At 46.3% G+C, this 230,686-nt stretch carries 191 protein-coding genes, 1 tRNA gene and 13 pseudogenes (2 of these 205 running past the window's edge); 148 read left to right on the top strand and 57 right to left on the bottom strand.

All coding sequences use genetic code 11. From position 1 onward, the window contains the following. Nucleotides 1-57: the end of a hypothetical protein gene (locus H70357_RS06950; RefSeq protein ID WP_038587282.1), read on the top strand. Its footprint begins 441 nt before the window's first position; the window shows 57 of its 498 coding nt (coding positions 442-498); its start codon lies beyond the left edge, outside the window; it ends in the stop codon at nt 55-57. A gap of 19 nt (nt 58-76) precedes the next feature. Next, complete coding sequence (locus H70357_RS06955; protein WP_038587284.1) at nt 77-1,165, top strand: DUF4097 family beta strand repeat-containing protein; 1,089 nt, start codon at nt 77-79, stop codon at nt 1,163-1,165. A gap of 122 nt (nt 1,166-1,287) precedes the next feature. Here the strand turns inward: H70357_RS06955 and H70357_RS06960 are convergent, their stop codons facing one another. Further along, on the bottom strand, nt 1,288-2,268 hold the full coding sequence (locus H70357_RS06960; protein WP_038587286.1) for an aldo/keto reductase: 981 nt from the start codon (nt 2,266-2,268) through the stop codon (nt 1,288-1,290). A gap of 186 nt (nt 2,269-2,454) precedes the next feature. On the opposite strand from H70357_RS06960, the gene H70357_RS06965 reads away from it, so the two are divergent. The 6 genes from H70357_RS06965 to H70357_RS06990 all read left to right on the top strand — a co-directional run bounded on the left by H70357_RS06965 (nt 2,455) and on the right by H70357_RS06990 (nt 8,755). Then, nucleotides 2,455-2,889: a hypothetical protein gene (locus H70357_RS06965; RefSeq protein WP_038587288.1), complete on the top strand. Its 435-nt coding sequence runs from the start codon at nt 2,455-2,457 to the stop codon at nt 2,887-2,889. Between the two features lie 235 nt (nt 2,890-3,124). Continuing rightward, nucleotides 3,125-4,207 carry a 3-isopropylmalate dehydrogenase gene (gene leuB / locus H70357_RS06970; protein WP_038587290.1) on the top strand — a complete coding sequence of 361 codons (1,083 nt, stop codon included), beginning with the start codon at nt 3,125-3,127 and terminating at the stop codon, nt 4,205-4,207. A gap of 248 nt (nt 4,208-4,455) precedes the next feature. Further along, nucleotides 4,456-4,995 (top strand): peroxiredoxin, encoded by a 540-nt coding sequence (locus H70357_RS06975; protein ID WP_038587292.1) that lies wholly within the window; start codon nt 4,456-4,458, stop codon nt 4,993-4,995. Nucleotides 4,996-5,217: 222 nt separating this feature from the next. Further along, nucleotides 5,218-5,625 (top strand): hypothetical protein, encoded by a 408-nt coding sequence (locus H70357_RS06980; protein WP_038587294.1) that lies wholly within the window; start codon nt 5,218-5,220, stop codon nt 5,623-5,625. Between the two features lie 369 nt (nt 5,626-5,994). Beyond that, complete coding sequence (locus H70357_RS06985) at nt 5,995-7,098, top strand: ATP-binding protein (protein WP_038587296.1); 1,104 nt, start codon at nt 5,995-5,997, stop codon at nt 7,096-7,098. A gap of 151 nt (nt 7,099-7,249) precedes the next feature. Beyond that, nucleotides 7,250-8,755, top strand: a complete 1,506-nt coding sequence (locus H70357_RS06990) for a leucyl aminopeptidase (protein WP_038587298.1) — start codon at nt 7,250-7,252, stop codon at nt 8,753-8,755. A 91-nt stretch (nt 8,756-8,846) separates the two neighbouring features. On the opposite strand, the gene H70357_RS36230 is transcribed toward H70357_RS06990, so the two are convergent. From H70357_RS36230 to H70357_RS07005, 4 genes are all read right to left on the bottom strand, one after another. Beyond that, nucleotides 8,847-8,993: a hypothetical protein gene (locus H70357_RS36230; protein ID WP_179091809.1), complete on the bottom strand. Its 147-nt coding sequence runs from the start codon at nt 8,991-8,993 to the stop codon at nt 8,847-8,849. A gap of 110 nt (nt 8,994-9,103) precedes the next feature. After that, a complete protein-coding gene (locus tag H70357_RS06995; protein WP_052091870.1) occupies nt 9,104-9,286 on the bottom strand; it encodes a FeoB-associated Cys-rich membrane protein in 183 nt (60 codons plus the stop codon). 43 nt (nt 9,287-9,329) lie between these two features. Then, nucleotides 9,330-11,342, bottom strand: coding sequence for a ferrous iron transport protein B (gene feoB, locus H70357_RS07000; protein WP_038587300.1), 2,013 nt, complete (start codon nt 11,340-11,342; stop codon nt 9,330-9,332). After that, nucleotides 11,339-11,581 (bottom strand): FeoA family protein, encoded by a 243-nt coding sequence (locus H70357_RS07005; protein WP_038587302.1) that lies wholly within the window; start codon nt 11,579-11,581, stop codon nt 11,339-11,341. The genes feoB and H70357_RS07005 overlap by 4 nt, the downstream gene beginning before the upstream one ends. A 211-nt stretch (nt 11,582-11,792) precedes the next feature. Here H70357_RS07005 and H70357_RS07010 point away from each other — a divergent pair, with 211 nt between their 5' ends. The 3 genes from H70357_RS07010 to H70357_RS07020 all read left to right on the top strand — a co-directional run bounded on the left by H70357_RS07010 (nt 11,793) and on the right by H70357_RS07020 (nt 15,236). Continuing rightward, complete coding sequence (locus tag H70357_RS07010) at nt 11,793-12,782, top strand: aldolase catalytic domain-containing protein (protein WP_231578387.1); 990 nt, start codon at nt 11,793-11,795, stop codon at nt 12,780-12,782. Nucleotides 12,783-12,962: 180 nt separating this feature from the next. Beyond that, nucleotides 12,963-15,089 carry a putative bifunctional diguanylate cyclase/phosphodiesterase gene (locus H70357_RS07015; protein WP_038587304.1) on the top strand — a complete coding sequence of 709 codons (2,127 nt, stop codon included), beginning with the start codon at nt 12,963-12,965 and terminating at the stop codon, nt 15,087-15,089. Between the two features lie 73 nt (nt 15,090-15,162). Continuing rightward, a tRNA-Gly gene (locus H70357_RS07020) sits at nt 15,163-15,236 on the top strand. A gap of 173 nt (nt 15,237-15,409) precedes the next feature. On the opposite strand, the gene H70357_RS07025 is transcribed toward H70357_RS07020, so the two are convergent. From H70357_RS07025 to H70357_RS36880, 3 genes are all read right to left on the bottom strand, one after another. After that, the gene (locus H70357_RS07025) at nt 15,410-16,765 is read right to left on the bottom strand and encodes a dipeptidase (RefSeq protein WP_038587305.1); all 1,356 of its coding nucleotides are present in this window, start codon (nt 16,763-16,765) and stop codon (nt 15,410-15,412) included. Nucleotides 16,766-16,922: 157 nt separating this feature from the next. Further along, on the bottom strand, nt 16,923-17,411 hold the full coding sequence (locus tag H70357_RS07030; protein ID WP_269322469.1) for an SDR family NAD(P)-dependent oxidoreductase: 489 nt from the start codon (nt 17,409-17,411) through the stop codon (nt 16,923-16,925). A 19-nt stretch (nt 17,412-17,430) separates the two neighbouring features. Next, the gene (locus H70357_RS36880) at nt 17,431-17,604 is read right to left on the bottom strand and encodes an SDR family NAD(P)-dependent oxidoreductase (RefSeq protein WP_269322470.1); all 174 of its coding nucleotides are present in this window, start codon (nt 17,602-17,604) and stop codon (nt 17,431-17,433) included. Between the two features lie 114 nt (nt 17,605-17,718). Between H70357_RS36880 and H70357_RS07035 the strand changes: the two genes are divergently transcribed. The 4 genes from H70357_RS07035 (at nt 17,719) to H70357_RS36235 (ending at nt 20,179) form a co-directional block, all read left to right on the top strand. Further along, the gene (locus H70357_RS07035; RefSeq protein WP_231578388.1) at nt 17,719-18,174 is read left to right on the top strand and encodes a winged helix-turn-helix transcriptional regulator; all 456 of its coding nucleotides are present in this window, start codon (nt 17,719-17,721) and stop codon (nt 18,172-18,174) included. Nucleotides 18,175-18,217: 43 nt separating this feature from the next. After that, complete coding sequence (locus H70357_RS07040) at nt 18,218-19,171, top strand: TRM11 family methyltransferase (RefSeq protein ID WP_038598842.1); 954 nt, start codon at nt 18,218-18,220, stop codon at nt 19,169-19,171. Between the two features lie 34 nt (nt 19,172-19,205). Further along, nucleotides 19,206-19,823 (top strand): NUDIX hydrolase, encoded by a 618-nt coding sequence (locus tag H70357_RS07045; RefSeq protein ID WP_038587307.1) that lies wholly within the window; start codon nt 19,206-19,208, stop codon nt 19,821-19,823. A 203-nt stretch (nt 19,824-20,026) separates the two neighbouring features. Then, nucleotides 20,027-20,179 carry a hypothetical protein gene (locus H70357_RS36235; RefSeq protein WP_179091807.1) on the top strand — a complete coding sequence of 51 codons (153 nt, stop codon included), beginning with the start codon at nt 20,027-20,029 and terminating at the stop codon, nt 20,177-20,179. Nucleotides 20,180-20,383: 204 nt separating this feature from the next. Here H70357_RS36235 and H70357_RS07050 read toward each other — a convergent pair whose 3' ends face one another. The 3 genes from H70357_RS07050 to H70357_RS36240 form a co-directional block, all read right to left on the bottom strand. After that, complete coding sequence (locus tag H70357_RS07050; RefSeq protein ID WP_038587309.1) at nt 20,384-20,857, bottom strand: ASCH domain-containing protein; 474 nt, start codon at nt 20,855-20,857, stop codon at nt 20,384-20,386. Between the two features lie 34 nt (nt 20,858-20,891). Beyond that, on the bottom strand, nt 20,892-22,907 hold the full coding sequence (gene abc-f, locus H70357_RS07055; RefSeq protein ID WP_038587311.1) for a ribosomal protection-like ABC-F family protein: 2,016 nt from the start codon (nt 22,905-22,907) through the stop codon (nt 20,892-20,894). Nucleotides 22,908-23,030: 123 nt separating this feature from the next. Then, entirely contained in the window at nt 23,031-23,198 is a 168-nt protein-coding gene (locus tag H70357_RS36240; RefSeq protein WP_179091806.1) for a hypothetical protein, read from the bottom strand. Between the two features lie 168 nt (nt 23,199-23,366). Here H70357_RS36240 and H70357_RS07060 point away from each other — a divergent pair, with 168 nt between their 5' ends. Further along, nucleotides 23,367-23,744, top strand: a complete 378-nt coding sequence (locus H70357_RS07060; RefSeq protein ID WP_038587313.1) for a PH domain-containing protein — start codon at nt 23,367-23,369, stop codon at nt 23,742-23,744. Nucleotides 23,745-23,766: 22 nt separating this feature from the next. Here the strand turns inward: H70357_RS07060 and H70357_RS07065 are convergent, their stop codons facing one another. Both H70357_RS07065 and H70357_RS07070 read right to left on the bottom strand, forming a co-directional pair. After that, entirely contained in the window at nt 23,767-24,306 is a 540-nt protein-coding gene (locus H70357_RS07065; protein ID WP_038587315.1) for a chromate efflux transporter ChrA, read from the bottom strand. Beyond that, complete coding sequence (locus tag H70357_RS07070) at nt 24,306-24,884, bottom strand: chromate efflux transporter ChrB (protein WP_038587317.1); 579 nt, start codon at nt 24,882-24,884, stop codon at nt 24,306-24,308. Before H70357_RS07070 ends, H70357_RS07065 begins: the two co-directional genes overlap by 1 nt. A 224-nt stretch (nt 24,885-25,108) precedes the next feature. Here H70357_RS07070 and ggt point away from each other — a divergent pair, with 224 nt between their 5' ends. Beyond that, on the top strand, nt 25,109-26,686 hold the full coding sequence (gene ggt / locus H70357_RS07075; RefSeq protein ID WP_038598845.1) for a gamma-glutamyltransferase: 1,578 nt from the start codon (nt 25,109-25,111) through the stop codon (nt 26,684-26,686). Between the two features lie 64 nt (nt 26,687-26,750). Beyond that, complete coding sequence (locus H70357_RS07080; protein WP_038587319.1) at nt 26,751-27,965, top strand: amidase; 1,215 nt, start codon at nt 26,751-26,753, stop codon at nt 27,963-27,965. Nucleotides 27,966-28,341: 376 nt separating this feature from the next. Here H70357_RS07080 and H70357_RS07085 read toward each other — a convergent pair whose 3' ends face one another. Further along, nucleotides 28,342-29,715 carry an IS110 family RNA-guided transposase gene (locus H70357_RS07085; RefSeq protein WP_038584560.1) on the bottom strand — a complete coding sequence of 458 codons (1,374 nt, stop codon included), beginning with the start codon at nt 29,713-29,715 and terminating at the stop codon, nt 28,342-28,344. A gap of 809 nt (nt 29,716-30,524) precedes the next feature. Here H70357_RS07085 and H70357_RS07090 point away from each other — a divergent pair. The 18 genes from H70357_RS07090 (at nt 30,525) to H70357_RS07180 (ending at nt 51,017) form a co-directional block, all read left to right on the top strand. Further along, the gene (locus H70357_RS07090; protein ID WP_038587321.1) at nt 30,525-32,102 is read left to right on the top strand and encodes a PucR family transcriptional regulator; all 1,578 of its coding nucleotides are present in this window, start codon (nt 30,525-30,527) and stop codon (nt 32,100-32,102) included. Between the two features lie 75 nt (nt 32,103-32,177). After that, nucleotides 32,178-33,317, top strand: coding sequence for an XdhC family protein (locus tag H70357_RS07095; RefSeq protein ID WP_052091871.1), 1,140 nt, complete (start codon nt 32,178-32,180; stop codon nt 33,315-33,317). Then, nucleotides 33,265-33,825 (top strand): NTP transferase domain-containing protein, encoded by a 561-nt coding sequence (locus tag H70357_RS07100; RefSeq protein ID WP_231578389.1) that lies wholly within the window; start codon nt 33,265-33,267, stop codon nt 33,823-33,825. Before H70357_RS07095 ends, H70357_RS07100 begins: the two co-directional genes overlap by 53 nt. Nucleotides 33,826-34,042: 217 nt before the next feature. Next, entirely contained in the window at nt 34,043-35,206 is a 1,164-nt protein-coding gene (locus H70357_RS07105) for a BMP family ABC transporter substrate-binding protein (RefSeq protein WP_038587323.1), read from the top strand. A 107-nt stretch (nt 35,207-35,313) separates the two neighbouring features. Further along, a complete protein-coding gene (locus tag H70357_RS07110) occupies nt 35,314-36,846 on the top strand; it encodes an ABC transporter ATP-binding protein (RefSeq protein WP_038587325.1) in 1,533 nt (510 codons plus the stop codon). After that, complete coding sequence (locus H70357_RS07115; RefSeq protein ID WP_038587327.1) at nt 36,843-37,958, top strand: ABC transporter permease; 1,116 nt, start codon at nt 36,843-36,845, stop codon at nt 37,956-37,958. Before H70357_RS07110 ends, H70357_RS07115 begins: the two co-directional genes overlap by 4 nt. Nucleotides 37,959-37,988: 30 nt before the next feature. After that, nucleotides 37,989-38,918 carry an ABC transporter permease gene (locus H70357_RS07120; RefSeq protein ID WP_038587328.1) on the top strand — a complete coding sequence of 310 codons (930 nt, stop codon included), beginning with the start codon at nt 37,989-37,991 and terminating at the stop codon, nt 38,916-38,918. A 76-nt stretch (nt 38,919-38,994) separates the two neighbouring features. Next, nucleotides 38,995-39,903 carry an FAD binding domain-containing protein gene (locus tag H70357_RS07125; RefSeq protein WP_038587330.1) on the top strand — a complete coding sequence of 303 codons (909 nt, stop codon included), beginning with the start codon at nt 38,995-38,997 and terminating at the stop codon, nt 39,901-39,903. A 36-nt stretch (nt 39,904-39,939) separates the two neighbouring features. After that, nucleotides 39,940-42,261, top strand: a complete 2,322-nt coding sequence (gene pucD / locus H70357_RS07130) for a xanthine dehydrogenase subunit D (protein ID WP_038587332.1) — start codon at nt 39,940-39,942, stop codon at nt 42,259-42,261. Between the two features lie 7 nt (nt 42,262-42,268). After that, on the top strand, nt 42,269-42,799 hold the full coding sequence (locus H70357_RS07135) for a (2Fe-2S)-binding protein (RefSeq protein ID WP_442950467.1): 531 nt from the start codon (nt 42,269-42,271) through the stop codon (nt 42,797-42,799). After that, nucleotides 42,796-43,317, top strand: a complete 522-nt coding sequence (gene uraD / locus H70357_RS07140; RefSeq protein WP_038587334.1) for a 2-oxo-4-hydroxy-4-carboxy-5-ureidoimidazoline decarboxylase — start codon at nt 42,796-42,798, stop codon at nt 43,315-43,317. The genes H70357_RS07135 and uraD overlap by 4 nt, the downstream gene beginning before the upstream one ends. 71 nt (nt 43,318-43,388) lie before the next feature. Continuing rightward, on the top strand, nt 43,389-43,715 hold the full coding sequence (locus H70357_RS07145; protein ID WP_038587336.1) for a hypothetical protein: 327 nt from the start codon (nt 43,389-43,391) through the stop codon (nt 43,713-43,715). Continuing rightward, entirely contained in the window at nt 43,712-44,101 is a 390-nt protein-coding gene (gene uraH, locus H70357_RS07150) for a hydroxyisourate hydrolase (protein WP_038587338.1), read from the top strand. The genes H70357_RS07145 and uraH overlap by 4 nt, the downstream gene beginning before the upstream one ends. 39 nt (nt 44,102-44,140) lie before the next feature. Continuing rightward, a complete protein-coding gene (locus H70357_RS07155) occupies nt 44,141-45,535 on the top strand; it encodes an allantoinase (protein WP_038587340.1) in 1,395 nt (464 codons plus the stop codon). Beyond that, a complete protein-coding gene (locus H70357_RS07160) occupies nt 45,532-46,827 on the top strand; it encodes a Zn-dependent hydrolase (protein WP_038587342.1) in 1,296 nt (431 codons plus the stop codon). Before H70357_RS07155 ends, H70357_RS07160 begins: the two co-directional genes overlap by 4 nt. A 22-nt stretch (nt 46,828-46,849) precedes the next feature. Then, nucleotides 46,850-48,082: a pyridoxal-phosphate-dependent aminotransferase family protein gene (locus tag H70357_RS07165; RefSeq protein WP_038587344.1), complete on the top strand. Its 1,233-nt coding sequence runs from the start codon at nt 46,850-46,852 to the stop codon at nt 48,080-48,082. A gap of 298 nt (nt 48,083-48,380) precedes the next feature. Next, the gene (locus H70357_RS07170; RefSeq protein ID WP_231578390.1) at nt 48,381-50,186 is read left to right on the top strand and encodes an adenine deaminase; all 1,806 of its coding nucleotides are present in this window, start codon (nt 48,381-48,383) and stop codon (nt 50,184-50,186) included. 378 nt (nt 50,187-50,564) lie between these two features. Then, nucleotides 50,565-51,017: an IDEAL domain-containing protein gene (locus tag H70357_RS07180; protein ID WP_038587350.1), complete on the top strand. Its 453-nt coding sequence runs from the start codon at nt 50,565-50,567 to the stop codon at nt 51,015-51,017. A 121-nt stretch (nt 51,018-51,138) separates the two neighbouring features. On the opposite strand, the gene hemH is transcribed toward H70357_RS07180, so the two are convergent. Next, a complete protein-coding gene (gene hemH, locus H70357_RS07185; RefSeq protein WP_038587352.1) occupies nt 51,139-52,167 on the bottom strand; it encodes a ferrochelatase in 1,029 nt (342 codons plus the stop codon). A 488-nt stretch (nt 52,168-52,655) separates the two neighbouring features. On the opposite strand from hemH, the gene H70357_RS07190 reads away from it, so the two are divergent. Together H70357_RS07190 and H70357_RS07195 are read left to right on the top strand one after the other, a co-directional pair. After that, nucleotides 52,656-54,956, top strand: coding sequence for an FMN-binding protein (locus H70357_RS07190; RefSeq protein WP_038587354.1), 2,301 nt, complete (start codon nt 52,656-52,658; stop codon nt 54,954-54,956). A gap of 218 nt (nt 54,957-55,174) precedes the next feature. Next, nucleotides 55,175-56,131, top strand: coding sequence for a 3'-5' exoribonuclease YhaM family protein (locus H70357_RS07195; RefSeq protein ID WP_038587356.1), 957 nt, complete (start codon nt 55,175-55,177; stop codon nt 56,129-56,131). A gap of 90 nt (nt 56,132-56,221) precedes the next feature. Here the strand turns inward: H70357_RS07195 and H70357_RS07200 are convergent, their stop codons facing one another. Beyond that, nucleotides 56,222-56,878 (bottom strand): 3'-5' exonuclease, encoded by a 657-nt coding sequence (locus H70357_RS07200; protein WP_038587358.1) that lies wholly within the window; start codon nt 56,876-56,878, stop codon nt 56,222-56,224. Nucleotides 56,879-57,030: 152 nt separating this feature from the next. Between H70357_RS07200 and H70357_RS36510 the strand changes: the two are divergent. Both H70357_RS36510 and H70357_RS36515 read left to right on the top strand, forming a co-directional pair. Further along, nucleotides 57,031-57,501, top strand: a pseudogene (locus H70357_RS36510) (TerD family protein); the annotation flags it as partial. Between the two features lie 201 nt (nt 57,502-57,702). Next, a complete protein-coding gene (locus tag H70357_RS36515) occupies nt 57,703-58,374 on the top strand; it encodes a vWA domain-containing protein (RefSeq protein WP_038598856.1) in 672 nt (223 codons plus the stop codon). Here H70357_RS36515 and H70357_RS07210 read toward each other — a convergent pair. Next, the gene (locus H70357_RS07210; RefSeq protein ID WP_038587360.1) at nt 58,316-58,882 is read right to left on the bottom strand and encodes a GNAT family N-acetyltransferase; all 567 of its coding nucleotides are present in this window, start codon (nt 58,880-58,882) and stop codon (nt 58,316-58,318) included. The genes H70357_RS36515 and H70357_RS07210 overlap by 59 nt on opposite strands. A 291-nt stretch (nt 58,883-59,173) precedes the next feature. Between H70357_RS07210 and H70357_RS07215 the strand changes: the two genes are divergently transcribed. From H70357_RS07215 to H70357_RS07265, 11 genes are all read left to right on the top strand, one after another. Next, nucleotides 59,174-60,067 carry a LysR family transcriptional regulator gene (locus H70357_RS07215; protein ID WP_038587362.1) on the top strand — a complete coding sequence of 298 codons (894 nt, stop codon included), beginning with the start codon at nt 59,174-59,176 and terminating at the stop codon, nt 60,065-60,067. A gap of 123 nt (nt 60,068-60,190) precedes the next feature. Beyond that, nucleotides 60,191-60,706 carry a GNAT family N-acetyltransferase gene (locus tag H70357_RS07220; protein WP_038587364.1) on the top strand — a complete coding sequence of 172 codons (516 nt, stop codon included), beginning with the start codon at nt 60,191-60,193 and terminating at the stop codon, nt 60,704-60,706. A gap of 4 nt (nt 60,707-60,710) precedes the next feature. Next, a complete protein-coding gene (locus tag H70357_RS07225) occupies nt 60,711-61,607 on the top strand; it encodes a transporter substrate-binding domain-containing protein (protein WP_038587366.1) in 897 nt (298 codons plus the stop codon). 33 nt (nt 61,608-61,640) lie between these two features. Beyond that, nucleotides 61,641-62,423 (top strand): amino acid ABC transporter permease, encoded by a 783-nt coding sequence (locus H70357_RS07230; RefSeq protein ID WP_038587368.1) that lies wholly within the window; start codon nt 61,641-61,643, stop codon nt 62,421-62,423. Then, nucleotides 62,423-63,133 (top strand): amino acid ABC transporter permease, encoded by a 711-nt coding sequence (locus H70357_RS07235; RefSeq protein WP_038587370.1) that lies wholly within the window; start codon nt 62,423-62,425, stop codon nt 63,131-63,133. The genes H70357_RS07230 and H70357_RS07235 overlap by 1 nt, the downstream gene beginning before the upstream one ends. After that, nucleotides 63,130-63,882 (top strand): amino acid ABC transporter ATP-binding protein, encoded by a 753-nt coding sequence (locus tag H70357_RS07240; protein ID WP_038587372.1) that lies wholly within the window; start codon nt 63,130-63,132, stop codon nt 63,880-63,882. The genes H70357_RS07235 and H70357_RS07240 overlap by 4 nt, the downstream gene beginning before the upstream one ends. A gap of 11 nt (nt 63,883-63,893) precedes the next feature. Then, nucleotides 63,894-64,910 carry an LLM class flavin-dependent oxidoreductase gene (locus tag H70357_RS07245; protein ID WP_038587374.1) on the top strand — a complete coding sequence of 339 codons (1,017 nt, stop codon included), beginning with the start codon at nt 63,894-63,896 and terminating at the stop codon, nt 64,908-64,910. A gap of 48 nt (nt 64,911-64,958) precedes the next feature. After that, nucleotides 64,959-66,140 carry an amidohydrolase gene (locus H70357_RS07250; RefSeq protein WP_038587376.1) on the top strand — a complete coding sequence of 394 codons (1,182 nt, stop codon included), beginning with the start codon at nt 64,959-64,961 and terminating at the stop codon, nt 66,138-66,140. Beyond that, nucleotides 66,137-67,312 carry an N-methyl-L-tryptophan oxidase gene (gene solA / locus H70357_RS07255; RefSeq protein WP_081965716.1) on the top strand — a complete coding sequence of 392 codons (1,176 nt, stop codon included), beginning with the start codon at nt 66,137-66,139 and terminating at the stop codon, nt 67,310-67,312. The genes H70357_RS07250 and solA overlap by 4 nt, the downstream gene beginning before the upstream one ends. Beyond that, complete coding sequence (locus H70357_RS07260; RefSeq protein WP_038587377.1) at nt 67,312-67,791, top strand: DinB family protein; 480 nt, start codon at nt 67,312-67,314, stop codon at nt 67,789-67,791. The genes solA and H70357_RS07260 overlap by 1 nt, the downstream gene beginning before the upstream one ends. An 18-nt stretch (nt 67,792-67,809) precedes the next feature. Then, entirely contained in the window at nt 67,810-69,147 is a 1,338-nt protein-coding gene (locus H70357_RS07265; protein WP_038587378.1) for an LLM class flavin-dependent oxidoreductase, read from the top strand. Between the two features lie 323 nt (nt 69,148-69,470). Here H70357_RS07265 and H70357_RS07270 read toward each other — a convergent pair whose 3' ends face one another. Next, nucleotides 69,471-70,157 carry a PspA/IM30 family protein gene (locus H70357_RS07270; protein ID WP_038587379.1) on the bottom strand — a complete coding sequence of 229 codons (687 nt, stop codon included), beginning with the start codon at nt 70,155-70,157 and terminating at the stop codon, nt 69,471-69,473. A gap of 60 nt (nt 70,158-70,217) precedes the next feature. Then, a complete protein-coding gene (locus H70357_RS07275) occupies nt 70,218-70,436 on the bottom strand; it encodes a PspC domain-containing protein (RefSeq protein WP_038587380.1) in 219 nt (72 codons plus the stop codon). A 374-nt stretch (nt 70,437-70,810) separates the two neighbouring features. On the opposite strand from H70357_RS07275, the gene H70357_RS07280 reads away from it, so the two are divergent. After that, nucleotides 70,811-71,440 carry a YfbR-like 5'-deoxynucleotidase gene (locus tag H70357_RS07280; RefSeq protein ID WP_038587382.1) on the top strand — a complete coding sequence of 210 codons (630 nt, stop codon included), beginning with the start codon at nt 70,811-70,813 and terminating at the stop codon, nt 71,438-71,440. Between the two features lie 67 nt (nt 71,441-71,507). On the opposite strand, the gene H70357_RS07285 is transcribed toward H70357_RS07280, so the two are convergent. Next, nucleotides 71,508-72,143, bottom strand: coding sequence for a CPBP family intramembrane glutamic endopeptidase (locus tag H70357_RS07285; RefSeq protein ID WP_052091873.1), 636 nt, complete (start codon nt 72,141-72,143; stop codon nt 71,508-71,510). 133 nt (nt 72,144-72,276) lie between these two features. On the opposite strand from H70357_RS07285, the gene H70357_RS35730 reads away from it, so the two are divergent. From H70357_RS35730 to sigK (H70357_RS07380), 19 genes are all read left to right on the top strand, one after another. Next, nucleotides 72,277-72,444 (top strand): hypothetical protein, encoded by a 168-nt coding sequence (locus H70357_RS35730; protein ID WP_156130826.1) that lies wholly within the window; start codon nt 72,277-72,279, stop codon nt 72,442-72,444. A 53-nt stretch (nt 72,445-72,497) separates the two neighbouring features. Further along, on the top strand, nt 72,498-73,316 hold the full coding sequence (locus tag H70357_RS07290) for a PP2C family serine/threonine-protein phosphatase (protein WP_038587384.1): 819 nt from the start codon (nt 72,498-72,500) through the stop codon (nt 73,314-73,316). Nucleotides 73,317-73,390: 74 nt separating this feature from the next. Beyond that, entirely contained in the window at nt 73,391-74,149 is a 759-nt protein-coding gene (locus H70357_RS07295; RefSeq protein ID WP_038587386.1) for a class I SAM-dependent methyltransferase, read from the top strand. Nucleotides 74,150-74,167: 18 nt separating this feature from the next. Further along, a complete protein-coding gene (locus tag H70357_RS07300; RefSeq protein WP_038587388.1) occupies nt 74,168-74,674 on the top strand; it encodes a chloramphenicol phosphotransferase CPT family protein in 507 nt (168 codons plus the stop codon). A gap of 647 nt (nt 74,675-75,321) precedes the next feature. Then, nucleotides 75,322-76,188 (top strand): AraC family transcriptional regulator, encoded by an 867-nt coding sequence (locus H70357_RS07310; RefSeq protein WP_038587392.1) that lies wholly within the window; start codon nt 75,322-75,324, stop codon nt 76,186-76,188. 83 nt (nt 76,189-76,271) lie between these two features. Continuing rightward, entirely contained in the window at nt 76,272-77,684 is a 1,413-nt protein-coding gene (locus H70357_RS07315; RefSeq protein WP_038587394.1) for an ADP-ribosylglycohydrolase family protein, read from the top strand. A 378-nt stretch (nt 77,685-78,062) separates the two neighbouring features. Then, nucleotides 78,063-79,040 carry a PHP domain-containing protein gene (locus H70357_RS07320; protein WP_038587396.1) on the top strand — a complete coding sequence of 326 codons (978 nt, stop codon included), beginning with the start codon at nt 78,063-78,065 and terminating at the stop codon, nt 79,038-79,040. Between the two features lie 2 nt (nt 79,041-79,042). Next, entirely contained in the window at nt 79,043-79,999 is a 957-nt protein-coding gene (locus H70357_RS07325) for a PHP domain-containing protein (protein ID WP_038587398.1), read from the top strand. Between the two features lie 8 nt (nt 80,000-80,007). Further along, nucleotides 80,008-81,360, top strand: a complete 1,353-nt coding sequence (locus H70357_RS07330) for an MATE family efflux transporter (RefSeq protein ID WP_038587400.1) — start codon at nt 80,008-80,010, stop codon at nt 81,358-81,360. A gap of 11 nt (nt 81,361-81,371) precedes the next feature. Then, nucleotides 81,372-82,475, top strand: a complete 1,104-nt coding sequence (gene phnW / locus H70357_RS07335) for a 2-aminoethylphosphonate--pyruvate transaminase (RefSeq protein WP_038587402.1) — start codon at nt 81,372-81,374, stop codon at nt 82,473-82,475. Between the two features lie 18 nt (nt 82,476-82,493). Then, nucleotides 82,494-83,306 carry a phosphonoacetaldehyde hydrolase gene (phnX, locus tag H70357_RS07340; protein ID WP_038587404.1) on the top strand — a complete coding sequence of 271 codons (813 nt, stop codon included), beginning with the start codon at nt 82,494-82,496 and terminating at the stop codon, nt 83,304-83,306. Beyond that, the gene (locus tag H70357_RS07345) at nt 83,296-84,654 is read left to right on the top strand and encodes an aspartate aminotransferase family protein (protein ID WP_038587406.1); all 1,359 of its coding nucleotides are present in this window, start codon (nt 83,296-83,298) and stop codon (nt 84,652-84,654) included. Before phnX ends, H70357_RS07345 begins: the two co-directional genes overlap by 11 nt. A 127-nt stretch (nt 84,655-84,781) precedes the next feature. Then, a complete protein-coding gene (locus tag H70357_RS07350) occupies nt 84,782-86,194 on the top strand; it encodes a type 2 periplasmic-binding domain-containing protein (RefSeq protein ID WP_038587408.1) in 1,413 nt (470 codons plus the stop codon). Between the two features lie 103 nt (nt 86,195-86,297). Beyond that, nucleotides 86,298-87,203, top strand: a complete 906-nt coding sequence (locus H70357_RS07355; protein ID WP_038587410.1) for a carbohydrate ABC transporter permease — start codon at nt 86,298-86,300, stop codon at nt 87,201-87,203. A gap of 217 nt (nt 87,204-87,420) precedes the next feature. Next, entirely contained in the window at nt 87,421-88,068 is a 648-nt protein-coding gene (locus H70357_RS07360; RefSeq protein ID WP_156130827.1) for a carbohydrate ABC transporter permease, read from the top strand. After that, nucleotides 88,065-89,159, top strand: a complete 1,095-nt coding sequence (locus H70357_RS07365) for an ABC transporter ATP-binding protein (protein ID WP_038587414.1) — start codon at nt 88,065-88,067, stop codon at nt 89,157-89,159. The genes H70357_RS07360 and H70357_RS07365 overlap by 4 nt, the downstream gene beginning before the upstream one ends. A 43-nt stretch (nt 89,160-89,202) precedes the next feature. Beyond that, nucleotides 89,203-89,982 (top strand): DeoR/GlpR family DNA-binding transcription regulator, encoded by a 780-nt coding sequence (locus H70357_RS07370; protein WP_038587416.1) that lies wholly within the window; start codon nt 89,203-89,205, stop codon nt 89,980-89,982. Between the two features lie 1,072 nt (nt 89,983-91,054). After that, nucleotides 91,055-91,183 carry a putative holin-like toxin gene (locus H70357_RS37035; RefSeq protein ID WP_442950457.1) on the top strand — a complete coding sequence of 43 codons (129 nt, stop codon included), beginning with the start codon at nt 91,055-91,057 and terminating at the stop codon, nt 91,181-91,183. Between the two features lie 234 nt (nt 91,184-91,417). After that, entirely contained in the window at nt 91,418-92,119 is a 702-nt protein-coding gene (gene sigK / locus H70357_RS07380; protein ID WP_038587424.1) for an RNA polymerase sporulation sigma factor SigK, read from the top strand. A 566-nt stretch (nt 92,120-92,685) separates the two neighbouring features. On the opposite strand, the pseudogene H70357_RS07385 reads toward sigK (H70357_RS07380), so the two are convergent. The 16 genes and pseudogenes from H70357_RS07385 to H70357_RS07455 all read right to left on the bottom strand — a co-directional run. Then, nucleotides 92,686-94,029, bottom strand: a pseudogene (locus H70357_RS07385) (IS4 family transposase); the annotation flags it as partial. A gap of 530 nt (nt 94,030-94,559) precedes the next feature. Further along, nucleotides 94,560-94,802: a hypothetical protein gene (locus H70357_RS07390; protein WP_144024503.1), complete on the bottom strand. Its 243-nt coding sequence runs from the start codon at nt 94,800-94,802 to the stop codon at nt 94,560-94,562. An 801-nt stretch (nt 94,803-95,603) separates the two neighbouring features. Then, complete coding sequence (locus tag H70357_RS37040; RefSeq protein ID WP_442950458.1) at nt 95,604-95,960, bottom strand: transposase; 357 nt, start codon at nt 95,958-95,960, stop codon at nt 95,604-95,606. A 5-nt stretch (nt 95,961-95,965) separates the two neighbouring features. Further along, entirely contained in the window at nt 95,966-96,235 is a 270-nt protein-coding gene (locus H70357_RS37045) for a hypothetical protein (RefSeq protein ID WP_442950488.1), read from the bottom strand. Continuing rightward, nucleotides 96,127-96,896 (bottom strand): annotated as a pseudogene (locus tag H70357_RS37050) (IS110 family transposase). The gene H70357_RS37045 and the pseudogene H70357_RS37050 overlap by 109 nt, the downstream one beginning before the upstream one ends. A 110-nt stretch (nt 96,897-97,006) precedes the next feature. After that, nucleotides 97,007-98,818, bottom strand: coding sequence for an ABC transporter ATP-binding protein (locus tag H70357_RS07400; protein ID WP_038587430.1), 1,812 nt, complete (start codon nt 98,816-98,818; stop codon nt 97,007-97,009). A gap of 404 nt (nt 98,819-99,222) precedes the next feature. After that, nucleotides 99,223-100,460 (bottom strand): annotated as a pseudogene (locus H70357_RS37055) (ISL3 family transposase); the annotation flags it as partial. An 89-nt stretch (nt 100,461-100,549) separates the two neighbouring features. After that, complete coding sequence (locus H70357_RS35735) at nt 100,550-100,924, bottom strand: hypothetical protein (RefSeq protein ID WP_144024502.1); 375 nt, start codon at nt 100,922-100,924, stop codon at nt 100,550-100,552. Between the two features lie 107 nt (nt 100,925-101,031). Continuing rightward, on the bottom strand, nt 101,032-101,433 hold the full coding sequence (locus tag H70357_RS07410; protein ID WP_038587434.1) for a hypothetical protein: 402 nt from the start codon (nt 101,431-101,433) through the stop codon (nt 101,032-101,034). A 686-nt stretch (nt 101,434-102,119) separates the two neighbouring features. Beyond that, on the bottom strand, nt 102,120-106,211 hold the full coding sequence (locus H70357_RS35015) for an FtsX-like permease family protein (RefSeq protein ID WP_052091874.1): 4,092 nt from the start codon (nt 106,209-106,211) through the stop codon (nt 102,120-102,122). Continuing rightward, the gene (locus H70357_RS07420; RefSeq protein WP_038587437.1) at nt 106,205-106,909 is read right to left on the bottom strand and encodes an ABC transporter ATP-binding protein; all 705 of its coding nucleotides are present in this window, start codon (nt 106,907-106,909) and stop codon (nt 106,205-106,207) included. Before H70357_RS07420 ends, H70357_RS35015 begins: the two co-directional genes overlap by 7 nt. A gap of 75 nt (nt 106,910-106,984) precedes the next feature. Further along, nucleotides 106,985-108,151, bottom strand: a complete 1,167-nt coding sequence (locus tag H70357_RS07425; RefSeq protein ID WP_038587440.1) for a cysteine desulfurase family protein — start codon at nt 108,149-108,151, stop codon at nt 106,985-106,987. Nucleotides 108,152-108,935: 784 nt separating this feature from the next. Beyond that, nucleotides 108,936-109,424, bottom strand: coding sequence for a hypothetical protein (locus H70357_RS07440; protein WP_038587449.1), 489 nt, complete (start codon nt 109,422-109,424; stop codon nt 108,936-108,938). Nucleotides 109,425-109,754: 330 nt separating this feature from the next. Next, complete coding sequence (locus tag H70357_RS07445; protein WP_038587452.1) at nt 109,755-110,273, bottom strand: peroxiredoxin family protein; 519 nt, start codon at nt 110,271-110,273, stop codon at nt 109,755-109,757. A 133-nt stretch (nt 110,274-110,406) separates the two neighbouring features. Continuing rightward, nucleotides 110,407-111,123: pseudogene (locus H70357_RS07450) on the bottom strand (ABC transporter ATP-binding protein); the annotation flags it as partial. A 420-nt stretch (nt 111,124-111,543) separates the two neighbouring features. Next, on the bottom strand, nt 111,544-112,068 hold the full coding sequence (locus tag H70357_RS07455) for a hypothetical protein (protein WP_038587455.1): 525 nt from the start codon (nt 112,066-112,068) through the stop codon (nt 111,544-111,546). Between the two features lie 408 nt (nt 112,069-112,476). On the opposite strand from H70357_RS07455, the gene H70357_RS07460 reads away from it, so the two are divergent. The 7 genes and pseudogenes from H70357_RS07460 (at nt 112,477) to sigK (H70357_RS07490) (ending at nt 118,700) form a co-directional block, all read left to right on the top strand. After that, entirely contained in the window at nt 112,477-113,052 is a 576-nt protein-coding gene (locus H70357_RS07460) for a hypothetical protein (RefSeq protein WP_052091877.1), read from the top strand. A gap of 607 nt (nt 113,053-113,659) precedes the next feature. Then, entirely contained in the window at nt 113,660-114,958 is a 1,299-nt protein-coding gene (ltrA, locus tag H70357_RS07465) for a group II intron reverse transcriptase/maturase (RefSeq protein WP_038587459.1), read from the top strand. 239 nt (nt 114,959-115,197) lie between these two features. Next, nucleotides 115,198-115,710, top strand: a pseudogene (locus H70357_RS07470) (transposase); the annotation flags it as partial. A 47-nt stretch (nt 115,711-115,757) separates the two neighbouring features. Then, entirely contained in the window at nt 115,758-115,925 is a 168-nt protein-coding gene (locus H70357_RS37060) for a hypothetical protein (RefSeq protein WP_368665134.1), read from the top strand. A gap of 92 nt (nt 115,926-116,017) precedes the next feature. Continuing rightward, the gene (locus H70357_RS07475) at nt 116,018-116,746 is read left to right on the top strand and encodes an ATP-grasp domain-containing protein (RefSeq protein ID WP_038587462.1); all 729 of its coding nucleotides are present in this window, start codon (nt 116,018-116,020) and stop codon (nt 116,744-116,746) included. Nucleotides 116,747-117,521: 775 nt separating this feature from the next. Then, complete coding sequence (locus tag H70357_RS07485; protein ID WP_038587468.1) at nt 117,522-118,127, top strand: ATPase; 606 nt, start codon at nt 117,522-117,524, stop codon at nt 118,125-118,127. 27 nt (nt 118,128-118,154) lie between these two features. After that, on the top strand, nt 118,155-118,700 hold the full coding sequence (gene sigK, locus H70357_RS07490; protein ID WP_081965718.1) for an RNA polymerase sporulation sigma factor SigK: 546 nt from the start codon (nt 118,155-118,157) through the stop codon (nt 118,698-118,700). A 411-nt stretch (nt 118,701-119,111) separates the two neighbouring features. Here the strand turns inward: sigK (H70357_RS07490) and H70357_RS35020 are convergent. Next, nucleotides 119,112-120,463 (bottom strand): IS3 family transposase gene (locus tag H70357_RS35020; protein ID WP_156130828.1). Its coding sequence is split into 2 segments (ribosomal slippage): nt 119,112-120,076 and nt 120,076-120,463, totalling 1,353 coding nucleotides; the frame shifts between segments, so codons are not numbered across the junction. Between the two features lie 504 nt (nt 120,464-120,967). Here H70357_RS35020 and H70357_RS07505 point away from each other — a divergent pair. Together H70357_RS07505 and H70357_RS34200 are read left to right on the top strand one after the other, a co-directional pair. Next, nucleotides 120,968-121,255, top strand: a complete 288-nt coding sequence (locus H70357_RS07505) for a hypothetical protein (RefSeq protein WP_156130829.1) — start codon at nt 120,968-120,970, stop codon at nt 121,253-121,255. A 48-nt stretch (nt 121,256-121,303) separates the two neighbouring features. Beyond that, on the top strand, nt 121,304-122,266 hold the full coding sequence (locus H70357_RS34200) for an SMEK domain-containing protein (RefSeq protein WP_052091879.1): 963 nt from the start codon (nt 121,304-121,306) through the stop codon (nt 122,264-122,266). A gap of 102 nt (nt 122,267-122,368) precedes the next feature. Here the strand turns inward: H70357_RS34200 and H70357_RS07515 are convergent, their stop codons facing one another. Both H70357_RS07515 and H70357_RS07520 read right to left on the bottom strand, forming a co-directional pair. Beyond that, the gene (locus H70357_RS07515) at nt 122,369-124,168 is read right to left on the bottom strand and encodes a hypothetical protein (protein WP_081965719.1); all 1,800 of its coding nucleotides are present in this window, start codon (nt 124,166-124,168) and stop codon (nt 122,369-122,371) included. A 20-nt stretch (nt 124,169-124,188) separates the two neighbouring features. Beyond that, nucleotides 124,189-124,545 (bottom strand): hypothetical protein, encoded by a 357-nt coding sequence (locus tag H70357_RS07520; RefSeq protein WP_038587481.1) that lies wholly within the window; start codon nt 124,543-124,545, stop codon nt 124,189-124,191. Nucleotides 124,546-124,674: 129 nt separating this feature from the next. Here H70357_RS07520 and H70357_RS07525 point away from each other — a divergent pair. From H70357_RS07525 to sigK (H70357_RS07580), 12 genes and pseudogenes are all read left to right on the top strand, one after another. Next, nucleotides 124,675-124,944 (top strand): annotated as a pseudogene (locus H70357_RS07525) (sigma factor-like helix-turn-helix DNA-binding protein); the annotation flags it as partial. Nucleotides 124,945-125,106: 162 nt separating this feature from the next. Further along, the gene (locus H70357_RS07530; RefSeq protein WP_052091881.1) at nt 125,107-126,765 is read left to right on the top strand and encodes a restriction endonuclease; all 1,659 of its coding nucleotides are present in this window, start codon (nt 125,107-125,109) and stop codon (nt 126,763-126,765) included. Between the two features lie 39 nt (nt 126,766-126,804). After that, nucleotides 126,805-127,545, top strand: coding sequence for a hypothetical protein (locus tag H70357_RS07535; protein ID WP_038587484.1), 741 nt, complete (start codon nt 126,805-126,807; stop codon nt 127,543-127,545). Between the two features lie 9 nt (nt 127,546-127,554). Continuing rightward, a complete protein-coding gene (locus tag H70357_RS07540; protein WP_038587486.1) occupies nt 127,555-128,724 on the top strand; it encodes an ATP-binding protein in 1,170 nt (389 codons plus the stop codon). 29 nt (nt 128,725-128,753) lie between these two features. Continuing rightward, a complete protein-coding gene (locus H70357_RS07545) occupies nt 128,754-129,029 on the top strand; it encodes a hypothetical protein (RefSeq protein WP_052091883.1) in 276 nt (91 codons plus the stop codon). Between the two features lie 127 nt (nt 129,030-129,156). Next, nucleotides 129,157-129,804 (top strand): DUF6037 family protein, encoded by a 648-nt coding sequence (locus tag H70357_RS07550; RefSeq protein WP_038587489.1) that lies wholly within the window; start codon nt 129,157-129,159, stop codon nt 129,802-129,804. A gap of 304 nt (nt 129,805-130,108) precedes the next feature. Beyond that, nucleotides 130,109-130,612, top strand: a pseudogene (sigK, locus tag H70357_RS07555) (RNA polymerase sporulation sigma factor SigK); the annotation flags it as partial. Between the two features lie 280 nt (nt 130,613-130,892). Next, nucleotides 130,893-131,315, top strand: coding sequence for a hypothetical protein (locus tag H70357_RS07560; RefSeq protein WP_197073658.1), 423 nt, complete (start codon nt 130,893-130,895; stop codon nt 131,313-131,315). Nucleotides 131,316-132,212: 897 nt separating this feature from the next. Beyond that, nucleotides 132,213-133,031 (top strand): Hachiman antiphage defense system protein HamA, encoded by an 819-nt coding sequence (locus H70357_RS07565; RefSeq protein WP_038587492.1) that lies wholly within the window; start codon nt 132,213-132,215, stop codon nt 133,029-133,031. After that, nucleotides 133,021-136,140, top strand: a complete 3,120-nt coding sequence (locus H70357_RS07570) for a DEAD/DEAH box helicase (RefSeq protein ID WP_038587495.1) — start codon at nt 133,021-133,023, stop codon at nt 136,138-136,140. Before H70357_RS07565 ends, H70357_RS07570 begins: the two co-directional genes overlap by 11 nt. A 501-nt stretch (nt 136,141-136,641) precedes the next feature. Continuing rightward, nucleotides 136,642-137,214 carry a hypothetical protein gene (locus H70357_RS07575; RefSeq protein WP_038587497.1) on the top strand — a complete coding sequence of 191 codons (573 nt, stop codon included), beginning with the start codon at nt 136,642-136,644 and terminating at the stop codon, nt 137,212-137,214. A 600-nt stretch (nt 137,215-137,814) separates the two neighbouring features. Continuing rightward, nucleotides 137,815-138,345: an RNA polymerase sporulation sigma factor SigK gene (gene sigK / locus H70357_RS07580; protein ID WP_081965720.1), complete on the top strand. Its 531-nt coding sequence runs from the start codon at nt 137,815-137,817 to the stop codon at nt 138,343-138,345. A gap of 305 nt (nt 138,346-138,650) precedes the next feature. Here sigK (H70357_RS07580) and H70357_RS07585 read toward each other — a convergent pair whose 3' ends face one another. Together H70357_RS07585 and H70357_RS07590 are read right to left on the bottom strand one after the other, a co-directional pair. Beyond that, nucleotides 138,651-139,049 (bottom strand): hypothetical protein, encoded by a 399-nt coding sequence (locus H70357_RS07585; protein WP_038587500.1) that lies wholly within the window; start codon nt 139,047-139,049, stop codon nt 138,651-138,653. A gap of 41 nt (nt 139,050-139,090) precedes the next feature. After that, entirely contained in the window at nt 139,091-141,172 is a 2,082-nt protein-coding gene (locus H70357_RS07590; protein WP_052091884.1) for an MGDG synthase family glycosyltransferase, read from the bottom strand. Nucleotides 141,173-141,479: 307 nt separating this feature from the next. Here H70357_RS07590 and H70357_RS07595 point away from each other — a divergent pair, with 307 nt between their 5' ends. The 9 genes and pseudogenes from H70357_RS07595 to sigK (H70357_RS07625) all read left to right on the top strand — a co-directional run bounded on the left by H70357_RS07595 (nt 141,480) and on the right by sigK (H70357_RS07625) (nt 147,049). After that, nucleotides 141,480-142,157, top strand: a complete 678-nt coding sequence (locus H70357_RS07595) for a LexA family transcriptional regulator (RefSeq protein ID WP_038587503.1) — start codon at nt 141,480-141,482, stop codon at nt 142,155-142,157. A gap of 58 nt (nt 142,158-142,215) precedes the next feature. Then, nucleotides 142,216-142,815, top strand: a complete 600-nt coding sequence (locus tag H70357_RS34205) for a sterol desaturase family protein (protein ID WP_052091886.1) — start codon at nt 142,216-142,218, stop codon at nt 142,813-142,815. Nucleotides 142,816-142,829: 14 nt separating this feature from the next. Next, a complete protein-coding gene (locus H70357_RS07605) occupies nt 142,830-143,615 on the top strand; it encodes a patatin-like phospholipase family protein (protein ID WP_038587506.1) in 786 nt (261 codons plus the stop codon). Between the two features lie 28 nt (nt 143,616-143,643). After that, the gene (locus tag H70357_RS07610; RefSeq protein WP_038587509.1) at nt 143,644-143,946 is read left to right on the top strand and encodes a phasin family protein; all 303 of its coding nucleotides are present in this window, start codon (nt 143,644-143,646) and stop codon (nt 143,944-143,946) included. A gap of 19 nt (nt 143,947-143,965) precedes the next feature. After that, nucleotides 143,966-145,618 carry an ABC1 kinase family protein gene (locus H70357_RS07615; RefSeq protein ID WP_331281769.1) on the top strand — a complete coding sequence of 551 codons (1,653 nt, stop codon included), beginning with the start codon at nt 143,966-143,968 and terminating at the stop codon, nt 145,616-145,618. A gap of 68 nt (nt 145,619-145,686) precedes the next feature. After that, a pseudogene (locus H70357_RS37065) lies at nt 145,687-145,970 on the top strand (putative ABC transporter permease); the annotation flags it as partial. A 61-nt stretch (nt 145,971-146,031) separates the two neighbouring features. After that, on the top strand, nt 146,032-146,229 hold the full coding sequence (locus H70357_RS37070) for a putative ABC transporter permease (protein WP_442950459.1): 198 nt from the start codon (nt 146,032-146,034) through the stop codon (nt 146,227-146,229). A 4-nt stretch (nt 146,230-146,233) separates the two neighbouring features. Then, a pseudogene (locus H70357_RS35750) lies at nt 146,234-146,413 on the top strand (hypothetical protein); the annotation flags it as partial. Nucleotides 146,414-146,518: 105 nt separating this feature from the next. Then, a complete protein-coding gene (sigK, locus tag H70357_RS07625; protein ID WP_081965723.1) occupies nt 146,519-147,049 on the top strand; it encodes an RNA polymerase sporulation sigma factor SigK in 531 nt (176 codons plus the stop codon). 49 nt (nt 147,050-147,098) lie between these two features. Here sigK (H70357_RS07625) and H70357_RS37075 read toward each other — a convergent pair whose 3' ends face one another. From H70357_RS37075 to H70357_RS07640, 4 genes are all read right to left on the bottom strand, one after another. Then, nucleotides 147,099-147,410, bottom strand: coding sequence for an ATP-binding cassette domain-containing protein (locus tag H70357_RS37075; protein ID WP_081965724.1), 312 nt, complete (start codon nt 147,408-147,410; stop codon nt 147,099-147,101). A gap of 20 nt (nt 147,411-147,430) precedes the next feature. After that, entirely contained in the window at nt 147,431-148,612 is a 1,182-nt protein-coding gene (locus tag H70357_RS07630; protein ID WP_038587516.1) for an alpha/beta hydrolase family protein, read from the bottom strand. A gap of 219 nt (nt 148,613-148,831) precedes the next feature. After that, nucleotides 148,832-149,887, bottom strand: a complete 1,056-nt coding sequence (locus H70357_RS07635) for a HAMP domain-containing sensor histidine kinase (RefSeq protein WP_038587519.1) — start codon at nt 149,885-149,887, stop codon at nt 148,832-148,834. A 1-nt stretch (nt 149,888) separates the two neighbouring features. Beyond that, a complete protein-coding gene (locus H70357_RS07640) occupies nt 149,889-150,584 on the bottom strand; it encodes a response regulator transcription factor (protein ID WP_038587523.1) in 696 nt (231 codons plus the stop codon). 467 nt (nt 150,585-151,051) lie between these two features. On the opposite strand from H70357_RS07640, the pseudogene H70357_RS36530 reads away from it, so the two are divergent. After that, a pseudogene (locus H70357_RS36530) lies at nt 151,052-151,135 on the top strand (sigma factor-like helix-turn-helix DNA-binding protein); the annotation flags it as partial. Between the two features lie 48 nt (nt 151,136-151,183). Here the strand turns inward: H70357_RS36530 and H70357_RS07645 are convergent. Beyond that, nucleotides 151,184-151,600 (bottom strand): MerR family transcriptional regulator, encoded by a 417-nt coding sequence (locus H70357_RS07645; protein ID WP_038587526.1) that lies wholly within the window; start codon nt 151,598-151,600, stop codon nt 151,184-151,186. Between the two features lie 120 nt (nt 151,601-151,720). Between H70357_RS07645 and H70357_RS07650 the strand changes: the two genes are divergently transcribed. Together H70357_RS07650 and H70357_RS35035 are read left to right on the top strand one after the other, a co-directional pair. Next, nucleotides 151,721-152,770 (top strand): NAD(P)-dependent alcohol dehydrogenase, encoded by a 1,050-nt coding sequence (locus H70357_RS07650; protein ID WP_038587529.1) that lies wholly within the window; start codon nt 151,721-151,723, stop codon nt 152,768-152,770. Nucleotides 152,771-152,822: 52 nt separating this feature from the next. Beyond that, nucleotides 152,823-152,996, top strand: a pseudogene (locus tag H70357_RS35035) (sigma factor-like helix-turn-helix DNA-binding protein); the annotation flags it as partial. A gap of 919 nt (nt 152,997-153,915) precedes the next feature. Here the strand turns inward: H70357_RS35035 and H70357_RS07655 are convergent. After that, complete coding sequence (locus H70357_RS07655) at nt 153,916-156,408, bottom strand: GH39 family glycosyl hydrolase (RefSeq protein ID WP_038587532.1); 2,493 nt, start codon at nt 156,406-156,408, stop codon at nt 153,916-153,918. Between the two features lie 225 nt (nt 156,409-156,633). Here H70357_RS07655 and H70357_RS07660 point away from each other — a divergent pair, with 225 nt between their 5' ends. From H70357_RS07660 to H70357_RS36245, 8 genes are all read left to right on the top strand, one after another. Further along, a complete protein-coding gene (locus H70357_RS07660; RefSeq protein ID WP_038598896.1) occupies nt 156,634-158,157 on the top strand; it encodes a sugar ABC transporter ATP-binding protein in 1,524 nt (507 codons plus the stop codon). Between the two features lie 18 nt (nt 158,158-158,175). Next, the gene (locus H70357_RS07665; RefSeq protein WP_038587535.1) at nt 158,176-159,186 is read left to right on the top strand and encodes an ABC transporter permease; all 1,011 of its coding nucleotides are present in this window, start codon (nt 158,176-158,178) and stop codon (nt 159,184-159,186) included. Between the two features lie 33 nt (nt 159,187-159,219). Continuing rightward, entirely contained in the window at nt 159,220-160,350 is a 1,131-nt protein-coding gene (locus H70357_RS07670; protein ID WP_038587538.1) for a sugar ABC transporter substrate-binding protein, read from the top strand. 44 nt (nt 160,351-160,394) lie between these two features. After that, nucleotides 160,395-161,405 carry an ABC transporter permease gene (locus H70357_RS07675; protein WP_038587540.1) on the top strand — a complete coding sequence of 337 codons (1,011 nt, stop codon included), beginning with the start codon at nt 160,395-160,397 and terminating at the stop codon, nt 161,403-161,405. A 17-nt stretch (nt 161,406-161,422) separates the two neighbouring features. Continuing rightward, nucleotides 161,423-163,126 carry a glycoside hydrolase family 3 protein gene (locus tag H70357_RS07680; RefSeq protein WP_331281752.1) on the top strand — a complete coding sequence of 568 codons (1,704 nt, stop codon included), beginning with the start codon at nt 161,423-161,425 and terminating at the stop codon, nt 163,124-163,126. A gap of 14 nt (nt 163,127-163,140) precedes the next feature. After that, nucleotides 163,141-164,022, top strand: coding sequence for an alpha/beta hydrolase (locus H70357_RS34210; RefSeq protein WP_052091890.1), 882 nt, complete (start codon nt 163,141-163,143; stop codon nt 164,020-164,022). Beyond that, complete coding sequence (pgmB, locus tag H70357_RS07690; RefSeq protein ID WP_038587546.1) at nt 164,019-164,711, top strand: beta-phosphoglucomutase; 693 nt, start codon at nt 164,019-164,021, stop codon at nt 164,709-164,711. The genes H70357_RS34210 and pgmB overlap by 4 nt, the downstream gene beginning before the upstream one ends. A 669-nt stretch (nt 164,712-165,380) precedes the next feature. After that, nucleotides 165,381-165,752: a metallophosphoesterase family protein gene (locus H70357_RS36245; RefSeq protein WP_197073662.1), complete on the top strand. Its 372-nt coding sequence runs from the start codon at nt 165,381-165,383 to the stop codon at nt 165,750-165,752. Nucleotides 165,753-166,067: 315 nt separating this feature from the next. Here the strand turns inward: H70357_RS36245 and H70357_RS07700 are convergent, their stop codons facing one another. The 3 genes from H70357_RS07700 to H70357_RS07710 form a co-directional block, all read right to left on the bottom strand. After that, nucleotides 166,068-166,916 (bottom strand): hypothetical protein, encoded by an 849-nt coding sequence (locus H70357_RS07700; protein WP_038587549.1) that lies wholly within the window; start codon nt 166,914-166,916, stop codon nt 166,068-166,070. Then, nucleotides 166,913-167,428 (bottom strand): sigma-70 family RNA polymerase sigma factor, encoded by a 516-nt coding sequence (locus tag H70357_RS07705; RefSeq protein ID WP_038587553.1) that lies wholly within the window; start codon nt 167,426-167,428, stop codon nt 166,913-166,915. Before H70357_RS07705 ends, H70357_RS07700 begins: the two co-directional genes overlap by 4 nt. A 1,192-nt stretch (nt 167,429-168,620) precedes the next feature. Continuing rightward, on the bottom strand, nt 168,621-169,184 hold the full coding sequence (locus H70357_RS07710; RefSeq protein ID WP_038587556.1) for a TetR/AcrR family transcriptional regulator: 564 nt from the start codon (nt 169,182-169,184) through the stop codon (nt 168,621-168,623). A gap of 113 nt (nt 169,185-169,297) precedes the next feature. Here H70357_RS07710 and H70357_RS07715 point away from each other — a divergent pair, with 113 nt between their 5' ends. Further along, nucleotides 169,298-170,356 carry a sugar phosphate isomerase/epimerase family protein gene (locus H70357_RS07715; protein WP_081965726.1) on the top strand — a complete coding sequence of 353 codons (1,059 nt, stop codon included), beginning with the start codon at nt 169,298-169,300 and terminating at the stop codon, nt 170,354-170,356. Between the two features lie 493 nt (nt 170,357-170,849). Here the strand turns inward: H70357_RS07715 and H70357_RS07720 are convergent, their stop codons facing one another. Together H70357_RS07720 and H70357_RS07725 are read right to left on the bottom strand one after the other, a co-directional pair. Beyond that, nucleotides 170,850-172,013, bottom strand: coding sequence for an MFS transporter (locus H70357_RS07720; RefSeq protein WP_038587559.1), 1,164 nt, complete (start codon nt 172,011-172,013; stop codon nt 170,850-170,852). Between the two features lie 153 nt (nt 172,014-172,166). Further along, the gene (locus H70357_RS07725; RefSeq protein ID WP_038587562.1) at nt 172,167-172,925 is read right to left on the bottom strand and encodes a TrmB family transcriptional regulator; all 759 of its coding nucleotides are present in this window, start codon (nt 172,923-172,925) and stop codon (nt 172,167-172,169) included. 361 nt (nt 172,926-173,286) lie between these two features. Between H70357_RS07725 and H70357_RS07730 the strand changes: the two genes are divergently transcribed. From H70357_RS07730 to H70357_RS07775, 9 genes are all read left to right on the top strand, one after another. Then, the gene (locus H70357_RS07730) at nt 173,287-173,562 is read left to right on the top strand and encodes an HPr family phosphocarrier protein (protein WP_038587565.1); all 276 of its coding nucleotides are present in this window, start codon (nt 173,287-173,289) and stop codon (nt 173,560-173,562) included. A 1,231-nt stretch (nt 173,563-174,793) separates the two neighbouring features. Then, nucleotides 174,794-180,001 (top strand): glycerophosphodiester phosphodiesterase family protein, encoded by a 5,208-nt coding sequence (locus H70357_RS07735; protein WP_197073663.1) that lies wholly within the window; start codon nt 174,794-174,796, stop codon nt 179,999-180,001. Between the two features lie 664 nt (nt 180,002-180,665). Beyond that, complete coding sequence (locus H70357_RS07745) at nt 180,666-180,917, top strand: hypothetical protein (RefSeq protein ID WP_156130832.1); 252 nt, start codon at nt 180,666-180,668, stop codon at nt 180,915-180,917. 117 nt (nt 180,918-181,034) lie between these two features. Next, a complete protein-coding gene (locus tag H70357_RS07750; RefSeq protein WP_081965728.1) occupies nt 181,035-181,613 on the top strand; it encodes a glycerol-3-phosphate responsive antiterminator in 579 nt (192 codons plus the stop codon). A 204-nt stretch (nt 181,614-181,817) separates the two neighbouring features. Then, nucleotides 181,818-182,618 (top strand): HAD-IIA family hydrolase, encoded by an 801-nt coding sequence (locus tag H70357_RS07755; RefSeq protein ID WP_231578464.1) that lies wholly within the window; start codon nt 181,818-181,820, stop codon nt 182,616-182,618. A gap of 131 nt (nt 182,619-182,749) precedes the next feature. Continuing rightward, entirely contained in the window at nt 182,750-184,117 is a 1,368-nt protein-coding gene (locus tag H70357_RS07760) for an ABC transporter substrate-binding protein (protein ID WP_038587577.1), read from the top strand. 1 nt (nt 184,118) lies between these two features. Next, complete coding sequence (locus tag H70357_RS07765; protein ID WP_038587580.1) at nt 184,119-184,997, top strand: carbohydrate ABC transporter permease; 879 nt, start codon at nt 184,119-184,121, stop codon at nt 184,995-184,997. Nucleotides 184,998-185,029: 32 nt separating this feature from the next. After that, the gene (locus tag H70357_RS07770; RefSeq protein ID WP_038587583.1) at nt 185,030-185,845 is read left to right on the top strand and encodes a carbohydrate ABC transporter permease; all 816 of its coding nucleotides are present in this window, start codon (nt 185,030-185,032) and stop codon (nt 185,843-185,845) included. Between the two features lie 23 nt (nt 185,846-185,868). Then, a complete protein-coding gene (locus H70357_RS07775; protein WP_052091894.1) occupies nt 185,869-186,807 on the top strand; it encodes a sugar phosphate isomerase/epimerase family protein in 939 nt (312 codons plus the stop codon). Between the two features lie 232 nt (nt 186,808-187,039). On the opposite strand, the gene H70357_RS07780 is transcribed toward H70357_RS07775, so the two are convergent. Next, a complete protein-coding gene (locus H70357_RS07780) occupies nt 187,040-188,296 on the bottom strand; it encodes a helix-turn-helix domain-containing protein (protein ID WP_038587586.1) in 1,257 nt (418 codons plus the stop codon). Between the two features lie 340 nt (nt 188,297-188,636). Here H70357_RS07780 and H70357_RS07785 point away from each other — a divergent pair, with 340 nt between their 5' ends. From H70357_RS07785 to H70357_RS07850, 15 genes are all read left to right on the top strand, one after another. Next, complete coding sequence (locus H70357_RS07785) at nt 188,637-190,895, top strand: alpha-L-rhamnosidase (protein ID WP_197073664.1); 2,259 nt, start codon at nt 188,637-188,639, stop codon at nt 190,893-190,895. Nucleotides 190,896-190,921: 26 nt separating this feature from the next. Then, the gene (locus H70357_RS07790; protein WP_038587592.1) at nt 190,922-192,181 is read left to right on the top strand and encodes a glycoside hydrolase family 1 protein; all 1,260 of its coding nucleotides are present in this window, start codon (nt 190,922-190,924) and stop codon (nt 192,179-192,181) included. Between the two features lie 134 nt (nt 192,182-192,315). Then, nucleotides 192,316-193,692 carry an MFS transporter gene (locus H70357_RS07795; RefSeq protein WP_052091896.1) on the top strand — a complete coding sequence of 459 codons (1,377 nt, stop codon included), beginning with the start codon at nt 192,316-192,318 and terminating at the stop codon, nt 193,690-193,692. 106 nt (nt 193,693-193,798) lie between these two features. Next, nucleotides 193,799-195,289, top strand: a complete 1,491-nt coding sequence (locus H70357_RS07800; RefSeq protein ID WP_081965730.1) for an MFS transporter — start codon at nt 193,799-193,801, stop codon at nt 195,287-195,289. Nucleotides 195,290-195,348: 59 nt separating this feature from the next. Beyond that, nucleotides 195,349-196,923 carry a glycoside hydrolase family 43 protein gene (locus tag H70357_RS07805; RefSeq protein WP_231578392.1) on the top strand — a complete coding sequence of 525 codons (1,575 nt, stop codon included), beginning with the start codon at nt 195,349-195,351 and terminating at the stop codon, nt 196,921-196,923. Between the two features lie 427 nt (nt 196,924-197,350). Continuing rightward, on the top strand, nt 197,351-198,991 hold the full coding sequence (locus tag H70357_RS07810) for a sensor histidine kinase (RefSeq protein WP_331281753.1): 1,641 nt from the start codon (nt 197,351-197,353) through the stop codon (nt 198,989-198,991). 40 nt (nt 198,992-199,031) lie between these two features. Continuing rightward, the gene (locus tag H70357_RS07815) at nt 199,032-200,615 is read left to right on the top strand and encodes a response regulator (RefSeq protein ID WP_038587595.1); all 1,584 of its coding nucleotides are present in this window, start codon (nt 199,032-199,034) and stop codon (nt 200,613-200,615) included. Between the two features lie 147 nt (nt 200,616-200,762). Beyond that, nucleotides 200,763-202,349, top strand: a complete 1,587-nt coding sequence (locus H70357_RS07820; protein ID WP_038587598.1) for a type 2 periplasmic-binding domain-containing protein — start codon at nt 200,763-200,765, stop codon at nt 202,347-202,349. 208 nt (nt 202,350-202,557) lie between these two features. Further along, nucleotides 202,558-203,463 carry an ABC transporter permease gene (locus H70357_RS07825; RefSeq protein ID WP_038587603.1) on the top strand — a complete coding sequence of 302 codons (906 nt, stop codon included), beginning with the start codon at nt 202,558-202,560 and terminating at the stop codon, nt 203,461-203,463. A 2-nt stretch (nt 203,464-203,465) separates the two neighbouring features. Beyond that, a complete protein-coding gene (locus H70357_RS07830) occupies nt 203,466-204,335 on the top strand; it encodes a carbohydrate ABC transporter permease (RefSeq protein WP_038587606.1) in 870 nt (289 codons plus the stop codon). A 304-nt stretch (nt 204,336-204,639) separates the two neighbouring features. Then, on the top strand, nt 204,640-207,309 hold the full coding sequence (locus tag H70357_RS07835; RefSeq protein WP_038587609.1) for a glycosylhydrolase-like jelly roll fold domain-containing protein: 2,670 nt from the start codon (nt 204,640-204,642) through the stop codon (nt 207,307-207,309). Between the two features lie 57 nt (nt 207,310-207,366). After that, entirely contained in the window at nt 207,367-209,832 is a 2,466-nt protein-coding gene (locus H70357_RS07840) for a glycoside hydrolase family 2 TIM barrel-domain containing protein (protein ID WP_038587612.1), read from the top strand. Nucleotides 209,833-210,099: 267 nt separating this feature from the next. Beyond that, nucleotides 210,100-210,249: a hypothetical protein gene (locus H70357_RS35760; RefSeq protein WP_156130833.1), complete on the top strand. Its 150-nt coding sequence runs from the start codon at nt 210,100-210,102 to the stop codon at nt 210,247-210,249. A 165-nt stretch (nt 210,250-210,414) separates the two neighbouring features. After that, entirely contained in the window at nt 210,415-211,992 is a 1,578-nt protein-coding gene (locus H70357_RS07845; RefSeq protein ID WP_038587615.1) for a glycoside hydrolase family 43 protein, read from the top strand. Between the two features lie 5 nt (nt 211,993-211,997). Beyond that, nucleotides 211,998-213,341, top strand: a complete 1,344-nt coding sequence (locus H70357_RS07850) for a GH1 family beta-glucosidase (protein WP_038587617.1) — start codon at nt 211,998-212,000, stop codon at nt 213,339-213,341. A gap of 151 nt (nt 213,342-213,492) precedes the next feature. Here the strand turns inward: H70357_RS07850 and H70357_RS07855 are convergent, their stop codons facing one another. Both H70357_RS07855 and H70357_RS07860 read right to left on the bottom strand, forming a co-directional pair. Then, nucleotides 213,493-214,323 (bottom strand): helix-turn-helix domain-containing protein, encoded by an 831-nt coding sequence (locus H70357_RS07855; protein WP_038587619.1) that lies wholly within the window; start codon nt 214,321-214,323, stop codon nt 213,493-213,495. Nucleotides 214,324-214,612: 289 nt separating this feature from the next. Beyond that, nucleotides 214,613-216,940 carry an AraC family transcriptional regulator gene (locus H70357_RS07860; protein WP_038587620.1) on the bottom strand — a complete coding sequence of 776 codons (2,328 nt, stop codon included), beginning with the start codon at nt 216,938-216,940 and terminating at the stop codon, nt 214,613-214,615. Nucleotides 216,941-217,173: 233 nt separating this feature from the next. Here H70357_RS07860 and H70357_RS07865 point away from each other — a divergent pair, with 233 nt between their 5' ends. The 11 genes and pseudogenes from H70357_RS07865 to H70357_RS07915 all read left to right on the top strand — a co-directional run bounded on the left by H70357_RS07865 (nt 217,174) and on the right by H70357_RS07915 (nt 227,953). Continuing rightward, entirely contained in the window at nt 217,174-218,112 is a 939-nt protein-coding gene (locus tag H70357_RS07865; protein ID WP_038587622.1) for an ABC transporter permease, read from the top strand. 12 nt (nt 218,113-218,124) lie between these two features. Continuing rightward, on the top strand, nt 218,125-219,003 hold the full coding sequence (locus tag H70357_RS07870; protein WP_052091900.1) for a carbohydrate ABC transporter permease: 879 nt from the start codon (nt 218,125-218,127) through the stop codon (nt 219,001-219,003). 71 nt (nt 219,004-219,074) lie between these two features. Continuing rightward, nucleotides 219,075-220,616 carry an extracellular solute-binding protein gene (locus tag H70357_RS07875; protein ID WP_038587624.1) on the top strand — a complete coding sequence of 514 codons (1,542 nt, stop codon included), beginning with the start codon at nt 219,075-219,077 and terminating at the stop codon, nt 220,614-220,616. Nucleotides 220,617-220,636: 20 nt separating this feature from the next. Next, nucleotides 220,637-221,698, top strand: a complete 1,062-nt coding sequence (locus tag H70357_RS07880; RefSeq protein ID WP_038587626.1) for a glycoside hydrolase family 130 protein — start codon at nt 220,637-220,639, stop codon at nt 221,696-221,698. A 549-nt stretch (nt 221,699-222,247) separates the two neighbouring features. Then, nucleotides 222,248-222,391, top strand: a pseudogene (locus tag H70357_RS35040) (sigma factor-like helix-turn-helix DNA-binding protein); the annotation flags it as partial. Between the two features lie 87 nt (nt 222,392-222,478). Beyond that, a complete protein-coding gene (locus tag H70357_RS07890; protein WP_038587631.1) occupies nt 222,479-223,177 on the top strand; it encodes a TetR/AcrR family transcriptional regulator in 699 nt (232 codons plus the stop codon). Further along, nucleotides 223,174-223,878 (top strand): ABC transporter ATP-binding protein, encoded by a 705-nt coding sequence (locus H70357_RS07895; protein WP_038587634.1) that lies wholly within the window; start codon nt 223,174-223,176, stop codon nt 223,876-223,878. The genes H70357_RS07890 and H70357_RS07895 overlap by 4 nt, the downstream gene beginning before the upstream one ends. Beyond that, nucleotides 223,878-226,169 (top strand): ABC transporter permease, encoded by a 2,292-nt coding sequence (locus H70357_RS07900; protein ID WP_038587637.1) that lies wholly within the window; start codon nt 223,878-223,880, stop codon nt 226,167-226,169. The genes H70357_RS07895 and H70357_RS07900 overlap by 1 nt, the downstream gene beginning before the upstream one ends. An 80-nt stretch (nt 226,170-226,249) precedes the next feature. Next, nucleotides 226,250-226,633 carry a hypothetical protein gene (locus H70357_RS07905; RefSeq protein ID WP_038587640.1) on the top strand — a complete coding sequence of 128 codons (384 nt, stop codon included), beginning with the start codon at nt 226,250-226,252 and terminating at the stop codon, nt 226,631-226,633. Between the two features lie 311 nt (nt 226,634-226,944). Then, nucleotides 226,945-227,490, top strand: coding sequence for a helix-turn-helix transcriptional regulator (locus H70357_RS07910; protein ID WP_038587643.1), 546 nt, complete (start codon nt 226,945-226,947; stop codon nt 227,488-227,490). Further along, entirely contained in the window at nt 227,468-227,953 is a 486-nt protein-coding gene (locus H70357_RS07915; RefSeq protein ID WP_038587645.1) for a hypothetical protein, read from the top strand. Before H70357_RS07910 ends, H70357_RS07915 begins: the two co-directional genes overlap by 23 nt. Nucleotides 227,954-227,990: 37 nt before the next feature. Here H70357_RS07915 and H70357_RS07920 read toward each other — a convergent pair whose 3' ends face one another. Beyond that, entirely contained in the window at nt 227,991-229,691 is a 1,701-nt protein-coding gene (locus H70357_RS07920) for a sensor histidine kinase (protein ID WP_038587649.1), read from the bottom strand. 1 nt (nt 229,692) lies between these two features. Continuing rightward, nucleotides 229,693-230,686, bottom strand: the 3' portion of a protein-coding gene (locus tag H70357_RS07925) for a response regulator transcription factor (RefSeq protein WP_038587652.1). Its footprint extends 545 nt past the window's final position; only the last 994 of its 1,539 coding nucleotides appear in the window; its start codon lies off the right edge, out of view; the stop codon is at nt 229,693-229,695.

Below are 230,686 nucleotides of genomic sequence, written 5' to 3' on the forward strand. Positions count from 1 at the left end.
TCGCTTGGTTTAATCGGGTACGGGCTTAGTATGCTTAGAAAAAATCCTAAAGTATAGAGAAATGGGGAAATGATCCATGGGGAGATGGAAAATCGGCAGTTTCACGGCCGCAATTGGCTGCATCGTGCTGGGTGTCATTATTGTACTTGCCCAATTTGATGTGGTAACGTATGACGCACTGGGTTTTATCTGGCCTGCGTTGCTCATTCTGTTCGGCCTGGAAATGCTGCTCAGGCTTTTCATCAGATCAGAGGTTAAGAGCCGTGTCAGCGGTTGGGCAGTTGTCCTGATCATTGTGCTGGTCGCAGCCAGTGGAGCACAGACTGTGCTGACCGGCGGCTCAATAAGCCGCATTCTCGGCAAGACACAGTTGGCTCCGCTCAGCGGAACCGTGGAGGTAAAGCCGGAAATCAAGAAAATTAAGATTGAATTGCCGAACGGGAAGGTTAAGGTTCAAGGTGTGGAAGGCAGCACGCTTGATTATGAAGGCAGCCTGGAGCTTCCGGGTAAATCGGCAAGTGAAGCAGCAAGTGCGCTGGAAAAGAAGTGGAAGGTGACGACGGAAGGAGACACCCTAACTCTGGAGCTGGACGAAGAAACGACTTGGCTCGATATTCAAATCGGATTTAATTTCAAGGATCCGTACCTGAACGTCAATCTTCCTATGAATCTGGCTGTGGAGGTTGACACCGGCGATGGTTCAGTTGAGGCTTCAGACCTGAAGGCTGGCATTGAAATCGATACCAGCAACGGCACCCTGGATATTCATGATGTTGCCGGAGGTGTAGATGCCCACACGAGTAACGGCACGATGGTGATGAAGGAGGTCCAGGGGGAAGTGAAGCTTGTCAGTTCCAACGGAGCGATCACCCTGGGGAATATAGACGGCTCCTTAACGGCCAAGAGCAGCAACGGCAGGATTACCATTGACTCGGCGGCTACAGGCGACTGGGATCTCAAATCCAGCAACGGCAAAATTACCGCCAGCCTGCCGGCAGCAAGCGATGCAAAGATTACTGCCGACACCAGCAACGGTGCGCTGAAGGGGAATATCAATTGGCAGCGCGACGGCGATAACCATGGAACCGCCGTACTTGGCAACGGAACTCATAAGGTATCTTTATCAACCAGCAACGGTGCAGTGACCGTGGATACGACTGAATAACAAAAATAAGGAGCTGTTCCCCAGTAAGGGGGCAGCTCCTTATTGCTTTATAAGATCAATAGAAGGACAGGGTTCTGCCGGTCTGCTTCTGCCGATTGGCTGAAGTTAACGGCCCGCTGCGTCTACCAGGCGTAGGCTTTCGGGGCTTCCCCACCGGGTCCCGGGAAGATTTCATCCAGACGCTTCAGCACGGATTCCTCCAGCACAATCTCCAGGCAGCGCAGGGCGCTTTCGAACTGCTCTAGCGTCCGCGGCCCGATAATCGGCGCCGTTACGGCAGGGTTGGCCAGCAGCCAGGCCAGAGCGATATTATCCTGTGGCTCCCCGAGCTCACGGCTTAAATCGGCAAAAGCCGTAAGCTGGCTCTTGTATTGCTCTACACGTTCAGAGTTGCCGCCGCTGCGGCTGCCCTCAATCTTCTTGAGCGCATTGCGGCCAAGAAGTCCGCCGTCGAGCGGGCTCCACGGAATAATGCCGAGGCCGAGATTCTTCGAGGCAGGCAGCACCTCAAGCTCAGGGAGACGGCAGGTCAGACTGTATTTATGCTGCTCCGATACGAGACCTAGGAAACCGCGGGCTTTCGCTTCCATCTGCGCCACGGCAATATCCCATCCGGCAAAGTTACTGGAGCCGACATAGCCGATTTTGCCTTGGCTTACAGCGAGCTCAAATGCACCCCACAGCTCGCCCCAGGAAACCTTACGGTCGATATGGTGCATCTGGTACAACTCGATGTGATCGGTCTGCAGGCGCTGTAGTGAGCCTTCCAGATGGCGGCGGATAATATAGGAGGACAGGCCTGCTTCATCGTTGGGTCCGTCCAATTTGTCGCTCATTGCTCCGTAGACCTTGGTGGCCAGCACAACCTTTTCACGCCGGCCGCCGCCCTGCTTGAACCAGCGGCCGATGATCGTCTCCGTCAGTCCGGAGTTTTCACCCCATCCATAAATGTTAGCGGTATCAAAAAAGTTGACCCCGGCATCCAGCGCAGCATCCATAATGCGGAAGGCTTCCTTCTCATCCGTAATCGGACCAAAGTTCATCGTTCCCAGACATAGGCGGCTGACCTTCAGACCGGACTTGCCAAGCTTCGTGTATTGCACTCCGCAACCACTCCCTCAATCCATTTTGACGAACAACTGCATACTAATTGTAAACAACTTAAGAAACAAGAGCAAACACAGCAGCACTTGCAGAAATCAGTAAAAAATATATATACAAATTTAACCATAATGGTAGAATGGAGACAAGCGTATAAATACGCTTGCATTTTCTAAAGGAGGAAGATTATGAGAAGAAAAGGCTTTTTATCTGCTGTAGTCGCATTAGTAATGATGTTCAGTATGGTGTCTTCCGTTTTCGCTGTCTCTTCCACCGTTCTTATTCCCAACCTGGATTATTTTGTCCAGCACAGCCTGAAAAATGATGATACAGTCACCTTCAAGTACAAAAATACTTCGAGTACAACGCAAACTGCAATTTTCAGAATTACCAACGTAGGTCCTTTGGATACGGGAACCGACCAGGTAACGGGTAAATTTCAAGGCAGCTATTCTCTTGTTTATGCCAACGGACAAACAATAAACCTGGGAACGATTGGGGGTTCCAGCCTGTCCGGCGGACTCAACAATTATCTGGCTCCGAATGCCTCTCTGGTAGTCACCGTAAAGAACGCCAATGCCAATTCGCAGAATGCTTTTAAGATCAGATTCGATAATCATTAATCCATCAATGACAAGCTTGTGGTAAAAGGGCTCTCCGGTCAGACGCAAGAAGATGACTGGGGAGCCTTTTGTGCGAACTTGTGGATACAGCACTTACTTCAAGTCTGGTTGACTTATAGGAGATACCTATCACTTCCATAGAATCTATATCTTTGTCCTTTTCCCGGCGGTATGATACAACAATATTAAGAAGAACTATGTCTGCGCGCAGCAGGCAATCTAAGGAGTGACTGGAATGAGCGAGGTTAAAAAAATTGCCGTAATTGCCGGGGACGGTATCGGACCTGAAGTTGTAGCTGAAGCTGAAAAAGTACTCAAGAAAGCGGAAGAGGTATTCGGGTACACCTTTGAAACTGAGCATGCGCTGTTCGGCGGCATTGCGATTGATGAACGGGGAACCCCGCTGCCAGAAGATACACTGGAAATTTGCCGCAGTGCAGATGCAGTGCTGCTCGGAGCCGTCGGCGGACCGAAATGGGACAACAATCCGAAGGAGCTGCGTCCGGAAACAGGATTGCTAGGTATCCGCAAAGCACTGGGGCTGTTCTCCAACCTGCGTCCGGCTGTTGTATTCGATTGCCTGAAGGATGCGTCAACGCTGAAACCGGAAGTGCTGGAAGGCACTGACCTCATGGTTGTGCGGGAACTGACGGGCGGCATTTATTTCGGAGAGAAGCTGCGCCGCCAAGGTGAGCATGGGGAAGAAGCTGTTGATACCTGCGTATATAACGTAACGGAAGTGGAACGTATTGTCCGCCAGGCCTTTGAAATTGCCGGTAAACGCCGAAATAAGCTGGCGAGTGTCGATAAAGCGAATGTTCTGGAAACATCCCGCTTATGGCGTGAGGTTGTGAACAGAATTGCTCCGGAATATCCGCAGGTGGAATTGGAGCATGTGCTCGTGGACAACTGTGCAATGCAGCTGCTGCGCCGTCCTTCCAGCTTCGATGTAATTGTTACCGAGAACATGTTCGGAGATATCCTGAGTGATGAAGCGGCTATGCTGACCGGTTCCATCGGTATGCTGGCTTCAGCTTCACTGGGTGAGGGCAGCTATGGCCTGTATGAGCCGGTCCATGGCTCCGCGCCTGACATTGCCGGCCAAGGTCTGGCCAATCCTATCGCGACCATCCTGTCTCTTGCGCTGATGTTCCGCACGACCTTTGGCTACGAGGAGGCAGCAGCTGCAATTGAGACCGCTGTGGCTGAAGTGCTGGATGCAGGACACCGTACGAGCGATATTGCAGTAGACAAGAGCAAAGCGATCAGCACAACCGAAATGGGCGATTTGATTGTTGCGGCGATCCGCAAAGCGTAAGGTACCACAGCTTACCTCCTTTGACTCAGAAAAACAAAAAACTTCACAGAAAGTTGCTTATTTATAATAATTATAAAAAAGTAATGAATGTAATATTGACTTTGATTTTGTACGATGATACCATTTGGTCTATAGCAATAAGAAATTGACCAACCATCATAATTCAAGAAAAGCATATTGCGCCGGTTTCCTCACGGAGCTGTCACAAGTGGTTGTTTTTCTTACATAATCAAAGGAGGATTTAAGCAATGGCAGAACGTTTGGTAGGTAAACCAGCCCCTGATTTCACTATGGAAACAGTAACGGGCGACGGTAAAGATTTTGGTAAGGTAAGCTTGTCCGACTATCGCGGCAAATGGCTTGTATTCTTCTTTTATCCGCTTGACTTCACTTTTGTGTGCCCGACAGAAATTACAGCATTGAGCGATGCTGCTGCTGATTTTGCAGCACTCGATACAGAAATTCTGGGTGTGAGCATCGACTCGATCCACAGCCACAAAGCATGGCTTACCACACCAAAAGATATGAATGGTCTTGGACAAGTCAACTTCCCGCTTGCTTCGGACATTACGAAGAAAGTTGCCAGTGACTACGGCGTCCTGATCGAAGAAGAAGGCGTGGCGCTTCGTGGACTGTTCATCATCGATCCTGAAGGTGAATTGAAATATCAAGTGGTTAACCACAATGATGTAGGCCGCAGCGTGGAAGAAACGCTTCGTGTTCTGCAAGCCTTGCAATCCGGCGGACTGTGCGCTATGAACTGGAAACCAGGCGACAAGAACCTGTAAGCCTATGTCTTTAAGCGTTCTTTGATATACTAATGAGAACCTCCTTGCGGGAGCAATTCCCGGAAAGGGGGTTTTTTGCAACAAAGAGCCCTCATTTAACGGTATTTCGTTTTAAAACGGGCGCAGAGGTTAATATATAGCCTGAAGGAGAGGAATCTCTCCACGCATCTTGTAATACAATAATACCAAATCAATGGAACTTACCAAGGAGGGTGAACAAGTATGAGCTTTTGCTGTGGAGCGAGTATGGTTGGAACTAAGGGAACCCTAAAACATTATCGCACGCAAGTCCATAATGTTCCCCTGCTTTTTTGTCCGGTATGCCACCGGGTAGAGGTGCATTACAAAGTCGAAAACGAGTATGAGATTCTGGCAGAGTATGCTCATGGCGACGGGGTAACCGATGTTGATTTTCAGGACTATGTGATGGAAGACGAGGAAGCGATCTTCGAAAACGTCATTAATGTGGAGAGTGAAGATCCTCTCGCCATTGTGCGGAATCAGATCGATATGGCGCTTGACCTGCTGGCTGTTGCCAAGCAGATCGAAGATACCAAATGGGAACGTGAGCTTAAGAAGCGCCTGGCCGTAATGAGCCAGCGGCGCCATCGCTTGCAGCAGAAAGCATAAGGTCACCAAGAATACGATGGGATAGCCCTGGAATATTTCATTACGGAAGCCTTCGCGGCAGCGAAGGCTTTTTTTTGTAGTATTCCTTAATAATGGACAACCTTTGGTACGGAAAAAGAGCGGAATTTTGTTTTGGATCGATATTTAATGTGTCTTAAGAATCATTTTAGAAATATTTTTAGGATTCGACAGTTTCTCCGATTGCGTTGTCTTCTTCTCTTGGATATGATTGGAATATAGTTGAAACGGTTGGATAATATAATACGATTTCCGAATGTTCTGGCGGCTTCGTCATATACTCAAATACATAGTAATTTGATGTCGCTTAAGCGTCTTCGTCAAATGCAGTAAAAGGGGGAACTTCGTATCGTGATAAGCCAATATCAAGAAAGCTTGCTTTTACCGGCAAGAACGTTTCAATCCGGATCAATGGACACTACATATGAGGATGTTCTGGAGCACGTTGACAGTGGGATATTACTTTTTGATGAAGAGGGAGTTCTAACTTTTGTTAATAAACAAATGTATGGCATGCTTGAACTGAACCGCCATTCTCTATTGGGCTGCACGATGGCCCATCTGTTATCCCACATCCAGCTCGGCCGCTTTAAGAAGAAGCAGGTACTGCGGAGTTATCGGGAGATGGTGCAAAAGGGGAAGCAGAGCTATGAATTCGTAGATGAATACGGCCGTTACTGGCGGGTTTCATTATGCTGCGGAGAGCAAATGAAGGGCAGTTATTTGTTTACGGTCAAAGAAATCTCCGATTACAAGCTGATTGAGCAAACTGCTTACCAGAATGACAGCCTGGCTATGCTGGGCAAGCTGTCTGCTTCCATCGCCCATGAGATTCGTAATCCGCTCACAGCGATCCGCGGATTTATTCAATTGCTGCATCCTCATCTGCATCAACTGGGCAAAGAAGAATACGGCAGAATTATACTGGCTGAAATTGACCGCGCCAATGACATTATTCATGAATTCCTGACTTCTTCCAAACCTTCGGTCCCGCAGGTCAGCATGATTCCTGTATCGGCATTACTTAAAGAGGTTGTCCTGCTTACAGAGAGCGAAGCCTTGATGAAAGGCTGCCAGATTAATCTCCACCCGCTACATGGCGATATGATCATCTCCGGCGATGTCAAGCAAATGAAGCAGGTGGTGCTGAATATGATTAGAAATGCAATGGAAGCGATTACAGAACGAGATGATGACCAAATTGGAAAGATTGAGGTAGGGGCACGCCGGGAAGGGGCGGAGGTCCGTATCTTTATTTCCGACAATGGCAAAGGGATGGATATCTTAACACTGGACAGGTTGTTCAACCCTTTCTTTACGACGAAGGAAAACGGGACGGGGCTTGGGCTGTCCGTAAGTGACAGGATCATTAAGAATCATGGCGGCTGCATCTCTGTCAGCAGCAGACTCAACGAAGGCACCCGGTTTGTCATTTCTTTGCCGCTTATTCAGTAAAAGGGGGTTCTGGGCGGATTTTTGGACAATACTGAGTTATACTTAATAAGCGAAAGAGGCTGATTCCTGCATTGCACAGCTTAGTGCAGGAATCAGCCTTTCTGCGTTATTAGCCTGATTATTAAAATGGAAGATGATTGGAGGGGTTCTATTGAATATTGAATGGAGCTGCGGTGGTTCAATAGCTGCCATTAAGGGCGATGTTCTTTGCTATATAGTCTCACAAACTGAAATTGAGGCGGGTAGTCTTGCAACAGAGTGGAAGGAACGAATGGATCCGCTGGTCAAAGCCGGGCTTTTTACGGGCAAGCTGAATCAGACCTATACACTGCCTGCTGGGGAGGCATTTGAAATTCCTGTCATTCTGCTGGCGGGGAGCGGCAGCGGAGATTTGGATGCAGAGGAGATCAGGGTGCTGGCGGCCCAAGTATCCCGGGCTGCATTACGGCTGAAGGCGGCAACACTCGTGATCCAGTTACCTGCCGGCTTAAAGGTGAAAGAGCCGGAAATGACTGCTCAGGCGCTTACAGAGGGCTTTGTACTGGGGGCGTACCGGCGCAAACATTATAAGCAGGAGCAGCCTCCGTTTTCAGGGTTGACCTCCATTACATTCCATAGTGAGCTTAAGGTGGAAGAAGCTGAGGGGAATAGCTGGAGTCAGGGGATCAAGCGGGGGCTGGCCTTTGGCGAAGCAACCAATTTGGCCCGGGACCTAACTAACCTTCCCGGCAATCAGCTGACACCGTCTGCGCTTGCGGCCGCGGCGATTGATGTGGCTGAACGTTATGGATTTCCTGCTGAAGTGCTGGATGAACGGGAGATTGAACAGAAGGGCATGGGAGGCTTGCTTGCTGTCGGCAAAGGCAGCATTCATCCGCCGCGGATGATCGTCATTCGTTATCAGGGAACAAACGAGTGGAAGGACGTCGTGGGAATTGTCGGCAAGGGCATCACTTTCGATACCGGCGGCATCTCACTGAAGAGAGCACCAGGCATGGAAGAGATGATCAGCGATATGGGCGGTGCGGCAGCCGTGCTTGGGGTCACAGAGGCGCTGGGCAGGTTGCGCCCGAAGCTCAATGCCGTAATAGTTATTCCTTCTGCCGAAAATATGCCTTCAGCCAGTGCTTTTAAGCCAGGTGATGTTGTGACCTCTCTCAGTGGAAGAACCATTGAAGTGCTAAATACCGATGCCGAAGGCCGGATAGTACTGGGAGACGGACTTACCTATGCCCGGGAGTGGGGAGCGGAACGGTTTATAGACGTAGCTACCCTCACAGGGGCTGTGTTGTCCATACTGGGGGATGTTGCCACAGCAGCCGTTACCAATGACCAGACCTTTATGCAGGAGCTCCTGGAGGCTTCCAGGTTGTCCGGGGAGAAGATATGGCAGCTGCCGGTGTATCCCGAGTTCCGTGAGATGCTGAAAAGCGAGGTCGCGGATGTCCGCAATGCTGCCGGGAGATTCGGGGGGGCTACAACAGCCGGATTATTTATCGGCGAGTTCGCTGAAGGCCTGCCCTGGATTCACTTGGACATTGCCGGAACGGCATTCCTCTCCAGGGAGCGGGGGGTTAATCCCAAAGGTGCCACGGGTGTAATGGTCCGGACGTTGCTGGAATATCTGCTGGGAATAAGTCAGCAGCCCCATTCCTAGAGGATGATCTCATCAAACAAAAAGCCGTAAAACTCCATCATACGGAGCTTTACGGCTTTTCCAATGCTGATCATTCATCCGGCAGAGCGGCCTATACGGTTCTGCTGGATTTTTTGGCTTTTACTTGAGAAGTAAAGGACTGTATACCGTTCATGATTTTGTCACGGGTATTTTTATTTTTCAGTAAATAGGCTGCTCCCAATGCTACCGTGGTAAATAACGTTTTTTTGGTGTTCATGGTTATTCCTCCTTGGGTATTGGTCTTCGTTGCAGTTGCTTATAACAAACATACCCGTATGACGGGGAATTCAAACCCGTATATTTCTTCCTGTCCGTCCGTGCTTACGGTTAAAGCTTGTTATTGGCTGCTCCTCCACCGCAGGAGAACGGAGAGTCCAGGGATGCTGCCGAGCAGGTTTTTCCCTTGTCACAGCCAGCACAAGCCCCCTGTTTGCCCTTTTGAACATGCCGGTAAATCATCCAGCCGGAGTAACCAAACACAGCCGCTATAATTAAAATATTTATTATCATTGCCAAGCCCCGCTTTCATCAAGAAATCTGTTTGTTGCAGATTCTACGACCATCCCAATAAACGTCCGCCCTGGAAAATAACCAGAGATACGATATATGCCAGTACGAGGGAGTAGCCCATGGAGAAGAAGGTCCACTTCCAGGACGCTGTTTCCTTCTTAATAACCCCTACAGTAGCCAGACAAGGAATATACAACAGGATAAAGGCCATGAAGCTGATTGAGCTTAGCGGAGTAAAGACTTGGGAAATTTGTCCTTCCAGTCCAGCAGCATCCGGAGCATGATAAATGATGTTCATGGTAGATACTACGACCTCTTTGGCCAGGAATCCGGGTACAAGCGTTGAGCCTGCCTGCCAGGTCCCAAAGCCAAGCGGGGATAGCAGTGGTGCAATCATTCCCCCGAATTTTGCCAGGAAACTGTGATCCATTTCAACGTTGAATCCGCCAGGACCTGCGTAAGACATCAGCCAAATAATTACCGAGCCGGCGAGGATAATAGTTCCCGCCTTGCGCAGAAAGCCCTTGCCCTTCTCCCAGGTACTGCGGCCAAGCGCTTTGAGCTGCGGCATCCGGTAAGGAGGAAGTTCGATAATAAAGATGGACGATTCATTCTTAAACAGATGTTTGGAGAACAGCTTACATAGGATTAGGGCAAATACGACACCCATAACATACATTGCCAGTACGGCAGTGGCCTGCTGGGCCGGAAAGAAAACCGCTGCAAACAGCAGGTATACCGGAAGTCTTGCTGAGCAGGACATGAGCGGCATCAGCAGTGTGGTCAGCATACGGTCTTTGGGCTGTTCAATACTGCGCGCAGCCATAATGGCCGGCACATTGCAGCCGAAGCCGATAATGAACGGGATGAAGGCTTTGCCGTTAAGACCCATCCGCTCCATCGTGCTGTCCATCAACAGGCAGACACGCGCCATGTAACCGGAGTCCTCGAGGAAGGAGATCATCAGGAACAGGATGAAGATCTGTGGAACGAAAACAACTACACCACCAACACCGCCGATAATACCGTCTACAATAAGCGCATGCGTGAAGCCGGAAGCTCCAATCGTTTGAAGCAGGGAAGTGGCGCCTTCACTGATCGGACCGGAAATCCATCCGTCTACAATATCCGATAAAGGTCCGCCTACCCAGTCAAAGGTTGTTTTGAACATCGCGTACATAAAGGCGATAAACAGAGGTAATCCCAAGAAACGGTGTGTCAAAATGGAGTCGAGTCTTTCCGTCAGATTATGCGGTTTCTGTGCTGTTGTATCCATCGCCGCCAGACATACGGCACGAATATAATCCATACGGATTGAACGAATCCATTGCGGAAGGGTCAACGCCAGCTTCTTGTTCTGTAGTTCGCTTTGACAGTTGTCGCAAATCATCAGCAGGCGGTCCGTATTTACACGTTTCTTGAGCAGTTCAAGGACGACAGGATTTTGTTCCATCAGTTGGAGCGCGACCCAGCGGCGGTTTGGTAAACCCGGGGTATGCTGTAATTCCTGCTCAATCGAAGAAATGGCCGCTTCAGCCAATACACCATAATCAAGTTTGAAGTTGACCGGGGGAATTGTCGTTCTTTTCTCCAGAACACTGAGCACTTGTCCGCTTCCTTTGCCGGTTCTGGCGATCAGGGGCAGCACGGTAATGCCGAGACGCTCTTGCAATATTTCATGATCTACAACAATGCCCCGTGCTTTGGCGACGTCGATCATATTCAGACCGAGCACGGTAGGTTTGCCGTATTCCAGCAATTGCAGGGTAAGCAGTAGGTTCCGTTCCAGCTGGGAGGCATCCACAATATTGATCAGGGCCTCTGGCGATTCATCGATCAGGTATTGGGCAGCTACCCCCTCATCCCGGGAGAGCGGATGCAGCGAATAGATTCCGGGCAGGTCGATCAGCTTTCCTGCACCGTTTTTCAGGCTGCCGACTTTTTTCTCCACGGTTACACCGGCCCAGTTCCCTACATATTCATAGGAAGAAGTAAGTGTATTAAAAAGTGAGGTTTTCCCTGTATTGGGATTTCCCAAAAGTGCTATTGAACTCATGATACATTCACCTCAATGCGGGAGGCTTCCTTCCGCCGAATGGCAAATAGCTGGCCGTTGCACTCCAGAGTAACAGGCCCCCAGAAAGGTCCTTTTCCCTTGAGCCGGATATTAACGCCTTCGGACACCCCTAGATCAGCCAGACGGCGCCGTAATATGGGGTTCATTCCTTCTATTTTATGGATGGAGCCTGTAGAGCCCGGTTGTAAACGCAGTAAGGAGCAGGATGTAGAAGCCATTTTCTATCCCTCCGAGAGAGACTGATAATCAATCTCATTCATTTTCTTGTACTGTAGCATTTCGCATAGAGATTTACTGTGATATATGTCATTGTCACGTTGTTGTGAAAAAGGATATGAAAGAAACCTGGAATTTTCTTTACAACTTCTTCTTCACTAAAGTATGATTGTACGATAATGATTGCATAGTAAGTCTATGGTGGCGGCAATAATGAAGGATATGTGGAAGGGAGAACAAATAGTGAAGAGTAATCAGAGTAAAATTGTAGATTGCACCATTCGTGACGGAGGACTGGTGAACAACTGGGATTTTAGTGTTGAATTTGTGCAGAATCTGTACGCCGGATTGAACGAGGCCGGTGTTGAGTATATGGAAATCGGATATAAAAATTCGCCGAAGCTGCTTAAGGGAGCGGAGGGAGCAGGCCCGTGGCGTTTTCTGAACGATGATTTCCTGCGCAAGGTCATCCCGCAAAAGGGGAACACCAAACTTTCCGCGCTTGTAGATATCGGCCGCGTGGATGTTAATGATATTCTGCCGCGCAGTGAGAGCATGCTGGATCTCATCCGTGTAGCCTGCTATAGCAAGGATGTGGACAAGGCCTTGCAGCTGGTGCAGACCTTCCATGATCTTGGGTATGAGACAACGATCAATATTATGGCTTTGTCGAATGTGATGGAGAATGAGCTGCTGGAGGCATTTGAACAAATCCGCGAGAGCGTGGTTGACGTTGTATATATTGTAGATTCTTACGGTAGCCTGGATCATAATGATATTCATTATCTGGTGGAAAAGTTCAGAACGCATTTGCCGAATAAACGTTTGGGCGTACATACCCACAACAATCTGCAATTGGCCTTCTCCAATACTCTTATTGCATCCGAGAAGGGTGTAGAACTGCTTGATGCTTCCTGTTACGGCATGGGCCGCGCCGCAGGCAACTGCCCGACCGAGCTGCTGGTTACCCATCTGAAAAATACAAAATATACGCTGCGGCCTGTTCTGGATATCGTTGAGCGGTTGATGATTCCTCTGCGCGAGAAGGAAGAATGGGGATATATTATTCCTTACATGATCACCGGAACACTGGATGAACATCCGCGCTCTGCAATGGCGCTGCGTTCTTCGGAAGACAAAGATAAGGCTGTAGAATTTTATGACAAGCTTACAACTCCTGAGGTGAACTTCGGAGATAAATAATTGACTACATGCAGAAGCACTGACCTCTACGCCAGGGGAAGGTGCTTTTTTGCTGTTTTTTCTTTTTATAATGCAGAAAGCTGAATGTAACTTTATGGGGTAGCCAAGCCGATATTTATACATAGGACTTAATATATCCGTATATTTTAAAATAGATATCATTTCAGACGCGAGGGACTTATGAGACAAGAAGAGAGAAAGACCATTCAAGCGGCTATAGTAGGAGCTGTGCTGTTCCTTCTAATTCAGATTTTTCGTACACCGCTCAGTAATATTGAGAATCAGAATTGGCTTTCGGCCCTCTATCTTATGATTGGCTGTTGCAATATTGCTTTTGGTTTCGCAATTTTTGCTCAGGGCTGGCTGTTTTTCTCCGATAAATTATCCAAGGCAAGACTTTACACCTCTGCTTTATTTTTTGGAGTATGTATTTTTGATTTCTTACACACGTTAAGCTTTGCAGGTATTCCCGGGATTTCTTCGTATATTACTTCAGAACAATCGCTTTGGCTGCTCACCTTCTCCCGTTTGGCAAGTGCACTTGGAATCCTAGTTATTTTTAGCAGAGAGGACCAGCCGGTATCTGTTAGAGGCAAGAAGAAGGTCTTCAGTGTTGCTGTTTTGCTGATTGTGCTCTCTTTGGGGGGAGTAATCTTTAGCCACTCTATTGCCGCGGAACAGTGGGGTTATTCATGGATTAACACACTAAAGCATGTTGTGGATATGGCCGTGCTTTTTGTTTATCTGCTTGGAGTAGCTATTATCGTGTACCCGGGCAAAATTGAAAAATCGGCGTCATTGCTCATTATTATCCGTGCGCTGATCTTCTTCGCCATGGGCCAGGTCTTTTTTATGAATCTGTTCAGTATCGGCGAGATGGATTATCTCTTTGGAATGCTTAGCAGCGGAGTAGCCTATTACCTTTTGCTTACCGGCGTCTACCGGCTGACAATTGAAGAGCCTTTTCATGAGAACCAACAGGCGGAAGCGCGGATCAATTATTTGGCGTATCATGATGAATTAACAGGACTGCCGAATAGAAGGTGTCTGATGCAGCGCACCGAAGAAATCGTTCAACGCGGTGAAAAAGACAAGACTCAGGGGTTCTCAGCGTTTTTGATTATGAATATCAACCACTTTAAGAACATCAATGATTCTCTTGGCCATTACGCAGGGGACCTGCTGCTGCAGATGGTTGCAGAGCGCATAGGAAATGAAGTGAAGTCAAACGAAGAAATGTACAGCATGGGTGGCGATGAGTTCGCTTTTCTGATGACAGACCGCACCGGTGTGGAAAACTGTCTGGTCCGGGCGACAGAGCTTTTGCGGTTATTCGAAACACCGGTAAAGCTGGAGTCGGGAGAATATCACATTTCACTAAGTCTCGGAATGAGCATTTACCCTGGAGACGGGGATACAGCAGAAGAACTGATTCAGAACGCAGATACCGCTGTTCATAATGCTAAAGAACAGGGCGTAGAAATCCGCCGCTACATCCCGGCCATGCAGATGAAGGCCAAGGAACGCTTCAAGCTGGAGAATGATCTGCGCAGAGCGCTTGAACGTAATGAGTTCTATCTCGTCTATCAGCCGCAGGTGCAGCTGGATACCGAAGAAATTGTCGGGATGGAAGCACTGCTGCGCTGGGATCATCCCAAGCGCGGACTTGTTTCGCCAATCGATTTCATTCCGATTGCTGAAGAGAGCGGGCTGATTGTTCCAATCGGTGAATGGGTCCTTAGAACGGCCTGCCTCCAGAACAAACAGTGGCAGACAGCAGGGTACCGGCCGATATGTGTCTCGATCAACTTGTCCATGCGTCAGTTTCTTCAACCGAACCTGGACGGCAAAATTGCTGCCATTTTGCAGGAGATCGGGCTTGATCCTTGTTATGTTGATCTGGAAATTACCGAAAGCATGACTCTCGACAAAGAAACTGCCTTTGATCAGCTTAACCGTCTGAAACGGCTGGGGCTGTTCATCAGCATAGATGATTTCGGTACAGGCTATAGCTCGCTGCACTACCTGAAGAATATGCCGATCGACCGGCTTAAGATCGACCGGTCCTTTGTTTCAGAAGTTATGGAAGACAGCAACAACGCAGCGATTGTATCGACGATCACATCCATGGCGCATCACCTGAAGCTGAAGGTAACCGCTGAGGGTGTCGAGAACAAGGAGCAGCTGCAATTTTTACGCCAGCAGCATTGTCATGAGGCGCAAGGCTTCCTTTTCAGCAAGCCTGTCAAGGCGGCTGAATTTGAACAGGCTTTCCTCACGCCCTTAGTTGTATCGCCGTCTTCGTAGCAATTCCGTGAGCCGATAGGGTTGCATTTTATTCATAGGAATGATACAATACTTTTTGTCTTCACTTTGCATTGCGGGTGTAGTTCAATGGTAGAACTTCAGCCTTCCAAGCTGATAGCGTGGGTTCGATTCCCATCACCCGCTCCATACACTTAACTTCGAAATCCTTGTCATGCAAGGGTTTTTTATTTTGAGCAGCGGGTTGGGATTGTTCTACTTAATGGCTATTAAAGAATCAGAAAAAAAGGCCGGATTTCCCTCAATAACGGGAAATCCGGCCTTTTTAGATAAGCAACTCTCAGCGGAGAATGGCTTCTTGTTTAAACTGTCTTCAGGAACTCGACAATCGTAAGCAGTCCCTTATCGAAATTCTCCAGATTGAAATGTTCATCCGGGGCGTGCAGGTTTTCGTCATCCAGTCCAAAGCCCATCAGAACAACCGGTGCTTTGAGGATACGTGAGAAACTCTCCATGATTGGAATGGATCCGCCGTCTTTGGTGAAGAGTGCACGAGTGCCGTATACCTTTCCAAAAGCGTCTGCTGCAGTCTGCAGAATTGGATTCGACGGGTCGATGTTGAAGGCACGCGCTTTTTCCATTTGTTTCACATGCAGTTTCGCTCCGGCTTGGATATTCGCTTTCAGATGAGCTTCAACAACATCCAGAATATGCTGCGGATCCTGGTCGCCGACAAGGCGGCAGGTGATCTTGGCATGGGCTTCCTTAGGGATGACCGTCTTGCTGCCTTCACCCTGGAAACCGCCGTAAACCCCATTAAGTTCAAGGGTTGGACGGGCGCCGACACGCTCTACAAAACTGTAGCCTTCTTCGCCGTACAGCTGTTCAAGGCCGAGGGCTTCTCTGATCTTCTCTTCATTCACACCCTGTTTGGCGAACTCCTCACGCAGCAGAGGAGAAAGCTCAGGGACGCCATCGTAAAAACCATCGACGGCAACACGGCCGTTGCTATCATGCAGCGAGCTTAGCAGGGAAACGAGCGCATGCAGCGCATTTGGCACACCGCCGCCGTAGGAGCCGGAATGCAGGTCTGTCAATGCGGTGTTTACGCTGACTTCAAGTGAGCACAATCCACGCAGCCCGGTGCAGATGGCAGGGCGTCCGCGTTCCAGCAGGGCTGTATCCGAGACAAGCACGGCATCCGCAGCCAGTTTGTCTTTGCTTGCTTCCAGGAATGGCGGCAGATTCACGCTGCCGATTTCTTCCTCGCCTTCAATGCACAGCTTGATATTGACCGGCAAGGTGCCTTCCTGCTTAAGAATGGCTTCGATCGCTTTGATGTGCATGAAGACCTGGCCCTTATCGTCTGTTGCTCCGCGTGCGTACAGCTTGCCGTCACGGATTTCCGGTTCAAACGGCGGGGTTGTCCACAAATGAAGCGGATCCACCGGCTGGACATCATAGTGGCCGTATACCAGAATGGTCGGCTTGCCCGGCGCGTGAAGATAATCGGCATAGATTACTGGATGGCCCGCAGTGGGATGGATTTCGATATTCTCCAGCCCGGCGCGCTTCAGTGTGTCCATCAGCCAATGTGCGGCTGAATTGACGTCTTCCTTGTGCACGGACAGGGCGGAAATGCTGGGAATGGCCAGCCATTCCTTCAATTCAGCAAGCTGAGCTTCACGCTCAGTCTGAAAATAAGTTTCATAAGACATAGTGATATGTACCTCCTTGGAGTTCGCTGCGCAAAACAGGCAGTACAAGCCCTGAGCCTAGAGCTCAGGGCAATGCACCGCCGTCATGGTTTGGCAGTGTAATGCTTCCATTATACTGGAGAACTCACTATGGATCAAAATGGATTGGTGAAATGGCTTACCAGATAATTGTGGCCGGAGTGACGCCTTGCGGGAAGGTATCCTCGGCTTGTGACTTGCTGGTGTATAAATCATACCATGCATCAGCGATAAGACCCGGGTCTGTAGCTGTACCTGGCTTAATGAATACACCCAGCGCTAAGTGAGCGACATAAATCCCTTGAGGAGCAAGGTCGGTGTGCAGGTTGTTGGCATAGTTGTGCAGCCCGCTTAGCGCAATACCGATATTGCCCATCATCGGTATGGGATAGAGGGAAGAGAGGCCGGTTGTGAACAGGATAGCCCCGTCTTGCATGGCCAGCATTTCCGGCAAGACCTGCTCCACACTGCGGATAGCGCCTACTACCAGTGCCTGGAACGCATCAAGTGCATTTTCTTCAGTAACCTGTGACGCCGGAGTCGGCGGATAATTGCCGCTGGTTGGACTGAATTCCAGCACGTCGATGAAGCCATACTTTTCTTTGATTCCCTGGAAAGCGGCAGTCAATTGTTCTTTATTGTAAAGATCAGCAGGGAAGGCGGTCGCTTCGATGCCCCAGCCCCTTTAATTCGTCCGCCAGATGATTTAACTTGTCCGCATTGCGGGAAATTAAAGCGACTTGAAAACCGTTTGTACCAAATTTCTTGGCAATGGAGAGTCCGAGTCCCGGACCTGCCCCTACGATAGCGATTGTTTTCACTTGATATCAGTTCCCTTCCGGTTGTTGATTACTAACAGTAACCATGATAAACTTAGTTGGCTTGTGCAGCAAGAAGGCACTATTATATGCTCAAGTTACATGGAGGTAACCATAATGGATCGATTATTGACTCAGCAAGACGGTCAGCTGCCGATGCTTGAGGACTGCACCATAGCCCGGCAGATTCTGGACCGGGTTGGAGATAAGTGGAGTGTGCTGATTATCGTGAATTTAGGTGTGGAATCTTTGCGGTTCAAGGAGCTGCAGCGGCGCTCGGGCGGAATTTCGCAGCGTATGCTCACCCAAACGCTCCGCCATCTGGAGCGGGACGGAATAGTCTGGCGCAAAGCGACGCCTACCGTGCCTCTGACCGTTGAATATGGTCTTACAGCTTTGGGCGAGTCCTTGCTGGAACCGCTGACCGCCCTTGTTGAATGGGTTAACGGAAATCGTGAAGAAATCGCCGGGGCGAGGATCAGCTATGACAACGGGCCTACCGGTGCCGATACAGCAGAATTTCTAAATGAAACAGAAGCCCCGCCAGCAGCGGGAGCGATAGGAGCGGAATAACGTGTCATTGAATTCATATACAGATCTGAAAGAAGAAGCAAACATGCCTAATAAGGGCGGTAATCCCGCGTATATCTATACTTACGCATGCTCGGAGGACGAGATTTCTTTATGCGGAATGGAGCTGCGCTGCCTGTTTGGCCGGGAGATTCCGCCTGCCATTTTTGCAAGTGAGATTGAAGCGGATGTCAGCCGCAGCCCTTTTATTAAGGAACGGATTGACGTGATGTACGGGGGGGACAGCCTACAGGAAATTTATAAGCAGACCGAGCAGGTGGAGTTGAACGGCAAAACCTTCAAGGTGATTTTTGTGAAAACCAATGATTTGTCCCCTGCGGATAAAATAGAGTATGATGAACGCAGAATTATTGAGCGGGAGATCGGCCTGCGGATTGAGGGAGAAGCGGATGTGAACCATCCGGAGCTAGTATACGGTATAGTAACGCTAGGCGGCCGCTGGTACTTCGGGGCTTATCACAAGAACAAGGCAACCTGGTTCCGGCAGATGAAAAAACCGCGCAGCTATTCCATTGCGCTCAGCACAAGAGTGGCCCGTGCGGCTGTCAATATGGCGGTCCCAACTCCGGCAGGCGTCAAAGTCATTGATCCTTGCTGCGGCATCGGGACAGTAATGGTAGAGGCACTATCGATGGGCATCAATATCGTTGGCCGTGATATCAATCCCTTTATTGCGGCGGGAGCGCGGACGAATATTGCCCATTTCGGCTTCGAGGCTGAAGTGGCGCTGGGAGATATTGCAGACATTAAGGAACATTATGACACAGCCATCGTGGACATGCCTTACAATCTATATTCCAGCATTACCCCTGAGGAACAGTATGCCATACTCGTGAACGCCCGCCGGATTGCAGATAGGGTTGTCATCGTGGCTATCGAAGCGATGGATGGGATGATAGAGACAGCAGGATTTGAAATTATCGACCGCTGTGTTGCTAAAAAGGGGATGTTCTCCCGTCATTTAATGCTATGCCAATAATCCTTTTCGATATGTTAATGGAGGCGATAAAACTATGGAACAGAAATGGTTAACTTGGGCGAAGGAGATTCAGGGAATTGCCCAGACAGGTCTTACCTACGCCAAAGACGTGTACGACATCGAACGTTATGAAGCACTGCGTGAGCTGAGCGTGGACATTCTGGCGAATTATACGTTTGAGAGCAAGGAGCGGATCCGGCTCTCTTTTGCAGGTGAAGGCGGGTACAGCACACCGAAGGTAGATGTGCGCGGCGTTATTTTCCGTGAGGGGAAAATTCTGCTGGTCCGCGAGAAGCTGGACGGCAATTGGGCGCTTCCCGGCGGCTGGGCCGATATTGGACTGTCTCCGATTGAGGTAGTCGTTAAGGAAATCTCCGAGGAATCGGGTTTTCAGGCGGAAGCAGTCCGTCTGCTGGCCGTGCTGGATAAGAAATTCCATAATCATCCCCCGGAGCCTTATCATGTCTACAAAATGTTTATCCTGTGCAAGATTGTCGGCGGGGAGGCAGCGGAAGGCGTGGAGACCAGCGAGGTGGATTTTTTCGCTGAAGATAAGCTGCCTGAGCTGTCCGTGGAGCGGAATACGGCAGAGCAGCTGCGAACAATGTTTCAATTCTTGAATGATCCGCAGAAGCCGGTAATTTTGGACTAGTTAATTGCATATAATGTACGAAATAGATAAAATATAAGTTTTAATTGAGACAAAAATTGGTTAATATTAATTATGTAAGCCTTTGCATAGAAGGACCGCTGAGCCTTTGTATCTAAAAAAATATTTGGAAACACAACTTTTTGGGTCAGGCGGTCTACATTTTTTCCTCTACTGTGTCGATAAGAAATTTAGGAGGGGATCGCATGGAACAAGAAGAGTTAAGACTTCCGCTAACGCAGGAGAATGCAACACGTCCTGCAGAAGGTAATATTGCTACCGGACTGGTCTGGGGCATTCTGATTAGCATTCCTTTATGGATCTCGGTGGTTGGCTGGATCATGGGGATCTGGCACTAAACCTTAATCCTAAGGATTCAACTTACACTAATTGTAACTATACAATGAAGGCTGTCTCTTCGTCATGAGGAAGCGGCCTTTTTTAATGGATCAGAACTTATTTCAACTTCGGGACGATACAAGGGTGTATACATAAGCAATGAACAAAAAATGGCTGTGCCTCCTTAACATAAGGAAGGCCAGCCATTTTTGAAAATATAAGAATTACTGGGGCTGTCTGATATCGACAATCTGAAAATTCTCGCAGACCACCTTCATCTGAAGATCGAAGGGTTTGTCATAGGCTTTGCGTTCCCTCGTAAAATACAGCTCATGATTGTAGCGCCATGATTCCAGGCTGCGGTCATCCTCGCCTTCGGAATAGGCAAACTCCGCAGTTACCTTGTCAAAAGGAATGACTTCTACCTTTATAGTTTCGATGATTGCCCGTGGTTCGCCGCTGGCATCCAGAAGGATGGAATGGCCGTGGGCAAAGGGCTGGGTGAGTCCGCGGATTTCGTTCAAATCAAAATCGGAGGCGGTTCCTGTCTTAATTCCTTTCAGCACCAGCTCAAGCAATTCGTTGGCAAGCCGGTGATTGTCGCCGAAGGACCACGCGCTGTCATACAGTTCTGCAGCTTCGGGATGGGCTTTAATATAAGTACTCCAATAGGCCTCCACGGCCGGAGTGTCTGTCATGGTTATCACCTTGCTTTCTCTATGTTTAAGGATGTTATTGGTGTGTCTCTGCTTCGCTCAACCAGGACGCATAGAGGTCATCCAGCTTCTCCTGTGCGGCATCTCTAGTATGCTGAAGCTCAGCCAGTTTTTCCGCATCGCTGGCGATAACGGGATTCAGCATCTCAGCATCAATAAGGCCTAATAGCGCCTCCGCTGCGGCTATTTCCTGCTCCCAGGAGATACTGGAGCGCTGCTTGCGGGAATCGGTGGAACGTTCAGGTTTGGACGACCCGCTTTTTGCCGGGAGGCCAGATCGTGAACCCGCAGCCTCAGCTATTTCAGCAGGGACTTTGGATTTAAGCGATGTATCCGGCTTCGGCACTTGTTTGCCGCCTTGGTCGCTCATTTCGGTTTGCAGACTTGCAGCGGCAGCCTTTTCAGCCTGCTTTTCCTTATAATATTCGTAATTTCCGGAGAAGGAGGTGAAGCGGCCTTGATCAATCGCCCAGAGCTTGCCGAAGCAGCGGTTAATGAAATAACGGTCATGGGAAACAGCCAGCACCGTGCCGGGAAATTCCTCCAGCGCTTCTTCCAGTGCTTCTCGGGAATCAATATCCAGATGGTTGGTCGGCTCATCCAGAATGAGCAGATTTGGACGGCGGTGCATCAGTATCGCGAAACGCAGCCGTGTCCATTCGCCTCCAGAGAGATTGGTGATGTCCTTGAACACATCGCTGCCGTAGAACAGGAACCGGGCAAGCTGCCCGCGGGCTTCGCCTTCCTCAAGCCCGGCCTCCTCACGAAAATAGCGCAGCACTGATTGTCCGCCGCCCTCCGGCACTGCCTCCTGGGCAAGATAACCAACGACAGCCCTTGATCCAAGGGTGCAGCTTCCGCTATCCGGGGACTCCTGGCCGAGTATCATCCGCAGCAGCGTACTCTTGCCCGCGCCATTGCCGCCGATTAGTGCGGTAGTCTCGCCATATCGCAGGATGTCACTGGCCTCTGAGAACAGCCTGCGGTTACCGTAACCTTTGGTGATCCGGTCGAGGATGACGACCTGGTTGCCGGTCCGGTCATCCTGCTGCAGCTGCAAATCCATCGATTTGCGCTCCAAAATTGGACGTTTGACCTTGACCATCCGGTCCAGCGCCTTCTGCATGGAGGCCGCCCGGCGGTGGAACGAAGGGTTCGGCGGATTGGAACGGTTGCCCCATTCAATCAGCCGTTTGATGCTCTCCTGCATCTGCTTGATTTTCTTCTGCTGTTCCTGGTAATCGGCGAACTGCTGAAGTAGACGGGCTTCTTTCTCCACTTGGTATCCGCTGTAATTCGTGTGATATGTGATGGCTTCGCCATCTTCAATCTCGATGACCTTCTTCACTACGGCATCCAGGAAATAGCGGTCATGAGAGATTGCAAGGACTGTGCCGTCATAAGTCTGGAGGAACTGCTCCAGCCATTCTATGGCCTCCATATCCAGATGGTTGGTCGGCTCATCCAGCAGCAGGATATCGGGACGGCGCAGCAGCAGCTCGGCGAGGCCGACCTTTGTCTTCTCCCCTCCGGAGAGGGAAGCGAACCGGCGGTCGTATTGCCCGGTTCCGATTCCAAGGCCTGCCGCTACACGCTGGATTGAGGCTTCAATCTCATAACCTCCGGCTGCTTCGAACTTCTCCTGCAGACTGCCGTATTCCTTGAGCAGCCTGTTCCAGTCCTGTTCGTCCGTTCCGGCGTTCAGCCCGGACATTTCCTGCTCCAGTTCCCGCAGGCGCTGCTGCCACTCCAGGGGTTTCGCGAAGCTGCGCTGGAGCACGGCATATACCGTCTCGTCGCCGTCCGCTTCCTGGATCTGTGAGAGCAGTCCGATGATGCTGTTTCTGCGGATGGAGATTTGCCCTTGATCGGGGCGTTCTTCACTGCTCAGCAGGCGGAAGAGGGTGGTTTTGCCGCAGCCGTTGCGGCCGATCAGGCCGATTTTCTCGCCTTGGCGGATATCGAAGGTGATATCGCTCAGCACAAGCTGGGCACCGTGGTATTTTTGTACGTTTTGACATGAAATGATCATAGGTATTCTCCTTTTAAGAATGCCCTGTCTCCGCTGTCTTTCAAAGGGGATGCCTCCAGGAGGACATCATGAAACAAAAACAGACCGCAGGGAAATTTCCCTGCGGCCTGTTTGTTCTCCGGTTTATGAGATCCGTTGAAGTGTAGGCAGGAAAGGCATTTCACAATTGTGTAGTGTTATTAAATTCTTGTAAATGGACAGACTTCTCCCGTTGTCGGCATTTACATGAACGATGCCAGCCATAGCGATAGGCAGCCGGCTAATAACACTGTTGGTCCAATTGCGATCCATTCCTCTACACCTCCTTCGATACAAATTTAACAGTAGTTTACCTAATATTCGCAATAATAGCAATAGAAAAAAAGCGGAATGAACCACAGCATATAATTGGAATTGCACAATAGGATGTTATATGGCTGAGGCAGCTCACCAAATCAGCAACAGGAAAGAGGAACAGTGATGGCACTTTTTAATGGACTGCTGGGCAATGCAACGCAGGTTGATCTGGCGGCAGTGCAGCGTGAATACGCGCGGATTTTGACCCCCCATGAAAAAATTGAGCGGGCCTACAAGCTGATCAGGGATATGTTCATTTTTACGGACAAGCGGCTGATTCTCGTTGACAAGCAGGGGATCACCGGCAAAAAAACGCAATATCACTCCATTCCCTACCAAAACATCTCCCATTATTCGGTGGAGACGGCGGGGCACTTTGATCTGGATGCAGAGCTGTGTCTTTATGTATCCGGCAGCTCACTGCCGCTGAAGAAGACGTTCAATAAATCCGTCAATATCTATGAGGTTCAGTCGGTGCTTTCGCAGTACATTTTGAAATAGGAGGTCCTTGCGGCAGCCGCCGCTAGACTGTATACCGGAGTACCAGCCCTCCATAAGCAAAAGCGGCAAGAATCACGAGTGCGGGATGCAGCTTCAGCCGCTTCATAGCCCAAAAGGCAATTGCGGCAATGATCAGCGTCTGCCAGATGCCGATAACGTCCGCTGGACCTTTGGCCATTTTGAAAGTCAGGACGGCCATCATCATGGCAATCACCGGCTGTACAAGCAAGGTCATTCCTTTAACGACGGGCGACTGCTTGTATTTCTGCATCACGCCGAGCAGGATGATCAGTGCGGCAGCGGAGGGCAGAACCGTAGCAGCGAGAGCAGCGCTCAGTCCCAACCAGCCATAGACGTCATAGCCGACGTAAGCGGCGATTTTGGTCGCAATCGGTCCGGGCAGAGCGTTGCCGAGCGCCAGCATATTGGAGAATTCTTCATCGTTCAGCCATCCGTAATGCGGCACGATCTCTTCGTACATGAGCGGAATGGAGGAAGGGCCGCCGCCGTAGCCCAGCAGATTGGCCATAAAAAAGCCGTAAATCAGTTTGAGCCATTCCATTAGGCGGTTCCTCCTTTATTTTTCTTTGCCAGTATCCGGTAATGAACCGTTCCATAGCCAAGAAAAAGTACGATCACGATGGCAGGATGCAGGTGAAGCCCCTCAAGCAGTACCAGTGCCAGCAGCAGGAAAGCAGCCCCGATCCATTTCCCCAATCCTTTGAACGCTTTTTGCGCGAACTCGTAAGCCATCATTCCCAGCATCACTGCAATCACGGGAGAGACAGCAGCAATCATGCCTGCCACTACCTTGGAGCCGCTTAAATAATTCACCGCGGATAACAGGGCAATCATCGCAATACAGCTAGGCAGAATATGCGCCAGTACGGAAAGCAGCGCACCTTTTACCCCTTTGAGCTTGTAGCCGAGATATGCCGCCATCTTGGTGGCGATGGGCCCGGGCAAGGCATTTGCGATGGCCAGCGTCTCCCCGAATTCATCATCACTCAGCCAGGAATAGCGGGTTACGGCATCATGCCGGATCAGTGGAATTACGGAGGGGCCCCCGCCATAGCCGAGAATTCCCGTCCTGAACATCGCGGCTGCTATCTGTACATATTCGTTACTGATGGATTTCACGGGATTCCTCCTCCGGGATAAACGGATTTTAGCTTTTTTGTGCCCATTCTATATCAATTTGTATGACTGCAACTACAGGATAGGGTGTATTTCGATTAATCTTTGTGCACCGTTCACAAAATAATGCCGGGGAATTTGAGTTTGTGCGTAACCGATTGACAGGGGTTTTTGATCTGCTGTTAAATGGCACTAACTTGATTGACATGGGAATGGAGCTGGGAGTCATGACAATAGGGCCGGTAATCGGTACGAAAACGATGGTGGTCAGTCCCCATTATCTGGCCTCTGCCGCCGGAGCGCGTATTTTGCAGCGCGGCGGCAATGCCTTTGACGCTGCGGTAGCGGTCAGCGCCACGCTTGCGGTGGTCTATCCGCATATGACGGGCCTTGGCGGCGATGCTTTTTGGTTGACCTACAGCGCCGGTGAAGGGCGCGTCCGGGCCTACAACGGCAGCGGACGATCCGGCTACGGCGTCCGCAGGGACTGCTATGCCGGGGAAAGTGCCATTCCCCGGCGGGGTGTGCGCAGCGCCATTACGGTGCCCGGAATGGCGGACAGCTGGGAGGCGGTCCAGCGCCAGTATGGCCGCCTGACCCTGGCGGAGGTGCTGGAGCCGGGAATCGGCTACGCCACCGATGGGTTTCCGCTGTCGCCGGATCAGCACGGCAACAGCATACTGGCGGGAGCCGCGCTGTCCCCCGGCGCGGCGGCGGTGTATCTGCCCGGCGGCAAGGTTCCGAGGGCCGGCGGGAAGTTTGTGCAGAAGCAGCTGGCCCGGACGCTGCGGACGCTGGCGGCGGGAGGGCGTGATGCTTTTTACAAGGGCGGGATCGCAGAGGAGATAAGCAAGGATATGCTGGCTTCCGGGGGATATCTCACCCGTGATGATTTTGCCGACCATCAGGGCAATTGGGTGGAGCCGATCTCCACGGATTACCACGGGCATCAGGTGTATCAGGTGCCGCCGAATTCGCAGGGCTTCACTGCGCTGATGGCGCTGAACATACTGGAGCGGTTTAATCTCGCAGAGATTGAGCATGGGTCCTTCGAGTACTATCATCTGCTGGTTGAAGCGCTGAAGCTGAGCTTCAGGGACCGGGATCAGGTGCTGACTGATCCTGAATTCAGCTCGATTCCGCTGGAGCGGCTATTGGATAAGCAGTATGCCATGGAGCTGGCAGATTCCATTTCGCTCCGCCGGGCGGCTGCGCTTGGCAGTGAGCCGGTTGGCCGGGATACGGCTTATGCCGCTGTAGTTGACGGGGAGGGGAATGCCGTCTCGTTTATCCAAAGCCTGTATTTTGAATTCGGTTCGGGAAGGGTCGCCGGGGATACAGGGATTCTGCTGCAGAATAGAGGCTCCTTCTTCTCGCTGGACCCTTCGCATATCAATACGCTTGAACCGCATAAGCGCACGTTCCACACGCTGATGCCGGCCATGGCCTGCCAAGACGGCAAGCCGGCCATTCTCTACGGCACGCAAGGCGGGGAAGGGCAACCGCAGACGCAGAGTCTGCTGCTGACACGGATGCTGCATTATGGCATGAATCCGCAGGAGGCGGTGAATGCGCCGCGGTTCGTCTGGGGCAGAACCTGGGGGGAACCGACCCAGGAACTGAAGGTGGAGAAGCGGGTAGCTCCGCAAGTGCTCGAAGAGCTGGCCGGGGCCGGTCATCTGGTCCGCCAAGCCGCAGACTATGACGGAATCATGGGGCATGCCCATGCGATTGCCATAGATGGCAACGGCTTCCGCAGCGGCGGCACTGATCCTCGCTGCGACGGAGCAGCCATCGGCTGGTAGAGCAGCCAACAAGTAAGAGTAAACAATGAAGCTCCCCGGACAGTCCGGGAGGAGGAGGGAAGAGATGGTCCTTAATAACCGTTTCGGCGCATATATTGACCCGGAGCTGGAGGTGCCGAACCTTGTGAGTGGCAAGCTGAATGGGCTGAGCTTCGCCGTTAAGGATGTGTTCGCGGTCTCCGGGCACCGCTCTTCCGCAGGCAATCCGCATTGGCTGCGCAGTCATGAGCCTTCATCGGCACATGCCGCAGCCGTATTGAAATTGCTGCAGTCGGGTGCCTCCTTGCGCGGTGCCGCCCATACCGATGAGCTGATGTACAGCCTGGGCGGGGAGAATTATCATTACGGCACGCCGGTCAACCCGCGTGCGGAGGGGCGTATTCCCGGAGGCTCCTCCAGCGGCTCGGCGGTGGCCGTAGCCTCCGGAAGCGTGGACTTTGCCTTGGGAACCGATACAGGCGGGTCCATCCGTGTTCCTTCGGCGTACTGCGGCGTTTACGGCTTCCGCCCGACCCACGGGGTGGTGGAGATAGACGGGGTAATCCCGCTGGCACCGGGTTTTGATACCGTGGGCTGGATCGCAGACAGCGCCGGAATGCTGCTGCAGGTAGGCGAGGTTCTGCTCGGGAGAGTGGAAGGCGGAGCGGGAGAACCGGAGGATTCCTCCGGGAAGAGTAATGTCCTGCAGCAAATGGCCAAGCTGTTCATCGGCATGGATGGCTGGGCCTTGGCTGGGCCGGAGAGTTCGGCCAGCCTGAAGCAAGGCTTGGATCTTCTCCAGGCAGGAGTCGGGCAAACGCTGGAGACTGAAGTTTCGCCGGAAGGATTAACAAACTGGATGGATGTGTTCCGCGAGCTGCAGGGTGCTGAAATTTGGGCAACCCACGGAGCCTGGATCGAGCGGGAGCAGCCGGTTTTTGGGCCTGACATTGCTGCCCGCTTCGCTTGGGCGGCAAGTGTGGCCGGGCAGGATCACAGTTGGGCGCAGTCCCAACGTGACGATATAACGGCCCGGCTGCGTCATTTGCTTGGGGAGGACGGATGTCTCGTCATCCCTACCGTGCCTGGACCCGCCCCGCTGCGCGGCGGGGACCTGCGGCAGCTGGAACTGAACCGCAGCGGGGCGATGATGCTCAGCTGCATTGCCGGGCTGGCAGGATTGCCGCAGGTAACGCTGCCTGTGGCGGGTCCCGGCGGGCTGCCGCTGGGATTGTCCGTGATCGGCGGATATGGACAGGATCTCCGCCTGCTCTCATGGGTCCGGCGGTTATGGCAATAAGCGCATGGGAACATAGAACTTCCGGCTCCGCTGTTGGCGGAGAGCGGGAGTTTTTTTGCAAATATAAGCGTACTATGTCAACAAGCTAAAACTGACTATAAAAGCAACTCAAACACACCTAACTCTTTGTTTTCCAAAAAATAGTTAGCAACTGACGAAGAGCGATGGACAGAACCGGAAGGTCTCGAACTTGAAAGGAAATAGCCTCGTGTTCAATCCTGTTATGCAATCTGGCTGAGTGCAGATCGAGATCTAACGTACAATTCGCATTAACAGGACGAGGTGGATAAGGCTTATTTACGAGGTCTGGGCCTCTAGAATTTAATCCGATCTTCCCTCAGTCCCAGACCCACCGGTTCAGTCATTTCAGGCTTGTTCAGGCAACATCCAGCGTAATGAAACAGCTAAAACGGAGCTTCTTATTGATCTCCTTGGCAAACGGACAAGAGGGCTTGGTGGAGAGAAAGGGCTTCTTGTCACGTAGCATCGCAAATGCAATTTTCAGCATCTTATTCCCCATAGCTACAAAAATGGAGCGAGGATGCTTCCCGCGGCTCTTTAACCGCTCGTAAAACGGTTTGAGATCCGGGTTATGCAGGCAGAGGCTTCGACCGGCTAAGTAGGCAACATAGCGCAAATGAGAGTTCCCTTGCTTGGAAATTTTTCCATAAGATCCGGCACTTCCGCCCGTTTGCTTAACGACGGGATTCGTTCCTGCTTTCTTAATCAACTGTCCGGCATGAGTGTAATGGGACACATCGCCAATCTCAGCGTAGAGCTCGGCTGCAGTGGAAACGCCAAGGCCTGGAACGGTAAGTAAAACCCGCCCGTCGGTCTGAAGCAAAAGGGCTTCGATCTCCTGCTCAAGCGTATCGATCTTAGCGTCAAAGGCGCGAAGATCCTGCAGCTTCATTCGCAGCAGAAGGAGTTCGGGACGAAGCGTTTGTTCGTCAGATGAGAGCGACTCCGCAGCCACCAGAAGGAGCTTGCGAATCGCAGCGACTCGAAGCTTCAGGTTATGCTGGATGGACAACCTCCGGAGTCCCGTTTCCCCCAGCTTACAAATCGCAGCAGGATGTGGATAGTGCTCCATGAAGAAAAGGGAGGCCTTTCCCCAAAAGTTGCTAAACACCTTGATTTTCCGAGCCCGCCCATTCTGATGGTCGGCATAGCCCTGAAATTCGCGCCAAACGATGTCCATGAGTGTTCGGATTTCCATCCGCAGAGTGGAGCGTTTGCGGATCTCCGAGCGTCTGGCCCGGGTGAGAACATGCAACTGCCGTTGAAGGCCCTCGGCCAAACGAAACTCGGTGGCTTTATTGCTCTTCAGCGCATGAGCGATAGCGACTAGATCGAGGTCATCGGTTTTACACCAGTTCAGCGCACTTGCCCGCTCTTCGAAAGTCGTATACGCGTTGAGAATCTGGACGAGGTAGCCTTGCTTGGCCATTTCTCTAACGATATCTTCATAGTAATGGCCAGTAGCTTCAATTCCTAAAAACAGGCGTACGGCCCCAGTGGAGGCCACCGCTTGTTCGATGGCATGGTATAGAGTCTGCATGCCGGATTGATTGACGGAAAAGAAAAAGGGTTTTGCAAGGATGTCGCCGAAATAATTGCAGATCAGGGCTTTTTGGTGGAGTTTGGCCGCATCGATAGCAACGATGAGGACCTGCTCCAGGTTAACACCCCGTAGTTGTTGACTGAACTTGGTTCCCTTTAAGCCTTGAATGTGTAGGGATTTCCCCATGCGACTTCAACCTCCTGTGGTAGGGTAGGTACGATTGAAGCTCTTTGTCAGGTGCTTCTTTCTTCGATAGTCGCTGGGGATTTTCCTTTTCTACAAGGATTATATATTACGCCAGAATTTATATGCTTCACGCTATAAATTATCCTTCTATTTCTCGCTGAAACGGATACCGTCCTTTTGAGGACGGCGAAGCCGTTTCCACTTGTATGCGTATTGGACAATAAATGATTTAGGTGTATTCTCTGCAACTATTGGAGCTAATTCAGCCGGAAACCAGAGAATAGATGTAGTCTGTACAATTAAAAACAGTGAATTTGAGACTTTCGGCTAAAATCAGCTCAAATAGATGTACGGAATACAATTAAAGGCTGCGTGACGGGAGAAATTCACTACTTAACTGTACAGAGTGCAATTATCGAACGTTGAGGAGCCGAAGGGCAGTCAGCTGCTGCAAATCTCATGGTTGCCGTACCCCTGCTGATGCGTTAAAACGCATAATACACAGTAACTGTACAGAGTGCAATTATCAAACGTTGAGGAGCCGAAGGGCAGTCAGCTGCTGCAAATCTCATGGTTGCCGTACCCCTGCTGATGCGATAAACGCATAATACACAGGCTGCTTTTCCATGATTTTGCAGACGGTCCATAAGCAATAGTTAAAACTTTGCGATTTGTGTTATGTTTTATTACATATAAAATCTAAATTTTCACTTTTATCTTTCCATAACGGTTCATTTTATTTATAATGTTACATAAAGTAACATAAATACGAAATTCATTATATATGAACTTGTATAAGGAGGGGTGGCATGCATCTTACGGTTGAAGAAGCGTTGTCCATTTATCCTTTATCCGAAGCCAGACTGATTGCCGGCTCCAAGGGGAAACACCGGATTATCAAGTCGATTAATGTGATGGATGCCCCTGATATCTCAGATTGGATCAAAGAAGGAGAAATGCTGCTTACAACAGCTTATCTGATCAAGGATAGTCCCCAGGATGCCTCTGCACTGCTGCAGACGCTGAACCGCCGCGGCTCCGCCGGCCTTGGCATCAAGCTGGGCCGTTTCTGGGATGCTGTTCCGGAGAAGCTCGTAGCTGAAGCGGAAACGCTGAACTTTCCGCTGATCGAGCTGCCGTTCCAATTTACGTTCTCGGACCAGATGAACGGCCTGTTTCGCGCCGAGCTGTCGCGCAGCACAAGCGTGCTGCAGAGCATGATGGAGAAGCAACGGAAGCTGATGCGGTTTGCGCTCCGCTCGGGACGTTGCGGTCCGTTATTTGACTCCGTATCCGAGGTGATCGGTTACCCGCTGGCGGTCATCAGTGCCCGGGGCGACGCCATTTACAACAATGCGGAGTATTCAGCGGCGTTACTGCTGGAGGGCTGGCCTTGGCAGAACCGCAATGGGCGCTTCCGCATCGGTGACAAGGTTGGTTTCCGTATCCCGCTGCTGCAAGGGGAGAAATGCACAGGTTATCTTTTATATTGTTCTATTGATCCTCTGCTGCTGCCTGTGGAAGAAAGCCTGTTTGTTCAAGGAGCTGAACTGATTTCTTATCATATTCATGCGGGTTATGAGGACTATTTCGAGCATGCTGAGCACCGGGAGTTCAGTGGACTGCTGCGCCGTTGCCTGAGCGGCGGATTGTCGTGTAACGATCTGTCCCAGGCTGCCGCCAGGCTGGAGGTGACGCTGCTGCAATCCCCTTTCCAGCTGCTGCTAACCGATACGGCCGCCACCGGGGAATCCAGACAAGGCGAATTGCTCCGCCTTAAGGAAGAGTTCATCGAGCATCCGGTACTGAGGGAAATGAAAGCTATTCATGTCGTTGTGGATGAAGGTCTGCTCTCGCTGTATCCTGCGGGTCAGCACAGTCCCGATCAGTTCCGTGAGCTGATCAATGATTGTTTTCATAATCTCAAGTTCGGCAAGGGTTATTATCCGCAGGCAGCTGTGAGCAGCACCAAGGTTAAGCCGGAAGGTCTGAAGGAAGCTTTTGCAGAGGTCAAGGAATGTATGGGCATGGTGAAGCACTGGGGTGCGCACGGAAATGTGGTGCATTACAGACAGCTTGAACTGAATCTTCTGCTGAGTCAGATACCGGCAGAAACGATGGAGAAATATTGCAATGGCAGCCTGCGCGGACTGCTGAGCCGGGAGCCGGAATATATCAAGGAAATGCTGCACACGCTGGAGGTCTATTTGGACAATGACGGCCATGTAAATGAGACAGCCAAAAAGCTGTTTATTCACCGCAATACCGCAACCTACCGGATCGAGAAGCTCAGCGAGCTGCTGGATGTCGATTTCAAGAAGATCAATGATTTGATGAGGCTGAAGCTGGTATTCCTGTTCCGCAAAATGCTGGAGCGCGAAACCTGAGCGGCTGTTGCGAAATGTATGGCACAAGAGCCGCCACCCTGAACGGGCGGAATTACGGAGGAGGGAGCAAGCTATATGAGTACACATGATATTGTACTGCACATCCACGACAATGCTGCCCCTGCGGTGCTTGCAACCCTGATTGGGGTGGAAGGTCATTCTTACCGGAAACCGGGAGCGGCTATGCTGTTTTTTGCAGGAGGAACACTGGGGAGTCTTAGTCCGGGTTGCCTGGAGAGCGATCTGGAGCTTCGTACGCAGGAGGTTTGGGATCGCTGCCTTCCGGAACTGGTGGAGTATGACATGCTGTCTCCCGATGATTTTTCCTGGGGGGAGGCTGTCGGCTGCGGCGGCAAAATCAAAGTGATTCTTGAACCGGTTCGTGGAGAGCTGCGCCGGCTATTGGAAGAAGTATATGTGCGGATGGCCGCAGGTGAGAGCCTGATGCTTCTTCGTGAAGCTGCCGCCGTTGCAGGATACCGGTATACTGTCGAAACTTTCGGCGCTGAACAACAATCTTTTTCTAATCAGAGAAGTGCAGGGGGGAGCTGTCTGGTGAAAAAAGTGCGGAGTCCGCTTCCCGGAACATCGGCAGCAGCCGGTCCGTCGCTCGAACTCTTCAACACTCTATTCGTGCCGAAGCCACGGCTTGTTATCTTTGGCGGTGGACTGGATTCCCGTCCCGTGGCGGACCTTGCGGCAAAATCCGGATTTCGGATTGCCGTCGCCGACTGGCGGGAAGGCAGCCTGCAGCATGAATTTCCCGGTGCCGAACGGGTGATTTGTTCCCCGTCCGAGGCAGCAGCCCGTCTTAGGATAACCCCTGAGGATTATGTGCTGATCTGCAGCCATCAATCCCAGCGCGACCGGCAGTTTCTGGAAAGTCTTCTGCCGGTGTCTCCGCGTTATATCGGAATCATCGGCTCCAAGGCCCGGATTGCGCTGCTGCTGGAGGGGCTGGAGCCGCCTGCATCGCTGCACGCCCCTGTAGGGCTGTCTATCGGCGCGGAAGGGCCGGAGGAAATTGCAGTCAGCATTGTGGCCGAGATTATTCAAATCAGAAGGGCAGGCTCGCGTGAGCTGCCGAAAGGAGTGGAGAGCGTTGAAAGTAGCCGGTATCTATCTGGCAGCAGGGCAGAGCAGACGAATGGGAGTATCCAAGGTGTCGCTTCAGCTATCGCAAGAGGTGTCACTCGGGAGCGTCGCGCTCAGTGAACTGGACCGCTGTGCCCTTTCCCCGTTAATCGTTGTCGTGCGGGCCGATGATGACCTCAAATGGCTGCCTCCAGCCGGTGAGCGGAGCACTAGGCGTACGGAAACCTGCCTGACCGCCCACTTGGGCTTATCCTTTTCCCTGCGCTGCGGGTTGAATGCGATCCTGCCTATGCAGCCTGATGCCGCTATCGTGGCTTTGGCTGACCAGCCGTTTATTACTGCGTCTTTGGTGAACCGGCTGATAGACACTTATGAGCGGAATCCGGGGCTGGACTATGTAGCCAGCACCCATGAAGGTCTGGCCATGCCGCCGGCGCTCTTTTCCAAAGAGATGTTCACGGTGCTCCAGGGACTGGACGGCGACAAAGGTGCGGCAGGGATTTTGCGCTCGCCCGATTATAAGGGAATGATGCTGGAGACGGATTCCGCCCATTGCTTTATGGATGCTGACACAGAAATGGATTTTGGGGAGATCCGCAAGGAATGGAGCCTTAGGAGTGGAAGCTGACATGGTTTGAGCGGTTTATAGATATATGTTAGAAACAATCACATATTTCAAGCTTATCCAGCCCCTTTATAGTGCGTAAAGCACAAAAAAAGCTAAACATCTTATAAAATAGCACAAACGTATGTTATATAAATTTACGTAACCTTCAGGTCTCAGTATAGTAGAGATACATTAATGGCTGCGGTCATTAGGAGAGATTTCCTGGAGGAGGAGAGTTATGAAAAGAAGGGGTCAGGGATTTACTTTCAGCTTCGTGTTAATGTTCCTCATGGCGTTAGTCCTGGCAGGCTGCGGAAGCAACAACAATGCGGCTTCAAATGCAACAGAAGCACCGGCGGCAACCAATGCGGGTACAACATCAGAGGCGGCAACAACAGAGCCGGCAGCAGAGAAGCCGACGGTTGCTTTTGTCTATATCGGGCCTCCGGGTGACGGCGGTTATACGTATCAGCATGATCAAGGCCGTTTGTACATGGAGAAAGAGCTCGGCATTAAAGCGGACTTCGTAGAGAATGTTCCGGAAAGTGCCGATGCAGAACGTATCATCACGGAGCTAGCACAGTCCCATGACATCGTATTTACTACAAGTTTTGGATATATGGACTTCACACTGAGTGTAGCGGGCAAGTTCCCCAATGTGAAATTCCTCCATGCCTCCGGCTACAAAACAGCAGAGAACATGGGCACTTACTTCGGAAAAAATTATCAAGCGAGTTATCTGAGCGGTATCGCGGCAGGCAAAATGACCAAGAACAATCATCTTGGCTACGTAGGAGCTTTTCCGATCAGTGAAGTTATCTATAATCTTAATGCATTCACGCTGGGAGCACAGAGTGTCAACCCGGACATTAAGGTGGATGTAGTGTGGACGAATACTTGGTATGACCCGGCAACCGAACGCCAGGCGGCGATCAGTCTTCTGGATAAAGGCGCGGATGTGCTGCTGGCGTATCAGGATTCTCCGGCCACATTGCAGGCGGCCAAAGAACGTGGTGCGTTTGCCGGAGGCAATGACTCCGATATGAGTAAGTACGCACCGGACAATTATTTGACCAACCCTGTATGGAACTGGGGTCCTTACTACGTGAAGGCTGTCCAGTCAGTAATGGACGGAACGTGGAAGAGCGAGCAATACTCCGGGGATATGGCGGACGGCATGGTAGAGCTTGCGCCGTTTGGCAACAAGGTTCCTGAGGATGTGAAGCAGCTGGTGGAAGCTGCCAAAGCCAAGATCATCAGCGGCGAACTGGATGTGTTCACAGGACCGATCTCCGATAACAAAGGCAATGTTGTGGTTCAGGAAGGCCAAAAGCTGACGCTTGAGGAAGTCCTCTCCATGGAATGGCTGGCCAAAGGCGTAATAGGCACGATCTCGAAATAATTCGTTTTCTACAATTGCATACAGTATGGCCTTATGGGTGGGGCGGGTTCCGGGAAGGGGAATCTTCCCCACCCGTCCTACAAGTATAAGGAAAGGAGCGTCCCATAATGCAGAATCATTCAGTTGAAATGCGCGGAATTGTGAAGAGGTTCGGAGCTGTAACGGCAAGCGATCAAGTCGATTTTTCGGCAAATGCGGGTGAAATTCATGCGTTGCTTGGTGAGAACGGAGCAGGGAAAAGCACGGTCATGAGCATGCTGTCAGGGGTATACCGGGCGGATGAAGGCGAACTTTTCATTCACGGTAAACTGGCCAAAATCCGTTCCCCCAAGGATGCAGCATCCCTCGGCGTAGGCATGGTATTTCAAAATTTCAGACTGGTGCAAAGTCTCACGGCAGCAGAGAACATCGTGCTTGGCGAAAAGTCGTCTTTCTGGCGTGGAAGCAAATGGATGAAAAATAAGCATTTGGAGATTGAGGCGCTGGCTGAGCGTTTCGGGCTGAAGTTTCCGGTAGACTGCCCGATCTGGCAGCTGTCTGTCGGTGAACAGCAACGTGTGGAAATCGTCAAAACGCTGTACCGCGGCGCGGATATCATCATTCTGGATGAGCCAACCTCCGTGTTAACCCCGGGTGAGGCGGAGCAGCTGTTCGAAACGCTGAAGGTAATGAAGCAGGCGGGGAAGACGGTGATCATGACCACACATAAAATGAAGGAAGTTATGGCTTCTTCCGACCGTATTTCCGTTATGCGCAAAGGGAAAATGATCGCTACGCTGAACACGGCGCAGACAGATGAACTGGAGCTGGCCCGGCTGATGGTGGGCCGGGAGGTTACGATCAGCCGCCAGGAGCGGGAAGTTACCCAAGGTGAGGCTCTGCTGGTTGTGCGGAATTTGGACGTCGCTGCCGATCACGGCCGTAAAGCGCTGGACGGTTTGTCCCTGACTGTAAATGAAGGGGAGATCGTAGGAGTCGCAGGTGTTGCCGGCAATGGACAAAAGGAGCTGGCGGAAGTACTTACGGGGCTTAGGACTTGGCGGAGCGGCGAGATTATATTTGACGGCAGTCCGGTAAAAGCGGCTTCGGTGCGGGGCGCAATTGATTCGGGAATATCTCATGTGCCGGAGAACCGGATGAAGAGCGGCCTTGCCGGACGGCTGGGCTCAGTGGACAATCTGCTGTTCAAGTCCTACCGCAGTGAAGAGCACTCCAAACTCGGCTTTCTGAAGGCGGCGAAGAACCGTTCCTGGTCGCGGGAGCTGGTTGAGCGCTTCAATGTGAAAACTCCCGAGCTGGATACGCCAGTCCAGCAAATGTCGGGCGGCAATCAGCAGAAGCTGCTGTTTGCCCGGGAGGTCAGCCACAACCCTAAGCTGATGGTGGCGGTTCACCCGACGCAAGGTCTGGATGTGGGCGCGACAGCCGGTGTCCATGAACTGCTGATGGAGCTGCGCGGCTCAGGCAGCGGAGTGCTGCTCATCTCGGAGGATCTGGATGAACTGCTGCAATTATCCGACCGGATATTGGTGATTTATAACGGTTCGATCATTGGGGAAAGTGACCATGAGACTGCAGATAGAGAGAGAATTGGCTTGCTGATGGCGGGGATTCAGAATAGGGAGGAGAGCGCCGTATGAGTCCGAAGAATATAAGCAATGCTGCAGTGCTTGATCCTGTTCCGGCCAAACCGGGCAACCGGTCCAAGCTGCGGCTGGAGTATGATTCAAGCCGAACCCGCTCTCCGTGGTGGACTCCCGTTCTGTCTGTCATTCTGGCCCTGCTGCTCTGCGCGGTGTTTATTGCCGCCAACGGTATGAGTCCCGTGGTCGTATACGAGAAGATGTTCCGCGGTGCTTTTGGCACCTCTTACGGTCTTACCGAAACGATGGTTAAAGCCATTCCACTGCTGCTCTGCGGACTCGGCATTGCTGTAGCCTACCGGATTTCCGTCTGGAACATCGGCGCGGAAGGACAATTGACGGTCGGAGCGATGGCTGCTACGGCAGTGACGATTTATTTTCCTGATCTGCCTTCGTTCTGGTCCATTTCCCTGATGTTAGTGTTCGGCACTGCCGCAGGTGCGCTCTGGGGACTGATGACGGCAATTCCGCGGACGCATTTCGGGGTCAATGAGCTGATTACATCCCTGATGCTGAACTACGTAGCCCTGCTTGCCCTTGATTATGTGGTATTCGGGCCCTGGAAAGATCCGAAGGGCTTTAACTTCCCGGGCTCTCCGATGTTTACCGCCGCCCAGTCCCTGCCGGTTCTCGGTACCACAAGGCTGCACATTGGGCTGATCTTCGGCCTTGTCGCTGTGGCTATCTATTATCTGATGATTAAGTTTACCCGCTGGGGTTATGAGCTGCGGCTGATTGGTGCCAATCCGACGGCTGCCCGTTATGCAGGTATCCATATCAAACGCCATATTATTGTCGTAATGCTGATTAGCGGCGGTCTTGCCGGAATTGCCGGAATGGCGGAGGTTTCCGGAGTTACGCATAAGCTGATGCAGGGGATTTCTCCGGGTTACGGATACACTGCGATCATTGTCGCCTGGCTTGCCAAGCTGAATCCGCTCGGACTGATTGTCACTTCGATTCTGTTCGGCGGCCTGATTGTCGGCGGCTATAGTGTGCAGACCATCGGACTGCCTTCGTCCATTTCGGAAATGCTGCAGGGCTCGATCCTGTTCTTCCTGATTGCAGGGGATATGATTCACCGTTTCCGCTTCCGCCGGAGCGCATAGCTGTTTCTGCTGAGAGAAGGGAGTTAAGCCATGGATTTCACTACACAGTTATTAATAGCCGCCATTTCCGCCGGAACGCCGCTGCTGCTGGCTACACTAGGAGGCATCCTGAATGAGCGTGCAGGGATTATCCAGCTTGGCGCTGAAGGGCTGATGCTGATGGGGGCGGTAACCACCTGCATCATCTACATCCGCAGCGGCAGCCTGCTGCTGGCCCTGCTCGCAGCGGTGGCCGTCACCGCCTTGCTAGGCCTGGTGCATTCGTTTCTCACCGTCACACTCCGGGCGAACCAGACGATGTCCGGCCTGGCCATGACCTTGTTCGGCAGCGGGCTCAGCGCCTATCTGGGCAAGTCCATCAGCGGATTGCCGCTGCCGGGAACTTCGCCGAAGCTGGATCTAGGCTGGGTCAAGTCAGTCCCGGTGATAGGAGATCTCTTCGGCAGGTTGGATTACCTGACCTGGTTCAGTCTGTTGCTCGTTCTGGTGCTGCATCTGCTGATTCACCATACCTCCTGGGGACTGCATTTACGTGCGGTCGGGGACAGTCCGGCCACGGCGGATGTTATGGGGATCCGCGTGCAGCTGATCCGCTACAGCTACGTGACAGCCGGTGCGGCATTGATCGGCCTTGCGGGTGCGGATATGGTGCTGGCATACGCGCCAACCTGGAATGAAGGCCTCACGGCAGGACGCGGCTGGATTGCCGTCGGGCTGGTGATCTTCGCCAGATGGAATCCGCTGCGTGCCCTCTTTTGCGCTTATTTCTTTGGTGCACTGGATTCGCTCGGTTTCCGCCTTCAGCTGCTCGGCAGTGCAATTCCGCCTTATTTCCTTAAGATGATTCCGTACGTCGTAACGATTCTCGTGCTGATGTACCTCGGTTACCGCAACCGCAACAAACCATCCGGCACGCCGGAGTCACTGGGTACACCTTATATCCGCGAGCAGCGTTTTTGACGCAGCGGCGGTGATTGAATCAGCGAGATGAATATAATGCATGGAAGAAATGCCAACTGGTGAGGAGGCGGAAGTGATGGGAGCTATATGGAGTGAAAAGCCGGCTCCCCCGGCAGTGCATCAGCCCCGCAGCCTGCAGGAGGCATGGGAGCTGAAGACGATATTAGGCGAAGGAGCCGTATATGTATCCGGCGGAACGCTGCTGCGGACGCAATGGGAAGAGGGGACGGCTCCTCTGCCGCAGCAGATGATCGATTTACGGAATATCGCCGGGATGGGTGAAATCGGACTCGCCGAAGATTATTTAACCATAGGTTCTCTGGTTTCGCTGTCGCAATGCCGCGGGAACCTGGATTTGCGGGAGATCACTCCGGCGGTGCAGGAGGCGGCGCGCAACATCGCCGCACCCGCAGTGCGCAATCTGGCTACACTTGGCGGCAATATATCTTCCGGTTATGGAGATATTCTCCCGGCGCTGCTGGTTTACGATGCCGAAGTGGCCTCCTTTGACGGCAAATTCCTTTCGGTGCAGCCTGTCGAAGCCTGGCTGAAACGCCGCTGGAGCGGAGAGAAGCCGGCAGCTGAACTTCTTGCCGGGATCCGCTTTCCTTCGGCAGGCTATGAACACGAGGAGTGGAGTAAGCTGGAGATCTTTCGCAAGGTGGGGCGGCGGGATGCCTTTACAGCCTCGCTCGTTACCATAGCTGTTGCGGCAACTTTCGATGCCGCAGGCCGCAGCTTGAATGGTGTCCGCATTGCAGCAGGCGGAGGTACCGGCAGACCACAGCGGCTTCCGGCGGCTGAAGCGGTTCTGGAGGGTGCTGTCTACAGCGACAGTCTGATGGCTGCAGTGTACGAGGCGGTGGAGAGCAGCTTTGACTCATATAGCGATCCTTTTGCCACCGAAGCCTATAAGCGGAAAACCGCGGGCAATCTCATCGTTTCTGAATTGTGGAAGGGCTTGAATGCAGGCGGAGGAAAGTAAACGTTATAGAAAATTAGGTGGATTGGGGTGAGGGGAATGCTGCTGAACAAGGAAGCCAGCGGAAGCCGCTGGCGTACACGGCCCGACGGGCAGGGGAAAGTATCCGGCAAGCTGCAGTATTTAACCGACATGAGCGCCGAAGGGATGCTGACCGGACGGGTGCTGCGCAGCCATCAGGCCCATGCCCGCATTCTGTCTATCCGCACGGCAAAGGCACTTGAGGTTCCTGGAGTACATGCGGTCATTACCCATGAGGATGTGCCCGGGCTGAACGGCTTCGGCATTGCTCTGCCGCATCAGCCAGTATTCTGCAGCGACCGGGTGCGTTATACCGGCGACGCGATTGCTGCTGTAGCTGCGGACAGCGATGAAATTGCCGAATATGCGCTTTCGCTGATTGAAGTAGACTATGAGCTGCTGCCGCTGCTGGAGGATGCTGAGGAAGCCATGAAGCCCGAGGCGATCCTGCTGCATGAAGAGGGTAATGTGCTTCATCATACGGAATACCGCAAGGGCGAACCGGCAGCGGCGTTCGCAGGCTGTGCCCATGTTGTGGAAGAGACCTACTGGACGCCGCGCCAGATGCATACGTACATGGAGACCGAAGGCGGATTGTTTATCCCGGAGTCAAACGGAAGGCTTACGGTCTACTCAGCAACACAGCATGGTCTGATGGACCGCAGGCAGCTGTCGCGGATACTGAATCTCCCGGAGGAGGATATCCGGGTCATTTCCAGTCCGATCGGCGGTTCGTTCGGCGGCAAAGACGAGTTGAATGTCCAGCCGTATGGAGCGCTGCTCGCACTGCGGACCCGGCGTCCGGTCCGGCTGCATAATTCCCGCGCGGAATCGGTGCGCGCCGGGCTGAAGCGCCATCCCATGAAGATTACAATGAAGACCGGCTGCGACAGCGAGGGGATGATCATGGCCCATCAGGTGCGGATTATTTCTGATACCGGGGCCTATGCGACACTGGGGGCGGAAGTGCTGAATTTTGCCACAGAGCATGTGGTAGGTCCCTATCAGATCCGCCATGTGGAGGTGGAGGGCTTTGCGGTATATACGAACAATGGTGTATCCGGTGAATTTCGCGGCTTTGGCGGCAATCAGGCGATCTTTGCCCTGGAAGGGCAGGTAGACCGTCTCGCTGAACGGCTGAATCTGGATCCGTGGGAGCTGCGCCGCCGGAACTTGCGGCGCTACGGCGATCCAGGGCCGCTTGGGCAGGAGATCGCCCAGACGCACGGGGCGATGCAGGTGTGGGAGGCGCTGGCGGCATCTCCGCTGATGCAGGAAGCGGAGTTGCCTCATACTGGAGCTGATGATTCAGAGGCTCCAGGTACTCCGGCTGCGATGCCGAAGGAGCCGTGGATTGTGACCGGAACCGGCGCGGCGATCGCCATGCACGGCGCAGGTCTCGGTTACGGTATTCCCGATCCGGGAGGCGGACGGCTGTCGCTGACACTGGACGGCAAGATCGAGGCGGTCTTCGGCTACGAGGAGTTCGGCCAAGGGCTGATAGCGACAATGGAGCAGATGCTGATCGAGCAGTACGGATTTGCCGCAGATGACCTTAGGATCGTCATTGGCGATACGGATGTAGTGCCGGACAGCGGCTCCAGCACTGCTTCCCGCTCCACAAGCATGATGTGGATGGCGCTGAAGCGGCTGCATCCGGATTTTACAGCCCGGCTGCTGGAAGCCGCAGCGGCCAGGACGGGAGCAGCGGTTGAAGGCTTGAAGCCCGGCCCCGGAGGAATCCGGCATAAGGATGGCGGGCTGCTGCTGTCCTATACGGAGCTTGCGCGCAGCATCACAGAGCCGATTGTCTGTGAGACAGTGTTCAAATATCCGACCACCAAGCTGGAACGGGTGGGTGCCCATTTTCTGTACACGTATTCCGCCATCGCGGTTAAGGTGGAGATCAATCTGCTGACCGGACGGGTCCGCGTGACCGATCAGTATCATGCGGTAGCGGCAGGTCCCGTTGCCAATCCGCAAGGCTATCTGGGACAGATTGAAGGCGGCAGCAGTATGGCCATCGGCTTTACATTAACGGAAGATGCGGTAATGGCTGGCGGCAGCTATGTAACGAAGAACATGGATACGTATCTGGTTCCTACGATTGTCGATATGAACGGCAGCATCCAGGTGCAGCCGATTGAAGATTTACCGGAGCATGATACTTACGGCCCCCGCGGCATTGGGGAAGTCGGTTCGGTCAATCTGGCCCCCGCAGTCGCTTCTGCTGTATTCCAGGCGGTTCGCAAACGGGTCAACCGGCTGCCGATCGAGCCCGAATGGCTGCAGGCTACGCCGTTTATTCCGCAGAAGGCGGTGAAGACGCATGTCGGATAACTACGAATTGGACATCAAGGATAGTCAACCTGGACTTGCGCCACAACAGGCAGCGAGGGATAGCGGGGCGGGGTTCACATTGAACTGCATCATCAACGGCCAAGCGGTATCTAAGGAGGTTCCGCCGTCCCGCCGGCTGCTGAGTATTCTGCGCGAGGATTTGGAGCTTACCGGAACCAAAAGATCCTGCGAAATTGGCCGCTGCGGAGCCTGCATGGTTCTGATCGACGGCCGGCCGGTCAACTCTTGCCTGACGATGGCTTATCAATGCGAGGGAGCGGAGATTACAACTATTGAAGGACTCAGCGAAGCGGGGCTGCATCCTGTGCAGCGGGCTTTTCTGGAAGAGGGAGGATTTCAGTGCGGCTACTGCACACCGGGGATGGTGATCTCGGTAGTCGCCCTGCTGGAGGAGAATCCGTCGCCTTCGCAGGAGGAAGTGGAAGAAGCGCTGTCGGGGAATATTTGCCGCTGCACCGGTTATGGCGGGATCTTGCGTGCAGTAAACAAAGCGATAGAAAGCGGGGCGGACCGATGACTGTGCCGGATGATTTTTTAACGCTGGATAAGATTAATGGGCTAGGTAAAGAGGAATTCGTGAGAACCCTTGGAGGGATATTTGAGCATTCACCCTGGGTGGCGGAGGGGACTTACGGGCACATTCCTTTTCAGTCCGTGGAACAGCTGCACGGTGTCATGCTGGAAACGGCGCGAAGTGCGGAGCGAAGCCGGATTGAGGAGCTGCTGAGGTCCCATCCGGATCTGGCCACGCGGCTGCAGGTCACGCCGCTGTCGGCGGCAGAACAGCAGGGGGCAGGTCTGGATCAGCTGACGCCTGCTGAGTTCGAGCGTTTGACCGGGTTGAATACGGCGTATACGGAGAAGTTTCATTTCCCTTTTATTCTCGCTGTACGCGGCAAAAACAAGGATGACATTATCAAAGCGATCGGGGAACGGGTCAACCGTTCATTGGCGGAGGAATGGGAGCAGGCGCTCTATGAAATCGGCAAAATCACCAGCTTCCGGCTCCGCGATCTGATAACGAAAGAAAAATGATGCATTTAAAACGATGCAGCTAAAACTGAAACAATGCTGCATTCACTACACAACCCGCAGGAGGGATCACCATGCCGGAACGGATGAAGGTACACGCCAAAAGACGGCAGAATGAGCAATTGGATGAGCAACTGAACAGACCACTGAACGGACATTGGATTAAACATCGGATTGAACTAATAAAGCATGGAACGAAAGGTTCCAATAACTTCAACTTTGAAAATTCAACGGAAAAAGCTTGGCAGTGGGCTGGCATCCGTGTGATGGATATATCTCTCTTGCTGAAGTCAGGTTGGAAGGACGGGGGCCGGTGCATGCTCCGCAGGATATATCTGCGGGATGGACTGCCATGCCGGATTATAGTTAGTACCGTGGTTCCCGGAGGGATTCCGGCATGAGCGGGCGGCTGACTACCCACGTTCTCGACCTGTCCGGGGGCATCCCTGCTGCCGGCATGGCACTTCAGCTATGGAGGCTGGAAGACGGGGCAGCTTCACTGCTGCGCGAAGCCGTAACGAATGCCGATGGCAGATTGGACGCTCCGCTGCTGGAAGGTGCAGAACTGGCAGCCGGCAGCTATGAGCTGCTGTTTATGGCCGGAGATTATTTCCGCAGCAGCGGTTTGCTGTTTGAAGCCTCCGGAGAAGGGAACAGTGCTGATGGAGCCGCCCCTTTCTTTCTCGAACAAATCCCGATCCGCTTCAATATAACTGATCCGTCCGCCCATTATCATGTTCCGCTGCTGGTAGCTCCCGGAGGGTACAGCACGTACCGGGGAAGCTAATGAAATCATAAAGATCAGATGACCGGAGGTGACCGATTCATGGAAGTAACCTATGAGCTTATCATCAAAAATGGAGATGTAGTGCTCCCCGGGGAAGTGCTTAAGCTGGATATCGGGGTGAAGGACGGTAAGATCGCTGCCCTCGGCAAGCAGCTTGCGGAAGGAGCGGATACCCGCATCCTTGATGCGGAAGGGCTATATGTGCTGCCGGGCATGATTGACATGCATGTCCACTTTAATGAACCGGCACTGGGCCATTGGGAAGGCTTCCGTACCGGTTCGGCGGCGCTGGCGGCAGGAGGCATCACCTGTTATGCAGATATGCCGCTGAACGGCAACCCGCCAACGGTCAATCAAGCCGCGCTGCAGCTCAAGGCAGAAGCCGCATCTGGGAACTCTGCAGTGGATTATGTGCTGTGGGGCGGACTCGTTCCCGGCAATCTGGAAGATTTGGAGCAGCTGGCGGCAGCCGGGGTTACAGGCTTTAAGGCCTTTATCTCCAACCCCGGCGGTGAAGGGGAGGGGAGATTCCGCGAGGTGGACGATGATACCCTGTACCAAGGGATGAAGAAAATTGCTGCGCTCGGCGGCATTCTTGCACTGCATGCAGAGAGCGAGGAGTTGACGGCGGTGTTGTCGGCCGACGCCCTGCGCAGCGGGCGGACCGGAGCGCGCGATTTTGCCGCTTCCCGCCCGGCGGAAGCTGAGCTGGAGGCGGTTGCCAGAGCGCTGCTATACAGTGAGCGAACCGGCTGCCGGCTGCACTTCGTGCATATCAGCACTTCTGCCGCGATTGAAATGATTCATGCTGCCAAGCTGCGCGGCCTTGATGTTACTGCGGAAACCTGCCCCCACTATCTCATCCTGAGTGAGGATAACATGGAGGAACTGGGACCGCTGGCCAAATGTGCACCCCCGCTGCGCAGCCTGGAGGAACAAGAACGCTTGTGGAAGGTACTCGCAGACGGTAAAATCGATCTCATCGCCTCGGACCATTCGCCTTGTCCGACAGAGCTTAAGCTTGCTCCCGGATTGTCTTTTTTTGAAGCGTGGGGCGGTATTTCCGGCGCACAGAGCAGCCTGGAGCTGATGTTCCACGAAGGAGTGAATGTGCGTGGACTGCCAGTTACGCAGATTTCTGCGCTGCTGTCAGGACTTCCGGCGCGGCGATTCGGGCTGGATCACCGTAAAGGCTCGATCGCACCCGGGCTGGATGCCGATCTGGTACTGCTGAATCCGGATCACTCCTATACCTTGGCGGCAGAAGATCTGTTATACCGTCATAAACATAGTCCTTATACCGGAATGACCTTGTCCTGCAAGGTAATGGCAACGCTCAGCCGGGGTACGGTTGTCTACAACGCGGAACAAGGTGTGGTGGCCGAAGGCGGCGGGGAATGGCTGCGGACCTATGAAGGGCAGCCCTCTATATGAATACGCCGCTGATTCAGGCACCGGCCCGGGAGATGCTGCTGCTGCTGGAGGGGCTTGCTGCTTTCAGCGCCCCCGGACCCGGGGTTACCAGGCTGCTGTACACACCGGAATGGCTTCAGGCCCAGCAGTTTCTGCAGGAGCGGATGGCCGGGATGGGCCTGGCGGTCAGGACAGACAGGGTGGGGAATGTTTATGGACGGCTCGGCGGATCACAACCGGACAGTAAAGTGATATTAACCGGATCTCATATTGATACGGTTCTGAACGGCGGCAAATATGACGGCGCTTATGGAATAGCCGCCGCCATGACGGCTCTGAATTATTTGCAGCAGACCTTCGGGCAGCCGCTGCGGACCCTGGAGGTTGTATCCTTCAGCGAAGAAGAAGGCAGCAGGTTTCCCTTGACCTTCTGGGGCTCGGGCCATGTTACGGGCCTGTATGATGGAAGCGAAGCTGAGACTGCCGCCGATTCAGAGGGTGTAACGATAAAATCAGCGATGGAAGCCTGCGGTTTAAGCTCGGAGCACCCGCTAGGAGATCTCCGGGATCTCGGAGATCATAAAGCTGTTGCGGCAGGACAAACGGCAGCCAGAACAGATATCGGCGCTTTTGTCGAATTGCATATTGAACAGGGGATTGTGCTGGAACAATCCGCGCTGCAGATTGGGGTCGTGCAGGCCATCGCCGGCCAGAGGCGCTTTACCGTTAAGGTCGGCGGAACTGCCAATCATGCAGGCACAACACCGATGCTGCACCGGAGGGATGCGCTTGCCGGTGCAGCGGAAATGCTGCTGGAGCTGGAACGCTTTGCGGTGGAAGCCGGAGATCCGCTGGTAGCCACTTCAGGCAGGCTTGAGGTTTACCCTGGCACACCCAATGTTATTCCGGGGGACGTGCAGTTTACACTGGACATCCGCCACAGTGAGGCGAAAAGGCTGGAGAGCTTCTGCTCTGGAGTGATGGCCGGATTTGAGGACATTGCAGCCAGGCGGGGACTAGCGCTGGAAGTGGTCAGGACGTTGTCCACAGCGCCTGCGCCTATGGATCAAGGCCTGAGCAGGACGCTGGAACAGATCTGCCTGAGTCAGGGGAAAACCTTCCGCACCATGATCAGCGGAGCAGGACATGATGCCCAGCTGTTTGCGTCCGGATGCCGGACAGCCATGATTTTTGTGCCCAGCCGGGCGGGAATCAGCCATTCCCCGGATGAATACTCGTCGCCGGAGGAGCTGGCAGCCGGGCTGGATGTCTTAACAGCTATGTTATATGAATTAGCCTATAAAGAGAGCTGAGTTAGCCTAGGGAGAGATGATTATGAAGCGGTACGAAGATTTGTCGCCGTCTCTGCGGTGCATTATGACCCCGGGTCCGGTGGAAGTCGATCCGCGAGTGCTGCGGGCCATGTCTTTTCCGGTATTGGGACAGTTCGATCCCGAATTTACGGGTATTATGAATGAAACGATGGAGATGCTGCGGGAACTGTTCGTTACGGACAATCAATGGGCTTTCCCTGTGGACGGCACTTCACGCTCCGGAATCGAAGCGGCAATGGTCAGTTTGATTGCTCCGGGGGACCGGGTGCTGATCCCGATTTTTGGCCGCTTCGGCCATTTGCTGCATGAAATCGCCGAACGCTGCGGGGCAGAGGTGCTGACGCTTGAGAAGGAATGGGGTTGCGTGTTTGACCCCGAGGAAGTGATTGCAGCCATGAAGAGCTTCAAGCCTGATATCGTAGCAATCGTACATGGAGAGACCTCCACGGGACGTGTGCAGCCGCTGGCCGGCATCGGGCGGGCCTGCCGTGAGCAGGATGCCCTGCTGATTGTGGATGCGGTGGCGACGATCGGAGGTGTGCCCGTGGAGACGGATGCCTGGATGCTGGATGCCGTGATCGGCGGCACGCAGAAATGCCTGTCCATTCCTTCGGGCATGGCCCCGGTTACGTACAATGCACGGGCGGAGGCCAAGCTCCTGAAGCGCAAGCGGGTGGAGCGTGGCCTGAGGACCGGTGAGGTCCAGACTGAAGCGCTGGATTTTGTGCGCAGCAATTATTTTGACCTGGGAATGCTTCAGGATTACTGGAGCCCCCAGCGGCTGAATCATCATACAGAGATGACCTCCATGCTTTATGCGCTGCGCGAAGGGCTGCGGCTGGTGCTTGAGGAAGGGCTGGAGGCCCGGCATGCCCGGCATGCGCTGCATGAAGAGGCGCTAGTAGCCGGACTTACGGCAATGGGGCTGAAGCTGTACGGAGATCCGCAGAGCAAACTGACGGTGGTGACCTGTGTGCTGATTCCGGAGGGCGTTGACGGGGAAGCCGTGCGGACAATGCTGCTGGAACGCTTCGGCATTGAGATTGCCAGTTCTTTCGGGCCGTTAAAAGGGCGGATCTGGCGCATCGGTACGATGGGCTTCAGCTGCCGGGAGAATAATGTGCTGCGCCTGCTCGGTGCGCTGGAGGGGGCGCTGCTGCGGCATGGGCATACTGTTCCCGCCGGGCTTGGCGTTCAGGCGGCACTTGACGTATATGATGCAAAAGTAAGATAATCGGTTGAACACTGCAGCCGGTCGAGTGTAGGAAACAGGTGCTGTCCGGATGAAACGGACGGCCCGCGCTTTAACCAAGAAACGGCTTGCGTCCTGCAAAGGGCAGTAAGGCCGTTTTTCTTAAAATATATGAATTTATATGCTTCTCGCTATAAATTATCCTTCTATTTCTCGCATAAACGGATACCGTCCTTTTGAAGACGGCGAGCCGTTTCCACTTGATATACAAGGTCATAGTTGTTTAACGCTGTAACTCAGTTTGTAGTTATGTGCAAGATATCGGAGGGGAGTGGAAGTCATGACTTATATTAGAAAACCTTTGGCGGATTGTGTACCTGAGCTTGTGGCTACAGCCCGCGGCGATCAGCCGGCATCTTTGGTAATAACCGGCGGGAAGCTGGTCAATGTAATCTCCGGTGAAATTCTGGAGGGAATGTCTGTTGCGGTACAGGGGGGACGCATCGCCTATGTCGGCAAGGATGTTTCGCACACGATAGGAGCAGGCACGCAGGTCATTGATGCAGCCGGCAGATATATCGCTCCGGGACTGCTTGACGGACATTGTCATATTGAGAGCACACAGCTGACAGCAACGGAATTTGCCCGTGCGGTCCTGCCGCTCGGGACAACTGGCGGGTTCTTCGACGCGCATGAGATTGCCAATGTGTTCGGACTGAAGGGCATCAAGCTGATGCTGGATGAGATGCGCGGCACACCGCTTGCCGCTTATATGCAGGTAGCGTCCTGTGTGCCTTCGGCGGGAGCTGAATTCGAAACAACCGGCGCTTCTATCGGACCGGAGGAAGTGGCGGAGGCTTATACCTGGGGGCCGGATGTCATTGCCCTCGGTGAGGTGATGAACTTTCCGGGCGTAGTCTACGGCGATGAGAAAATGCTCGGCGAGATCCAGGCTACACTGCGGGCCGGCAGATACGTGGATGGGCATTTTACCTGGCCGTCCAGTGACTGGAGACTACCGGTCTATGCGGCAGCGGGTGTAACCGGTGACCATGAGTGTGTTACCGCAGAAGATGTGATCGAGCGTGTCCGTCTGGGGATGTATGCCAAAATGCGCCGCGGTTCCGCCTGGCATGATGTGGCGAAGACGATCACAGCGCATACCGAACACGGGCTGGAGACGCGCCGTATGATGCTCGTTACCGATGACCGCAGCTCGGAATCACTGCGGGATGAAGGACATATGGACTTTGTGGTGCGCCATGCCATTTCCCAGGGTGTGAAGCCTGTCACTGCCTTCCAGATGGCAACGATCAATACCGCCGAGCGCTTCGGGGTAGCCCGCGATATCGGCTCAATTACTCCGGGCTCCTGCGCAGATATTATTTTGCTGGACGGGAATTTGGCCGATGTCAACGTCGTTATGACCATTGCCGCAGGTGTGGTCGTGGCCGAGAATGGTATCATGACGGCCTCGCTGCCGGCATTCACCTACCCGCAGGAAGTGCTGGCGTCCGTTCATTTGCCGCAGCTTCCGGTTCCTGATGATTTTATTATCCATGCTCCCGTGGAGTCAGGCAGTGTTGCTGTCCGGGTCATTAAGGTCATCGAGAACCATGTGGAGACCGGTGAACTCATTGTGCAGCGTCCCGTGAAGGACGGCAAGCTGCAGGTGGGAGACGGCCTATGCAAAATCGCTGTATTCGAACGGCATAAAGGAACCGGCAACAAATCGGTCGGGCTTGTGGAGGGGATTGGCTTCCATGAACCGGCGGCAATCGCCATGACCGTTGCCCACGACAGCCACAATGTGCTGATCATCGGCAACGATGATGAACTGATGGCCAAGGCCGCCCGGGCTGTAGCAGAAGCGCAGGGCGGAGTGGCTGTAATTACCGGCGGCGGCACGACCTTGTTCCCGCTTGCGATTGCCGGACTTATGTCCGCAGAACCGTTTGAGACCGCAGCCGCCCAGTCCGCTGCTATCAGCAAAGCTCTGTACGATGCAGGCTGCACACTGAATTATGCTTTTATGACGCTGTCACTGCTTGCGCTTGCGGTAATTCCGACCTTGCGCATTTCGGATAAAGGACTGGTACGCATCTCTCCGGAAGAGGGAATCCAGCTGGTAACATTATTTTGCTAAGGCGGTCTTAATCTTACAGTGACAAGTTTGAATTAAATAGAATCCGCTCTACTAAATGGGGTGTCTCTTAGTCTGAATGCAGACAGAGACACCCCATTTCGCTATGAAATTGGTCCTTATATGGCGGCGTGGCAATATGAGGGGAAGCCCTTTTTTGAGTCGGAAGTCGCAGGGGAAAGGTATTTTCTTAGATTTGAGGGCATATATTTAACCATTTCATCACATATTGAAACTATTTATTATAAAATTTTAATGAAAAACATTAACAAAATAATGAAAATAGACGATAATACCTATAAATTAATTAAAATTATTGCCAAATCGTGATTATCAGACAAAATGACTGAAAGTTCAAATATATGGAACGGGGTGGATGAGATGATCAAATTAGAAACGCAGGACATCGTGAATATTACTATAAAGCAAATTGCCGGTATTTTTAAAATGGAGCCGCTTGAGTTGAGATTTGTGAATGATTTTCAAGGAGAACAATATCTCTTAACGAATGACAAGCTGCATCTCAACAACCAGCATTACTGGGCAAAAGTTATGGAATGTGTTTTCGACAATCATGTCAGACCGGTTCTGATGTGTGAAGTGCTCTACTTCCTGCGCAATGAATTTCTGGAGAGTGACATCAAGCTCAGCTTCTCCTACGATTTTGCCGAAGGTGCAGACGGAGCGGCAACGGTATCTGCGGAAGTCAGCTTTAATGATTCACCGGAACTGCAGCCGGGAGAAATTGCCGAACTGATTGATTTTGCACTGTCCCTCCAGGACAAACAATGGTTTGAGGAACTGACCTCCAAATACAAACAACTGACTGCATGAGATTGGTGTACAGTTCTATCATACCCGCATTTAATAAGCCGCCCTGTCCGCAGTGTTCATCTGCGCAAGGGGCGGCTTATTTCTTTGATAGATACTATATTTACTTATGGGTTCAAATGCACTATAAAACAGCTTCCTTCAGCCAGCCTTGAGCATTCTCACTGACGCTTTGTGCCAGAAAGTCCAGCCAGTCTTCACTGTCGTTCAAACAGGGGGCGGCAAGGAAGGAGTCTGCTTGTCCACCTCCGGCAGCAAATTGCTCTCTTCCTTCCACAGCAAGCTCATGCAATGTTTCCAGGCAATCGGTCACAAGTCCGGGCGAAAAAATCATCGGCCGCTGAATCCCGCGTCCGGCCAGCCCCTTCAGGACTTCCTCTGTAGATGGCCCAATCCATTCCTCGCGGCCAAAACGGGATTGAAATGAGATTTGCCAATCCCCGGACGCCCAATTCATCGCTTCTGCGAGCAGGCGGGCCGTTTCCAGACACTGCTCCGGGTAGGGGTCTCCGGTCTCTGCATATCTGCTGGGAATCCCGTGAAAGGTCAGCACGAAGTAATCCGGTTTGGTGTTTATTTTACGTAGTTCCCGCAGTAAAAGCTCTTTCATGGCAAGGATATACCCCGGTGCATTATAGTAGGCTTCCATAAACCGGAGTGCGGGTACAAAACGTTTGGATACCGGTCCGGCAGCGCTGCGGCGCCCCAGAGCGGCAAAGCAGGCGGCGTCGTAGACGGATGCTGTGGTAGTAGAAGAATATTGCGGAAACAAGGGGGCCACGATGATCCGGGTCACTCCGGAGGACTCCAGTCTGGCAAATGCCTGTTCCATGCCGGGCTCACTGTAGGCAAGACCCAGTTCCACCTGATAACGGCTGCCGAGCAGCTTTTGCAGTCCGGCCACCTGGGCCTGTGAATGAAGCAGCAGTGGGGAACCTTCCTTGAGCCAGATTTCGCTGTAGAGCTTGGCAGACCGGTGTGGCCTTACCCGTAAAATAATTCCGCGCAGCAGCGGCTGCCACAGCAGAGGGGGATAATCAATGATCCGGCGGTCGGAGAGGAACCTCCGCAGATAAGGGCGTACCGACTTGGCGGTGGGGGCGTCAGGTGTTCCGATTTGGGCGAGAATGACGCCGATAGAGGGCTGATTCAACGTAGTGAACGCTCCTTTACATTAACATGACATCGTTATAAAGTATCATAATCCTCTTTGTAAGTACAATACAGGACATCACATTATTATCATATGACGGAGTAAATGGGAGTATTTGAGAGATAAAAAATTTATTGAATTAAAATAAAATGAAAATAGTGATGTTTCTAATAGGGTGTGTGATTTTATGTACAGAGAAGCCAAGCTTTGATTTGATACCATCAAGCCAGAAATTGCCTCTAGCAGACATGAACTAATAAATGTGAATTAATTCACCTATCTATGTGAATTGTTTCACCTTTTGAATGGGATATTCGTAAGAGCTCTTCTATGGTGCATGGGATAGCTAACGGGAGGACGGGAAAGGGGGGATGACCTCTTAGGAGGAAGCAGGATCTTCTTCTTAAGAAGGGATGAGAGACGGCCAAACGGAAGATCAGCTGTAAAGTGCTACATACTACTGGGGATATGGTAAAGGAGAATACTCATTGAAAAAACTGATTTCTTTGACTGTAAGCGCAGCCTTGTTGCTTGCGCCAATCGCTTACACAATTAATGCACCTGCACTGAATTTGAAGGTGGATGCGGTTTCTGCCGCTTCGGAAGAAGCAACGGCTAAACCGGAAGCAACACCAAAGGCAACAGCCAAACCGGCTGCAACGCCCAAAGCGACTGAAAAACCAGCAGCAACAAAGAAACCGGCTGCAACGCCCAAAGCGACTGCGAAGCCAGCTGCAACAGCGAAGCCAGCTGCAACAGCCAAACCAGCTACAACAGCTAAGCCAGCTGCAACGGCTAAACCAGCTGCAACAGCTAAACCAGCTACCACGGCTAAACCGACTGCAACAGCTAAACCAGCTGCAACAGTTAAACCGGCCGCTACTGCTAAGCCTGTAACGGTTCAACAAGATGTGTATCAAGACGGGGTATATGTAGCTTACGGCGATGCTTACTCCAAAGGTACCGAAGGCGCGAAAGTAACGATTAAAGACGGCAAAATCGCTTCCATTGATCTGCTGAGAACATCTCCGAAGCTGATCGACAGAAATGTCCGTGAGAATTACAGCGGCCTCTGGGCGGCATATGGTCTGATGAAAGACAGACTGCTCGGCAAGACAAGAGTTGGAGCTGCTGCAGTGGATGCTGTTTCCGGTGCAACCCGCTCCAGCAACGGCTGGAAATTGTCGGTAGACAGAGCTTTTGAAAGAGCGCTGAAAGTAAAACCGGCTGACGCCACTTATTTCGAAGGCGACATCATGGGTATTGACCCTCAAGGTAAATATGCGGTATTTGCAACCTACGATGCCACCAAGCTGACTGCGGTTAAACTGTACCCGCTGACAACAAGCGGAGATTTCGCGGATGAAAAAACCTACACTGCAGAGCAAACTGCAGCGATTGCGGCAATCACGTCTGTACTGCTCGCAAACGGTTCGTCCGCACAACCTGTAGCCGGATTTGAAGCTGACTCCAAAGCTGCAATCCAGGCATTCTGGGATGCAGAGCAGAACGCCCTCATCAATAACACTTCCGCTTATGTTGACGGATTCTACTCTTCCTACGGTACTGCAAGAAGCGTAGGCGTGGAAAGAGCCGATATCGTTATCCGCAACGGCAAGCTGGTAGATGTGAAGCTGTACAGACTGGGTTCCAATCTGGTAGATAGAGGCACAACTGCTTATGCAGAAGTTGTAAAAGCAAATGCACCAATGACAGCCAAATTGCTTGCCAACGGTTCTTATTTGGCCAATTATGATGAAAAGGTAGACGGTATTTCCGGCGCTACCGAAAGCAGCCATGGCTGGAACCAAGCTGTAGAAAGAGCTTTCGAGAAGGCGCTGAAAGTTCCTGCAGAAGGCAAATATTTTGAAGGCAAATTCGCCGGCGTAGACAACCAGAACAAAGTCCTGCTGCTGGTCGACATTGCTGCCGACAAAGTAAGCGGCATTAAAGTAAGCCTCTTTGCAGCTGACGGCAAAATTATTGCCGATGACAAGCTGACACCTGAACAAAAAACTGTAGTCGGACTGCTGACTGCAGGTTTGCTTGAACAAGGCGTGGATTTGACGGATGTTCCGGGTCAAGAAGTTTTGTCCAAAGCGGCAAAAGCAGCTCTGACAGACGCTTTGACCAATGCTTCCAAAGTACAAGGCACTTATAAAGACGGCACTTTCACCGCTTTCGGTGATGCTTATGATAAAGGAACCAACAGAGCAGATGTAACTCTGCGCAACGGCAAGATTGTGAATGTTGCTCTTTCCCGTGTAGGTATGAATATGGTGGATTTAGGTAAAGCGGCTTATGCTGAAGTTCAAAAAGCAATTCCGCAGCTGACTACCAGCTTCCTTGCTGCAGGAACAAGAGAAGGTGTACAATCGGTAGATGCCATCTCCGGCGCTACAAGCAGCAGCAATGCACTGAAAGCTGCTGTAGACAGAGCTTACGGTAAAGCTGAAGTTGTAGAAACCGACAAAGCAGCTTACTTTGATGGAATTTTCATTGGAGCAAGTGCCGACAAATCCGTCAATGTTATGGTTACTGTCAAAAATAACATTCCTGTGTTGATGCTGGTCTATTATCTCGACGGTGCCGGAAAAGTGAAGACCCCATATCTATTAACACCGGCTGAGCTTGCGGTGAAGACAGAAATTGAGTCCACTTCCAGCACGAATGGCCTGCATAAATACGGATACCGTCCGGCAGCCTTCGGAGCCAATGATGCTGAGAAGGATGTTTCCGCCAAAGCAGTAGAAGCAATCAAAGCTGCGCTGGAAGCAGCAGGCAAATAATACAGCAACGTCTATGAGGAGGTTATTCAGGCCCTGTAAATGGCTCTGGATAGCCTCTTTTTATGCTGTAAGCAAAGGCTATTGACCGGCTTGGTACAAGCCCGGGCATAATTATGAATCGTTATCGTATAGTAATTTAAAGGGATTTCGAAGGTGAATGTCAAAAGTTTAATATACACAGCAGGATATAATACCTGCTAGTAATGGGAGGCTCCAACATGACACTAATTAAACAGCTATCTCCGCAGGACGAATTTGTCGGGTTCTATCTGTTACGGGAGCTGACGCTCAAACAGACAAACGGTACTCCTCCAAAGGATTATTTTGATATTGTACTCGGTGATTCAAGCGGTCAGATAACAGCTAAATATTGGGATGTCAGCACAACTGATAAAGAAACCTTTTTCCCTATGGCGCTGGTGAAGGTGCGCGGCATAGCACATACCTATCGTGAGAAGCTGCAGGTCAAGATTACCAAGATCAGACTGGCCAATGAGACGGACGGTGTATCGCTCACTGATTTTATCCGGTCTGCGCCAATCCGTCCCGTTGATCTTATCCATACGATTAAAGGGGTGATGAGCAGCATTGCCGATCAGGAGATTTCCGCAATCGTCTCCTTCTGTGTCGGTAAGGTGGAAGAGAAGCTGATGCATTATCCCGCAGCCAAGACCTATCACCATGCTTATTTTGCCGGACTTGCCTATCATATGGTGCGGATGCTGGAGATTGGTGATTTTCTCTGCAAACAGCGTCCGTTCCTGAACCCTGATCTGATGAAGGCGGGGATCATTCTGCATGATATCGCCAAGCCGGAGGAGATGATTTCCCAGTTTGGCATTGTGTCGGATTACAGTGTGCAGGGGAAGCTGATCGGCCATATCTCGATGGCGTCGAACTGGATTACCGAGGCCGCGATTCGTTTGGGTTTTACTCTGGATTCGGAAAAGGTTATCGCGCTGCAGCATTTGGTCTTATCCCATCATAATCTAGGCGAATGGGGAAGCCCTGTTCAGCCGCAAACGGCGGAAGCGGTGGCGCTGCATCATATCGATGCGATGGATGCCAAGCTGCAGATGGTGGAGGATGCGCTGGATACGACCCCGGAAACAGAAGAATGGACACCGTTTATCCGCGGACTGGAGAACAAGGCGGTTTACCGGTCGAAAATCTAGAATCGTCAAAAAAACGCAAAGAGCAGGTCTTCTTGAGTAACAGAGAAGACCTGCTCTTTATTTTGATCCACAGCGGGTTGCCGGGCTGTCTCAGAACTGCTGCTCAAAAGGTGCTGCAGGGAGCAGTGGAACCCGTTTTTTGCCGGGTTTCTTTGCTGCTTTTTTGGGTGGTGATTTAAAAGGAGTATATCCGCCCGAATACATCGTTCCGGCTTTATAGCCTTGACTGTCCGCGAGCAGCAGCGGTTCGAATTGCTGCTGCTGTTCCATCAGCTTCAATAAGATAATAGCCGCAGCCCGGGCATCATCGAGTGCGTCATGATGCTTCAGGCGGATACCGAAATGCTGTGAGATTACATTCAATTTATGGGAAGGCAACTCCTGGAGCATTTTTTTTCCCAGCAGATAGGTGCACATATATTGAAAATTCGGGTAGCTGGTCCCTGAGGCGTCCAGACAATAACGCAGCACGCTCATATCGAAGGCGGCATTATGCGCCACGACGATTTCGCCTTGCAGCAGCGGTTCGAGCAAGGGCCACAGCTCAGCAAAAGTAGGCTGCCCCTGGACCATTGAGGGCGTGATCCCGTGAATAGCAATGTTCATCCCGTCAAACCGCTGGCGCGGGTCAATCAGCCAGACATGCTCGGCTGTAATAACACCTTCTCTAACCTGGACAAGACCCAGGGAGCAGGCGCTGGAGCGGCTGGAATTCGCCGTCTCAAAGTCAATTGCTGTAAAGTTCATTTGGTAAAGCCCCTTATCTATCAGGTATATCATTAATACTAAAGTAGTGAGGGGGTAAATACAATCTAGCAATTTTACAAAACCTTGTGAGTATGATATTCCTTATATATGAAAAATTGGAAGAGTACATCGAGGGATGAGGAGATGAGGCTATGCAGCAGCTGCTAAAGGGTCAAAAGGTAGATGTAACAAAAGGGAAAAACGTAAATGAGCTTACATTATCCTTCGGATGGTCAACCGCTAATCAAGAGATGGGAATAGATGCCGCTGCATTTTTGTTGTCGGAGCGGGGACGCTGCGAACGTGATGAGGACTTTATTTTCTATGGAAATCCGGTATCACAGGATGGAGCCGTAACACACACAGTCTTGAAGCAGGGAGATAAGGAAAGTCTCTCGGTTTCATTGTCCCGTCTGCCGCAGCAGGTTGCCCGGATCGCCTTGACATTGACTATCTATGAAGGCGAACAGCTGAATCACCGCATGAAAGATGTATCCGGCCTTTATCTGAAGCTCCAGGATCGTCAGAGCGGCGAGGAACTGCTCCGTTTTGAGTATGGCTCTGATTTATCCGATGAGACAGCGATCGTAGCAGGAGAATTATACCGCCATAACGGGGAGTGGAAGTTTAACGCCATCGGCAGCGGTTTTAATGGAGGCTTGGCTGCACTATGCGTCAATTTTGGACTTGAAGTGGAAGAGGTAGGTTCTGCGGAGGTTGCTGCTGCAGCTGAAGTGCTGGCACCGCTTGAACCGCCTTCACCAACGCCGCCGCCAGCACCAGCCGAGCCGTCCACACCACCGGAACCTGTAAAGAATTCTGTCCTGTCTACCATTGATCTGCGCAAAAAGATAGTTCAGTTCACACTCGAAAAGAAGCAGTTGACCGGAGTAACGGCCCGGGTTGGGGTTGTGCTGGATATCAGCGGCTCGATGAGAGATCTGTATGCCCGCGGCATCGTGCAGGAGGTCGTAGAACGGATATTGGCCGTTGCCTGCAAATTTGACGACAATGGCTCGCTGGATGTCTGGGTGTACGATAACGAATTCAGCCGGCTGCCCCCGGTTACGGAACGGGACTTTGAACAATATGTACAAAGACATATTCTAAAAAATCCTTCGATTCATAAATTCGGGCGGAACAATGAACCTCCGGTGATGGAGGATGTGATCCGCAAGTATACCAAAGAAGATAAGGATTCTACTCCGGTATTTATCATATTTATCAATGACGGAGGCGTCTTGAAATTAACCAAAAAGGTGATTATGAAGGCAGCCGTCCAGCCGATATTCTGGCAGTTTGTCGGGATCGGCAATTCGGATTTCGAAGTGCTCGAAGGATTGGACAACATGACCGGCAGAGTCGTGGACAATGCGGACTTTGTTCACTTGGACCGGATTGAACGGGTATCGGATGACGAGCTGTACGACAGGCTGCTCAATGAATTTCCGCACTGGCTGAAGGCGGCCAAGGACAAACGGATTCTGAGGGCGTAAGATCCAGCCGGAAACCTTTAACCAGAGTATTCCCGTTCATAATATCGGTCTCGAAATGCCGTTTGAAGCCCAGCCGTTCGTAGAGCCTGATCGCCGAGACCATCATATCCGAGGTGTGCAGGTTCAGGGTGGAGGCGCCCAACTCACGGGATCTCCGGGCGGCTTCCCGAATCAGGAGTGCAGCAACGCCGCGGCCGCGTGCGTCAGGGGAGACGGCAAGCAGGCGCAGTACAGGGGAGTGGATGCCAAGCTCCGGCTTGCCGTAAGCCGTTTCCGAGGAGGTGAACAACAATGCGCTGCCGACAATCTGCTGGCCGGTTTCAGCGATGATGCGCGCGAACGGGGCATCACCGTGTACGGAATCAAGGATTGAATTCCGGTACGCTTCCCACTGCGGCTCAGGCATGTCGGCAGAATATTGGCTGTATGCGGACAGCAGCACTTCGGCGATGGCTTCGCGCTCATTAACTGCAGCGTCACGAATAATGATCTCTTTTGACATATTCACGATATACCTCCCTTACATAAGTCAGGTGGAAAGATCAGGCGAGTGACGTTATTATAACTGATAAATCGCATAGACATAAGAGGAATTTAATGATTCTGATAAATGAATAGAAAAGTTCTATCCATCTTTGTGACTTATTTAATGGAAATCCGACTGAAATACACGGAATATGTGTTGACAAAAAAATATGCCGTGAATAAGATATATACAAAATCTATAAGAACGCATCGCCATAAATCATTGTTAATTCATCGGAATAGTAAAATTAAAACCGACTAAGGGGGGCTAGGTGTGAACATTGAAAATATTGAGGCCTTTGTGTACATCAACCATTATGGAAGCTTCAATAAAGCGGCCGAAGTCCTGTATATCTCGCAGCCGACAGTTACCGCCCGCATACAATCGCTCGAACGAGAGCTGGATTGCCGGGTATTTGACCGGCTGGGCAAGCAGATTAATCTCACCGATAAAGGCAAGCAGTTCCTCCCCTATGCCCAGCAGATTCTCCAGGTCTATCAAACCGGCAAGCATCAAATACAATCGAAAGGACATATTCCGAATGAGCTGAGAATCGGCAGCACTGTCTCGGTGTCCAATTATTTGATGCCCCATCTGCTGCTTCATCTGAAGCGCAGGTATCCGCATATCACGATCAAGCTGACGACAGCGTCTACGGAAGTGCTGATCAGCAAGCTGAAGTCGAAGGAGCTCGATCTGGCTTTTATCCGTAAAGTCGTAAATCCGGCGATTCAGGCTTTTCCATTCTGCGAGGATCCTATTTCGCTCTATGTGCACAAGGGGCATCGCCTGGCCAAGGGAGGCCGTGCCTCAATACAGGATATCCGTCAGGAGACGCTGGTTTTCTTTGAATGCGGCTCTTTGGACTGGATGCGGCTGCACCGTGTATTTGAGAGTATGGAGCAGCCGCCGAATATTGAATATCAGGTGGATAACCTGGAGACGGCCAAGAAGCTGGTGCTGAAACAAGCGGGGATTTGCTTTCTACCGGCACTCAGTGTGCAGGAGGAAGTGGCGGCAGGGACGCTGATCCGGGTAGATATCGCGGAGACGGAAGGGATTTCGCTGCGGACCAGCCTGATTTCCCTGAACGGGGAAAATGCGGAGTTTATCGAAACCCTGCTGGAACTTAGCATAGGTAAAGCCGGCGATCGACTTCTTGTATAGATGTATTAAAAAACTCTATTAGCACATGGATACCTGCGGTGATAAAGTTAATTGCATAATCATAATCACGACTAATTCGATAGGGATTATAAAATTAAAATCCGAAAGGTTGGAGGGCATGCGATGGGTGAAGTATACCGGCTGGCAGAACAGAAGGATGCGGAGCAATTACTGGATATTACATATCGTGCCTATCAGCTGATTCGTGAACTGGGGCTGCATTGGCCGGCGGCAAACGCCGATCTGGCGATGATTGAAGACAATATTTCAATCAATGAGTGTTATGTGCTTGAGGTCAGCGGAACGATTATTGCGACAATCACTTTGTCAAAAGAAGAAGAGGTCAAGAAGTTCAGCCCGCTGCCTTTTATCAAATGGTTCGCCGTGAGTCCGGAATACAGCAACAAGGGCTACGGCGGAAAGCTGCTGGATTGGGTAGAGGAGCATATTATTCTCGGACAATTGGGCTCGCCTGAAGTCACTCTGGCAACGGCGAAAAAACATCCGTGGCTGGTTGAGATGTATGAGCGGCGGGGTTATGAACGGTTCCTGGAGCTTGACCCGCAAAATGGCGACGGCATCATGTATCTGCTGAAAAAGACACTTATAAACAAACCACATTTCATTCAAAGGGGATAGAAACATGAAGAAGTCAATCTCACTGGTATTTGCATCAATACTCACGCTGGCGATTGCCGGCTGCGGAAATAACAGCAACAGTGCAGGCGGTGGCAACACGGACAGCAGCAAGAGCGGGAATGTGGCAGAAACAGCAGCACCTGCTAATGCGCAAGGGGGTAATGCTTCGGCAGAGCCGGCTAAGGTAACGAAGATCATCGTGGGCACAGGCACAGGTTTTCCAAAAGTCTGCTACATCGACGAGAACGGCAAGCTGACCGGGTTTGATGTGGAGCTGATTAAAGAAATTGACAATCGCCTGCCGGAATATGAATTCGAACTGCAGACGATGGATTTCAGCAACCTGCTGCTGAGTCTGGAAACCAAAAAAATCGACCTGGTCGCCCATGTTATGGAAAAAAATCCGGAGCGGGAGCTGAAGTATTCTTTTAACAAAGAAGCTTACGCCCACTGGAGAAACCGCATTGTGGTGGCTAAGGACAATGAGTCGATCCATTCGCTGGATGATCTGAAAGGCAAAAAGGTGCTGACGGGTGCAACCAGTGCACAGGCGCAAATTCTTGAGAACTACAATAAAGAGCATGACAATGCGATTAATATTGTGTACCAAAACGGTACGGCTAACGATACAGCTGCCCAGATCAGCTCCGGCCGTGTAGACGCCACGCTGGCTGCCGATTTTGTACTGCCGATCATTGATCCGCAGAGCAAGCTGAAGGCAACGGGCGACGAGCTGTCGTCGGCAGACATTCTCTATGTGCTGCGCAAGGATGATGCTGATTCGCAGAAGCTGTCGGATGCGATTGACGGTGCGATCAAGGAGCTTAAGACAGACGGTACACTGGGCAAGCTGAGCACGGAATGGCTGGGTGCGGATGTTACAGCGAATTCGGTTCAATGATTAAGCCTGTGAGTGTGGGAAGGGAGGGAGTTTATGGGCGAACCATTTGATATCAGCTATGTATTTTCATTTTTGCCTAAGCTGCTGGGGACGTTAAACACCACACTGCTGATTGTCGCCTGCTCGCTGCTGGCAGGAATTATAGTCGGTTTTCTCGTAGCTCTGCCCCGCCTGTACAAAGTGCCGGTGTTGAAAACCTGCTCCGAAATCTATATTTCTTTTTTCCGGGGAACGCCGATTCTGATCCAGCTCTTCCTGTTCTATTACGGGCTGCCTGAAATTCTAAAACTGGTTCATGTGGATATGACCCGGACGCCGGTGCTTGTCTTTGTGATTCTAACCTACGGCCTGCACACGGGGGCATACATGTCCGAAATGATCCGGGCTTCTGTGATGGCGGTGGATAAGGGGCAGGTGGAGGCTGCCTATGCTACGGGAATGACAGGGTTCCAGGCTTTTACGCGGATCGTATTGCCGCAGGCGCTTGGCATCGCGATTCCGGTATTCTCCAATCTGGTGATTGCGCTGCTGAAAGATACATCGCTGGCCTTCACGCTCGGTGTGATGGAAATGACGGGCAAAGCACAGACGCTTGGCAGCTTGACACAGCATTTTATCGAAACCTACATTGCCCTTGCCCTGATCTATCTGGTCATCAGCTATACGATTGAGAAGCTGCTGCTTGTGGCGGAGCACCGGCTGCTGCGGCATGAGAAGCGGAGCACCCCTGAGAAAAAATCGTTTAGAGTCCACAAAAATTGGTCCTACCGGCGCATTATTGCGGAAATGGGATCGGGTAAAGGAGGCGCAGGATAATGAAACTGGATCCATCATTTATCTGGACGGCGTTCCTGCAAATCTTGAGCGCTATTCCTACCACCTTATATATAACAGTTGTCTCCGTGTCAGTGGGCTTTCTTATCGGCATTTGTGTCGCATTGATCCGGATTTACAGAGTGCCTGTCCTGTATCCGCTGGCGGTCGGGTATGTCACCTTTATCCGGGGTACTCCGATGCTGACGCATCTGCTGCTGATTTATTTCGGACTTCCTGTCCTTATTGACGGACTGGCCGCCCACTTTGGCTGGGGGTTCAGGTCGGTGTCGGTTCCGATGATCGGTTTTGCCTATATTTCGTTCTCAATTACAGCTGGTGCTTATATGTCCGAGGTCGTCCGTTCCGGTCTGCTTGCCGTGGACCGGGGCCAGCTGGAAGCTGCACATTCCATAGGCATGACCACCCCTCAGGCCTTGCGGCGGATTGTCTTTCCCCAGGCGCTGGCGGCAAGTCTGCCCAATCTGTCCAATTCCGTTATTGGTATGCTGCATGGGTCAACGCTTGCTTTTACCGTATCCGTAGTGGATATCAACGCTAAGGCGCAGATTGTGGCTTCGACGAACTGGAAGTTCTTTGAGGCGTACCTTGCGGCGGCGCTGATCTTCTGGGGGCTTACATTCCTGATCGAGCGGCTGACGTCCCTGATCGAGAAACGGATCAATCTTTACAATCGAGGTGGAGTGGCATGATCAAGCTGGAGCGTATTTCGAAGTCGTTTGGCCGGAATCAGGTGCTGAACAATATTGATTTAACCGTCACCAAAGGCGAGGTTGTTGTCATTCTCGGCCCCAGCGGCTCAGGCAAAACTACCCTACTGCGCTGCGTGAACTACCTGGAGAAGCCCAGTGACGGGGAGATTGCCATCGGCGATTTCAAAGTGAACTGCAGGCATGCACGCAAAAAAGAGATTCATCAGCTGCGGCAAAAAACGGCGATGGTCTTCCAGCAGTATAATCTTTTCCGGCATAAAACCGCGCTGGAAAACGTGATGGAAGGGCTGCTTATCGTCAAAAAGCTTCCGAAGGAGGAAGCGAAAAAACGGAGTATCGCTTTGCTGGAGAAGGTGGGGCTTGGAGCCAAGCTGGACGCGTATCCAAGCCAGCTGTCGGGCGGGCAGCAGCAGCGGGTAGGCATTGCCCGCGCCCTGGCGCTGGAGCCGGAAGTGATTCTGTTCGACGAGCCTACGTCGGCGCTGGACCCGGAGCTGGTGGGCGAGGTGCTGGCCGTCATCCGCAAAATTGCCAAGGAAGGCATCACAATGATTGTCGTGACGCATGAAATGGGTTTTGCCCGCGATGTCGCCAATCACGTAGTGTTCATGGATGGCGGTGTGATTGTTGAGGAAGGGACACCGACACAGTTATTCAATCATCCGCGTGAAGAAAGAACGAAGCAGTTCCTGAAGCGGATTACACCGGAACTGAACTATTCCATTTAGGAGGCCAAAATATGGCGATTACAATAAGTGTCCTCGACCAAAGTCCAATTTATCCGGGGGAAACGCCGGAAGAAGCCTTCTTGCATACGATTAAGCTGGCGCAATTATCCGAGCAGCTGGGATTCCGCCGTTTCTGGGTTTCGGAGCATCACGACTCCGGGCAGGTAGCGGGTTCATCCCCGGAGGTGTTGATTTCTCATCTGCTCGCCAAGACGGAACGTATCCGGATCGGCTCCGGCGGTATTATGCTTCAGCATTACAGCCCTTATAAGGTAGCGGAGAACTTTAACGTGCTGGCCTCGCTTGCACCGGGGCGGGTGGATCTGGGGGTTGGCCGTGCTCCCGGGGGACTGCCGAGGAGCACACAGGCACTGCAGCAGGGCAGCTTTGAACCCTCCAGCCTGACGGACAAGATTATCGAACTCGAAAAGTATGTACATAACCGGCTGGAGGAAGACCATCCGCTGGCGGGGCTGAAAGCAGGCCCGATTCCAGGGACACCTCCCGAAATTTATGTGCTTGGTGCGAGTGTAGCCAGTGCGGAAATCGCTGCCGGACTGGGGTTGCCGTACGTATTCTCTTTATTCATCAATGGGGATCAGGCGATAGCGTTGGAAGCGATCGAGACTTACCGCAACAACTTCGAGACTTCGCCGGGAAAAGAACCCCGGGCAATTATTGCGCTGTCTGTCCTGGCTGCCGAAACCGAGGAGGAGGCCAAAGAACTAGCCGGAGCGCATAAGCTGATCCGGATTAATCTGGCCAGCGGCAAGACACTGACGGTTGCTACCCGGGAGCAGGCGGAGGAATTTACCCGGCAGAGTACGGAAGATTACACCATAGAAGAGCGGGAGCCGGAAATTACAAAGGGGACAAAAGCCAGCGTGCGGCAACAACTGCTGGCGTTGTCCTCAGCATCAGGCGTCGACGAGTTTATCATCACGACCAATGTGCAGCCCTTCGATAAGCGGGTCCGTTCCTTTGAACTGCTGCATGAAGCACTGGCTGAAGTGCCTGCGGAGGCCTGACAAGAAGGGCTAGTCCGATAAACATTATCGAAGGGAAGGAGGGCTTTCATGACTAGCAAAACCGTCGAGCCCAGCGCGGAGGCGTTCTATGAAATCATAACCGGGATCCGGCGCCATTTGCACCGTTACCCGGAGCTGTCCAACGAAGAGTATGAAACCACGAAATATATTACTGCCCTGCTGGAGCAGGCCGGAGTAACTACCCTGGATTATGGGCTAAAGACCGGCGTTGTCGCGGAGATCGGCGGACTGCAAGAGGGGCCGGTAATCGCCCTGCGTGCCGATATTGATGCCTTGCCGATTCAGGAGGAAACCGGATTACCCTATGCCTCACAACATCCCGGTAAAATGCACGCCTGCGGACATGATTTTCATACCGCGGCACTGATCGGCGCTGCTTATCAGCTTAAACAACGGGAGAAGGAATTGAAGGGAACCGTACGCCTGCTGTTCCAGCCTGCGGAGGAGAAGGCGAAGGGGGCGCAGCAGCTGATAGCCAGCGGGGTGCTGAAAGATGTCCGTGCAGTGATTGGAATGCACAATAAGCCGGATCTGGCGGTCGGAACCATCGGCATTACAAGCGGCCCGTTGATGGCTGCTGCGGATGGTTTTGTGGTTGAGATTAAAGGAGCAGGATCACATGCTGCTGTGCCGGAGGCCGGAGTCGACCCTATCGTGACAGCTTCACATGTGGTGACTGCACTCCAGTCTATCGTCAGCCGCAATGTCAGCGCATTGCACAGTGCAGTGATCAGTGTGACGCAACTTCACAGCGGGAACTCATGGAATATTATCCCGGAGTCAGCAGTGCTGGAAGGTACGATTCGCACCTTCAATGAACAGGTGCGCGGTGAGGTGCTTGAGCGATTCAGCCAGGTGGCGACCGGTGTAGCCGCTGCTTTAGGAGCAGAAGCGGCTGTTCGCTGGATCGAAGGTCCGCCGCCGGTAGTCAATGATGCCGCGCTTGCACGGCTTGGAGAGCAGATGGCAGAGGAGCTCGGCTACACCTCCGTGAAGCCGGTGCCTTCACCGGCTGGCGAAGATTTCGCCTTTTATCAGCGGGTGGTTCCCGGATTGTTCGTCTTTATGGGCACCGCCGGAAGCCGGGAGTGGCATCATCCTTCCTTCAATCTCGATGAACGTGCACTGCCGGTAGGCGCCGCATTCTTCAGCAATCTGGCTGTACGTTATTTGGAACAGTTCTCCTCGGAGGGAGGTGCAGTGACATAACGAAATACTCTGTTTATGACGTGATTATCGTCGGGGCGGGTTCAATGGGCATGAGTGCCGGTTATCATCTCGCCCGGCGGGGGATCAAGACATTGCTGATCGATGCCTTCGATCCGCCGCATACGGAAGGAAGCCATCACGGAGAGCCGCGGTTGATCAGGCATGCCTACAGCGGTGACCCCACCTATACTGACTTGGCCCTGCGTGCCCATGTGCTGTGGAAAGAAGCGGAGCAGCAAAGCGGAACCGAACTGCTTGTGCCTTCGGGAGTCCTGAATCTGGCAGACAGCGCAGTATACTCCTTCCGCGGTCGGCTGGCGGAAGCCGGGAAGCAGAAGGTACGAGTAGAGCAGCTGGATGCACAGGAAATCCGCCGGAGGTGGCCTGCCTTGAACCTCCCGGATTCGTTCGAAGCCATGTATGAGCCGGATGCCGGATATCTCTACAGTGAGAGATGCATCGCCGCTTACCGCGGGCTGGCATTGGCTCATGGTGCAGAGCTGCTGACGAATACAGCAGTACTTCATGTGACTGCGCGCGAAGGAAGTGTCACGGTCCACACGAAGAATGGGGAGATTCATGGAGGGGCGGCCATTCTGAGTGCCGGGGCCTGGTTTGGCGCGCTGTCGCCATTCATCACACTGCCGATTAAGGCGATCCGCAAGGTTGTCGGCTGGTTTCAGAGTGCGCCTGACTTTGACAGCGGAAACTTCCCCGGATTTACATTGGGCACCGAGGAAGGCGGATATTACGGCTTTCCCAGTATTGGCGGAGCCGGCCTGAAGATCGGACGGCATGACACGGGCTTGGAATGGAAGCCGGGTGAGAAGCTGGCTCCTTTCGGCACTGAAGAGAGTGACGAAGGGGATCTCCGCCGTGTGCTGGAGGCGTATATGCCCGGCGCAGCCGGACGGCTGCTGAAGGGGGCGGTCTGCAAATATGAGCATACACCGGATGAGGATTTTATTATCGACCGTCATCCGCTTCATCCGAATGTGCTTCTGGCCAGCGGGTTCTCGGGGCATGGCTTCAAGTTTTCCAGCGTTGTGGGGGAAATCCTGGCTGACTTAGCGGCAGACGGACAAACCCGCCACAATATCCGGCCGTTTTCGTTAGCACGCTTTGAGACACCGGGTCAATCGCAAGCCGGACAACTTTTGGAGGGGATCTAATGGGCAATGTGCAAATCAGGGATTATTTGAATACGCATCAGCAGCTGGTTCAGGCACTGGAGGATTTGACGGAGGAGCAATTAAAATGGAAGGCCGGGCCAGCCAGCTGGAGTGTAACCGAGGTGCTGGCTCATCTGGCCGATCACAGCATAGTGGTTTCATTCCGTATCCGCGATATTCTGGCGGGTACCGAAGTGCAGCTGCCGGTCTTTAATCAGGATGCCTGGGTCAGCGGCCAGTATGCCAACAGCGGGAATGCCGGCGACAGCCTGGAGTTGTTCCGCAGCCTGCTTCACTACAACAGCCTACTCCTCGGACGGCTCAACCCGGAAGACTGGGAGAAAAGCGGCATTAACTTCAAAGGGGAAACGGTCAGGATTACGGACATCGTACGTTTGTTTACCGCACATGTACAGACCCACCTTGGCCAGATCGAACGTATCAAGCAGAGTGCTAGCGCAGCTTCTTATATTCAATAATTAAGAGGAGGAATGGATATGACCAAGCCAAGACAACTGAAACTGGGGGCGCTGCTGCACGGGGTAGGAGGAAGCACCTCGATGTGGCGTCATCCTGAAGCCCAGCCGGATGCGAGTGTGAACTTTGAGCTATACAAGAAGTGGGTACAAAAGGCCGAGGAAGGCAAGCTGGACCTGATCTTTATAGCGGACGGTTTATATATTAATGAGAAATCCATTCCCCATTTCCTGAACCGGTTCGAGCCATTGACCATTCTCAGCGCCTTGGCTGCCGTCAGCAGCAAAATAGGCCTGGTAGGCACCTTGTCCACCTCCTACAGTGAGCCCTTTACCGTGGCCCGCCAGTTCGGATCTCTGGATGTGATCAGCGGCGGACGGGCAGGCTGGAATGTTGTAACTTCTCCGCTGGAAGGCTCCGCTCTGAATTACAGCAAGAAAGAGCATCCTGACCATGGCAAACGCTACCGCATCGCCGCAGAGTATTTGGAGGTGGCGCGCGGATTATGGGATTCCTGGGAGGATGACGCGTTTGTACGCGATAAGGAGAGCGGCGTCTTTTTTGATCCGGACAAGATGCACACGCTGGATCATCAAGGAGAATTCTTCTCTGTAAAAGGACCGCTGAATATTGCCCGCTCGAAGCAGGGACAGCCGGTTGTATTCCAGGCAGGTTCTTCAGAGGTCGGAAAGAATTACGCCTCGAAAGAGGCCGATGCCATCTTTACCGGACATGACACGCTGGAGGAAGCGCAGGCATTCTACCGGGATGTGAAGGCCCGGATTGCTTCGTTCGGCCGGAATCCCGATGAGGTGCTGATCTTCCCGGGCATTGCGCCTATCATTGGCGATACCCCGGAGGAAGCGGAGCACAAATACCAGGAGGTTGCCGGCCTCGTGACGATTGAGAACGCGCTGAATTATCTGGGCAGATTCTTTGAGCATCATGATTTCTCGCAGTATCCACTGGATGAGCCGTTTCCGGAGCTTGGCGATTTGGGCCGAAACAGCTTCCAGAGCGGAACGGACAAAATAAAGAAAAATGCCAAAGAGCAAGGCTTGACACTGCGCCAGGTCGCTCTGCAATCTGCTACCCCGCGCAGCAGCTTTATTGGCACACCGGAGCAGGTGGCGGATCAAATCCAGCACTGGTTTGAGTCCGGTGGGGCAGACGGCTTTATGATAGCTGCCGCTGTACCGAGCGGCCTGGAGGAATTCGTGGACCGGGTGGTGCCGATTTTGCAGGAACGGGGACTGTTCCGTAACGAATACGAAAGCGATACACTGCGCGGAAATCTCGGTATACCGGTACCGGAGAACCGTTATTCCAAGTCGACGGAGCCCGCAGGACGAATTTGAGGATAAGGTCAGCTGGTTTAACAGGCAGTTTAATCCTGATACCCCTGATTATAGAGATTGAACTTAAAAACTTGAGATAAGGGAAAGGAGCAACGGAGGGGGATTTTGGAACTGGAGGAGTGGTAGCGTCCGCCTTTGTCTTCGGATTTCTACCGTTAATAGCGGTTAAAATCAAGAAATTTGAAGACAACAGCGGCCGGAAGTCCAAATATTCACCGTAGTTGCGACTGATCCTGTACTCTATAACCTTGAGTTCAATCTATATAGTACACAAAAAAGGATACTCTCCCTTGAAAGGGAAGTATCCTTTTTGTGTATTTTAGTTACTTGCTGCTGTCCGTTTTTTTGCTGCGGAGCCGTTCCAGCTCGGCTTCTACTGCACTGTTAACCGGGGAATCTGCTGCTTCAGCAGATAGGTGTGCGGAGGTTTCCGCAAGTGCTTCCCACTCGCTGATTTTGTCTTCCATCCGTTCGAAACCGCGTGATGCTGTACCGGCGTTGATAACATGGCCCCGGGTTCCGGGATAAGCAGGGTGACCGCTGTTCTGAGCCTGCTGTCTCGCCAGTTCCTCCGCTTTACGCGCACGGGCAGCCAGCTCGGTTCTTTTGGCTTTCAGGCGCTCATGCTCTGCTTTGGCACTTTGGATGCTGACTTCCAGGGCAGCCAGAGTCTGCCGGGTTTCTTCCAGACCTGCCGTGCATTCTGCTTCGCTTTCCAGGTAGCGCAGCTTAGCCATTACAGCGGCTCTGGCTGCAGGCTCATTTCCTTCGCTCATTGCTTTGACCGCATCCGCTTCACTGCGTTCCGCAAGGATTTGATATTCGGAGATGCGACGCTCCAGCACATTGGCAGCTGCCTTGAATTCGCGTTGTTTATTTTCAGCGCCTGTAATTTTATCATCGAGTTCCCGCAAATATTGTCCAGTTAGCAGAATCGGATCCTCCAGTTTATTCAGACCTTCGTGAATTGCTGCCTTCGTCAGGGTGGTGATTCTTTGGAATATGCTCATGTTCATTTCTCCTTTAGGTTTGGATGAATTTAATGGTTTCAATGGTTTAATTTAAATTGATTAAAAAGAATGGTAGTCATCCGTGAAGCTGGTAATAGGCTCTTTAGGGACAATGAGGCTGGCCACTATATAAATGAGAGCAACGGTGCCGAAGCTGAAGACGGCAGTGACCGCAACAAGCAGTCTAATAAGTGTGGCGTCAATGTTCAGTGTACGGGCCAATCCTCCGCATAAGCCGGTAAGCTTTTTGTCTCTTTCGGAACGGAATAGTTTTGTCATGGTTGAATCGCGTCCTCTCCATTGGGATTTACCAGAATGAATCTTTTTTTAATATCCGGTGTCTATGTACTTATTGTAAGGCTATATGAAGTTCGGCAAAACGGCCTGAAGACTGTTTTTCAATCCAGACCTGAGGCGGGGAAAGGTTCCGCAGTAAGGCGGGGATGAACAGTACAACGGGGAAAGGAAGGCCTTCTGCCATTTGTAATATGTTGTGCCGGGAGAACGCCTTTCTCTCTTTTAACATAAGAAGTCAACTGCTTTATCCGCATTTAACAATGGGGACCTATACTGTTATTATCTCTATTCCTCCGATAGCTTAAGAGATTGTAAACAGCCGGATCATATGATGAAGATAAGGGAGGACTGGCCCCATGGGTATTCATAAATATTTCCGCTCTCTGAACGAACTGGAACGGATCATCCGCTGTCCGGGGAAATTTAAATTCGAGGAGCACAGTGTAGCGGCCCATTCCTGGAAGGTCGTGCAGTACGCCAAAACCTTGGCAGATATCGAAGAAAAGCATGGTGCAGTTATTGACTGGAAGAAGCTATACGAGATTACGAGCAGCCACGATTACGGTGAAATTTTTATCGGCGATATCAAAACACCGGTCAAACATTCCTCGCTGCAGCTGCGTTCTTTAATCCAGCAGGTCGAGGAAGGCATGGTCCACAATTTCATTGAAGAGCATATTCCCGAGGATTTCAAAAGCATCTTCTTTCATCAATTGCGTGAAGGCAAGGATGAATCGCTGGAGGGGCTGATTCTGGAGGTAGCCGACAAGATGGATCAGGTCTACGAGGCATTCGCCGAACTGCAAAGAGGTAATACGGAAAAGGAGTTTGTGGTTATGTACCGCAATGCTCTGATCAAAATCAAGAACATAGACCTGAAATGCGTGGAATATTTCCTGGCTGAGATTTTGCCGGATATGGTCAATGAGGAAACACTGTCCTCCATCGATATCAAACGGATCACGGAAGAGGCACTGGCTCTGTAGTTTAGGGCCGGGGGCTTTTTTTTTGTATACATAGAAATAAATGAAGAGCGAAACTGGGCAGCAGAGATCAGCTAAACATAGAGTTGGATTGTTTCTTGGCGATCAAATACGCATAAAAGGCCGCTGAACCGTTGAAAGCGATATGCAGTGGGACAGTGAGCGCAATAGACTCTGTTACCTGGGCGATCAGCCCAAAGAACAGCCCGCCGGCAAATGCGAATATCATAAATCTGATGCTCTGGCTGTTCAGCTTATAATATTGTAAATGGGAGACTGCAAAGAGCGCAGCTGTGATTACGACAGCGAAGCTGAGTTCGATTACAGGCGTATGATGAATTTGGCCGAGGCTGTGATGACGGGTGAGAACGGGCAGAGCCAGCCCTCGGAAGGCAATCTCTTCGAGCACGGGATAGATAATCACGAAGTTGAACCGGTCAAACCTGCCTGAGGGAGAATAGCCGGAGGATCTCGAGATGAGGCAATTGACAATCAGAATGATAAGGAATAAAGGCAGCACCGTAGACAGATTCTTCGGGAAGCTGTAGACATAAGTGTTTTTTATTAATAAGCTTGCAATGATAACCATAATTCCCCAATAATAGACAGAGAACCGTAGATGCTGCTTATAGATAAGCCCAATTACTTTTTGAACAATCCTGAACGAAAACGATAATAGAATCGCGATGAACAAAGACCACAGCATTTGCACTTCAGTCCTCCCGGCGGATTACAGCATAGTTAATTTGATTTTCTTGCTTTACGGATTGGATAGATATGACAAATATAACATGAAGAAAGCGTGTGGGTATATGAAAAAACGGGGCTGAAGAGATCAGGTGGCTGCGTTCGGTGTTGAATCTACGGACTTGTCTTCACTGACGATCAATGGAATCGCTGTAAGCGAGAATATCGCGGATGTGCAGTGGGATGTGTACAAGAAGAATCCAAGTTTTGTGGATAAAAGCACTAAAGCAGCTGAATCCCAAAAATGCCCCGGACGATAAGATTGTCTGGTCCATTGTAGAGAGGTATTAAAGTGAATAGATAGGAGATAGAGATGAAAATGGAACGGGATAAGATTAAGTTTAGCTGGGTAGGCAGTCACGCAATGTACCTTGACGATCCAGCGATAATGAATTTTGGTAATATGGCTATCGGCTGTTATGGCGGAAATACTGCAGCAGGTGCGGACAAAAACGAAGACGGCCTCTTTGTATTGCTTGACCCGGACGGAAGCTGGGAGTTCATTATGTTGCTGGATGCCCATAAAACGGCAGAAAGTGCAGAGCTGCTGGTTAGCACCATTGACAGTGTAGCCAGTGAAATTACCGGACATCTATCACAGCCCATATCACACGCTTTTGATACTTTACAGGAGTATCTATTATCCCTCTTTACCTCGGAAGCCTTCATTAACAGATGCAGGGAAGTGACCGGTGAAACGGCATGCCTGCTCTGCGCCCGCAAAGAGAATTACATATGGTGGCTGTCTGTCGGTGACAACTCACTCTACCTGCTTCATCCGGACCTCGCTGCCCGGGGGCAATTCTTATTGAACCAGCGGAATTATTATGAATGGATCGGGTATGCCAACACCTTTGCCCAGCCTGTTCCCTGCTATTCAACTGGAGTCAGAGAACTGAGAGAAGGACATCAAGTGCTCGTCATGACGACTGACGGTCTTCTGGAATATGGGGCACAGTCCTATGCAAATCCGCAAAAGCTGTTTGATGCTTTCTATTCGGCAAGGGATATGAAGGAGTGCATCGGTGCTGCGCTAATGGAGGTACATCAGGAAAAAGGCCGTGACAGTGCAACTGTCATTGCCTGGAGCTTCGATAATAAGAGGACAGCAACGACGCCAAGTGACCAGTGAATACTGTTGGAGACTTGATCCGCAACACCAATGATGTTAAGTAACATTATCTAAGTTGAAAAGAGGGATAAGCGATGAGTAAGGCGGGTGCTTTTGCAGCGGCATTGGATTCCTATTGGCATTATACGCAAATGCCTTGGGGCCGATTATTTTATCAGACGGCTTGGGATCAAATAGACCGGTTCTTAGGTGAGCAAGCACAGGCTATATTGGACATCGGCTGCGGCTTCGGTATTTCCAGTAATGAGTACAGCAGGAAAGGGCATCGGGTAACTGCGGTAGAGCCTGCCCATGAGATGATCGAGCTCGCCAAAAAGGCTGGACCGGAAGTGTCTTATTTGGAGAATTCTTTTGAAGAGGCATCCGGGAGTTTGGGGAAATACGATTGGATCTTTTGCCATAACATTTTTGAATATACGGAGAATCCACAGCCTTTTATCCAGCAGATCAGCAACTGTCAAGCCACAAATGGCTACTTGTCACTGATCGCTCATAATCCGGTGGCGAAGGTAATGAAAAAGGCTATTTTTAATAAAGATCCTGAAGATGCGCTTGCAAGTATAGGCAGCAGCCGGGAGTATAGCGGAATTATTCAAACGGATATCACAGTATATCCTTACTCTCAGTTAGTGGAATGGCTCAACGAAGCGGGTTATGAGATTGAAGGTCATTTTGGAATACATAATCTGTACGGATATATCGCTGATAATGAGCTTAAGCAGACTGAAGAATGGCATAACCAGACTATGCGGCTGGAGCTTGAAATCGGCAATCACAGTCCATACAGGGATATAGCCATATTTACACATATTATCGCTAAGAAAAGCAATTAATTACCGGAGGAGTTAAGCATGAAAAAGGGGAATATCATTTTATTAAATGGAGTTTCAAGCTCCGGCAAGACAACGGTAGCCAAGGCATTATTAAACAAACTGCCGGATTATTTCCATTATAGTCTAGATAGTTTCGACCTTGTCATCGAACAGATGGAGGACCGGGACAATAATCGGCTAATTCCTGTTGCAACAGAGTATTATTTCCACCGGACGATTGCGATGTTCGCGGATACCGGGGTTAATCTTATCGTGGATCATGTGATCCATGACGCCTTTACAAGAGAGGACTGGCAAAAAAGCCTGTCCGGATATCCGGTGATGTCTGTGGGTGTGTTTTGCCCGCTAGATGAGCTTGAGCGCAGGGAAAAGGAAAGAGGAGACCGCAGAATCGGGCAAGCCAAAGAGCAGCTGGAGTTTGTCCATATGGAAGAGGTGTATGACCTGAAGGTCGATACGTTTAGGGATGGTTTGGAAGGTTGTGTGGAGAAAATCCTTCAGCAGATGCAAGCAGAACTAGAATAGTACCTATGGCAAAGCTATTCATGAAACCGTAAATAACACGTAAAGGGCTCAAGCGGATAAGCTTGAGCCCTCTTTGCATGCGGCGGAATTTTGCTCTTCAAAAGATAGGTGCGGGGCGTCGTGCCAACCAATCTTAAGGAGGGGTATCAACGATTTCATTTAAAACAAAAGAAACCTACATGTACTAATAAAATATTCCGATAATGATTTTTGAAGGGTGCATTTACAATTTAATCCTGATATTTCGGTCAGCGGATGGATGGAATGGGAATATAATTTTACCGGGTCGAAGGAGTACAAAATGATAATGAGTTTTCTATTTATTGCTTTAAGCGCTGCAGTTGGAGTGTGGATGTGGTTTTTAGTTATAGGGATAATCTTTTCTATTGGCGGCGGTAGCTTATTCACAGTAACTCACTATGATTCTTTACTTTTTAATACTATCCTTTTTTTATTGTGCATCGTAGTTTATCTGTTTTTTGCACACCACCTCTTACAAAAAAAATTGCAGCTTTTGCTGCTTATTTGTTTTGCTACAACTTTTCTCTCCTTTTTCCTTACGCCTTTGTTCATGGAGTAACACGTTATATCCCAATTTACACCGCTTATGCTACTCTATGAATATTGGACGATAGGAGGGTGAATGCATGAGCGAAGGAGAGCAATTAAACATACAGTATGAGCATGAAATACCCGTTAATGCTTTTGTTTGGTCACCGAACACATTCATGCAGCCCCTGCATTACCATTCCAGTCTAGAGATCGGCTGTTGTATTTCGGGAAAGGGATGGTTTCATTTCGGAGAAAACACGTACCCTGTTCAGGTTGGTGATGTATTCATAGTTAACCATTCGGAGCTGCATATTGCCTGGTCTGATGAAGAGGACCCAAGTACATATATCTTTCTGAATTTCGATCCAGGGTTGTTGCTTACAGAGGACGAGAGGCTCCTGATTCCTTTCTGTTATTCTAACGGACTCTATCAGAACCGGATTCCACACAGCGAACCCCTAGCCATTGAATTAAGACAACTCATCGAACGGGTCCGATCCGAGCTTGTCGATAAACAAGAGGGGTACTCCAGCATGGTAAAAGCAACACTGCTGCATATATGTACCCTCCTGCTTCGGAATCGCTCAATCCCACTGCAACAGAAGGATTGGCAGAAGCTGACACGTACGATCAGGGAGTACCGGAAACTGATGGATTACATTAAGGAACATTACACGGAAGCTTTAACCCTTCAGGAGGTTGCTAAATATCTGGGAGTCAGCCCCTCACGTGCAAGCCACGTATTTCTAGAAGCAACCGGGCGCCATTTCAAGGATTGCCTCCTGCAGGTCCGACTCAACGAGGCGAAGCGTTTACTCGTGAATACCAGCCTGGATGTCACCGAAGTATGCTTCTCAAGTGGGTTTCAAAGTGTATCGACGTTCTACCGTTTATTTGGATCAATCATTGGGCTTTCTCCAATTGAATACCGGCAGCAATATCAAACATTTCGCAATATTTGAGAATTTCCCTATAGTTATTGAGAAGCCTCTCCTCCAAACAGGTTCTATAATGAATATAAAATACAAAGTTTGGGGTGCGGATCATGGCAGGATGGGATAGTTTACAGCGCTTGGTGAAAGAAGAGGTTATTCAGCGCAGAGATGAAGGCTGCAATACAGAGGGCTTTATTGAAAAGATTGAGACGGCAGGCAATGATCGTGAACAATTAATGGCAATATATGAGCAATTGATGAGGCTACCGGTTAGACCCGATTTCCCGTTTGCCGAGCCGTCTGAATTGGATGAAATCCGTAAAGAACGTCCGGAAGGGCCGAGAGTGCTTCATCCGCAACATTCCGAGTCAGTCTGGCGGGACAAATTTTATGGAGCATGGCTTGGACGCAGTGTTGGCTGTGCACTTGGCAAACCCCTTGAGCAGTGGGAATATATGGCCGGCAGCTTCGGCAATCCAGGCTGGAAGAATGTTCAGCTTTGGTTCCAAGGTGCAGACGCATGGCCAATAACGACTTACGTACCTGCCCAATCCCGTGCACAAAAGGAAGTTGGCCTGAACATTGCTAATGTCTCCCCTAAGAGCCTGCGTGAAAACATCCGCTTCATGGAGAGCGACGATGATATCCGGTATACGGTCCTTGGCCTCATTATGCTGGAAGAAAAAGGGCTGGAGTGGGATTCTTGGGATGTGGGTCTGTTATGGCATAGAGTTTTGTCTTATTCTCAGGTATGTACAGCTGAAACGCAGGCGTATTTAAACTTTGCTCAGGTAACCTCACATCTTAACAATTTATTGAAAAATGAAGGGAATGCCCGGAATTCAGACTGGGAAGAACAGAAGGATTGGGTCCGTACCTATCTGAATCCTTATCGCGAATGGATCGGCGCCCAGATCCGGGCAGACGGATTAGCCTATGGCGCAGCCGGCAAACCGGAGCTAGCGGCTGAACTGGCATGGCGTGATGCTTCTTTCTCGCATGTAAAGAACGGCATATATGGAGAAATGTTCGTAGCCGCCATGATTGCTGCTGCATTCTCGGAACGCGATCCTGAGCGGATCGTCGAAATCGGCTTAAGCGAGATTCCTGCTGCCAGCAGATTGGCGAAGGATGTTAGGGAAGCCGTTGCGATTGCACGTAGCACGAAGGATCAAGTGGAGTTGGTTAACCGGATATGGGAAGCCTTCAAGCACTATAATCCGGTTCATACCAACAACAATGCGGCTTTGGTGGCGGCTTCACTGATCTTCGGTCAAGGGGACTTCGAAAAAGCCATTACCACAGCGGTTCTGGGTGGCTGGGATACAGATTGCAACGGGGCCACAGTCGGCTCTATTATGGGCGCTATGTTAGGAGCAGAGGCAATTCCTAGCTCATGGACTGCACCATTAAATGATATCCTGTATGCAGAAATCAATGGGTTCCACCCCATCCCGATTTCTGAATGTGCGGCCCGGAGCTTTGAGGTGTTTAAGAAGCTGAATCCAGATTCCTGTTGCTAATAAAGAATAACATGGAAACCTTAAAGGTCTAGCAACCTTTTAGGTTTCTTTAGTTTGTACAAAGGTATGGCTGCTTGCTGTATTTATGATTACGCATAATATTGGACTAACAAAAGCAGAGTATGATTGAAAATATAATATTTATTGCTCTGAGAAACGGGAGACGTCTATAAAAGAACTCTTCCGTTTCTATTTTTATGTCCGTTTTTGATGTCCGTAAGCTGCAATTTTATTAACGGATGATGAATTTTGTTAGCCCACTGTTAATTATAAGCGAATGGCTTGAAAGGCTCTTACTCCAGGTTGTATGATCAAAATAACAACAGAAAACAAAATGAAAACACATGAAAACAACGTAAATTATTAGGAGGGCAAGTTATGATTAATAGAGTTTATTTAGACCGGGAAAAGACTAAATATAAAGGCAACCTGCATCTTCATACCACTTGGTCGGATGGCAGTTTACCTGCAGTACAAGTAGTAGAAGCTTTTAAAACCAAGGGCTATCATTTCATTTCGATTACCGACCACGATATTTATGCCAGAACGGAAGAATTCAATACGGTTGATTTCGTCACTCTCCCAGGGATGGAACGAGGGGGATTAAACCAGGTTGCAGATAAAAATCCAGGCTACCATTTCGGTGTGTTAAATGATCCTACCGCAGATTCAGAGCTGGAAAGATTCGAACATTTAGAGCAGTTCCCGGTGCCGATTCCATGGGTAGGGGACCACTCGCCCCAACTGCTCATTGACGAAATGCGGGCGCACGGGAATTTGGTTATCTTCAACCATCCGGAATGGCACTTGACCCGATTTGAAGACATGGTTAAATATGATGGATTTTTTGCGATAGAGATTTACAACCATGCTACGGAGTGGTCGACTACAAGCTCTTATGGTGCAGCTTATTGGGATCATGCGCTGCAGAATGGCAAACGAGTTTTCGGTATTGCTGCGGATGATTCTCACGAACATGATCCAAATTGGAGAATTCCTGAATACGGAGGAGGCTGGGTACATGTGCAATCGACAGCGCTGAACCCAGTGGATCTTGTGAAAAGCCTGAAACAAGGTGAATTTTATTCCAGCAGCGGTCCGGAAATTTACGATCTGCGAGTGGTGGACGGTAAACTCATGATCGAGTGCTCTCCCTGTAAATTTATTATGTTTAAATCTTTCCCCCAAAGAGGAGCTTTTTTAGGGGATTTTGAGAGCGGTGAGCTATTGACCCAAGCGTCCATGGAGGTCGATAAGGATATGCAATATATTCGCGTGGAATGTATTGACTTCTCAGGGAAGGTGGCATGGTCCAACCCTGTATTTGTATCCGATTTGCTGCAGGGAGGAGAATAGCTATGAAGTCAAAAATCTATTTAGATGAAAGTAAGCGCAAATTCAAAGGGAATCTCCATACCCATTCAACTCGCAGCGATGGTCAATATGCTCCTGAGGTTGTAATCGAAGCTTATAAGAATAAGGGTTATGACTTCATGTGTTTAAGCGATCATGAAATTTATTTCAAATCCGATAGCTATGACGACGACAAATTCATCATGCTGGATGGTTATGAAATGGCATGTGAAATGAGCAGGAAAGAAACGGGCCAGCAATACCATATACACGGGCTTTTCGATAAATCGCTAGGCTCAGAATATGGATTCCAGCACGACGAAGAACATGCGAAGCCGGAATATAAAAGCTTGGATACGATCCAGGCCCTGATAGAAGAGATGAGGCATAAAGGGAATTTAATTATTATGAATCATCCGGAATGGTCCAGAAACCGCGCTGAGGATTTGCTGAAGCTAGAGAACTATTTTGCGGTAGAAATTTATAATCACCAGTCCGAAATCGACGAAGCTGTCGGGTACGGCGTTCGCCATTGGGATTATTTACTGAAGAACGGGCGTAAAGTGTTCGGCGTGGCTGCCGATGATGCCCATGGTGGGCGTATAGACGAGGTAATATCGGAATTTTTCGGTGGATGGATTTCGGTCGATGCGGACAAGCTGGAGCAGCAAACGTTGATCACGGCGCTAAAGAGCGGACAGTTCTACTCTTCACAGGGGCCGGAAATTTTGGATCTGCGGGTAGAGAATGGCTTCTTGCAAATCAAATGCTCACCGGTAAAATTCATTAAGTTTATTACACATCCCAGTAATGGGCGTGCGTTATATAACAAAGATGCTTCTCCCATTACCAGTGGCGAGTTCAAGGTAGAGGGTACAGAGCAGTATATTCGCGTGGAATGCATTGATTTCGAAGGGAATATTGCATGGTCAAATCCAATTTTTCCGGATGAACTGCAATAGGGGCAGAGATGAACGGTTCTGATATGCAATTTCGTAAAGACATGAAGAGGTTAGTCATCCCCTCCGTACTTCAAATGCTACTCGGGAATTCATTTTCTTTGATCAATACATTAATGGTCGGAGGATTAGGGGATACGGCGATTGCCATAACGGCTGCTGTGGGTCAAATCAGCTTTATTCTTGGAATGCTTCTTGCAGCGATTTATGGTATTTCAGCTTACATTACACAATTTTATGGAGTAAAAGACTTTGTGAAAGTTAAAAAAGCATTTGCTCTTATGCTGATCTCAAGCATCCTCCTTTCATTAGTTGTATTTATTCTAGTTTCTATGTTTAAAGCGCCGTTAATCTCACTTTTTATCCAGGATGAATCGGCAATCGCATATGGCGTTCAATATTTATCTGTGATCGTATTCGTTTTCTTAATTAATTCTATCAAAGATGTTTTTAGCAACGCATTGGGTTCGATAGGTAAGGTGAAGCTGACTCTGATTGTTGGGATTATGGCTATGTTCGTCAATATTTTACTGGACTATGCGCTTATTTACGGGAAGCTTGGTTTTCCTGTGTACGGTATTGTTGGAGCAGCCTGGTCAACCTTAATCTCCTCTATGCTCAGCGCGGTTATTCTATTAGGTTACGTCTATTGGAACAAATATTATTTCAATGTCACGCTGAAAGAAATTCTTTCTATCCGCTGGGATTTCACCCGAAAAATATACATAACCACACTGCCGCTCTTGTTCCATGAAGGGATGTGGTCGGTTGGCAATATGTTATATGCGGTAGCCTTTGGTCATTTAGGAGTGGCAGCTCTAGCAACTTACCAATTAGCGCTCACATTTAACCGATATTTCATGATGGGAATTTTCGGATTTGCCTACGCAGCCAGAGTCATGATTGGCGAGAAGTTAAGTCAAGTCGAATCGGGTGAATACCTTATCTATGCCCGTAAATTCACGCGGATTGCCCTCTATTCGGGTATAGTCGTTGGAGCTCTTATACTGCTGCTAAATCCGTACATTGTACATCTATTCCCCAACATTAGCATTGAGGTGCGAACCTCCTTCCGGCATGTGATGGTCATTCAAGCTGTAGTGATGATCATGTTCTTCTTAAATAACCTGTGGATTGTCGGCATGTTCAGAGCGGGCGGCGATAATCTGTACACAATGAAGCTAGTTTTAGTCACGACCTGGCTTATTGCTCTTCCGTTAGTGTTTGTTGGGGTGTATGTCTTTCACCTGCCCGTCGAGATCGTGTATATGCTGTTCGTATTCGAGGAAGTTGCGAAGGCAGGTTTTGGCTATTTCAGATACAGATCAAATAAATGGGCAAGAAATCTTGTTCGAAATATGTAGGAGGTACTACGATGGGAGACCACTATTTATTATTAACACCGGGACCGTTATCCACAACACCTTCCGTCAAAGCAGTGATGCTGAAGGATTGGTGTACCTGGGACGACAGTTATAAACATATCGTTCAGTTGATTCGGAGCAAGCTGCTTCATATAGGCAGAGCATCGGAAGCCCGTTATACGTCAGTGTTAATGCAAGGAAGTGGAACCTTCGGAATCGAAGCAACCATTGGAACGGTTATTCCCCAGGATGGCAAACTCCTTATTCTGGCTAATGGAGCGTATGGCAAACGGATTGAACAAATTGCAGGGATACTCGGAATTGGTTACCGAACTTTAGAATTCGCCCCGAGCCAAATTATTGATGTAGAGCAAGTGGATACCTTGATGAAGCGAGATCCAGCGATAACCCATGTTGCGTTCGTACATTGTGAGACAACGACAGGCATTCTTAATCCGCTCGAACAGCTGGTACAGACGATTAAGGGACACGGGAAAATAGCTATTGTTGATGCCATGAGCAGCTTTGGAGGGATACCGGTAGAAGTTGAGGAGTGGGGCATTGATTACTTAGTCAGCAGCTCGAATAAATGTATTCAAGGCGTACCTGGCTTCAGCTTTGTTCTCTGTAACAAGGATGAATTGGCAAAGTGTAAGCACAATGCAAGGTCATTATCATTAGATCTGTATGATCAATGGCAAGTGATGGAGCAGGAGGAGGGGAAGTGGCGGTTCACCTCTCCGACGCATGTGGTACGGGCCTTCTCTCAGGCCTTGCTTGAATTAGAGGCAGAAGGCGGAGTCGAGCGGCGTTATGTCAGATATCTTGAGAATCAACAAATATTAGTTCATTTAATGGAAAGTGCGGGATTTAAAACATACCTTCCCGAAGCGCTGCAGTCGCCGATTATCACTACGTTCAGGTATCCGGACTTTGAGCATTTCAGCTTTGAGTCTATGTATCTCTTTCTGAAAGAGCGAGGGTATGTAATCTATCCAGGTAAATTAAGCGACGTACAAGTATTCCGGATCGGTTCAATTGGCGATGTGCATCTAGAAGATATGGTGGGTTTGTGTGCGGCAATATTGTCCTATGCGACAAACAATGGGGAATGAATGGAGAGCGATTCGTTTATGAAAGTACAAGGATTAATATTGGACTGGGCCGGAACGACGGTCGATTATGGATGTATGGCTCCCGTGCATGTGTTCTTCGATATCTTCCGGATGATTGGGATCGAACCGACGATGGAAGAAGTCAGAGCTCCAATGGGGTGCCTAAAATGGGATCATATCAAGATGATGTTGGAAATGCCGCGGATACGCAGCCAATTTGAAGAAAAGATGGGGCGTCCATTCACCGACAGCGATGTGGATCAGCTGCATGATGCTTTTGAACCGAAGCTGCTTGAAATCTTACATCGATTTGCTGAACCTATTGAGTATGTTGTCGATACCGTGCAGCAGCTCAGAAAGTCAGGGTTACGAATTGGCGGGACGACAGGATATAACGACACCATGATGCAAATTGTCGCAAGCAGGGCAGAGATGAACGGTTACGCACCAGATTATTGGCTGACTCCTGATTCTGTCCATGGCAGAGGGCGCCCGTATCCTTATATGATCTACGCGAATATGATTCATCTGGATATGGGTATGCCTTCTCAAATCGTAAAAGTAGGGGATACGAAGTCGGACATGCAAGAGGCAAGAAATGCCGGAGTATGGGCGGTTGGCATCGTTAAAGGCAGCTCCATATTAGGTTTGACGCAGGAGGAAGTGAATGAGATGGAGCCGGCTGCTTTGAAGCTTCTAGTTGAAGCGGCTAAGCAGCAGTTTATCGAGTATGGAGCGCATGATGTTATTGAGGATATGTCTCAGCTGCCTGGTCTCATTGAAACGATTAACAGCCGTTTGCTGGGAGGGGACAGCCCGCATGGATATTAAGCCTTATCAGAGAAGTGAAGGAGACATTAATCTATCGGCAGAACGCGGGCAATGGCAAGAAACGAATTTAAGCAGCCACACTAGAGAAGTTCTAGAAGAAGACAGCCGCTACTTTCTGCATCAATCGATGTCGACGCCTTGTTTGAACGTAATTACAAATGCCGAAGGCATCTATTTAGAAGATCTGGATGGCCGCAAATATATGGATTTTCACGGTAACAGCGTGCATCAGGTTGGGCATAAGAACAGTTATGTTATTGATGCGGTCAAGAAGCAATTGGACGAGCTGCCTTTTCTGCCGCGGCGTTATACGAGTCCGGTTGCAGTTCAATTAGCACGCAAGCTCGTGGAGCTGGCCCCTGGTGATCTGAATAAGGTGTTATTCACACCTGGGGGTACAAGTGCCATTGGAATCGCGATGAAGCTTGTTCGTAAAGCGACGGGAAACTTCAAGACAATTTCTACTTGGGACTCTTTCCACGGGGCAAGCCTAGATGCGATTTCTGTAGGAGGAGAAGGTGTATTCCGAAACCATATGGGACCCTTGCTGCCGGGAACAGAGCATATGATGCCTTATAATTCCTATCGCAGCTTCTATGGGGATTCCGATCCTGACGGCTCGAAAACCCTTGATTATCTGGAATACATGTTGAAGCGGGAGGCAGATGTCGGGGCAGTCATTATGGAGCCGGTACGCAGCACAGATGTGCAGATTCCGCCGAAAGCGTATTTCCAAAGATTACGTCAAATATGCGATCAATCCGGTGTTCTGCTTGTGCTGGATGAAATTCCAACAGCCCTCGGGAGAACCGGCAAAATGTTCGTTCATGAGCATTACGATATTGTTCCGGATATTGTGGTTATTGGCAAAGGGCTTGGGGGCGGATTATTTCCAATGGCGGGCATCATTGCACGTGAAGGCTTGGATGTGGCTCATGATATATCCCTCGGGCATTATACCCATGAGAAGAGCTCAGTAGGTTGTGCCGCTGCTTTGGCGACAATCGAATATATTGAACAGCATGGATTGCTCGAACATGCGGAGCGAATGGGAGTTTATCTGGAGCGGGAGCTGATGGCCATGATGAATAGACATGAAGTCATTGGGGATGTCCGGGTGATTGGAATGCTCGCTGCGATTGAGCTGGTTACCGATCGCCAAACGAAGAAAGAGGCGGTAGAAGCGGCAGAAAAGGTCATGTACCGCTGTATGGAGATGGGACTGAGCTTTAAGGTTTCTAATGGCAATGTGTTAACCTTGGTGCCGCCCCTAATTACAACTCAAGAGCAGCTGCAGCATGCCCTCCAGTGTATTGAAACGGCTATCTCCCAAGTGTTTCCACGGTAAACAACATGAAAACATAATAAAACAACATGAAAACATATATTTAACGTGGAATTAATCCTCTTATTACACTCTAATCTTATACTAATATTGTACTAGATTATAAAAAATGGGATGAGGGGAATTGGAGATGCGGACCAAATTATTCATGCTATTTGTAGTATTGCTAGGATTGACCGTCGTATTGGGAGCATGTAGTGCGAAGAATAATACGGGGAAAGAAGCAGCTTCTGCGGCAGATGTTCAGAATAAATCTAATGCACCGAAGGATGCCAAGACGAAAGAAATTATTAAAATCAGTGTAGGTGAGGACGATTACGGTGCCCGGATGTCAAACTATACAGCTGCTTTTAAAGCCTTGAATGAAGAGTTGACGGCACAAGGCAAAAATGTAGAAGTAGTTGCCGACATTTTGCCGGCTGTTGGTGATGATGAACTTGTTCTACAAGCCCAAGCCGGCCAATACCGTGATATTTCTATGAATTCAAGCCTGGATATTGGCTGGGAACTGGATGCAGGACTTATTCAACCCATTGATTGGCTGAAGGAGTCGGAGGTATTCAAAACTCTCCCACAAAATCTATGGGATATCATGGAATACCAAGGGCATGTATACGGTGCAATTCAGGATATGGACGCTTCCCCTCTGTATATAAACAAAACAGCTTTGAAAACACTGGGTTGGTCTGATGCGGATATTGAAGGACTTCCGGATCGAGTGCTAAAAGGGGATTGGACGATGGATGATATGCTGAACGTTGCTGCTGAAGCTGTTAAGAAAAAGGTGACGAAGTACGGCTTGGTGAGTGATGGGCTCGACAACATCAGTGTTCAGGACATCAACAACCAAATGATGGGCTTTGAGCCTTACGATCAGGAACAAAGTAAAGTGATTTTCGATAAAAAGGGCATTACAGATACTTATAGTTTTTGGGAGAAAGGGATTAAGAGTGGTGCCATTACAAAGGACTTTGCTGCATTGGAAGATGTGGGCTTCGGATATTATGTTAACGGTGATGTCATGTTTTTCATTGGAGGTACCGGATCATACAATAGTATGAAGGAAGCTTATGGGAAAACGGACAAGGAATTCGAGGATTGGTTTTATGCAAACAGTACCTTTACTCTAATTCCGGCTGGAAGTAAGGGCGGGGAGCCGGGTTCACTGGCCAATCCGCGTCTGTATTATGTCAGCTCCAAGGTAGATGAGCAGAAAATGCCTTATGTTCAACGAATCATTGAATTGGCAATGGCTCCAAATTTACAAATGGACCACACCATAGCCTCAGGCAAACTGCCGGTAACAAAATCGGGACAAGAAGATCCACGGTTTAGTGATTTAAGATTTTTACATGACGTAGCGTACATGCTGGATTATACCAAGGTACGTCCGCCGCATCTTGCCTACCCTGATTATTTGAAGCAGCAAATTAAAGGTCTTGAAGCAATCATGGTTAATGGTGCATCGGCAGCAGAAGCCTATAAGTTATTCGAAGAAAACTATAAGCAAAATGTGGATCAGGACCAAGTCATTTTCAGATAGCCTGCAGCAACACTTTTGATAATAGAAGAAACAACGGCTTGCATAGTGCAGGATTGTAAAGTCCTCCTATGGCAAGCCGTACATATGAGAGAGGAAGGGGCCAATGAATTTAGCCAGATTGAAGAAAAAATCTTACCCCTATCTGTTTTTGGCGCCGTTTGCGATCCTAACTTTATTATTCTTTGTCATTCCTGCATTTGCGACTATATGGATGTCCACAACAAATCTAGATCGTAAGATGAAGGCGGATTTCATCGGGCTGGGGAATTTCCGGAAAATCCTTGCAGACATTAATTTATTGCCGATCATTAAGATAACCCTGATTTATGTATTTTTCTCCTTAATCCTTACCGTCGCTTTCAGCTTGCTCTTGGCGATTTGCACACAGTATCTGGTGAAAAATAAAAGAATAGGTGCCCTTTATCGTGTCATATGGCTCATTCCGAGCACCATGCCTGGCTTAGTCTATGTTGTATTCTGGAAATATATATTCAACCCGACACCAGGAGGATTTGCGAATAAAGTCATCATGTACTTTGGTCTGGAACAACCGGTATCCTGGTTCAATGAAGCAGGACTATTAATTATTATTGTTGCCGGAGTCATCTCAGGTGCCTCAGGGGGCATGATTCTGTTCTCGGCTTCGATCAATTCAATTCCCGAAGATGTATATAAAGCAGCAAGGGTAGATGGGGCCAAAGACCGTTCTATTATTAAGGACATCATTCTTCCCGCATTAAAATGGCCGATTATGTACGTTACGGTGACTTCGACGATCGGATTATTTGCAAGCTACAATTTTATTTTGCTTGCTACGGGAGGCGGCCCCGTGTTTGATACCACAACGTTGGCTCTCTATGGTTATCAGCAGGCCTTTAATCGGTTGGAGTATGGATATGGCGCTGCTATATCGGTCATAGTGGTCATTATTTCACTTCTGCTAACCCTGTTGTTATTTCGGATATTTGATTTCAATAAACTGATTCGTCCTCCCCGGATAGAAGACTAACCATACTAGATAAGAGTGGTGAAACCCTGTGAGCTTATGGAAATTCAGCAAACGGAATATGATTCATTTCTTCATGGTCCTGTTAATGCTGCCTATCATTTTTATGATCATTTGGTTATTTGTATCGTCGGTATACAACTATAATTCAGGGAGATTGTCTTGGGAGAATTGGCAGTTTTTAAGGAGATCTTTTGTTCTTGAAGGAATAAGTTTTCCGATGATTTGGCCGATTGTGATGAATACGGTTGTGTTTGGGCTGCTCATCACGGTGATAGACCTTCTGGTCGCTGTTCCAGCCGCGTATGCCTTTTCCAGGTTGAATTTTGTTGGCAAAGGATTTGCTTTGAAATTTCTGTTTATTATGGGGTCCTTTCCCGGGATTACATTATTGATTACAAGCTTTTTTATAATGATGTACTTAGGGCTGCTCAACACCGTATTTGCAGTTGTTGTGCTGTCGGCAGCAGGAATGATTCCTTGGCATGTGTATATTCTGAAGGGATTTTTTGATGAGGTCTCCTGGGACTTGGAATTCTCCGGCATGATTGACGGGTGCAGCCGTTTCAAATGTCTTTATCAGATTATTCTGCCGAATATGCTGTCGGGCATTTCAGCGATCGCCATCTATGCTTTTATGGGGGCTTACGGGGAATGGCTGCTAATCAAGCTGTTTATTTTCGATAACACCAAATTGACGCTTGCCGGTTACCTGGCCAAACTGATTTTTACAGATGATGATAAGGTTACAAATATTGGGCTAATTACAGCTATTGGACTCTTCTATACCATTCCAATCGGCATATTTTATCTATTCACCCAACGGACGATGATGAAGGTGACCATAGGAGGTTCCAAAGGCGTATGATAAAACTAGAGGGAATATCGAAGAAATTTGGCGATTCAACAGCGCTGGAGAATGTCAGCTTGGATATTAAGCGGGGTGAGTTTGTCGCGCTTCTAGGGCCATCCGGCTGCGGTAAATCAACCACGTTAATGATCCTGGCCGGACTTCTGCAGCCTACGAGCGGAAAGGTATATTTTGACGGGAAGATCGTAAATCATGTGGAGCCTAAGGACAGGGATATCGGGATGGTATTTCAAAGTTACGCGCTCTATCCGCATATGACTGTCCTTGATAATATTGCATTTCCATTAAAGCAGCGGAAAGTGAAGAAAAAAGAACGTCATCAAAAAGCCCAAGAGATTGCTGCAATGCTGCAAATTGATCAATTGACAGACCGGATGCCAAGCCAGCTCTCAGGCGGACAGCAACAACGGGTAGCGATGGCCCGGGCACTTGCTAAAGACCCCTTGTTCCTGCTGCTGGACGAACCTATGTCAAATCTGGATGCCCGCTTAAAGGTTGATGTCCGCGACGAAATCCGGCGCCTGCAGCTGAAACTGGGAATTACAACAATTATTGTGACCCATGATCAGGAAGAAGCGATGGCAGTGGCTGATAAAATCGCGATCCTGCAAAATGGGAAAATTCAGCAGTACGGTACACCGGACGAGTTATTTATGAAACCTGTTAATTTGTTTGTCGCACACTTTATGGGGAATCCGCCAATGAACATCCTGAAATGTGATTTGCTCCGCAACGGAAATGAACGTATATTACGTGGAGACGGCTTTGACTATAAGCTTTTATCGACTAAAAAATTGAACGCTGAATTTAAAGGAACCAGGGTAGCCCTAGGGGCAAGGCCTCATCATCTTCAGATTTCCAAAGTACAGCTGGAGAATAGTATTCCGGCAAAGGTCGTGCTGGTCGAACAGCTTGGGCGGGAGAAATTGATCAAGGTCATGTTGGGCGATAATGAAAACACGACGAATTTTATTCGTATTTTAAGCCCTTCGGATCTGAATGTGTCGTATAATGAACGTATTTATCTTACACTAGACTCTGAGGCTATTCATATTTTCGATGAAGAAACCGGCAAGGTCATCACCTAATACGCAGGATGGATTTTGAAACTATGTTAAGGGAGGGAGCAAGTTGTCGCTTGCTGGGGAGGATAGAAAGATCAGTATTATGAATCTGCTTAATGAGAAGGGCAAAGTGATTGCCAGAGAGCTTTCTTTGCTCTTTGAAGTTTCAACGGAAACGATACGAAGAGATCTCGATGAGCTGGAAAAAGAAAATAAATTGAAAAAAATATATGGCGGTGCGGTTAAGTTCAAGGTGGGAATGGAGCCTCCGCTATATGAAAGAGAATTATTAAACGCTGAGGCTAAGAGCAAGATCGGGCTTCTCGCTGCGGAGTTAATTGATCACAACGATGTGATTATAATAGATGAAGGAAGTACGGCTCTGCAAATTATTCATTTTTTAGAGGGCAAGCATAATGTAACGATATTGACCAACTCTATACCAGCGATGATGTTACTGATTGAAAATAAAAAACGCGGGGCCTTCGACGGTAAAATTATTTTGATAGGCGGAGAAGTCAACGTAAAACACTTGCGGGTATCCGGTCCGATTGCTGAGAAAATTATGGAGGATTTCTATGTCAATAAATCCTTTATTTCTGTGGATGGTGTTTCCTTGGAGTATGGGATAACAAGCTATGACTACGAGCAGGCGGTACTGACCAGGGAATTAATTCGTTGTTCAGAGACGGTGATTGTAGTTGCAGATGAGTCGAAAATCGCTAAACGAACATTAGCCAAAATTGTTGATTTTCATGAGGTGCATGTTATCGTTTCCGATCAAGCGCCTCCAAATGGTTGGATTCCGAAGCTTAAGGATAGCGACGTCAGATGGATACATCCTTAGGGCTGAAAATCATAAGTTTTTAATGAATGAAACCTTAAATTACGATCTGTAAAAGATTGTGGTTTGAGGTCACTTTTTTTGCCTTTCTAGAGCATGTCTTCAAACTGGAAGAGCTCTGGGGAAGCAGGGATTTAGTATTGAAAGTAGGGGACCTAAAAGCCCGCAGCGGGTTCGTTCGCTCGAGGGACGGACTCAGGAGGCGCTATGGAGAGTAAAACACCTGTTTATTCTCTTTTGCGGACCCAGGCGACCTTATCTGCTCTGCATTCTATCTAAAAACGGCCAGTAGGGAGAAATAACTGCGCTGGAGTCCGTTGTCCTCCTGTAACAGGCTAAAAGCCCCAATTAAGTGCAACTCGGTCCGTTCGTGCTCAGAGCCAGGAATACACTTTCCGGACGCACACACGTCTTCTGAAAAAGAACGAAGTCTTAGAAACACCGAGACGTAAGCCTCCACCGAAAAAACTGCCTAGTGGCGAAACGCCTTTCTCCGCGTGTGATCAGAAAGTGCTACTGTACCCATGATTCCTTAGGGCATACAGCAGCAGGTTTTGGCGGGGAAGCGGTTTGAAGACACGCTCTAATCTATCACGAGAAATCCACCTTTAATTTCTTCTTCATCTTACCTATAATTACATAAAGAGGGTTATGGTGTGAGTTTCAACGAAAGGAGTTTAATATGAAAAAGGATTGGAAAGCGGTTCAGATCATCATAGTAATCTTAATAGTAACAGATGGATTTAAAAATTTTTATAATTTAACAAGTGAAACCTCAGCAATCGGGTTCAACACTTCATTAACAACCTCTTTCTACTACTTCCCATCTATTCTGCTATCAGTGTGTTTAATCTTTTTTATTGCTTTATTTTTTATTACAAAAAGAAATAGGTTTTACAAATTGTTAAGTTGGTCTATTCTTTTGTACGGCATAGATACAATTATTTTCACTCTGGTGACATTATCACCTTCAATCAGTGATTACTGGTACATTATGATCATGGGATTATTGTTGGGATTCATCGAATTTACTATCGGCAAAAAAATGCTCAAAAACTGATTGCAAATATGGCAAGTGGAGGTATACCAAGCACTGACGCTAATGATTTCATTTGCGACGCTGATTGTGTTGATCCTTCATTCCACAAAAAGAAATAGACCGCCCCGACGAAGGATAACGGTCTATCTCTGGCGCATTCCGTAAGCCGCCGCTCTTAATGCGGATTGTACACGGGAGTCGTGTTGACGCACGGCTCCTTTTATATTCTTATCTTATCACACCAAAGAGTATACCTAAAACCCCTGTTATAATAGCCCGTACCTATTTCTCCCGTACAGGCACTTCTAGGCATCTACCCACATACAATAAAAGGACCATGAACCCGTAGTTCTCATTGCTGATCGGTTTCATTGTACATGTGCGGGAGGTGTCGCCAAGTTGCCAGGAATCATAAGCACGATAGCGCTACTGATCAAAGAACTGACGCTGCTGGTATCGTACGTAAGAAACAACGCTTTTCCCCAGCCGCTCTCGGAGCAGGATGAAAGCAAATACTTAGGGATGATGGCTGAGGGCGACGCTAAGGCTCGTAACTTGCTAATCGAACACAATTTGCGCTTAGTTGCCCACATAGTAAAGAAATTCGATAACACAGGCGAGGATATGGAGGATCTGATCTCCATCGGTACGATCGGGCTGATCAAGGCCATCGAAAGTTACCGTCCGAACAAGGGTACCAAACTAGCCACTTTTGCTGCTCGATGTATTGAAAACGAAATTTTGATGCACTTACGCAGCTTGAAAAAGACCCGTAAGGACGTCTCTCTCCATGATCCAATTGGGACTGACAAAGAAGGTAATGAAATTACACTTATCGATATCCTTGGCTCCGAAGCTGACGATGTTATTAAAGAGGTCGATCTTAAAATCGAAAAGAGCAAGATTTACCGCAACCTCGACATTTTGGACGAGAGGGAGAAGGAAGTAGTTGTCGGACGTTTTGGCCTGGACACCGGCGGGGAGGAGCGGACGCAGCGGGAGATCGCCAAGGATCTCGGCATTAGTCGCAGTTATGTGTCACGGATAGAGAAGCGGGCGCTGATGAAGCTGTATCATGAGTTTTATAAGGCGAAGAGGTGAGTTTTAAGAGCAACTTGTCTACGGATGAGTTGCTTTTTATTTTAATATATGCAGAGCGAGTAGTTCTATAAAATGGAGCTGCACTACAATGAGCTACAAGGAAATGCATGATCTCCATGTTGAATTGCTACATATCTATGAGAAACATGGACAGTATCAAGGCCAGCGCTAATCCTTTACACGGGAGGGTGTCCATTTTTATTTTATAAAACGGATACTAAAACTGTTTATAACTGTTTATAATAGTACATTTTAATGAAATCTAAGGAAGATCGCTACTATGGAATAACGGACAACAGCAGAGCAATGTCCGTATACAAATTCCAGATATCTAAAACGTTACTGAAATGGTTGAATCGCAGAAGCCAGAGAAGGAGTTTCACGGCAGATAAATATAACCTTTTCCTGCAGCGTAATCCTTTACCGGAACCTAAAATCTACGTGAACATATACGGATAATCTATGCAGTATTGCGAAAGATGATATGAGGAGCCGTATGCCTTAATTGGGCACGTACGGATCTGTGAGGGGCGTGAGTCGTGAGGTTCACGTCTACTCGACCAGCCTGAAATCGGCAGATAAGCCTTGATATAGTTGGGCAGAGCGGAGATCCAGTGCTGGAGTTGACTTTTAATCATGGCGGATAGTTTCTTGCCGACTTGATTGGCGATTTCATTCATCAATTCCACCAGTTGTTGTAAAGCCACCGCCCAGTCCAAGGAGCCGACTTCATCACAAAGCAAATAAAAGAGTCCACCGAGTGTTCGTTGATCCGTACTTTGCCGATGCTGCCAGGCCAGCAGAATATAGCGGGAAAAGACAATCGTTGTATGGCTAATGAGCAGATCGTAGGAGCAGCCCTGAAACTCTTTTTGCAGGCGCAGCAGGGGTTTAGCGCATTTGAAAAAGACTTCGATGTCCCAGCGAATCGCGTAGATTTGAATGATCTCCGGTGCTGTCAGCGTCAGATCCGTCGACAGAATCGCGAGCCACTCGTTTTTCTTGGAGCGATGGCGGACAAAAACCACGACGACGGGAATACCGGAAACCAGTTCCGTATGAATCTGGCGCAAAATAGTCCGGTGCCTCCCCTGGACGCGCGGGGCGGCTTGGTAAAGACCTTTGAGATCGACCTGCTTGCCATGAACGAGATACCGCTTGTTGTCGTTTTTCACCATGCCAATGACATGGAGACCCCGTTCAACCATCCGCCCGATTAGGGGGGCATGCGTGAACCAGCTATCCATGAGTGCGTAAGCCGCAGAAACCCCAGAAGCAATGGCCCGATCGAGCAGTTCGGAGACCAGATACGGGGCGGAAAGCAACGCTTCTTTCCGTCGTTTGTAACCGCAAGAGCGCTTGTCGATTCCCGGATGTACACCGGTGATTCCGGACTTCTCGGAACTCAGCAAGGCGAAGTCCAAAGGAAGAAATGTATGGCCGTCCGACCAGCCCAAGGTCAGCATGCGAAACCCTTTGTAGTAGGCCCCTGTTGCGTGATCCTTGAAAGGAGCGAGCAGTTCGACAGCTTTGCTCCGATTTCGCTCGAACATGGAATCGTCCACAATGAACACGGTGGTTCGCGTGACGGAAGTCAGGGTTTCGACCCGCTGCACGGTGTCACTGCTAAGCGAAGTCAAGAAGCGCCGCCAAGCAAAGCCGCTATGATTGAGAAAACGATAAACGGTATCTTTGCCGGGAAAGGCTTCACTTTTGGCACTTTCCAGCAGGCGAAACCAGTTTTTCTGATGGAAGAGTAGCACGAAAACGAGCATGAACAGATGGGAACAGGTATAGCCAAAAGCTTTTTTGAATCCTGATTTCCTTAGGTGCTTCAGTACAGCAAGCTCCTGAAAGGCCGGTCTCATTTCAGGTGGGAGTTGATCTAAGGAAGACTTTTGGTTTATCATAGGGAGGACACCTCTTCTGTGGTTTAGTGGATCTTCGACAATCTCACTTTACCAAATGAAGTGGTGTTTTTCTATGTTGGCAAGACCCTTACTTAAAAGGCACCACCTTAACCCCGGCTTGGGGTCAACTCGATTTTGACTCTGCGAAAGTTGAGTATAAAAGTACAAAAGATAATAATTGTAGGTATTATTGGAACCATCTCTTCTCCAAATTCAATTTACTGGAAATACAATAACACATTCAGCTGTGAGCTGAGGTAATTACACATTCAACTCACAGCTGTTAATGAGGATTCTACTAGCAACAAGTATAAAGTGGTCTAGTTCCGCACTCTTCCCGTGTGGTGCAGTCAATTAAGAGGGTTTCATAAAAACCAGCCCCGGGAATTGAATTGCAGGAGAATAAGACGTGCCTGCATACAGTAGGTCCTTCTACTTGACATTGGCAAATCTGTATTCTAGGTTCAATACCTAATGCTTTTGAAATAAATTCCATTATTTTCACCTCCCTTCAAGATTATAATGGTTTTTTATCCTGCCAAAATAGATGTTAATTCCTCTGTATCTTTTAAATCATGAATTTCTGTAATGAAACCTCCCTGGCTAATAGAAATAATCAACGGCACCTTTTCAATTCCGAAACTATTCATTAAGCGGGTAGAACGTATTAAAGGGAAGTTGTACTGTTTGTCATTAATATTCATGGAGGAATCTTTTGGCCTGTCTGGTTTTAAAACTAAATAATTCTGTCTGCCAGTTCCATGCTGCAGCATATCGAGTACCTGGTAACAGGAGCCGCAGTGGTCACTTAGAAAGACCAGTTTTGTTACACTACCCATTATTTAATCCGATGATATAAGCCCGCCTCTCTGATCCTTTGCCTAAAAGCTAGGTAGCTTATCATCAATATTTAATGCTTTTTTTCCAGTGTTTTCGTTGAAGTTATTGATATGAGTAACAAATATTCTTGTTAACAAGTAAATAAAAACGAGTATAATACCTAGAAATACCCAAAGTAATATGTTGGATACCATTAAAATAGTATTCATATAATTTAAGCTCTCCTTATTACTGATTTCTGTTCATCAGGTGCTCGATTTCTTTGATTTTTTTAAATGTGAAATAGGAAGGTACTGCAAGAATAAGCGGAATTACAATATAAAACATTTACTTATGTCCTCCCACTATAAATTAATATTTTCTCTTGTTTACTCACTCATTCTCAGATTTTCAGCCATTGACAGATCGAGAGCTGGAATAGTCATGTAAGGATTACATTATTTTCTGGTGAGCCGGTGGCAGGAATAGTGAGTGGGGGAGTTATCCCCAACCCAAAGATACATGCTGTGATCGCACTTTGGATATCCACACCTATCTCCTGACGGCTTACCCTCCCATGTCACGCGGGGTCTTTGCCCTTACATTCCTTCGTTCTGCCTCTCAAGAGATGGACGCCGTTTTTCTTGCTCCTTAACAGGGTCATTGCCCTTATGGAATTGATTCCTACGGCTGCTCCGTGCTTCTGTTGTCTTTGGTGATTTCTACTTCATTGAGCAAAAATGAGTTTGGTTTTCTTAAGCTGCCATCTGAATCTGGGCCTGACGTACCGGCCCTAAAACGTCGTTTGCATTGTATGGTCGTTGCTTGGTGCCTAGCGTATGCAAAACACGTATGAGTTTTCCACACAAGGCCACCAGGGATTGCTTTTTCTTCAATGGATTCTCTCTTCGTGTCGTAAAGTACTGGTGTAGTGCCTTAAACTCTGCGTTCTTTGCTACCATGGGCATGACCGCCCGGAACAACAAGGCCCTTAAGCGTGCACGTCCACGTTTGCTAATGCCTGTCTTTCCTTTTCTCTTTCCTGAACTATTCTCTTTGAGATTCAATCCGGCCAGCCGAATAATTTGCTGTCCATGCTCGTAACCGCTCAAATCTCCTACTTCTGCAAGGAACCCCGCCAAGGTAACCACTGCCACGCCCGGAACGTGAGCATCTCTTTCGTTCCCGGAATTTGCTCAAGCAATTGTTCCACTTCGAATAGAATTTCTTCGAGTTGTCTGGCGAACATTTCGTACTGCTCTAGAAGCGCTTTAATCTCTATTTTGGCTGCGGTAAGCCCCTCGGTAAGCCCGATGGAACTTCTCGCGGTTTCGACCAGTTGCTCCGCTCGCTTCGTCCTACGGCGCGCTTCACGTCCTTCTTCCATCGCTTCACAATGGCCTCTGTCCCGAGCGCTACGATCTCTTCTGGCGTTGGGAACTCGCTTAACGTAATAATAGAGGCTTTACCCTCCCAGTCTTTAAAAACCTCTGTGTACTCCGGGAAAAATCGGTCCTGCCAGTTTTGCATTCGTCTTTGCACCAGCCCCAGATTTACCATGATCTTCTCGCGAAGATTCATGAGAATCCGCAGATCTGCATAGAGGTTTGTTGGCAGTTTCGGTTCGCTATATTTCCCGTTACGCACTAAATCGGCAATGACTTTTGCATCCTTATAGTCGTTTTTCGTCGGTGAGTTATCTTCAGTTCTTTGCTTTTGTGAACATGATGCGGATTGACAATGACGAGTGGAATCCCTTGCTGTCCCAAGTATTCGGCCAAATTAAACCAGTAGTGTCCGGTGGGCTCAATGCCAAAGAGGACGTCACTCTTGGCATGCTCCTGCTGAAGCTCCTTCATCCACTGAACCAGTTGTTCCAGTCCGGTACGGGTATTAGAGAACACACAGTCCTTTCCCAGTTCAATCCCCCGAAAATCGATGGCACGGGCCACATGGGTTTCTTTAGCAATGTCTACGCCTACGACAAGGGTCTTGTCAGAAATTCGTGTAATCCGTTGATTCTGTTTCTTCGATTGTTTATACTTCATGTTGAGTGCCTCCTGTGCTGGAATTTGTTCTTTGGTCGGAACGTTTCCCAGTATACAGCTGGCGCTTTTTTCATTCAAACCTCAATTTAATTCATTACAGGAATGGCTCCTTAACAGGGGATAGTCTCGTTCATTACTTCTATTTCTTCTCCCATGGAGTAAAGCTGATAATACTCTCCGTGCTTCGCAACGAGTTCATTATGAGTACCTTGCTCTATGATTTCACCTTCTTTTAACAGAATGATCTTATCAGCGTATCGGGCAGAAGCAATTCTATGAGATATAAAAATAACTGTTTTATCTTCAGAATTAGTAAGTAACTCTTTAAATACTTCCATCTCGGACCTTGAATCCAACGAAGCTGTTGGTTCGTCAAGCACTAATATATCTGAATGCCTGTACAAAGCTCTGGCTAATGCGGTTTTTTGCCATTGCCCTCCAGAGAAGTCAACTCCGTAATGGATATAATTCCCCAGATATGTGTTGTACTTTTCCGGTAAATTTGAAATCATTCCGTGTATTCCCGCCTTCGTACTAGCAGAGATCACTCTGCTATCGGAATGGGAAGATTCACTATCAACATCACCGAAGTATATATTCTCCTTTACAGTATAAGGGAATTTTAAGAAATCCTGAAAAATAACAGCGTATGTTTTTCTTAAGCGATCGTCAGGCATATGTTTAATATCTTCGCCCATTATGCGGATTTCACCCTGGTACTCTTTATAGAGTCCCAGCAGACATTTGATAAGAGTTGTTTTTCCGGAGCCATTGCTGCCTATTATCGCTATTTTTTCACCTTTATTGATAGAGAAACTTATACCCTTTAGTGTACAAACCGTCTGAGTCGGATAACGGAATGTCACATTCTGAAGAGATAAATATTCCGTACTGCTAGTTTCCTCTGGGGATAAACACACGGCTTCCAGGTGCTCCTCCAGGTCAAAAAAGACCTTGAGATCTTTTAGATATAATAGGCTGACCTTTAGGTCTGAGTAAATTACCGTTAACCGGTTGAGAGCAGTTTGGGTATTGTTCAGGGCTTGATTGACTATTAAAAAGTCACCGATCTGAAGCGACCCTATCCGTCTCATTACAACTAATACAAAGACAGAGGTGAAAATGTAGAATACAGAAGTGGCTGATTCAGTACTCATTTTTATTATGTATTGCTTCTTCTCCAGAGAGAGAGTTCTACCGGTATGGTCCAAGTATTTTTGACTCCATCTGTTTAGGAAAAAATTATTCAAGGAGTATGCCCTCATCTCCTTTGCATAGTTTCTGTCCGTAAGAATTGAATAGATATAGCGTATTTCCTTCATTAATGAAGAAACCTCTATGCTGAAATGGAATTTATTTTTGCCCAGTCGGGACTGGATGAAAAATAGTGGAATAGTAACAATAACGCACAGTACTATTAATTTATAACTTACGGCCAGAAGTATAAAAGTATATGAACCAATGCTAAGAACGGTCTTAATGAATTCCTTAATACTTCTGATGGGTGACCAGAAACGTTCAGAAATATTAGTATTGATTCTGCCGAAATGGTTATGAAATTCAGGATCATCATAAGTCAATAACGGGATTTTACTAAGTTTGGATGTCATTTCAATAACCAGCTTTTGTTCGAGTAAGGATAAGTTTTTTTTCTCGAGATACTGATCCAGATACCCGATACCTGTACTAAAGGTCTGAATTGCAACTTGTGCCAGTAACAAAATAACTATATTTGAATATCCCGGTATTTCCTTGCTGCTCATGATAAATAGCGATAATTCGTTTATGAATTTTTTGCTGATGATTAAAGAAAAGTAAGGGATAATGCCCAGCACTACACTAAAAAGTATTGAAGATAGAATAAGGCTTTTTTTGTTCCTCCATACGTAACTGACGCACCAGGATAATAATTTAAAGTACATGAACTAATCCCTGCTTCTTGTTCCTTAATTTAAGTTGTGAAACGTTTGAAAATATCGGGACGAGGATTTGAAAATTACTGATAGTCATTTTTGAAATGGTTAAACAAATAAAAAATACAAAAAATATAATATAGGAATTCAATTTGCTTACCTCCAAAATATGTATATTTGATTCATGAGAAAATAATATACTTTATAATGGAAAAGAACATGAGTCTTCATTACCTTTTTATGTCGAAAAATGTAAAATAAATACTTTAGAAGAATCAAAAGTGAAATTTTATCCAAATATGTCGGACTGATGAGGGTTTGATTTTAAGGAAAGAGCGAACTAATCTGCGCTAAATATCAAAAAGTATTGAAAAAAACGGCTCAATCTCAAAATCAGTGCTTGAGTATCCACCCATCATCTGATGACGGTTACATTCAATGAGAATGCCGGCTTTATAGTGGTTTCGATTTCGCGTAAAGTAATGGCGACGTTGGAAGGCTTTAATACGGTTGTGACGACCTTCCACCATAGCGTTTGTCCCATCGGCATTGATGGTAGTTTACAATTTCTATGTTCCAGTTGCGCATCGTCTTTAAGGTCCGACGAACAGCAGAATGGTCTATCTTTTCTCCTTGCCCACACCAACGCTCAAATCCTAGTTTGGCAGCACTAAAGCTCGGCGAACAGTCATACCAGATCGCGAAGGCTTCCTTCCATTCCCAGACGCTGCGAAGTAGCGGGGAGAAGGTTAGCGGCATCTCCAGTCACGCCCGGCTCTGCTCTTCCGGCAATTCCGCAGGAGGATTAAGCAAGCGATGATGGGCTTTCAGGTAAGCTCTTGCCCGTGGGGATAGCGTAGGCTGAACGGTTTTTCGAACCTCTTGTACGCTGTCGATCACATAACCATGAACGTGAAAACGATCTGCAATACGAATTGCGCGAGGAAAGCACTCGCTGATCCAGGTATGATACGCCTGCGCTAAATCCATGACGACCGCTTTGGGGTTGAGGAGGAGGGAATTCGGATGAGCGTTAGCATACGCCCGCAAGTCGTTCAGTGTTCGACCCGGCAACAGGTCGAGCATGGTCTCGCCTTTGAGATTATGGATACCGGTATTGTAAGTATGACCTTTTCGGATGGCAAAATCATCGACACCTAAAACCAGATTGGATATTTCTTTCGCTTCGTTCCACACGTGCTTCTCGATGCGTTTGGCACTCCACCGGAACAGCCTCATCATGCATGCGTTGTACGGTACTGGCGGGTAGTTGCTGGATGCGGGCGCTATGTGTAGCCGTTGAGCCCAGCGCTTGTTCGACGGTATGGGAACGAAACAGCCAGCTGTAGCGCTGCTTGGGTCCGACAAATTCATAGAACCATCCAAATCCGACTTCGCAAGTGGTGCAGGACAAACGCATGGAAGGTACATGCAGAAAGGTTTTTTTCGCAAACACTGGCAAATTTCTTACCGTCCGAATACCATTGCTTCCCTTACGAATCAAGTTTTGGTCGGACTTGCACAAGGGACAGCGTTGTTTATGGCTGCGGGGGATGGCTTCGATGTGAAGTTCGTCGGTAGCCATGAACCGAATCTGGCGAACTTGTAACTCTGGTATGTCAAGCATTTCATTGATATACTGGATCTGCATCTGTTTATTCCTTTTGTTGTTGTTCGGTGAGACTTACAACAATACAGGAGTAGCAGATGTTTTTCCATTTTCATCCTTCGGTCACTTCGTCAATTTTTAATACTTCCTTCAGCCAAAGATGCTAAAATATGCTCTCCAATCGACTTTATACGTAAGATATTAGGAATAGAATCATATAGTTGTGAAATTTCGACTGCTTTCCCAGAAAAGTAAGTTGAAAGTGCAGGGTTTAATGAACCATAAGCCTTACTCAATTCAAGATATGAGTGTACTTGTTGATATGGGAATGAATCTATTGATGATTTAAAAGCATTTGAAAGCCAAGTGATAGCATCTGTAAATTGTTCTTTATAGACATATTGACCGCCCATCGCGCCTCTTATAGGGAATTGAACAATTGAATCAATCGAATCAATCGAATCTGCTGATGAATCAAAACTTGTATCTAAAGTATATAACGCCAATTGCTCAGCTCTTGTTAATTGATCTTGATACTCTCCTAAGACAATAATAGTGCTCCTAATAGAACAGGCCCATACGATTTTGAGTTTGAGTTTTTTAGAGCACTTTCTTATTTTTTCCAGGGATATAAGAATAGTTGGAAATCTGAAAACTTTAGAAGAGTACTTAACCAGTCATCAAGCTGCAATGCATTTTGGACACCAGCTGCTGTCATCCAAATTATTGTACCTGGATGGATAAGATCAACATCTTCCTGGTTATTGGCGCTTAACTGGGAGATTCTAAGAGCTCTTAAAATGTGTGCGTTTGCGTTTATTGGTGAGATAAGGGCAAGCTGACTTGCAACATACAAGCTGACATCATAAATGAAAGGTTCCTGGGTATCAGCAACCAGTAATAATAATTCAATTTTATCAAGAAGTTCCTTTACGGATTTGCCTATTCTATTAAAAATGCTGATTTGTTTCATACGAATAGCAAACTTCATTTTTAATTCCATTGTTTCAGGCAAAGGAGTTTCTATCCAAACCAGAGTAAAGCCCCAGATATCATTCCAGGCTTAATGTTTTTCAATCTGCTCAAGACTTAATAGTAAAACTAAACCTGTTTCGTTATAAGCTTCTGCTCCAACAAAGTATCTGAGAGCTCGCATTGCCTCAAAGGGATGAATTTCTCGTTTACCAATGATGTCTTGACATAGTAAAAAGCGTACTTCTTTTATCGTGTTTAAATTAAGGTTCATGGGGCCAATTTGAGCGAGTAGAGGTGTGACTTGATAATTTAATCCGAAATCTTATTGTAACCAAAGTCCTAACACATCGTTTAATCGTTCAAATGGTCTTGCAATTTCAGGATCAACTCTGCTAATCATTTGAATTTGTCTGTTGTCAAAAGAAGCTTGGACGGTCGCCGGATGGCAGCAAGCTGGCGTATTCATTGATCGCCAAGAACGCTGCAGATGACCAGGACGGTGTGTTTATTACCGGAGATATTGAAATAGCCGATCGCTGCGCAGGAGTCCTTCTGGCAAGAAGCTGCTGGCTTCATCGGTCGTGCTGAAGGATAACGTCTATCAGATCACAACATATGTGATCCGGTTATCGTGATTCTGTCGTGCTGCGTGCAACCGCTTGTCCGTCCCGTGGTGTGGAAAAGGCGGCTATCCATCTAATGGACAGCCGCCTTTTCGAGTATTCCTTATTTTATCCATCCGTCAAAAAAAGATTGATCTTCCATCCCGAAATAAGCCTTTACGAAATCTACGAACTCCTTCGTATCTACCTGCTTATACTGATAGGTCTTATAGTAAGCCTGCAGAAAATCGGTTCCGTCATCCTTTCGGTGTTCAAGGAGCTCCCTAAATTTTAGGGGTGGCTGAGCATAGAGTGAGGTGCCGATTTCCCCATTCTGGTAATCAGAGAGCGGAAGGTTGGAATATTGCTTGTATGGTTTATACAAACTTTCTGAGTAAGAATAATCTTGCATATACAGTGAGGTTGCAAGTTCAGTCATCCCTTCATCCAGCCAGCCGTCATGAAACGGATCACTGCTGACAACGCCATAGAACCACTGATGGGCAATCTCATGCACAATCACATGTTTGATATCTTCTTTTGAATAGATCGTAACGATTCCCGGATACTCCATCGATAAACGATCGCCTAAAATAACATCAAGCTGCTTGTGTGGATAAGTTCCGATGTTTTGATTGAAAAAGTGGAGCGCTCCTGCGGCAGTCTTAAGCGCATTCTCCATGTGCGGCTTGTCTTCTGTCCCCGCCCAGACCTTGATTTCGGTATTATCTACGATTTGCCTGACCGGGTTCAGGTCTTTGGTAAAGCTGACCATGAATTCTTTCACATGCTCGGCCTTTAATACACCACCTGATACACTTTCTACTGGATCGAGATCAGACGTGCTGATCACACGATATTTGCCGGGTAGCTTATAATGTAGGGTGAAGTCACTGAAATCCGTATGATAGGACTCTATAGCCAGGATATAAGGCTGTTTGTTCCAGCCGTTCTCATAGGTGGCCAGCATGGGATACCACTGGGCCAGATCATAGCTCTGGCCAGTTCTAGCGAAGCGGATCCCCTTCTCTGGCAGAGTGAACGTATAATTCACCTCTACCTTCGTGTGCGCAGATGGAGCAAGGTAGTCTTTTAGCGGGACCGCTAATGAATCCTGATCCAGTGTGTAAGAGGTCTTGTTCCCGTTAATTAGTACATTATTAAGGATAAACTGGGCATCCTTTCGGTAGATATAATGTTCATCCGGCAACGTGAAGACATTGGGGATCATATAGAACATTAGTTGATCCCAGTGATCTGCTGACGTATTGGTAACATCGATTATAGCTTTAACAGTAAATTGGCTTTGTTCATCCATCTGTAGGTCAAGATCATAGACGGCTTTGCTGCCATTCACTATTGGATGCGGAGTAAATTGAGATAAATCGCCTGTATTTGCAGGCGCAGTAACAGGTTCGGAAATCCTGATATCTTCCGTTTCCGTTACGACAGCACCCGCACCGGGAACGTCTACCGGGTGCAATATCCGCTGGACAGAAGCTGCTGAGAGAGTCAGCATTAGGAGTAGGGTTATGGCCAAAGCGGCTTTAAGCAGCTGCGTGGACAGCTTCGAGGCGGATATCTTGCCGGACAGGCCTTTTCGAAGTCCGGCACCCGCGGCCAGCTCAGCCGGAATAATGGAGCCGGCAAGACCTGCAATCAGCGGTACAAGAACAACCGGTAGGGTAACCCACAACTCCTTGCCCGGGAATTGACCATAAATTCCTGTGATGAACAGTATACCTAGAATCAGAGACAGCACGCCTGCAAGGACTCCCGCAATAATACCCTCCCAGAGTATTAAACGGCGAATTATATTCTTCCGCCAGCCGATCGCCTTCAGCAGAGAGATTTCAGCACTGCGTTCCGTGACATTTTGCCACATGATCTCAGCAATGGTCAGGACGGAGATGGTCAGGCAGATGACCACCGCCACATAATGCATGGGACCAATCTCCGCTGCAGCATATTGTCCCAGCCAGGAAGTATAGAAAGTGCCCTTCAGGCGTAGCGTGACAAATACAAGAAACATCATGAGCGTTGCGGGTATGGTCATGGACAGAATTGATAAGGCATTGCGCTTTAGTTTCCCGGTGAAATGCGCCAAAGCGAGCTGAAACAAATGCCGGACTAGAGTTACGCGCCGAACGTTAGCCGATGTTTCTCCCAACCGCAGCGATTCCATAGGTGAGATTCTTCGCACCAAAATCATAGGTGCTACGGTACCTAATATATAGATTAAGAAGCCAAGCCCTCCCACTGCAAGGAATTCCGATAAGGCAATTTGACGCCCCTCTATAAAAATAAAGTAAGATTCTATAGACCAGGTCACAAGCATAACAACCAGCCCAATAAATACAGCTTCAGTAAGTATTAGGCGGTTAATCTGCGAATAACGCCAGCCAATGGAGAGCAAGACAGCAAATTGCTGTTTACGAACCAGGAAAGAGACCAGATTCGTAACTGCCACATAGATTACTGCTACGAACATGATCAGAACCAGCATACCGGAAAAACCGACCTTTACTTCACTTACCAAGGTAAACGCCGTTCCAAGCTTAATCCATTGTTGCTCAATCCAGCCGAGGTCAGTCTGTGTACCGCTTGGCGGAACTTGAATCAGCACCGATTGTGGTGAAGAGGCAAAGGTAACATCGGCAAGTAATCCGGTAGTTTCCCGGATTGCTGCTGCAACCTGCTCCAGCTTCGCCTGGTTCGTTTCCGTAATTTCAACCACTCCGGTTACTTTGACACGAATAACTGAGATGGGCTTATCCCCCATAATTAATCCGGCTGCATCCAGTGTAGTCAGCATTGTAGGCGGACTTGTCATAAATCCTAGAGGATTATGTATCGACGAGAGCCCCACCTGAGGATTTACCGGCAGGCCCTTTTTATTCAGTACAGATTTTGCTGTAGGAGTACTATAGGTATCCATTGGGAACAGATTGCCTAAATCTTTGGTGATTTGTAGCTTGGCGGGATCATACATGCCAATGTATTTCGGGAGCAGTTGAAATTGAGCTACTTTGTTTGGGTTCTGTGTTTCCTGCAGTTTCTTCAAAGGCCGATAATACTCAGGGAATTGATCGGTGAAAGCTGCATAGTTAGATATAGAACTATCCGTAACCGCTGTGGCTCGTGGCGAATCATAGCTTTGTAGTTGGTAAGCAATAGGCCATCTATCTGTATAAGGGCTAATGACTGGCTTAAATTTCAAAGGAGTAGAGAGTTGGAAACTTCTAATTCCCTGAATTTGCATATTTTGATTAAAAAGGTTGGCAACGAGTGCTTGATATACTTGCTCCGAACTGTATGTGTGTGATTGCTTGGACGCCACTGGGCTTTTTTGAAAAAAAGATTTGACCTCGCCGGTGTTCAATTTGGCTATAGCTGCACTAGCTTTCTCTGGTGCGGAAAAGGGAAGATCCAACCGAGTTGTCTCAAAAGTGTATGTAGCGTTCTCGGGTAGGACATTACGGCTTACAAGTATGGGTAATTCAATTTCTCTGGATTGAAACTGAGCGTTAAGCTTTGATTTACTCGTATCACTTGCTCTGAAATATCGGCTATTTTCTTCCTCCAGGGGTTCCAGTGCCTGATCTAGTCCAACTAGCTTGTTTTCTTCGTCAGGGTCAATGCCTACTAGCAACGATTTGTATTCAACAGTATCAACAAATATGTTATTAGTTCCATAATCGATAATTCTAAACTTTTGAGCGATATCTTTAGCAAGAGGGAATTTGTAGGTCCCGTACACATTATAATCCTCGGTATTTTGAAGCTGCACACCGTTGTTAATCGAAACTTTAAGTTTCGAATTGTATATTCCGGGTTCTTCTACCTTGGCATATCCATCCAGTGATAGGCCGTAATCGCTGTAACCAATTACCGCTAAAGGGGCGGCTACCTCTACTCCGGATATTTGCTTGATCTGATTCCATTGCTGTGTACTTATCCCTCCGGAAATTCCGCCCGGCAAGTTTGGCTCTATCAGCTGATTTTGTTCATCTGTTAAAGTTGTCCCCGGCGGACGCACAAGAATATGATAAGAGACCTGCCATTTATTCTGCAGTGTCTCCATCACCGTGCCTTTATTCGATTCCGTTAATCCCGAAAGGAAGCTTAAACCTGAACTAACTATTAAAACTCCGATCAGGAGCACGATGAACCGTTCTTTATTCCCCCACCAGAATGATCCCAGTAGCTTTAGCATAAAGCACCGCCTGTAGTCACATTTCTTTCCTGAATAACGCGTCCATCTCTTAGTTCAATAGTCCGGTCAGCCTTCCCGGCTAACTGAAGATCATGTGTGACAACAATGATTCCGCATCCGAGTTCTGTTTTTAGCTGCTGAAGCAACTCATAGAAGGCCTCGGCATTTCGGGAGTCCAGATTTCCTGTAGGCTCATCTGCCAACAGCCATTGCGGTTTGTTGATTAGAGCCCGTGCAATGGCCACCCGCTGCTGTTCACCGCCGGACAGCTGGGAGGGCAGAGACCTGGCTTTGTCTGCGAGCCCAAGCTGTATCAATAGCGCTTCGGCACGTGCTTTATAATTAACAGAGGTTCTTCTTCCGTAGAAGGGCGACATGACATTCTCAATGCTGGTTAACGTAGGTAGCAGGTGGAAATGCTGAAACACAAGTCCAATCGCCGAAAACCGGAAATCTGCCAGCTGGTTCCCCTTTAATGTTGAGACATTAACGTCCCCGATCTTGACCTGTCCAGCCGTTGGCTTGTCCAGTGTTCCAAGCAGGCTTAGAAGCGTTGATTTGCCGGAACCCGAGGCACCTACAATGGCTGTAAATTCACGCTGTCGAAAGGACAAGGTAATATCCTGCAGCGCTGGGGTTTCAACCTCACCTATCCTATATGATTTACAGATACCAGTTACCGCAAGTTCTTCGAGCACAAAATATCCTCCAATCCCAAATAAAGGTATATATCTTAAAGTTAGAGTAACGTTATGCCGGCGCTCCGTCAACACTTATGCCGAATAATGGGCGTATGAATACTTTCCGTTAGTTTTAATTTGTTTAACCATGTCTTGAATTTCTTGTAATAGAACATCAGCATCACTAAATGTAGTAGCTTCACTAAAACTCAACCTTATACTGCTTGAAGCGATATCCTTATCATTAGTTATGGCCAACAAAACTCTGCTAAATTTATTTGATTTGGAAGAACAGGCTGATTGTGATGAGACTAAGATACCTTTTTGTGTAAGTATATTTATTGAAATAGAAGAGGGGACACCTCTATAAGAGAAATTTAAGATATGGGGTGCGCACAAATGACCCCGAGGACTATTAATTTCAAGCTCGGGAATGCTTCTGATTTCGTTATAAATATAGTGATGTATATCTTGTAAATGTCTGGTTCTAGAAAGCTGCTCCAATATACAAATTTCCACGGCATGGGCAAGGCTTGCGATTGCCGGGACATTTTCTGTTCCGGGTCTAATTCCATATTCTTGGCCTCCTCCCCAAATAATAGGTGCAATCACCGTGTTGCTTTTAACAATCAAGGCACCAATACCTTTAGGACCTCCGATTTTATGGCCTGAAAATGTAAATAGATCGATACTACCTAGTGCTATTTCCATTTTCCCAACTGCTTGTACTCCATCGACGTGAAAAGAAACCTGATTATGCAATTTAAGCATTTCACCAATTTCTTTGATTGGTTGAATTACCCCTGTTTCATTGTTAGCATACATAATACTCACAAGAACTGTATTTTCTTTTAAGGATTCTTCTAATTGCTTTATAGATACAAGACCATTAGAATCTACGGGTAATATGGTAACCTCAACATTATCCTTTTTGAGATATTCAGCACAGCTGTATACCGAGGAATGCTCAATAGCGGATATGATAATATGGGGGGAGGCAAAGACCTTTCTGCTGGCACGCACAACTCCTAAAATTGCCAAATTATTACTTTCGGTTGCGCCGGAAGTGAATACTATTTCACTTGGAGCTATCTTAAATAGTTTGGAGATCTTCTCTCGGGATTCTTCAATTAGACTACTTGCTTGATACCCTAATTTGTGAACAGACGAGGGGTTGGCATACATGTTTTTAGACACCGCGCAAAAAATATCCAGAACCTCCGGATTAACAGGTGTAGATGCACAATAATCAAAGTACATCAATACAATCTCCCTCCTTTTAGGTTTGTTCCAAAATAATGAGAACTGCTAGTCCATAAACATAGCAGTTCTTGCGTGAATTATTTAAATCTATGCTATGCGCAACATTTGTAAGTAGGCTTGGAACTGCACTCTTCTCTGGTAGTACAATCTAGTAACAAGACCTGTTCGTAACCATCAAAATAGTTATTAGTTCCACATCTGTTTCCGAGTATCTGTATACATACAGTGGGGCCTTCAACCTGACACTGACAAATAGCTATTTTGGGTGTTATCCCAAGCATTTTCGAAATGTAATCCATCTTTTTCACCTCCTAACGGATATTATTATTTAAAAGACGGAGTAAGGAATGGGACTTTTTTTGTGGTGAAAGATTTTTTAGATCACTAAAATCATTGATTACTCCTGTACTGCATACCATTCTCTGCTCATTAATTAATATGAACGAAGGATGGACTCTAATCGAAAAATGCTTCTCCATATGTTCTTCATTGATAGATATTACCGGGAATCCCCATTTAAAATTAGTGATCATTTCTTCAATATCCTGCGATAATCCGTTTGAAAATAATATAAGGTCAAAAGAGTCGGATAATTTCTTTAACAAAGGAAGTGATTGTATGCATTTAATGCAATAAATCGAAGTGAATAATAATAGTGTTTCTTTCCTAATTTCGAGGTTTTTTTCCTTGAAAGTAAAGAAATCATCCAAAACAATAGATCCGATGTCAGGACCATTGTCTAAATACATTTTAAACCAGCCCTTTCAAGAGGTTTTAAGTGTCAAGTGTTATTGTTTGTAACCTTTTGGATGTCTTTTAGGTGACTTACGGCACCTTTTGATATTATTTTCTTATCCTTTGAAAGATAGTAGGCAAAGGGAAAAATCTTAGTTTTATAAATAATTTCATCTATTGGGGGATATTCAACAACAGATATTCCTAGCTGTCTCATTTTTTTAACTTCTTCATTTTCCGGTTTTTTTTTTGATAGATAAACATTGATCACTTTTGGAGCCAGGGAATTTTTAATCTCACTTATATTTTTGATGATTTCCAAGCATGTGAGACAGGTATCTGACAGAAATAACACAAGTCTATCGTGATTAACTTGCTGTTTGTCAGACATTGGAAATATGCTATTTATTGCTAAGCCGTGGTCACTTAATAAATTATTAGAGCTGTTCTTTTTTTGTCTCTTGAGGGCGATGTAAATAGAACTGGTGACTATAAAAGTAAAAAAAACAATAATTATAGGTATTATTGGAATCATCTCTTCTCCAAATACAATTTACTGGAAATACAATAACACATTCAGCTGTGAGCTGAGGCAATTACACATTCAACTCACAGCTCTTAATTAGGATTCTAACAACAACTAAAATTCGATCTAGATCCGCATTCTTCCCGTGTGGTGCAGTCAATTAAGAGGGTTTCCGAAAAATTATTCCCGGTAAATTGACTGCATAGGTAGAAGGTTTTTTGACGGCATACTTCAGGTCCGTCTACCTGACATTGGCAAATCTGTATTCTAGGTTCAATACCTAACGCTTTTGAAATAAATTCCATTATTTTCACCTCCTTTCAAAAATATAATGGTTTTTTATCCTGCCAGAATAGATGTTAATTCTTCTGTATCTTTTAATTCATGAATTTCTGTAATGACGCCTCCCTGGTTAAAGGAAACAATTAATGGTACTTTTTCAATTCCGAAACTATTCATTAAGCGGGTAGAACGTATTAAAGGGAAGTTGTACTGTTTGTCATTAATATTCATGGAGGAATCTTTTGGCCTGTCTGGTTTTAAAACTAAATAATTCTGTCTGCCAGTTCCATGCTGCAGCATATCGAGTACCCGGTAACAGGAGCCGCAGTGGTCACTTAGAAAGACCAGTTTTGTTACACTGCCCATTATTTGATCCGACGATATAAGCCCGCCTCTCTGATCCTTTGCCTTAAAGCTAGGTAGCTTATCATCAATATTTAATGCTTTTTTTCCAGTGTTTTCGTTGAAGTTATTGATATGAGTAACAAATATTCTTGTTAACAAGTAAATAAAAACGAGTATAATACCTAGAAATACCCAAAGTAATATGTTGGATACCATTAAAATAGTATTCATATAATTTAAGCTCTCCTTATTACTGATTTCTGTTCATCAGGTGCTCGATTTCTTTGATTTTTTTAAATGTGAAATAGGAAGGTACTGCAAGAATAAGCGGAATTACAATATAAAACATTTACTTATGTCCTCCTTAACAGGGGATAGTCTCGTTCATTACTTCTATTTCTTCTCCCATGGAGTAAAGCTGATAATACTCTCCGTGCTTCGCAACGAGTTCATTATGAGTACCTTGCTCTATGATTTCACCTTCTTTTAACAGAATGATCTTATCAGCGTATCGGGCAGAAGCAATTCTATGAGATATAAAAATAACTGTTTTATCTTCAGAATTAGTAAGTAACTCTTTAAATACTTCCATCTCGGACCTTGAATCCAACGAAGCTGTTGGTTCGTCAAGCACTAATATATCTGAATGCCTGTACAAAGCTCTGGCTAATGCGGTTTTTTGCCATTGCCCTCCAGAGAAGTCAACTCCGTAATGGATATAATTCCCCAGATATGTGTTGTACTTTTCCGGTAAATTTGAAATCATTCCGTGTATTCCCGCCTTCGTACTAGCAGAGATCACTCTGCTATCGGAATGGGAAGATTCACTATCAACATCACCGAAGTATATATTCTCCTTTACAGTATAAGGGAATTTTAAGAAATCCTGAAAAATAACAGCGTATGTTTTTCTTAAGCGATCGTCAGGCATATGTTTAATATCTTCGCCCATTATGCGGATTTCACCCTGGTACTCTTTATAGAGTCCCAGCAGACATTTGATAAGAGTTGTTTTTCCGGAGCCATTGCTGCCTATTATCGCTATTTTTTCACCTTTATTGATGGAGAAACTTATACCCTTTAGTGTACAAACCGTCTGAGTCGGATAACGGAATGTCACATTCTGAAGAGATAAATATTCCGTACTGCTAGTTTCCTCTGGGGATAAACACACGGCTTCCAGGTGCTCCTCCAGGTCAAAAAAGACCTTGAGATCTTTTAGATATAATAGGCTGACCTTTAGGTCTGAGTAAATTACCGTTAACCGGTTGAGAGCAGTTTGGGTATTGTTCAGGGCTTGATTGACTATTAAAAAGTCACCGATCTGAAGCGACCCTATCCGTCTCATTACAACTAATACAAAGACAGAGGTGAAAATGTAGAATACAGAAGTGGCTGATTCAGTACTCATTTTTATTATGAATAATGACTTTTCTGCTCCTCCATAGGTAGCTGATGCACCAGGAAAATAATTTAAAGTACATGAACTAATCCCCGCTTCTCAGAGTTTTCCACTAAACCTCCTCCAGTCTTCAACTACCGAATCGAAAATCGCACTGCCTTTAATTATATTTCCCTTGGAATCTACTAATAAATAGTACGGCGCTATTGGAAAGCCATTGTTAGCAAGCAAATTATCTTCAATATCAAAAATGGATATTCGGCTTTGAAACTGCTGATGGAATTTTTCTTTAAGCGGTGTTTCGGACTCACTGCCTAACAAGCTGGTGAGTGGTAAATTTTCAGTGGCATGCTCATTCAAAAGACGTTCCAAATTCTCATAGCATACTGAACAGCTTGCATTTGAAATAATTATAATAAATGGAGAATTAAAAAGACGCAGGGGGAATTGGAAAAGAGCATTAACATTCTGTCCCACTTTACTGGCTTTGTTCCTTAATTTAACTTGTGAAACGTTTGAAAATATCGGGACGAGGATTTGAAAATTACTGATAGTCATTTTTGAAATGGATAAACAAATAAAAAATAGTGTAAAAAATACAAAAAATATAATATAGGAATTCAATTTGCTTACCTCCAAAATATGTATATTTGATACATGAGAAAATAATATACTTTATAATGGAAAAAAACATGAGTCTTTATTACCTTTTTATGTCGAGAAATGTAAAATAAATACTTAAGAAGAATCATAAGTTAAATTTTATCTGAATATGTCGGACTGATGAGGTTTTGATTTTAAGGAAAGAGCGAACTAATCTGCGCTAAATATCAAAAAGTATTGAAAAAAACAGAAAACATTAATACAGGTGGGTTTAAAGGGGTTTATTACATCAATAGTTCATCACTAATTAAATGAATTGTGAAATAATCACCTGAGCCGATTGGACCGCCAAAGGCGCCGGCATTACTACCCTATGGAGGGAATATACCGGGAGCCTTTTTTGGCCGGCTTATGGAGGAGGAAGGGAGTATGACAGATGAAGAGTGGAAGCGCCTGGATGAGGCCGACTGGCTCTTCCGCAAGATAGTTAGGTGGTTCGTGAAGGTGCGTGACTGGGTGAGGGCGAGAGGGAGCGAATATGAATATCTTAAGAAGGCTTATGCCAGTGGGTACCCATATTCTATTGTTTGGGGTGCATCAGTTTTTTTGGCATCTGTGACAGTCTATAGAGCTTGGTGTTACCTTTATGGCAAGCCAACCTGGAAGGAGATCATCTCTATCTTCTCACACGATCTTGGTTATTGGGGTAAGCCCAATATGGACGGTGAAGAAGGAGGATGGTATCCGGAGGTGCGTGCTAAAATCGTTAAGAGATGGCTTGGTGAGGAGTATCAAAAACTGGTTTTATACCACAGCAGGCATTATGCAAAGTTGCACAGCGAATTACCAATCAAGCTCTGTTGGGCGGATAAATTGTCCATTATGTTTGATCCCAAATGGTTTTATTTGTTGAGGGCCAGGAGTACTGGTGAAATCAAGGAATATCGTAAAAACGCAGGTTCAATGGAAGTTTGGAACTTGTCCGATTCCGAATGGGTTGACTGAATTTCGGCTAATTTCGTTGAAGCTGCTTGAATAGGGACCATCCATAGGGAGCGTGCCTAGGTTCATCGCAGATTAGAAATTACCTCCCGGAACTATTTTATTGTAATTTACTCAACTTTCGGTGCGACCAAGCCTAGGTTGTGAAGTTTAGCAGGTGGAAATCCTGCTTGGAAAGGCTAAAGCCAAGCCATCAATAGCGAGTCTTGGACGGCTGGAAGTAATTTCAGACGTTAAGCGTAGACAGCCAGATAGTAGGCCTGAAAGTGATAGAGCCTCGAAAAGAGTAAACCGGAGAGGTCGACGTTGTCGAAAGTACGGAAGACCATACTCATTCATGCGTTAAAGGCAAGTAGGGATGAGCTCTCCCGGGGTCGGAGAGCCAGGCATGCTATACAATGACTTCACTGCAACTTGGGAGACCCTGTCAGTTCTCCCGGTGGGGGAGTATGACAAACAACCGATCAAAAGGAAGAATGTCAAATGACGAACAGGGAGTCGGATCACTGCGTACTACCGATGAAGCCGAGTAATGTCGGCAAAGGGAAGGCAGTGACATATCATCAATCTTGTTAAGGACACATTTTCTACACACAGGGGTAGGTTAAAAGTGCAAACAAAACTGGCAAGAATAGCAAACATAGCAAAAGAAAATCCAAAGGAGTCTTTCACATCGCTGTATCACCTCTTGAATGAGGAACTGCTGACACAATGCCACCTTGAACTAGACGGTAGCAAAGCTACGGGTGTCGACCAAGTTACGAAGGCAATATATGAAGAGAATCTGGAATCAAACATTAAAAACTTGGTAGAACGGCTGAAGAGGAAGAGCTACCGACCACAACCTGTAAGAAGGGCCTATATACCCAAGGATGAGAAGAGCACAAGACCGCTCGGAATCCCTTCCTACGAGGACAAAATCGTGCAATTGGGACTGAACAAGATCCTCCAAGCCATTTACGAACAGGACTTTCTGAACCTATCCTACGGTTTTCGCCCAGGGAGAAACTGTCATGACGCACTGAAAGCATTGAATCGAAATATTGAATATGGAAGAACCAGCTACATCGTGGATGCCGACATTCGTAGTTTCTTTACGAAGGTCAATCACGAATGGCTCATGAAATTCCTTGGAGTAAGAATTGCAGATTCACATATCCAAAGGCTAGTCAGACGTTTTCTGAAAGCCGGGATCATGGAACAAGGGAGATGGGAGCCGACAGAAGCCGGAACCCCACAAGGTTCAATTGTTTCTCCGGTATTGGCAAATCTTTATCTGCATTACGCCTTGGACTTATGGTTTGAGGTCGTAGTGAAGAAAGCATGCCGGGGCGAAGCAAGTATGATTAGATACGCCGATGATTACGTATGCTGCTTTCAGTACAAGGTTGATGCAGAACGATTCTATGAGGCATTAATCAAACGGTTGGCCAAATTCGATCTGGAAATTGCAGAAGAGAAAACGAAAATTCTGGAATTTGGACGTTTTGCCGAAGAGAACCGGAAGCGAAAGGGACAGGGAAAGCCTAAAACGTTTGATTTCCTGGGTTTTACTCATTATTGCAGCAGGAGCAGCAAGGGAAAGTTCAGAGTGAAGAGAAAAACGAGTGCGAAGAAGTTCAAATCTAAAGTGAAAGCATTCAAGAATTGGCTGAGAACGGAACGCCATCAAGACGTGGAGGAACTAATGAAGACGATACGAGCCAAACTAATCGGGCATTATCGCTACTATGGAATAACGGACAACAGCAGAGCAATGTCCGTATACAAATTCCAGATATCTAAAACGTTACTGAAATGGTTGAATCGCAGAAGCCAGAGAAGGAGTTTCACGGCAGATAAATATAACCTTTTCCTGCAGCGTAATCCTTTACCAGAACCTAAAATCTACGTGAACATATACGGATAATCCATGCAGTATTGCGAAAGATGATATGAGGAGCCGTATGCCTTAATTGGGCACGTACGGATCTGTGAGGGGCGTGAGTCGTGAGGCTCACGTCTACTCGACCACCTGAAAAAATGGCTTAAACCCTTGAGCGCGTAAGGAGAATTCAGTGGATTTACTCGTATTGACAAAAAAACCTCACTTGTTTGGTATCATGGAAGTGTCGAGCAACCATGCCAACAAGAAAGGTGCGTAACCCTATGTTACAACAACATTCCCTGTCTGAACAGTCTCGCTTTTCCAAACTTTTTGCCACTCTTCACATTGGAAAAACCCTGCGACAAGCGGGCATTTCTAAAACCTTCGGTATTTCCAGTCTAGCCGTTTTTCAAATCGTGTTCTCTTTGGTTTTCGAAGGGAAGAATTGGTTCCGACTTCTGGAAAGTGACCGCGGAGCAGATCTTCCCGGCAAGGACGTTATTTATCGGTTCTTGAATCAAGCATCTTTTGCTTGGCGGCGCTTTTTGCAGGCTTTAAGTCTTCGCATCGTGCGTCACTTCGAATCGCTCATTTCCTCTCAGCGCGTACGTGTATTCATTATCGACGATTCCGTTTTGAGCCGAAACCGGAGCAAAAAAGCAGAGTTATTAGCACGAGTTTTTGACCACTCCACAGGCAAATTCACCAAGGGCTACACCATACTAACCCTGGGTTGGTCGGACGGCTTTAGCTTTGCTCCGCTTGAGGTTGAGTTAATAAGAAATGGGAAATCGCTGCGAACTTGTTCATCTTACGCAAAGCCGGCTTCAATCAAACGACTATGTACCTCTTGCGTGAATCCCTAGAATCTTTAAGTATTAAACAATCATGCTGGCAGCAATTATTTAATATTTATCAGCTGGAATTAGACATCGATTCTCCTGCGAACGTACGGGAATACCGTATGTCGGGGTTCACATATCAAGACTACGAAGAGATTCTAAGGTAGTATAAGAATAAGAGTCATTAGTCTTGCCCGTTTTCTAAAAAAGTTCATTTCAGATTATGGGATCAACAAAAATTTGAGGTGGTGAGTTACTCTTGAAGGTATACATAAAAAAAGGCCCTGATAATGAAATCGCGAACCATAATTTTTATGCTGCTTATGACGGATTTAAACAAATGGGTTATGAAATACGCTATTTCCAAGACGTGAATGAGTTGTCTGGTCATCAAAAGGAAGATGTTATTGTCAGTTATGTCGAGGACGTCAGAACCATGCTTAGCAAATACGAGATTGTTGCACCAGAAATGGACTATCCAGAAGAATTAACTGCATTTTTGGGGAGAAAAGTATGGAAGTCAAGACTGAGCATAATTGCAAATAATCCAGGAGAATGGAATGTATTCATTAAGCCGGTTGAGGATAAAAAGTTTACCGGAGTTGTGGTTAGAAGCACGAAGGATTTAATGGGATGCGGGACATACGGTGAAGATCCTGTGATACTATGCTCGGATGTGGTCAAATTCGTAGCGGAGTGGAGATGCTTCGTCAGATACGGGAATATTCTAGATGTTCGCAGGTATAGAGGGAATTGGAGATCGCAGTTCGACTATCGAGTCATTGAAAATATTGTCTTGCAATACAAGTCTGCTCCCCAAGGATACGCTGTAGATATTGGTATAACCGATAAAGGAGAAACTTTACTAATTGAAGTTAATGATGGGTATGCGCTGGGACATTATGGGCTGTTTTCTTTGGACTATGCGAAGTTATTATCCGCAAGATGGTCAGAATTGACGAATACGACTGATGAATGCGCCTTTTAAGTCACAAAAACATATACAGCAATTATTGAACTTACTTACCTCTGCATATGGGTTGGAAGCACCAGGAATAAGTTATATTTTCCTATTATGATAATAATTCACCTTACTTTCGAATCTATAGGAGAACCGGTATGACGGATGGGATTTATTTCGTTTGGACTCTTCATGTTATTGGGATTAGACTGAGGAAAGAATGGTAAAGTACATTTACGGCAGTTCGATGAACAGAGAAGTACAGAGTATCTAAAAAAAACAGAAATCAACATTACCATTATTACCGACCTGAATAATGAAAAGGAGAAGGGCGTTCTCTCAAATTGAGATGACGCAATGCTTGTTTTTTTGAAGTGTTGTGTATTGCAAGAAGAAAATTGTAAGAAATCATTTTTAAGATTATCTTAGAACTTTTAAGGTTGTACCTGTACCTCTGTCAACAGAGTAGACACAAAGAATCGAGATTAAATGTGTCAATCCTGCAGGTTATTTGTATTTTTTATTTAGAAACTCAATGATCGCTGAATTATACGTATAGCTTTAGACAGATATAAAAAGTACTGTACTGTGGTATACTCGAAATATAAGTGGAAATGAGGTGTTTCTATATTGATGGACCTTACGCAGGATCTTGCCAAATTGATCCGACTAACAGGTGACCGTGCGAAATTGGATGCTAAAGCAAATGGGACATATATAGTATATAAGACAAATGAGGGGCACATCGTTAAAGAATACAGCACAGGTAAGATCGAGAAAATGAATGAACAGAACTTTACCCATGAATGAGACAACTGCAACGATGTTTGTGTTTGCAGGTAATAATGGAAGTGGTAAGAGCACAATCCGCAACTTGATTGTTGACCTGCTTGGAGTAAGTGTAAATATTGATCCGGATGCACTCGCCCGTAAAATTAATAATGGACATCCTGAAAAGAGTAAAGTATCTGCTGGGAAAGAAGCCATAAGAATAGCCAGGGAGTGTATCCGAAATAAGTGGGATTTCACTGTGGAAACCACCTTAGCGGGTGGTAACGTTATAAGGCAGATGAGGGATGCAAAGGAACAAGGCTTTGATATTATTGTGTTTTATGTGGGACTAGGGGATGTTCGGCTAAATATTGAACGTGTTGCTCTACGTGTGAAAAACGGTGGCCACCATATTGAAACCGATGATATTATTAGACGCAATGTAACAAGTATGAATAATCTGTTGTCTCACTTAGACCTAATAGATCAATTAGTCGTTATTGATAATAGTAAAGCAGATGGTGAAATTATTCTTGGAGCGGATAAAAGCGGAATAAAATATTATTCAGATGAATTGCCTGAATGGGCACAAGCAATCGATCTAAAATTACAGATTAAATATAAAACGCAAAAGTAAACCAAATCGAATCGGGAGCGATCGCATTTGGTTTATTTTTATTTGATATCGTATCGTGTCCATAACCTCAAGAAATTCGATAACACAGGCGAGGATATGGAGGATCTGATTTCCATCGGCACGATCGGACTGATCAAGGCCATCGAAAGCTACCGGCCCAACAAGGGCACGAAGCTCGCGACCTTTGCTGCTCGTTGTATAGAAAACGAAATTTTGATGCATTTAAGATCATTGAAAAAGACCCGCAAGGACGTCTCTCTCCATGATCCAATTGGGACTGACAAAGAAGGTAATGAAATTACACTCATTGATATCCTTGGCTCCGAAGCAGATGATGTCATTAAAGAAGTCGATCTCAAGATTGAAAAGAGCAAGATCTATCGTAATCTTGATATATTGGATGAACGTGAGAAGGAAGTCGTCGTCGGCCGCTTCGGCCTGGACACTGGCGGGGAAGAGCGGACGCAGCGGGAGATTGCGAAGGACTTGGGGATCTCGCGGAGTTATGTGTCGCGGATTGAGAAGCGGGCGCTGATGAAGCTGTATCATGAGTTTTATAAGGCGAAGCGGTGAGAGTATCGGGTCTGTCTTTTGACAGACTCTTTTTGTTGTCGGAATGTGGACGTATAGTTCAAAAATAAATATGTAAAAAGTAGGATTTTCATGTAAAACATTTGAAATCTGATGTTATAATTTGGATAAATATGATTCTATAGTAATTTGGAGGGGGAAAATGATTAGATCTATAGAAAAGTATTTAAATATAAAGTCATAAGTGGGAGCAGAATGAGGCAGAATTTGTTTGAAAGAGGATCACTCAGCAGAATAGCAATAAGACAGAATTGAAATGGCATCAATGTCAGAATGAAGGAGATAAAATGTGGAAAAGATCGATCAGCAATGTTATTGGTGTGGAAAAAAAGCAACTACACGTGAGCATGTGAACTGTGACCGTATTTGTGGAAAGTTTAAAAAAGAAGACCTTTAAGAAGCGGTTAATAGGTGACTCCTGAATTCATCGGGAGTCATTTTTTTTAATGCCCATTGATATCGCTCGGAGTTATAGTAGGCGATATAGTCATCCACCCTTGTTCGTAATTCCACGAGAGTCATACATGACTTGTACTCCAAATCATCCTTCATATGGCCAAAGAAGCTCTCGATGGCGGCGTTATCCCAGCAGTTTCCTTTCCGTGACATGTACTGTGTAAACCCAGCTTTGTGTACGAGAAGGCGGAATCTAGGATGAGTATAGTGCATTCCTTGATCCGAGTGTAACAGAGCTTCTGGATGAATATTGCCATCCAGTCGTTCAAGTAGTTTCTCCAGTGTTCGTTCTACAATTGGCATGGCCAATGACGAAGAGAGGTAGTGAGCTAGAATCTGTCTCGTAGCCCCGTCTTTCACCACGGATAAATAAGCACATTGTCCATCGCCATAATGCATATAGGTAATATCCGTCAGTAGCACTTTCTCGGGCTCTCTTTGGTCAAACTGACGCTTGAGTAAGTTGGGACACGTTTGGTGCTCTTGTGTGGCTTTTGCCATCTTCCGATAGGGATTGGCTTGCCGGATCGTAGCAATGAGCTTATATTTTCGCATTAATCTTCGAATTTTCTTATGATTCATGATGATACCGTTCTCCCGTTCCAGCCTCATCTTCACGACCAATGCTCCTGCTCTACCCTTTAAAGCATCATAGTGTTTCTTGATGAGGAAAGCGTCACGCTCGTCCGCTTCCTCTCGCAACTGTCTGGCTTCCTCAACAGCTTGCCAACGGTAATATCCGCTTAAGCTCACACTGGCTAGCCTGCACAAATAACGCGTCACTCGCTGCAAACCGTGCTTACGTATCGTTTGGTTAATAATTTCAAAGCGCTCGGAGGGTGTCAATGTTCCCTCTGCATCTTCTGCTTTTCGAGCGCCTCTAGCTTTTTTAAAAAATCGTTCTCCATCTCCAAAAGCTTGATTCGTGCCTCTGCACGTTTGAACTTTTCCTCGATAGAAAGTTCTCCAGCTGGTCGTCTGCCCGGGGATCCCTTTCCTCGTTGTTCCTCTAGTAATCCAGCATCTCCCAGAGCATTGTACGTATTACGCCAACGGGTTAGGCAATGCTTAGGCTTCTTGCGACCGATAATATCTACGTCAAATCCCGCACTAAGGAAGATTTCCATTGGAGTTTGACCCTCCTTATAGGCCTTAACCGCAGCCAACTTAAACGTTGACGAATAGGTGATACTCTTTTCCGTCACGTTCTCTACATTTGGATTGTTCTCTAGTAGTTTAATCTCTTTTTCGTTGAATATTTTTGAGCTTCCTCTTGTTTTATTATTCATGAAGGCTTCCTCCGCTATTTCGCTATTTCGATTAAAACACAAATGACCCATAAGAGGGTCACTTTTTTCAAAGTTTCCATCTTACGGGTCACAGTTCACATGTTCCACCAAGGTGTCTTTTTCCAACAGATAAAGATGTAGGGGAACATTTTAAACAATCTTTCCGTTCCGAATTAATCACCGTTCCTTCGTGTGACGAGCATAACTCTTTGAAATCAGGTGAAGATGAATATCTAATGGCTTGTTTGACTGCAAGAGTTGGCAACAATCTTATAGCGTATGCACATACACAAACCAAGCTGAGACGATCTTTGCGGCTTCATAGAAATTTGTTAGAAATTGAGAAGAATTTAAACATTTATAATTAATGAAAGAGAGGTTCCTGTCTCAATAATCAATCTTGATGTTCCTCGGTTAAGTTATTCTTTTGAAGCAATTGCGAGAGCTCTATTTTTTCATAAGTATCGTGCTCAGCATAAAGGGAAATGTGTCGTTGCATCGGATATGTTTTTATCACCAGATGCATCGGCTGCGGGATCAAATCAATTTATTAGAAATGGAATAAGAATGTTTGAAAAGGAGCAAGGTTACTGGAATACACCAATACAAGGGAAAAATCCTATGGTTTTTACATATCAATTTAGTCCGTTAGATGGCTTTGGGTCGCATACCTTAGCTTTAAAATTCTATGAACAAACCAATGTATATGTTTGCATGGCGGATATGATTAGACTTAAACCTTATGAGAAGGAATTTGATGTGGCTAGTAAAATTTTTGGACTTAGGAAATAACGTGGGTCGTGAGCGAACAAGTTTTTAATTCATTTTAGAGGTGAGTTAATGAGAAATCAAATCGAATTAAATAAATGTATAAGTTATCTAACCCGATGGATAAGCGAGATACGATTACAAAATGCGATTAGATACTACGATATTAATAAAATTTCAGAAAACTTATCTGCGTTTATCCTAAATGAGCTTTATGGATACAATTTAATTAATGCTAATAGTGAAGTCACTAATGCTTGTGCTGTTGATTTAATAGATCGTGAAAATAATATTGCTGTTCAGGTTACTTCAAGGGTTGATGGTAAAAAAATAAAAAAGACATTATCTGATTTCATTGAAAATAGAATGGAGCTGTCCTATAAAAATGGTATCAAATTTCTAATCTTAAATTTTGAAACGGTAAAGAAAGGAAACTATAAATATAATAGTATCTACAAGGATTTTGACTTTTCAACTGATGTAATAACAGACAGGATGCTTATAAAAAGAATAGAAGAAGTATATCAAACGAACTATAATCAATTCTTATCTTTATTAAAAAAAATGCGGCATGAATTTGGCGCTGAAAATGTAAGGATTAAAGATGATCTTGAAATCCTAGAGGAAATCTATAATTGTTTTGATAGACCTGCCTTTTCAACTCCTTTTTATCAAGAAAGTAATTTACCAGGTTTTATCAAAGCTATTGAAGGAACGATAGAAGCTCTGAACACTGGAGTATACAGACTCAGAGATGGAAGTGTCATTAAGAACATAAGTCCGAGATCAAAATTAAATGATAAAGGGATAAGAGAAGTAGTATCTTCGATAATCGATGACCTTATTGACTTGAGGTATTTGTATGAAGAGCTTATTCGCAAAAACGAAATTAAGTTATGTGGATGTAATGATGAAAACTGTGGAGTTCACTTCATTTCACCTTATGCAATTGAAGAAATGGATAGAGCGAGGAAGAACATACTCTTAAAATTTAAAGGTATTTATAGGGGTTTTGAAATGAAGATAAGATACTGAATATGACTCGGTGCCTGTGATGAGTGTGCAGTATAACAAGTAACTAAAAACAGCTAGAGCAAGCGGACCCAGTGACACTGGCCCGCTTGCAGCTCATGTCTATTACCACCATTTGTACCTATTACGCTCCAGCTTTTTTTGGTCTGCGTTCTTTTTGTGATTCCTTCTTCCGAACAATTCGTCTTCACGAGCAATTGTGGGGTCATACCAGTCAGCCTTGGCTTTTGCCCATGAAATCCATTCTATTGTCTTAGGATTGAAGTTTCCAGATACCTCAACAGCTGCAATGTAACGTCTCATTTTGCAAGCGATATCGTAGTCCTCCGAAAGATTTTCTAGCATAAGCGTTTGGTCGACTTCTTCGTTAAAGCGTTGACGATATTCCTCTTTTCGACGTTCCTCTTCTTTGCGTTTGCGTTCGGCTTCTTCTCGGGCCTCGCGCTCTTGCCGGAGTATATCAGATGCCTCGTAAAACGCGATCATTAGATCGCCAAGGCGTTCTTCAATAACGTATGATTTGCAATCACGAAAGCTTTTAGCACTGTATACCGAAACTGTAATCCGGCCATTGTAAACATAGTCATGCTTTCTGATTTTTGGTTTTGACGCCCATGTATTGCGGCGCTTGTCTTCCTCATACTGTAGTAGTTGAAGATTTTCTTCTTTAGTAGGAATATGCTTAATCTCGTCCTGTGCTTCTGTCACTGAAACAGAGACCGTTTCGCCATTGACAATAAATCTTAGATCATTAGTTAGTGAGCATTCGAGCGGTTCCATAGCTTTGATTAGCGCATCAAGGATGTGTAGCACCCGAGGCAAAGATTCTTCAGACACTGCATCGGCAAGAAAGAGTGTAGTATCCATACTTCTCCGATTGTAACCTCTTGATTCTTGTTCCTTGTGTTTTTTCTTCCATTCCGTGATTGCTCTGCGGTGGGCTACAATTGTCGAATGCATTTTAGCGTTTTCACCGGGAAGCATGATTTGCGTTGCAACGGAAAGAATGACACGTCTATCTTCTTCATTCAGAAAGCTAAGTGTTTCCTTTTCAATCTGTGGAGTAAAATCCGTTCCAGTTCTTGCGCCTGATTTTTTGGTGGGCTTGCTGCTTATCGGAAGCGGTATGCGAGTTACAGGTTTATCTGCACGAAGCTTGGCCCAATATCCAACTGGAGGTGTGGGGATATCTAACGATTGACAGATCTTGCGGATTGCGACATCCGAGACAGCATATCGCTTTGCTATTTCGGTTACGGGGGCCAGCCATACTTCATTGTATAAGATCTCACGATCATAAATATTGTAGGTTCGTCCAAATTGCTCATACGTTTCTGGTGGTCCAATCATTTGAGCGACTTCGCTGGGTTCATCTTTCTTTGTTGTCGGAGGAAAGAGTATCTGTTCCTCAACTTGTAATGCAGAGGATTCGGCAACAACCGCATCCTTTGCAGATCTACCGGAATTTTCATCAGTTATGATTTGCTGCTTCTTTTTACGAGTAGACGGAATGGTTCTTGAAATTACAACTTTCTCGTCTGCCGGTTCCGGTAATTCCAGTTTGGTTACAGGCTTGCTGAAATTGAGCTTGGTCCAGTATCCAGACGCGGGTATCGGAATGCCCGCCTCTTTAATCTGCTTCATAAGGTGAGCGTAAGTAAGATTATACTTTTTGGCTACTCCAGCAACAGATATACTCCAGATTTCTTCATACAATTGCTTGCGAGTCATTTCAATATCCGAATACTCAGGCATAGCACTTTCTTCCTTTCCTTCACTCGACCAGTTCTCTTCAATAGTGGGAAAAACCGCAGACGTCATCCTGATGGTTTGCTCTGTTTGTACTACTTGTTGATCTTCTTTAAAAGAATCACTAAAACTCGTTTCATTATCTTCATTCTGCATTTCATGAATTTTATTTGGTACTAAGATTGCGTCGAATTGTTTGATCCCCCCAATCCCTCGTTTTCGCTTAATAGAAAAACCAAATCCCGTTTCATTTCTTCGAATTGATTAATAATCGTATTTAGATTTTTCTCAATATTTTCAACCTGAATTGCATTGATCTTTCCGTGATTATAGGCAATAAGTCGCTCCGGTACGATGGAATAAGACCAGCTCTCTCTGTATTGCTCTTCATTATTGATTGCAAAGCCAATAGGCAACAAATCGTTGCGCATGCCGAGTGTCAGCATATTTGGAGATATTCCCAAATAGTCCGCAGCAATTTTAATTGTAATTTTGGGCATATTTCTGATCTCATCATCCGAATACTTAGCCATATGTTACACCTCCTTAATATGGTCTCAGCTACATCGGTATATTGGAATTTATATCCTGATAATACTATAAAATGGTGTGTAGTACAGTTGTTTTTCAGTGCTCATGTAACGGTACCAGGGCTGATGTGCCAAATCCCCCTGATTGATATTCTTGGATCTGAGACAGACGACATTATTAAAGAGGTTAATCTCAAGATCGAGAAGAGCAAGATCTACCGCAACCTCGACATTCTGAACGAGAGGGAGAAGGAAGTTGTTGTCGGGCGGTTCGGCCTGGACACTGGCGGGGAAGAGCGGACGCAGCGGGGTATCGCGAAGGATCTCGAGGAGTTATGTTTCGAGAATAGAGAAGAGGGCGCCATGAAGCCGTATCATGAGTTTTATAAGGCGAAGCGGTGAGACTATCGGTTCTGTCTTTTGACAGACTCTTTTTTGTCGAAATTTAAACATGTAGTTCAAAAGAATTATGTAAAAAGCAGGATTCCCATGTAAAACATTTGAAATATGATGTTATAATTTGGATAAATGTGATTCTATAAAAGGTAATTTGGAGGGGTTAAGGTGGCTCGGAGTTTTGGAAGTACTGTTAATAAAATGATTAAAGAAACTGCGAAAGCGCAACGTGCAGCTGAAAGATCCAGAAATGCCGCTATTCGTGAGCAGGAAAGACATTTAAGATTGCAGCGGCAATATGAACGTGAGAATGAGCGTGCTATTAGGCAGTCAATACGCGAACAAAAGGCATATGAAAAAGAACAAAAGGTACTATACATAGAAGGACGAAAAGAAGAAACGAATGATTATAATGAAGAAATTCTTTACCGGCTAAATGAATTTAAAACAATTATAAGTGAAACGCTCGGTGTGGATGACAAGATCTCATTCGAATCACTTTATAAGAAGGATGAATATCCTGCGTACGTTGAACCCCACGTTAAGCGACTTCCAGCTAATTCGATACCAGAGCGAGAAAGCTTTTTTGCAGGAGTGACTATGGAAGCCCCTTTAATAGAGAAAATCACCGGCCTCGGGAAAAAAGCGCGTCTCAGATCTATTGAAGCAGCGGAGAATACATACAACTATGCCCTTCGTAATTATGAGTCTGCAGAAATGAGAAAAAACGAACTGATTAAGGAAAATGAAACATTCCTCAACTCTGCAAGAGCTGAATATGATGAAGCAAAGCGTTTATATCTTGAGGAAATAGCTTCTCATAATAGTTTCATTGATGATTTTAAGAGTAGCTATTTCGATAAAGACAAAGAGGCCATTGAAGCTTATAACACATTGATTTTGGAACGTTCTAACTACAGTGATATCTTTCCGCAAACCTTTAATTTGTTTTATTTGGAAGAAAGCAAAGAATTATTAATAGAGTATGAATTACCGAATGTAACGGCTGTACCGAAGAATAAAGAATATAAATATACACAGAGCCGAGATGAGATCAAAGGCGTTCCGTTTAAACCTAAGGAATTAAATGAAATCTACTCTATACTTGTGGCTTCAATAGCACTCCGTACACTTCATGAGCTTTTTGAAGCTGACCATGGCAACCATTTGGATTCTGTTGTATTTAATGGAGTGGTATTTACAGTGGACTTAAGTACAGGGCTCGATATCCGGCCTTGTATTTTAACTATTCAGACCAAGAAAGACGAGTTCACTAAATTTGATCTTGCTAGGGTGGATATCCTTGCCTGTGTAAAAGGCCTTAAAGCCCAGCTCTCCCCTTCAGTAACTGAACTCACTCCAGTTAAGCCAATTGTTGATCTTGTCATGTACGATAAACGATTTGTAAATGAAAGAGATATGATATCTACGCTTGATGCACGAACCAATCTTTTGGAGATGGACCCTTTTGATTTTGAACATCTGGTTTGTAACTTGTTTTCGAAAATAGGTCTTGAATCCAAACTGACACGTTCTAGCCGAGACGGTGGAGTTGATGTCATTGCTTTTGATCCGCGTCCGGTATTTGGTGGGAAATACGTAATTCAGGCGAAAAGATATAAGAATACTGTAGAGGTAGCTGCAGTTAGGGATTTATATGGTACCATGATGAACGAGAATGCATCCAAGGGGATTTTGGTTACCACATCAACGTATGGACCCGATGCCAGAAGTTTCGCCAAGGACAAGCCCATTGAATTAATCGATGGCCGGGTGCTTTTGCATATGTTAGAGGAGCAGGGGATTCATGCGAAGATACAGTTGTGAAGTGCTCTATGAGGAATCCGTATTAGGAAAGGTGTATTAATGGATATCATATTGAAAATTGTGCTCAGTGGTACTATCCCGATACTTATAAACTTGGTGATAAAAGCATTAACATCTTCGAGTTTTGATAATTTGTTTTATTTGAAGCATCAGAAAACACAACAAAGAATTATTTTATATGTGGTACTTGGAGTTCTTTTTTTAGCTTACGGTTCATTGCTAACGGCAGTTTATGCTTCATTTGTAAAAATGAAATACACCATTGTCGTAGCCGCAATCTTCATAGTGTTATTCTTATTGGGGATTATGATTTTAGGAATCTTATGCAGCATTAAATGGATGAAAGGAAAATGTTCAGTCAAAAAATTTACATTATCAGAAACTAAGGCTAACCGATTAACCTTTACCGTCTTCATGTGTAACATGGTCGTATTTGCAGTATCATTTTATGACACAATGAACATAACTGGTTTGGAGAGAACAGAGTATGTGGTCAAGATTCTAGTCTGTATAGGACAGTTCTGTTTATACGCATTCCTTATTTTGAAATCTTATTTTTACTTGATAGACTTTACCCGACATCAGTGGAATTATGTCATTTCGCCAACTCCAGAAGATATTGATAAAAGGTATCTTTATGTGCTTTACTCACTTTCACCAACCCAAATGGTATTGTCGGAGAGCATTGAAAACGTAGAAAATCCGTCGAGTGTTTATTTGTTTGATATAACAAAACAGACGTATATTCACTTTGAGCGAGTGGCTACGTTGAAAGGATAAGGGGAGAAGATGATTAAACTGCGAACTTATGATTTAGAAGATGAAGTGAAGGCACTGATTTTGACTGAACGTGAAGATGATTACTGGGATTTTAAAGTGAAACACCATTTGAACAAAGCCAACCTGCTACACGATATTATTTGTATGGCAAATAATCGGGTTGATAGGGATGCTTACATTATTTTTGGGATCTCTGATGTAACCTTTGAGGTAGTGGGCATTGAGAATGATGATAATCGAAGAAATCAACAGCAGATGATAGACTTCTTAAAATCAAAAAGATTTATCTCCGGAATTAGGCCTAGAGTTGAGTTAAGGACATTAATGTTGGCTGGCCATAAGATTGATATTTTAATCATCAAAAATAGTACTGATACACCATGTTTCTTGACTGAGGACTTTTCCGATAATGGTAGGAAGGTCAGAACCAACCACATCTACACTCGAGTGGGCGATACTAATACAGACATAGATAAAAGCGCAGATATTAATAATGTAGAGTACCTTTGGAAAAAGCGATTTTTGCTAACACGTTCTCCATTTGAGCAGATTATAGAACGTCTCAAAAACAAGAACGAATGGGAAAGAAACGAAGATACTTATTTCAATGTTATAAAACCTGAGTGTACTATTGTTTTGGAATATGACGATGAGGATCGTGAACTACTACCTGAATTTTATGCATATGCAGTCAGTAATCCATCGACAATGTATCAAATGTTGAGTGTTAAATATTATGGTACTCAACTGTATGGTAGACAGGTAGTGGTATTAGATAGTGGAAGGTACATTACCCCTACACCTGATTGGGAGTTTCTTTATTTCGGAAATTACGGTTTCCGTACTGATTATGCCTTTAAATATTTTATGAAAAATAGTCCTTTGTATAAATTAAACGAATTCTTATACAATGAAGAACAACATGAAGCAAGCATTGCTCGAAGAAGATTCTTCGAAGTCGTTCTGTTGTTTGAAGACTCACTAGAGAAGGATGCGTTTCTTGAATATGTACATCTGAACAAAGAAGACTTCTTGAACAAGTTGGCTGCCTTAGATGGAAAGTGGTCATGGATTGAGGCTAACACCAAGCGACAAGAAGAGCAAGTTGTAATTCGTTTGAAAACAGGGAAAGTATTAAATCAAATGCTCATTAATTTTCGTCAGTGTACATTTAAATAAAATCAATAAATTGAGGTGTAATGAAACAAATGGAAAATTATAATGAGAGCATTATTGAGATTATAACTAAAGTCGAAACGCTCTTTGAAGCGGCTATTTTAGCATCAAATAAAGCAGATGCTAAACCGTTTCTCAGCGAAATAAGATCACTAGAAGTTAGTTTAAATCTAACTCCATATCTAAGGATTGTGTTTAATGAATTTCTGGCATATGCGGAGAATGCTTCCGGTCAAGTGAAAGAAAAAGAACACTGGAAAGCAGCAGCTGAACAAAGCCTATACAAATTAACTTCTGGATTAAGATAACAGAAGTTAAAGAATAATCATTAAGCTCAACAAATAATGATTCTATTAAGCCTCTTCTGGAGGAGAAAGTGGCCTGTAGTTTTGGATGTACAGTTAATAAAAATGAACAGCGCTCATAGGAGGGACTATGGCTAACATTTTTGAAAATTTAAAGTTATTAAAAAAGGATATGGAAGATAGAGGTTGGGTAATTGACTCGTTTATATTTAGCTATAACAATGAAGATTTTATCGTATTAGTAAAGTTGTTTGTGGGAAATGAAAAAAAGAAAGAAAAATACGCACTTGTAAAATTAGAATTCTTAAGACAGTCTGATTTAAATAGTAGTTTGCAAGTAGAAGCAAACTCTAATGCACTGTTTATTGATACAAAAACATTGAGAGAGTATTTTAAAATAGAATATAATGAAAATCTGGGAGATATACTTCGACAATTTAAGGAATATTTTTCGAGGTTCATTCCCATAGAAGTGGTTGAGGATAAGAGTGATGACCAATTGAGAGTAATTGTTGCTTATTTGAGTAAAAGTGACTCGGAAAATCCTAATAAATTGTATTGTTATCAAGTTAGAAGGAATGGATACAAATCGGACGGAACGTTAGCTCAAAGAAGTTTTTACAATGATAATAAGACTAGAATCTTGCGGAGAATTTTGTATACAAAATTAAAAAATGAAAAAAATATAAGTTTTTGTTATTCGGAAAATAAAAATGATGAAAATACCGATGAAATAATATTAGCAAATTGGGTTAAAAAACAAAAAGTCAAGTATTGAGTCACAGTTAAAATGCAAATACTAATTTCGTCCCACTATGCCACATCCTTTCTCGGAGGAAATAACTTCACTTTAATCGGTGTCTGAGCCGTAGACGAAGGTACTAAAAATCATGGTATTGGTAATGATGGTAAATCCCACGGCCAATTACTGAAGAGATACATAATTGTATTTACAGACCATCCCCATCCGAAATTAAAGAATACATGTGGATAGGACACAATAGGATAATGAGGGTAAGAACCGTTAAATTGAGTAACATTTCTCCTTAATTGCTTTTGCACTAAATCATAATATGCGATGAAAAAAATTCGACAATACAGGCGAAGACATGGAGGACCTGATCTCCATCGGTACCATCGGACTGATCAAGGAGATTGAGAGCTACCGCCCGAACAAGGGATCGAAGCTTACCACGTCCGCGGCCCGATGTATTGAAAACGAAATCCTGATGGACCTCCGCTCGCTGAAAAAGACCCTCAAAGACGTGTCTCTCCACGATCCAATTGGGACAGACAAAGAGGGGAACGAGATCACTCTCATTGATATCCTCGGCTCGGAGACGGACGATGTGATTAAGGAAGTGGATCTGAAGATTGAGAAGAGCAAGATATATCGCAATCTCGACATTCTCGATGAACGCGAGAAAGAGGTCGTCGTCGGCCGCTTCGGCCTGGACACCGGCGGGGAGGAGCGGACGCAACGGGAGATTGCCAAGGATCTGGGGATTAGCCGCAGTTACGTATCACGAATTGAGAAGCGTGCGTTAATGAAGCTGTATCATGAGTTTTATAAGGCGAAGCGCTGAGATTATCGGGTCTGTCTTTTGACAGACTCTTTTTGTTGTCGAAATTTGGACATGTAGTTCCAAAGATTATGTGAAAAGTAGGATTCCTATGTAAAACATTTGAAATTTGATGTTATAATTTGGATAATACAAGTCTTTTATTGCGTAATCTGGAGGGGGACACGATGAGTATTTCAGTTTTTCTGAGCTATCCAAAACCATATGTAAAAAGGCAGCAAGAATTTGTAGAGCAATTAAACGTTATTTGAGAGGTAGAGGATTTTCGCCTAGGACTTTAGGTGTGACTGATTACGACATGGATGCTCCACTTACTGCCATTCGAAGATTAATGTTAGAATCAAACGGTATAATTACTATAGCATTTAGAAGGGCTTTTATTGAGAAGGGGATTGGAAAACCCAATGGTGATATAGGACAAGATAGTTATGATATTTCAAACAATTGGATGACAAGCCCATACTCCCACATTGAACCTGCGATGGCATTTCAAATTGGATTACCAATCTTAATTTTTAGAGAAGATGGAGTAATTGCTGAAGGTATTCTTGAGCAAGGTGTAACGGGATTGTATATGCCGGAATTCAATCTTGATAAGCAAATTAATTATTTTGATACATTAGAATGGACACAAGTTATAGGGAAATGGGAGGGACATGTTCGCTCTGTGGTTCAGAATAAAGGCTGTCCTCCAAAATTATATTAATTAAAAAATTTAATTATCTTAAAGAAGGCCTAACTACATATTTGTAACTATTACGCTTCAATATTTTTTTTGGTCCGCGTTTTTTTTGTGATTTCTTATTCCGAACAATTCGTCTTCTCGAGCGATCGTGGGGTCATACCAATCAGCCTTGGCATGAGTTTTATAAGGCGAAGTAGTAATCTGTGACTCTAAGTGAGAAAATTATTTGTCGTACTTTTTACACACTGCTATCAAGAAGATTCCTTGAAGGTTTCGTCTACTTTTTAATTGTTGAGCTAATGTTTACTTCAAAAGTCGTTCTTAGAGAAAGAAAATTATATAAATAAGACCAACGGCCATTATTATCGTGAACATTAAAATATAAGAATTACTATTGCTTTATTACTTTTGGTGTAAGGGGTATAGGGCTTGGGCAAAGAATAGTCTAGTTTGTATCTTTCCCAGACGATATAGCGCAGAATCAAGCCATCGAACCCCAAGTACCTACCAACTCACACCCACCAACCATATAGTCTTACATGTGAAGTTGAGAGATGTACTAAAGAACCAAACAGGGCTTAGAAGATGGTAGTAAAACCTGTCTCAGCAGTAACTTTATCGTCAGCCCCGTATTTAACGTCTACAGGCGACACATATGTACCGCTCCACTTTGCAAGTCAGGACTAGTGGCTTCAGTTCGATTATGCAGATATATACAGATGAATGTTTTGCGATTATACATTATTTGTTGAGAATAAAAAATCTATGCCTCGCACTTTAGCAAAAATACAATAACATGGCCGGTATAAAATTTGAGTATATTTAAGAAGGGGTTTATATGCTGTTTAAAGAATTTACAGAAGTACCTAATTATTATAATGATTATATACCTTAATGTGATTAGAAGGATGAGATTATATGGTTTTTACTAATGTCCATTTAAACTGGCTACAAGATACTGGATTAAGTTTAACAACGAACGAAGGTAAGACTATTACTGTTTTGGAATTTCTCCACCAACCTGATGAAACTATATTATCAGAATGGGCAAAACATTTCAGGAATCATTATTGTCTTGACAATGAAATTGATTTTCTTAGGGGTGGGACAGGACTAGATCGGAAAAATTATCTTGTCGATATTAAATTTCCAAGTTCTCGTAATGCTCCTGGACCTAGTATTAGAGCGGGTGACTTTGGAGAAATATTATCTGCAGATTATCTTGAGTATATTTTAAATTATTGGGTTCCTAGAACTAGATATAGCAATAAAGCGGTAAGAAATGAGTCGACTAAAGGTAGTGACGTTCTTGGCTTTAAGTTTATTCATAATAATGGTGAATCCCTGGAGGATACATTGGCTATATTCGAGGCGAAAACCCAATTTTCAGGAAGAGAACCAAATCCAAGGTTACAGGACGCTGTTGACGGCTCAGCTAAAGACCATGCAAGACGTGCTGAGTCATTAAATGCTATTAAACAAAGATTTTTAGATAAAGGCATTGTGGGAGAAGCTTTGCGCATTCAGAGATTTCAGAATATTGAAGATCACCCATATAAAGAATTGTACGGTGCTGTTGCCATTTTAAGCTCAAATTATTACGAGAGTAATCTACTTCGGGCAACTATAACGAACAATCATCCAAATTCTGTTGACCTAATGTTAATGGTTATTAAGGGTGAAGATCTTATGCCGCTTGTTACTGAGTTGTACAGGAGGGCTGCAGATGAGGCCTAGTAAAAATTCGGAATTATTATTAGGAGCAACACGTTCTAAAGCAAAAATGTTTGAATATGGGGTACTCGAAGAGCATCACATAGAATTACCCAAAGATCCAGCAAGATTGTTCTCTTTAACTATTGGATTGCTTGGTGAGTATACTGCCAGATTAAATAGGAGAGATATTACTTTAGAACAAGAATCCGCTTTAAAAGAGGATTTACACTTTGCCGCCTATTTTTTTGATTCATACTTACAATCTCGACTTGATTTAACTTTAAAACCTTATCTATTACTACTTGGTTCTGCATCGTATTATTTATGTGACTTACCTGGTAGTTCCAAAGTTTTAGCGTATAAGATCACAGATTCTCCAGATTTGGGAGCGTTTGGTTTAGAAAACTTACTGATATGGTTGCTTATGGGGGAGTATGCTGAACCATTGCAGATTGAAGGTATGTACTCTGCAATTATTTTTTTAATAAGCGAAGCTTTCGTTCTATTTTGGCATAATGGACGAAATACACTTGATGTAGAGAGGTATTGTCAAGAACTTCGAGAGAGCATTTACTTAAATGGAACCTCCAGAGAACTATTAATAGCAGATATTATTTTTTCAATAGTGAGGAAGAAAGTTGAAAATTCAAGCTGGTCCTCTTTACCTTTGTATACTAATTTATCTCTTGATACTTGGAGAAGTGCAATTCAAAAAGAGTCCTTTATTAAGGAACTGTGGCCTGCCCAACACTTACTTGGTTTGAATGGTTTTTTTATTGGTAAATCCGGTGTGGTTCAAATGCCCACTAGTGCCGGGAAAACAAAATCAATTGAAATTATTATTAGGGCAGCCTTTATAACTAATCGAACTTCACTTGCAGTTATAGTTGCCCCATTTCGTGCACTTTGTCAAGAAATAAATAGTGATTTACATAATGCATTTATTGATGAAAATAATATTCTTGTAAATGAATTGACGGATGTTCCCCTAATTGATTTTAGTTTAGATACATCATTAAATGTAAAACAAATTTTAATTGTAACTCCAGAGAAATTACTGTACATATTAAGACATAATCCCGATATATCAGAAGATATTGGTTTAATAATTTATGATGAAGGACATCAGTTCGATAATGGCTCAAGAGGCATTACCTACGAACTATTACTTACCTCACTTAAGCACATGATATCAATAGAAACTCAAATGGTTTTAATTTCGGCGGTAATAAGTAATGCGGATATTATTGGTGAGTGGTTAATAGGTGAAAATTCGATTAATGTTGACGGGTCACACTTAACTCCGACTTTTCGTACCTTTGCTTTTGCTAGTTGGATCCACCAACTTGGGAGGTTAGAGTTTGTATCTAACCATAATCCAGAAGTAGGCGAGTTTTTTGTGCCTAGGATAATTGAGCCAATACAGTTAAATCTAATAGGAAGAGAGAGAAGTCCAAGGATATTTCCAAATAAAGAAGATAGCCAAAGTATTGCGCTATTTCTTGCTTTAAAACTAGTGAATAATGGGACTGTTGCTATTTTTGTCGGAAGGAAAGCAACTGCTGCTAAAGTGGGAGAAAAGCTTACTGACATTTTTAGAAGGGGCATTCCATTAATTAGTCCCAAGAGTTTGTCTGATGAAAATGAGGTTATTAGACTTTCCAATCTTATAGAACATAATATGGGTTCCGAGGCAATAGAAACGAAATGTGCAAATCTCGGAGTATTTATTCATCATGGTAACATTCCACAAGGAATTCGCCTAGCCACAGAATTTGCACTTAAGGAAACAATGATTAAATTTGTGATTTGCACATCTACCTTGGCTCAAGGTGTTAATATACCTGTGAGGTACTTGCTTATAACTAGTCTTTATCAAGGAAATCAAAAAATAAAGATTAGAGATTTCCATAATCTTATAGGTCGTGCAGGTCGGTCGGGTATGTATACAGAGGGAAGTATAATTTTTGCAGATCCAACTGTATATGATAAAAGGAGAAGTAAAAAGGATAGATGGCGTTGGTCACAAGCTACTGAGGCTCTAAATCCTTTAAATTCAGAGCCTTGCATAAGCACATTGTTTTCATTGTTTGACCCGATTGAGAGTGATATGAAAGAGTCTAGGCTTGTGTTTAATACATCGGAACTCGTCCAAATATACTACAGCTCGCCAAGTGAACTAGATGAATGGAAACGCAATATAGCAACTGATGGGTTTTCATTGAGCTCAATCGAAAGCCAGGTGTCAAACAAATTTTCAATTATATCTTCAGTGGAAAGTTTTATAATGACGAACTGGGATTCCGAGGATTACGAAGTTGATCAGTTTGTCGAATTATCAACGCAAACCTTAGCTTACTTTTTAGGAGACATTAGTCAAAAAATTCAGCTCACCCAATTATTCACTGAAATTGCGAGACACATACATTTAATAGTTGGCAGTCTCGAAAGTAAAAGGATATATGGAAGAACAATGTTCAGTTTAAGAAAGACATATGATATGCAAGAATGGCTACAAATAAATGTAACGGGTTTGTTATATTGTGGAAATGTTACTGAGCTTTTAAATTTCTTATGGCCTTTATTATATGAAAATATTGAAAACAATACATTTAAAAAATGTAGCTCCCCTGAGTTCTTGGAAAATATCACTTTAATGTGGATTGCAGGAGAACCTTATAAAAATATGCTAGAGGAAGTAAGGAATGCAGGTGTAATGATTAACGGTAAAAGACCACGAAATTTTAAGATGGAGGATATAGTTGAAATTTGTGATAATTCATTATCTTATGAAGGCACAATGATATTAGCCGCAGTTATTGAATTAATACCACTAGTACACAATGATGAAGATAAGAGGGTAAGTCAACTTATTGAGCTCATTGAGACATTCCAGAAAATATTAAAATATGGGTTACCATCTTTAAAAGCAGTGACTATTTATGAACTTGGATTTACAGACAGGGTTATCGCACAGCAAATAACTGATATTTTGGGGGGAGCTAGAAGCTCTAGAAGGGCTACTATTCTACAGTTAAAGGAATATAGAGAGAGACTATCAAATCTTTTAGAATTATATCCAACCTATTTTCAAATAAAGTTACAACAATTTTTAGCTAAAGTCGATTGATGCTGCTCTAACGATGTGTCAATTGATTTTTAACTGAATTTTATTAGAATAAATAAACTTTTCAGGTTCAATCTGGTCATAATGAAATGTATTAAATATAAGAGGTTTGGCAGTAGGAACTGCCAAAGGGAATGGTATCTGCCGTGAGGCGGAATTTGCAGGAAGCTAGAGGCAATCCCTCGGTCTGACGAACAGAAATCAAATATAAGGCATCCTGGACTGGAAGAGCTTGAAAATCAAAGCAAAGTCTAATACTGCCAGAATATCAGGATGTAAATGTGGCAGATGGATGAGGGGGAAGATTATCGAAGGGGAGTGGCAAAGGCGGTAGTAGACAGCGATTATGCAGTGTCTCTTTCTAAAGGGATAAAGTCAGTATACTTGAAGGTTTTAGGAAGAATTTGTAGAAATATAAGAGTGCAGTTTAGGTGTTCAGAGGATAAAAACCATGGATGTCATTATAAAGTACAGGAATTATTAACTAATATATGAGGGTCGAACATGATACCAGAACGAATGAGAGAAATATTAGTTGGTGCAGTTAAAGCTGCTGAGCAAAGCACATTAAAGGACATTGCATTGGTTGATCTAAGTGGCGAGGAAAATATTACAATAGATTTGTTGAAGGCAATAAAGATACTATGTTTGCAAGCTTTTGAGAAACACAAGGACAATAGTGGAAGATTTAATTATGAAGTGACAGCAAGAGAATTTCCGAAGCGAACAATGGAACCTATGGTCAGCGCGGATTTCGCTATTTCCTTACGTAAATATGATGTTTGGAGTGGTACTGAACACTTAGAAAAAGTAAAGAGTGTCTTAGTTCAAGCGAAGCTGCCGGAAAGCTCCGACTATAAGAGGTTAATCAAGCAAATAAATGATATGGGTCAAATTTCAGATGAATCCTACGTAGCGGTATATGATTTTACTGGTGTATACATAGTAAAATCGACAGATGTAATCGAATCTGGCTATCGAGTGAAAAATGTTACAGTGGATAAAAGACTATCACTTGGTGATTTCTTCTCAGATATATTTATCTGCCATAGAGGTAAAGTTGGTTTTGGATGCTAGAGAAATCAAATTAAAATCTTCTCCACGAAGAAAGTTGAAGCAATTGGAATTCACAATCAAAGAGTACATTTTCTAATTGGCGCCGCGCTTTTTAATGCGAATGCATTGAGAACATTATGTGATTTTGTTTAAGAGCATCAGCATCTGCTTTCGACCGCCCTCTGCGTTAGAGAGTTGCATAAGCACCAGTACTGTGCCGAGCTTTCGGAAGAATTCATCTAGAAGCTGAACAAAGTCAAGCCGCAAACATTTGAAGAATGGATCGAAGTCTGGTATTCGAGGTTCAATGCAGAAGGCGACCCGATCATGGGAAGGAACGAGACACGCCACTGAATATTTAATTTACATAACTTGTCGTCGGGCAGATTCAAAGCGGTTGAGTTTCAATATTTAATGGTTCACTCGACATGGTTCGGATCAAGTCGTATATCGAACTTTGATTACTTATTAAAGACAAAGCTCTTCGAAGCAATCAGGCAATAACAAATCGCCATGTTGAATAACGATTGATTCACATTTCGGGTATTATTGCTCAAATTGAACGCCATTGGCTCAGAGTTCCGCAATATGCACTTATTGCTTGCAATTTTAGCTGGATAAATGACATCGCATCGTGTCCACAACCTCAAAAAGTTCGATAACACCGGCGAGGACATGGAGGACCTGATCTCCATTGGCACGATCGGATTAATCAAAGCCATTGAAAGCTACAGACCCAACAAAGGAACCAAACTTGCTACATTTGCTGCCCGGTGTATAGAAAATGAAATTCTGATGCATTTGAGATCGCTTAAAAAGACCCGCAAGGACGTGTCTCTGCACGATCCTATAGGTACGGATAAAGAGGGTAATGAGATCACGCTGATCGATATCCTCGGCTCGGAAGCCGACGACGTGATTAAAGAAGTTGATCTGAAGATTGAAAAGAGCAAAATATACCGCAACCTCGACATTTTGGACGAGAGGGAGAAGGAAGTAGTTGTCGGACGTTTTGGCCTCGACACAGGCGGTGAAGAACGGACGCAGCGGGAGATTGCTAAGGACCTTGGAATAAGCCGCAGCTACGTTTCAAGAATAGAGAAAAGGGCACTCATGAAGCTTTATCATGAGTTTTATAAGGCGAAGCGCTAAGCTTAAAATGATTCAAAGTAGTAGCTGTTAACAATACAGCGTAAAGAAAGCGACTTGTCTGCGGATGAGTTGCTTTTTTACTTAGATTCAGATTGCTTCTGAGGAATTAATTAGAGAAAACTAATAGGGAACATTAAGATGACATACAAAGAAGTATATGATCTACATATTCAACTGCTGCATTTTTGCGAAAAAAATGAGATATATCAGGGTTCATATCAGAAACAAATAAGTCATTATAAAAAACAGTTCTTTTTGACGGAGGATGTAGTTCGGAAAATTTTTGTATTAACTCGTAGAGTCGTTTATCCGATGTTTGTTTCATCGCTGCATTCAACCGCTCGATTTCTTGATAGGTATTTTTTTTGATGAGGCTGCGTTTGAAGCAGCCTTTTTGTGCTGGCATGAGGCATAACGGTAACCTTCAGAACATGAATATAAACCGCTTTGCAGATATTTACCTGGTCGCCTGTAGTAATGCCGGCATTTTCCCTTACAACGTTATCAATTTGAACAAAGCCTTGTTCGCTATTCTTCTGTTCTGCCATTACTCGAGCGAGGGCCTTGCGTTTGCCTTCCAGTTGAACAATGTCACCGTTGCTGCATCCCAGACGTTCCATATCAGCATGGTTTGCTCGGACAATACTGTAACCTGCATTTTTTGTGTCGGACTCCTTAACCTGACGTGTTATTATTTCACTCATTGCATCACACCCTAAGATATTTTTACATAGCTACTGCAAGCTCAATGGGAATGGAAAATTCTCAATGACTTGATAAAACTCAAGTGCAACCGCTTTGCATCTTTAAAAAGAATTCTATCTATTCTATTTAAGTTACTTCGAGAACGGCCAAAACCGTCAAACGTAGATTTCGACAAACTGCCACTTAAGTTTTCAAAATATATTCGGTCATCTCCAATAGAACTGGTAAGTTGCTTACTAGTCATTAATTCGAGCTTATTGGGAGAAGAATTGAATAAAACTTGCGCCAATGCTCTGCCTGGTTGACCCGTGGAAAGAGGGAAATGCGAGAAACGATAGGCAGCATGAGAGCCTGGCAATCGTCTATAAGCAATCAATTCCGTGATAAATAAAGGGTCTCCTTCGAAAGCTGTACGTACTTTTTCGAAGACGTCCAGTGGCATGGTAATTATTGAACCTATGCCATTTATTGGTTTAATATTATAACCACTTTTCTGAAGAATACGGACAACGAAATCTGCACAATTGTATTCATAAACATCATATTTACAAATCCCCAAACGAAACTCTTCTTCAATTTTTGCTGCTTCATCGTGCATGCTTTGAAGTGATTCCTCCGAAATCCCCTTGATTCGAAAACCTAGAGTATCCCGTGCATATGCCATTCCATAAGTGCTTGTGTGCTCTTGATGGCAAGAAGGAGGAAGAACGCCAAATAAGTAGGTCGCTAAACTCAAGTGCTGGAGTAAAGACTCTTTTTCCGGGTACGCCTTGTGATTCGAACTGTACACAGTATCCCCAATGCGAATTGCAATGTGACCGAATGGATTTTCCCTAGCGATCCGCTCGTCATTTTTTGAAGTCGAATAGGAGAGCAATATTTCCATATCGGCTTGCGCATCGATTTCAAGCTTCGCAAGAGCATTATAAACATTGCTTGCGGAGTGACCATTTTCCAATCCAAATGTTGGCGGCGTACACCGAGCCTTAACTTCGGGATCAAGAAGGAAGTATGTTATTTTACTAATATCTTTGTTTTCCCGAAATTTTTGCTGTGCCGCTAACATGGTATTTTGCTTATCATGATCTGACAGAAGCTTTTGCACCAGACTTCCTATATCTTTAACAGCTATATTCAACTCGGCAAGTCCCAGCTTCGAGAATAACTCTGCATTCTCTCTTTCATGTCCGCTTATCACACTCAGCAAAACAGTCGGTTTTCCCAATAGAAAAGCCTCTGTCGGAGACAATCCCCCGGCTTTAGTGATGAATAGATCGGAAGCTTGAATGAAAGAAATCAGATCACTATGAGGAATGAAGCCCGAGATTTCCAGCTTAATATTTTTTGGAAGGGTACGTTGAATTCTTTGTAGAGCCTTGAATTGTTTTTTGTTACGTCCACATACTGCGATTATTTGAAAATGTTCTTGTATTGCATTTGCTAGGCTCAGTACAATACTGGGAAAGTCGCCGATCCCTTCTTTACCACTGGCTATTGTAATTGTTGTTACATATGGGGAAAACCCAATATGTTTTAAACATTCTTTTGAAATATCCATTTTGTTCAATGGAATGTCCACAGGCATACCCGAGGTTTCAACCAAATCCGGGAACACTCCGGCACTCAGCCAACGAGTCTCCAGCGAAGGGTGGGCCAAGAAAGTTCGATCAATCCGTTTTGATATTCGGGGGAAGTATCCCTCAAAATAATCGGTATGTAACCAACCAATCTTAATACCCGGGATGAACCCCTTCTCTCTGAGATTTCCCAATACTTGTGCAGCTCCGTAATGTGTAGTCAGAATTGAATCAGGATTCTCTGCTAACAGATACTCATGTACTTTTTGTTCTGAATAATCATTTCGCAAACTTGATAATGATCCGACGCTATTCCCTTGTTCCTGCCTTGCTTGAAACAAGCTATCAAATAGAGTTGGTAAGTTTTTGACAACAAACCAGTAAAGTTTTTCGTCGAGTATTCTTTCGACAGGTGCCATAAATTCGCGGATATCCTTTTGTAGTATGATAGCTTCCGAATTTTGCTTGCGAATTTCTTTTTCAATAGAGCGTGCTGTACTTATATGTCCCTGACCGATGGAAGAATAAAACAAAATGATTTTCATTTTTTCACTCCTTAAAATTATTAGAACACACAGCACAGCCATTAGTAGGGGGCACATCCCGTGTCTTTTTGCATCTTAGCTATCCATTTTTTTAAAAAAGCCCAAAAGACCCAAAAACAAACTATACTCCTCTTACTTACAACGTTGAGACAAGGTAGCATGCTAAATTCAAAGGCAGTACCATTTAAACACAAAAAACCAAAAAACACAATTATACCTTAGTCTCAGATTGACGAGCGAAGGAAGTGAGTGGTAATATTAAAACACACAAAAAACCAAAAAACAAAAAAACTTTTGAGGTGTATTCATGCCACTTACGAGACGACGGTTACAACTGTTGGGGCAACTGGTTGAATTGTATCAACGCACCAGCTTGCCTATTCACTATGAGACGCTGGCCCGTTCATTGGGAGTCAGTAAATGGACTGCCTATGACATGCTGAAGGAAATAGAAAAACTCGGGTTTGTGACTCGTAGCTATGAAGTGAATTCAAAGGAAACTGGACGTTCACAGGTAGTATTTTCTCCCACAGTCAAGGCGTCTGATCTGTTCAAGCAAAACCGAAGCGATTCCTTTAATCTGGCGGACTGGGAGCAGACGGTGGTCCATATCCGCAATCTGCTGAAAAGTGTAAAGAACGGCAATGTTAATGACCTGATCCGTAATATGATGAACGAAATTCCTTCCAAGGCATCCAGCATTGAGTTTTGCGGCTATATTCTCGGACTGTTGCTTGTCTATGTAAAGAAGCTTGGCGGCAAAACTGAAACGTTGATTCGTTTGGTGGTCAGTAAAACACCGAACAGCGAGAATGGAACTCTGATGTTTGTGGGGACGGTTCTCGGCACCATTATTCAGACCATCAATGACGAGCTTGGGAACGAATTTACAGAACTGGTATCGGAATTTCTCCGCATTATGGACCAGCTGTCAAGTCAGGACAGACGACTATTGTCAGATATGCTGCACGAAGCTTTAGCTTGACAAAGCTTCTGCTTTTCGGAGTTTTTGGGTCTTTTAAGTTTTTAAAGGGGAATTGACTGTGAACCACTATGAGGAGTTTTATTACCAGCCTGCTGTCCGTTTCAATGTCAATATGAGTTTTCTAGGAATAGCCCTTTCTTTTATCTACTTCGATTGGATAAGAACCTTTGCAGGATTAATTCTCGGGATTTTCTTGTTTACTGTTTTTGAATATTTCGCTCACCGCTATGTGCATCATCATTACGCATTAGCGGTGTTTAAGAATGCACATCTTAAGCATCATCATGATTCGGAGGATATCCAGCACTTGTTTTTTTCAAACAGGGTTGGATCGATTTACTGCCTTATTCTTACGATCTTGCTTTGGCTGGTGGTAAATGATTTATCCATAAGCACAGCAATGCTTACCGGAATCCTGTTGTACAATTTTTATGCCCAATGGTGGCATTTTGTGGCGCATCGTCCAATTACCCCGGGAACAGCTTGGGGAAGAAGAATGAAAGACAGGCATTTGTGGCATCACGAAGAGAATGGGATAATTAATTTTGGTGTATCGCAGCCTTATATCGACTACTTACTGGGTACCAGTGGAACGGGAACAGCGTTTGCGCACAGCAATGAGCATATTAATCATCCTGAGGTAAAGAAAACCCGGTAGAAGTGGAGGGCATTATGGGGAAAACAGGACTTGTTTTGGGCGGCGGAGCCGTCAGGGGGCTGGCGCATTTAGGCGTATTGAAAGCTTTTGAGCGACATGGAATCCGGATAGATCGTATCGTGGGCACAAGCATGGGTGGGGCAATTGGAGGCTTATACGCAGCAGGTGTTTCTGCTAGGGATATTGAACAGTTGCTGCTTAGAACACCAAAATACCGTTTGCTCGATGTTGGGATTCGCCACCGCGGCTTGCTTGCCGGCAATGCGGTCCATAATAGGATCAACGAATTGCTGCAAAAACACGGTAAACATGACTTGCGAATCGAACAATTTCCGATCGAATTCAAAGCAATCGCGGTTGATCTGATGAAAGGGAAGCAGGTGGTGCTGGATAAAGGCGAGTTAGGCACTGTCCTCCGAGCCACTACCGCATTTCCAGGTGTTTTTGCACCGCTGATGGATGAAGATCAGATGCTTGTGGATGGCGGGGTACTGAACAACTTGCCGGTGGAGGAAGCGCTGGGCGAGGATATCTGCTTTGTCATTGCCGTGGACGTGGCGAGAGAGCATGAGAACAAGCCGCCGCGTAATATGGTCGAAGTGGTTTACCGCTCGTATAGCCTAATGACGGCGGAGCGCAAGCATGCCAGCCTGAAGCTGGCAGATTTTGTGATCCGGCCCGACGTTGGCACATTCGCAGCCTTTGACTTTACTAAGACAGAGGAATGCATCAAGGTGGGAGAGGAGGCTGCAGAACGTAGCATGGAAGAGCTTAAGTATCAAATTCAAATGGCAAAGTAAATCATCATATCAAAGGAGCTGGAAACGAATGAAAACAACGTTGGAAAAAGCGATGATGCTGGGGATTGGCCTGGCGGCTGCAGGAAAGGAACAAATTGAACTTACGGTGGGTGAATTGGTCAAAAAAGGAGAGGTGGGACGTCTGGAAGCCCGCTCACTTGCAGATAAGCTTATCCACCGCAAGGAAGAAGAAGAGCACCGGATGGAAGCGCGGATTACCGAACGGGTTCAGGCGATATTGTCGGAACATAACCTGACAGTCTTGGAGGAGCTTGAGCAGCTAAAGCTTCGTGTGCTTGCACTTGAGCAAAATAAAGATCTACACAACTAACGGAGGTGCCGGATTGGGGGTGCAAAAAAAGTTCAGACAATTGCAGCGTTACCGGGCGATCACTTCTGCTCTTGTCCGCAGCGGATTCGGATTTATGGTCTATAGCAACAGCGGAGAGGCCGCTGTTACCGCAAATAGTGCAATGGATTGGCCCAGCGCGGGCAAGCATATTCGCTTGTTGCTGGAAGAACTGGGCACTACGTTCATTAAACTGGGACAGCTGGCAAGCACCCGCCCGGATCTAGTTCCACAGCCTGTTTTGAAGGAGTTGGTCAAGCTTCAGGATGCAGTACCTCCGTTTCCGTTTGCCGACGTATCCAGAGTGATTGAAGAAGAATTAGGGGCCCCTATTTCACAGCTCTTTCGAACGTTTGAGTCATTACCGATAGCTTCCGCCTCGATCGGACAGGTTCATCGCGCTGTTTTGGCTGATGGCAAGGAAGTGGCGGTTAAAATTCAGCGGCCACAGCTTTCCACACTCGTCGAAACAGATCTGGATATTTTGGCAGGTCTGGCGCGGCTGGCAGATCGCCGGGGGAACTGGTCGGCCAGCTACAGCCTGACCGAGGTGGTGGAGGAACTGAGTCAGTGTCTGCTTGCTGAACTTGATTACAGGCAGGAGGCGGCTCATCTGGAACGCTTTGCCCGTGCGGCGGACGAAATGAATTATGTACGCATTCCGGCCGTTTACCGGCCTTATTCCAGCCAAAGGGTATTAACCATGGAATTTATCCAAGGTATACGCCTATCGAATATAGAGCAGCTCAAGGAGCAGGGCATACGGACAAGTGTAGTGGCTGAACGGATTGCAGGTACTATTTTTCAGCAAATACTCGTTGACGGTGTGTTTCATGCCGATCCCCATCCCGGAAATATTCTGGTTCTCCCGGGGGAAGAGATTGCGCTTTTGGATTTCGGGATGGTGGGAAGGTTATCCGCACATACACAAAAACATTTTGCTACCTTTATTATTGCTTTACGGAACAGAAGCTCCAAGGGAGTGATGCGCGCCATTGAGCATCTGGGCATGATCCCTGAGGAAGTGGACCGGAAAAAGCTGTATATGGATGTAGAGGAGATGCGCACTAAATACTACGATGTGCCTCTTAAAGAAGTGCGCTTGGGAGATATGCTTAATGATTTATTTGGTGTGGCGTATAAGCATGGGATTCGTGTTCCTTCCGAGTTGACCATGGTTGGTAAATCCATTCTCACTACAGAAGGTGTTGTTGCTGAGCTTGATCCGGATTTCAGTATGTTAAATGTCGCAGAACCGATTGGGAGAAGGTTGTATCTGGAACGCCTAAACCCATGGAGCTTTCTGAAAAATACGTTCGAAGATGCCCCGGAATACCTGCAGATTATGAGTGAACTGCCTGTAACTATGAAACGCTTAACCGCAATGCTGAACAAGGGAAAGATGCAAGTGGAGGTAGTTTCTCCACAGCTTGAGCAACTGGTGAAGAAACTGGACCGGATAAGCAATCAGATGTCCTTCAGTATTGTGCTGCTTGCACTTAGCCTGGTGCTGCTTGGCCTGATTATAGGCTCTTCCATCAGCGGGGCGCAAACGATACTCTGGAGGCTTCCGATGCTGGAAATCGGAATCGTGATCTCGCTGTTGATGTTCGCCTGGCTGCTGTATGCTATCTTTCGCTCCGGTCGCTTCTAAGTCACTTTGACATTAGTTTTTTGGTCTTTTGTGTAATTCGAATTCATTTACAAATGGGAGTGGGGCAGATGAGCACAGAATTCTCCACAGTGCTTCTATTTTTTGCCGTCTATACTTTGGGCGGCTGGCTTCTTGAGACGGTATATGCGAGTGTGAGACAGCAGAAGTTTGTAAATAGAGGATTTATGTTTGGTTGTTTTGCCCGATTTATGGGTTCGGAGTATTGCTGATCCTTTATGTCGCGAAAGGGACGGAGGCAAGGATCGAAGATCCGTTTATTCGCATGATGGCTCTGATCTGCGTTTCGGCTTTACTGGTTACGTGGCTGGAATATGTCACAGGTCTGATCTTAGATAAGGTCTTACAACGAAAATGGTGGGACTACAGTGGAAATCAATGGAATCTTGGAGGATATGTGTGTGGAATACTCATTGCTGTGGGGATTTATTGCATGTCTACTGACGGAATTCCTGCATCCCGCTGTATCGCGGATGCTCGCTTTGGCTCCGGAGCGAATGATTATGACAGCGGCGTGGTGTGTACAGGTGTATTTCATATTTGACGCTCTAAGCTTTCAGGAAAGGGTAGTACCTGCTTTGAGAGACCTTTAAGAGCTGCGATGAATTGGCTGGTGACGCCTCTGTGTTTCAACTGCTGCAGGGGCTTGGCCTGGAGGGATTCAGATTGAGAGCTTCTTCCATCCTCCCGGCGCGCAGCCAGATTTCTATGCTGTCTGTAGTGGAAATGAAGAGCCTCGCCGCTAAGGAAGTTCCAACTATTTTTGCTGGTTTCTGAGGAGGCCTGCTTTTTTACACTTTTATGCTTTGTGGAAGCTTCATATATAAGCTCACTTAATCCAAAGTCGGATGTTTCGTTGGGGTTTGAGATAAAGTATCTAAAATGACATCGGATCGTGTCCACAACCTCAAAAAATTCGATAACACCGGCGAGGATATGGAGGATCTGATTTCCATCGGCACGATCGGACTGATCAAGGCCATCGAAAGCTACCGGCCCAACAAGGGTACGAAGCTCGCGACCTTTGCTGCTCGTTGTATAGAAAACGAAATTTTGATGCACCTACGTTCGCTCAAGAAAACACGTAAAGACGTGTCGTTACATGATCCTATTGGGACGGATAAAGAGGGCAATGAGATTACGCTGATTGATATCCTCGGTTCCGAAGCTGACGATGTTATTAAAGAGGTCGATCTTAAAATCGAAAAGAGCAAGATTTACCGCAACCTCGACATTTTGGACGAGAGGGAGAAGGAAGTAGTTGTCGGACGTTTTGGCCTCGACACAGGCGGTGAAGAACGGACGCAGCGGGAGATCGCCAAGGATCTCGGCATTAGTCGCAGTTATGTGTCGCGGATAGAAAAGCGGGCGTTGATGAAGCTGTATCATGAGTTTTATAAGGCGAAGCGGTGAGGTCTGGATGATAATTTAAGTAATAAGTAGCGATTAACAATAGAACATTTTAAAAGCGACTTGCCAACAGGGAAGTTGCTTTTTTGTTAGTACGCCCAGCATGGGCGTCATCTCTAGGGTGAAAGTCCCGAACGGAGGCTGGTGAGCGCCTAACATTAGCCAAGGACAAGGTTGTCCATCGTGAGGTGGAATCTGAAGGAAGTCGGAAGAGGTACACGGAGGTTGGCTTGAGCATCGCCAAGAGCATCTTTATGGTCGTTGTCTTTCCAGCGCCATTCAGTCCCGAAAATCCAATTTCAACTCCTCCATAAAGAGAGAGCTTATTCAGGATTCTAAGTACGCCACTCCTGAACAAGCTCAATCAGAAATCTTTCAATAAATCTACTTTATGATGTCCTGGCAATCGCTTAAGCGGGGCGAGGCTGGCCCAAGCCCAATTGAGCAGAGCCAATTCAGCACTACCTCATGCAGCACGTTGATGTTGTCTACCTGACAGTGTTCTAATCCGCCAAGTCGTCTATCCTCTATCGGGTAGAACGTCTTGTTTTTCAAACCCGCTTGCTCGTAATTCTTCAAGGCTTGTGTCAGCGGATTTGGCTGAACCAATATCTCTTCCGCCCCGTGCATTACAAGAAGCGGACATTCTATCTGGTGGAGCACGCCCTCAAGATTATAGGCAAAACGCGGATTCCCCGCAAAATCCTCCAAGCTTTTTGCCCCCAGAATTCTCATGCCGTGTGCGGCCAGACTCGGCGGCATCCATTTAAGCATGGCATCCCAGTCGAAGGCGTGCGTACCGCCGTCGGAGATGACGGCAGCAATCCTGTGATCGAACGAAGCGAATCGCAGCGAGTCGTAAGCCGCAAAACTCTCCCCGTGCACGATAATCTTATCGGGATCGACTTCCGGCCGGGTTAGAAGAAAGTCGATTGCCCGGGAATGGAAAGCCTCACTGTCCGCCCGTCTCCCCTTTCCCTTTTCGTACAGCGAGAGGCCGGTGCCAGGCTGGTCATAGACCAGAAAGTTATATCCACACGAAATGAAGGCGGGACCTAGCCAGAAATAATTTTCAATTGACCACTCGTCGCCACCGTTAAGAGCAAAAAGGGTCGGCTTTGGACCTTTTATCCAGGAAGGGGAGAAGAAGTACCCCTCCAGCTTGACATCCTCGTAATCGACTTGGATCTTCTCCGGGCGGACATCGAAGTACTTTCCGGCAGCTTCGAAGAGTTCATTTACCTTCTTAAAGATACGGATTTTCTCGATGTCATCATCCATCACCGCATACTCTGCGATTCTGTAGTAATTGCAGGCGCGAATGTAGCAGTTTCGTGCTGTATACCAGTTTCCAGCCGTTTCGGCCTCCTTGCCGTGTCTTTCCAATGCCTGGGCGGTTATGAGCCATTCCCTGTGCCACGTATCCTTGTCATCGGGGTCGATTTTTTTGCAGGCCTCGTAGATCTCGGTGACATCCGTAGCACCGAGGCTTGCCATACCCAAAGCTTTGGTGACTTGGTATGACATCATGTAGTTACTGGGCCAACGGCTGAACTCAATTGACATTGCAACATCCTCCTTTTCCAGTTCTAGTGATTGTAGTTTTTTTACTACAATTAATTTTTACAACACAAAGATAAAGCTTCTTTAAAAGAAAAATAAATGTTTATAAAGAGAATATAAAAAACTATAAACCGCTAAAAAACAAAAGAGGCTGCTGCCTGGGTGTTCACACCTGGCAGCAGCCTTTAACTTTGTTGTAAAAGAAGATGTGCAAAAATAAAGTCAGCGTTGTGCCGCCCGGGGAAGGCTGAATCTTATCCCCAAACCGCCATATTCGGAAGGGTAGGCAGCAATTTCGCCCCCGTGATGTTCAATAATGGATTTACAGCTTGCAAGACCCAGCCCCAGCCCGCCCTTTTGGATTTGCCGCGATTTATCCACAGTGAAAAATTTGAGGAACAGAGAAGAAATATCCTTATCCGGCACTCCAATTCCATTATCCTCGATTTGGAAATAGGCATAATGTCCTAGCGGGTATCCGGTCATATACACTTTCAGTTTATTCTTCCCTCCATATCTTACAGCATTGCTAAAGAGGTTGCCGAAAACCCGACGGATCATCGGTTCATTGACCATTAGCAATATATTTTCCGTGAATGAATGGCGGCAAGTAAGCTCGTTGTCAAGTCCCGCCAGCTCGTACTCATATTCAAAGGCAATTTTTTCAAATAATTTTGATGCTTTTACAGGTTTAGCTACCATGGATTCCAACTCCAGTTTTTCTTTGGTGAAGCTGGAGAAATCATTGATGAGTTCGACCATATATTCTGACTTCCTTTGAATCAATTCATAATATTCCTGCTTTTCAGTTTCTGGTAAGTCCTTGTGTGCAGCCAGCAGTTCAGTAAAACCGTTAATAGATGTCAGGGGTGTTTTCAAATCGTGGGCGATTGCGGCAATCATATCGGTTTGCTCTCTGTGGGCGAGTTGAAGCCTATGCTCCATCTTATTGAAGTGCTTATAAAGTTCTCCGATCTCGTCATTACTCCTCAAAGCTAGCGGAGGCATTGGATGTACAATATTTACTTCTTCCAGCCTGGTATTCAGAAGCTGAATGGGTTTCTCTATGCAAAAATGAATATAGATAATCAGAATAATAAATATGAAAAAGGCAATGGCAAATATGGGCAGGAGCAATGCTATATATCGCGAGTCCAGCAATGAACTGCGTATAGGGGAATATACTGCAAAGACAAGCTTCAGGTACATTCCAATTGAAAACATAAAAATTATAAGCATCAGCAGGAATAAGAGGGGAAGTTTTATTTTCAGTTTCATACTATTGCTCTCTTCCCGTGTATTTATATCCTATGCCCCATATGGTTTTAATAAAGTCATAATCAGGACCAAGTTTCTTACGGATATTTTTTATATGGACCGTTACGGTATTTATTTCTCCGTATTCGTCTCCCCAGACGTTTTCATATATCTGCTCACGAGTCAATACATAATTGGGGTGACGCATAAGAATAGACAAAATTTGAAATTCCTTCGTTGATAAGTCGAGCTTCCTGCTATGCAGGAATGCTTCAAACGTCTTATCGTTCAAAATGAGCGGAGCATCCGCCTTTTCGTTACTGGTACTAAGTTCATCCCACTCTTTAAACAGCCTGTCCACTTTTCTGAAGTGGGCCTTTATCCTGGAGGCAAGCTCCTGAATACTGAAAGGTTTGGTCATGTAATCGTCTGCTCCTATTTCGAGCCCGACGATTTTATCAATGTCCTTATCACGCGCACTTAAAAAAAGAATTGGAACATTATAAGATTTCCGGATACTTCTGCAGACATCATGTCCATCCATATCGGGCATCACTATATCAAGAACGATGAAATCAATGTGGTTTTCTTCCAATGCAGATAAGGCTTCTTCCCCGGAACATGCCGAAATTATTGCAAATTGCTCGTACCTTAAACTCTTTGTGATGAGTTTTACGATTTCTTCATCGTCGTCTACAACTAATATCGTTTTTGGCATCTTTATACCTCCCAACCTCTTTAAATGGACTGCATTTATAACACAAGAGCCGCATGACTCGAATTGACAAGTGGAAACGGCTTTGCCGTCCTTTTTAAGGACGGTACCGTTTCAGCGAGAAATAGAAGGATAAGTTATCGTGTGAAACATATAACGCTTATATTTCAAAAAAAGTCGCGCTCAAAGCGCCTCTCCAGTTCCGGATACGCTGGAATAAGAGCTTGAGCAACGCCTTGGGGAATTCTGGATTCAACAAGCTGGTCTGCCCTTTATCTTTAAACAATTGATGATCAGAATTACGCAAACGGATCTGATATAAATAATAAATTCTTAATCTTGTTGATGCAATTCTCCACTTCGTAAACCTGTCTCTTTAAAGTACCAATCAGCACAAAATCACTAGGGGAAATAAACTTTGTTAATGCTCTTAATGAAATATCTTCGCTATCTTTAATTTTATTGATAGTGGAATCAGCCGCAGCTACGTTTCAAGAATAGAGAAAAGGGCGCTGATGAAGCTGTATCATGAGTTTTATAAGGCGAAGCGGTGAAAAGATGGCGGCCTCAATCAAGAAGCTTACGAATTTGAAAGTCCATTTCTAATGAGCGGATGAACTTTTTATTTTATTGTTTTTATGAACATCTTCCGTACCGCTATCCAAGGCGGTCTTGTAATATAAACATTTATGTTCTATGACTTCCATCGTTTTTTTTAATTCTTCCATCTGTGCTTCTACGGAAGCTTTCCGCTCCAGGAACATGTCATATCTTTGCTGCAAGGTGGAATCCCCCTCAGAGCACCACTCAATAAAATGTTTAATTTCCTTAATCGGCATCCCGGATGACTTCAAGCATTCAATGACTTTTAAAGCGTCCATATCCGATTCCTTGAAAACGCGTTTCCCGCTGGAGGTCCTTTCTATAAAGGGCATAAGACCTTCCTTGTCATAGTAACGCAGGGTATGTGGTGTCATGTTAAAGTGTTCTGCAACTTCACTTATGGAGTATGTCTTCATCATGTATCTCCAGTCTCAATTGTATTTTTTGCTTGACTTAGAGTTAACTTTAAGTAATAACATATGTTTTGTAAAGCCGGTGTTACAGATTTTAATATTAACTAGAAGAGAGGTTACACTATGATAAAAGTTAATGCACGCGCTACATTCAGCCAGGAAGGTCCGTTCAAGCTAACCACCATTGAGCGCCGGAATCTTCAGCCGCACGATGTTCTTATTGAGATTAAGTACGCTGGGATCTGCCACTCGGACATTCATACAGCCCGCGGGGAGTGGGGGCCGGTCACCTATCCACTCGTTCCAGGGCATGAGATCGCCGGAATTGTTAGCCAGGTCGGTTCCGAAGTCACAAAGTATTCAGTAGGTGACCGGGTAGGGGTAGGGTGCTTGGTTGACTCCTGCGGAGAGTGCAGCAATTGCCATAAAGGTGAGGAGCAATATTGCCTTAATGGAAGTACAGGCACCTATGGAGCTATCGACCGGTACGGGCACTATACCCAGGGCGGGTATTCCACTCACATTGTTGTAACAGAAGACTTCGTGGTCCGGATTCCTGATGCTATTCCGCTTGATGCTGCTGCACCACTTTTGTGTGCCGGAATCACAACCTATTCACCGCTGCGCCATTGGGGGGCCGCTCCGGGCAAAAAAGTAGCTGTGGTGGGTCTTGGCGGACTTGGACACATGGCTGTGAAGATCGCTCATGCCATGGGGGCTGAGGTTACTGTTTTATCACAGTCACTGAAAAAGAAGGAAGACGGTCTGCAATTAGGGGCGGACCATTATTATGCGACTAGCGATCCGGAGACATTTAAGCAGCTTGCCGGTTCGTTCGACCTGATCGTAAATACAGTAAGTGCGCAGATTAATATTGATGCCTATCTTTCGCTTCTGGCGCTGGATGGTACATTAGTCAATGTCGGTGCACCCGCTGATCCATTGGCAGTTAACGTATTCTCGCTGATCGGCCACCGCCGCTCGTTTGCCGGGTCAATGATTGGCGGAATCCGTGAAACGCAGGAAATGCTTAATTTCTGTGCTGAACACAATATTGCATCTGAGATCGAGGTTATTTCTGCCGACCGGATTGATGAAGCCTGGGAGCGTGTACTCGCTTCAGATGTCCGTTACCGGTTTGTAATCGATATCAGTACGATGGGGAATGAATAAGGATTGTCCTATTTTTGACATTGTATCGTGTCCATAATTCCAAAAAATTCATACTCTTATAGATATCCTTGGCTCCGAGACCGATGATGTCATTAAAGAAGTAGATCTTAAAATCGAAAAGAGCAAAATCTACCGCAACCTCGGCATCTCGCGCAGCTACGTTTCAAGAATTGAAAAAAGGGCGTTGATGAAGCTGTATCATGAGTTTTATAAGGCGAAGCGGTGAGCTTGAAAATGATAACTTCAAAAAAGTATCCGGTAATAATATAGCGTAAGAAAGCGACTTGTCTGCGGATGAGTTGCTTTGTCTTTTTTGTAGGCTACTTCTGTGAAATAGGGATTAAAGGAAAAATGTTATTAGAAGGAGCTGAACCATGTGGAAATGTGGACGAAGTGCATTGTTGAGTTCCCGGATGGAGAGTAGGGACAAGGATTGTTCCGGTTAGTGGTGAAATAGGTCGAGCGGCATTCATCAGTGTATTTGGATGAATTACGATTGGCAGACGCACAGAACTTAAAATTCTGCGTTACGTGAGTAGCGTACGTGTTCGACCCCTGCCTCAGTATGCTTGATTTATAAGGTTTTTTTTCGAAAAACCTTGGTTTTTGAAATAGTGTAGGAGAGAACTTTTTATTGAGTTCTCTCCTGCAGTTCTTTCCTTTTTCCGGAGGAGAGAACGAGGATCGCATGACTCTCATGTAGTATTGAGGGCAGTGCGATCTTTTTAATTAAAAATATCAGAATACCGTTCATTGTTGATGCTGAAGATACATTCGAGCTGTATTCAAACGAGAATAAGTGTCAGCCGGTGTAGAATAGTTGCTGTGTCCCAGCCATTTCTGGATTTCTTTCATGCTGATTCCATTAGCAAGTAAAAGACTGGCACAGGCCGCTCATTACCATTTGCTCGCCTGGCAATGGCCAGTAAATTAGAGCATGAGATTAATCCCACCAACAAGGTATTCGACAGTGGGTTGGCAGAAGAGGTGAGAGGTCTGATTGTACATGTCTGGCTGAGTTTAAGGTAGATCTACAAAAAAAATACATAAGTTTACTAGTTGGAGAAATGAGAAATACATAACTGAGATGCAGTTTCTATCGCTTTTCCATTTAGATTGACTAGTGTTGATTCATCATAGGATATCTACTCAGATCGTTCTATGAGTTCTATGAGGCAAATTTCGAATGGCTCCAGGATGACTTGTATCGGGAGAGAACCTGATGCGGTAACACACTTTTTGCTGAGTTTAGGTACGGATATGCTGCGCAGATAATTAATTTCTTCAACAGAATGCCCCGCGGCTGCACCAAAACTGTTCTCATTGTCAAATGCGCTTCCGAACTGCTGATTCACGATATGCTGCACAAAGTCATAGTTGCCATTAACCGGCGATAATTCAAAATTAAACTCCTTTCGTGATTTTATCGGGAAATGAGAGTACCGTTCGTGATAAGAGATACTTATAGAAACTCCTTGAGCGTAGACCTCATCATAATGATGATAATTATGCAGCAAAATCTGAAAGCCGGTTCGTGATTTGGTAATGAAATATCCATCGCCGCGCGCAATCAACTCATCCCCCAGTTTGTTAAGGAGGAAGAAAGCATGATAAGACGGTTTTTTAATATTGTTATAGGTGAAGAGGCCAAGCCCTCCGTGGAACAACTGCTGCGGAAGGAGATTTTCTTCATGCAGATCGGTTAACAGCCAATACCCAAAAGCATCCAGACGGTCATAGTTCTCGGTGAGATTCTTAATGATATAAGCCGATTTGAAGCAGGTATCACTCATCAGGTCTTTATGGGAGACTGTCGAATTCCACTCCGTGAGATATACCGGCAGCGAGTCGAACTTGGCTTCCTCAAGTCGCTGCTTCAGCCGGTCAATAAATTCAGTGAAGGAATGGCTCACTGGACTCAGATTCAACTGGTTATCTTGACCATTATAATCCCATAAATCGATATCGTAATAATGGATTGTAATGAAGTCCGGCGTGCAGCCCGCAGCTCTGGAGAAATCCAGAAACCGAAACAGCCAGTCTTCGTTCTTGTTATAGGTGGAGAAGGCAGCTGGCCCCCCGAAGGGAATGGAAGGATCAATCTGCTTCACGGTTTCATAAGTATTAAGGTACAGCTTATTGAAGATGTCGTCATTGCTGAAGCCAAACAGTAAATTGGAGGAGCTGGGTTCATTCCATACGCAAAACAGCCATGTCTTGACTTCTCCCAAGCCGTACCGCTGAATTAGATGCAGTGTCAGCGCCCGGATGAGTTGATTCCATTTATCTATGCTCTTCGGAGGACTGGTGTTGATTTGATTGTAAAAGACGGTTTTCTCCAGATTGCTGGCGAGCAGCTTTGGCATGAAGGAGAACTGCACCAGCGGCTTCAGGCGGATGGAGAGCAGGAAATCAAATACCATATCAATAAAATGAAAATTATAGATTGCTTTTCCCTCTGCGTCCTCACTATAAACCATCATGTCATCATCCAGCAGGCTGTGCATTTTTATATATTTGAAACCAATTTCCTCCTGTGCGATGCGCAGTGCCTGCTGCACATCGGCGAGCAGAACCTCCTTGGCCCGGCTTACTCCAATAAAGTTCTTGAAATGATGGTGAAGTGCCATCAGGCAGTTGGAAACTGGAACTTCAATCAAAGAAGTTCTACTGCTGCCCACCCGCTGAGGCAAATTGACGGGGGCAGATTCCAGATTGCTCTCTATGAAGGCTGAAATATCCTCATAATAAGAAAGCGGCTCATCCTGATAGTAATTCACGGATTTTTCTTTGGTAGCTTCTATGCTTCCCAAAATTTCGCCTGCATGCTTTTTCCTCCATACACTCGGAACTTCCCCGTATTTATCAGTGAAAGCCACGACGAATGATCGGACATTGGGAAAGCCGTTCTGTACCGCCACCTTGTCAATAGTCAGCGACTCATTCGTAAGATCATTTACTGCATGATGCAGGCGTATATCCTTCAGGTAGTCACTGAAGGATATACCCATGCTCGTTTTGAAGTATTTGGATAAATAGGGGACGGATAAATATTCTGCTTTGGCCACATTTTGCAAAGAGATTCGATCATTGTATTTGCTGTTGACATAATCCAGTATTCGGCTCAGCCTATCCAGATTCTCTTGGGAGTAGCTGAGGCCTTCCTCCTTGTCACTGCTGAAATTGGAGCATAGTTCATAGATCAGCTCATACACCAGTGAAATATTTTTGAGATCGATATACTCGTTGGAGTTTATATTATATTTCAGAATTTGGGCAACGATCCGCTTAATATTTTTGAATCGCTCTGAGTCACCGGAACGGGCTGAGTTGCAGTCATAATACATTCTCTGAATATCCATAGTTGATTCTTTAAGCAATTCAAGTTTGATTTGTAATGCTATCATTGTCGCATTATCCGCATGCAGCTCATGAACCTCGTTAGAATTAATCAGAATAATATCTCCGGGTCCAAGCTCATAGGACAAGTTGCTGACAGTTATATGCACATTTCCTTTGATATTGATTATAAGCTCCAACGATTGATGCCAGTGGCGGTTAACATGCCCGATGCGGTGAAGGAAGAATTTAATAGGCAGTTGTTTGGGGAAACTAATAACCTCGTGTCGGAATTCCATATCATCGCCTCTTTCTATAGGTGGTTATTTAATCTTCAATGGCAATATATTAGGCACTTATTTAATCTGAAAGCTCGAAATTTGCAATAGGAAGTACTCGGATTCTTATTATAGATTAAATTTATGCTCTAATCTAGTTAACATGGACAGTTAAGATTAGCTGTAGTACATGTTAGGATATATTCGTGGGGTAAGCGATATCATATGGCAAAAGGGATGTTGGATATGGATAAGCAAGTTTTTCTGGAGACCAAGCAGATAAGTAAAAAATTTAACGATGTAACCGCTGTTAATCAGGTCAGCATGAATGTAAGGCTTGGAGAAATTCGAGGTCTTATCGGAGAGAACGGTTCCGGTAAATCAACCATTTCGGCCATGATGAGCGGACTGTTGTCCGTCACGAGCGGTGAAATGCGCATTGATGGCGCAACCTACCGTCCCAAGGACACACTCGATGCGAGGGAGCATAAGATTTCAATGATTGTGCAGGAGACGGGCACCATTCCCGAATTGTCAATTGCAGAGAATATGTTTCTTGGCGAGGAGCAGCGGTTTGTTAAGCGGGGATTCGTCGATTATAAACGGATGAATCAGGAAGCGGAGCGAGCGCTGGAACTGATTGAGCTGCGTGAGCTCGATGTAACCAGACCCATGTATACGCTAGGTTTTGAGCAGAGAAAGCTGATCGAAATCGCCAGAGCCCTGTACTATGATCCTACATTGTTCATTGTTGATGAGACAACTACCGCTTTGTCGCATGAAGGCAGAGTTCTGATCCACCAGATTATGCGCAGGCTTAGAGACCAGAATAAGGCCGTATTGTTTATTTCCCACGATCTTAGTGAGTTGATGGATGTTTGCGATGTGCTGACGGTCATGCGGGATGGCGAACTGATTACAAGCATTGAGAAGCAGGATTTTGATGAGAATCACATTAAGCAATCCATGGTAGGCAGGGTCATTGAAGGGAATTATTACCGGGTTGATTACGATGGTTCCTATGACGATCAGGTTATGATCCAGGTCAGGAATGTCAGCAGCTCCGTTTTGAAGGACATCCAGTTGGATCTGCACAAAGGTGAGATTCTGGGGATAGGCGGGCTGTCAGGCAGTGGAATGCATGAGTTGGGCAAGTTATTGTATGGGGGTCTAAAGCCAGTGAAGGGAGAGGTCCTGGTCTATGAGAATAAGGAGGACGGCACTCCTGCTATTCCCCGCAACCTGAAGAGTATTAAGGCGGCAATGGCCAGCGGGATCGGTTATGTATCCAAGGACAGAGATAAAGAAACTCTAATTATGGAAGCGTCGATCAAGGATAATCTGGTTTTGTCCGCGCTGGACCAGCTTTCACACTTTGGTTTGATTCTGCCCGGCGAAGAGAAACGGTTTGCCTTGAGACAGATTGAGGGGTTGAAGATTAAAGCCAGCAGTATGAATCAGAACGTAGGGGAATTGTCGGGAGGCAATAAACAGAAAGTGTCCTTCGGCAAATGGATCGGGAACCACTCGAAAATTCTGATTTTAGACAGTCCTACCCGAGGTGTGGATGTAGGTGTTAAAACCACTATGTACCAGTTGCTCTATACTTTGAAGAAAGAAGGGTATTCCATACTGATGATTTCAGAGGAATTACCGGAACTGATTGGTATGAGCGACCGGATTCTGATGATGAAGGACGGGAGAATATGCAAAGAGTTCTCCAGGGCGGAGAATCTCAGTGAGGCTATGCTAATTGAACACATGATTTAGAGTAAAGGCGGGAGCTTAATGGAACACGGCAATACAGCTACACAAGGAAGACTCGGCAGGGGAAGATTCCCGGGCACTCTCGGCTTTCTAAAAAAAAATAAAAATACATTAATTCAATATGCAGGTTTGGCGCTTGTCATCGTAGTCTTTGCCCTATTGACCGGTGGGGACTTGCTGTCAAGCTTTAACCTGCGGACGATTATCAAGCAGCTTGCTGTACTATTCACGATTTCAGTAGGAATGGTCTTTATCTTCTCCCATGGCGGCATGGATATATCAGTAGGGGCGGTTATGGCGCTGAGCTCCTTAACTGCGGTTTATACGCTGAATGCTGGAGCACCGCTTGCAGTTGGCATCCTAGCAGCCATTGTCGTATCCGTCATTTGTTATCTGCTTAATGTGTTTATCGCTATACAGTTTGGGCTGATGTCGGTGATTTCCTCCCTCTCGGTGATGTTTATTGCTAGAGGGCTGGTGACCTATAAGGTATCGACGGCGACCGAAAAACTTAGCGTTGTGGATACAGAACAGCTCAAGCTGCTCGGCAGAAACATTCCGTTTATTCTGATTTTTCTTATTCTAATAGGTCTGATAGGAATCGTACTGTTTCATTACACAAAGATTGGTAAATATAACCGGGCCATTGGCGACAATTCCCTGGCAGCTATGCAAAGCGGGGTACAGGTGAAAAAGGCTAAAATTACCGGTTATGCTCTGGCAGGTGTGCTGGTAGGCTTTGCTTCCATCTTATCTTTAGCTCGTTCAACGGTCATCAGCGAGAACACGGGAGCCGGAATGGAGATGGATGTCATTGTGGCCCTCATTCTGGGTGGTTTATCCCTGAACGGAGGCAGCAAAGCGAAAATGAGTTCGGCGATTGTAGGCAGCATTACTTACATTTTGCTCAATAACGGGTTGGTCATGGTGGGAGTAGCTCCTGAAATGGTCTCCTTGGTGAAAGGTGTTGTATTTTTGCTCGTGGTGTTCCTGCTGCTCAAGCGTCCTTCTTCTGAGGTTATGCCCCGGTAATTCTAAAAAATTCATGTAAAAGAGGGATAAGCAATGAAAAAAAGTAAAGTAACCCTTATTCTAAGCGTGCTTATGATGCTGGTTGGAATCGTTCTCACCGGCTGTGGTGACAAAGCCAATAATACAGGCGGCAAAGAGAAGGATCAGATTAACATTGGGGTCATGTTGTACAATTATACGGATATTCAAGGCCAGGAAATCAAATCTTACGGCTCCTATCTGGAAGAAAATTTCAATGTGAAGTTCAATTATGCAACCGTGGGTTCAAGCGAGGAGGACCATATTAAAGGTCTTGAGAATCTTCTTGCCTCAGGTGTGGATGGAGTCATAAGCGGTTATGATACCGCGCTTGAACAAAGTGTGAGCTTGGCGGAAGAAGCTGGTGTGTATTATTCGGTAGCGCTGGGGGATGTGGATGGAAGTATAGCCAGTGACTACTTTGTCGGAGGGATCAAGCAATTCGGCGACAACCCGGCGGACTTGGGTGCCTTGTATGCTGAGCAGGCTTACCGGGCAGGGGCCAGAAATATCGGAGTCACTTCATTTCCTGAGTTTGCTTTCTTGGACGCTCCGGCAATCATTTCGGGTCTGACTGAGAAAATGAAAGAATTGGACGTTGACCATCAAGTTACTATCTATCCAACGGAATACCATTCCTTCGCGCCAGAGAACGCAAGTGATGCAGTAACCAAAATCATCTCCGAGCATCCGGAAGTGGATACGATCTTTGGTCTGGGTTCAGGGATGGACTTTGTTTATCCGGCTATCCTGAACAGCTCTTCTCCCGGAATCCATCTGCTTGCGCTAGGCTATAACAACTCTACAAGTTCGGGTCTTGCGAGTGGCAATGTCTTGATGGCTGGAACAAACAATTACACGCAGATTGTAGCCAACGCCTTTGCGCAGCTGTACGACCGGATTCATGGAAAAGTGTATTCCGATTGGCAGCCTAATGGAAGAGTCAACTATGTAACGCTGAGCTCAGTAGAAGAAACTGATAATTTCAACAAATATGTGATTCCATCCGACAAGTCGAAAGGTTCGGTTACCGCTGATGAACTTAAGAAAGTAATGCTGAGCTTCAACGAATCCGCTACATGGGAATCGCTGCAGGCATTAACCAGCCGTACTTTGCCAGAAATTCAACAGGCCAGAAATGAATAGATCAGGGGATGGCCTTACGTGTCCCAATGTAACGGAGTGAGTGCATGAAGAATCTTTGGATTAAGAGAGTTTGGGGTTTGCTCAAAACATTTTTGTTCCCAGTATTAGTATATGTAATCTTTCTGCTAATTACCTTCATGATGGATCGGTCAGGTTATGCAACATCAGGGGCATTTGACCGAATCATTAGAAATAGCGTGCTATCCACGATTATAGCCTATGCCATCGCGTTGCCCTTGTCGGGAGCGCGATGGGACTTCGCACCAGGGATTATTATTATTCTCTCAGGCATAATTGGCAGTAATCTGGCGATCGATTTGGACGGGGGTCCAATGACACTTTTACTGCTGACAATGGGAATTGCGGTGGTTCTTAGTCTGCTGGAGGGTGTTCTTTACCTGGCAATCAGAGTTCCGACCATCATTGTTTCACTTGGTGTAGTGATGGTGTACGAAGCGTTGTCGGGCATCGTCTATGGCGGGACTGGGACACAACTGTACATGCATCCCCAACTAACTATTTTTGCCCGGTCTCCATGGATATATGTTGTGCTGCTGATTACTATGACGCTGTTCTATATTCTGCTGGGCCGGACGAAATTTGGTTATGATATGCGTTCACTTGCGGCTAGTCCCCGTCTGGCGGTCAATATGGGTGTTAAAGAGAAAAAGAATATTATTATTACTTATTTGATAGTGGGTGCATTGCTCGGCGTTGCGGCTGTTATCAATGCCTCCACGGTATTGGTGTCACCGGCTAACAATCTGAGCTCCACCTCGCTGATGTTCTCATCAATGGGGCCGGTATTGGTTGGACTTTATTTGGCGCGTTTCTCGAATATCCCCCTTGGGATTTTTGCCGGTGCGCTGGGAATGAATGCCCTATCCTATGGCATGGTCGTGATGGGGATTGACAGCTCTATACAGACCGTTAATCTTGGTGTGTTCATTGTGGCTTTCATGGGATATACCTCTAATCAGGAGAAGATACGCGAATTTTCCAAGAAAATCAGAATTGGTGCCAAAAACAAAAGCATTAGGCGACAATCTCAGTAAAGATAGGAGTGGGAGAAGTGGATATTAACCGTTTGAGAGAGAAGCCATTTAATCTGAATGAAGAAGACATGAAATGGGTACAAGTAACATTTGAGAAAATGACGATGCAGGAAAAGATCGGGCAGTTGTTTTTCATGGTTGGCTACAAACAGGATGAACCGTTCTTGAAGCATATTGCAGAAGAGATTGGCATCGGAGGTTTGATGTGCCGTTCTATGGCCAAGGAAGAAGTGGTTGCCACTGTATCAACCCTGCAGAAGTCGGCGCAGATTCCTCTGCTTATAGCCGCCAATCTGGAGGCGGGCGGACAGGGCATAACTAGTGACGGCACCAAAGTTGGTTCGAATATGGCAGTTGCCGCAACCGGAAACGATGAGTTGGCTTACGAATTAGGAAGAATATGCGCCATTGAAGGCGGTAGCGTAGGCGCCAACTATGCGTTTGCTCCCGTTGTCGACATTGACTTCAACTTCCGCAACCCCATCACCAATACAAGAACCTTCGGGAGCAGCACGGAGCGGGTTAAAACAATGGGGGCTGCTTATGTGAAGGGCTGCCAGGAGCAGGGCATGGCTGCTTCGATCAAGCATTTTCCTGGCGACGGTGTGGATGAGAGAGATCAACATCTTGTGACTTCTGTTAATTCCTTAACAACAGAAGAATGGGACCATACATTCGGAAGTGTGTACCGGCATTTGATCGATGAAGGAGCCAAGACGGTCATGGTCGGGCATATTGTCCTTCCTGAATACTCCAAACTTTTGAATCCGTCTCTTCGCGATGAGGACATTCTGCCCGCATCACTGGCAAGCGAGCTGCTTGGTGGGCTGCTGCGGGAACGGCTTGGCTTCAATGGACTGATTATCACCGATGCGACAACGATGGCGGGGATGAACATTCCGATGCCGAGAAATGAGCTGGTGCCCCGGGCGATTGAAAACGGCTGCGATATGTTCCTGTTCACGAAAAACCTGGAAGAAGATTTGAAGTTTATGCGGGAAGGTCTGGCGGCAGGCATGCTCTCCACTAACAGATTAGATGAGGCTGTTCTCCGCATTCTGGGGCTCAAGGCATCACTCAAGTTGCATGAGCGGGAGAATGTACCGGTACTTGCCAAGGCTGAACAGGTGCTTAGGCATGATAGCCACCGGGAAACTGCCAGAGCCATCGCTGATCAATCAATCACATTAGTCAAAGAGGAAGAGGGAGTATTCCCAATTATACCGGAGCGTTTCCCTCGTGTGTTGCTTTACGGCATCGAGAGTGAGGCTAACGCGCTAGGTTACAACAAGACCAGTGGCCTGGCGGCTTCATTTATTCCACTGCTCGAGAACGAGGGATTCTCCGTAACCCTTTTTGAGCCAACGGGCGTCTACGAAGGATTGCAGGGCTCTTTTACAGAAATGATAAAAAGCTATGATATTATAGTCTATCTGTGTAATCTGGCAACCAAGTCCAATCAGACAGCTGTCCGGATTGAGTGGCTTAATCCGATGGGCATCAATGTTCCAAATTATATTAATTCCATTCCGACAGTGTTTATTTCTACAGAGAACCCATATCATCTACTTGATGTTCCGCGTGTCAAGACCTACATTAACACTTATGGAGTCAATGAGTATACATTGCCGCTGCTGATTGAGAAGCTGATGGGCGTATCGGAGTTTGCAGGCAAGAGCCCTGTTGATCCGTTTTGCGATAAATGGGATACAAAATTATAGAGAGGGGATTTACTGTGATTCATCAAAAGCTTCCGCTGCTGGATAACTCAGCAGCTACACTCACCACCTATATTCTGGATGATGGAGAATTCGACCGAAAAAACCTGGTGCGTCCAGCTGTTGTGATCTGCCCTGGCGGCGGTTATAACGTCATTTCCCAAAATGAAGGAGAACCTGTAGCGCTCGCATACAGCAGAATGGGTTACCACGCTTTTGTCTTGTCCTATTCTGTAAAAATTGATAATCCGTTTCCTACTGCGCTGCTAGAGTTGGCCCATGCGATGGCTCTCATTCGGGAACATGCGGATGAATGGCTTGTGGACAAAGACAATATTTCAGTGGTTGGCTTCTCTGCCGGCGGAAATCTTGCGCTTAGTCTGGGGATTTATCATAATCAGCCCCTACTTAATGAAGGTACGGGATTAAGCGCCTCCCAAATCAAGCCCAATCAAATACTGCTTGGCTATCCGGCGGTTACACTGGAACCTCGTTCCGAGAAAACTCCCGATTTCGTCATTGAACTGATGGAGAAAGGCTTGATGCCCGATATGAGAGGGCCAAGCATCCGTGAAATCCTTATGGGCAAAGAAAATTTGTCGGATGAAGAGAAAGATTCTTTAAATCTGCTGCATTATATCCATTCAGAGCTTCCCCGCACATTCATCTGGGGCACTTATCAAGATACGGTGATTCTACCGACGGATTTATTTGGCCTGGCTGAGGCATTATTCCGCAATGAGGTACCCTGTGAACTGCATATGTTCGAAAAAGGGCCGCATGGCATGTCGCTCGCCGATGAAACGGTCAAAGCGGCGGAGCAGTTACAGCACTTGCATCTCTCCGAGTGGTTTCAACTGAGTATGAAATGGCTGAAGCAAGGAGTGGGGGCGCAGTGAGTAATCTTCCCAAAGCGGTAATTTTTGATCTGGACGGGGTGATTACAGATACGGCGGAATTTCACTTCCTGGCCTGGAAACAGCTCGGCGAAGAGCTTGGAATTGAAGTTGACAGGGCATTGAATGAGCAACTGAAAGGAGTCAGTAGACTGCAGTCGCTAGAGCGGATCATTGCTTCTTCACCTAAGCAACCGGTACGGCCGATCGATGAACTGGAGCGGCTGGCGGCCAAGAAAAATACACATTATACATGGTTAATTCAGTCTATCTCGCCAAACGATATTTTGCCCGGCATCGACACATTGATTAAGGAACTGCGGGCAGCGAGCATTAAGCTGGCCGTTGGCTCGGCGAGCAAAAACGCTCCGTTCGTACTGGAGCGCCTGGAGTTGACCGGTGCTTTTGACTATATTGTTGACGCGAGCAACATAAGGCATGGCAAGCCGGATCCAGAAACCTTCACCGATGCAGCGGATTATCTGAAAGTTCCGTATAAGGCTTGCATTGGGATAGAGGATTCGGCTGCAGGCATTGAGGCTATTAAACGGGCAGGCATGTTCGCGGTAGGCATCGGATCAGCGGAATCTTTACATCAAGCTGACTATCTCGTCCGCGCTACGGATAATCTCAGGATGAGCACGATTTTGGAAGCATACAGTCAATGGAGCAACGGAACTTGCCTAGATTGAAACAAAGCTGAGCTATACAGAGGAGAATAACTGATCAATTAGCGTGCACTGGCATATTACGGTGCGCGCTGTTTGTCATTACAAGCTATGCTGTTCTTACTGATATTTGAAGGCGAAGATGCATATAGCAACAATTAACATCATCTATGCATGACTGGAAAGATAACTACTTTGAGGAATGGCGTATTGGGGACGCAGTAATTTGTTTATGTCATTGTAAAAACCTCCCCGGAGTTTGCTTCGAACATATTGTCAATGGTAGGGAGCGGACTAGTTCTCTCATTTTTCTCTTCGAGTTCTCTCGCAGTTCTCTTCAAAGGCTAAATCTGCTCTTCTTTTTGCATTTCAAATGATATGAATCTCAGCCTGGATGTGCTGCATGTGCTGCGGGACAATACCGGTATTCCAGTGTTGTTTGTACCCGGAAATCATGATTATTGGAGTGAAACAAATAAAATAACCAATACCTGGGAGATATACAAGGCCTAACAGACATTTGATGGCTGCCTATCTGAGCGCCCTTTTTATGCTAAATGACGATTGGGTGATAATTGGAAATTATGGATGGTATGACTACACCATGGGAGAAGCTAAATATACTTTTGCAGATTACGAGGCTATGCATGCCATGGATCAAACCTGGCATGATAGCGTGTACGTACAGTGGGGATGTGGAAACCAGGAGATACATCGTTTTTTTACGAATGCCTGGAGCGTGAACTGGAGCAATACCAAGGCAAAAACATCATTATTGTGACTCATATGTTAACTCATCCATTTTTTAAAGTTCCATTGCCCAATAAGCGATGGGAATACTTCAATGCTTTTCTGGGGAGCACAGAATATCTGAACCTGTGCCGCAAATACAAGGTACGGTACAGCATTATGGGCCATGTACATTACCGCAAGCAACATCGGGACCAGGGCACCGAATTCATCTGTGCTTGCCTGGGCAACCGCAACGAGTGGAAAACTTCGGATACAGGTACAGAAATTGCGATGACTAGCGTTGTGTTTGTCCCGATCCTTCTTATAGCATAGGCAATTGCACGTGCAATTGCCTATAGCAGGGATTGAGAAACGACGATATTCTCTCATCAGTTAAGGATACACGAATGTCACTGCCAACCTAGCAATCCTGCGGATGCTCTCATACCACCTTATTCTGGCAATGAGAATCGTAAGTCTCTGGGGAACCGCTGCTCTGCGTTATTGGTCAACTGCGGCTTGCTTCAACAGATTATGGGTAAGTGCACACGTATTTTTCGTCGGCTATCCATCAGAGCCTTTCCACCATCATCATAAGTCTCGTCCTAGTCAGGTTGTTCATCAAAGTATTTCCACTTGATTAGCTTATCATTTCGGGCTTTCGTTACTCATCCAGCTGTCTACATAAAATTCACCGTTATAGAACTCATGCTCTGTAATTTCTTTGAGCTTATTCTTGGCTTCTTCAACAGTATCATATTCGCCAATGACCGCGATGAAATTACCGGTGGCTGTTTTTATAAAGGAGATATCCTCATCTGGATATAGCTCTTCGAGAATACCCATTTCCTCTCCTAACAACATTTCTCCCGTACGAATAGAGAAAACCTCATGAGGCGGCGCCGATTCGCCGTTTGGAGTCAGCTTCAGTTCAAGATATCCAGGATCTTTAAATTCAGATATGGAATGCTTTACACCATCTTTCAGTTCAACGACGAAACGCATTGCCGAGTCATCCAAAATGATATTGCGATAAACATCCTTCACTAGGGGAAGAGTATGCAAATCTTTCTCAATCGTTTCATAATCAAATTGACGGGTACCATTGAACGTAAAGATTAGACGGTTAGGTGCACCTTTCTGTTCAACTGTATAGGAAGGTACATTGGCAACAGGCTCGTTCCCAGAACTAAAATGAATTTTAAGTGTATTCTCTGCCGCTTCCGTTCCCACTCTGGCGCCGTCTGTCCGCTCGCCACCTCCGCCAAATTGCAGAACCTGAACAATCTTCCCAACTACAGGTATTTTAGACATCGCGTGTGATACACTTGGGATGTTAACGGTGAATAGGAGCATAATACAGGCCGCAATTAATGAAGCGAAGCGCATTGTTCTAAGGGATCTCTTACGAGCGGATGCGCTTTTTTGAGCATTATAAATGACGCTGGCAAGCTGTTCAGGAATTTTGATATTCTCGTAACGATCTTTTCCCATCATACGTTATCAACCTCTCCCTCAATCAAATAATGTTTTAATTTTTTTATAATACGGTAAAATTTAGATTTGACTGTATTTTCCGATAGAGAAAGCACTTGCGCCATTTCCCTAAAGGGAAGATTCACAAAGAATTTCAAAATAATATAAGTTCTCTCTTCTGGTACGAGCCGGTCCAGTGCATCATACAAATCCATTCTTTCTTCCAGCGTCGCTCCCCGTTCAGTAGCCGCAAGCTCTTTTCCATGATCCTCGATATAGACCGTCCGCTTGTTGCGGCGTACATGATCAATAGCTGTATTAATCACAATACGTGACATCCAGGTATCAAAATAGGTCACGGACTGCATTTTGCCATAAGCGAGGTACCCTTTGTAAGTAGCCTCAGATACGATGTCCAGCGCTTCTTGCTCATTTTTTACATAACAGTAAGCGAGGCGGTATAGCTTATCCCGAATTACTCCGAGCTTTTCGCTGTACTGCTCTTCTTTTAATTTTATGTTGTTAAATCTCATTACTCTTCGTAAACCCCCTTCTAAACATAAGTATTAGAGTCACTGCACGTATACCAGGCCTGGTACTTGATCAAGCACGTTGATCTTTCATAGCTAATGGTTAGACTGATGAAGGGAGGAAATAGTTTTACGATGTTAAAAAACTATTGGATGAAATATGGACGGTTACTCGTTGACGCAGGATTTGCGCACGGCGAATTATGATTTTCCCATACTGATGATAACGGCAAAGGAACGTATTGAAGATAAGAAAAAAGGGTTTCTGGCCGTCCATGTCCGAAATCTTTAGTTAGGTTATCTACTTCAACTATTGCCATCGTAAAGTAATCTCCTTTCGTTTTGTCTATTGATGTTGTTTCATGGTAAATCTGCTTAATGACTGTTTGCGAGATTTTATTGCCGTTATATTTAATCCCCAGCATTGATTGTGTAGTTGTATCCTATAAATCCTGTATGAACTAAATATGAACTTGTGGATAAAAATTAAAAAAATAATTTAAAATTAGGAATCATACTGAAAGCGAAAGGGATCGATTGAACTTTTTTTCCAATGTGACGCACAGTATTTTATGGTAAAAATTTGCTGGAAACTCGAGAACGGGACAATCATGCTTAATACGGAGGAATAGGACTTACAGTTTGATGATATAGCGAGGAATAATCTAATATTTTTGACATTGCAACCGTGTCTATAACCTCAAGCGGTGAGCTAAGAAACTGCCTGTAGGGATGAGATATTAAATATCTCGATCCTGAAGTTTTTTTGTTTGCGCGAAGACTCCGAATATATACGCCATGGAACCTGTACGATTTTCATCTTTACTGAGCCGCTTACAGGCTGGAGACACGTTAGCGTTCGTCTTCGCCGCACAGCCTCCTTATATGAAGCCTTCGAGCCCGAGACCGCTTTGCGTCTAGCCAAGCGACTTGAAATTCATTACACTCCCAAGCACGTACTTGTTCAGTTGGAGATGAAAACCAAAAAGACGCTGCTTCGCATTACACGTTGGCATAACAAGCTATTGTCGTTGCCACTCAGTTTATATGTATATTATCACCAAAAAGACAATGCCACCTTTATTTAGGCTTTGTCTTTTTGGCTTTAATTAGGGAATACTAAATAACTGAAAAATCAGTCAATATTTATGCAATATAGTGATATCGAATACATAAAAAAGCACATGTGCGATTATCAATTACCAATTGTTCTTCCAGCAATATTTAAAATTAATTTAGCTTCTTCTTCCGGTGACTTCAAGCAATCTGAAAGAATCCATTCTTTAAGAAGTCTTACTGTTCCATACTGAACATACGAAGCAATCGCCTTCTTTTCCTCCAAATCCAGGTTTTCTGATAAGTGTTTAATGACCATATGATCAAACTGCGGTAGTGAGATTGTGATGTGGGAGATTAGGTCATAGTTATCTAGATCTACTACAAGTTTTGCAAATTCAAGATTGTCTTTCATATATTGTAGAATCCGAGTCAGACATTCATCGATGTTTTTGCCTGCTGCAAGATCATTTATAACGGTAAATGAAGTGTTTTGTACGTACGTCTCAGCAATTTCATTTAATACATCATATTGACTTCCATAGTGATTATAGAAGGTTGTACGATTAATTCCTGCAATTTGGCATAATTCCCGTATGGATATTTTATTAATATTACGGGTCTTTAACATTTTTAATAAAGCCTCACCAATCAAGCGTTTTGTTAGCATAACCCTCTGGTTGACATTATTTTTTTCTGACATATATCCTCCATTGTATTCGACATTTTCAAAGCATCTGTCGGTTGTAAAATAGACAGATGTTGATATTATTGTAAAGTACTAATGAAATAAGTCAATATAATGGAGATGTGAAAATGAAAAAAAACAAAAAGAAAATATTAACAGTAATCATTGTGTGCATTAGTCTCGTGATAGTACTTATTGCTGGTTATGGAATCAAAGAAAATGTCCGAATTAATAAAATTGTGAAATCACACAAAACGGAGCAAAAAGCAGAACAAAACAATGTTGTAAAAAGTAATGATGAGAATGATTTTCAACATATTACAACTGCAGTTCAACAGATTATGATAGGAACAATGAGTAATAATTATGATAATGCTTTACAGACATTACTTAATATCAAAAACGCAGGTTATGAATCTATCGAATTAAATGATTTTATGATTCACAAGTCTTCTATACTCGTAAAACTAATGACAAAGTTCTCAGGAATGCCTATTGGCAATGGCGGCAAGCTTGATTGGCCTAAGCTGATTGAGGAAAGCGGACTAAAGGTCATAAGCATACACAGTAATCTCGGGAGCATAGAGAATGATGCAAAAGCGATAGCCGATGAAGCGAAAAATTTTGGGACAGATACTGTAGTTATTACTGGTATGTACAGATTTGATTATAGTAGTCTAGATGAAGTGGAAGAACTTGCCCAACGTCTGAATAAGGCTGGAAAAGCTCTTTCGGAAGAAGGAATACGTCTTTTATATCATAATCATAATGTTGAACTGCAAAAGGTAACCTCTGAAAAAACAGCTTACGACATTATAATTGAAGAAACAGATCCTGCATATGTCAATTTCGAGTTTGATAGTTACTGGATGGCCGATGGTGGTGCTAATGTTCCGGCTTTGATGGAAAAACTGGGTAGCCGAATGAAATTATGGCATATCAATGACCGCGGTTATACCAAATCAGGTCCTTATATGACACCAATACTGAAAGAAAATGCTACTGAATTAGGAAATGGAAATATGGATCTGGATACACTCTCAGCAATTGCTAAAAAAAACGGAGTAGAAGGTGTTATATTAGAAACTCATAAAAATTGGGTAGATAGCGATCCAATTAAGAGTCTCCAGGTTAGTGCAGAATACATGCAGGAAAAGTTTGGATACCGAACCATTTCCAGAAAATGATGATTAAATTGAAAGAGTTCACATGTCGTCTATGTGAACTCTTTTTATGTTTTCAACCCCAAATTTCGATTACCTCTTTTTTCACTAGCATTGCATCAATATAGCCAGGATTAGCTTAAAAGGATTATATCCACTATTTAAAGACTGATACAGTACTAGTACTCTCCGTCTTTTCCGCTACCAGGAATCACCATTGTTATTTTAATCTGGCTACAGTCATGATTTTGGATAAGATGTGCGAAAAAATTCGTCAACGTATTTTATAGGAGCTTTCACAACCGAGGAAGTCATCCATCTTGCCAAGGAGGCGGGAGTGGCACATCTGGCCATTACGAATAGGGAACCTATTCGTGCAGTATTTCGGAGAACAACGGCGAAAGTGACGGACGTCAGTTTGAGAAGATCAATAACGTCGCTTCGTTTGACTTTCTGACGGACACTGCTAACAAGGTGGTGTCCGGTTCTATTTATTAGGCGACATTTTAAGGAGAATTTAATGATCGATCACATTACGAGACTCGGAACGGTGTCTAATTGACAACACAGCAGATCCCAATGCGAGCAGGACGAAAATCACTCCAACCCAAGCGTTGTAATACACTGACGAATTGTCGATCACTATGCCCCCAATTACCGAGCCCAGCGCAATGCCGATATGGGATGCCGAGTTGTTCAGGCTCTGCTGGATGTCCGACGATTCCGGAGCTGTTTTGATCAGGTAGCTCTGTATCGAAGGAGAGATCGACCAGCTGAGCATACTCCATATGATCATCACGATCAGACAACCATACATCGAAGCTGTCGATATTGGCATCAGCAGCATGGCTGCGGCAAACAAGCTGACAATGGTAAGAATGCTTTTTTCAGGTCCAAACCGGTCGGTGACCCATCCCCCTGCCCCGCCGCCCAGTACTGCCGCGATACCAAAGATAAAATAAAAGAAGCTGAGGATGGCCGGACTTAAGTGCAGGGTCTCCTGCAGAAACGGTGTCAGATAAGCATATAAGGTCAAGTGACCGGTCAGCATCAAAAGGGTAATTAACTGGCCGAAAATTATTTTGCCGTTCTTTAAGGAAGCCAACTGCTTGCGCAGCGGCACCGTCTCACCCGCAGGCGTCTTGGCAATGAAAATCTGTACCACGATGAGTGAAATGACGGCCAGAATGGAGATCATGACAAACGGAGCACGCCAGCCAAAAGCGTTACCCAGCATCATGCCCACCGGTACGCCCAGTACCAGTGAGCCGCTGACCCCCATAAAGATTACGCCGATCGCCCGCGCCCGGTACGCCGATTCGGCCATCTGGGAGGCCATCGTAATGGACAGCGCCGTGATAAGCGCCGCGCTAGCCGCCGACAAGATTCTCGCGATGACCATCGTCGTAAAGTTCTGGCTGAAAACCGAAAGCACATTGCCGGCAATGAAAACCAGCAGTGCGCATTGGTACAAGGTTTTACGCTCGACCCTCGAGGCTGCCGTCAGCAAAACTGGTCCTGATACGGCAAACACCACGGAGTACAAAGTAATTAACTGCCCGGCAGCGCTCACCGAAGTATGAAGGTCCGATGAAATCAGATCCAGCATCCCCCCGACGATCAGTTCAACCATCCCAGTCACAAAGCAGGCTATCGCCAAAATATAAATTTTAAAGCTCATGCAGCTCAAAACTCCCCTCTGTTGATATCCCTCAGTTCGTTCCTTTGCAATAGGTTACTACTATGATGGTAACTCGATTCAACATAGGGATCAACCCCAATTTTCTGCATAGAAAAAACGGGTAGATCCAATTACCCGTTTTCACCATGTGACTTAATATTTCAATTGAAGCAATTCCGTCATAATCTCCTCGTCATTCAGTAGAATCTCACTGTATTTGCCCGTGATTTTCGTCAAGAGTAAATCATGATGGAAGTAGTCCGTAAACACGCGTACAAATGGCTGCGACCGGGTCATTATCGCCTGCCAGGACCCCTGTTCCACGCCGGCGAATACGACCTCCCGATCATCTACGATCAGCAGCCTGAAACGTTCCAGCAACACATGCTGCTTGCTTGGCTTCATCGGGACGATTTGGGGCAGGCCGTCAGGCGTATCCCCGATCACGACGCCTTCCACCTTGACGCCATCGTTTTGCTTCTCCAGCAGAATGGGCAAATACCGACGAAAATCGTCCTCCCATGCCGAAAACCGAATTGATCGTTCCGCATTCTCCATCAGCTGCTTCAGCTGGGATCCGATCGAAGCGTCCGCTTTCAAGCTCCAGACATGGTCGTCGATGATCCCCCTCTGAACCTTATGCTGCTCAAGCTCTTGAACGTCCGACTGAAACTCTGCCGTTAATTTCTCTATGACGAGAGGAAGAGGCAGCGCCGAATACAGCTTCTTTTTTTCCGAAACGGATTCAAGCACCATCCCTTTCTCCACCATTCGGGAGATCACTTCATATATTTTCGCCTTGGGCACGCCGGATAGCTTTACGATTATCGTGGCGTCCATGGGCTGCATCGTCGATGCCAACGCTTCGTAAACCTTACTTTCGTATTGTGAAAATCCGAATTTATAAAGCATGATTCTTCAACCCCGATTCTCTATTAAAAGTCCGCTTGCCATTTACTTTCTCATATCCTGTGTGCCAAGGCAAGCTGAGACCGGCAAAAATCCCAACGGATGAATCCTTTCGAACTTCAGCACTTGCTTTGCATCGCTCCTGAGCAAAGTTTCACTTTACCCGAAAGTTAAAATTGCTTCGGCAGTTATATGAATAAAGAACCTTCAACAATACTAAATAATTAGTTTGAAGGTTCTTTATATCATTTTTGGAATTTAAACAGTACCACGTTTGTACAAATTATCAGAGGTCTAGATTAAGCGTTTTTGGTACAGTAAATGTAGAACATACTATATTGTTGAGAATAGGAGAAGATGATTTATGCAACAAACATTCAAAATTATCGACGAAGACGGGATCCATGCACGCCCGGCCACCGCGCTGGTCAATACAGCTACAAAATTTAAAGATACCGAAGCTTTTGCGGAAGCCAAAGGAAAAAAAGTAACCCTGAAATCCATCCTGGGCGTATTGTCCCTGGGTCTGGAAACCGGCGACACGCTGATCCTAATTACGGAAGGAACGGAAGCTGCCGAAGCGCTTGCCGCACTCCAAGAAGTGATGATCAAGGAAGGGCTGGGCGAGGTTTATTTGTAAACTCACGGGTATCGCGGCTTCGGCCAGTATTGCCGTGGCCACGCATTTATACTGGAGCATCCGGATACACCATAATGATGACATCCGCAAGCGATGTGGACGCCGAAATCGCTAAGCTGGAGACTTTTGAATCCTATCTGCTGATTCTTGAAGACCGGAACTGATCAGCTGCGCGAAGGATGTAATCCGCGAAGTGGCGGTTAATGCGGACTATGCCCTGCAGGAACCACAGCAAACTACTAAAGCTGATGTATGGAATTGGAATCAAGGACAGGAGAGTTTTTGAACATCGTCTCTAAGATGCTCAAAGCACCGAGTAAAGGTGTATAAGAAAAAGAAATAATGAAAGAGATGAGTGGCAAACAAATTGACGAAGGATTTGCGGATCTCCTTGTGTCTGGAGAGTTCTTTTTTATGAGTGATAAGTTGTACCAATTGCAGCTTGTTCGTTAAATTAACGTGTCCCGTTAGACAAACATATTTACTGTTGTAATTCCACTTTGAAATGCGACTGGGTTACCAAGGAAGTGATGCTGAACGCGCAAAGCGGGCTGCTGCAGGGCGGCTACGTCCGGATGATTTTTTGCTGGTCAATCCGAATGTTGTTGGCACCGGGCCGGGGCGATGGTTCCCGGACATACGTCCACGTTCAACATTGGGTACGGCAAAATGAGCCGTTACGGCGATTTTGGGCAAACGTTAAGCTTCAGTATCACCGGTCCAGCCCTGCTTCGGCGCGGAACAGGTTGTCAGCGGCTGAACGCGTCCCTACCGCTCAACCAATTTGTGGGCGCAGACAGCCGCGCAGGCCAGGCTGTAGATGTATACTGCGGTAGCTCTGCATATTTACAATTTTTTTATGAGAACTAACATTCCGTTAACAAATGCTTGTTAAAGTAGAAATTGCAATGAGCAACTGAAAAATCTAGGGTATGAGTCGAGGAGAAAACCCAAAGATTCAGCAAATGAAATGCACACCTTTAAGGTGCGTGTGTACTTTCGTTTGATGAATTTGCGGGTTTTTTTGTGTTTATTGCAAACGGCTAGCGGAAAGGAGGGCTGGGCAGCTGTCATAAACATCTTTGCTATTCAATAATTATCCGTGAAAGGAATGGAGACCGATATGAAAAAAATGTCTGCAAAGCTTATATGTAGTGTAACGATAGCCTCTATGTTCAGTGGGCTTTTTCAGCCAAGCGTCTTTGTTTCTCAAGTGCACGCAGAGGAGTCAGTGAGTACAAATCCGGTACTCTTGGAAGAAAGTTTTGACGGTTACGAGACCGGGACTTTACCTCCCAATTGGATATCCGATGTGAACGAGGGAAGCTCCCCTTTTACGGTTGTACAGAACACTTATGGTGATGGTAGATTGACGTTCGACGGAAATGCCTTCGGCAAACAAAGCCGGATTCTGACGCCGGTGCAGTGGGACAACTATGTCATTGAAACTGATGTGCGGTTCGACAGCTTCTTAAACTCGGGCAGCGGAGCTTCCATTATGTTCCAGGCATCATCAGATGGAAAGCTGCCTTACTCGCAAATGACGATTAAACAGAATGGTACGATTGAAACGTCTTATCGGAATACCGACGGCAGCTGGTTATACCCTACGCCTATAAGTGCAACCGGCTCTCCGCTTCAGGTGAATACGGATTATACAATGAAAGTAAGGGTTTTTGACCGTAACGTTAAGATGTACTTGAAAGAAAAGGACGACATGAGCTTTACATTATACGGAGATAAAAATCTAACGGTTGATAAGCCTCCGGAAAATGGAATGATCGGCTTCCAGGGAGACCAGAGTGAGGTGTCCTTCGACAATTTGAAGGTAACCCGGGTCACAGCAGACCAGATCGATCTTGCGGTACCCGGCACGCTGGAGGCGTTGAGCGGCACGACCAGCGTGACTAGCAGCGTCTATTACTCTGATGGCATTACGGATGTAGTTCCTACGGATCGGGTTGAGTTGTATTCCTCCGATGAGAGTATCATTACAATCCAAAATAACCAGCTTTATCCCCTTAAGCCTGGGAAAGCAACCATTACCGCCGTCTATGACAATGCGGAGGCTTCAAAAGAAATTACCGTGACGCCTTCTTTGACGGGTATCAAGGTCGTTTCCTTAAAGGGTGAAGAAGAATATGTGCTTGTGAATGCACAAACGGCATTGGACCTTAGCACGTTGCAGTTCCAGGCAGACTATAATGATCTTACATCAGGCGTTGTGAAAGGTAATGAACTGACTTGGACATCGGATGATTCGGCTATCCAAATTGAGAACGGTACGCTAATCGCGCAGGAAAAAGGTTTCTATGAGATTACAGGCACGAAGGACAATGTGTCTGTCAGCATGATGGTTCTCGTCAAAAATCCGAAAGATACCGAGTACGTTCTGTATGAGGAAAACTTTGACCATCTAACTGACGGTACGCTTCCTGAAGGCTGGATGATACCCCAGTCCACGGGACCTGTATATCCGGAACGGATCATTGACGATTTTGACGGCAATTCCGTACACGGCGGTTGGATGGATTCGGGAACAGGAGTCTATACGCTTAGCTTGGATAACCAGGTAACCGGTGACGGCAGCAACGCTATGCGTGTGGACTATGACAAGCAAACACAATCCTGGGCGTTTATGAAGGCAAATGTTGATCCGAATTCGGCTTATTTCGGCGGGAATCAATTGAGTTTCAAGATCAAAGGCAACGTGAAACTGATCGTGAAATACGAAGAAGTAAACGGGGCTCACGAGAAGAAATTCGAGATTAACACGAATGGGAATTGGGAAACAGTCACCTGGGATACTTCAACGATCAAAGATGACATAACCGATGCAAAACGAATTCTCATTTTTGCCGCCCCGGGTGAAGCCAATACATCCGGAACGTTCTACCTGGATGACATCAAGGTGTTCAATTCAGAGGAGCAGGCCGCTGACAATGCTGCGGTGAAGTCGGGAGCTTTTGAGCTCAATGCACTTGCTGAGAAGGATAATCCGGCCCGGGTTATTTTGCCAGAGTATTTGAGTGCTTTTGGCAATTACAAAATTGAAGCCGATGTAACGCATTTGGAGGCGATAGATACCTCCAGATGGCATTCCATCATGTATCGCATTCAAAATCATGATTACCCTTATTACCAAATGGCTGTTCGGCAAGATGCTACTGTGGCCTATGGAATGGAGTTTGCAGAGAGAACTCCCGCCAACGGCTGGAAAGTCATCGACAAAGGCTCGAACAGCGAACCTATTGACGCCGGGAAAATGTATCATTACACGGTTAAGGCGTACGACAACAGAGTTCAGCAATCGATCAATGACCAGATTATTGTAGATACCGGTCTAGCTACAGCTTACTCCAAAGGAGCGGTAGGCTTACAAGCTAATGGGAGCAGAATGAAGGTTGACAATATTCGCGTGACGCTGCAGCTGGATGAGCTGCCCCCTGTGCCGGAAGAACGGTTCGTTCAGGTTGCGGAGCCCGACACGAGCATCGCGATGGCTCCTTCCGTAGTGAAGGAAATTCAAAACGCCAATGACTTGGCTGAGCTGAGTGGAGCTGCGCTTCCTGCAACCATTGTGCTGCATGTGGGACAAGGTTTGAAAGTTATCGATCCGGTAGGGAAGACGGCAGTCGGTACAGTCGAATCCGTTCTTGAAACGATCGGAAACAGCGTGATTCCGGCGTTTTATGTGAAGGACAAGGCTTCGGTAGACGAACTAACGAACTATTTGCAAACGAACGGGTGGGAGGATGCCGCCATCATTTCCGATAACGGAGAACTGGTCAAACGAGCAAGAACCGCTTATCCAATGCTTCGCGGCATCGTGGACTTCAGTTCGGCAGGCGGCAACTTGACCGAGGAAGAGCTGCTTGAGATTCGAAGAGAAACGACGGCCAGCCTTGCCAAAACGGCTATATTGCCGATGGGCGCTTCTTCCAAAGGCAATGTGGAGTATCTCCAGAAGCGGATGATTATGGTATGGGCAAAGGAAACGGCTAACAAGCCGGACAAAAACATTGCCATGCACCAGCTTATAACGGCAGGTGTGAACGGAATCGTTACGAATGCGCACGAAGTCGCAATTGGGGCGTTGAAGGTATATTCCAACAACGTGACTTTGATTCGCAAGCCTTATATTATCGGGCACAGAGGCGTGCCGTCGATATCTCCCGAGAACACCATCGAAGGGAACAGGATGTCACTGGAAAGCGGTGCGGATTTTATCGAAAACGATATGTACCTGAGCAAAGACGGGCATTTGGTCATCATTCATGATTCGTTGCTGGAACATACGACTAACGGTACCGGAAATGTCGAGGATACTACGCTGGAGCAAATGAAGCAATTGAATGCGAACAAGCCGCACCCTGACGGGTATCCGGATGTAAAAATTCCGACTCTAGAGGAGCAAATCGAGCTTGCCAGGGAGTTCGACCGGATGGTTATGGCCGAGATCAAGTCGAACAAGCCTGAAGCGGTGGACGCACTTGTTCGGACCATAAAGGAAAATAATGCCGAGGGTATCATCGATGTGATGGCCTTCCAAACCAGTCAATTGAAGCGGATGTCCGAGCTGATGCCGGAAATGCCGCTGGGCTTATTAACCAGTGGATATGCAAGCGAGACGAATGTTTATAAATCGCTAAGAGATACGCTGAAGCTTGTCCAAGGAATGAACGTTTCATTTAATACAAGCTATGACGGTTTAGGCAAAAACTTTATGGAAGCTGCTAAGCATCGGGGCATCATCATTTCTCCGTGGACGTTCACCAATAAAAATGATGTTATCCGGTTCATGATGCTGGGAGTTTACGGCATTACGACCGACTACGCTTTCTGGGCGGAGGATTGGACGGCTTCAATCAAGCCGGAGCAGGACAAGCATGAGTTGGCCAAGGGTGAGAGCATCTCATTGTCGGCAATCGTGGAGTCCTATAAAGGTACGAAAACAACCATTTCGCCTGATGTCGTTATGTTGGATGGACAAGATGTCGTGGAAGTGAGCGGCAGCAAAGTAACGGCCAAACAGCCGGGAACGGCGCATGTGCTCTTGAGATATACAGCCTCCTTCGATGATAACAACAAGTATGATATTTACACGCAGCCTGTCTCGATAAAAGTAAAGGGGCAGGATGGCAACGGAGGCAGCGATGGAGGCAACAACGGAGGCAACAACGGTGGTAACAACGGAGGCAACGGTGGTAGCGGTACAAGCCCCGGCGCTGGCGGCGTAAACCAGCCGTCCAATCCGGCCACACAGGCTGCCGATCGGATCGTAGCCAAGGAAGGCAAAGTAGGAGCTGCCGAGTTAAAAGATTCACTTGCCGCGCACTCCAACGTAAAGGTTCAATCCGACGGAGATAAGCTGGAGCTGCCTGCAGCGGGCTTGCTAGATGCAAGCCGGGTAAACGGCAAGACACTGCTTGTTATTATTGACAATGTGACTTATACGCTGCCGTTGTCGCTGATCAAGCTCGACACACTGGCCCAGCAGCTCGGAGTAAGTGTTGACGACGTATTGATCCGCTTCACGTTTGCGAAGCTAAACGCCGATAATGCAGCAGCGGTACAAAGCATTATTGCTGCAACGGGCGGAAATCTGGTGACGGCTCCGGTGGAGTTTAAGGTCGAAGCGGTCAGCAAGACAGGGCAAGCGATCCCGGTTTCGTTCGATTCCGCGTATGTTTCTCTGGATATAATCCTGAACAAGGCAGTAGATTCGGGCAAAGCGACCGGCGTGCAATATGTGCCGGAAACGAAGCAGCTCCGTTTCGTACCGACTTTGTTCACGGCTAAAGATGGCAAAACGACGGCTACGCTAAAGCGCAGCGGAAACAGCGTGTACACAGTCATCGAAAATAACAATAGCTTTGCGGACATGACAGGGCATTGGGCGAAGGCCGACGTAGAGCTTATGGCCAACAAGCTCATCGTAAACGGCGTAAGCGGTAATCGCTTCGACGCGGAGCGCCCTATCACCCGCGCTGAATTTGCAGCGATGCTCGTCCGCTCGCTTGGCTTGAACCCCATGCTGGCACAAGCAAGCTTCAGCGACGTATCCGCCGCCAACTGGTTTGCCGAAGAGGTAGCGACGGCGACCGAAGCAGGCATCCTTGGCGGGTATGAGGACGGCACGTTCCGTCCGAACAACAAGATTACGCGCGAAGAGCAGGCGGTCATGGTTGTCCGCGCAATGACCTACGCGGGCATCGACGCCAAAGTATCACAGGCGAAGCAGGATGAGATTTTGGCATCGTTCAAGGATGCCGGCCAGGCCGACTGGTCGAAGGCGGAGCTGGCTGCAGCCATTCAAGCCGGTCTGATAAAAGGCATGACAAGTGATACTTTGGAACCGGGCAGCGTTGCTACCCGTGCCCAATCAGCAACTATGCTGAAGCGCTTCTTAATCACAGCTAATTTCATCAACGAGTAAAACAAACCAATCCTGCCTGAAGCCCCAAGTCAGGCTCAGGCAGGACGTTTAAATTGCTTAATATTCCCAAACAGGCCAACCGAAATCGGTTGGCCTGTTTGACCGTAGGTAGCTAGATTTAGCCATCCGGGTTCTCCTATTGTTCTGAGACCGCCCAAGCAATACTGTTAATCCAGTCTGCCTCCGGGACAGCGTTCTGAATTGACATTAATTTAACCTGGCGTTAATACTCTGATGATTCTTTCGCCTTAAAATAGACATAAGAGCACCAATTTAAAGCCGCAGGGTAGGAGACGAGGAGAAAACCTTCTATGCGTCAAAGTGAATGCAGGTCCATACGGGTCTGATTGAACCTTGACGGATTGTAGGTTTTTTTGTGCTGCTCAGATTTCACTACAACATTTGGGAGGGTACAGTCACAGATGCAAAAAGTGCGAAAAGCAAAAAGCTTGTGAACCTGGTGGACAATGCGAAACCTTCGTTGAGACCTATAAGGATGAGCGCAAGGGGATCACGCCTGAGCTTGTATTCCTGGATGGGTAGGAGCTGCTGCAGGTGGATGGCCGGATGAATGCCCGGAAACCGGGTACGGGCTCCCACTGAAGCAGCGGCAGCTTGAGTTTTGGAGACGGAGCTCTCCGTCCGGATGCCGAGGTGATGTGAAGTGAGCAAGCGGTGGTGCTGGCCCCCGCCCTGGGGTATATCGGGCAGGACAGCGCTGCTGGCGGCACAGCTGCGGAATCACCGCCAGCCATGGAAGTTATTCCAGGATGCAGCAAGCATCTCATGGGCGCGCGAGGAATGGAACATGGTCATTCAAGCCGGATTAATGAAGGGTTTATCTCAAAAGCTGCTGATGCCGGAAATGAGCACAACCGCTGCACCCACTCGGCCGTGCGGGTGCAGCGGTTCCTGAGCTTGGCGGGCTTCATTTAATGACATGCTGGCGGGACTGCGGTCCCGCCGTTAATACCACGCTGACAAACGGCTGTTACAATGGTCTATAATCACAGGTACAGAAGGGGGATAACAGGTGAAGAACGGACTGTTTGCTGGAAGCAGCGACCACAGAATTATACCGGCAGTGCGCAAGGCTGAAGACTTGCAGAAGGCCTGCGACAGCGAATGGCCGATGATCTTTCTGCTGATTGGCGATCTGTTCACTGTGAAGCAATATGTGAGGCAGGGCCTGGAAGCTGGCAAGAAAGTTTTCCTGCATGTAGATTTCATCGGCGGATTGGGGAGCGATCCGCTGGTGGTCAAATATATTGCCGAGAAGATTGGTCCGACTGGCATTATCTCAACCAAGAACCATATGGTCAAGCAGGCTAAGAAAAGCGGGCTTCTGGCGATCCAGCGCCTGTTCCTGATCGACACCTCCGCGCTGGAGCACGGCATAAACAACGTGCGCCAGAATGAATCGGATGCGCTTGAAGTCATGCCGGGGCTGATTCCCAGGGTCATTACCGAGCTGAGCCGCAGTACCTCCCGCCCTATCATTGCCGGTGGCCTGATCAAGGAGCATCATGAGATTCAGGCAGCTCTCCAAGCAGGAGCGAGTGCAGTATCGATGGGCAACCCGGAGCTTTGGCGCAGTTTTACACAAACTTAACCTGGAGTTAATATCAGAATGACACGGTTTATTTATAGTGAAGAAGTAAGTTGAACGATTCAATTTCATATCAAGGGTCGGAGACGAAGAGAAAACCCTTATGCAGCTCATATAGACGGCGGATTCATTATGCCTGATTACTGTGCTGGATATAGGGTTTTTTGGTTTGTTCCTATTAAGGAGGCTGCTTTCCTATTGCAGGATGTGCTTGCGTACGAGACGTATTTTTTTGATTTGGACGGCACCATTTTTATTGGTGACCTGCTGCTGCCGGGAGTGAGTCAGACACTGCAGTATCTAAGGGAACATGGGAAACAGGTGTTGTTCCTGAGCAATACTACCATTCGGACCCGGGAAGAATGCCGGAATCGGCTAAGGCTGATGGGAATTGAAGCCCATACGGAGGAAGTCGTGACCGCGGCTTCGGTAACTGCGGCGTATTTCCGGGAAATGCAGGGAATGAACCACAGGCCTCAGGTGCTGGTGATTGGGGAGCAGGCGCTAAAATATGAGATGGCTGGCGGGGGGACGGTACTCACCGATGAACCCATGGAAGCCACGCATGTGCTGGTCGGGATGGACCGCGAATTCGATTATGAGAAGCTTCACCGAGCGATGAAGGCTGTCCGAGCGGGCGCATATCTGATTGCCGCGAACCCTGATCCGAATTGTCCGGTAGTGGGCGACTTGCTTCCCGATACCTGGGCCATGGTCAAGGCCATTGAGGCAGCCAGCTGCGGCACTGTACAAGAGATTATCGGCAAGCCATCCGCCTATTATGCGGAGAAGGTACTGGAGCAGAGCGGGAGTAGCCGGGAGAACTGTCTGATGGTCGGAGACCGGATGGATACGGATATCCAGTTTGGCCTGAGCCACGGCATCAGCACTGCATTGGTGTTAACCGGAGTGACCGCGAGAGAGGATCTGGAGCAATATTCTACCATGCCGGATCATATCTGGACCTCAATGTCCGAGATGCTGCAGGATCATTTACGCCTGTCCTGATTATAGCGGAGCTGAACCACAGGATTACAGAGGGGATTCCCATGCTTGCCAGAGTAAGAGGATCAGCCGCTCGCGGAGGGTTGCCGATCTTTCTGCTACTTATGAATAGATAAATGGAGGAGATTACAGGGATGCGTAAAGTAAATGTAATGGTTATGGCAGCTGCACTAGGGATGTCGGTGTTGGCAGGCTGCGGCAACAACACAAACACAAACTCGAACACAAACAACAATAACGCTGCTGGCAATGGCAGCGGCACCGGGGCTGGTGAAGCCGCAGCCGCTCCGGCGGATAACGGAACCAAGACGGAACTGACTTACTATTACCCGATTGCTGTCGGAGGACCGCTGACGGCTACCATTGAAGCCATGACTGCAGATTTTATGAAGGAGAATCCGGATATTGTGGTTAAGCCGGTATACACCGGCAGCTATGCCGATACGGCGGTCAAGACCCAAGCCGGAGTCCAGTCGAAGCAGCCGCCCGATGTAGCGGTATTGCAGTCCACGGAGCTCTTCAGCCTGCTGGATATGGATGCGATTATTCCGCTGGACGAGTTCATAGCGCAGGAGGGCGGAGACACTTATTTATCTGACTTCTATCCCGCTTTTATGGAGAATTCCCAGACAGAGGGCAAAACCTACAGTATTCCGTTCCAGCGCAGTACCATAGTTCTGTATTACAACAAGGATATGTTCAAGGCCGCCGGACTGGACCCGGAGAAGCCGCCTGCAACCTGGGCAGAGATGCAGGAATATGCGGTCAAGCTGGCCGGTGACGGCAAGTGGGGGCTGGAGATTCCGGTGACCGGCTACGCCTATTGGATGCTTCAGACCTTCGCGTTGCAGAACGGCAACAATCTGATGACTCCTGACGGCAAAAAAGTAATGTTCAACACTCCGGAGAATATCGAGGGTCTCCAGTATTGGGTAGATCTGGCGGCGAAGCACAAGGCTATGCCTGGCGGCGTAACCGATTGGAGCACAGTGCCTTCCGACTTCCTGGAAGGAAAAACTGCGATGATGTACCATACGACCGGCAACCTGACCAATGTCAAGAAAAATGCGGCGTTTGATTTCGGCGTCAGCTTCCTGCCGGCGCAGAAGCAATATGGCAGTCCTACCGGCGGCGGAAATTTCTATATTTTCAAGGATATCGACAAAAAGAAGCAGGAAGCAGCCTGGAAATTCGTCAAGTTCATGACTGAAACCGAACGTGCGGCGCAGTGGAGTATCGATACCGGTTATGTGGCAGTGAAAAAATCGGCATATGAAACTGAACAGATGAAGGCTTATGCTGCTGAGTTCCCGGCTGCGCTGATTGCCCGTGACCAGTTGGAATATGCATCCGCCGAATTGTCGACCCACAACAACGGCAGAATTGTCAAAATCCTGAGTGACTCCGTCCAGGCTGCGCTCACTAATGAGCTGACACCGGCGGAAGCCTTGCAGAAAGCGCAGGATGGTGCGGACCAGGCACTGGCTTCTTTTAATAAATAAGATGAATACCAGTCTGAGAAGAAATGGGTTCGCCTGGCTGTTGTTGCTGCCCTCACTGTTGTTTCTGCTGCTATTTACATTCTATCCGATCGCGCTGACGCTGCGGCTGAGCCTGTTCCAGGCGGATTTGTCCACGCCGGAGCCAGTCTTTGCGGGTCTGGCCAATTACCGCACCATGTTTCAAGACGAGGTCTTCCGCAAGGTTATGGTGAACAATGCGCTGTTTGCGCTGGGGACGGTTCCACTCGGAATCGCTCTGGCGCTTTTGATGGCAGTTTTCGCCAACAAGGCGCTGCATGGCAGAGGTTTTATGCGTTCTGCATTCTTTTATCCGACTCTGATCCCCATGATTGCAGCAGCTAACATTTGGCTTTTTATTTATACACCGGAATATGGATTTATGAGCAGGCTGCTGTCCTGGTTCGGTGTGAACGATATCAATTGGCTGGGCACACCAGGGCTGGTGATGTGGGCGATGATCCTGATGATCATTTGGAAGGAGGCGGGATTCTTTATGATTTTTTACCTCGCCGGTCTGCAAAATATCTCGAAAGAGCTGTATGAAGCCGCACATGTCGATGGGGTGGGCCGGTTCACCGTGTTCCGCAAAATCACTTTCCCGCTGCTGATGCCGACTACGCTGTTCGTAAGTATTGTTGCGCTCACCAACGCCTACAAGCTTGTCGACCACCTGATGATCATGACCCGGGGAGGGCCCAACAACTCCAGCAATCTGCTGCTCTATTACATTTATGAAACAGCATTCAGCTTTTGGGATCAGGGAATGGCGTCTGCGCTGACGGTCGTTATGATTGCAGTATTGCTGCTGATTGCGGCTGTGCAGTTCTTTGGCCTGGATCGAAGAATTCACTATAACTAAATCTGCATGGCTGCCGGAAGGAGGGCAATTCTATGAAAACTAAATTTACATCTAAGCTCGGAAATATACTGATGCTGGCCCTCGCGGCCGTCTGGATGATCCCGCTGCTCTGGATGACGGTGACGGCGTTTCGTCCCCGTCATGCAGCACTGTCGAGCCTGTTCTCGCTGGACTTCACTTTGAGCAACTTCGCTACAGTCTGGTCTGCCGCGCCATTTTCCACTTATTATCTCAACACGATTCTGATTGTGGTGTGTGTGTTTGCTGTGCAGATGCTGACGGCCAGCATGGCTGCTTTTGCTTTTGCACGTGTAACCTTTGCCGGCAGCAGCATAGTGTTCCTGTTGTTTCTGGTGCAGATTATGATTCCCCCCGATGTGCTGATCTTCCCCAACTACAACGTCCTGAAGCAGCTGTCGCTGCTCGACACCAAGTTAGGCATTATGCTGCCGTTTCTGGCTTCGGCGTTCGGAATTTTTCTGCTGCGCCAGGTATTTAAGACGATCCCTGCCGAGCTGGAAGAGGCGGCGCTGATCGAGGGCTGCAGCCAATGGCAGGTCCTGTGGAAAATTTATTTCCCGCTGGCCCGGCCCACCTATGTGGCCTTCGCACTCGTCTCGATCAGCTATCAGTGGAATAACTTTCTTTGGCCGCTGATTATCACCAATTCGGTGGAGAACCGGCCGCTTACGGTGGGGTTGTCGATCTTTGCCCAATCATTCGAGATTGGGGTGCAGTGGACGGAAGTCAGCGCGGCTACCCTGCTGGTGATCACCCCGCTGCTGCTGATCTTCCTAGTGTTCCAGCGCCAGTTCATTGAGAGCTTCATGCATTCCGGCATTAAATAGAACTGTTCAAGGAGGAGTTCAGATTGACGGCATTACAGAACTGCGCAGTATCTACTTATGTCTATATCGGCCGTCCACTGGCTGAAGCTATTGAATTACTAACCGCCGAGGGCTGGAAGCACATTGAGATTATGTGCGAAGGCAGGCACGTGGAGCTGCTGGAATGGACGGCAGGCCAGTTGGCTTCACTGGCACGCAAAGGCAAGGACCTTGGCATCCGGTGGAGCATCCATGCACCAATTACCGGCTGCAATCCGGCAGCAGCGGACGAGCAGCAGCGTGCGGAGGCGGAAACGCTGCTGCTGGATACGCTGCGTGTTGCAGAAGTGCTGGAATGCAGCTATGTGGTGCTGCATGCGGGAGAGCTGTCTGCTGTGGACACTGAGGAAACAGGAGCGGAACCCGGGGGGGGCGCGCTTCTGGAGGAAGCACAGGCCACTGCAGGTGCTGGAGCGGCTTCCGCCGGTGCACGGGAAGCCGCCAAAGCGCGGGTGGTGCGTTTCCTCCAGCGGATACTGACGGAGACCGCCGGCTCTGCGGCAGTTATCGCGCTGGAGAATGTTCCCCCGTACCCCGGGCTGCTGGGGACGGAGGTCACAGAGCTGCTGGAGCTGGCCGCGCGGGTGAATTCCTCTCGCATAGGTCTGGTGTTCGACAGCGGCCATGCCCTGATGGCAGGCAAAGACCGCTGCCTGTTGATGATGCAGCAGGCCATGCCCCGCGCGGTCGCGCTGCATCTCAGCGACAATGCTGCAGAGCAGGATGAGCACCTGGGACTTGGCCAAGGCAAGCTGCCGCTGGAGGCGATGCTCGCCGGGCTGGCGGCAGGCGGATTCAAGGGTGCCTGGGTGCTTGAGTTGCGGCATCCCAGAGATCTGCTGCCGTCCGCAGCCAAACTTCACCATTTACGGAAGCAATACCTGGCTGTCTATGGCATTGAACCTGTCTCGGGAATAAGGTAGACTTGATAGAGGAAAGCATGTTCCAATATCAATAAAGGCCGGATTGCCGACGAATGCGGTATACGGATTTCTACAGTATTTTTTTCGATGCGTTCAGTAATTCGAGCCTTCCCACGTAGTGTGCTGCTGGGATATGGGCATGGTGACGTAAAGGGGTGTCCCAAAAGTATTATGATGTTGGAATAGATAATAGTCTGTAATAAGGATATCCTTTAAATTAGGCGCAAAAAAACTATACTCTGATCTCAGATGAGATAGAGTCATCTAAAGAAAGTAATTTATTCGAATATAAATGACTTTCCTTTCGATATTGTAGTGGTGTCATTCCAGTTGTTTTTTTGAAAATTGTTTGAAAGTAACTCTGATTAGAAAATGCTAAATATTCAGAAACCTCTAATAGCGGCATATTAGTAAATACGAGTAGCTTCTTAGCCTCTTGTATTTTTTTTTGGTTAATAAAAGAAGGCAGATTAATTCCAGTTACTTTCTTGAATTTAGATGACAAGTATTCAGGAGAAATACCTATTTTTTTCGCAATCATTTGTACTGTTATTTTTTCACGGTAGTTAGTAAATATGTAGTTAATGCATTTGTTAATGGTCTCATCTTTCGATTTTAAAGATTTCTCATTTTGAACTCTAGTACAGTAATCAATGATCATTGCAGTAGATACCCTGCTTAAACTTTCGATATTTTGACAGGCCTCCAGTTGTTGAATATAGAGCCCCCCCAATTTATAACAGGTATCAGGATTCAATCCTCCAGAAATTGCGGCACGAAGAGATATTGAATTTAAGATAATAGTTGCATTTTTAAAATGCCGTAAAGCGTCAGGCCCTAATTTCCCTAGGATATAGCTCTTGTTTACCATAACATCCTTAAGAACCTCAGTCATACCATTTTTAATGCAAAATGAAATCTGTTCTTCGTAATTAATTAAAGGTTGCTCTAAGGCTTCTTCGTAGATTTCTTTTTGCTCAATATTGATTAGCTTTAATTGTGTTTTTAACCAAACGTTTTCCTCTATACCTTTTGTTAAAAGCTGCTGATTTGTAATTATTTGGTGATTAATAAAACAGTTTGCTGTGCAAAGTGCTGTTAAAAAACGTTCGATGGATATTATAGGGAGCTCTTTTAATTGCTTTTGTATTATTTCTTTTTCTTCCCCAGAAATGTTTTTAATATATTTAAGAATAATGTTTTCTGTATCCTTCTCCGAAAGTTCACCGATGGCACCGGGGCCAACTAAAATTAATAAATCCTCACTGCTGCTCTTTATGTAGCCAAAAACTAAAAAATCCTCAGTAACAAAGTATCTCACATATGAATCCGAATTTTGAATAATTGACAGATTAGAACTCAATAAATCAAAACCCAGTAAGAAGGATGAACTGTAACTGATGGGTTCATTACTCCTGTAAATCGTATAGGGTAACTGATGTGTGGATGATTGAAGATTACAAAAATGAATTAGTACTTCCAGTTCCATAGATATACCTCCAATAAAATAAATTACCTTTGGATTTTATAATAGTATTTTGGAAAACACAAGAATGCGCTTTCTTATTTTGATATTCTTACATTATCAACTGAATGAAATTAGAAATACTCTCTTTTAAGAAACAACTCGAGCATTGAATAGTGATGGGAGGATAGATATATATAGGAAACTGCCGAATGGCCGAAACGCTTTTGATGTTGTGATTAATGGCGTCGATTCTATCGTGTTAGAAAGTCATCAAAACTGGATTGATAAATCAGCTGTTAAATCTTTTCAGCGCAGCGCAGCGTTTATGAAACGATATATTTAAGTAAGGATGGTGCTTCATGTGGAAGAGTTGAAAAAGCATTTTATTACTGCTAGTAATCCGGAATTTATAGAAGGAACCGTTAATATTTTCGCCCAGCAAATTATATTATCTCAGAAAGAAGTAACTACAGCTCAGCTATACATGACAGCATTAGGTGTGTATGAAGCTGAACTTAACCAGGAGAAGATTGGGGATCAACTATTTGCTCCAGGTTTTACATATTATCATCGCGACTTATTTTACCAAAATTATGATGTGACTAAACAATTGAAGAAAGGTGAGAATGTCTTTAAGGTCTACCTTGGACAAGGCTGGTATAACGGACGTTTCACTCATGAGAACAAAACTCAAATTTATGGTAATAATACAGCGGTTTCTTGGATTCTAGAGATCAAGTATGCCGATGGTACTTCTGAGCAATTTGTTTCGGGTACTGAGGTAGATGAGCTCGCATCCCCTTATAAATATGCAGGGTTTTATGATGGTGAAGTTTACGATGCGCGAATTCAGCAGGATGCGATGGGTAAGGCAAGTATGTTTACAGGTAAAATACCTGAATGTTTTTCGGAAACAACGATAAAAGTTAAGCTTCAAGAGAGTATGCCTGTACAAAAAATTATCAGGAAAGAGAATTCAACAATTCTCGATTTTGGTCAAAACTTTGCCGGGATGATCGAGATTAATGCGGCTCTATTAGATGAAAATACTACTCTAACCGTGAAACATGGTGAAATCCTGATAGATGATACAACTCTCTATACGGAAAATTTAAGAAAGGCTAAAGCAGAGATTGTATACTTCGCAGGCAAAAGAAAGGAGTCTTATCTTCCGCGGTTTACTTACATGGGGTTCCGTTATGTTGAATTAACTGGGGCCCAGTATATCGAAGGATTGATTAGCGCTAGAGCGATTTACAGCGATATGCAACGAACGGGACATTTTACTAGCGATAATCCTTTGATAGAACGACTATTCAATAATCAATTTTGGGGACAAAAGTCTAATTATGTAGAAGTACCAACGGATTGTCCTCAAAGAGATGAACGGATGGGGTATACAGGAGATGGCCAAGTTTTTGCTTTGACTGGTAGTTATAACTATGATACGGAAGTTTTCTTTGAGAAATTTTTAAAAGATATCCGGTATAGCCAGTTAGACAATGAAGAAGGTTACGTTGCCCCAACTGTTCCAGCAGGCGGACCAGGAGGGATTGGATTTATTAACATGCTGGGTTGGGGGAACGCAGTTACCATTATTCCTGAAATGTTGTATTGGCAATATGGAACAGATAAACATTTGGTTCGTCAATATGACAGTATAAAAAAATTCGTTGAAGCTGAAATAAGAAGAATGGGCGATCACGACCTATGGTTAGGTCCTAACCTTGGAGACTGGTTAATGCCAGGGAAAGATTTAGAATGGATGGCTAAAAATAATGAACCCATTTCCAATTCCTTTATCGTTCATGATTTAGAGGTTCTAAGTAAACTTGCTGGACAATTGGCGGATAAAGAACAGTTATTGAAGAAGTCAGAAAAAGATGAAACGGCATATTCGCAATATTTAGCCGATCAAGAACGCTATAGTGTTCAGCTTCAAAAAACTAGAGCAGCCTATATCGAAAAGTATATAAATGATAACGGAACAGTCAGCGGGGATTATCAAGGCGCTTACATCATGGCGCTGAAATATGTGATCCCTGAAGGGAAACTTCGTCAAAAAGTACTAAAAAACTTTGTAGCAAACGTTGAGGAGAACGGCTTGAATACTGGGTTTTTCTCGACCCAATTCATTCTACCGTTATTGATTGAAGCAGGAAATACACAACTGGCTTTTGATGTGTTATTGAATGAGGATTGCCCTGGATGGATGTATCAAGTGAAACGAGGAGCGACTACTATATGGGAACGTTGGGACGCATTAAAAGAAGATGGAACAGTCAATGATGTGAAAGTCGTTTCTGATAATATGGTTTCCTTTAACCATTATGCGTTCGGTAGCGTTGGAGAATTTTATTATCAGTATATCCTAGGAATGAAACCACTTTTACCTGGTTACCAAAAAATACAACTGAAACCTTATGTAGATCCACGTTTAGGAAAAGTAGCCGGTTCGTATTTGTCACGAGCAGGTTTGATAAAAGTATCATGGGCATATCAAGAAGAAGGTATAGAATTCGAATTTGAAACTCCAGCAGCATCAACTATTGAACTTCCTGACGGCAGTTATTATGAAGTGGAAAAAGGAACCTATACTTATCAAATCAAGCGCAGCTAATTTAAACGGGAGAAGGAGTGTGGAAAATGAAATTTTTATTAGGAGCAGCGACAGCAGCACATCAAGTTGAAGGAAATAATATTCACAGTGATTACTGGATTCAGGAACATTTGCCGCATACTATGTTTGCAGAACCTTCATTAGATGCTTGTGATCATTACAACCGCTATGAAGAAGATATTAAATTAATGAAGCAAGCAGGGCTAAACGCTTATCGGTTTTCGATTGAATGGGCACGTATTGAGCCGGAAAAAGGCAAATATGATGAAAAAGAAGTGGCACATTATCGTCAAGTCATAGAATGCTGCCGCAATAATAATATCGAACCAATCGTTACTATGCATCACTTTACGAGTCCGAAGTGGTTGATTACAGAAGGCGGCTGGGAAGCCGAAAGTACAGTGGAATATTTCGCAAAGTATTGCAGCTATGTTGTTGAAAAGCTTGGGGATCTTCTAACTTATGTTTGTACGATCAATGAAGCAAATATGGGACTTCAGATAACAGCGATTATGAAGCGTATTCTGACACAAATGGGGATCAACATACAGGTTGGGGTGAATTTACCCATGCCGGAGAATCAGAAGAAACAAATGGAAGAATCAGCTGCTGCATTCAATTTAAAGCCTGGTGAAACGGCCAATACCTTTGTTTCGCAACGAACTCCAGCCGGTGATCTTATGGTCATGAAAGCACATGAGGCAGCAAGAGATGCAATGAAGGCTATAAAGCCGCACTTGAAGGTGGGAGTCACATTAAGTCTGCATGATCTGCAGGCGGCTGATAGAAGTCCTGAAACCCTTAAAAAGGTTGAAGAAGAATGGCATGAAGAGTTCTTGCACTATTTACCTTTTATTAAAAATGACGATTTCTTTGGAGTTCAAAACTATACCCGGGAAGTCATGAATGCGGATGGTGTTCTAAAAGCACCTGAGGGTGCTGAAATGACGCAAATGAATTATGAATATTACCCGCAGGCGCTTGAAAACGTGATCCGAAAAGTAGCTGAAGAATTTAAGGGAGAACTAATGGTAACAGAGAATGGCTTAGCGACCGATGATGATAGCCGGCGGGAAGCTTTTATAGAAACAGCGCTTTCTGGTGTGAAACGCTGTATTGCCGATGGCATTCCGGTTACAGGGTATATGTACTGGAGTCTATTGGATAATTTTGAATGGCAAAAAGGATTTTCAATGAAATTTGGATTGATTGCGGTCGATCGTGTCACTCAAAAACGCATTCCTAAACCAAGCTTGTCTTACTTAGGTGAATTTCAGATGAATTAGAGTCTTTACTTAATTATTTTCCAAAAAGAGGCCAAATCTAAAATCAGTGCTTGAATAGTCAAACGCTGATTTTGGTTTTGCTTCAATGTTTATTTATCTGAACGGGGAATAGAACCTATAAGGAGAATGTTTATATGGAACTGGCAAAGGAACAAACTCAAACGTCAGTAAAAGATAGGTTAACGATGGGGAAATTCCTTGCATGGAAGGGACGCGATATTTCGGCCGCTTCTATGCAAGTTATTATGACAGGTTATCTTTTACTTTTTTGTACAAACACTTTGATGTTGTCACCAGTAGTAGTGGGTTCAATATTAATGATAAGTAAGATTATCAATGCAATTACGAATCTTTTCGCCGGATTTCTTGTCGATAATACTAATACTAGATGGGGGAAAGCCCGGCCATATGAGATTTCTATAGTAGGAGTATGGATTTGTACAGTATTGTTATTCAGCGCCTCACCTAGTTGGAGTGAACCTATCAAAATCGGTTTTGTATTTGTGATGTACTTCTTCATTTTCTCAGTATTCAATTCATTACTGGCTGCTTCACAAACTCCATATGTGATTCGGGCATTTCCTTCTCGCATGCAAGTCATCAAAGTTTCTTCATATGGCGGTATTATCTCCATGCTCGGAGCGATGGTAGTAAGCGTTACATTTCCGATTGCCATGGGTAAACTTGCTACTTCTCCTGATGGCTGGCGTACCCTTATTCTCATCTATGCTATTCCCTTATGCTTAATTGGGGTTTTACGTATGATATTCGTCAAAGAGGATTCTTCGATTGATGCAGACCGGGTTGGTGAAAAGATTCATTTGAAAGAAATTATCCAGATGTTTAAGAAAAATAAATATATTTGGGTATATGCACTGATTATTGGTCTATTTAACGTTATTCAAGGGATGAATGTTAGTGCACAGTATTTCAAGTATGTTGTGGGTGATATTTCATTACAAAGTATCATGGGAATGCTATCCCTAATCATGCTGCCTATTATGTTTGTTTTCCCAAAACTTATGAAGAAGTTAAGTGTGTCAAATTTGATTGAGTTCAGTGCGATCCTGGCAGCAGTCGGGTATCTTATCAATTATTTTGCAGGTTCTAATATACCTCTATTAATAGTAGGAAGTATTTTATCAGGATTAGTTATGTTACCGCTCTCTTATCTAGGAAGCGTTATTATTATGAATCTTGCAACCAATAACGAAATGCATAATCTTCCCCGTATGGAAGGTAGCACTGGCGTAACGATCGGATTTGTTGGAGCGGTATTCAATGGTATAGGTTCAGGTCTGATAGGAGTGTTATTGAGTTTTTCAGGCTATATTAGTTCAGAAACAGCAATTCAACCTGACAGTGCATTATTGATGATCCGTAGTATATTTGCTTTAATACCGATGGCCTGTATGGTTGGGATTCTCTTCTTCGCCTGGAGATTGTCTAAACTAGAAACACAAATTCCTCAAATGGAGAAAGAAATACAAGCACGTAAGCTGGTGGAGTAGCAGAAGCCTAAATAGTAAGCGTTAACATGAATGGTATCAATAAGACTAAAATAGTCCCCAATAAAAGACATGCAGCATCTTTGTATAGTTGAAAGGAAGCAAAAGTATGGCGCAGATGGTAAAAAGAAATCTAATCAAAGAACAAAAAGCTATGAACAGAGCTGTAAAAGAGAAAAAATATCGCCGGGCAAAAGTTTGGGAAATGAATCTATATCCGATCGGTGGCTTTGGTCATAATGCTTTTATTTTTTTGATGGGTCTTGTTTCTTACTATGCTGCTGGTATTGTTGGCTTGGGGACTGTTATTGCTTCAATTGTTATTACTGGTTCAAGAATAATGGACGCTATTACAGATCCGGTCATTGGTGTCGTTCTGGATAAAACTAATGGGAAATTTGGTAAAGTTAGACCAGCTCTACTTATTGCCTATGTTTTAATGGCTGCGTCAACTTTACTTTTATTTTTCACAAATCATCTTGTGCCTGATAGCCTTAAGCTTATTTATTTTATAGTTTTATACTTTTTTTTCATCATTGGTTATGCGATATCCCAAATTGCGCTCAACATCGGGAATTCCATTCTAACCAATGATCCGGAACAACGGCCTATGTTTGGTGGCCTTACGATGATTTACACGATGTTATTTTACACAGCCGCCTCGGTATATCTATCGTCCTACTTAACTGGGAAATACGGTGGTTATACGAATGTTCATCTTTTCCAAGAAATGACCATTACAACTGTTATAGTTGCTGGCATTGCCTATACTCTTGCAATTATTGGTATCTCATCAAAGGATCATAGCAGAAATTATGGCATAGGAAATAAAACGGAAGCACTAAGACTAAAAGAAATATGGCCTCTGTTAAAGAATAACCGGCCGTTGCAAATGTTTATGGTGTCTGCGTCCATTGACAAGTTGAGTTTACAAATTGCCGGGAACCAGATTGTGAATGTATTGCTGTTTGGAGTTGTCATTGGAAATTATACTTTGCTCGGAACAACGAATGCGATAGCGATGATTCCCAATATATTAGTACTTATGTTTGGCATGCGCTATTCAATGAAATTTGGTTCGAAAAAAGGGTTTGTAATCGCGACCTGGGCCTGTTTGATCAGTTACAGTCTGTTATTCTTGCTGTTATGGTTAGGCGATCCACAACAAATTCGCATGGACAATATGGGTTTTATGACAATCAGCTTCCTAATTTTATTCCTGATAGGCGGATCTGTCCGTTATGTAGGTTCAGGCCTAATGATGCCAATGTTAGCTGATGTTATCGATTACAGTGCGTATAAATCGAATCGCTTTGCACCAGGTTTAATATCTTCTGTATATGCATTTATTGATAAAGGAGTGTCTTCACTGCAGCAGACATTCGTAGGAATCATGCTTGCATGCATTGGATTTAAAACAGCTTTTCCAGATGTAAATACACCATATTCCAGAAAGATTTTTTGGATGACTATGTTCCTTTCTATCGGAATCATGTTATTAGCATGGATCATCTCATTAATCACAATGAGATTTTATGAACTTGATAAAGATCGGATGATCGAAATTCAGGAAGAACTTGAAGCGCGACATCGCTCTTAGGATTTCATTAGGGAGCCATAATTTTGAGATGAACTATGCACTTTATGGAGGAGACAAATATGAAAAGTTATAAAAATCCGATTATTCCAGGATTCCATCCTGATCCGAGCGTTTGCAGAGTGGGTGAAGATTACTACTTGGTCAATAGTTCATTCGATTACTTTCCGGGCATTCCGATTTTTCATAGCAAGGACCTGGTTAACTGGGGTCAGCTAGGTCATGTGCTAACCAGGGAAAGCCAGCTGCAATTAATGGGACAGTTCCCGCCAGGATGGTCAGAAGGAATTTACGCACCGACAATTCGTTATCATGCAGGATATTTTTACGTCATTACGACGAACATCTCCATCCAGAAAAGTTTTTATGTCTGGGCAGAACATCCGGAGGGACCATGGTCGGAACCGGTCTTTCTTGAAGGCTGGGGAGGCGTCGATCCATCTTTGCTTTTTGATGAGGACGGTAAAGTATATCTCACAGGCACAACCAACTTTTTTGGGGAACAGCCAGGGATTTATCAGGCGGAGTTGGACATTAAGAGCGGGGAATTATTGAGTGAAAGAAGATTAATTTGGGAAGGTACAGGCGGAAGCCATCCAGAAGGCCCGCACTTATACCGAATCCACGGATGGTATTATTTAATGGTGGCGGAAGGCGGTACAGAATACGGGCATATGGAGACAATAGCTAGAAGCTGCAATCCTTATGGTCCATTTGAAAGTAATCCGGCTAATCCGATTCTCTCTAACAGAAGCACACCGAAGCCGATACAAGCAACAGGTCATGCAGACCTTGTCCAAGCGGCTGATGGCAGCTGGTGGTGCGTGTTTCTGGGCATTCGGCCGATTGCAAATGCTAAGCGCCACATCCTGGGTCGGGAGACGAATCTGGCACCAGTCTCCTGGAGTGAGGAGGGATGGCCGATAGTCGGTAATCATGGAATTGCTGAACTGGAGCATGATGCCGGTAATCTACCGATTGGGGAGACAATGAAGTGGGAGCAAAGAGATGACTTCGATAGGGGTACGCTGGGGCCGGTGTGGAATTTTTACCGTAATCCTATTCCAGATTCATGGTCTTTCGAGGAACGTTCCAGTTGTTTGACGTTAAAAGGTCAGACCTGCAGCTTAAGCGATAAGGGGGCACCTGCATTTGTCGGCCGTAGGCAGCAGCATAAAAATTGTGAGATCAATGTGCTGCTGGAGTTTGAACCGTCTGCAGATGGAGAAGAAGCAGGGCTTACAGTATTTATGAACGAGAAATTCCATTACGAAATTGCCAAAACGATGAAAGACGGGTCACCTAAGTTGATTTTTAGACGCCGGATAGGAAGCCTGGTGCAAATTGAAGCGGAAGTAGATTACATCGAACCGTCGGTTATGCTCGGAATTCAGGCGAACGAGGTAATGTATACATTCACATTCTCAATCCCCGGTGAAGAACCCGAGATGTTGGGGAAAGGGGAAGTTGCCTTTCTTACTAAAGAAGTCGCGGGAGGGTTTGCAGGTGCATACTTCGCAATGTATTCGACCGGCAACGGAAAAACGGCTAATGCTCTAGCCCACTTCGATTATTTCGATTACATCCCGTTAGAAGATAAACCTCTGAATTTATTTTCAATCTTTGAACTGTCGTAAAAGAGCACATTTGCTTAAAAGCCGGCCCTTTATTGGGCTCGGCTTTTAGGCATGCTCTAATTATAAAAACAGAAAAATCATGTAAATGTCCCTGAAAAAAATTAAAAACCCCTCTTTCATTATTAATTCCTTATAGTATATTTTCTTGTATAACTAATTGGATATCAGCAGCAATCTTATCCTGTAGCTATGATGCCTTACAATGTGTATTATTAATGGAACATTAATGAAGGAAGGGCCCTGTATGGAACAAACCCGAAAGCGCTGGAGAAGAAGAATATTTACAAGATTAAAAAATATGAAATTACAAAACAAGTTAATGCTCGGTTATGTATTGGTATGTGTTATTCCTCTGTTATCTGTAAGCGCATTCATATTTCAGCAATCCGCGAAAGGGTTAGAGGACTCTTCTCAGGAATTTGCCTCCTTGTATACTTCCCAAATCAAGACTACCTTGAACGAATTTCTTAAAGAATATGAGGAGGTTACGAAATCAGTACTCGTAGATAACGACATCATATACGGTCTCGGCGAAACACAAAATTTGCCTTTTGACGAATTAGTTAATCAAAGACTTGCTGTGCAGCGGCTGCTGATGCGGGTCTCATTGCTCAAATCGGAAATGAGTACGGTGATGCTGGTTAGCAGGGATAACAGCGTGTATCAGTACAGCAGTTCAACAAACAAAGTGAATGAGAACATGCTGTTGTCCCAGGAGTGGTACAGAGGGCTTCGCGATTCCAATGAAACCTTCTTCATTACCGGACTGCATGACCGTTCCTACTATGAGGATAAAGGGGAGGGAGCGGTTGTAACAGCGGGAAGAGTGCTATTCAGTTCAGATGGTGCATATGCAGGAATGCTGCTTATTGATTTAGATCCCTTTACATTGCTGCAGCTTGATCATGAGTTTATTTTGGCCCGGGACAAGTATGGAATAAGTGTAGTTATTACTAATCTTAAGCAACAAATAGTTTACCATTCTGATGCTGCCAGCGGAAAGTTATCCTGGAAGCAAGTTCTGGACTCAGGCGCTAGCTATATCAAGAATAACGAAATCAAAAATCATATTGTGTTATTGGGAAAGACATCTCAAGGGGAGTTGTTAATTAGGACTGACATCCCCCGCTCAAGGCTTCTGCAAAAAATTAATCAAATTAAAGTTATGACTGTCGTTGTCATTCTGATGAGCTGTCTGGTTATAACGCTGTTCTCATTTGGTTTAAGCTATACGATTACAAAGCCTATAAAGGCGCTCCGGAGAAGTATGAAGCAGGCTGAAGTAGGCCAGTATCTGGCTATAGAGAAAGAGCAGGCTAATGATGAAATCGGAAGCCTGGTGCACAGTTACAACAAAATGATCACAACAATCCGCACTTTAATAGAGGATGTGTATATCGGAGAAATCAAACAGCGGCAGGCAAAATTCATTGCTCTCCAAAATCAAATCAACCCTCATATGCTCTACAATACGTTAGAGTCCATTCGTATGAAGGCACTGGTGAAGGATGATGACGAGACTGCAGACATGATTAAAATTCTGGCGCGCATGTTCCGGCTGGCCTTAGCCAAAGAAGGTAAACAGCATTCAGTTAAGCATGAACTGGAATACACAGCTAATTATCTGCAGCTCCAGAATATCCGTTTTGATCATATGTTTAAGCTTGAGATTGAGATACCTGATGAAATGCTGGAGTGCAGCATAATCCCTCTAGTCTTTCAGCCAATCGTTGAAAACAGCATAAATCATGGATTTGAGGACTACGGCCGTATTATGGACATCAGGATTGAGGGCAGTTGGACGGAACAGGGAGAAATGTTATTTCGGATTATGGATAACGGAGTTGGTATGAGCCCGGACAAACAATCTGAGCTGCGTGCTCTTCTAGACGGAGCGGATTCACATAAATACAAATTTGAAAGCATTGGTGAGCAGGCTGGAAAAGGATTGGGACTGCAAAATATTGCGGAACGCATTAAGCTTCATTACGGCGACCGGTATTATTTAACCATTATACCCGGAGCTGTGGAAGGAACGAAAATTGAAATATTGATCCCAAAAGTTTGATATATCGGCAGCATGCTCAAGAAAGCAGGAGGGGTTTAGGATGAAAGTAGTAATAATAGATGATGAAAAGGGTATTGTGGAAGGGCTCAAAAAGATCATTAGCCGCTATCTTCCAGAATGCAAGGTTGTCGGAGAAGCTTATAATGGGCTTGACGGATTTGAAATGATTCAAAAGCTCCTTCCCGATATTGCAATAACGGATATCCGTATGCCCAAAGCAGATGGTCTCGATATGATCAAAATGCTGGAAGAAACAAAAGTTCAGACTAAATTCATTCTGTTAAGCGGATATGCAGATTTTGAGTATGCGAGAAGAGGGATGAAGCTGGGAGTGCAGTTCTACATCAACAAGCCGGTAGAGGAAGAAGAACTGCGTGACAGTGTGAACCAGGTCATTGAACGGATTCGTGCAGACAGGATCAAGTTACAGGGGTTAGACGAATTAAAGCATGCAATGAATAGCCGGATTCAGGAAGAAACCTTACGGGACATCCTTGATATCGGGAATGATCAGACCAGTCTGGTGGATGAGCTGCTTCGCAGTGCTCAAATTCCTACAGCTGGCATCTGGTTCAATTCGATCCTGATTGAAATTGATGGCAGCACTGATGCGCTGAAGGAGCTTGGTTTTCAGCCACTGTTCCATCTGATAGACCAGGCTTTGAAAAATTACTGCCAAGTATACCGCTTCCGGTATTTCGGCCCGCAAATTGCCATAGTGATTGCACATAACAGCAATATTTTGCATGGAAGATTGCTTCATGTGATTCAAGAGATGAAACAGGCAGTCTACCGGGAGCTGAATCTGTCGATCAGCGTGGGAATTGGTACAGTGTATAAGCGAACAACAGGAATATGTCAGTCTTTCGAAGAAGCACGAAATGCACTAAGTTACAAAGTAATTAAGGGAGGAAAATCCGTGATCTCCTTTACGGAGATTATGAAAATAACAGACCGTAGCCACGCCGTTCCCGAGGAAGCTATAACCAGACTGGAAGATGCACTCGATAACATGCATGAGGAGGAATGTGTGGCAATAATCCGCGAGATTTTCCGGGGAATGACAGCTGAGCCGGGGATGAACCCTGCAGATCTCCAGCAATGGTGTTTAACCATTCTTCTGTCAAGTATCCGGAAGCTGTCTTTTCAGCAACTGCAGCAGAATGATCTGGTTGGCGGACCTATTTTATCTCTGGAAGGCATTTCACGGTTTAGGACGCTTGAGTATCTGGAGGAGTGGATGATTCATGTTATTAGGGGGATCATCCGTTTCAAAGTAGAGCATAATTTGGCGCAAAAAAAAGATATTATTTCAGAGATTAAGTTATATGTTTCCAAGCATTACAATGAACAAATCAGTCTTGCCGATTTGGCTGCGCGTTTCTTCATCAGTCCCTATTATTTAAGCCAGTTGTTCAAACGGAAGACGGGGGACAACTATTTGAATTTTTTGACACAGATAAGAATCGATAAAGCAAAAGAACTGCTGGAGAATACAGATTTGAAAGTGTACGAAATTTGCCAGATGGTCGGATATTCAGATGCGCAGCATTTTGCTCGGATGTTTGAAAAATTCACGGGTTGTAAACCTAGAGATTTCCGCAAAAAGCTGCCGAACGTGTGAATGTACGTAGTTATTCCCTTAGGAATGGCTTTTATTTTATTAAAAATGACATGTTTAAACTTAAAAATGCCCATTTGAGCAGGGAGAAGACTGATTGTATCATTTAATTGTAAGCGGATTCACTAAACGTATTTGAGGGGGAAAAGTATGAGATTCAAAAAGATTGGGTTGATGTTAGCGGCAGGTGCCCTGGCTATTACAACCATAACCGGATGCAGCGGGAACAATAACAATACTGGTGATTCGGTAGCCGCTAACCAGAATCAGGACCAGGCCACTGGTGGGGATGAGATTGTTGATATTGAAGTCTGGGGTACAAATATCGGGTATAAACCGATTGAGAAGGGAAGCAAGCTGTACGAGTTCTATAAGGAAAAGCTTGGCGTCGGCGTCCTTCATCCTTATGTGGAGTGGAACGGGGGTACCAATTACCTGAATCAGCTGAATCTGAAGATCGCTGCTAATGAAATGCCGGATCTGTTCGTGCCCCAGGCGGGGCTGGAGGATAACTTAGCAAAAAATGGTGCAATTGCCGACCTGACGGAACTACTGCCTAAATATGCACCCAATGTATTGGAGGCCATTCCAGAAGATATGTGGAATGTGGTCAAGGCGAACGACCCTACCGGTCAGGGTAAAATCTATTATATCCCCAATATCGTGGAATACGGAAGATACGCAGGCATGATCCGTCAGGATTGGCTGGACAAGCTGGGCCTGCAGATGCCAAAGACCCAAGACGAATATGTAACGGTGTTAGAGGCATTCCGGGACAATGATACTAACGGCAATGGCCAAAAGGATGAGATTCCAACCGGCGGTCGGGAGCAAGCCCGTTGGATGGACCATTTATTCGCCATGTACGGTGTGGCGATGTTCGAAGGCTACCCAGAATGGGACATATATGATGGCGAGTTGACTTATTCTGCAGTGACTCCGAATATGAAGGCGGCTTTGGAGTTCATCTCTAAGTTGTACAAAGAAGGCTTAATCGACAAGGAGTCACTTTTGAACAGCAAGGATAAGTGGGACGGAAAAATCCAGTCAGATAAAGTAGGAAACTATTTCCACTGGGTAGAGCATGGGAATTTGATTTTTGAAAATCTCTATAAGAATACAGGCGTAAAAGCTGATTTTACTGTACTCCCTGTACCGGAAGTTGAAGGTTATAAAGGTTTCTACACGATGAAGAAATTTGCAAGTCCTGGTTGGGTCGTCAAGAACAATAAGGATGAGAAGAAGCTGATGGCCACGCTGAAACTGCTCAATAACGTGTATGATAAGAAAAATTGGAAAGATTTATACCTTGGTGTGGAAGGCATGCACTATGAAATGAAAGATGGCATAGCTATAAAACTTCCAGATGACAAGAGCACTCAAGAAAATCTAGTCCTTAATCCATCTACAGGTGTATCAACCCTAGGCATGACATTAGACCTTTTTAATAGTACTGCATCGAAAGACAATAAATGGGCGATTGATCATGTTGTCCGTAATATGCAAGAGGCTCAGAAGTACGCCAAAGACATAGCTGGTGACGGGATGCCAGCCAGTATATATGACGGCTACCCGGATATAAACAATCGTACGCTCTATGCGGAATATGCTGCAAAAATTATCATCGGACAATACCCGCTTAGCAAGTTTGATGAATTTGTGGAGAAATGGAATAAGTCCGGCGGCGAAGAGGTTACTAAGCGGGCCAGAAAATGGTACGAAAAAGTTAAAAAATAAACGGGTTAACGCTAAAAGGCCGCTCGACACGTTACAGTCGGTCGGCCTTTTTGTGTAGAACTTGTAGATTCAAGCTGATACCAAACGTATTAGATATTCCTTTAAATGACCTGGTAGGAACTTAAAAATGCCCGATTGAGCGGGTTTTCACCTGGCTGTATAGTTACATTGTAAGCGAATTCAACAACGAGATATTGGAGGGGAAACATTGAAATCTATTGCTTCTTATCAGATGAAGGTATACTGGCCGCTTTATCTGATGGCGATTCCGGGGATGATATTTCTCATCGTATTTAAATTCATTCCGCTGGCCGGCGCTGTAATCGCCTTCAAGGACTATTCCGTATTTAAGGGATTTATTGATAGTCCTTGGGTAGGGTTTAAGCATTTTGAAACCTTGCTGCAGCATCCTGACTTTCTTAATGTATTTGGCAACACTTTACTGCTGGGACTATTTAAGCTTGCGATTGTTTTTCCGGTTCCAGTTCTGCTGGCGTTAATGATCAATGAAATCCGGAAATCGGCACTGAAGAAAGGAGTCCAGACTGCACTATACATTCCACACTTTTTATCGTGGGTAATCGTGGGAGGTATTCTCTTCGATTTCTTTTCATTAAGCGGGATGTTCAACATTGTCCTTGGATGGTTTGGTGCTGAGCCTGTTCTGGCGATGCAGGAAAGCGCATACTTCAGACCTATTTATGTACTGGCCTCCATATGGAAGGACGCGGGATGGGGAACCGTGGTTTACATGGCTGCAATCAGTGCAATCGATCCTCAGCTTTATGAATCAGCGATGATCGACGGTGCTTCCAGATTCAGACAAATCAGACATATTACATTCCCGATTCTGCTGCCTACCGTGCTTGTGCTGTTCCTGCTCGATATCGGGAATTTCCTGGATCTCGGATTCGATCAGGTATATAACCTGCTGACTCCAATGACCTATAACGTAGGGGATATCTTGGATACTTATGTGTTCCGGACGGGTATTCAGCAAGGGCAGTATAGTTTCGCAACAGCAGTAGGGCTGTTCCAATCGGTAATTGGATTTATCATGGTCTACACGTTTAACAAGTTGTCCAATAAGGTTTCGGATGGGGGGCTCTGGTAACTATGCTTGCATCAAGAGGAGAAAAAGTATTCGTAGGAGTCATTACTGGCTTGCTCATCCTATTCTCAGTCATAGCGTTAATACCGCTTGTGTCCGTGATCTCTACTTCCTTAAGCTCCAAAAGTGCTGTAGATATGAACCTGGTCACCCTGTGGCCGAAGCAATTCACTTTGGACTCTTGGAAGTACATTGTTGACCGTCCTGATTTATGGAAATCATTCTTTTTGACACTCAGCACGACTCTGATTGGTACAGTATTGGCGCTTCTGATGACAGCCTTATTCGCCTATCCGCTGTCGAAGCCGGAATTCCGGTGGGGTTCGGTCATTATGATGGCTGTTGTAGTTGCGATGATTTTCAAGGCGCCTATCGTACCGTATTTCCTGACTGTGCGCGGTATTGGTCTGTATGACAATCCGCTGGTCCTGGTCATACCGCATATTTTGAATCCGTTCAATCTGATCATCATGCGAACCTTCTTCAAGCAATTCTCTAAGGAACTTGAGGAAGCGGCCTTTCTGGAGGGCTGCGGATATTTCCGGATGCTGTTCCAATTTGTGCTTCCGCTGTCCAAGGCTGTACTGGCAACCCTTGCTTTGTTTTATGGTGTGGTGCTATGGAATCAGTTCCAGCATCCGCTGCTCTTCCTGCAGGATACCAACTGGTTCCCGCTGCAAATCAAAATCCGCCAATTCATCACTGATGACAGCGTCATTATGGCGGGAGCCGCATCCACGGTGCATCTTAACTACAATGAGCGTACCTTAAGAGCAGCGACCGTTATCTTTGCCATTGTTCCAATCATTATAGTTTATCCTTTCCTGCAGAAGTACTTCGTCAAAGGAGCCATGATTGGTTCGGTCAAAGGATGATTTATTAACACAAGCGTATCAACGCAACAAAGACGTTGGCGGCAAGCGCCCTTGCCATTATGCAGTATGCAGTTGAAGTGGTAATAATAATTCCGAGGGTTCCACAACTATTAACTAAAATCAAAACTAGAATCAGAACCATGCCGCCAGCGGAGATGCCGGAGAATGGTACGCCAAAGTGAAGTAAAAAACTTCAATTTGCTGAATGCCCGATTGGTCCGATTACATGCCGGGCGGATATTGTACTCCGGATCGTTCAGCAAGGGACTTACGGGATAAAGATCAGATAATGCAGGAGGTAAACATGAGCAGTCGTTTAACGGAAGTGCTGCAAGGTAAGCAGCACAATTATATTCTTCCTTTTCTCTGGCAGCACGGGGAGGAAGAAACTGTAATTCGGGAAGAGATCACCCGTGTCCATGAATCCGGAATCGGGGCGTTGTGCGTTGAGGCACGGCCTCATCCTGATTTTCTTGGACCAAAGTGGTGGCTGGATATGGATATTATTATGGATGAGGCGCGAAAGCGGGGCATGAAGGTATGGCTGCTGGATGACGATCATTTTCCTACGGGACATGCGGCAGGCAAGGTGAAGGAGGCTCCGGAGGAGCTTCAGCGTAAATTTTTGGATGAACGCTATATCGATACCATGGGTCCTGCTAAGGGGACTTCACTGCTGCTCGACACCTTGCTGATGACCGGACTCCGGCCGACGTTCTCCTTGCGCCACAACGCCAGCGGCTTAAATAAGCTGATCTCAGTGGTTGCTGTCCGCCGTGACCCAGCCAATGGAGCATTACTCAATGAATGTGTCGATATCACTGAGTTTGTACATGAAGGTACCCTTTATTGGGACATCCCTGAAGGATATTGGCGGGTATTTATTATCTCAGAAAATAAGGATGGCGGCAGCAAGGAGCAGGAAGATTATCTGAATCCGCTTGTCCGGGATTCAGTCCGCATTCTGCTTGATACGGTCTATGAACCTGTTTATGAACGCTATAAAGCAGATTTCGGCAAGACATTTGCCGGATTCTTTTCAGACGAACCCGGATTTTATAATGATAAGACGACCTTCGATTTCAATTCGAGGCCTGGAAAACAAGGAGTGCCGCTTCCCTGGAGCAGTGAAATGCCAGCCTTACTTGAGCAGGCGTTGGGTGAGGGCTATCCTACACAGTTGCATCTTCTATGGCATGATATGGGGGAACAATCGCAGATAGTCCGGTACACATATATGAATATCGTCAGTAAGCTTTATGCAGAGAATTTCTGCAATCAAATCGGAGAGTGGTGCAGAGCACGCGGAGTAGAATACATCGGACATGTTCTTGAAGATAACAATGTGCATGCAAGGCTTGGTCCCGGCACCGGACACTTCTTCCGCTCACTCTGGGGACAAGATATGTCCGGCCTTGACGTGGTGCTGTGGCAAATTGTTCCCGGCTTTGATCAATTATCTTTCCGCCAGCCAACGGGAGGAGAGACGGATAGTGAATTCTACCACTATGGACTCGCTAAGCTTGGTGTGTCACTCGGGCATATTGATCCGAAGAAACAAGGCCGGACGATGTGTGAAGTGTATGGGGCGTATGGCTGGGCGGAAGGGTTAAAGCTGATGAAGTGGCTCACAGACCATATGCTCGTTCGCGGCGTCAACCATTTTGTCCCGCATGCGTTTACCCAAAAAGCTTTTCCGGAGCCGGATTGTCCGCCGCATATGTATGCAGGCGGAAAAAATCCGCAGTACCGTTACTATGGCTATCTGAACCAGTACACTAACCGGATCAGTCACCTCATCTCAGGTGGTACACATGTGGCATCTGCAGCCGTCGTTTATCACGCTGAAGCTGAATGGTCAGGGAGCGCAATGTACTTTCATAAGCCGGTTAAGGTATTGATGCAGCATCAAATCGATTGTGAAGTTGTTCCTGTTGATACTCTTCTGGAGGCGGCATATGTCCAAGATAACAAGCTGCATGTTAATCGTGAGGATTATAGCTGCCTGATTGTACCTTATGCGGAAGCACTCCCGGCGGCGATGATACAACGTTTGGTCCAATTCGCTGAGCAGGGCTTATCTATTCGTTTTGTTGACGGACTGCCGGAACGCTCAAGTGAAGGTATCGATGTATCCGGTGAACTGTCACTGCTTTCAGTTCATCCGAATGTGAAGACTTGCGAATTAAGAGAACTTGCGCAAAATCTTACCGCAGACGGATATTATGATGTCAAAGCCCAGCAATACGAGCCCTATCTCCGGAATTATCACTATACTCATGATGATTTAGATGTTTTTATGTTTTTTAACGAGAGCCCGAATCAGATGATATCTACGAAGATTGTTCTACCGGTTCAAGGAGATGTTTATGCCTATAATGCTTTTCTTAATAAGATAAAAAGGCTGGAGGCAATTGGGCAGTCTGGGGCCGGAACGGTCGAGCTTGTTCTACATCCTTATGAATCCATTATCCTGCTGCATGGGCCTTCCCTTAAAGATTATCCTGCCTGTCCGCCCCAGATGGCAGCGGCTTTGAGCTTGGAATTAAAAGGAGAATGGACGGTTTCCATTGCTGATGCCGATCATTATCCGCAGTTCAGGGAGTGGGGAAAAACAACCACTTTGAAGAATATGAGCGGACCGGATAATTTACCAGGATTTTCTGGAACCTTCCGTTATGAAACAGAATTTGAGTGGAACGAATCCTCAAACGGAGTATTGCTGGAATTGGGCGAGGTATATGAGACGGCAGAAGTATGGTTAAACAACGGACATACGGGGGTGCGCATCTGTCCGCCTTACTGTTTGGAGATCAACGGTCTGCTAAAGAAGGGTAAAAACAAGCTGGTCATTGAAGTTACGAATACATTGGTGAAAGATCAGCGCGACTTCTTGTCGTCTTTTGCGCAGCAGGAACCCAGCGGGCTCATTGGACCCGTTCAGGTGTTAAGTACCATGATTTCCGAAGAGTGAAGGCAATCGAACTTATTCGAGAAAATACAAGTTTGGATGAGAGGAGATAGTTTTAATATGATTCGTACTTCCTTTAACGAAAATTGGACGATAGGCCCGAAAACCGGTTTTTTTTCGGAAAAAGCGGCGGCAAAGATTCTGCCCAGGAGCGTTACTTTGCCTCATGATGCGATGATCGAAAGGAAACGCATCAAACCTGTAGAAGGGGACAACAGAGGTCAAAACAGCAATATTGCTTTTTATCCGGAAGGGGAATATGAGTATAAAAAGACGTTTTTTGTGCCCGCAGAGTATAAAGATAAAAGAGTAACCATTGAGTTTGAAGGAGTATATATGAATGCCATGGTGTATTTGAATGGATCTTTTGCCGGACAACACCCTAATGGCTACACGAATTTCTATATCAAAGCAGACCGCTTCCTCAAATATGGGGAAGAGAATGAAATTAAAGTGATTTCGATGAATTACAAAGATTCCCGTTGGTACTCTGGTGCTGGTATTTATCGCAATACCAAACTTGTCATAGGCAATTTGGTGCATATCACTCTTGACGGCGTCAAAATTTCCACCCCTGATATCCTTGCCGAGCGCGCAGTCGTCAATGTCGCAACCGTCATTGAGAACGAAGGACTTCACACCAATGTGGTCAATGTTCTTACAGAAATTGTCGACGCCGACGGTAGAGTCGTGGGCAGTGATTCCGCAACATTGACCACGTTTGCAGGGGAGGAGGCTACATTGCGTCAGCGTATATACGTTCGGCAGCCCAAGCTTTGGAGCGTAAATCAGCCCTATTTATATACATGTCGAACTCGCTTGATGACAGAGAATGAACAACTGGACGAAGACACGAATTCCTTCGGGATCCGTTCGCTTGCGCTGGATCCGGATAAAGGACTCTGCATCAACGGCGAAATAGTGAAGCTGCGAGGTGCTTGTATTCATCACGACAATGGCGTGCTCGGAGCAGCCACGATCGATCGCGCTGAAGTGCGCCGTGTCGAGATACTGAAGCAGGCGGGTTTTAATGCATTGCGCGGCGCGCACCATCCGATGAGCAAGGCAATTCTGGACGCGTGCGACCGCCTAGGTATGCTCGTAATGGACGAAAGCTTTGATATGTGGACCTCCACGAAAGCCGATCACGATTACGGACTTCATTTTCCAGTCTGGTGGGAGAAAGATATCCAAGCGATGGTAGACAAGGATTACAACCATCCTTGTGTCATTATGTATAGTATCGGAAATGAGATTCCGGAAGCGGGGAGGCCTCTTGATTCGGTTTGGGGACGCAAGTTGGCGGAGAAGATACGGTCGGTTGACAGCACTCGTTTTGTGACGAATTCGATCAACTTTATTATAGCCGTCATAGCTGAACAAATGAAGATCACGATCGCGAACGCTACAGCTAAAGGGGAAGGCATTAATACAATAATGAACAACATGGGCCAGTCCATGGCAGCGATTACAGCATCTGAACTCGCCACGCACCGGACGGCAGAATCGTTTGGTTACGTGGACATCGCCGGTTACAACTATGCGGAAGAACGTTATCTGATGGATAGGGAGCTGTTTCCGAACCGGGTGATTGTTGGAAGCGAGACTTTTCCAACAATGATTGACAAAAATTGGAATCTGGTAAAGGAGAACAGCCACGTTCTCGGAGATTTTACTTGGACAGGCTGGGACTATCTCGGTGAAGTAGGAGTCGGAAGAGTCAAGTATGATCCTAACGAAAAGAGCTTTATGGGGGCATATCCCTGGCTTACGGCCTGGTGCGGCGATATTGATATTATCGGCAACCGGCGCCCGGTATCTTACTACCGCGAAATTGTGTTTGGCCTTCGCAAGGACCCTTACATCGCAGTTCAGCGTCCCGAGTATTACGGCAAACAGCCCATTCCCACCACCTGGAGCTGGAGCGATTCCGTATCTAGTTGGTCCTGGAATGGGTACGAAGGAAAATTGGTCCGAGTGGAAGTGTATGCCGATGCGGATGAAGTAGAACTATTGGTGAATGGTAAATCGGCAGGTAAGGCGGCTGCAGGCAAGGAGCAACGATATACAGCAGAATTCGATGTAGTCTACGAGCCAGGGGAAATCGTAGCCATAGCCTCTACGGATGGTCAAGCGATTGGACGAATGAAGCTTCATTCGGCAACCAGCGAAGTCCAACTGAAAGTAGAAGCGGACCGGACGGATATTACCGCGTCCGACAGAGATCTGTCATTTGTGATGATCAGTTTGGTGGACGGACAAGGGAATCTATACAACACCGCCGACCGTAAAGTTTCTGTCCAAGTGGAGGGCTCAGGAGTACTGCAAGGACTTGGCAGTGCTGACCCGAAGTCTTCGGAAAACTTCTTTGATACCGAACGTACGACTTTCGACGGGAAAGCTTTAGCGGTTGTAAGGCCCCAGAATGCCGGCACGATCACTGTGACGGTCACCGCTGACGGATGTGGCCAAAAGGTTATACAGATCAAAGCCACAGACGAACCAGGCGGCTTAATAATAAATTAGAAAAGAAATTTGTAAACATATACGTATGCAATCCAGTTAACATGGAGTAGAAATATTAGCTTACCGGTGAAAGCGGCAGAATTATCGCCCACAGAGAAGAAGAGGCGGACCCACGGAAAATACTATCTCTTTCCTTCGATGACAGCGCGATACTAGTAAGCGACAATTTGACGGACTGGTCCTTTCATCCCCTGGAGCATTTGCTGGTGTAAGAACAGGTTCATAGCTATGCAAGCATGATTCCCGGGATTACAGAAGAACAAATGAATGCGTAATAAAAGGCAGCGTGAAGGCCAGATATATCCGCTGTATGGTGCGTTGCTTCCTTATAACCAGCTGCTTGTATTTCCGGTCTCCACGTTTTCGGAACCGGAACAGGCTCACTTCCGGTGTGCTGTGGGGATTTATGCCGGATAAACTGTACCATAGTTAGAAGGTATTCGGCAGCCAGCAGTTGACGATCAAGGCCTTGATCCAAGGCCAGCCGGTATATGTCAGAGTAGATGCCTTCAATGAAACGGGGATTACCGAAGGAGTTGTGCAACAACCAGTTTGAGCGAACCGGATGACAGGAGGAAGCCTATGCACAGCATTATCAATCCTGTACTGCGCGGATTCAATCCTGATCCGTCTATTGTACGTGTAGAAGACAATTACTATATTGCCACCTCCACTTTTGAGTGGTTCCCGGGAGTACAGATTCATCATTCCAAGGACCTGATTCACTGGAGATTGCTAAATCGGCCATTGAGCCGGAAATCGCAACTGAGCATGCAGGGGAACGGAGATTCCGATGGTGTCTGGGCACCCTGTCTGACTTATGATAACGGCCTTTTCTATTTAATTTATACAGATGTTAAATCCCATAAAGGTGCCTTTAAGGACACGCACAACTACCTGGTGACAGCAGCAGATATAGAAGGTCCATGGTCGGAACCCGTATATCTGAACAGCAGCGGGTTCGATCCCTCTTTATTTCATGATGATGACGGCCGGAAATGGCTGCTCAACATGTTATGGGATTTCCGGAAGGGGAAGAACAAGTTCGGAGGCATTGTCATTCAGGAATATTCGCAGGAGGAGCAAAGAATGGTTGGTCCGGCCACAACAATCTTTGAAGGAACTGAAATAGGATTTACGGAGGGGCCGCATCTGTATAAACAGGGCGATTACTACTATCTGATTACTGCGGAAGGCGGAACCCGGTATCAGCATGCTGTTACTGTCGCGCGATCCACTTCTCTGCTTGGGCCGTACGAAATTGATCCGCTTAATCCGGTGCTGACCAGCAATAATAAATCCGGTTTGACACTGCAAAAAGCAGGGCACGCTTCTTTAGTTGAAACCCAAAATGGGGAATGGTACATGGCCCATTTATGTGCAAGGCCGGTGGACGGTCATCATTGTACGTTGGGCAGGGAAACAGCGCTGCAGAAATGTTACTGGGACGGGGAAGGCTGGCTTCGTCTGGAAGGGGGAGGTAACGCTCCTACTGCTGCAGTGCAGGCTCCAGACTTGCCGCTTCACCCGTTTATGCCGGAACCGGAGCGGGATGATTTCGACGCCCCCCTGTTGGGTCAGCAGTGGAACACCCTGCGGATTCCGCCGGAGCCGGACTGGCTCTCGCTCAGTGAGCGGCAAGGCTTCCTGCGGTTAAAGGGAATGGAATCTTTAAGCTCCTGCCATAGGCAGAGTCTGGTTGCCCGCCGGCAGCAAGCATTTTGTATGGAAGCAGAGACGGCAATCGAATTTGAGCCGCAGAGCTTTCAGCAAATGGCCGGCTTGATCCTGTATTACAACACTGAGGATTATGTGTACTTAAGGATTACCCATCTTGAGCAGCACGGCAGAGTGATCGGGATTATTCAATCGAAGCATGGAGTGTACGATGAACTGCTCGCGGCTGATCTGCAGTTGCCGGATTCCAGTCTGGTCCGTTTAAAGGCTGTTGTGAATCGGGATAGTCTGCAGTTCTACTATGCAATTGAAGCTGGCAACTGGTGTTCTATTGGCGGAGAGATCAATATTCTGCATCTTTCGGATGAAGCTACGGAGCCGTTGCGTTTTACCGGCACATTCGTAGGAGTGTGTGTGCAGGATTTGGGAGGCACCCGGCAGCATGCCGATTTTGATTATTTTATCTATAAGGAAAGAGAGTGATCAGATTGTCTATAATACAGTTTCCTGAAGATTTTTATTGGGGAGCAGCAACAGCAGCTTATCAGGTGGAGGGAGCCTGGAATGAGGGCGGACGAGGTCTGTCGATTTGGGATACTTACGCACATACTCCAGGGAATATCCGTAATGGTGACAACGGGGATGTCGCTTGTGACAGCTATCACCGTTATGAAGAAGATATTGCTTATATGAAGGAGCTCGGGCTGCGCACCTACCGGTTCTCCATATCTTGGTCCAGAGTTTTCCCCGATGGCACGGGAGAGCTTAACAAGGAAGGGCTGGATTACTATCACCGTCTGGTGGACAAGCTGCTTGAAAACGGAATTGAACCTTTCTGCACCTTATATCATTGGGATCTTCCTCAAGCTCTTCAGGATACAGGAGGATGGAAAAACCGTGACACCATTGATGCTTATGTCTGGTATGCCAGAGAGATGTTCAAGCAATTCCAGGGGAAAATCAAATATTGGACTACCTTCAATGAGCCTTGGTGTGTGTCTTTCAAAGCCTACTACATTGGAGACCTGGCGCCCGGAGAAAAAAATCTGCAGAGTGCGCTTGATGTTGCCCATCATCTGATGATCGCACATGGCAGAACCGTGAAGCTGTTCCGGAAGCTGGAGATTCCCGGGCAAATCGGCTATGCTCCGAATGTTAGCTGGCGTGAACCATTTAGTTCTACGCAGGAGGATATGGATGCATGCCGCCGGAGAATAGGCTGGATGGTGGAATGGTTTATGGACCCCCTTTTCAAGGGCGAGTATCCTGAGTTCATGGCCGCAGCCTTTGAGGCCGGGGGAGCGAAGGTGAAAATTCAGCCTGGGGATATGGAAGATATTAAGCAACCTATCGACTTTCTTGGAATCAACTATTATATGGGCTCACTGGGACGTTATCAGAAGGATAACGGCTTGTTTGAGCTTGAGGATATAGATGAAGGTTATGAAAGAACCGATTTTAACTGGCCGATTTACCCTGAAGGTCTTTACAAGGTACTCCTCCACATTACGGAGCGCTATGGTCCGATTTCAATCTATATCACGGAAAACGGGGCCTGTTATGATGGTGAGCCAATCCAGGGAAAAGTTGAGGATACCAAGCGTATTGCATATCTGAGCAAGCATTTAACTCAGTTAAACAGGGCAATGAAAGCCGGTGTCCCTGTGAAAGGGTATATGGCTTGGTCCTTACTGGATAATTTTGAATGGGCTGATGGCTACAGCAGGCGTTTCGGATTAATTCATGTAGATTTTAATTCGTTAATACGAACCCCAAAAGACAGCTTTTTCTGGTATAAAAAAGTGATAGCCAACGGGTGGCTGGAGGTGTGAAATTAGGACATATTGCAGGAATTCAAAAACACGCAGCCAAACTGCGTGTTTTTTTTGTCAGAATAGATTATTTGTAACTTTTTGAGTCAAATGTTCAATTCGCGGCATCATAAATGAGGAGTGTTGTTCACTTTAATATAATCCAGTGCTTTTAGCCTAACATATGTATCTTTTGTGCAATCAATTTAGTCATGGCATGTTTGTGAGGAACGCCTGATGAATTGCAGGCGAAAACAATTTCCGGACTATCCTTAATCAGCCAGTCGTGATAATGTGTGAGCAGTTCTCCAGAGTACCACTTAAAAGAACTTGGTTCTTTTTCAGGCGGCGGAGCAATAAATGGCTTATGTACAAATACATTAAAGACATGTAAGCCGTTCTCATTGGTAAACTGCTTATAATTATCAAAGATTTCTTTACGGAATTCCGGCTTTATGTAGTTTAGAACACCGCTTGAATAGATTATGTCAAAATGTGTATCCAAACGGTGGTCACAAATATCTGCCTTAAATACATTAACATGAACACCGGTTTTTTCAGAAAGTCTCTTCGTTTTCTCAATACCTGCGTCCGAAACATCAAATGCGCTAACATCATATCCATTACGGGCAAAGAACACGGCGTCTTTTCCCTCGCCACAGCCAATATCCAGTAATCTCAAATGTTTGGTAGGAGGCATAAGTTGCAGCACTTGATAACAAACTTTATTCGGTTCCGTCCCCCAGTAATATTCCTGAGTTTTATATGCTTCCTCATAAATAGTAATTGGCCGGTTCTGCGGCACATACCCAAGAAGCTTATCGATGCTTACTTCCAAGGTTCTTGATAACTGAGGCAGCAGCGAAATATCAGGCATTGTCAGAGCGTTCTCCCATTTGGATACTGCTTGAAAAGAAATCCCAAGTACTTGTGCAAGTTCTTCTTGGGTAAATCCCTTCTCTTTGCGGTATGTACTTATATTTCTTGCTAGTTTTTCCCTCATAATTATACCTCACGCTCCTTTACGTAACCCAATTTTATTGGAATTACCTGGGATGTACAATAACTTCATATTTGATTTTTAATAATATTCAACCACCAGTTGAATCAAGAAATACATAATCAAGCGTATCGATAGAACGTTTAGAAAGCGACTTGTCTGCGGATGAGTTGCTTCTGACAGAAACACGCATCATCTGGTTGGTGAAAGTTCAAAATAGTCGCCGTCAATCCCGGAGAAATAGACCATCCGCTGAAAGCGGCAGCTAGGTTTCACTACAGACGGCCCGGATCTATTTCTGATTGGATTTCCTGTAGACTGCCGGAGTAACGCCATATCTTTTTTTGAAAGCAATATAGAAGGTATTTAATGAAGAAAAGCCATATTTCAGTACGATCGGCTCAATCGGCGCTTCGCTGGATATCAGTTCCTCGCAGATGATGCTTAAACGCTTCTCGGAAATCGTTTCCGTAATGGAGCGGTTCGTCTCGTTCTTGTACAAATTTCTAATATAATTTACCGACAGGCCAAGCTCATCGGAGAGCATCTTAACGGACAAATTAGCATCGGTCAGATGTGCTTCGATGAGCTGTTCAACCTGCCCGACCAGACCGGCATTTCTTGAGACACTGCGGACGGCTGCGATCTCATCCAGAAATTTGGCGGATACTCCTGCCATCCACTCCACAACGGCTTCAAGCGTTTCGAGCTTAATAATCTGATTCTCTACCGAGGTCAGACTCCAGGAGCTGGGCAGCACGGGTTGATGGGTGATCTCCTGCATCGAGCGGCGGATTTCCATGAATAAAGTGATTAATGACATTTTGCATTCGAAGTATGGCCGTTCTCTAAGCGAAGAAATAGCCATATACAGGCTGTCAAGGAAGGCGGAAGCATCCGCTCTATGGATGGCCTGTACCATTTGCCTTTCCAGCTCCAGCGGCATATGATACAGCTCGGCAGGACTTGCATCTGCATACTCCTCTATTACAAATGCTCCTTGCCCTAAACGGAAACGCTCCTGGGTCGTCTCATAGGCCTCCATATAACCCTCATGAAGTTCGTTCAACCCCTCCAAATGTTTGCCGCAGGCTACTGTGGTTCCGATGGATAGAAATTGTGCTACCAGCCGCTGCGCCTGCTGAAGCTTCCCGGCATACATAACCGCAGATTGCCCCCTGCCAACCGGGAGAATCACTGCAACATGATCTTTGCCCATATCAACGGTAAGAATCCCTTTTATAACGTCTGTCTGCAGGGATTCCTGGATAATATTAGCCATGGCGAAGCGCAACAGCCGCTGGTCTTTCTCTGAATACCGCACTGTAAAGGAAGCAAACTGGTCTATCCGGAAGATAGCTACAGATACTCCCTCCTCAGACAGTTCAATGCCAAGCTCGCTGCAATTGTTGCGGATTTCCGCAATGGATAAGGTAAGCCCTCCCAATAATTCACGTATAAACCGCTCCCGGGCCAGAAACTTGTTCTTCCGCCCATGCTCGGTCAGCTCATGGATCCGCTCATTCTGGGAGACAAATACCTGGGATAAATACACCAGCTCATTGGCTTCGTTCTGCCCGTCCAGCTGCTCCGCATGATGCTGCTCCATAACATTGTGAACAAGCTCCTGGATTGGCGAATACACCCGTTTCGACAATAGAATGATCACCCACAGGGAAGCGGCAAACAGTCCTGCAAACAGTAACAGTGTCAAATTCCGCAGCCATGTGATTTTGCTTAAGATTATCGATTTGGGAATCGTCTCGATAAATCTCCAGTTTTGGATGCCATTGATGGAGGTATTGGCGTAGACCAGCATTTGCTCCGGGGATTTCTGCGGCTTAACGATCTTCCAGCCGTTCGTCTCCTTTTCCACGGCCTGGCTGAACTCTTGTATCTGTTCTGCGTCCAGCTTCACGGTGCTGAAGACAAGCTCTTTTTTGTCATTGAGCACAAAGACACTGGTCTCCAGAACATTGCTGTTTTTCTGCAGCAGCGTCATGATATTGTCAGCATCGACGTTCAGTACGAAAGCGGAAATAGATTTGCCGGTCTCATAGGGGACGATAGCCGTAATCACTTTCTTCTCCTTGCCGGATTCCAGCGGCAGCAGAAGGGTGCGGGGAATAAGAAAGGCTCCGTCAGTCAGTTTCCGGGTCCGCAGCCGCTGTAATACCTCCTGGTCATAGAAGCTGTCAAATTCATTCACGCCCAGCCGGGAATCGATAATTTGCTGCGTATAATCATTAATCAGATAGACCGAATCGATGGATGGATTTCCCTTCTTGATGTTCATCAGCCGGCTCCAAACCGCATAGGTGTCCAGGTCGCTGTGCTGCTCTGAGAGCGCATAAGACTCGATCTGGACATCGGAGCTCGAGGAATAAGCGTAATTGATAGACCATTCCATGAGCTGCGCTGTATTCTTGGCTCCATTGACTAACAGAGACTCGGAGTGGTCGCCGATTTCTTTGAGCAGGGTCTTTGAGGATAGAGAATAGAGGGCAATGAATGAAACCGCCAGTACGATAATATTGGCGCTGACAAAATAAATGATGATTTTGATAAAAGTGGAGCGTTGCTTCAAAAAATTCAACCGGGATAGTTTTAATCTAGGCATGTTGTACCCCCGTCTGTATCTCTGTGGATTGATAAGGCAGATTTATTGTATCATATCGCTGCTTTTGATAAAGACAATCGATGGTTCCTGAAACTGTGATGCTTTTGGGAAGTCCGCTGATTCATGCATACAGTAGACATCGTTAATTCCCGCAATGGTCTGGAATATCAAAGCCTGGTATGTTTTTCCCAGACAAAGCTTGTAACGAATTATTCACGAGGGGGTACACAGAAATGCCAAATGTCCGGAAACGCGGGGCAGGCTACAAACTGCAGCAAATTGCACGTAATCCTTTTTTATACGGGATGGCGGTGCCAGGATTGCTCTTCTTTCTTATCTTCAGTTATTTTCCGATTTACGGAATCCTTATTGCGTTTAAGAATTATGACTTTTCCAAAGGGATTACCGGAAGTGAGTGGGTAGGCTTCCGCAACTTCAATTATTTCTTTACATCGGACGACTTCTGGATCATCCTGCGCAATACCCTGCTGCTGAATGTGCTGTTCATTGTTTTTACAACACTTGCAGCGGTTCTTATTGCTCTGATGTTCAATGAGATCCGCAATAAGTATTTCAAACGGATTTCGCAGTCGCTGATTTTTCTTCCTTACTTCATGTCATGGATTGTGATCGGCATGCTGGTTCAATCCTTCCTGGGAGGTGAATCTCCGCCTGTCAATGCGTGGATTCAGAATTTGGGCTTTGAGCCGGTCAATTGGATGTTTGAATCTGCCTTATGGCCATGGATCCTTACGATTATCCGTGTGTGGCAGGGAGCCGGCTACTTATCAATTATCTTTTTGGCGGCCATTACGGGTATTTCCGAGGATTTATATGAAGCAGCACGGATAGACGGCGCCTCCAAAATGCAGATTATGCTGAGGATTACCTTACCTCTGCTTGTTCCGACCATTTCCATTATGACCCTTCTGTCGGTAGGCAGAATCTTCAACGGCGACTTTGCCATGATCTATGCGATTATCGGTGATAACTCTCTGCTGTACCCGACGACGGATGTGATTGATACCTTCGTATTCCGTTCCATGCGGCAGCTTCATGATTTCGGGATGTCCTCCGCGGTGGGTTTATTCCAGTCGGTGATGGGTCTTATCTTCGTGATTATCGCCAATGCGGTTACGCGCAAAATGTCCAAAGAATCCGCTTTGTTCTAGGAGGGAAAACACTTGAAACAGACGTTGTCTGACCGTTTATTTAGCATTTTTGCCTATGCTGTCCTCATCTTGTTCACGCTATTCTGCATTCTTCCATTTCTGCTGATGGTCATCGGTTCGTTCACAGAGGAGAGTGAGCTGATTGTGAACGGCTATACGCTTTTCCCCAAAGCGTTCTCGATTGACGCATACAAGGCGCTCCTGCACTCGGACGCTTTATACAATGGATATGGCATAACCATAATCATTACAGTTGCGGGTACGATCACTGCACTCTGCATTTCGGCCATGCTGGCCTATTCACTGGCCAATAAGCGCAATGTACTGCAAACTCCATTTTTACTTTTCTGCTATCTGCCCATGCTGTTCTCGGGAGGAATCATTCCCTTCTATATCGTGGTCAGCCAATGGCTGCATCTGCAAAATACAATCTGGGCGCTGATTCTTCCGCTGCTCTGCCAGCCTTTCCTTGTATTTCTTCTAGTAAGCTTCTTCAGAACGGTTCCGGAGGAGCTGGAGGAAGCGGCACGTATAGACGGCGCCAATGAAATGAGAGTGTTCTTTCAGATTATACTTCCGATCTCCAAGCCGATTCTGGCCTCAGTGGGACTGTTCTACGCGCTTTATTATTGGAATGACTGGTACATGGGACTGATGTTTATCGATAACGAAAAGCTGTTCCCGCTGCAGCTGATACTGCGCCGGATGGTCTCTAATATGGAAGCGGCCAAAAATCTGATTCCGGCTTCCGCTGCAATCTCTACCGTGGCGCCGACTTACGGGGTCCGCATGGCAACGACAGTGCTGACTATCGGTCCGATTATCCTGCTCTATCCCATGCTGCAGAAATATTTTGTCAAAGGGCTGACGGTAGGGGCAGTCAAAGGGTAAGCCAGTTTCTGGCATCAACCGGATTTCCGGTTATTGCATATAAGCATTATGAATTGGGGAGGGTTATTAAAATGAGATCAAAGAAAATGCTCAGCATCACAATAGCTGCGGTACTGTCACTATCCATGCTTGTATCCGGCTGCGGGGGAAACGGAAACAATAATACCGGAGCAAACACTCCGAATAACGGAGAGGGCAAGGGTCAGAGCAATTCAGCGGACAGCCCGAAGGAGACAGTGGAATTAAAAGCATATTTCCCGGGTGATAAGCCTTCTGGCTTCGAGGATGTGCTCAAGGCAGTCAATGAAAAGCTGAAAGCGGACAACGTAGGCGCTTCGTTAAATATCAATTTTCTCCCTTGGTCCGATTATGGTAATTCGGTCTCGGTTAAAATGTCGGCAGGCGAGGAATTTGACATGTATCTGGATGCGCCGTGGTTATCGATGTCACAGATGATTGCCAGCGGCTCGATTATTCCGCTGGATGATATGGTAGCTTCGCGTAAGGAATTGAAGGAGTCCATTCCCGATCAAATGTGGGATGCCAACAAATTTGGCGGGAAGATCATGGGTATTCCACTCGGGACTGTGCAGGGAACCTTGTACGGCTTCGTTATCCGCAAGGATCTGCGTGAGAAATACGGGATGCCCGAGCTGAAGACAGTAGCTGATGTGGAGAAATTCCTGTATACCGTCAAAGAAAAGGAAACTACGATTAAGCCGTTTGTAATCGACGGCCGCAAAGCAGACAAGCTTCCGGCATTATTTAATGACACCTTAAATACTGGGAAAGTAAGCTATATTGAGACCTTAGTGCCTATGTTCTATTATTCACTTGAAAATAAGAAGGTTGTAGGAGCGTGGGATGCCAAGACGCTGGACCAATCCTTTGAACGGGCGACTAAGTATTATGAGGATGGCATCCTATCCAAGAATATTGCCCAGGAGCAGAATGCCCAGACCTTATTCAACCAGGGTAAATATGCGGCAACCTATTATGCGGCTGATGGCGTAGAAGGTCTGAAGTATCTGGACGCGCTCAAGATTGATGGAGCCGAGCTTGAAGTGGTGGTTCCCCACGACGAGACCTCCAAGCCGTATTCCAATTACCAGCAGTGGAACTTCCTCACGATCCCCAAAGCTTCGAAGCATGCCGAGCTGGTCATGGATGTAGCCAATTGGCTGTCGGTTAAAGAAAATCACGATCTGCTGGAGTATGGTGTTGAAGGAAAAGACTGGGAATCCGTGGGCGATTCAAGTTACAAGCAGCTTTCTGCGTATGTATTCCCCGGGTTTGTGCTCACCTGGCGTCCAACACTGGAGCGTACTCCGGACAACATGCTGGCCGGTGACAAGGAATGGGTTGAAAAGGCCGGCGCAGCTGATTTCTTCAACTTAAGCCCCATCACCGGATTCAGCTTTGACGCCGAACAGGTGAAGACCGAATATGCCAAGACCACGCCATTCTTCGATTCTGTGTTCCTGCCGCTGTCCCAAGGTGTACTGCCGGCAGATAAAGGCAAAGAAATGCTGAAGGACAAGATTCTCGGTGTCGGTGGTCAAAAGGTAATTGACGAGATTCAGAAGCAGATCGATGCGGTAGTAGCCAAATAGAGCAGAAAGAGGAGATATGAATGACAGTAATACGTTCAGAACATAATCCTATCGTCAGGACGACCGATGTGAAGCCTTCACGGCCGGACTTCAAAGTGCTTGGAGCCTTCAATGCTGGAGTTGCTGTTTATGGAGAAGAAACCATTCTGCTGCTCCGTGTGGCCGAAGCACCGGTCAGCAGCGCCGAAGGAGAGGTGCCGGTCCCGAAGCTGAATGATGTTACAGGAGAGATTACGGTAGAACGTTTGTCATCAAACGATGAACGGTATGATCTTAGTGATACCCGCTTTGTTGCGGAGAAGGGTCAAATGGTGATGCTGACCTCCATGTCCCATCTTCGCGTGGCACGCAGCAAGGATGGCATCCATTTCACCGTGGAGGATCAGCCGGCGATCTTCCCGCAGACGGCGCTTGAAGCCTGGGGAGTGGAAGACCCGCGCATCACGCAGATCGGAGATAAGTATTACATCACATACAGTGCGGCTTCTTCCCGCGGGGTAGGCGTAGGCTTGGCTGAGACATACGACTTTGTAACCTACAAGCGCCACGGAATAATCCTGGCTCCGGAGAACAAGGACGTGATGCTGTTTCCTGAGAGGATTGGCGGCAAATACTATGCCTTAACCCGTCCGGTACCGCATTCCTTCGGTGCGCCGGAAATGTGGATCGCAGAATCGCCGGACCTGCTGCATTGGGGCAATCACCGTTTCCTGATGGGACTCCGCAAGGCGTCCTGGGACGGTGGCAGAATGGGCGGCGGAGCCGTACCGCTCAGGACTGAGCGGGGCTGGCTGACACTGTACCACGGTGCCGATACCAAACACCGGTATTGTATGGGAGCCGTACTGCTGGATCTCGAAGATCCGGGCAAAGTCCTGGCACGTTCGACCCGGCCGTTCATGGAGCCGGAGGCGGATTATGAAGTGAACGGTTTCTTCGGCGGCGTGGTCTTCTCATGCGGCGCCCTGTTAATCGGGGATACCGTCCGGATGTATTATGGGGCTGCTGACGAAGTCATGGCAGTTGCCGATATTCCGCTGAATGATATTTTTGATACATTATCTTATGAGGAAATTAATTAGTCTACCTGCATATTGTATTTACCGTAATTTTTCAGCAAAGGGAGCGCCATAATCGGTCGTAATTCATCACTATGCTCACCTCTTTATACAAAAATTCTATATACGAAAAGAAAGCAGATAATCAAAGCATAGATTATCTGCTTTCTCAGGCTGTCGAGAAAGTCTCGGCAGCCTTTTTTAGTGCGCATGGCATGGGCATCATCTCTAGGCTGAAACTCCTGAACTGGGGGTGGCGTTCCTATCTGCGGAGGTCTGATAAGATAAGTAAAAAAAACTTGTAACCGTAGCCGAGAGGCAACACTGTGCTGGCAGGAGTCCGCAGAGCAATAGTACTTAAGCTATTGCAACAGCAGCTTACTGAATGGTTGAACCGAAAGAAAAGAGCTAATGGATAGCGCGTCGTATGAAGAGCAAAGACAGCTGAATATCTCGCAAGAGAGCTGACAACAAAGAGAAGCGATGAAATCGTCAGGGGATATAGACCTGCACCAGTCAAGCGGGTGGAACTCCCCAAACCCGGAGGCGGTGCAAGGCTGCTAGGGAGCCCGACGGTTTGGTCTGGATACAGGCGGTGAAGAGCGGACGCAGCGGGAGATCGCCAAGGACCTGGGTATCTCATGCAGCTATGTTTCAAGAATAGAAAAATGGCGTCACAATAGAACATTTGAAAAAGCAACTAAATGGTCAATGTGAACTATGAGTTGACAAATACTACCTGAATGCCTTACTCTTAAAAACGACGCATGCGTCATTTTTATTGAAAGGGGTGTGACAACAGGAATGCCGAAGGTTCCGGAAGGTTATGAGCAGCGCAAACGCGAGTCAATTCTGGATGCTGCTGAGGTACTGTGTGAGAGCAAGCCTGCTTACGAGATAACAATGAGAGATATCATCCGGCAAACCAAGCTTAGTCCAGGCAGCGTGTACCGCCATTTCTCAGATATTGATGATGTGTTGATCAGTTTGATGAACCGGATCGACGGGAAGTTCAAGATTTGGGAACAGATTGAACCGGTCTTTTCCAGAGATGAAAGTGTGCCCAAGGTCCTCTTCGCGGTATTTGCCCAATTGGGAGCGTATTTGCGTGATTCTTTAGCAGGTGGCGGGAAAATCTCATTCGAGCTGAACACCAAGATGGTAACTGATCTGGAGTTTTTCCGGAAAATACAGGAGAGGTCTACAGAAGTTAACGACTACGCCTTGCTCATGCAGCGTTCGATGGAATATTTGGCTCAGAAGGTGGACGATGCTACGCTGAAGCCGCTGATTCCACTGGAGGATGTCTTTTCGTTTGCGGTAGTGTCCATGGATGGTATCGTGCGGGATTTGATCCTCACCCGTTGCTACAAGCTGCCCGCCGAAGCACCGGGATTATCACTGGACGAAATGAAGCTGACAAACACCTTGGCCCGCAGCCTGCTGTTGATGCTGGGAGTCGATCCGAAGGAATTAAATATGAATGAAGGAGTCTTGACATGACAACGTTAATCAGTCTAACAAATGTGGTCCGCAGCTATCAGGTGGGGGCAATGACGGTCAATGCGGTGGATGGCCTGGATTTTACGATTGAGGTAGGGGAGTTCGTGGTTATCCTGGGGCCCTCCGGCTCCGGCAAAAGCACGCTGCTCAATCTGCTCGGGGGTATGGATAAAGCCAGCTCGGGACAGATTGTCATTGATCAAAACAATATCGCTGATTACACTACTGCACAGCTCGGGGAATACCGCCGCAAAGATGTGGGATTTGTTTTCCAGTTCTATAATCTAATTCCCAATTTGACTGCCAGGGAGAATGTGGACGTAGCTAAGAAGCTAAGCGACAATTCCCTTAATGCGGCGGCCATTCTGAAGGCGGTTGGCCTCGAGGAGCGAATGGACCATTTTCCGGGAGAGTTGTCCGGCGGAGAACAGCAGCGGGTGTCGATTGCCAGAGCTATCTGCAAAAATCCGAAGCTGCTGCTCTGTGACGAGCCGACAGGTGCACTAGACAGTACAACCGGGGAGCTGATTCTCTCAACGCTCTGGGACATGAGCAAGGCTAACGGCCAGACGGTAATTGTGGTCACCCACAATGCGGCAATAGCCAAAGCTGCCAATAAGGTGATTCATTTGAAGGATGGTAAAGTGATGAAGGTGCAGATCAATGAAACACCGGTGCCGATGAGCGAGGTGGCCTGGTGATGATATTGCTCAAAAAAATGTTTCGGGACATCTGGTCTGAGAAAGCGCAGTTCCTAACCATCATCATCATTGTAGCCTGCGGGGTATTCGCTTACGCCGGTATAACTACAGTTGGCAGCCGCCTGCAGGAAAGTGTTTCAGATTTCTATTCCAAGACTCATCTTAACGACCTGTGGATTAACGGTGCGGAGATCAGTGAGGAAGATGTGGCTGCAATCTCCCAATTGGATGGAGTAGAAGAGGCCCAGGGGCGTACTGTCCATAAGGTTCATTCTGGCAACAGCCAGTTGGACCTATTCATATTGGGAGATAACAAGCTATCCCGTCCCTATCTGATGGAAGGTCAGGCCTTCAGCCCTGACCAAAACGGAATCTGGCTGGACCGGGAATATGCACTAGCTAACAGGCTTAAGGTTGGCGACAAGATAGAGCTGGACGGAGTCGGTTCACAGTCGGAGTCTGCGGAATTAGTGATTAATGGACTGGTGCTTAGTCCAGAAAAGGTAACTGACACATCGGCTGAAACACCGTCCATCCGGCACGACATGTACGGTTATGGATTTATCGGGCGAGCAAGTGCCGCTGCAGCTTTTGGAGAAGAGCCCATGAATCAGATTATTCTGACAGTCCTGCCTGAAGCGGAGCTGGAGGAAGTGAACGCACTGGTCGAACAGGTGTTGGGTGACAAGTACATATCGGTAGTGAATCAGGCGGGATATAACAGCACAATTAGTGTGGAGGAGCAAATCATTCAATTCAATACGATCGCCTATATCGCACCTCTGTTTTTTTTCCTGCTGGCCATACTGGTTGTGGTCAGTACGATGACCCGGCTGATCGCCAAGCAGAGAATACAGATTGGCACATTGATGTCACTGGGTTTTAGCAGCAGACAGATTCAGAATCACTATCTTTCCTATGGCCTGTGGATGGGGCTGGTTGGAGGGGGGGCAGGTCTAATTCTGGGGTGTTTCGGCCTTCCGGCGATCTTTATGCGAACCTTAACCCAATCGTTTATCCTGCCTGAATGGTCACAGAAGATTCCGCTACATACCGTATATGCCGTGATCGTGATCTGCTTGTGCTGCACGCTGGGCGTACTGCTCGCTGCCGGAAGCAAGCTTAAAGAACTGCCTGCCTTCGTGCTGAAGGGGCAGCCGAAGAAAAGACCGGCCAAAACGGTAATGGAGAACTTTAAAAACAGCTGGGAACGGATTTCGTTCGAGAACAAATGGATAATCCGCAACATGAACGCAAGTCGTATCCGTGGAATCATGGGTATTATCGGCTCTTTCGCTTGTACTTTTCTAATTCTGTTCGGCTTATCCAACATCAATACTTCCAACCGTTCAGTAGGACTCAGCTATGAGAACCAGTACCTCTATACTTATAAAGCGGAGCTTAACCGCGTAGTGGCTCCAAATACTGAGATGATCTCGGGCAATGACTACCAGTACATTCAGGAAGGGGAACTAGAACTTCGCAGCGGTGAGGTGCGCCGTAATCAGCCGGTCAAGATTGCTGATACGGGTGACTACATCAATCTCGACATGGACAACAGGGAACCGATGAAACTGCCTGCCAGCGGAATTGTGCTCTCTGAACGGACCGCCAAGGTTCTAGGCATCAACATAGGCGGAACGGTGGAGTGGCGTTTCGGGGGCGGAAAATGGAGCAGTGCTATCGTTGCAGATACTGTGGTTATTCCTACAGCCAATGAGATTTTTATCTCTAGAACGGCCTGGGAATCCATGGGTGAAACGTTCCAGCCAACCTCGATTCTGGCTGGTGCCGGTGCAGATCTTCAGCAGCTGAGAAATAGTCCAGCAATTACACAGGTGCTCGCCAAAGCAGATATGAAGGCAGCGACGTTCAAATTGAATGAAGGGGTATTCGGAACGGCGATTGTCCTGACCTTGTCGGCCATTCTGCTGGGAACCACAGTCATTTACAGTCTTGGTCTGATCAGCCTGACCGAAATGGGCAGGGAGTTCGCTACTTTGAAGGTGCTCGGCTTCCGGCATAAGGAAATCAAACGGCTGCTGTTCAGTGAGAATATGTTAATTACCGTTACTGGAATCATCCTTGCGCTGCCTTTGGGCACTTATGTCATCAAAGCTACGGTAAGGATGAGCAACAGCGAGAGAATGGAGCTTTTTCCTGAGATCAAGCCTTACAGCTATATGATTGCGATTGTAGTAACTTTGCTGTGCTCTTATCTAGTCAGTATGGTTATCAACAGTAAGATTGAAAAGATTGATATGGTCACCTCGCTGAAATCAGTGGAATAACTGTTACTCGTTATATCTGCACTATTAGTGATGAATTTCGAAAGAAGGTTTAGTAATATGATGAGAAGCTCATTTCGTGCATGGCTTCTAAGTACAAAGCTGTCTTCGGCCTTCTTGCTTTAAGCTTGACCCTGCTGCCTTTCCTCTACCTGATGTATTCTCTTGAGCCCTATGAGAACTGGTTCGAGAATCTGGCCTGGCCGCTGGTAAGGGTCATATTGCCTGCCTTTTGGTTAGTTGTGCTGTTTGCACAACTGGTGAAAGCAAGCCTGAAGGTGAAGCTTGCTTTTGCCTTAATAGTGTTGGCAGCACTGATGATCGGGATTGATTACGCAATAGGGAATTTCTTAAATGAACCAGTGGAACAGACGATGCTTCTGGTAAAGCCTACTGTAGCTGGGGGGGGAGCTCTCCTGCTGGTCATAGCCCAATTGCTGCGGCGCAGCATGAGACCCGAACAATAACATCAGACCTGCTGCACAACACCCTACCATTACCTGTTACCATGAGTTTTATAAGACGCAGTGATAGAGATGTTGAAAATTACAGCTTACTTTGAGAAATCTAAAGGGATAACATCCTTTTGGATTTTTTTGTTTAGATTGAAAGCGCAGTACCGTCATTCTTTGATTCTAGTCCAGCGATGCTTAAATAAGATTGCTAAATAAAATTCCGCAAAGGCTATTGACAAATCGATCGTCAGCCTTTAAGTTTAATGTATCGAGACGATATATATCGCTTGTATATATAATTTATTCATGAAGGGATGGATTCTATGTTGATTTACGTAATACTTGGGTTTCTCTGCGAAAAGGATATGACAGGATATGAAATCAAGCAGAAGATGACGTTAAGTACTTCCAACTTTATTGATGCCAGCTTCGGAAGCATATATCCTATGCTGAAAAAAATGGAAAAGGGGGAGCTTATCAAGTTTGAAGAAGTGGTAGAGGAAGGCAGATTTAAAAAATCATATGGTATCACGGAAAAAGGGAAGAGTGAATTTATAGAATGGTTAAAAACACCCTGTACGTTTTCCCCTTTTAATTATGAGTATTTGAATAAGCTTTTCTTCTATAAATATCTTGACGATCTTGAGGTTGTTCGATTGATTGCCGACTTTCAAACCACTGTCGCCAGTGAATATAACAAGCTAACCTTGATAGAAGAGCAACATGGTCATGAGATGGGGGGATATGAGCACGCGACGTTGATGTTTGGCAAAGAGTATTATCAAATGATTATGAACTGGCACGATGAACTCACAAGAAAAATTACAGGAAAGAAGGTTAATGACTATGAGAATGACAAAGAAATTTAAAATGCAGATTGCTGCTAATCATGTGAATTTGTACAAATGGGTAACTGAGATGACTCCAGCTGAATATGAATCCTTTTCAAAAGGTCACAAGGCAATGGGCAGTTATTTTGAAGATGGGGAATTCTATATGGTTAATGTGGAAAATATGGGGAATGAGATGATTGTTCAGCACTATCAATTAAAAGAGCACACAGACGATCATTTGCGTTTCTACTCTGACAGGACAAAAGCATATATATGCCGATGGATACCAGCCATTGTTGGAGTTCCATGGGAAATGAAGGTCACGCCTATTGATAACACCTCTTGCGAACTTAGTTGTACGATTGGAGCGGACTTTCCATCTCGGCTACTGGCTTTTGCAGCATGGATAAATGGTTTTGGCGGATTCTTTATGAGAAAACATTTAGCCGATGAGGGCGAGAAATTTGCTAAAGATATAGAAAATAAATTTAATAAATAAATTCTCATAACAACGGGGAAGATGCTTTGAACTAGGATCATACTTGAAGTTCGCCATAAGGAATTTTGAGTGTAACTTGAGTCCCTTCCCCGACAATACTATGGATCGTCAGTCCATACTGCTCGCCGTACATTAGAACCGCCCGATCATTTACATTTTTAAGTCCATACCCTTTAGAATGAGATTTAAGCAAAAGTACAAGCTGCTCTTCCTCCACTCCAACCCCATTGTCAGTGATCTGCAGAACAATACTTTGCTCTTCTTTCTTGGCTGAGAGCTGTATTATTCCATCACCGTCTTCACGGTTTTCAATTCCATGAATGATCGCATTTTCGACTAAAGGTTGGAGCATCAGATTAGGCATAAGGCAAGAAAGAATGGAATCATCAATCTGATAGTCCACTTTGAAATTGTTGCTGTGCATAATCAATTGGATATTAATATAGGACTGCACATTAAGAATTTCATCTGAAACCAATATAAGATTATCTCCCTTATTGAGAGTAGTACGATAAAATGTTGATAAAAGCTGTGCCATTTCACTAATGTCCGTCGCATGGATTCGCAGTGCTCTCCAATTAATTATAGAGAGGGAATTGTAAAGGAAATGAGGGTTGATTTGCGCCTGCAGAGCTTTCATCTCATATTCCTTGCGTGCGATTTCTGCCACATACACAGTATCAATAAGAGTCTTGGTTTTCCCCACCATATTTCCAAATCCTCTGATCAGATCACCAATTTCATCTTTAGACTCGCTAGAGACTTTAATTTCCAAATTCCCTTCTCCAACAAGCTTCATGCTTTTATGCAGCCGGTGAATAGGCAACATAATTCTACGCGAAAAGAGAGTGCCTGCCACGACAACTGCCGCGATGCAGGCGGCAATCATCAACAGGACGATCAAGGCAATCCACCATGCGGACTTTGTGATTAGATTTGTCGGCTTATATAAATATACGTTCCATCCCGAAAGCGGGACAGTAGAAGACAAGGCGGTGTAGCTCTCACCTTGCCAATGTTGCTTAGCGGTAACCGGAATATCCGGATTTTCACGGTTAGCGCCCGAGGAATAGACGGTATTTCCGCTGGAGTCCAATATAATAATCTCCGAGCCGTGAGATTGGAGGGGCTCAAAAGTTTTGAATAGTTTATCATAGTTAACCCGTGCAAATAGAATATTATCTTTGGGATTTCTGTGTTTCGTGCTAAGGATTCTGCGGACACTGTATATGTTTTTTTCACTGGCAGACCAAAGAACATCAACCGATTTCATTACATTCGGATACCAGGAGGTTCCCTTTATTTCATCAATAGGGATTACGGTGTTTCCGTGTTGAGGTAAATTAGTCCCCGTATAAAGCGTGATTTGTTCTACTCCAGGATTTAAGTAACGTGCGGTATAGAAGTTTTGATCGATTACGTTAGTTAACTGATCATACATTTCATATTCACTGGTATAAGTGTTATTGGCGGCATTTATAATTTCTTGATTGAAGCTCAGAAAGTTCATGAATTTATTATAAACATCAAGTTGATTATTTACAGTTAAGACACTTTGAGTTAATGTGGCATTTAGATCGGCTTTTGCTTGCTGCACTAAGAGTGACCTGGTTTTCGAGAAGCAAAAACTTCCGAGAACAATCACAGGAATCATACTTACCAGTAAAAAAGAAAGCTTTATTTTGGTTTGAAATCGAAAGTCACCGATTCTCTGTTTAAAAGACTGCCATATCTGCATGCTATTTCTCTCCCAAGTTGAGTTTCTGATTCAACTGTCTGAATTTCTCAGGAGTATGCCCGAAAAAATCTCTGAAATTTTGGCAAAAATAAGAAACGTTTTGAAATCCCACTTTATAGCAAATGTCCGATACTTTTAGATGTGTCTGCATCAGCAAGTCTTTCGCTATTTTCATACGAACATTTTTAATATACTTGTTTAATCCGTTTCCCGTATTCTTTTTGAAAATTGAACTTAAATAATGGGGAGACAAATGTACCTTTGCAGCAAGAAGATCCAAACTCAAATCCTCGCCATAATGATCCCCGATGTACTGCTTTACAGAGGCAATATCCCGGTTTAAAAATTCCGAACTGCTGTACTCTTGTTCAAGACGGGCAATTCCTTCAAATATGATTTCTTTTATTTCCTTTAATTCTTCTGATTTGTATAGTTTTTCGATTCCCCGGCAGAGCTCTATTTCAGGGATAGGTGCTGAATAAGTCATAATTTCCTGATACAAAGAGGAGAACATATACTTGACATATAATTGTGAAAATTGAAGCTGCTTCGCATATTTTTGATACAATAAATCTGTATTGGCTCTAAGACTAAAAAAATCTCTATCCATCAAATCACTTCTGATTTTGTCTAATAAATCATTATCTGATAGTTCGGGGAGCCTATCATCAGCAAAATAAAAATCTTTTTTGACATCAAATACAAAATAATCCGGTGAGAAGAACCGGTATTCCATCAGTTGATCTAATTGAATCAGAGCTGTTGAAAGATCCGGTAACATGGTGATTTCATCATAAATAGCAAGGTAGCAATTTACTTTATATTTCTTTAGTATGCTGTCTCGTATATGCATGCCTAATTCATGGGATGAAGAGAAAGACCATGATTGGCGCTGGGAAAACAGCAGCAGACTTTGACAATCATTTAGATTTAAGTAATCAATCTGCCCCTCTAACAAAGACAAGATAAATTCCTCGAAATCCGGTTCGGCATTC

Source organism: Paenibacillus sp. FSL H7-0357, from assembly GCF_000758525.1.
Classification (GTDB): domain Bacteria; phylum Bacillota; class Bacilli; order Paenibacillales; family Paenibacillaceae; genus Paenibacillus_AQ.

Excerpts from the sequence above, each read along its gene's own strand:
- H70357_RS06955 (WP_038587284.1), top strand. The coding sequence starts at position 77 with ATGGGGAGATGGAAAATCGGCAGTTTCACGGCCGCAATTGGCTGCATC.
- H70357_RS06965 (WP_038587288.1), top strand. The coding sequence starts at position 2,455 with ATGAGAAGAAAAGGCTTTTTATCTGCTGTAGTCGCATTAGTAATGATG.
- leuB (WP_038587290.1), top strand. The coding sequence starts at position 3,125 with ATGAGCGAGGTTAAAAAAATTGCCGTAATTGCCGGGGACGGTATCGGA.
- H70357_RS06975 (WP_038587292.1), top strand. The coding sequence starts at position 4,456 with ATGGCAGAACGTTTGGTAGGTAAACCAGCCCCTGATTTCACTATGGAA.
- H70357_RS06980 (WP_038587294.1), top strand. The coding sequence starts at position 5,218 with ATGAGCTTTTGCTGTGGAGCGAGTATGGTTGGAACTAAGGGAACCCTA.
- H70357_RS36230 (WP_179091809.1), bottom strand. The coding sequence starts at position 8,993 with ATGAACACCAAAAAAACGTTATTTACCACGGTAGCATTGGGAGCAGCC.
- H70357_RS06995 (WP_052091870.1), bottom strand. The coding sequence starts at position 9,286 with ATGATAATAAATATTTTAATTATAGCGGCTGTGTTTGGTTACTCCGGC.
- feoB (WP_038587300.1), bottom strand. The coding sequence starts at position 11,342 with ATGAGTTCAATAGCACTTTTGGGAAATCCCAATACAGGGAAAACCTCA.
- H70357_RS07005 (WP_038587302.1), bottom strand. The coding sequence starts at position 11,581 with ATGGCTTCTACATCCTGCTCCTTACTGCGTTTACAACCGGGCTCTACA.
- H70357_RS07010 (WP_231578387.1), top strand. The coding sequence starts at position 11,793 with ATGAAGGATATGTGGAAGGGAGAACAAATAGTGAAGAGTAATCAGAGT.
- H70357_RS07015 (WP_038587304.1), top strand. The coding sequence starts at position 12,963 with ATGAGACAAGAAGAGAGAAAGACCATTCAAGCGGCTATAGTAGGAGCT.
- H70357_RS07025 (WP_038587305.1), bottom strand. The coding sequence starts at position 16,765 with ATGTCTTATGAAACTTATTTTCAGACTGAGCGTGAAGCTCAGCTTGCT.
- H70357_RS07035 (WP_231578388.1), top strand. The coding sequence starts at position 17,719 with ATGGATCGATTATTGACTCAGCAAGACGGTCAGCTGCCGATGCTTGAG.
- H70357_RS07040 (WP_038598842.1), top strand. The coding sequence starts at position 18,218 with ATGCCTAATAAGGGCGGTAATCCCGCGTATATCTATACTTACGCATGC.
- H70357_RS07045 (WP_038587307.1), top strand. The coding sequence starts at position 19,206 with ATGGAACAGAAATGGTTAACTTGGGCGAAGGAGATTCAGGGAATTGCC.
- H70357_RS36235 (WP_179091807.1), top strand. The coding sequence starts at position 20,027 with ATGGAACAAGAAGAGTTAAGACTTCCGCTAACGCAGGAGAATGCAACA.
- H70357_RS07050 (WP_038587309.1), bottom strand. The coding sequence starts at position 20,857 with ATGACAGACACTCCGGCCGTGGAGGCCTATTGGAGTACTTATATTAAA.
- abc-f (WP_038587311.1), bottom strand. The coding sequence starts at position 22,907 with ATGATCATTTCATGTCAAAACGTACAAAAATACCACGGTGCCCAGCTT.
- H70357_RS36240 (WP_179091806.1), bottom strand. The coding sequence starts at position 23,198 with ATGGATCGCAATTGGACCAACAGTGTTATTAGCCGGCTGCCTATCGCT.
- H70357_RS07060 (WP_038587313.1), top strand. The coding sequence starts at position 23,367 with ATGGCACTTTTTAATGGACTGCTGGGCAATGCAACGCAGGTTGATCTG.
- H70357_RS07065 (WP_038587315.1), bottom strand. The coding sequence starts at position 24,306 with ATGGAATGGCTCAAACTGATTTACGGCTTTTTTATGGCCAATCTGCTG.
- ggt (WP_038598845.1), top strand. The coding sequence starts at position 25,109 with ATGACAATAGGGCCGGTAATCGGTACGAAAACGATGGTGGTCAGTCCC.
- H70357_RS07080 (WP_038587319.1), top strand. The coding sequence starts at position 26,751 with ATGGTCCTTAATAACCGTTTCGGCGCATATATTGACCCGGAGCTGGAG.
- H70357_RS07085 (WP_038584560.1), bottom strand. The coding sequence starts at position 29,715 with ATGGGGAAATCCCTACACATTCAAGGCTTAAAGGGAACCAAGTTCAGT.
- H70357_RS07090 (WP_038587321.1), top strand. The coding sequence starts at position 30,525 with ATGCATCTTACGGTTGAAGAAGCGTTGTCCATTTATCCTTTATCCGAA.
- H70357_RS07095 (WP_052091871.1), top strand. The coding sequence starts at position 32,178 with ATGAGTACACATGATATTGTACTGCACATCCACGACAATGCTGCCCCT.
- H70357_RS07105 (WP_038587323.1), top strand. The coding sequence starts at position 34,043 with ATGAAAAGAAGGGGTCAGGGATTTACTTTCAGCTTCGTGTTAATGTTC.
- H70357_RS07110 (WP_038587325.1), top strand. The coding sequence starts at position 35,314 with ATGCAGAATCATTCAGTTGAAATGCGCGGAATTGTGAAGAGGTTCGGA.
- H70357_RS07115 (WP_038587327.1), top strand. The coding sequence starts at position 36,843 with ATGAGTCCGAAGAATATAAGCAATGCTGCAGTGCTTGATCCTGTTCCG.
- H70357_RS07120 (WP_038587328.1), top strand. The coding sequence starts at position 37,989 with ATGGATTTCACTACACAGTTATTAATAGCCGCCATTTCCGCCGGAACG.
- H70357_RS07125 (WP_038587330.1), top strand. The coding sequence starts at position 38,995 with ATGGGAGCTATATGGAGTGAAAAGCCGGCTCCCCCGGCAGTGCATCAG.
- pucD (WP_038587332.1), top strand. The coding sequence starts at position 39,940 with ATGCTGCTGAACAAGGAAGCCAGCGGAAGCCGCTGGCGTACACGGCCC.
- uraD (WP_038587334.1), top strand. The coding sequence starts at position 42,796 with ATGACTGTGCCGGATGATTTTTTAACGCTGGATAAGATTAATGGGCTA.
- H70357_RS07145 (WP_038587336.1), top strand. The coding sequence starts at position 43,389 with ATGCCGGAACGGATGAAGGTACACGCCAAAAGACGGCAGAATGAGCAA.
- uraH (WP_038587338.1), top strand. The coding sequence starts at position 43,712 with ATGAGCGGGCGGCTGACTACCCACGTTCTCGACCTGTCCGGGGGCATC.
- H70357_RS07155 (WP_038587340.1), top strand. The coding sequence starts at position 44,141 with ATGGAAGTAACCTATGAGCTTATCATCAAAAATGGAGATGTAGTGCTC.
- H70357_RS07160 (WP_038587342.1), top strand. The coding sequence starts at position 45,532 with ATGAATACGCCGCTGATTCAGGCACCGGCCCGGGAGATGCTGCTGCTG.
- H70357_RS07165 (WP_038587344.1), top strand. The coding sequence starts at position 46,850 with ATGAAGCGGTACGAAGATTTGTCGCCGTCTCTGCGGTGCATTATGACC.
- H70357_RS07170 (WP_231578390.1), top strand. The coding sequence starts at position 48,381 with ATGACTTATATTAGAAAACCTTTGGCGGATTGTGTACCTGAGCTTGTG.
- H70357_RS07180 (WP_038587350.1), top strand. The coding sequence starts at position 50,565 with ATGATCAAATTAGAAACGCAGGACATCGTGAATATTACTATAAAGCAA.
- H70357_RS07195 (WP_038587356.1), top strand. The coding sequence starts at position 55,175 with ATGACACTAATTAAACAGCTATCTCCGCAGGACGAATTTGTCGGGTTC.
- H70357_RS07200 (WP_038587358.1), bottom strand. The coding sequence starts at position 56,878 with ATGAACTTTACAGCAATTGACTTTGAGACGGCGAATTCCAGCCGCTCC.
- H70357_RS07220 (WP_038587364.1), top strand. The coding sequence starts at position 60,191 with ATGGGTGAAGTATACCGGCTGGCAGAACAGAAGGATGCGGAGCAATTA.
- H70357_RS07225 (WP_038587366.1), top strand. The coding sequence starts at position 60,711 with ATGAAGAAGTCAATCTCACTGGTATTTGCATCAATACTCACGCTGGCG.
- H70357_RS07230 (WP_038587368.1), top strand. The coding sequence starts at position 61,641 with ATGGGCGAACCATTTGATATCAGCTATGTATTTTCATTTTTGCCTAAG.
- H70357_RS07235 (WP_038587370.1), top strand. The coding sequence starts at position 62,423 with ATGAAACTGGATCCATCATTTATCTGGACGGCGTTCCTGCAAATCTTG.
- H70357_RS07240 (WP_038587372.1), top strand. The coding sequence starts at position 63,130 with ATGATCAAGCTGGAGCGTATTTCGAAGTCGTTTGGCCGGAATCAGGTG.
- H70357_RS07245 (WP_038587374.1), top strand. The coding sequence starts at position 63,894 with ATGGCGATTACAATAAGTGTCCTCGACCAAAGTCCAATTTATCCGGGG.
- H70357_RS07250 (WP_038587376.1), top strand. The coding sequence starts at position 64,959 with ATGACTAGCAAAACCGTCGAGCCCAGCGCGGAGGCGTTCTATGAAATC.
- H70357_RS07260 (WP_038587377.1), top strand. The coding sequence starts at position 67,312 with ATGGGCAATGTGCAAATCAGGGATTATTTGAATACGCATCAGCAGCTG.
- H70357_RS07265 (WP_038587378.1), top strand. The coding sequence starts at position 67,810 with ATGACCAAGCCAAGACAACTGAAACTGGGGGCGCTGCTGCACGGGGTA.
- H70357_RS07270 (WP_038587379.1), bottom strand. The coding sequence starts at position 70,157 with ATGAGCATATTCCAAAGAATCACCACCCTGACGAAGGCAGCAATTCAC.
- H70357_RS07275 (WP_038587380.1), bottom strand. The coding sequence starts at position 70,436 with ATGACAAAACTATTCCGTTCCGAAAGAGACAAAAAGCTTACCGGCTTA.
- H70357_RS07280 (WP_038587382.1), top strand. The coding sequence starts at position 70,811 with ATGGGTATTCATAAATATTTCCGCTCTCTGAACGAACTGGAACGGATC.
- H70357_RS07285 (WP_052091873.1), bottom strand. The coding sequence starts at position 72,143 with ATGCTGTGGTCTTTGTTCATCGCGATTCTATTATCGTTTTCGTTCAGG.
- H70357_RS07290 (WP_038587384.1), top strand. The coding sequence starts at position 72,498 with ATGAAAATGGAACGGGATAAGATTAAGTTTAGCTGGGTAGGCAGTCAC.
- H70357_RS07295 (WP_038587386.1), top strand. The coding sequence starts at position 73,391 with ATGAGTAAGGCGGGTGCTTTTGCAGCGGCATTGGATTCCTATTGGCAT.
- H70357_RS07300 (WP_038587388.1), top strand. The coding sequence starts at position 74,168 with ATGAAAAAGGGGAATATCATTTTATTAAATGGAGTTTCAAGCTCCGGC.
- H70357_RS07310 (WP_038587392.1), top strand. The coding sequence starts at position 75,322 with ATGAGCGAAGGAGAGCAATTAAACATACAGTATGAGCATGAAATACCC.
- H70357_RS07315 (WP_038587394.1), top strand. The coding sequence starts at position 76,272 with ATGGCAGGATGGGATAGTTTACAGCGCTTGGTGAAAGAAGAGGTTATT.
- H70357_RS07320 (WP_038587396.1), top strand. The coding sequence starts at position 78,063 with ATGATTAATAGAGTTTATTTAGACCGGGAAAAGACTAAATATAAAGGC.
- H70357_RS07325 (WP_038587398.1), top strand. The coding sequence starts at position 79,043 with ATGAAGTCAAAAATCTATTTAGATGAAAGTAAGCGCAAATTCAAAGGG.
- H70357_RS07330 (WP_038587400.1), top strand. The coding sequence starts at position 80,008 with ATGAACGGTTCTGATATGCAATTTCGTAAAGACATGAAGAGGTTAGTC.
- phnW (WP_038587402.1), top strand. The coding sequence starts at position 81,372 with ATGGGAGACCACTATTTATTATTAACACCGGGACCGTTATCCACAACA.
- phnX (WP_038587404.1), top strand. The coding sequence starts at position 82,494 with ATGAAAGTACAAGGATTAATATTGGACTGGGCCGGAACGACGGTCGAT.
- H70357_RS07345 (WP_038587406.1), top strand. The coding sequence starts at position 83,296 with ATGGATATTAAGCCTTATCAGAGAAGTGAAGGAGACATTAATCTATCG.
- H70357_RS07350 (WP_038587408.1), top strand. The coding sequence starts at position 84,782 with ATGCGGACCAAATTATTCATGCTATTTGTAGTATTGCTAGGATTGACC.
- H70357_RS07355 (WP_038587410.1), top strand. The coding sequence starts at position 86,298 with ATGAATTTAGCCAGATTGAAGAAAAAATCTTACCCCTATCTGTTTTTG.
- H70357_RS07360 (WP_156130827.1), top strand. The coding sequence starts at position 87,421 with ATGATTTGGCCGATTGTGATGAATACGGTTGTGTTTGGGCTGCTCATC.
- H70357_RS07365 (WP_038587414.1), top strand. The coding sequence starts at position 88,065 with ATGATAAAACTAGAGGGAATATCGAAGAAATTTGGCGATTCAACAGCG.
- H70357_RS07390 (WP_144024503.1), bottom strand. The coding sequence starts at position 94,802 with ATGCTGCAGCATGGAACTGGCAGACAGAATTATTTAGTTTTAAAACCA.
- H70357_RS37045 (WP_442950488.1), bottom strand. The coding sequence starts at position 96,235 with ATGGAAGAAGGACGTGAAGCGCGCCGTAGGACGAAGCGAGCGGAGCAA.
- H70357_RS07400 (WP_038587430.1), bottom strand. The coding sequence starts at position 98,818 with ATGTACTTTAAATTATTATCCTGGTGCGTCAGTTACGTATGGAGGAAC.
- H70357_RS35015 (WP_052091874.1), bottom strand. The coding sequence starts at position 106,211 with ATGCTAAAGCTACTGGGATCATTCTGGTGGGGGAATAAAGAACGGTTC.
- H70357_RS07425 (WP_038587440.1), bottom strand. The coding sequence starts at position 108,151 with ATGTACTTTGATTATTGTGCATCTACACCTGTTAATCCGGAGGTTCTG.
- H70357_RS07440 (WP_038587449.1), bottom strand. The coding sequence starts at position 109,424 with ATGATTCCAATAATACCTATAATTATTGTTTTTTTTACTTTTATAGTC.
- H70357_RS07445 (WP_038587452.1), bottom strand. The coding sequence starts at position 110,273 with ATGAATACTATTTTAATGGTATCCAACATATTACTTTGGGTATTTCTA.
- H70357_RS07460 (WP_052091877.1), top strand. The coding sequence starts at position 112,477 with ATGACAGATGAAGAGTGGAAGCGCCTGGATGAGGCCGACTGGCTCTTC.
- H70357_RS37060 (WP_368665134.1), top strand. The coding sequence starts at position 115,758 with ATGTACCTCTTGCGTGAATCCCTAGAATCTTTAAGTATTAAACAATCA.
- H70357_RS07485 (WP_038587468.1), top strand. The coding sequence starts at position 117,522 with ATGAATGAGACAACTGCAACGATGTTTGTGTTTGCAGGTAATAATGGA.
- H70357_RS07505 (WP_156130829.1), top strand. The coding sequence starts at position 120,968 with ATGTTTTTATCACCAGATGCATCGGCTGCGGGATCAAATCAATTTATT.
- H70357_RS34200 (WP_052091879.1), top strand. The coding sequence starts at position 121,304 with ATGAGAAATCAAATCGAATTAAATAAATGTATAAGTTATCTAACCCGA.
- H70357_RS07515 (WP_081965719.1), bottom strand. The coding sequence starts at position 124,168 with ATGCAGAATGAAGATAATGAAACGAGTTTTAGTGATTCTTTTAAAGAA.
- H70357_RS07520 (WP_038587481.1), bottom strand. The coding sequence starts at position 124,545 with ATGGCTAAGTATTCGGATGATGAGATCAGAAATATGCCCAAAATTACA.
- H70357_RS07535 (WP_038587484.1), top strand. The coding sequence starts at position 126,805 with ATGGATATCATATTGAAAATTGTGCTCAGTGGTACTATCCCGATACTT.
- H70357_RS07540 (WP_038587486.1), top strand. The coding sequence starts at position 127,555 with ATGATTAAACTGCGAACTTATGATTTAGAAGATGAAGTGAAGGCACTG.
- H70357_RS07545 (WP_052091883.1), top strand. The coding sequence starts at position 128,754 with ATGGAAAATTATAATGAGAGCATTATTGAGATTATAACTAAAGTCGAA.
- H70357_RS07550 (WP_038587489.1), top strand. The coding sequence starts at position 129,157 with ATGGCTAACATTTTTGAAAATTTAAAGTTATTAAAAAAGGATATGGAA.
- H70357_RS07565 (WP_038587492.1), top strand. The coding sequence starts at position 132,213 with ATGGTTTTTACTAATGTCCATTTAAACTGGCTACAAGATACTGGATTA.
- H70357_RS07570 (WP_038587495.1), top strand. The coding sequence starts at position 133,021 with ATGAGGCCTAGTAAAAATTCGGAATTATTATTAGGAGCAACACGTTCT.
- H70357_RS07575 (WP_038587497.1), top strand. The coding sequence starts at position 136,642 with ATGATACCAGAACGAATGAGAGAAATATTAGTTGGTGCAGTTAAAGCT.
- sigK (WP_081965720.1), top strand. The coding sequence starts at position 137,815 with ATGACATCGCATCGTGTCCACAACCTCAAAAAGTTCGATAACACCGGC.
- H70357_RS07585 (WP_038587500.1), bottom strand. The coding sequence starts at position 139,049 with ATGAGTGAAATAATAACACGTCAGGTTAAGGAGTCCGACACAAAAAAT.
- H70357_RS07590 (WP_052091884.1), bottom strand. The coding sequence starts at position 141,172 with ATGAAAATCATTTTGTTTTATTCTTCCATCGGTCAGGGACATATAAGT.
- H70357_RS07595 (WP_038587503.1), top strand. The coding sequence starts at position 141,480 with ATGCCACTTACGAGACGACGGTTACAACTGTTGGGGCAACTGGTTGAA.
- H70357_RS07605 (WP_038587506.1), top strand. The coding sequence starts at position 142,830 with ATGGGGAAAACAGGACTTGTTTTGGGCGGCGGAGCCGTCAGGGGGCTG.
- H70357_RS07610 (WP_038587509.1), top strand. The coding sequence starts at position 143,644 with ATGAAAACAACGTTGGAAAAAGCGATGATGCTGGGGATTGGCCTGGCG.
- H70357_RS37070 (WP_442950459.1), top strand. The coding sequence starts at position 146,032 with ATGTGTGTGGAATACTCATTGCTGTGGGGATTTATTGCATGTCTACTG.
- sigK (WP_081965723.1), top strand. The coding sequence starts at position 146,519 with ATGACATCGGATCGTGTCCACAACCTCAAAAAATTCGATAACACCGGC.
- H70357_RS07630 (WP_038587516.1), bottom strand. The coding sequence starts at position 148,612 with ATGTCAATTGAGTTCAGCCGTTGGCCCAGTAACTACATGATGTCATAC.
- H70357_RS07635 (WP_038587519.1), bottom strand. The coding sequence starts at position 149,887 with ATGAAACTGAAAATAAAACTTCCCCTCTTATTCCTGCTGATGCTTATA.
- H70357_RS07640 (WP_038587523.1), bottom strand. The coding sequence starts at position 150,584 with ATGCCAAAAACGATATTAGTTGTAGACGACGATGAAGAAATCGTAAAA.
- H70357_RS07645 (WP_038587526.1), bottom strand. The coding sequence starts at position 151,600 with ATGAAGACATACTCCATAAGTGAAGTTGCAGAACACTTTAACATGACA.
- H70357_RS07650 (WP_038587529.1), top strand. The coding sequence starts at position 151,721 with ATGATAAAAGTTAATGCACGCGCTACATTCAGCCAGGAAGGTCCGTTC.
- H70357_RS07655 (WP_038587532.1), bottom strand. The coding sequence starts at position 156,408 with ATGGAATTCCGACACGAGGTTATTAGTTTCCCCAAACAACTGCCTATT.
- H70357_RS07660 (WP_038598896.1), top strand. The coding sequence starts at position 156,634 with ATGGATAAGCAAGTTTTTCTGGAGACCAAGCAGATAAGTAAAAAATTT.
- H70357_RS07665 (WP_038587535.1), top strand. The coding sequence starts at position 158,176 with ATGGAACACGGCAATACAGCTACACAAGGAAGACTCGGCAGGGGAAGA.
- H70357_RS07670 (WP_038587538.1), top strand. The coding sequence starts at position 159,220 with ATGAAAAAAAGTAAAGTAACCCTTATTCTAAGCGTGCTTATGATGCTG.
- H70357_RS07675 (WP_038587540.1), top strand. The coding sequence starts at position 160,395 with ATGAAGAATCTTTGGATTAAGAGAGTTTGGGGTTTGCTCAAAACATTT.
- H70357_RS36245 (WP_197073662.1), top strand. The coding sequence starts at position 165,381 with ATGTGGAAACCAGGAGATACATCGTTTTTTTACGAATGCCTGGAGCGT.
- H70357_RS07700 (WP_038587549.1), bottom strand. The coding sequence starts at position 166,916 with ATGATGGGAAAAGATCGTTACGAGAATATCAAAATTCCTGAACAGCTT.
- H70357_RS07705 (WP_038587553.1), bottom strand. The coding sequence starts at position 167,428 with ATGAGATTTAACAACATAAAATTAAAAGAAGAGCAGTACAGCGAAAAG.
- H70357_RS07710 (WP_038587556.1), bottom strand. The coding sequence starts at position 169,184 with ATGTCAGAAAAAAATAATGTCAACCAGAGGGTTATGCTAACAAAACGC.
- H70357_RS07715 (WP_081965726.1), top strand. The coding sequence starts at position 169,298 with ATGAAAAAAAACAAAAAGAAAATATTAACAGTAATCATTGTGTGCATT.
- H70357_RS07720 (WP_038587559.1), bottom strand. The coding sequence starts at position 172,013 with ATGAGCTTTAAAATTTATATTTTGGCGATAGCCTGCTTTGTGACTGGG.
- H70357_RS07725 (WP_038587562.1), bottom strand. The coding sequence starts at position 172,925 with ATGCTTTATAAATTCGGATTTTCACAATACGAAAGTAAGGTTTACGAA.
- H70357_RS07730 (WP_038587565.1), top strand. The coding sequence starts at position 173,287 with ATGCAACAAACATTCAAAATTATCGACGAAGACGGGATCCATGCACGC.
- H70357_RS07760 (WP_038587577.1), top strand. The coding sequence starts at position 182,750 with ATGCGTAAAGTAAATGTAATGGTTATGGCAGCTGCACTAGGGATGTCG.
- H70357_RS07765 (WP_038587580.1), top strand. The coding sequence starts at position 184,119 with ATGAATACCAGTCTGAGAAGAAATGGGTTCGCCTGGCTGTTGTTGCTG.
- H70357_RS07770 (WP_038587583.1), top strand. The coding sequence starts at position 185,030 with ATGAAAACTAAATTTACATCTAAGCTCGGAAATATACTGATGCTGGCC.
- H70357_RS07780 (WP_038587586.1), bottom strand. The coding sequence starts at position 188,296 with ATGGAACTGGAAGTACTAATTCATTTTTGTAATCTTCAATCATCCACA.
- H70357_RS07790 (WP_038587592.1), top strand. The coding sequence starts at position 190,922 with ATGAAATTTTTATTAGGAGCAGCGACAGCAGCACATCAAGTTGAAGGA.
- H70357_RS07795 (WP_052091896.1), top strand. The coding sequence starts at position 192,316 with ATGGAACTGGCAAAGGAACAAACTCAAACGTCAGTAAAAGATAGGTTA.
- H70357_RS07800 (WP_081965730.1), top strand. The coding sequence starts at position 193,799 with ATGGCGCAGATGGTAAAAAGAAATCTAATCAAAGAACAAAAAGCTATG.
- H70357_RS07805 (WP_231578392.1), top strand. The coding sequence starts at position 195,349 with ATGAAAAGTTATAAAAATCCGATTATTCCAGGATTCCATCCTGATCCG.
- H70357_RS07815 (WP_038587595.1), top strand. The coding sequence starts at position 199,032 with ATGAAAGTAGTAATAATAGATGATGAAAAGGGTATTGTGGAAGGGCTC.
- H70357_RS07820 (WP_038587598.1), top strand. The coding sequence starts at position 200,763 with ATGAGATTCAAAAAGATTGGGTTGATGTTAGCGGCAGGTGCCCTGGCT.
- H70357_RS07830 (WP_038587606.1), top strand. The coding sequence starts at position 203,466 with ATGCTTGCATCAAGAGGAGAAAAAGTATTCGTAGGAGTCATTACTGGC.
- H70357_RS07835 (WP_038587609.1), top strand. The coding sequence starts at position 204,640 with ATGAGCAGTCGTTTAACGGAAGTGCTGCAAGGTAAGCAGCACAATTAT.
- H70357_RS07840 (WP_038587612.1), top strand. The coding sequence starts at position 207,367 with ATGATTCGTACTTCCTTTAACGAAAATTGGACGATAGGCCCGAAAACC.
- H70357_RS35760 (WP_156130833.1), top strand. The coding sequence starts at position 210,100 with ATGCGTAATAAAAGGCAGCGTGAAGGCCAGATATATCCGCTGTATGGT.
- H70357_RS07845 (WP_038587615.1), top strand. The coding sequence starts at position 210,415 with ATGCACAGCATTATCAATCCTGTACTGCGCGGATTCAATCCTGATCCG.
- H70357_RS07855 (WP_038587619.1), bottom strand. The coding sequence starts at position 214,323 with ATGAGGGAAAAACTAGCAAGAAATATAAGTACATACCGCAAAGAGAAG.
- H70357_RS07860 (WP_038587620.1), bottom strand. The coding sequence starts at position 216,940 with ATGCCTAGATTAAAACTATCCCGGTTGAATTTTTTGAAGCAACGCTCC.
- H70357_RS07865 (WP_038587622.1), top strand. The coding sequence starts at position 217,174 with ATGCCAAATGTCCGGAAACGCGGGGCAGGCTACAAACTGCAGCAAATT.
- H70357_RS07875 (WP_038587624.1), top strand. The coding sequence starts at position 219,075 with ATGAGATCAAAGAAAATGCTCAGCATCACAATAGCTGCGGTACTGTCA.
- H70357_RS07880 (WP_038587626.1), top strand. The coding sequence starts at position 220,637 with ATGACAGTAATACGTTCAGAACATAATCCTATCGTCAGGACGACCGAT.
- H70357_RS07890 (WP_038587631.1), top strand. The coding sequence starts at position 222,479 with ATGCCGAAGGTTCCGGAAGGTTATGAGCAGCGCAAACGCGAGTCAATT.
- H70357_RS07895 (WP_038587634.1), top strand. The coding sequence starts at position 223,174 with ATGACAACGTTAATCAGTCTAACAAATGTGGTCCGCAGCTATCAGGTG.
- H70357_RS07900 (WP_038587637.1), top strand. The coding sequence starts at position 223,878 with ATGATATTGCTCAAAAAAATGTTTCGGGACATCTGGTCTGAGAAAGCG.
- H70357_RS07905 (WP_038587640.1), top strand. The coding sequence starts at position 226,250 with ATGGCTTCTAAGTACAAAGCTGTCTTCGGCCTTCTTGCTTTAAGCTTG.
- H70357_RS07910 (WP_038587643.1), top strand. The coding sequence starts at position 226,945 with ATGTTGATTTACGTAATACTTGGGTTTCTCTGCGAAAAGGATATGACA.
- H70357_RS07915 (WP_038587645.1), top strand. The coding sequence starts at position 227,468 with ATGAGAATGACAAAGAAATTTAAAATGCAGATTGCTGCTAATCATGTG.
- H70357_RS07920 (WP_038587649.1), bottom strand. The coding sequence starts at position 229,691 with ATGCAGATATGGCAGTCTTTTAAACAGAGAATCGGTGACTTTCGATTT.